The following is a 230,686-nucleotide window of genomic DNA, read 5'->3' on the forward strand; positions in this document are numbered from 1 at the left end:
CCCTTCGTTGTTTCCAACCTTACCAGATCCGTTTTCCGGTCCATTTCCGGTCCGAATTCCGTTTCCGGCCCCCTGTTGGAGCGGGGTTTCGCCTTTCAGCTTTCGCTTTCCGGCGGTGATCCCGACTTTATCAGACGCTTTCCGGCCGAAGCTAATCGGCTTTTCGCTTCCGATAAGGGATCAAGGTGCTCGGGGTGAATCTCGTTCACCACCAGAGCTCTGTAGACACTAGCCGTTCCCTGGGAACCTGTCCAGTTCCCCGGCAACCGTTCGAATCTACCTCCCCACGCGCCCTGTGTCAACAGGTCTTGTGGGGCGAAGAGGACACTACCAGGCTGACCAGCCCCTCTGCACATCAGGCGAAGGACGACGGGGGACTCTCCAGGTCCTCCAGCTCGACGCCCGGTGCCGACAGGACGACGTCGCCGGCGAGGTTCACCGTGTGCTGCTCGCCCGTCTCCAGGTCGGTGACCTGGTACGCCTCCACCTGGAGCGGGCCCTCGTCGGTGGCGTGTGCCGTCCTGCCGACCAGGGCCCACGACTGGTCGAGGGTCCGGGGGGCGAGGACGGGAGAGGTGAAACCGACGAGCCGGATGCGCGTCGCGCCCGCGCCTGGGGTCAGCCGCAGGGCCCGGGACAGGGCGACATAGAAGGCAGGAGACGCGCCGGTGAAGGCACGGGCCTCTGCGACGTTGCCTTCCGTGGCGTGCTCCCCGGTCGGGTCGGTGCGGACCCAGGTCACTCCGTCGAGCGCCGCGCCGCGCACCTGCCAGCTTCCGGCGTGGAGCTGCACGCGGATCGGTCGGCCCAGGTCGTCGAGGGTGAGGTCGACGGAGCCGGCGTGGTCGCCGGCGGGGGTGGTGATCTGCGAGACGTAGCGCCAGCCGGAGGGGCCGGTGGCGCAGTGGAAGTGCTCTTCACCGAGGGGGGTGTGGTCGTGCGGGTCGTGGAGCGAGTAGCGGCCGCGGGGCATGGTGGGGTCCTCGACAGAACAGGGACAGGCCCCTGCCTTCCCGGCAGGGGCCTGCTACCGATTGCTTTTGGTGCTGCTGGCGCTGCTGGTGCTGCGCCGGTGTCAGTAGCGGTAGTGGTCCGGCTTGTACGGACCCTCGACCGGGACACCAATGTAGGCCGCCTGCTCCGGACGGAGCTCGGTCAGCTTCACACCCAGCGCATCCAGGTGCAGCCGCGCCACCTTCTCATCCAGCTGCTTCGGCAGGACGTACACATCCGTCGGGTACGACTCCGGCTTCGTGAACAGCTCGATCTGCGCCAGCGTCTGGTCCGCGAAAGAGTTCGACATCACGAACGACGGGTGACCCGTCGCGTTCCCCAGGTTCAGCAGACGACCCTCGGACAGCACGATCAGGACCTTGCCGTCCTCGAACGTCCACGTGTGGACCTGCGGCTTCACCTCGTCCTTCACAATCCCCGGGATCTTCGCCAGACCCGCCATGTCGATCTCGTTGTCGAAGTGACCGATGTTCCCCACGATCGCCTGGTGCTTCATCCGGGCCATGTCCGAGGCCATGATGATGTCCTTGTTGCCCGTCGTGGTCACGAAGATGTCCGCGCTCTCCACGACGTCCTCCAGGGTCGTCACCTGGTAGCCGTCCATCGCCGCCTGCAGCGCATTGATCGGGTCGATCTCCGTCACGATCACCCGCGCACCCTGCCCGCGCAGCGACTCCGCACACCCCTTGCCCACATCGCCATAACCACACACCACCGCGACCTTGCCACCGATCAGCACATCCGTGGCCCGGTTGATCCCATCGATCAGCGAATGACGGCAACCGTACTTGTTGTCGAACTTCGACTTCGTCACCGCGTCATTCACATTGATCGCGGGGAACAGCAACGTGCCCTCACGCTGCATCTCGTACAGACGATGCACACCCGTCGTCGTCTCCTCCGTGACACCACGGATCTCCGACGCCAGCTGGGTCCACTTCTGGGGGTTCTCCCCCAGCGTGCGGTTCAGCAGGGTGAGGATCTGGGCGAACTCCTCGCTGTCCGCCGTCGACGGGTCCGGGGCGCTGCCCACCTTCTCGAACTCGACGCCCTTGTGGACCAGGAGGGTGGCGTCACCGCCGTCGTCCAGGATCATGTTCGGGCCGCCGGTGGCGGTGTTCGGCCAGGTCAGCGCCTGCTCCGTGCACCACCAGTACTCCTCCAGGGACTCGCCCTTCCAGGCGAACACCGGAATGCCCTGCGGGTTCTCCGGGGTGCCGTTCGGGCCGACCGCGATGGCGGCGGCGGCGTGGTCCTGGGTGGAGAAGATGTTGCAGGACGCCCAGCGCACCTCCGCGCCCAGCGCCACGAGGGTCTCGATCAGAACGGCCGTCTGCACCGTCATGTGCAGCGAACCAGTGATACGCGCACCCGCCAGCGGCTGCGCCTCCGCATACTCCTTGCGGATCGCCATCAGACCGGGCATCTCATGCTCGGCCAGCGTGATCTCCTTACGGCCGAAGGCCGCCAGCGAAAGATCCGCGACCTTGAAGTCCTGGCCGGGGGAAGTGGTGGTCATACGGGCTGCTCCTCTGTGAAGGGCGAGCGAGGGTGGACACGGCCGTGCATGCGGTCGTGCTGCCTGAGCAGCTGGACACACTGGACACACCGGTGCCCCGACCGCAGCGCAGTCCGTCGGAGGCCCTCTCTCCCTCGGCCGGTCCGTCGCGCGGGCCGCCCGACCGCCATCAGCAGCGACGTCTGGCTCGTTCACGAATCTACACCGGGGGGCCCGCCGAACCCCACCCCCACTGGCGCCCTATCCGCCGGAACGTCAGATTCCGGAAAGCTCGCGCTCGCTGACACCGGAACGGCCTCGTTTCCTGTGCAGGTCAGGTGTTGCAGGATGCGAAGAGCGCGAGGGCGCGGCACGCCCCGCGGGCGATCCGTTGTGAGGAGATCCACGTGACCAGTCCGGCCGATCCGCCCGAGCGTGACACGGCGCCAGAGGGACGCAGGCTGCTCGCCGTGACCGCCTGTCCGACCGGGATCGCGCACACGTACATGGCGGCGGAGAAGCTGGCCCAGGCCGCGCAGGAGCTCGGCTACGGGATGAAGGTGGAGACGCAGGGGTCGATCGGGGCCGAGAACGTCCTCTCCGACGCCGAGATCAGGGAGGCCGACGGCATCATCGTCGCCGCCGACAAGGACGTCGACCTGAGCCGCTTCGCGGGGAAGCGGGTGCTGTCCGTCGGGGTTGCCGAGGGCATCCGTCATCCGGAGCGGCTGATCCGGGACGTGCTGAGCGCGCCGGTCCACCGGGGGGACGGCGCGGGGGCGGGGACCGGGGCCGGGGACGGGGCGTTCGCGGGGGCGGGTGGTGGCGGGAGGGAGCGCGGCACCGTCTACAAGGCGCTGATGAACGGCGTCTCGTACATGATCCCGTTCGTGGTCGTCGGCGGTCTGCTGATCTCCGTGTCGCTCGCCCTGGGCGGGCGGACCACCCCTCAGGGGATCGTCTTCGACAGCTCCTTCTGGCAGACGGTCAACGACATCGGCGCCATCGGCTTCGCGCTGATGATCCCGGTGCTCTCCGGCTACATCGCCTATGCCGTCGGGGACCGGCCGGCTCTCGTGCCGGGCATGGTCGGGGGCTGGATCGCGAGCCACGGGGAGCTGTACGACAGCAAGGCGGGGGCGGGGTTCATCGGGGCGATCGCCACCGGGTTCCTGGCCGGCTATCTGGTGGTGTGGATCAAGAAGGTCAGGGTGCCGGAGTTCGTCCGGCCGATCATGCCGATCATCGTGATCCCGATCGTGGCCACGACGACGCTCGGCCTGTTCTTCGTCTACGTCATCGGCCGGCCGATCGCGTGGGTCTTCGAGCACCTCACGAGCTGGCTCGGCGGGCTCACCGGGACGAGTGCGGCGCTGCTCGGCGTCGTGCTCGGCCTGATGATCGCCTTCGACATGGGCGGGCCCGTCAACAAGACGGCGTTCCTCTTCGGTGCGGGGCTGGTCTCGAAGAACCCCGAGATCATGGGCATGTGTGCCGCGGCCATTCCGGTGCCGCCGCTCGGGCAGGGGCTCGCGACGCTGCTGCGGCGGGGGCTGTTCAGCAAGCAGGAGCAGGAGACCGGGGCGGCGGCGCTGTTCATGGGGTTCTTCGGCATCACCGAAGGGGCGATCCCCTTCGCCGCGGCCCGGCCCGCGCGGGTCATTCCGGCGAACATGTGCGGCGGTGCGGTGGCGGGTGCGATCGCGGGGCTCGCGGCGGTGGCGGACAACGTGCCGCACGGGGGGCCGATCGTGGCGGTGCTCGGGGCGGTGGACGGGGTGCCGATGTTCTTCGTCGCGATCGCCGTCGGCACGGTGGTGACGGCGCTGATGACGGTCACGCTGATGACCGTCGGTGCGCGGCCGGCTCCCACCCGGGGAGCGACTCCCCCTGCTGCCCCTGCTCCCGCCGTGGAGGCGCCTGCCGGGGCCGGGCTGCCGGCGGGCGGGCCCGACGGTTCCGCGCTCTCCGGCCACCTCACCGTACGGACCGTGCGGCCGCGGCTCGCGGCCCACGGGAAGGAGGCGGCGATCCGGGAGATGGCCGGGCTGCTGGCCGCGAGCGGGCACGTGGACGACGTCGACGGTCTGGTCGCGGCGGCGCTCGCGCGGGAGGAGATGGGGACGACGGGGCTCGGGGAGGAGATCGCGATCCCGCATGCGAAGACGGATGCGGTGTCGGCCCCGGTGGTCGGGTTCGCGCGCTCGGAGGGCATCGAGTGGGGGGCGCTGGACGGGACGAAGGCCCGGCTGATCTTCATGATCGCCGTACCGAGCGCCGCCGCGGGCGACGAGCATCTGCGGATCCTGGCGATGCTGTCGCGGAAACTGATGGATCCGGGCTTCCGGGAGCGGTTGCTCTCGGCGGAGGCGGATGCGGGGGCCCTGGCGGGCATCCTGCGCGAGGTCCAGTAGCGGTACGGGGTCCCCAGGTGCGCCGCGCCTGGGGACGGCCGGTTGTGGACGGCCGGTTGCGGCTGAGCGGTTGTGGCTGAGCGCCGCGGCGGCGGGAGTCGCTGCTGGGCGGCAGCACCCGTGACGGCCGTCCGGACGGGGTTCGCACCGGGAACCGGGACGGGCTCGGCACCGCCGGGACGGTTGCTTTCGGCTGATGCTTTCGGCTGAGCGCCGCGGCGGCGGAAGGCGGTTGCCGGAGCTGCAGCCCCGTGGCGGCCGCCCGGGGCGCGGGCGTCGCGTCCGGCACGGAGGCCGCGCCCTGAGGCGCCGTGAACCCGCAAGGGCATCACAGCGGCCCGGGCACGGCCTCCGCGTCGTTCTTCCTCAGTGGCGGGGCGGGCCGCCCGGGGTCGCTGCCGGGTCGGCGCCGGCCGCTGCCGCTTCCTCGCGGTAGACGTCCGGCTCCAGGTAGATGACCCGGGCGATCGGGACCGCCTCGCGGATCCTCGCCTCCGCAGCGTCGATCGCACGGGCGATCTCCACGGCGGTGTCCTCGTGCGGCACCGCGATCTTGGCCGCGACGAGGAGCTCCTCGGGGCCCAGGTGGAGGGTGCGCATGTGGATGACGCGGGTGACGGTCTCGCCGTCGACGGCCGCGGCGCGGATCTTCGCGAGCTGCTCCGGTCCGGCGGCCTCGCCGAGCAGCAGGGACTTCGTCTCCGAGGCGAGGACGATGGCGATCAGCACCAGCAGGGCGCCGATGCACAGGGTGCCGATGCCGTCCCAGACGCCGTCGCCGGTGACGATGGAGATGCAGACGCCGCCGAGGGCGAGGACGAGGCCGACGAGGGCGCCGAAGTCCTCGAGGAGGACGACGGGCAGCTCGGGGGCCTTGGCGGTGCGGATGAACTGGCCCCAGGACTGCTCGCCGCGCAGCTCGTTGGACTCCTTGATCGCCGTGCGGAAGGAGAAGCTCTCCGCGATGATCGCGAAGACGAGGACGCCGACCGGCCAGTACCAGTGCTCGATCTCGTGCGGTTCCTTGATCTTCTCGTAGCCCTCGTAGAGCGCGAAGACGCCACCGATGGTGAACAGGACGATCGAGACGAGGAATCCGTAGATGTAGCGCTCGCGGCCGTAGCCGAAGGGGTGCTCCTCGCTGGCCGCGCGCTTGGCCTTCTTGCCGCCGAGGAGGAGCAGTGCCTGGTTGCCGGAGTCGGCGACCGAGTGCACTCCTTCGGCGAGCATCGACGACGAGCCGCTGAACGCGAACGCGACGAACTTCGCCACGGCGATGGCCAGGTTGGCGCCGAGCGCGGCGACGATGGCCTTGGTTCCGCCTGATGCACTCATATGTGCGGGCTATCCCTTCCGCCCTGATCCACCCCTGGACCGCCGGGCTTTGCGGTTCCTTTACGGCGGGCCATTGTTGCAGCCGCCGGGCGGAAGGGGCGTCAGACCGCGACCGTGGCGCGGAAGACCCTGGCGTCGTCACCGGCGAGCACCACGGTCTCGGCCGCCCGTACGAACGCGGATTCGCCCTGGCCGAGCCGCAGCTCCTGCCCGTCGTCCGCCGTGCGCAGGACGGCGCTGCCCGAGGTGCACAGGAGGATCTGGGGCGTTCCGGAGGGCAGCGTGGTCGTGGAGCCGGGGGCGAGGTCGAAGCGGGAGAGGCGGAACTCCTCGACGGGGGTGCCGTAGACCTCCTCGCCGCCGGCGTCGGCCTCGGGGCGCAGGACGGCGGCGGCGGTGCTCTCGAAGCGGACGACGCGCAGCAGTTCGGGGACGTCGACGTGCTTGGGCGTCAGCCCGCAGCGCAGCACGTTGTCCGAGTTGGCCATGATTTCGACGCCGAGGCCGTCGAGGTAGGCGTGCGGGACGCCGGCGCCCAGGTAGAGGGCTTCGCCGGGCTGGAGGCGCACGTGGTTGAGGAGCATGGCGGCGATGACTCCGGGGTCGCCGGGGTAGTGCCGGGCGAGGGAGACGTAGGCGGTGCAGGCGTCCCGGTACGGCCCTTCCTGCGCGGAGAGCCGCTCGGCCGCGGCGGCCGCCTCGGTGACGGTGCGGGCCATCTCGCCGTGGTCCGCGGTGAGGACGGCGGTGAGCACCTCGCGCAGGGCGTCCGCCTCGGGCTGGGCGTGCAGGAGGTCGGCGTACGGCTTGAGGGAGTCGACGTCGAGTGCGGCGAGGAGGGCGGCCGTCTCGCCGGGCGCGCGGAAGCCGCACAGCCCCTCGAAGGGGGTGAGGGCGCAGAGGAGTTCGGGCTTGTGGTCGGTGTCCTTGTAGTTGCGGTGGGGGGCGTCGAGGGGGACGCCCCGGGCCTCCTCCGCGGCGTGACCGGCCGCCGCCCGGGCGAGGTCGGGGTGAACCTGGAGGGAGAGCGGGGAGCCGGCGGCGAGGACCTTGAACAGGAACGGCAGGCGGGGCCCGAAGCGGCGGACGGCCCGCGCGCCGAGCTCGCCCTCGGGGTCGGCGGCGATGACGTCGGACAGCGGGCGCAGGCCCTCTCCGCTGCCGCTCCGGTCGACGCGGGACGGGGCGCCGGGGTGGGCGCCCATCCACAGCTCGGCCTGCGGCTCGCCGGTGGGGGCGGTGCCCAGCAGCGCGGGGATCGCGGTGGTGGAGCCCCAGGCGTAGGGGCGCACGGTGTTGACGAGGCGGTCCATGCGGGCGATTCCTGACTGTGTGCGTACGGCGTTTCTACGGGTCTACGGGGTCGAGGCGAGGGCCAGGTAGACGGCGGCGAAATCCGTGATGGCCAGCAGTTCAGCGGCGGTCTGCAGGGGACTGTCGGCGTCGGTGGGCTCCAGCTCGCTGACGGGCGTCTCGCGCTGCAGGGCGAGTTCGCGGGCGGCGGGGGCGGGCGAGGTGACGTCGGGCTCCCGTTCGCGGAGCAGGACGACGCGGGCGTGCAGGGCCTCGGGCTCCTCGACGCGGTCGCGGAAGAAGTCCTCGGGATCCGCACCGGCGGCGAAGGCCCCCGCGAGGAGGGTGCCGTGGGCGGTCAGGGCCTCGGGCAGCTCGGCGGCGAGGGCCGGTCGCCCGGCGAGGGCGGCGAGGACCGTCGCGAAGTGCCGGCCCGCCGCGCCGGCGAGCTCGCCCTCCGTCCAGATGAGGGGGAGGGTGTCGGCCAGCTCGGCCGCCAGGGTCTTGGCGGGGTTGCTGTAGGTGGCGATGGCCGGGCCGCAGCGCTCGGCGACCTGGTCCAGGCGGTCGGCGAGCGCCTCGACGTCGGAAGGGCCGCCGGTGAGCAGCCCTATGCGGTCGGCGAGCACGAGCAGGGGGGTGAGCAGGGACCACATGAGGCCGGGGCCCGGGGGCAGCGCGGGGCGCTCGCCTGCCGGGGCCTCCTCGCCGGGGAGAGCGCCCGGTTCGCCGCCTGCACGGGCCTCGTCCGGCGAGGTGGTCAGCGGGATCGCGAGGCCGCGGGCCTGTGTGGTGGCGTCGGCGAGGGGGGAACCGGCCGGGCTGACGCAGACGACGGAGCAGCCGCGGCGGTAGGCCTGTTCGAGGAGGATGGCGAGGCCCGGCTCCGTGCCGTCCGGGCTGGCGACGAGCAGCAGGTCGAGCGGGCCGGTCCAGCCGGGGAGGGTCCAGCGCAGGGCGCCGGGCGCGGGGGCGACGCCGGTGGGGCGGATCAGGGTGACGGGGGCGCTGCCCTCGGCGAGGGCGGTGAGCAGGTCGGCGGTGCAGCCGGCCGCGGGGCCCGGCCCTGCGATCAGGACGGCGCGGGGGCGGCCGTCGGGGCGGAGGTCCGTGACGCCGGCTTCCGCGGCGTTGCGGGCGGCCGTACGGACCCGGGCGCCGGATTCTGCGGCGCCGCGCAGGAGGCCGTGGATGTCGGCGCGGGACAGGGCGTCGGGATCATCGAGGAGTGACTCGTCGAACACCGTGGATCAGCCTCCGGTCGCCGTCGTGTACGCCGTGCGGGTGCCCGGCCGGGCCTACGGTGCGGTGGGCCGCCGGGCGGGGTCGGGCGGGGGCGCTCCGGCGTCAGGCCGGGCGCCGGGCCTCGTCCACGAGCAGGACGGGGATGTCGTCCCGGACGGGGTAGGCCAGGCCGCAGCCCGTGCCCTCGCACACCAGCTCGGGGGACTCCTCGGAGGCGGACTCGTCGCGGAGGGGCGCGTGGCACGCCGGGCAGGCGAGGATCTCCAGGAGACCGGCTTCGAGCGGCATGAGGGGTTCCCTTCGGATGTACGTCTCTGTCCGGCCAGGGTACCTTCGCGCCCCGCCGGGAGAAGCGCGGCATGCGGGTTCGCCATGGCGCTCTGCCGTGGCGGGTTCGCCGGTGCGGCCGGTGCGGCACCGCCGGGACGGTCGGGTTCGCGTGCTCGCCGTCGCGGCGGATTCAGGGGCTGAGACCTCGTCCGGCGTGCCGGGCCCCGGCGGCTTCCTCCCGCCGCAACGGCGATCCGCCGCAGCCGTGCAGCCCGGCGGTGCCGGACCCATCGAGGCGGGTACGGCACCGGATCGGTCGAGTCGGGCTGTTCGCCATCGCGGCGGATTCAGGGGGCTGGGCCCGGCCTTCGGCCGCAGCTGAACGCCGACGCGGCGGACGCCGGGCCGGTTCGGCACGGGGACCGCGTCCGCCGTGCCGGTGCCCGGTGTGCGTCCTACGCCCGGACGATCGCCAGGACCTCGTCCCGGATGCGGGAGACCGTCTCCGCGTCGCGGGCCTCGACGTTCAGGCGGAGGAGGGGCTCCGTGTTGGAGGCGCGGAGGTTGAACCACCAGTCGGAGGCCGCCACGGTGAGGCCGTCGAGCTCGTCGAACTCCACGCCCGGCACGTTCTCGTACGTGGCCCGGACGGCCGCCGTGCGCCCGGCCTGGTCGGCGACGGTGCTGTTGATCTCGCCGGAGCCGGCGTAGCGGTCGTACTCGGCGACGAGCTCGGACAGCGGGCCGCTCTGGCCGCCGAGGGCGGCGAGGACGTGCATGGCGGCGAGCATGCCCGTGTCGGCGTTCCAGAAGTCGCGGAAGTAGTAGTGCGCGGAGTGCTCGCCGCCGAAGATGGCGCCGGTGCGGGCCATCTCCTCCTTGATGAAGGAGTGCCCCACGCGGGTGCGCGCGGGCTTGCCGCCGCACTCCTTGACGACCTCGGGCACCGACCACGAGGTGATCAGGTTGTGGATGACGGTGCCGCCGGGGTGCTTGGCGAGCTCGCGCGCCGCGACCAGGGCGGTGATCGCGGAGGGGGAGACGGGGTCGCCGTTGCCGTCGACGACGAAGCAGCGGTCGGCGTCGCCGTCGAAGGCCAGGCCGATGTCTGCGCCGACCTCGCGCACGCGCTGCTGCAGGTCGACGATGTTCTTCGGGTCGAGGGGGTTGGCCTCGTGGTTGGGGAAGGTGCCGTCGAGCTCGAAGTACATCGCGTCGAGCTCGAGGGGCAGGCCCTCGAAGACGGTGGGCACGGTGTGCCCGCCCATGCCGTTGCCGGCGTCGACGACGACCTTCAGCTCGCGGATGCCGCTGAGGTCGACCAGGGAGCGCAGGTGGGCCGCGTAGTCCGCGAGGACGTCCTGCCGGGTGAGGGTGCCGGTAGTCGGCGCGGGCTCGGGGGCGCCGTTCTCGAGCCAGCCCTCGACCAGGGAGCGGATCTCGCCGAGGCCGGTGTCCTGCCCGACGGGGGCCGCGCCGGCCCGGCACATCTTGATGCCGTTGTACTGCGCGGGGTTGTGACTGGCCGTGAACATCGCGCCCGGCAGGCCGAGGTGGCCGCTCGCGAAGTACAGCTGGTCGGTGGAGCACAGGCCGATCTCGGTCACGTCCACGCCGCGGGCGGCGGCGCCGCGGGCGAAGGCCCGCGAGAGGCCGGGCGACGAGGGCCGCATGTCGTGCCCGACGACGATCGCGGCCGCGCCCGTCACTTGGGCGAAGGCGGCGCCGAAGAGCTCCGCCAGTGCTTCGTCCCACTGATCCGGGACCACACCGCGTACGTCGTATGCCTTCACGATCTGCGACAGATCAGCCACAGCCAACGCCTTCCTGGGTCCGGTACGGGGGGACAAACCTACCGGGACGGACCGGCGATCCGGACGCGGGCTGCTCGAGCCCCGGTCGAGGGGCAGGCCGTGACGCCGTCAGTTGTCGGGCGAGCGGAGGACCCTGAGGTGGCCCCGGCGGGCGACCTCCATGGGATCGGCGTCGCGGCCGGCGGTGCTGGGCGGCGGGCCCGGCTGGACGGCGCGCTCCTGCGGGCGGGCCGCTTCGCGCACGGCGTTGGCGAGTGCTTCGAGGTCGTCGCCGCTGGGGCGGGCGGGGCCGCTGTCCAGGGCGAGGCGCACGACGTCCCAGCCGCGCGGAGCGGTCAGCCGCTCGGAGTGCTCGGCGCACAGGTCGTAGCAGTGGGGTTCGGCGTAGGTGGCGAGCGGTCCGAGGACGGCTGTCGAATCGGCATAGACGTACGTCAGCGTCGCGACGGCCGGGCGGCCGCACGCGGTGCGCGAACAGCGACGTACAGGGCTCACGACGTTGGACGGTACCGCACTCTTGAGCGGGCCGCGACGACTCACCCCCGGCTCACCCCTCCGTGTCGTCCTGGTTCGTCCCGTGGACGCCTGCTTCTCCCCACCGCGCTGACCTGCGCGGAGGGCTGTGAACAGGGTCTCACCAGGCCGTGGACCGGTCACCGGCGCCCCCGCTCCGGACCCTCGCGAACAGACCGGACGGTCCGGTACCTGACCATAATTGATCACAGGTCTGGCCGGAATGTTCATCAGGCGACATTCCCGGGATACGCGACAGCCGCGTACGACAGGGCGGCCGACGGATACCCTCAAGAGTGATGGACAACCGCGTACCTCCCCCTGCCACCACCGGGGGTCCCCCGAGCCACGCCGGGCCGCGCCCGCGCCGCCGCGACCGACACGGACGCGGCATGCGCGGGCCGATCGCACCGCCCCAAGTGCCGCTGTCGGTCAGCCGCGGCGAGGCGTTCGTCGACATGGTGCACGACTCCGCCGAGCGACTGGAGCGCCGCTGGCCTCAGCTCGCCTCCGTCGACTTCGTGGTCCGCGAGGTACCGGTCACCAGGAGCGACGCGGGGAGCGCCATGAGCGACCCCGACGGCCTGGACGCCTTCGACTTCGACGGCGAATCCGTCCCCCTCGGCCGCTACGTGGCCGCCCGCGGCGACTCCCCCGACCGGATCGTGATCTACCGCCGCCCGGTGGAGATCCGCACCAAGAACCGCGACGAGCGCGCCCTGCTGGTGCACGAGGTCGTCGTCGAGCAGGTCGCCGAACTCCTCGGGCTCGCCCCGGAGTCGGTCGACCCCCGCTACGGCCAGGACTGACCGGGACGCCGGCGCCCCCCGGTCCGCCCGTCAGCGGTTGAGCACCGGGCGCCGGCTCAGCGGTTGAGCATCGACAGGTCCTGCCCCGTCTCCGGAACGGCCACCGACGAACGGTCGTCCGGCAGCGGCTGGATCGTGAACATGGGCACGCCGTCCTTGGGCAGCGCCAGCATCCGCGAGGCGTGCACCGGCCCGCCCGAGACCTTCTCCACCGTCACCGCGAACGACCCCTTGACGCCCGCCGGCTGCGGCGGCTCCACGGTCAGCGTGGTGCCCGGCTTCACCGTGTACGTCTTCACCGCCGGCTCGCCGCCCTCGCTGCCCGCAGAGGAGGTGACCTTCACCTGCGCCGCCTCCTTGCCGGGCGCGGCCAGAGCGAGCGTGCTGCCCTTGGGGCGGTTGTCCGCCACCGTGGCCCGCCCGCCGAGCTGCGCCACGGCGGGGACGAACGCCGTCTCCTGCTTGTCGTCCTTGCCGCGCGTGACGCGCAGCGCGGCGACGACCGGTGCGCTCCTGCCGTCCGCCGTGAGCAGCAGCGAGCCCGCCTCGCCCTTGGCGACGTCGCCCAGGTCGACGGCCGCGGTCATGCCGCTGCGGACGTGCAGCGTCTCGTGGCCGGCGGGGGTGATCGCGCCGTTCGGCCCGGCGAAGCGCAGCTTGAGGTCGGCGTCGTCCGAGCCGGGGGCGAAGACGACGAGCCGCACGGACGTCGCGTCGCCCGGGATGCCCGGCAGGACGGCGTCGGCGGCCGGCTCGGCGGACGCCGGGATCCAGTCGCCGCCCTTCTTGTCGTCAGCCGACTGCAGCCCCGCACCGACGCGGCCCGAGCGGGCCGCCACATGCACCGTCAGGTCCTCCTCGGGCGCCTCCGAGAGGGAGGACAGGAGCACCGGGACGGTGGAGCGCGGCGGGACCGTGACGCCTTCCCCGGCACCGGCCTTGACCCGGCCGTCCTTGCCGTAGAGCTCCAGGTCGACGACGGCCGCCGTACTGTCGGGGTTGGTCAGGTGGACGTAGTCCTGGCGGCCCTTGACGGTGCTCGCGCCGGGGAACCAGAACGAGGTGTCCGGCGCCGTGCAGGTCAGCCCGTGCAGCCCGCGTCCGCTGCCCGCGGCGACCACGGTGGTCTGCTGCACGGTCCAGCCCGGGGCGAGCGTCCCGTCGGCGCTGCCGATGAGGGCGGGGGCGTCGGAGCGGCCGGTGGTCGCGGTGGCGGGCTTGCCGGTCTCCTTCAGGGACAGGACCGAAGTGCCCGCGGGTGCGGGGCCCTTGCCGTCCTTCCCTTCCTTGCCGCTCTTGGCATCCTTCGCGGCCTTTTCATCCTTCTTGGCGCTGTCGTCCTTCTTTGCGCCCTCTGCCGACAGCAGTTCGGCCGCGCCCTTCTTCGCGGCCTTCGCCCCGCCACCGACCGGGGTGAAGGCGGTGTAGGCCGTCTCCCCCACGTCCGACGAAGTCGGGGCCGGGCAGAGGGTCATGGAGCGCTGGACGGGCAGCCGGGCGGGCGCCTTCGCGGCCGTACGGGCCGTGCTGCCGGTGCCTTCGGTGCTCTCCGTGCCGGACGGCGCGGTGAGGACGGCCGCGCCGCCCAGGGCCGCGAGGGCTGCGGTGGCGGCGAACAGGGACAGGGTGGTGCGCTTCACTGCTGCTCGCTCCCGTCGCGGTGGTGCCGGTCACCGCCGCCGTACGTCGTGTCGTGTGCCCCGCCGTAGGTGTACGGGTCGTACTGCCCGGTCGGCGCGGCCGGTGCGGCCGGCCCGGTCGCGTAGGGCTCCGCCGGGTAGTGGCCATGACCCTGGTCCTGGTACGGGGCCTGCTGCTGTGCGCCGCCGTAGGAGGCGTCGTACGTGCCGTCGTAGCTTCCCTGGTAGTGCTGTTCGCCGTACGGGTCGTAGGGCGTCTCCTGCGCCCCCTGCCCGTACTGCTGCTGCCCGTACTGCTGTGCCTGCGGCTGTTCCTGCGGCACCGCGGCGTACGGATCCGCCACTTGCTGTTGTCCGTACGGATCGGCGTAGACGTCGGCGTACGGAGCCGCGTACGGATCGGCGTAGGAGTCGGCGACGGGCTCGGCGGGCGGGGCTTCCGGCACGGGAGCCGCGTCCAGCCGGTCGGCCTCCGCCGCGGCCCGCAGCCTGCGCGCGCGGCGGCCCTCTCCGGCGGCGGCCTGGGCCGGCACGGAGGCGGGCGCGGACATGGCCGCAGGTGCGCTCCCCGCCTCCGGGAGGTCGTCGTCGACCTGGCGCTTGCGCCCGGGCAGGGCGAGCACCACGAGGACGGCCGCGAGGAGGCCCTGGGCCCACAGCCAGGCGGTGTGCGCGGCGGGCGCCTTGTAGGTCAGGACGAGCTTGCCGCCGCTCGTGGGGAGGGCGAAGCCCTGGGCCCAGCCGTCGACGGTGGTGCTCTTGAGGGCGCGCCCGTCGAGGGTGGCCTGCCAGCCGGGGGCCGCCTTGTCGGCGACGCGCAAGACCCGGCCCGCGGGACCGGCGGGGAGCGTGGCACGGGCCTCCACGGGCCCTGCGGCGACCGGGACGGGCGCGGGACGCTGCCCGCCGCCCTGCCCGCCGCTCTGTGCGCCTCCCTGCGCCTCTCCGGCGACGACGGTGATGCGGGCGACCTCCCGGTCGACCCGCCACAGCGAGGCGTCGTCCTGGCGGCTGAGGCGGGTCAGGCCGGGGGTGGTGTCCAGGACCCGGCCCATGGCCGCGGGGGCGCTGTTGCGGACGAGGACGTAGCCGACGGCGTAGCCGCCGAGGAGGTCCGCCTGGTCGGCTCCGGAGCCCGCGACGAGACCGGCGACGACGGAGTCGAGCTTCGGGTCCGCCCCGGCGGCCGCGGCGGCCTCGGCGTCACCGAGCCGGGTGCCGGAGCCCCGGACGAGCGCGTAGGCGACCCGGCCGTCGCGGCCGTCGAGGACCAGGGTGCGGGCCCGGTCGCGGGTGGCCGCCTCCTCCGCCACGAACGCCGGCACCTGCGCGGGGTCGCGCCGCTTCAGCGGGCCGTCGGCGCCGCCCACGGCCCAGCCCACGGCTGCGACGAGCGGGGCGGCGCCCGCGGCGAGGGCGATGAGGGCGGCCACGGGCTGCCGCCAGCCGAAGCTGCTGGCGGCCACGCGCGCCCGCGCGCCTTCCGCGCCGACGGCAGCTGCGGCGATGAGCGCGAGGCCGTAGACGAGGGTGGCCGGCCCGGCCCAGGCGGAGCGGGCGGAGAGCACGGCGGCGGCGAGGGCCGCCAGGGCGGCCACCCAGGCGCCGCGGACGGCGAGCTGACGGTCGGCGCGCAGCAGGGCGGCGAGCGCGGCCAGGACGACGCCCGCCAGCAGCAGTCCGCCGACGGCCTTCGAGCCTCCGGGGTCCGCGGTGAGCAGGTGCAGGGGGGAGGACCCGCCGGCGACGGCCGGGTCGAGCCCGGCCTCGGTCAGGAAGCGGCCGGGGTGCGCGAACAGGCCCAGGGACCAGGGCGCCAGTACGGCGACGGGGGTGAGCACGACGGCCAGGAAGCGCGGGGCGTGGAGCACCAGCCGTGCGCGCCCGCCCTGGGCGCCGTGCAGCGCCAGGGCGCCCAGGCCCAGGACGACGGCGAGCGGCCACACCACCGGGGTGAACGCGGTGGTGACGGCGAGCAGGAGGGCGTACGCCCAGGACGCGCGCCATGTGGGGCGGGCGCCCGGGACGCGCAGGCCGGTGGCCGCGACGGCGGTGCGCGCCATGAGCGGCAGCAGGATCGCCAGGACGGCGGTGCCGAGCCGGCCGGCGGCGAGGGCGCCGGTGGCCGCGGGCAGGAAGGCGTAGGCGACGGCGGCCCAGGCCCGCAGGGGGCGGGAGGAGACCAGCGGCCGGGAGGCGAAGTAGGCGGTGAGGCCGGCCAGGGGCACCGAGCAGACCAGCAGCAGGGTGAGGGTGAAGCCGGTGGAGCCGAGGAAGAGCGTCGAGAGGGTGGCGAGGACCGCCAGGTAGGAGGGCGCGCTGCCGGTGCTGCCGACGCCGACCGGGTGCCAGCCGTCGGTGTACTGCGCCCACAGGGCGGAGGCTCCGTCGGGCGCGGGCAGCAGGGCGCCGCCGGCCAGGCTGCCGCCGCCGAAGAGCTGGCGGCAGGCGACGACGGAGACGATCAGCAGGAGGCCGAAGAGGACCGGTGCGGGCTTGCGGACGAGGCGCTTGATGCGGGCGAACTGCTCGATCTCCAGGAAGTCGGCGTCCTCCCCGGTCGGCCCGGACTCGACGGCGCCGTGGCGCCCGCCGGAGGAGGGTGCGTCGTCCCAGCGGCCGCCGAAGTTGCTCGCCAGCTGTTCGGCGGCGGCCCGGAGGGTCGCGCCCGGTGGCGGGAACAGGGCTCTCATGTCGGCCGGTGCGACGGCGGGTGCGCCGCGCTTCGCCCTCGCGGCGCGGATCCGGCCGGGGCGCAGGAGGACGCCGAAGAGGCCGGCGAGTTCGTCGAAGGCCTGCGCGGGGGCCTTGCCCAGGAGGTAGCCCATGGCGTGCAGGAGGCTGCCGAGGACGAGCCGCAGCACGACGTAGGCCAGGAGCGGGCCGCGGGTGTTGGCGAGCAGCGTGTGGACGGCGCCGGCCTTGTCGACGCGGTGCGGGTTGACGGCGCGGCGGCCGGCGCAGTCGACCGGGCGGCGCTCGCGGGCGGCGGCCTCGGCGTGCCGCAGGACGGCGTCGGGGGCGACGAGGACGCGGTGTCCGGCGGCGTGGGCGCGCCAGCACAGGTCGACGTCGTCGCGCATGAGGGGCAGCTTGGGGTCGAAGCCGCCGAGCTCCTCGAAGACGTCCCGGCGCACGAGCATGCCGGCGGTGGACACCGACAGCACCGTGCGCACCTGGTCGTGCTGGCCCTGGTCCTGTTCGCGGCGGTCGAGGCCGGTCCAGCGGCGGCCGCTGCGGGCGATGGAGACGCCGGTCTCCAGCAGCTGGCGGCGGTCGTACCAGCCGCGCAGCTTGGGGCCGATGACGGCGGCCCCGGGCTCGGACTCGGCGACGCGCAGGAGCTCGTGGAGGGCGCCGGGCTCGGGGGCGCAGTCGTCGTGCAGGAGCCACAGCCACTGGACGGGTTCGAGGTCGGCGTCGCCGTGGCGGCGGCCGTCGCCGGGCTGGTCGTAGGCGTCCTCGCGCCAGGTGCGGCTGACGGGGTCCCAGCCGCTGGAGCGCTTGAGGTAGGGCAGTTCTTCGGGGTCCGGTGCGGGGGCGGCGCGCAGGGCCTCGTCGACGGCGGTGCCGAAGCCGGCGCGGCGGGCGAGGTGCAGGACGCGGTCGGGGCCGAGGGCGTCGGCGAGCAGCTGGGCGGAGTCGTCGGCGCTGCCGGTGTCGGCGCCGACGGCGGCCTGCACGGGGCGCTCCTGGCCGAGGAGGCCCTCGACGGCGTCGGGGAGCCAGCGGGCGCCGTCGTGGCTGACGATCACGGCGGTGACGACGTGGCGCGGGAAGGCCGGTGCGACGGCCGGGTCGAACGCGGGCAGGCGGCTGGGGGCGGCGGACGCGGCCGCCGTCTTCGAGTGCGCCGCATTGCTGTGCACGGACATCGGGGTACGGGCCCTCCGGCCGGGGTCCGGGGCGGGCCCCGGATGGGTGCTGTGCTGGACTGCGCCGGCCGCGGGTGCGCCCGTCGGGGCGGCGGTGCGTCTCGGACGCGGCCCCACACTAGTGGCTGCGCACACAGCGGTCCGCCTCGCGCCGCGGGCGCGGCTGGGCGGACCGTGGGTCGTCCCGTACGTCTTCGGGTGGGGAGGGCCGTACCGGCGGAAACCCCGGCCGGGCCCGGCTCCGAACCCGGCGATCGGCGCCACGGGGCGCTAACCCCTGGCTTCCGCTTTTAACTTTCGGTGACTATCGGCCCATGAATTCAGGGATTTCTCGCGGAATCACTGGCCCCCGAATCACCGAAACCGAATCACGGGCTCCGGTCCTGGATAAGACTGCTTATCCGTCTCATAGGACCTCAGGGACCATGCGCCTATCCGTATGCCTATCGGAAGCTCAGACCGCTGCCTTCTTGAGGCGGCGGCGCTCGCGCTCGGACAGGCCGCCCCAGATGCCGAACCGTTCGTCATTGGCAAGGGCATATTCAAGGCATTCCGAGCGGACTTCGCAGGCGAGGCAGACCTTCTTCGCCTCCCGCGTGGATCCGCCCTTCTCGGGGAAGAAGGACTCGGGATCGGTCTGAGCGCACAGCGCGCGCTCTTGCCAGCCGAGCTCCTCGTCCGCCTCCTCGACCAGCAGTTGCTGAAACAGCTCGGTCATGTGCGCCCCTCGTCTGTCATTTACGTCCCTGTGTCTCCGCCTTCATCAAAGTACGGCAGAACGACACGGGTGAAATTACAAGTGTGCCGATCCGGGCCAGTCAAGCCGGGATCTGCTATTGGGCCCCTTATTCACTCTGCGGAACCAAAGCCAAGCAGAAAGTGTCCAAAAGATTACAAGTCCGGACAGACCCCTCTGCCGGCCACGGCCGCCCCGCCCCCCTCTGCAAGAAGAGGACGTCACGCGCGGCAATCCCGTTGCACCGTCCGGCCGAACGATGTTTGCGGCCCCGACTGGAGCGCCACCTGTCCATGGTCACACCCCCGCAAACCTTGGAGCACCCACAGTTACCGGATGAGGTGAAACATTGCCCCCAAAAGGGACACGCAGTTGACACAACGTGTCCGGTCCCGTCACCGTGGTGGGCATGCCAGTGAACGCCGCCCTCAGCCTGACCCGTGACTACGGGTCCCGCTGCGCCGTGCAGGCTCGCTGTCGCTGTTCCAGCTGTTGATGCCCCAGAGCTCCGGCTGACCCCTTCTTTCCCGGGGTCCCGCACCATCCGCCCGCGTGGCCGTCACCCCGGCCGTCCGCGGCACACCGCGCCCTCGCGCCACCCGTAGCTCCGGGCGCCCCACGCTCCGCCTGTCACCGCGCCCTCCCCCGCACCTCGCCGAGGAACCTCCGCACATGAACAGCGACGTCCAGATCGCCGGCGACCCGCTCGCCATCCCCCACCTGCTGCCGCCCGCCCCCGCCCACCCGCGCACCGTCGCCGAGTTCGCCGGGCTGGCCCGCGCCGTCGCAGCCGACCGCGCCTCCTGGGCCCACCTGGTCCGGTACGACGCCACCACCCGCTGGTACCACCGCCTCCGCACCGGCCCCGGCTACGAGGTCTGGCTGCTGAGCTGGGTGCCCGGCCAGGGCAGCGGGGCCCACGACCACGGCCCCTCCTCCGGAGTGCTGACCGTCCTCGAGGGGGAGCTGACCGAGATCACCGGAAGCACCGGGCCGCTCGACGGCGCACGGCAGGTGCTGCGCGCCGGAGCGCAGCGCGTCTTCGCCCCCGGATACGCTCATGAGATCGTCAACGACTCCCTCGCGCCGGCCGTGAGCCTCCACGTCTACTCGCCGGGGCTGACCGAGATGCCCATGCGCCGGCCCGCGTCGGCGGCCGGCCGTCCCGTCGCCGCACCGGCCCTCACGGCTGCCCCCGCAGGCCTGGACGCCGTACGGGGCTGACGGCCCGCACGCCGCAGGCCACCACCCCTCGGGAGCGGCCCCCCGCCCTGACAGACTGACCGCATGCAGCGCATTGTGGTTCTGGCCGGCGGGATCGGGGGCGCCCGCTTCCTCCGTGGCCTCAAGTCAGCAGTCCCCGACGCGGACATCACCGTCATCGGCAACACCGGCGACGACATCCACCTCTTCGGGCTCAAGGTCTGCCCCGACCTCGACACCGTGATGTACACCCTCGGCGGAGGCATCCACGAGGAGCAGGGGTGGGGCCGGGCCGGCGAATCCTTCGCCGTGAAGGAGGAGTTGGCGGCGTACGGCGTCGGGCCCGAGTGGTTCGGGCTCGGCGACCGCGACTTCGCCACGCACATCGTCCGCACGCAGATGCTCGGCGCCGGCTATCCGCTGAGCGCCGTGACCGAGGCTCTGTGCGCGCGCTGGCAGCCCGGGGTGCGGCTGCTGCCGATGAGCGACGACCGGGTCGAGACGCACGTGATGGTCGACGACCCCGACGGCGAGGACGGCGCGCGCAAGGCCGTGCACTTCCAGGAGTACTGGGTGCGCCTGCGGGCCGGCGTGCCCGCGCACGCGATCGTCCCCGTGGGCGCCGAGCAGGCCAAGCCCGCGCCCGGCGTGCTGGAGGCCGTCGCCGAGGCCGACGTCATCCTCTTCCCGCCCTCCAACCCCGTCGTCAGCATCGGCACCGTCCTGGCCGTGCCCGGCATCCGCGAGGCCGTCGCCGGGGCGTCCGCGCCCGTCGTCGGCCTCTCCCCCATCGTCGGCGGCTCGCCCGTGCGCGGCATGGCCGACAAGGTGCTGGCCGCCGTCGGCGTCGAGTCCACGGCCGCGGCCGTCGCCCGGCACTACGGCTCCGGGCTGCTCGACGGCTGGCTCGTCGACACCGTCGACGCCGGTGCCGTGGCCGAGGTCGAGGCCGCGGGCATCCCGTGCCGGTCCGTGCCGCTGATGATGACGGACACGCAGGCCACGGCCGCCATGGCCGCGCAGGCGCTCGCGCTGGCCGAGGAGGTGCGGGCGTGAGCGCGCCGGAGCACTCCGGGGGCCGGGCCCCCGGGTACCGCGTCTGGGCCGTGCCGGGCATCCCCGAGGTGCAGGAGGGCGACGACCTCGTCAAGCTCCTCGCCTCGGCCGTCACGGCCGAGGGCATGCCCGGGCTCGCCGACGGGGACGTGCTGCTCGTCACCTCGAAGATCGTCAGCAAGGCCGAGGGGCGGCTGCTCCTGGCCGGCGACCGCGAGGCGGCCATAGACGCCGAGACCGTACGGGTCGTCGCCCGGCGCGGGACCCTGCGGATCGTCGAGAACCGGCAGGGGCTGGTCATGGCCGCCGCCGGCGTCGACGCGTCCAACACCGCCGCCGGGACGGTCCTGCTGCTGCCCGAGGACCCCGACGCCTCCGCCCGCGCCCTGCGGGCCGGTCTGCGGGAGGCGCTCGGCGTCGACGTCGGCGTCGTCGTGACGGACACCTTCGGCCGGCCCTGGCGCAGCGGTCTGACCGACGTCGCCATCGGCGCGGCCGGGGTGCGGGTGCTGGACGACCTGCGGGGCGGTGTGGACGCGCACGGCAATCCGCTGAGCGCGACCGTCGTCGCCACGGCCGACGAGCTGGCCGCCGCCGGGGACCTCGTCAAAGGGAAGACCGCGGGGCTGCCGGTCGCCGTGGTGCGCGGGCTGCCCCACGTGGTGGGCGAGGGCGAGGACGGCGACTCCGGGGCGCGCGCTCTGGTGCGTTCCGCCGCCGAGGACATGTTCCGGCTCGGGACGTCCGAAGCGGTGCGGGAAGCCGTGACGCTGCGGCGGACCGTGCGCGAGTTCACCGGCGAGCCCGTGGACGGCGCCGCCGTGCGCCGGGCCGTCGCCGCCGCCGTCACCGCGCCCGCCCCGCATCACACGACGCCCTGGCGGTTCGTCCTGCTGGAGTCCGGGGAGGCGCGGGTGCGGCTGCTCGACGCCATGCGGGAGGCGTGGATCGCGGACCTGCGGGGGGACGGGTTCGGCGAGGAGAGCATCGCCAAGCGGGTGCGGCGCGGTGACGTGCTGCGGAATGCGCCGTATCTGGTGGTGCCGTGTCTGGTGACGGACGGGTCGCACACCTATCCGGATGCGCGGCGGAACGCCGCCGAGCGGGAGATGTTCGTCGTGGCGGCCGGGGCGGCCGTGCAGAACTTCCTCGTGGCGCTGGCCGGGGAGCGGCTGGGGTCGGCGTGGATCTCGTCGACGATGTTCTGCCGGGACGCGGTGCGGAAGGTGCTGGAGCTGCCGGAGGGGTGGGACCCGATGGGCGCCGTGGCCGTGGGGCACGCGGCGGCACCGCCGCGGGAACGGCCGGCGCGGGTCACGGACACGTTCATCGAGGTCCGCTAGCGCCGCGGGGGCTACAGCGCCCTGATGTCGTTCACCGAGAAGCGGGGCGCCCTTCTCGGGGGTCTCGTGCCCGTCAGGAGGATCAGGCGGCACGCCCGGTGCCGCTGGCCCTCGTACGGGCTCAGGAGGCCGAGCATGGCCTCGTCGTCCGTGCCCCTGGCGCCGGTGAGGGCGTAGCCGATGATCTTCGGGAGGTGCAGGTCGCCGACCGTGACGGCGTCGGGGGAGCCGTTGCTGCGCTGGAGCGTCTCGGCCGCCGTCCACGGGCCGATGCCCGGGACCGCCTGAAGGCGTCGCGACGCCTGTGCGTCGTCCATGGCGGCCGCCTCCTCCAGGCGCGCCGCCACCCGGGCCGCCCGGACGATCGTCGCCGAGCGCTTGCCGTCCACGCCCGCCTTGTGCCAGTCCCAGGACGGGATCATCGCCCAGCCGCGCGCGCTCGGCATGACCCGCATCCGCGGGGCCGGGCCCGGGGCCGGTTCGCCGTGCTGCTGCAGGAGGAGCCGCCAGGCCCGGTACGCCTCGTCGCTGGTGACCTTCTGTTCGAGGACGGACGGGATCAGCGATTCGAGGACCAGGCCCGTGCGGGCCAGCCTGAGGCCGGGGTGGCGGCGGTGCGCCTCGTGGACCAGGTGGTGGCGGGGGGCGAACGCCGCCGGGTCGTCCTCGGCGCCCAGGAGGGCGGGGAGCGTCTCCAGGAGCCAGACCGCGCCCGGCCCCCACGCCTCCGCGTGGATGCGTCCGCCCCGGTCGGTCACGTGGAGCGTGCCGGGGCCCTCCGGGGTGCGGGTCGCCCGCCACACCGAGCCGTCCGGCCCCGTCCTGAACGCCGGGTCGCCCGGGCCCCGCGCCAGGACGCCCAGCGTGCGGCCCAGGTCGTACGGGCCCGGTGGGATCCAGGTGCGGGTGGTCATCCTGCCAGGGTACGTCCAGCCGTTCGCCCGCTTATGCCGGATTCATCCGGCTCCTGCGCCCCTACTGGTCCGACGAGAACCTGATCGTCGACGCCGGGATCTCCGCCTCGCACCAGACGCGGGCCCCTGCCCGCAGCTCGTTGTCCGGCCCGATGCAGGCCATGTCCCCGATCACCGCGCCGTCCAGCACCGTGCGCGCCCCGATGCGCGCCCCTGCGCCCACCAGCGAGTCCCGGACCTGGGCGCCCGCCTCGATGACCGCGCCGTCCAGCACCGTGCTGCCGTCGACCCGGGCGCCCGGCTCCACGCGCGCGCCGGCGCCGATGACCGTGCCGCCGGTGAGCTTGGCGTCCGGGGCGACCTCGGCGGTGTCCAGGACCAGCCGGTCGCCGCAGCGGCCGGGGACCGCGGGGGACGGCGCCCGGCCCAGGACCAGGTCGGCCGAGCCCCGGACGAAGGCCTGCGGCGTGCCCAGGTCCAGCCAGTACGTGGAGTCGACCATGCCCTGCAGGTGCGCGCCGGAGGCGAGGAGGCCGGGGAAGGTCTCCCGCTCCACCGAGACCGGCCGCCCCGCGGGGATCGTGTCGATGACCGCCCGGTTGAAGACGTACGCGCCGGCGTTGATCTGGTCGGTGACGATCTCCTCCGGCGTCTGCGGCTTCTCCAGGAAGGCCGTCACCCGCCCCGTCTCGTCCGTCGGGACCAGGCCGAAGGCCCTCGGGTCCTCGACGCGGGTCAGGTGCAGGGAGACGTCCGCGCCGGTGGTGCGGTGGGTCGACACCAGGGCCTCGATGTCCAGGCCCGTGAGGATGTCGCCGTTGAAGATCAGGACGGGCTCGTCCGGGGCGGAGTGGAGCTTGGAGGCGACGTTGCGGATGGCGCCGCCGGTGCCGAGCGGTTCCTCCTCGGTGACGTACTCCAGGTGCAGGCCGAGGTCCGATCCGTCGCCGAAGTACGGCTCGAAGACCTCCGCCAGGTAGGACGTGGCGAGCACGATGTGCTCCACGCCCGCCGCGCGGGCCCGGGCCAGCTGGTGCGTCAGAAAGGGGACGCCCGCTGCGGGGACCATGGGTTTGGGCGTGTTCATCGTGAGCGGGCGCAGCCGGGTTCCCTTGCCGCCGACCAGGAGGATGGCTTCTGTCACCTTGTCGTCTCTGCTTCCTGCTGGGGCCGGGCCGTGATCGGCGGCCAGTGTATGCAGACCGGAGGGTGCCCCCGCGCCAGGTCAGCGGCCCTGGAGGCGGGCCGCGACGGAGCGGGCGGTGCCGAGCTTGCCGTAGAGGCGGGCGCCGGGGCACTCCGTGGCGAAGCCGTCGCGGTGCCCGGAGATGGCCTTGAGCTTGACCTTGGTCCCCTTTTTGAAGAGATTTCCGCCTCCGGACACCAGGCTCGCCGTGCCGGCCGGGTTGGCGCCGAACAGCCCGAGCTTCCAAGCGGTGAGGTCCGCCACCGCATCGACCGCCGCGGTGGACGGATTGGTGGTTCCGTACGTTCCGAGAACGGCGATGCCCATGCTGCTGCTGTTGAAACCGAGGGTGTGCGCGCCCTTGACGGGTCTGGCCACGCCTCCCGCGCGGCCCTCGTAGATGGTGCCGCACTTGTCGATGAGGAAGTTGTAGCCCAGGTCCCGCCAGCCGCTGCTCACAACGTGGTAGCGGTAGATACCGCGGATGACGGACGCGGACTGTGAGCAGGAGTAGCGGTTGCCGGATGCCGTGTGGTGGACGAAGGCCGCGCGGACGGTCCCGGTGTAGGCGAAGCCGGACTCGCGCAGGGACTCGTCGGCGGCCCAGCCGGCCCGGGTGACGATGCGCGGGCGCGGGCCGACGTAGCGCCCGTCGACGCCGCCGTCGTCGACGCTGCTGCCGGGACGGCCGTAGTCCTCCGGGTCGTAGCCGTCACCGCCGCCCTGCTCCCCGCCGGACTCCTCGTCGTCCACCTGCAGCTCGCCCGTGCCGGTGTACTCGATGTCGCCCTCGGACTCCGGCTTGCCGAGCGCGGGGATCTCGGTGGCGCCGAGGGGCGCGAGCGGGACGTTGGCGGCGGAGGCGGCGAGCTCGTTCTCGCTGGGGACGGGGGGCGCGGCGGAGCGGGTGCGGTCGGCGCCGGGGTCGACGAGTTCCAGGCGCAGCCCGGAGGGTAGGGCTCCGGCCGGGGTCCGGCCGGTCGTGGCCGTCGCGGCCTCGGGGCGGACGCGGACCTGGATGGCGTCGGAGGCGCCGACCCACAGGGGCGCGGTGGATCCGCGCAGCCGCCCTGCGCGGCCCTCGGCCGAGTCGCTGTCGGGGCGGTCGTCGTCGTGGGTCGAGATCTCCTGCCAGCCGGCCCAGTCCCGGCTGCCGACGGGGCGGGTGCGCACCTGGGCGTGGCCGCGGAGTTCGGCCGCGGCGTCGTCCCAGACGATGCCGACCAGCGAGAAGGGCTTGACCTCCAGCTGGGGCAGGCCCTGCTCCGAGGTGGGCTCGGGGCCCGCCGTGCGGCTCCTGCCGTGCAGCGGGACCAGCGGCAGCGACTGGGTGCTGCCGGGCACGGAGCGCGAGGTGAGGCCCGGGTCGTGGGTGGACTGCGAGGCGGAGGAGGGGGCGGCGAGGAAGGGCAGGGTGAGGGCGGCGGCGCAGGCGGTCACGGTCGTCGAGACAAGGATTCCACGCATACCGAAAATCTTGGGCATACCTATATAAATCTGTCCATTCGTCAAGTGGCCCACGGGTTCTCCCCGTACCCCTTCGGCGTCATCCTTCCGACTGACCCGCACGCGCCCCGCCGCGTACGCTGGCGCCGATGAACGCCACCGATCGCACCCCCGCCGACCTGCTGCGATCCGCGCTCGCCGCGGATCCGTCCCGCCCGCTCGTGACCTTCTACGACGACGCCACCGGCGAGCGCGTGGAATTGTCCGTGGCCACCTTCGCCAATTGGGTGGCGAAGACCGCCAATCTCCTCCAGGGCGATCTCAACGCCGAGCCGGGCGACCGGCTCGCCCTGCTGCTGCCCGCCCACTGGCAGACGGCCGTGTGGCTGCTGGCCTGCTCGTCCGTCGGCGTGCTGGCCGACGTCGGCGGCGATCCGGCCGCCGCGGACCTCGTCGTCAGCGGGCCCGACACGCTGGAGGAGGCGCGTGCGTGCTCGGGCGAGCGTGTGGCGCTGGCCCTGCGCCCCCTGGGCGGCCGGTTCCCCCAGCCGCCCGCGGGCTTCACCGACTACGCCGTCGAGGTGCCCGCCCAGGGCGACCGCTTCGCCCCGTACGCCCCGGTCGACCCCGACGCCCCGGCGCTCGCCGTGGACGGGCTTGAGCTGACCGGCGCCCAGCTCGTGGAGCGGGCCCGCACGGACGCCCACCAGCACGGGCTCGGCGCGGGCTCGCGCATGCTCTCCGGGCTGCCCTACGGCTCCTGGGACGGGCTGTCCGCCGGGCTGTTCGCCCCGCTCGCCTCAGGCGGCTCGGTGGTGCTCTGCCGCCACCTCGACCGGCTCTCCGGCGGCGGCCTCGACAAGCGCCGGGAGAGTGAGCGCGTCACCGTGACGGCCCTCTGACGCTGCCGCGGCGCCGCACTCGGGCGATGATCGGTCTACGGACCGATTACGGCACCCCCCGAGGAGGGACGCAGCGCACCCGTGACCCAGAGCCCAGGAAGGCCCGGCCCCCCGGCCACGCCGTCCTGCTCCGCCTTCTTCGAGGAGCCGGACGAGCCGCCGCCCGCGCCCCGTCGGCGCCGCCGCTGGCTGCGCTGGCTCGCTCTGGGCACGGCGCTGGCGGTGCTGGCCGTGGTCGCGCTGGGCTGGTACCTGTACGAACGGCTCAACGGCAACATCCGAACGGACACGGCCACCGCGGACGAGCTGCGGCGCTGGGAGAAGGAGCGCCCCACGGCCCTGGTCAAGGGCGCCCAGAACATCCTGATCATCGGCTCGGACACCCGCAGCGGCGCGGGCAACGGCCAGTACGGCGAGGACAGCGGCACCCAGCGCTCGGACACCACGATCCTGCTGCACGTGGCCGCCGACCGGAAGAGCTCGACCGCCGTCAGCCTCCCGCGCGACCTGATGTCGATGATCCCCCGGTGCCGGCGGTCCGACGGCACCGAGACGAACGAGCGCTTCGCGCAGTTCAACTGGGCGTTCGAGCAGGCGGGCCCGGCCTGCACCATCCGTACGGTCGAGAAGCTCAGCGGCATCCGCATCACCCACCACGTGATCGTGGACTTCAGCGGCTTCAAGCACCTGGTCGACGCGGTGGACGGGGTCGAGGTGTGCCTCAAGCAGGCCGTCGACGACCAGGAGGCGCGGCTGAAGCTGCCGGCCGGCCGCCAGACCCTCAACGGCGAGCAGGCGCTCGGGTACGTCCGGGCCCGCTACAGCCTCGGCGGCGGCAGCGACACCGAGCGGATGGGGCGACAGCAGCAGTTCCTCGGCGCGCTGTTCAGGGAGATGCAGAGTGACGGGGTGCTGCTCAACCCCACCCGGCTCTACCCGGTGCTGGACGCCGCCACGTCCTCGCTCACCACGGACGCCGGGCTCGACTCGCTGCGCAAGATGTACGACCTGGTGCGCACCGTGCGGACCGTCCCGAGCGACCGCGCGCAGTTCCTGACCGTGCCGCGCCGCCCGTACCCGTACAACCCCAACCGGGACGAACTGGTACAGCCGGACGCCGACCAGCTCTTCAGGCAACTGCGCGAGGACCGGCCGGTGTCGGTGACCGGAAACGTCCGGGCGGCGGAGAACAAGCCCGGGGACCGCAGGCCGGGCGCCGGCAAGCCGGGGGCCGAGGAGGGGCCGGACGGATCGGAGGGGCCGGGGGGCCAGGTGAGCCCGGAGGGGCCCGGCAGTCCCGAGGGGCCGTCAGGAACAGGGGGAACCACGGGAACCGGGGGGCCGGCGTGGACGCCGGGCACCGGGGGGACCGGAGGAGGCCCGGCCGCGCCCGGCACTCCTCGCACGCCGCACGGGGTCACCGGCCGGAACGGTACGGCCCCGCCCTCCGGCGGCGGATCCTCCGCGCCCGCGAGCGCCCCGGCGGCCCCCGCCGGCACCGCGCCGGGCACCGCTCCCCCCACCTACGAAGGAACCACGGCCGCACGCGGCATCTGTGGATGAATCGCTCAAAGCTCGCGAACGGATCTTCCCGCTCGGCGAATGGATTGAGCAGATTGCCCAGTTGTAGGGGAGTGGAATTTGTCACCGGCGTCGCTTGCCGCTGAACTGGGCGGATAGTGTGAGCGATCCGGTGCGCACGGCCGGGCTGACCGCGCACTGCACAGACGACGTGACCGAGCGCCTCGGGGGGGCAGGCGCCGCGTGGCACCGACGGAGGATTCAAGCGACCGTGGACGCGCAAGGCCGTGGGCGGGCGGGCGGTATCGACCCCGCCGACCAGTGGGTCTTCGACCCCAAAACCGGCAGCTACGAGCTGCGTCTCGACCATGCCGACGGGGCGGATCCGACCCCGGGCACGGGCTCTCCCCCCTCGGACATCACCGATCCCTCCGACTCGGCCAGCTCCTTCGTGCCGTCCTCGAAGGCCACCCCGAGCCCGGCACCGCGCCCGAAGACGGCATCCGGCGGGCGGCGCGAGGTGCCGGGCCAGCGGGTCACCGGCCGGCGCGGAGGGGCCAAGGCGGGAGCCAAGGCGTCGGTCAAACCCGCGACGGGCAGGCGCAAGCCCAAGCCCAAGAAGTCCACCAAGAAGAAGGCGCTGCTGTGGACCGGAGGGACGCTGGCCTTCATCCTGGTCGGCGGCTCGCTGGGCGCCTACCTGCTCTACGAGCACTTCAACAGCAACCTGAACAAGGTCGACGTCGGCATCAACAACGGCGCCGTCATCAAGGGCCCCGTCAACATCCTGGTCATCGGCACCGACAAGCGTGACGGCGAGGGCAACAAGGGCTACGGCGACGAGGGCAGCGTCGGCCACGCCGACACCACCCTCCTCTTCCACGTCTCCGAGGACCGGTCGAACGCCACCGCGCTCTCCATCCCGCGCGACATGATCACCGACATCCCGGAGTGCACCACCAAGAAGGACGGGAAGACCAAGACCATCCCCGGCTCGAAGGGCGTCCGCTTCAACGAGAGCCTGGGCCAGGAGGACCGCGACCCCGGCTGCACCTGGCGGACCGTCGAGGCCCTCACGGGGCTGAAGGTCAGTCACTTCATGATGGCCGACTTCAACGCCGTCAAGAGGATGTCGTCGGCGGTCGGCGGCGTCGAGGTGTGCCTGGCCAAGGACATCGACGACCCCAAGTCGCACCTCAAGCTCAGCAAGGGCCGGCACAAGATCGAGGGTGAGGACGCGCTCGCGTTCGTCCGGACCCGGCACAGCGTCGGCTTCGAGAGCGACCTGGACCGCATCAAGCTCCAGCAGCAGTTCCTGAGCTCGATGATCCGCGAGATGAAGTCCGACGACACCTTCACCAACCCCAAGAAGCTCTACAACCTGGGCGACGCGGCCACGAAGTCACTGACCGTCGACTCCGGCATAGGGTCCGTCAGCGATCTGACCAAGCTGGCCAAGGACCTCAGCCGGGTCAACATCAAGAACATCACCTTCGCGACCGTCCCCGTCGTCGACAACCCCGCCGAGGGCAAGAACCACAAGACCGTCGTCCTCGACAGGACGAAGGCCGATCCGCTGTTCGCGATGGTCCGTCAGGACGTCTCCCTCACCGAGGTGAAGGAGAAGGAGAAGAAGGAACAGGAGCAGGCCGACGCCAAGCAGGCGGCCCTGCTGCAGGGTCCCCGTGCGGAGCCCGCGGCCGTCCGGGTCAAGGTCCTCAACGGCAGCGGCAGGATCGGCGCGGCCCAGGAGGCCGTCCGCTGGATGCAGAACAGCAAGGGCATCGTCCGCAGCAGCAACGGCGGCAACGGCAAGAAGGCCGACAAGACGGTCCTGGAGTTCTCCCCCGCCCAGGCCGACCAGGCGCGCCGCATCGCCGACGTGATGGGCCTGTCCGCCGACGCCCTCAAGGAGACCTCCGGCGGCACCGCTCCGGCCGAGATGACCCTCACCCTGGGCTCGGACTTCAAGGGCGCGGGCACCCCCGTCAACGCTCCGGCGCCCGCAAAGGCGCCGGAAGGCATCCAAAAGGTCGAAGCGGACGACAAGAACATCTGCGCCAAGTGAACCCAGGCACCGCACAGATGCATCTCACTATCGGGCGGCCGGTCTGCTGAGCAGCAGGCCGGCCCTGCCGCGCGACCCGATGGGCGCGCACCGATCCACGAGAGACGACACGCCTGCCCATCGGGCCGGACGCACCATTTAGGGGAGGCCTGATGCGGCAGAGCAGTGCGCGGGGGCCGCGGGCGCGCAAGAGCGTGCCGGGGGCACGCGAAGACGGCGGCAGGGGCGCGCGGGCGGGCGACGCCGAGGCGGCGCAGGAGGCCGGAACGGCCGGGTCTGCCGGGTCGGCCGCGAAGAGCGGAGACGCCGGAAAGCCGGAGAAGGCCGGGAAGACCGGGAAGCCGGAGAAGGCCGCGATAGCCACGAAGGCCGACGGGGCCGGGAAGGGCGGCGCCCCCGTCAGCCGGCGCACCCGCGCCGCCCGAATAGCCCGCTGGGCCGCGCTCTGCCTCGCGGTCCTCGTCCTCGGCGTCTCGGCCGCCGGCTACTTCTACTACCAGCACCTCAACGGCAATCTGAAGAAGGACCCGCTCAACCTCGGCGACAAGCGCCTCGACCGCAGCGCCGCCAACGCCGCGGGCCAGCGCCCGCTGAACATCCTCCTCCTCGGCTCCGACAGCCGGAACTCGGCGGAGAACGTCGCCCTCGGCGGCGCCCGCGAGGACGCCGGGCGCAAGCCGCTCGCCGACGTCCAGATGCTCGTGCACGTCTCGGCCGACCGCAGCAACATGTCGGTCATCAGCGTCCCGCGCGACACCCGGGTCACGATCCCCAAGTGCACCGACCCCGATGACGGGACGGTCTACAAGGAGACGAACCGGCAGATCATCAACACCAGCCTGATGAACGGCGGGCCCGGCTGCACCGTCGCCGCCTGGGAAGAGCTCACCGGCATCCCCATCGACCACTTCATGATGATCGACTTCGCGGGCGTGGTGAGCATGGCCGACGCCGTCGGCGGCGTCCCGGTCTGCGTGGACAACAACGTCTACGACAAGGACTCCGGTCTCCGCCTGGAGAAGGGCACGCACAACGTCAAGGGCGAGCAGGCCCTGCAGTGGCTGCGCACGCGCCACGGCTTCGAGGACGGCAGCGACATCGGCCGCACCCACGCCCAGCACATGTACATGAACGCGATGGTCCGCCAGCTGAAGTCCGGCACCAAGCTCACCGACCCGGACAAGCTCACCGACCTCGCCGAGGCCGCCACCAAGGCGCTCACCGTCGACAAGGACCTCGGCTCGGTCAAGAAGCTCTACGACCTCGCCGACGACCTCAAGCGCGTGCCGTCCGGCCGGATCACCATGACCACCATGCCGTGGGTGTCGGACCCCTGGAACCCGGACGCCCACGTCGTCCCCAAGCCGGGCGACGCGGAGCAGCTGTTCTCGCTCGTCCGCCGCGACATCGCGCTCGACGGCAAGGACAAGAAGAAGGACGACAAGGCCGCCGCGCCGACCGCGCCGGCCTCCCCCAAGGGCTCCGTCGAGGTGACGGTCTTCAACGGCACCGGCACCGCCACCCAGCCCGTCGCCACCGGCCGCGGCGCCGAGATCGCCGCGGCGCTCGTCAAGCAGGGCTTCACCAAGGCCACGTCGGACTCCACGCCGAAGGCCCAGGCCGACACGACGCTCAGGTACGCCAAGACGTCCCAGCGGGCCGACGCCGAGGCCCTGGCCAAGGCCCTCGGGCTGCCGGAGCGGGCGGTGCGGATGTCCACCGCGGTCGAGGGGCTGACCCTGGTGATCGGCGGGGACTGGCGCACGGGGACGACGTACCCCAAGGGCGACGACGCAGCGGACGCGGACGAGAAGAGCGGGAAGGGCGAGAAGGGCGAGAAGCCTGGGAAGCCCGGCGACGAGAAGGCGAAGGGCGACGACAAGCCCAAGAAGGAGGCCGACGACAAGGCCCCCGAGAGCTCGGACCCCCTCAACGGCAACGACACCTCCGCCTGTATGAAGGTGAACTCGCTGAATCGTTTCTGAGCATGCGGAAAAGGCCGGACGAGCCCGTCGTCCGGCCTTTCGCGCAGATCGGCGCGGTCAGCCCGCCCGCACGGGCTCCTTGCGGCTGGCGATGACCTTCTTCGCCAGCGACCGCGGGCTGGTCAGGAAGCCGAAGCCCCACGACATGTGCATCGTCGCCAGCGCCACCGGGATCTGCACCCGCGCCTTCAGCGGCAGGCCCTTGCCCGCCGGCACCGAACCGGCGGTGATCGCCGCCAGGTACCCGGCCGGCACGACCAGGCCCCACGGCGTGACGGCGGCGCCGGCCACGAGACCCGCGGCGATGGCGACGACGGCGGTCGGCGCGGCCAGGTAGCGCAGGTTGATCGAGCCCTGGTGGTAGCGGGCCACGACGTGGCGCCAGCGACCGTAGTCCTTGTACTGCTTGGCCAGCGCCTTCACGCTCGGGCGCGGCCGGTAGGAGACCTTCAGCTCCGGCGAGAACCAGATCAGCCCGCCCGCCTCACGGATGCGGAAGTTCAGCTCCCAGTCCTGGGCGCGGATGAACTCCTCGTTGTACCCGCCCTGCTGCTCCAGCGCCTCGCGCCGGAAGACGCCCAGGTACACGGTCTCGGCGGGGGCGGCGGCGCCTCCGGTGTGGAAGGCGGCGTTGCCGACGCCGACCTTGGAGGTCATCGCGGCGGCGACGGCCTGCTCCCAGGCGTTCTCCCCCTCGGCGTGCATGATGCCGCCGACGTTCTGCGCGCCGGTCTCGTCGAGCAGGCGCACGGCCGTCGCGATGTAGTCCGGCGACAGCATCCCGTGGCCGTCCACGCGCACCACGACCGGGTGGCGGGAGGCCTTGATCGCGGCGTTGAGGGCGGCGGGCGTGCGGCCGGTGGGGTTCGGCACGGTGTGGACCCGGGGGTCTTCCCGCACGAGCTCGGCGGCGATCTCGTCCGTACGGTCCGTGGACGGGCCGAGGGCGATCACCACCTCCAGCTCGCCGGCGTACTCCTGCTCCAGGATGTGCCGCACTGACGTGCGCAGATGCCGCTCCTCATTGAGCACCGGCATGATCACGGAAACGGCGGGCGGCTGCTGTTCGGACATGGTTCCTCGGGGATACGGGGTCCCCCCGGCGGGGTGGGGAGAGCCGACGGAGTCGTCCGTCACGTTACCGCTAATGGCGGAACGGACGCTCCCGCCCGGGTGGCAGCGGCGTCCGGAACGGCGTGGGGACGCGGTCCGCTGATCGTATTGACCTACGTTATCCGTCCCCGTTCCGCCCGCATCCCGTCCGTCGTGGAGGCCCCCGCCCATGACCGCACCGGCCCCCAGCCCCCCATCGCGCCGGGCCCGCCACGGCGCGCCCCGCCGGCCGCGCTGGGGTCTGCGCCTCGCCATGTGCGCCGCCGTGGCCGTGCTGGCCGCGGGCGGCATCGGGCACGCGGTGGTCACCGACATCGACAGCCGGATCGGCCGGGTGGACCCCTTCCGCGGCCTGTCGAACCGGCCGCCCGTCGCCGTCAGCAAGGGCATGAACATCCTGCTGGTGGGCACCGACGCCCGCGACCGGATCGACCCCGACGAGCGGCGCCGCTACCACCTGGGCGGCACGGCCTGCCACTGCACGGACACGGTGATGCTGCTGCACCTGTCCGCGGCCCGGGACCGCGTCTCCGTCGTCAGCCTGCCCCGCGACACCTACGCCGAGATCCCCGCGCACGTCGACGAGGCGGGCCGTCCGCGCCCCGCCCACGCGCAGAAGCTGAACGCCGCCTACGCCGAGGGCGGGCCCGGGCTCACCGTGCGGACCGTGGAGCTGCTCACCGGGGTCCACGTCGATCACTACCTGGAGGTCGACTTCACCAGCTTCATGCGCACCGTGGACGTGGTGGGCGGGGTGCAGGTGTGCTCGGCCCGGCCGCTGCGGGACCCGTACAGCGGGCTCGACCTGCCGCCGGGCACGAGCACCCTCAACGGCGGGCAGGCCCTGCAGTACGTGCGCTCACGGCACCTCGACGGGGCCTCCGACCTGGGCCGGATGCAGCGGCAGCAGCGCTTCCTGGCCTCGCTGCTGCACACGGCGACGGACGGCGGGGCACTCCTGAACCCGGTGAAGTTCCAGCAGGTCGCCGCGACGCTGCTGGGGTCGGTGCGCGCGGACCGGGGCTTCGACGGCGAGACGCTCATCGGGCTCGGCCGGGCGATGAAGAACCTCTCGCCCGCCTCCGCGGAGTTCGCCTCGGTGCCGGTGGGGTCCGCGGACTATCCCGTGCCGCGGGTCGGCTCGACGGTGAAGTGGGACGACGAGGCGGCCGCCCGCCTCTTCGAGGCGCTGCGCGAGGACCGTCCGCTGACGGCCCGGACCCACCGGCAGGCGCACGACGCCAAGCCGCCGGTGCCGCGGCCCGCGCCGTCGCCTGCGGAGGCGGCGCCCGGGCAGGTCCGCGTCCAGGTCTACAACGGCTCCGGCCGGCGGGGGCTCGCCCGCGAGACGGACCGGGCGCTGCGGGCCGGGGGCTTCGCCACGACCGGGCTGCCCGCGGACGCGCCCGGGACGCCGGTCCGGCGCACGGTGATCCAGTACGACCCGCGCTGGGACCACGCGGTCCGGACGCTGGCGTCGGCCCTGCCGGACGCGGAACTCCGCCCCGTACCGGGCCAGGGCCCGCTGATGAAGGTGACGGTGGGCACGGACTTCAGGGCGGTGACCCCGGTGAAACCGGTGAAACCGCAGGCGCCTCAGGCACCGCGCCCGGGGGCGGGCCCTGGCCGGGGCGGCCAGCCCGCGGTATCAGGAGACCAGGTCCTGTGCCCGGAGAAGAGCCTGGTGTAGTCCGGCACCGCCGGATACCGGCGTCGCGGCGCCCGGGGCGTGCCCGGGGCCCTCCGGGGAGGGTCAGTCCTCGATGCCCTCCGCGGCCCGCGCGTCCCGCAGTTCCTTGATCGCGCGCCGCCGCGCGAGGCGGTGCGTGCGGCGGATCTGCGCCTCCTGGTAGCGCCGCCGGTCCCGCTCCGTCTCCGGGAGCACCGGCGGCACGGGCCGCGGCTTGCCGTTCTCGTCGACGGCCGCGAAGACGAGGTACGCGCTGCCGACCTGGACCGCGGGCGTCGACTCGTTCCAGCGCTCGGCGAGCACCCGGACGCCGACCTCCATGGAGGACCGCCCGGTCCAGTTGACCTGGGCCTTCACATGGACGAGGTCACCGACGCGGACCGGCTCGAGGAAGGCCATCTCGTCCATGGAGGCCGTGACCGCGGGGCCTCCGGAGTGCCGGCCGGCCACGGCGCCGGCGACGTCGTCCACCAGCTTCATGATCACACCGCCGTGGACGGTGCCCAGCAGATTGGTGTCACTGCCGGTCATGATGTGGGAGAGCGTCGTACGGGCGGCCGACGTCGGCTTGCCGGCCGTCTCCTGCTCCGGGTGGTCCTGAATGGTCATGTCCACCACTGTATGCCGGGTGGGTGAACGCCGGAGGATTGCATCAGGTCTGCAACAGCAGCCCCCGGAACCCGTAGACGATCTCCGTGCCGGGCGGCCGACAGGCACACTTCGTTGCATGAGTGATTGGTCCGGAGGGCGGAGCGACGAGCGGCGGCAGGCGTACGGGCGCGGCAGCGCCGGCGGCGCCGAGCCGGAGGGTGCGCGCGCCATGCCGCACGTACGGCGTGCGGCGCCGCCTCAGCAGTACAGCCCGCCCCAGGGCTACGACGAGGCCCCGGTCGCCGGCGGCCACCGCGTGGTCGGCCAGGGCGGCCCGGGTGACGGGTACAACACGGGCCAGGTCTACGGCCGCGGCGCCCCGAACGGCCCGGGCGGTCCCGGTGGCCCCGCAGGCCCGGGCGGCCCCGGCGGGGGCGGCCCCCGCCCGCAGCGCACCGCCCGCCCGGACTGGCGCAGGCGCATCAAGATCGGCCTGGTGACCTTCGTCGTCCTGCTGCTGGCGGTCTCGGTCGGCACGTACTTCTGGGCCGACTCCAAGCTCCGCACCGAGGTGGACCTGAGCAAGGTCAAGGAGCGGCCCCCGGCCGGCGAGGGCACCAACTACCTGATCGTCGGTTCGGACAGCCGCGAGGGCCTGTCGGACGAGGACAAGAAGGACCTGCACACGGGGTCGGCGGACGGCAAGCGCACCGACTCGATGATGATCCTGCACACCGGCGACAACGGCACCACGATGCTGAGCCTGCCGCGCGACTCCTGGGTCACCATCCCCGCCTTCACGGGCCAGAAGTCCGGCAAGCGGTTCGCGAAGTCCACCCACAAGCTCAACCAGGCGTACTCGGACGGCTGCGCGGAGCTGCTCGCGCAGACCATCGAGTTCAACACCGGCCTGCGCATCGACCACTACGCGGAGATCGGCTTCGGCGGCTTCCGCAACCTGGTCGACGCGCTGGGCGGCGTCGAGATGTGCCTCGACAAGCCGCTGAAGGACCGGGACTCGGGCGCGGACTTCAAGGCGGGCTGCCAGGAGCTGGACGGCGCCCAGTCGCTGGCCTTCGTGCGCCAGCGCCACCAGGAGGCCGACCAGGACCTGGGCCGGATGCGCAACCAGCAGAAGTTCCTGAACACGCTCGCGAAGCAGGCGGCCTCGCCCTCGACCGTCCTCAACCCCTTCCGCCTCTACCCGGTGATCGGCTCGGGGCTCGACACGCTCATCGTCGACAAGGACATGGGGCTGTTCGACCTGATGGACATGTTCTGGGCGATGAAGGGCGTCACGGGCGGCGACGGGCAGCAGATGACCGTGCCCATCGCCAGCGCGAACCTGCCCACGCCCAACGACGGCGTGGCCGTGAAGTGGGACATGACCAAGGCCAACCAGCTCTTCGAGCAGCTGAAGAAGGACCAGAAGGTCACCGTCTCCGACAAGTGAGGCGCTCCGCGGCGCCCGGCCGGCCGGCTCAGGCCGGCTGGTCGGGCGGCGTCGCGTTGATGACGGCGAAGACACCGCCCTGCGGGTCCTGCACGACGGCCATGCGGCCCGCCATCATGTCGAACGGCGGCTTGAGGACGTTGCCCCCGGCGCGCACCAGCGCGTCGACCGTGCTGTCGGTGTCGTCGACCGCGAAGTACGTCAGCCAGTGCGAGGGGGCGTCCTCCGGAATGCCCGGGATGCTGGCCAGCCCCTGGAGCCCGCCGACCATGCGGCCGTCCACCTCCAGCGAGAAGTAGCCCGTGGCGCCCTCCATCGGGGTGGCCTTGATGCCGAGCGCCTTGGCGTAGAAGCCCGAGGCGGTGGCGGTGTCGCTGGTGTTGAGCTCGTTCCAGATCACGGCGCCCGGCTCGTTGACGACGCCCGCGCCGGGGAAGTCGCGCGCCTGCCACAGGCCGAAGACGGCCCCCGTGGGGTCGGTGGCCACGGACATCCGGCCGAGGGTCATGACGTCCATGGCGGGCATCATCACCTCGCCGCCGTTCGTGGCGATGCGCGACTGGGTGGCGTCCACGTCGGCGGTCGCGAGGTAGGTGGTCCACACCGAGGGCGGCATCGGGTCGGGCGTGCTGCCGTCGGGGTTCATCGCCGCCATGATCCCGGCGACGGGCTTGCCGTTCATCGAGCAGACCGCGTAACCGCCGGTCTCGGGCGGCCCGACCTCCCCCTGCCAGCCGAACAGGTCGCGGTAGAAGTCGAGCGCCGCCTGCTGGTCGGGGACCATGAGGTCGACCCAGCAGGGGGTACCGGGAGCGTAGGGGCCGGTTACGTCGGGCATGACGGGCGCCTCCAGGCGGCGGGCGGATACGGATGTCCCCCAGCAGGATCGGTCCCGCCGTGCCCGGACGCCAGCGGCGCTCCCCCGTACGGGGAACGCCGCCGGCCGCAACGCCCGCGGGCTACTTCGGCAGGTTGCGCGCCATGACGATGCGCTGGACCTGGTTCGTGCCCTCGTATATCTGCGTGATCTTCGCGTCGCGCATCATGCGCTCGACGGGGTAGTCACGGGTGTAGCCGTAGCCGCCGAGGAGCTGGACGGCGTCGGTCGTGACCTCCATGGCGACGTCCGAGGCGAAGCACTTGGCGGCGGCGCCCTGGAAGGTGAGGTCGGCGTCGCCGCGCTCGGACTTGGCGGCCGCCGCGTAGGTGAGCTGGCGGGCGGCCTCGATCTTCATCGCCATGTCGGCCAGCATGAACTGGACGCCCTGGAAGTCGCCGATCGGCTTGCCGAACTGCTTGCGCTCCTGGACGTAGCCCTTGGCGTAGTCGAGGGCGCCCTGGGCGACGCCGAGAGCCTGGGCGGCGATGGTGATGCGGGTGTGGTCCAGGGTCTTCATCGCGGTGGCGAAGCCCGTGCCCTCCGCGCCGATCATGCGGTCGGCAGGGATGCGGACGTTGTCGAGGTAGACCTCGCGGGTCGGGGAGCCCTTGATGCCGAGCTTCTTCTCCGGGGCGCCGAAGGAGACGCCCTCGTCGCCCTTCTCGACGACGAAGGCCGAGATGCCCTTGGAGCGCTTCTCCGGGTCCGTCACGGCCATGACCGTGTAGTACTCGGAGACGCCGGCGTTGGTGATCCAGCGCTTGACGCCGTTGAGGACCCAGAAGTCGCCGTCGCGCACGGCGCGGGTCTTCATGCCGGCCGCGTCCGAGCCGGCGTCCGGCTCGCTGAGGCAGTACGAGAACATCGCGTCGCCCTTGGCGAGCGGGCCCATGTACTTCTTCTTCAGCTCCTCGGAGCCGGAGAGGATCACCGGCAGCGAACCGAGCTTGTTCACGGCGGGGATCAGCGAGGACGACACGCAGACACGGGCGACCTCCTCGATGACGATCACCGTGGCGAGGGCGTCCGCACCGGCGCCGCCGTACTCCTCGGGGACGTGCACGGCGTGCAGGTCGGTGGCGACGAGGGCGTCCAGAGCCTCCTGGGGGAAGCGGGCCTCCTCGTCCACCGCGGCGGCGTGCGGGGCGATCTTCTCCTCGGCGAGCTGGCGCACGACCTTGCGCAGCTCGTCGTGCTCCTCGGAGAGCCGGTAGAAGTCGAAGTCCTTTGTTCCCGCCAAGGCGCACTCCCCTGAGAGTTAACTACCGTTTAGTAACCCCGATTCTAGGGGCGGCCCCCGGACAGGGACTACGTGAGCTTGCCGACAGCACCCGGCGGGCGCCCCCGCGACTGCCGTCCACCCCGCTCCTTCCCAGCTCGGGGCCCGACTATGCTCGGGCACCGCAGTCCCGCCCGTCAGCACATGGAGCACGCATGGCCCCCAGGATCACCGTGATCGGCACCGGCTACCTCGGCGCCACCCATGCCGCGGCCATGGCCGAGCTCGGCTTCGAGGTGCTGGGCCTCGACGTGGCCCCCGAGAAGATCGAGATGCTCGGGCGCGGCAAGGTCCCGATGTACGAGCCGGGCCTGGAGGAACTGCTGCGCAAGCACGTCGCCGGGCTGGAGGGCTCGACCGGGCGGCTGCGCTTCACGACCTCCTGGGAGGAGGTCGGCGAGTTCGGCGACGTCCACTTCGTCTGCGTGAACACTCCGCAGAAGCACGGCGAGTACGCCTGCGACATGTCCTACGTCGACGCCGCCTTCACCTCCCTGGCCGCCGTCCTGCACGGCCCCGCGCTCGTCGTCGGCAAGTCCACCGTCCCGGTCGGCAGCGCCGCCCGGCTCGCGCGGCTGCTCACCGACCTCGCCCCCGCCGGCGAGGAGGTCGAGCTGGCCTGGAACCCCGAGTTCCTGCGCGAGGGCTTCGCCGTCCGGGACACCCTGCACCCCGACCGCATCGTCGTCGGCGTCGCCGGCGAGCGCGGCGAGAAGCTGCTGCGCGAGGTGTACGCCGGGCCGGTCGGCGAGGGCACGCCCTTCGTCGTCACCGACTACCCCACCGCCGAGCTGGTCAAGACCGCCGCCAACTCCTTCCTCGCCACGAAGATCTCCTTCATCAACGCCATGGCCGAGGTGTGCGAGGCCGCCGACGGCGACGTCGTCAAGCTCGCCGAGGCCATCGGCCACGACGACCGCATCGGCAAGAAGTTCCTGCGGGCCGGCGTCGGCTTCGGCGGCGGCTGCCTGCCCAAGGACATCCGCGCCTTCATGGCGCGGGCCGGCGAGCTGGGCGTCGACCAGGCGCTCACCTTCCTCCGCGAGGTCGACTCCATCAACATGCGCCGCCGCGCGCACATGGTCGAACTGGCCCGCGAGGCGGTCGGCGGCAGCTTCCTCGGACAGCGGGTCGCCGTCCTCGGCGCGACGTTCAAGCCGGACTCGGACGACGTCCGCGACTCCCCCGCGCTCAACGTCGCCGGGCAGATCCACCTCCAGGGCGGCCAGGTCACGGTCTACGACCCGAAGGGCATGGAGAACGCGCGGCGCCTCTTCCCGACCCTCGCCTACGCGGAGAGCGCGCTCGAGGCGTGCCGCGGGGCGCGGGTGGTACTGCACCTGACCGAGTGGGGCGAGTTCCGCGAACTCGACCCCAAGGCGATCGCCGCCGTCGCGGCGGACCCCCACATCATCGACGGCCGCAACGCGCTGGACGCTGCCGCGTGGCGGGATGCGGGCTGGACGTTCCGCGCGATGGGGCGCCCTCGCGCGTGAGGGCACCCGGCTTTCCTTCCGCCGCGGCGGATGTGTGAGGCCGGGCCTCACGCCACCTGCCCCGGGGGTCTGGGGCACCGCCCCAGGAAACGGTGAAAGGGCGGGGCCGGGGCCTTTCTCCCGCCGCAACGGCGAGCAGCCGAAACGGCGGTGACCGGCGGTGCCGGGCCGGCCTGAGGCCGGAGAGGCATCGCCGGAATGCGCCGTCGTGGCTGAGCGCCACTGCGGCGGATGTGTGAGGCCGGGCCTCACAGCACCTGCCCGGGCACAGCCCGGCCCGGCACCGCCGGAATGCACCGTCGTGGCTGAGCACCGCCGCGGCGGATGTGTGAGGCCGGGCCTCACAGCGTCTGCAGCGGCACGGCCCCGCTGCCCGGCGGGCGTGTGAGGCGAGGCCTAACGACCGCTCAGGTGGTCGGCTCGTCGTCCAGGACGTCGATCGTTGCGATCGACGGACCCCGCTTCGCGGAAGCCGCCCGCGCCACATCCTCCGCGTCCCGCAACACCCGAACCGCATTGCGCCACGTCAGCTTCGCCAGGTCCGTGGCGGACCAGCCTCGGTGGAGGAGTTCGGCGATGAGGTTGGGGTAGCCGGCGACGTCGGCCAGGTCGACGGGGGTGAACGCCGTGCCGTCGAAGTCGCCGCCGATGCCGATGTGGTCGACGCCGGCGACCTCGCGCATGTGGTCGAGGTGATCGGCGACCGTCGACGCCGTCGCGAGCGGCCGCGGACGCTCCGCCTCGAAGGCGCGGTGCAGCGCCATCGCCCGCGGCGAGGTGTCGAGGTGGTGCAGGCCGTGCGCGCGCAGGTTCTCGTCGGCGGCCTGCGTCCAGGCGACGGCCTCCGGCAGGATGAACTTGGGGACGAACGTCGCCATGGCCACGCCCCCGTTCGCGGCGAGCGCGCCGAGGACGTCGTCGGGAACGTTGCGCGGGTGGTCGCAGACGGCGCGCGCCGAGGAGTGCGAGAAGATCACCGGCGCCTCGGTGACCCGCAGGGCGTCCCGCATCGTGTCGGCGGAGACGTGCGACAGGTCGACCAGCATGCCGATGCGGTTCATCTCCCGCACGACTTCCTCGCCGAAGCGGGTCAGCCCACCGGCCGCGGGGGTGTCCGTGGCGGAGTCGGCCCACGGGATGTTGTCGTTGTGGGTGAGGGTCATGTAGCGCACGCCGAGCCGGTGCAGCGCCCGCAGCGTGGCCAGGGAGCAGTTGATGCTGTGCCCGCCCTCGGCGCCCATCAGCGAGGCGATGCGGCCTTCGGCGCGCGCGGCCTCCATGTCGTCGGCGGTGAAGGCGAGCTTGAGCGCACCGGGGTGGCGGTCGGCGAGCTGCCGGACGACGTCGATCTGTTCGAGCGTGGCGCTGACGGCCTCGTCGCCGGCGAGGTCCGTACGGACGTAGACCGACCAGAACTGGGCGCCGACGCCGCCCGCGCGCAGCCGCGGCAGGTCGGTGTGGAGCCCGGTGGCGCTCTGGTCGCGGGCGATGTCGCGCCGGTCGAGGTCGTAGCGGACCTGCTCGCGCAGCGCCCAGGGCAGGTCGTTGTGCCCGTCGACGACGGGGTGGGCGGCGAGGAGCTCGCGGGCGCGGTCCAGCAGCTGGTCCGTCATCGTCGCTCCCGCGGTCACTTGCCGAATCCGAAGCCGCCGGCGCCCTGCACCTTCGCGCGCAGCCGCCTGCCCTTGTCCGTGGCCTGTTCGTTGAGCTCGTCCTGGAAGTGCTGCATGCGGGCGAGCAGGTCGGCGTCGTGCGCGGCGAGCATGCGGACGGCGAGCAGGCCGGCGTTGCGGGCGCCCGCGACGGAGACGGTGGCGACGGGCACCCCGGCCGGCATCTGGACGATGGAGAGCAGGGAGTCCATGCCGTCCAGGTACTTCAGCGGCACGGGCACGCCGATCACCGGCAGCGGGGTGACGGAGGCCAGCATGCCGGGCAGGTGGGCGGCGCCGCCCGCGCCCGCGATGATCGCCTTGAGGCCGCGGCCGGCGGCCTGCTCCCCGTAGGCGACCATCTCGCGCGGCATCCGGTGCGCGGAGACGACGTCGACCTCGTAGGGGATCTCGAACTCGTCCAGGGCCTTGGCGGCGGCTTCCATGACGGGCCAGTCGGAGTCGGAGCCCATGACGATGCCGACGACGGGGCCGACGGGGGAAGCAGTCATTCCGTGATCGTTCCTCGCAGATATCCGGCGGCGTGGCTCGCGCGCTCGCGCACATCCGCCAGATCGTCGCCGTAGGTGTTGACGTGTCCGACCTTCCGGCCGGGCTTGACGTCCTTTCCGTACATATGGATCTTCAGGCCCGGGTCGCGTGCCATGCAATGGAGGTACGCGGAATACATGTCGGGATAGTCGCCGCCGAGCACGTTGGCCATGACGGTCCACCTGGCGCGCGGGCGGGGGTCGCCGAGCGGCAGGTCGAGCACGGCGCGCACGTGGTTGGCGAACTGCGAGGTGATCGCGCCGTCCTGGGTCCAGTGGCCGGAGTTGTGCGGGCGCATCGCGAGCTCGTTGACGAGGATGCGGCCGTCGGCGGTCTCGAACAGCTCCACGGCGAGGTGTCCGACGACGCCCAGCTCCTGGGCGACCTTGAGGGCGAGCTGCTGGGCCTGCGCGGAGAGCTCCTGCGAGAGGCCGGGCGCGGGGGCGATCACGGTGTCGCAGACGCCGTCGACCTGGATGGACTCGACGACGGGGTACGAGACGGCCTGGCCGTGCGGGGAGCGGACGACGTTGGCCGCGAGCTCGCGGACGAAGGCGACCTTCTCCTCGGCGAGGACGGGGACTCCGGCGCGAAAGGGTTCACTCGCCTCTTCTGCGCTGCGGACGATCCAAACCCCCTTTCCGTCGTATCCGCCGCGCACCGTCTTGAGGACGACGGGAAACCCGTCGCCTTCGGCCGCGAAGCGCGCCACGTCGTCGGGGTCCTCGACGATGCGGTGCCGCGGGCACGGCACTCCGATCGCGTCGAGCTTCGCCCGCATCACGCCCTTGTCCTGGGCGTGCACCAATGCGTCGGGCCCCGGGCGGACGGGGATGCCGTCCGCCTCCAGGGCCCGGAGGTGCTCGGTGGGAACGTGCTCGTGATCGAAGGTGATCACGTCACACCCTTGTGCGAAAGCACGAAGGGTTTCCAGGTCGCGGTAGTCGCCGATGACGACGTCGCTGACCACCTGGGCCGCCGAGTCCTGCGGGGTATCGCTGAGCAGCTTGAACTTGATGCCGAGGGGGATGCCCGCCTCGTGGGTCATACGGGCGAGCTGGCCGCCGCCGACCATGCCGACTACCGGGAACGTCACGCCCCCAGGGTATCCGTACGGGCGAACTGCCCCGGACCGTGTTCGGAGGATCATCCGAAAAGACAGTGAGTGCACCAATGGCCGATATGACTCGCGTTCGCCTCACGTTCACCGACTCCGTCCGTCGGCGTCCGGGCCCGGTGGATAGCATGAAAGCTGCCCCACGCCCCAAGACGCCCATTCAACGGAGCCTGACGATCCCATGAGTCAACGGCGCACAGTGCGTTCCCGGCTGGAGCGGGTGGCCCGCGAAATCGCCAAGTTCGGCGCGGTCGGAGCCATCGGGTTCGTGGTCAACTTCATCGTCTTCAACATCTGTGTCCACGGTTTCGGCCTCGCGGTGGTGCGCTCGGGCGTGATCGCCACGGCCGTGGCCATCGGCACCAACTACGTCGGCAACCGCTACTGGACCTACCGCGACTCCGACAGGAGCCGGCGCAGCCGCGAGATGAGCCTGTTCCTGCTCTTCAGCGGCGCCGGGCTGGTGATCGAGAACGGCATCCTGGCGATCTCGCACTACGGCTTCGGCCTGACGACCCCGCTCGCGGACAACATCGCGAAGAACGTGATCGGGCTCGGGATAGGGACGGTCTTCCGCTTCTGGTCCTACCGCACGTGGGTCTTCCGGGCGCAGGCGGTGGAGACCGCGGAATCGTTCCTGTCCGCCCCTCCGGAGCGGGTGGAAGCGCGGAAGTAGGGGCAGGCCCCCCTGCACCCCCCTCGGGGGCGCACTCACCCGTGGGAGTCGGACCCCTCCGCCTCCCGGCTCAGGAACAGCGCGAAGACCGGCGGGTTCGCCTGGAGCAGCTCCAGGCGGCCGCCGTCCGCCTCCGCCAGGTCCCGTGCGACGGCCAGCCCCAGGCCCGTGGAGTTCCGCCCGCTGACGGTGCGCTCGAAGACCCGCGCCCCCAGGTCCGGCGGCACGCCCGGCCCCTCGTCCGTGACTTCCACGACCGCCTGGTTGCCGGTGACGCGCGTGCGCAGGGCGACCGTGCCGTCGCCGTGCATCAGGGAGTTCTCGATGAGGGTCGCGAGGACCTGGGCGACGGCGCCGGGCGTGCCGACGGCCCGGAGCCCCTGCTTGCCGGAGCGGACGATGGCGCGGCCCTCGCTGCGCGAGGCCGGGCGCCACTCCTCGATCTGCTGCTTGATGACCTCGTCGAGGTCGAAGGTGACGGCCGAGCTGGACTTGGGGTCGCGGGAGTTGGTGAGCAGCCGCTGGACGACGTCGGTGAGCCGCTCGACCTGGGCGAGGGCGATCGTCGCCTCCTCCTTGACCGTCTCCGGCTCGTCGGTGAGCGTGATCTCCTCCAGCCGCATGGAGAGCGCGGTCAGCGGCGTGCGCAGCTGGTGCGAGGCGTCCGCGGCCAGCCGCCGCTCGGCGGTGAGCATCCGCGCGATCCGCTCGGCGCTGGAGTCGAGGACGTCGGCCACCCGGTCCAGCTCGGGCACCCCGTAGCGGCGGTGGCGGGGGCGGGGGTCGCCGGAGCCGAGCCGTTCGGCGGTCTCGGCGAGGTCGGTGAGCGGGGCGGTGAGCCGGTTGGCCTGGCGCACGGCCAGGAAGACGGCGGCGATCACGGCCAGCAGCGCGACGGCGAGGATCACCAGCAGGGTGCGGCCGACCTCGCGGCTGACCGTGGAGCGGGACTCCTCGACGCGGACGAGCACGCCCTGCTCGCCCGGCTCGGTCGCGACGATGACACCGCCCTCGGGCCGCTCGCCGATCTCGATCGCCGGCCGGCCGGGGATCTCGATGCGGGCGTACCGGTCGTCGGTGATCTGCTCGCTGAGCACCTCGGACTCGACCCGCTCGCCCCCGACCAGCCGGCTGTCGACGATGCTCACGAGCCGTACGGCCTCGGACTTCACGCTCTCCTGGGCGCTGCTCTCGATCGTGCGGGTCTCGACGATGACGAGCGAGATCCCGAAGACGGCGATCACGACGAGGACGACGGCGAGCGTGGAGTTGATCAGGCGGCGACGCACGGGTTGCCCTCCGGGCGGGTGGTACGAAAGAAAGCGGTTCCGGATGCCGGGAGGGGCCGCTCCGCGCACGGCCCCTCCGGGCCCGGCATCTCTCTGATCAGCTCTTCTCGAAGCGGAACCCGACACCGCGCACGGTGGCGATGTAGCGGGGGTTGGCGGCGTCGTCGCCGAGCTTCTTGCGCAGCCAGGAGATGTGCATGTCGAGGGTCTTGGTGGAGGACCACCACGTGGTGTCCCAGACCTCGCGCATCAGCTGGTCGCGGGTGACGACCCGGCCCGCGTCGCGCACGAGCACCCGCAGCAGGTCGAACTCCTTCGCCGTCAGCTGCAGTTCCTCCTCGCCCATCCAGGCGCGGTGCGACTCGACGTCGATCCGCACGCCGTGGGTGGCGGGGGGCTGCTGGTGGGCCTCGACGGTGCCGCGCCGCAGCAGGGCCCGCACGCGGGCCAGCAGCTCGGCGAGCCGGAAGGGCTTGGTGACGTAGTCGTCGGCGCCGGCGTCCAGGCCGACCACCGTGTCCACCTCGTCCGCCCGGGCGGTGAGCACCAGCACCGGGAAACCGTGGCCCTCGGTGCGCAGCCGACGGCAGACCTCCAGTCCGTCCATCCCGGGCAGCCCAAGGTCGAGGACGAGCAGGTCCACCCCTCCCTTGAGCCCGGCGTCCAGCGCCGTGGGACCGTCTTCTCGCACCTCCACCTCATACCCCTCGCGGCGCAGGGCGCGTGCGAGCGGCTCCGAGATGGACGCGTCATCCTCGGCGAGCAGTACTCGGGTCATGGAGTGATGGTAGTCCGCTCGGGCCCACGCCAAAGGTCCAGCAGGAGCTACCGGCGGCAACCCTTGACCGCGCGGTACGGACCTTTGAGGGTGCTTAAACGGTTCCCCGATGCCTTGTGATCCATATCTCAACTGCTTCCATTTGCGGGCGGGGTGTGACGTATGGTGACCGGACGTCTGTAGCTACAAGGGGGACCTTCGGATCGTTTTCGGCGCGCCGAAGGTCTCTGTCGTGTGCAGGGCTGGATACCCCAGTCTTGTTCACAGTGAATGACCTGGCGGCCGGGTCCGTCGCGCGAAGGGGCGCGGGGGCGTGGATCCCGGTGACGGCTGTCCTGCCGCTCCCTTGGAGGAGAGAGCGAACCCCTTGGACGTGGGGCGGGCGGCGCGGTGACCGGTGCCGGCCAACCCCCACCCGGGCGCGCAGCAGCTGCAGCCGCGCGTCCCGAGCACTCAAGGATCGACATGGCGTCCAGCCTGACGAAGGGTGCGGCCGAGCAGGAGAAGACCTCTCCGGACTCCGGCGGCAAGACCTTCTTCGGCCACCCTCGTGGCCTGGCCCCCCTCTTCATGACGGAGATGTGGGAGCGCTTCAGCTACTACGGCATGCGCGCTCTCCTCGTCGTCTACCTGATCGCCGGCGGCCCGGACGCGAAGCCCGACAGCCAGGGCGGCGGCCTGGCGATGCCCGAGGCCAGCTCGGTGGCCATCTACTCCGTCTACGTGGCGATGGTCTACCTGCTCGCCATGCCCGGCGGCTGGTTCGGCGACCGCGTCTGGGGCCCGCGCAAGACCGTCGCCATCGCGGCGGGCATCATCATGGCCGGTCACCTGGCCCTGGCGATCCCCGGCAAGCCGAGCTTCTTCGCCGGCCTCGCGCTGGTGGCGATCGGTTCGGGTCTGCTGAAGGCCAACATCTCCACGATGGTCGGCCACCTCTACGACGGCCCGCAGGACCCGCGCCGCGACGGCGGCTTCACGATCTTCTACATCGGTGTGAACACCGGTGCCTTCGCCGCGCCGCTCGTCATCGGCACCGTCGGCCAGAAGGTCAACTGGCACCTGGGCTTCTCGATCGCCGCGGTCGGCATGGGTCTCGGTCTGCTCTTCTTCCTGTGGGGCACCCGCCACCTCAGCCCGCAGAGCAGCGTCGTCCCGAAGCCGCTGACGGCCGCCGAGCGCAAGGCCACGCTGCTGAAGGCCCTGCTGTGGCTGGCCATCGCCGCCGCCTTCTACGGCGTCGTCGCGGGCACCGGCCACTTCACGCAGAAGTGGGCCACGATTCCGATCGCCCTGGTCGGCCTGGTCATCCCGATCACGGTCCTGACCCGCATCAAGCGCGACAAGGACCTGACGGCGAACGAGCAGACCAAGGTCAGCGGTTACATCTGGTTCTTCGTCGCCGCCGCCGTGTTCTGGATGATCTTCGACCAGGCCGGCTCGACGATGTCGACCTTCGCCGAGAAGAAGACCGCGGACAACGTCTTCGGCATCGACTTCCCGTCGACCTGGTTCCAGTCGGTCAACCCGCTGTGGGTCATGGCCATCGCCCCGGTCTTCGCCTCGATGTGGCTGTGGCTCGCCCGCAAGGACCGCGAGCCGAGCACCACGGTGAAGTTCTCGATGGCCATGGTCATCATCGGCGCCTCGTTCTTCGTCTTCGCCATCCCGATGGGGATGGCCGCCGACGGCACGAAGGTCACCCCGGCCTGGCTGCTGATGATCTACGGCATCCAGACCATGGGTGAGCTGTGCCTCTCCCCGGTCGGCCTGTCGCTCACCACGAAGATGGCGCCGCAGAAGTACGCGAGCCAGATGATGGGCGTCTGGTTCCTCGCGGTGACCGCGGGCGACTGCACCATGACCCTGCTGACGGAGTCGGGTGTCGACCTCAACGGCACCGGCGTGATCCTCGCGCAGGCGGCGGCCGCCACCCTGGCCGGTGCCGCGGTGTGGATGTCCCGCAAGCGGATCGAAGGCCTGATGGGCGACGTCCGCTGAGGACCCCCTGAACGACAGTGCCCCGGCGCAATGGCGCGCCGGGGCACTGTGCGTTTCCGGCAGGTGTCAGTCCGGGGACCGGGGCATGGCCTCGGGCGTGAACCAGGGCAGGGCGCCGGACTGCGGCGCGGCAACAGCGGGCCGGGGCCTCAGCCGATCGACGACGACCATCCCGAGCCGGAAGAGACCGGCCGGAACGACAAGGAACAGCAGGATCCAGAAGAGCGTCACCCCCCAGGGCCGGGCCACGTCCCAGGGCTCGGTGACGAGCACCTTGTCGCCGTACTCGAGCGACACCTCGTAGGGCCCGTGGGCACCCGCGGCGAGCTCCACGTCGAAGGCGACCCGGGCGCGCTGCCCCGCCGGGATCGTGCCGCGCCACCTCCGCTCCTCCCAGGAGGGCGCGAGCACGCCCCGCGCGGTCCCGACGCGGAACACGGGGTCCTTGGCGGCCCCGGAGCCCAGATTGCCGACCGTGAGGACGAGCCGGCGGGCCGGCGGCGCGCCGAACCAGGTGAGCAGCCCGCCGGAGCCCTCCAGACGGGCGTCCAGCACGCCGATCCGCGCCCCGGAGGACTCGGGCAGCGGGGCGACGGGATGCCCCGCGACGACCAGCGGGACGTCCGCCGCCTGAGCCTCCCCCGTCACGGTGGCCACGTGCACCACACAAGGGCAAGGCGTGGGCGGCTCGACAACAACAAGCTCCCGCCGAAAGACCCCGTCACGCTCCGTAGTAACAGTGCGCCCCTCCGCGTTAACGCAGTCGTTGGTGCCCCCCACCATGTTCTGCCCGCACACCAGCAGAGTGAGCAAGGCCCGCGACCGCCACCCTTCCCCCCTGACGACCACGGTGCTGCCCTTACCGGCCTCCGCCCGATCCAGCGAGAGACGAGGCCCATCGGCAGCAGCCGCTCCCGCAGCGGGCAACAGGGCGACGAGGAGGACCAGCAGCAGAAGAACGACGGCGGAGGCGCCGGGGCCGCAGGGGCAGGGCCCTGGACGCTGACGTGTATGTGCGGCGCCCGGCGCGGGGTGCGCATGCGGCAGGGCAGAGGGCGCCGTAAATAGACGGTCCAGGGCCCTGCCCCGGAGGCCCCGGCGCCGGACCACGACGCGCCTCATGCGCCGCTCCCCGCACCGCGGCGCCGCCGTCGCACCAGCACCACCGCCCCACCCGCAAGCGCCAGCACCACCCCGCCACCCACCGGCAGAACCCACCGCACGGGCGTGTACGAGCCGGACCCGCTGGCCCGTACCCCGCCCTCCGCGACAGCGGTCACGCGCACCGTCACCGAGTCCAGCCGCGGCGCATCCGGCCACCGCTCCACCCTCCGCACCACCCGCCCCGGCGCCAGCTCGGCCGGCGCGTCGGCGACCGTGCGGCGGAGGACCGTGCCGAAAACCCCGTCGGCGCGGATGGCGAGCCGCGGGGTCAGCGTCCTGTTGCCACGGTTGACCAGGGCGTACCGGATGACCGCGCCGCCCGTGCCCGCGCCGCTCACCCGTACGTTCTCGACGGCGAGCGCCGGCAGCGCCGGTCCCCCGCTGACACGCAGGGCCAGCCGCACCCGCACCTCCCGCCCCTCCCCGCTCACGACCACCGCGCCGGAGTGGTCGCCGGGCTCCGCGTCACCGGGGACCGTCACGCGCACGGGCACGTTCGCCCGGGTGCGGGCGGGCACCCGTACCTGCTGCCGGGGGAAGGAGATCCAGGTCCCGGCGCCCCGGAGGGCGAAGGAGCGCTCGCGGTCCGCGGGGTTGACCACGGACAGCTTGTCGGTGAAGACCGTGCCGGGGGCGCCCTCCAGGTAGAACGACGCGCGGTCGTCCGGTCCGGGCGCCTCCGTACCGGCGGGAGCGGGCGCGGCCGACCACGGCCGGTCGTCGTCGGCGGCGGTGGCTGCCGGGGTGACGGAGGTGCAGAGCAGCACCGTCACGAGGGCGGCCGGCGGGAAGAGACGGACGGGACGACGGCGCACAGGCGGCCCCTTCATGCGTGTCAGCGCGTGGTCGCCGCCCGGCGCCGCCGGGTCAGCCAGAGCGTGCCCGCGACGCCGGTGAGGAGGACGGTGCCGCCGAGGGTGCCGAGGGCGATGGCGGAGTCGGCGGGCCCGGTCTGGGGAAGCTGACCGCCCGTGGAACCCCCGGTGGAGGAGGAACCACCGGTGGCAGAACCGCCGGTGGAGGACCCACCCGAGGCGGCCCCGCCGGAAGCCCCGCCGGAACCCGACCCACCCGTAGCGGAACCTCCGGTGGACCCACCCGTAGAGGACCCACCCGTGGAGGACCCACCGGTGGAGGACCCACCGGTGGAGGACCCACCGGAACTCCCGCCGGGCTCCTTGATGTCGAGCGTCAGCGACGGCTTGGGGTTGTTCGTCGGCGTGCAGGTGGTGGTCGTGCCCAGCGCCTGGATGGTCAGCGTGGAGGCGGTGAACGTCACGCTGCCGCTCTTCTTCGGGGTGTACGTCCCCGACAGGTCACTGATCTTGATCGGGGTGTTGGCCGGTATCGGCTCCGTGTTGGCGGGCCCGGAGACGGCGACCGTCCCGCTGTCCGCGCCGCCCACCTTGATGACGGCGCTCGGCTTCATCGCGCCCTTGCCGAGCTCGATGGGGCTGGAGGAGACGCCCTTCTCGAAGGTCATGGTCAGCTTGTACGCACCGCCGTCCGCGACGCCCTTGATGTCGATGGGCGAGACGGCGCTCTTGTCTCCGATGGGGGTCTTGCACGCGTAGTCGACGTCGATCGTCACCGCGTGCGCGGCCGGAGCGCCCAGCAGGACGGCCCCGCCGGCCAGGGACGCGGCGAGGGCGGCTGCGCGGCGTGGGATGTGGGACACCTCTGGTTCCCCTCTCGTCCGGTGCCGCAGCCGAGCAGAGCCGAGCTGAGCCCAGCCGAGCTGACGGCACATCAGATCGGGCGCAGACAGTACGCCGGGGACCTTGAGGAAGGAAGAGAAAGGAAGAGAAGGGAGGAAGGAAGGGACGCGGGAGAGAGAAGAGAAGGGGGAGCCAGAGGCCTAGCCCGGCGCGGCCAGCTCCGCCCACACCGTCTTCCCGGCCCCGCTCTCGTTCCGCACGACGCCCCAGTCCAGGCAGAGCCTCTGCACGATGAACATCCCGTGCCCGCCGGGCCGCCCCGCGCGGTGCGGCGTGCGCGGTGCGGGCGTCCCCGCGCCGAGGTCGACGACCTCCAGGCGCAGCACCTTGCCCGTGCAGCTCACGCGGAGCTCCTCGGGGCCGTCGGCGTGCAGGCAGGCGTTGGTGACCAGCTCGGAGACGACGAGCAGGACGTCCTCGGCGGCCGCGCGGTGGTCCGCGCCGATCGCGGGGAGCCAGCCCCAGTCGTGGAGCGCCTGCCGGGTGAAGTCACGCGACATGGGCACGGCGCCGCTGACCCCGACGAGGTGCAGCCGGCGCATCCCGCCGGGCCGGGACCCCTGCGAAGGCCCGTCCGGCGACAGCGCACCGGAGGAGGCGGCGCCGTTCGCCCCCGGACCGGGGTCGCCCGGCGGAGGGCACGGCCGGGTGGTGCTCATCAGCGCTTCACCTCACCGATTCACCGATTCAGAACGGAACGAAGGGACGGACGGGTACCTGGATACCTTGATCGCGGCTACCTGGCACATGGAACGGATTCAGCAGACTCCTGCCCGACCGAATCGTGAGAACACCCACTTCTTCGGTGCCGATCCTGTGATGCATGCAACTGGTGCCTGCGAACCCACGCCGAAGGAGCCCGGCCGACCGGGTGACGACTGAGTAACGCACAGGGAAAGGCGGGGGCGCCAGGGGTCAGCCGGCGAGGGCCGCGTCGAGGGTGTCGTGCACCGTGAAGACGGCTTCCGCGCCGGTGATCTCGAAGACCCGGGCGACCACGGGCTGCATCGCAGCCAGGTGGATTCCGCCGCCTGCGGCCTCGGCCTGCAGCCGGGCGCCCAGAAGCACGTTCAGGCCGGTCGAGTCGCAGAACTCCAGACCGGAGCAATCGAGGACCACGCGTGCGCCGCCGTCGGCGATGGCGGCCTCGAGGGGCTCGCGCAGTACGTCCGCCGTGTGGTGATCGAGCTCACCCACCGGCGTCACGATCGCGCTCGCCCCGTCCCGCCGGACGGCTACATGCAGCCGGCCCCTGCTTGCGCTGCCGACCATCCCGCGATCCATGCGCATCCCTTCTCGGTGTGCCTGCGTGGCGCTCCCAGAACACTACGCCTTCCCTACGGCGTCCGGTAGCCGAAGGTCCGGCATTATTCACATATAGGGACATCACGCACTTGCGGTGCACGGGTGAAGACAGGTAGGGCTAGTAGGACGACATCCACCACGGACGGCTTTGGAGGCGCCGCTCACCGCAGCACGACGCGACGGCATCGGCAGCCATATGCCGAGAATGATGGAGGAGACCATGTCACCCCGGCTCGACGAAACGCGTGCGGAACCGCGTACGGCGTCGTCGGCACCCCTGCCCCAGTCCCCGCCCGAGTATTCCTATTCCGACCTTCCCGGGTTTCCCGAGTGCGACGGGACCGGCCCCACGCCCCCCGGCGAAATGGCGCCGCACGACGCACGTGCCCTGTCCAAGACGCTCTTCGCCCGCCTGGAGGCGCTCGAAGAGGGCACGCACGAATACGCATACGTACGCAACACCCTGGTCGAACTGAACCTCGCCCTCGTGAGGTTCGCCGCCGCCCGGTTCCGCTCCCGCAGCGAGCCGATGGAGGACATCGTCCAGGTCGGCACGATCGGCCTCATCAAGGCCATCGACCGCTTCGAGCTCAGCCGGGGCGTGGAGTTCCCGACCTTCGCGATGCCGACCATCATCGGCGAGATCAAGCGGTTCTTCCGCGACACCAGCTGGTCCGTGCGCGTGCCGCGCCGGCTCCAGGAGCTCCGCATCGACCTGGCCAAGGCCCGCGACGAGCTCGCCCAGAGCCTGGACCGCTCCCCCACCGTCGGTGAACTCGCCGGGCACCTCGGCCTGACGAAGGACGAGGTCGTCGAGGGCATGGCCGCGAGCAACGCCTACTCGGCGAGCTCGCTGGACGCCCAGCCGCAGGACGACGAGGCGGAGGGCGCCCTCTCGGCCCGCATCGGCTACGAGGACCACGACCTGGAGGGCGTCGAGTACGTCGCCGCGCTCAAGCCGATGATCGCCGAACTCCCGCAACGGGACCGGAAGATCCTGTCCCTGCGCTTCGTGGCGAACATGACCCAGTCGGAGATCGGCGAGGAACTGGGCATCTCCCAGATGCACGTCTCGCGCCTGCTGGGCCGCACCCTCGTCCGCCTGCGCCGGGGACTCCTGAGCGAGGAGTGAGGCCGGGGCCTCAGCTTTTGCACGGTATTCACACCGTTTCCGCACCGCCGCGCGCCGCACGGGTTTCCCGTGCGGCGCGCGGCGTTTGATGCCGCCTCAGCAGCTGCAGGGCCGTGCCCACCCCTGCACAAACCTGGACCGGGGATGCGCGCCGAGGGTGTTGACCCGCCTGCTGCGGGCGAATAGCGTCGCGGCGGCCTCTGGGGGAACGGCGGTGCGACTGGCGTGCGCCTTCTGCGGGAAGACCAGGAAAACCGGGAAGACCGGCAAGACCGGCAAATCCAGGACGACGGTGGCGGTAGCGGTAGCGGTGCCGATGTCGTCATCGTCGGCAGCGGAGTGGTCGGCGCGGCGTGTGCGGAGGCGCTGACCCGCCGCGGGGCCCGCGTGCTCGTCCTCGACCGGGGCCCGCTCGCGGCCGGCACCACCGCCTGCGGTGAGGGCAACCTCCTCGTCTCGAACAAGGCCCCCGGCCCCGGACTCGCCCTCGCACAGGCCTCGCTGAGCCGCTGGCCCCGCCTGCTCGCCGCGCTGCGCGAAGAGCTGGGCCCGGGCCGTGCGGAGTGCGAGTACGAGGTGAAGGGCGGCCTCGTCGTCGCCACCGGCGAGCCGGAGGGCGCGGCCCTGTGCGGCTTCGCGGCGGCCCAGCGCGCGGCGGGCGTGGACGCCCGCGAGCTCGCGCCGGGCGAGGCCGCGGCGTACGAGCCGCACCTCACGCCCGCCGTGCGCGCCGCGGTCCACTACCCGCAGGACGCCCAGCTGCAGCCCGTCCTGGCGGCGACGTCGCTGCTGGCGGCGGTCCGGGCGCGCGGCGGCCGGATCCGTACCGGCGTGGACGTGACGGGCGTGGAGACCGGCCGGGACGGGCGGGCCGTGGGCGTCCGCACGTCGCAGGGCCGCATTCCGTGCGGGGCGGTGGTCAACGCCTGCGGCCCCTGGGCCGGGGAGTTCGCCGCGGCCGCCGGCGCGCCCCTGCCCGTCGTGCCCCGCCGCGGCACGGTCCTCGTCACGGCACCGCTGCCGCACGGCACGGTGCGGCACAAGGTCTACGACGCCGGGTACGCGGAAACCGCCCGCAGCGAGGACGCCGCACTGCAGGTGGCGGCCGTGGTCGAGGCGACCCAGGCGGGCACGGTCCTCATCGGTTCCAGCCGGCAGCGCTGCGGCTTCGACGGGACGCTGCGCGCCGGGGTGCTGGGGGCACTGGCACGCGCGGCGGCGCAGCTGTTCCCCGTCCTCGGCGGCGTCCCCGTCATGCGCGCGTACGGCGGCTTCCGCCCGTACACCCCCGACCACCTCCCCGTCGTGGGCGAGGACCCGCGCCACCCCGGCCTGTGGCACGCGACGGGCCACGAGGGCGCGGGCATCGGCCTGGCCGCCGCCACCGGCGAACTGCTCGCCGAGCTCTGGGCGGGCGAGCCGCCGCACCTCGATCCGGAGCCGTTCCGTGTCCAGCGCTTCGGAACCGCACGAACCACACGAACCGCACGCTTCGGAAGGGAGAACGGATGGCACTGACGGTGTACGTCGACGGCGAGCGGCACCGCGCCCTGCCCGGTCAGACGGTGGCGGCCCTGCTCCTGGCGACGGGCCGCCGGTCCTGGCGCACCACCCGCCTCGGCGGCCGCCCGCGCGGCGTCTTCTGCGGCATCGGCGTCTGTTACGACTGCCTGGTCGTCGTCAACGGCCTCCCCGACGTACGGGCCTGCCGGCGCGAACTGCGCGACGGGGACCGGGTGGAGACCCAGCGCGGCGCGCGGCTGCCCGCGGAGGAGGAGTCCCGCCCGGCCCCTCCGACCCCTCCGGCTCCTCCCGCCCCTCGTACGGACCGTGAGGACGCACATCCCGGTCACCCCTTGCACGACTCACACGACTCATGCAACTCATGCGACTCATGCCAATCACACGGCTTACGCGACTTACGCGACGCGGACGGGGTCGCATGAGCGCCCAGCCTCCCTTAGCCTCCTCCTCCGCCTCCGCCTCCGCCACTGCCACCGCCTCCCCCCTCGTGGTCGTCGTCGGCGCGGGACCGGCCGGCGCGCGGGCCGCGTTGAGCGCCGCCCGGTGCGACGCGCGCGTCGTGCTCGCCGACAGCGAGGAGCGCGTCGGCGGCCGGCACCACCGGCAGCCGGCCGTCGCGGGCGGCGGCCCCGGCGCCTCCGCCGCGCACCCGCTCGAACAGGCCGTCGCCACCCAGCCCCGCATCACGCACCTGGCCCGCGCCACCGTCTGGGCCCTGGAGCCGGGGCCGGCGCCCGGCAGGCACCTCGTCCACCTGCAGCAGGGCCCCGCCGACGACCGCGGGCGCCCCGTGCGCACGCTCGCGGCCGACGCGCTCGTCCTGTGCACCGGCGCCTTCGACCGCGCGTTGCCGTTCCCCGGCTGGGAGCTGCCGGGCGTGGTCACGGCGGGCGCGGCGCAGGCGCTCGCCGAGGGGCAGCGGACGGCGCCCGGCGGCCGGGCCGTGGTGTCGGGGACCGGGCCGTTCCTGCTGCCGGTCGCGCTGTCCCTGCTCGGGGTGGGGGCACAGGTCCTGGGCGTGTACGAGGCGGGGAACCCGGCGCGCTGGCTGCGCAGCCCCGCCGCGGCCCTGCGCGACGGCGGCCCCGGCAGGCTCGCCGAGCTGGGCTCGTACGCGGTGGGGCTGGCCCGCCGGCGCGTCCCGTACCGCACGCGGCACGCGGTCGTCGCCGCGCACGGCCGCGACCGGGTCGAGGCCGTCACCGTCGCCCGCCTCGACGCGGGCTGGCACCCGGTGGCGGGCAGCGAGCAGCGCATCGCACCCGTGGACGCCGTGTGCGTCGGCTACGGGTTCCTCCCGCAGCTGGAGCTCCCGCTGGCCGCAGGCTGCGCGGTCCGCGGCGGGCACGTGGTGGTCGACGGGCGCCAGGCGACGACCGTCCCGGGCGTGTACGCGGCGGGCGAGCTCACGGGCGTCGCGGGCGCCCCCGCCGCGGCGGCGGAGGGCGAGCTGGCGGGGCTCGCGGCGGTGGCGGACCTGGCGGAGCGCCCGGAGGCGGCGGAGGCCGGGGCGCGCCTCGTACCGCCGTCGCCCGCCCGTCTCGCGGCCGCCGCCTCGCGGGTGCGGTCCGGGCGGCGGTTCGCGCGGGCGCTCGCCCGGGCGCATCCCGTCCCGGGCGGCTGGCGCGGCTGGCTGCGCGAGGACACGCTCGTGTGCCGGTGCGAGGAGGTGTCGTACGGGGAGCTGCGGGACGCCGTCGTGGCGCGCGGCGCGGACGGGATGCGGGCGCTCAAGCTCACGTGCCGCGCCGGGCTGGGTGCCTGCCAGGGCCGCATCTGCGGGCGGAACACGGCCGAGCTCGCCGCGGCGTTCCTGGGCTCCCCCGTCGCCGACCCGTACGCCATGGACAGGCGGCCGCTGGCCCATCCGGTACGGCTCGGGGATCTCGCCGGGCCGCCAGCCATTGACTAGAGCTATTCAGCCACCCAAGATGTGCAGTGTTCTATTCAGAGCCGCCAGGGAGGCAGGGCCCCATGTCCGGACCGCGACCCGTACGAGCTGCGCGAGGCAGCCGGCTGAGCACGCTGGGGTGGCAGCAGGAAGCCGCTCTGCGCATGCTGCAGAACAACCTCGACCCCGAGGTCGCCGAGCACCCCGACAAGCTCGTCGTCTACGGCGGCACGGGCAAGGCCGCCCGCGACTGGCGCTCGTTCGACGCCATGGTCCGCACGCTGCAGACCCTCAAGCAGGACGAGACCATGCTCGTCCAGTCCGGCCGCCCGGTCGGCGTCATGCAGACCCACGAGTGGGCGCCGCGCGTCCTCCTCGCCAACTCCAACCTCGTCGGCGACTGGGCCAACTGGGAGGAGTTCCGCCGCCTGGAGCACCTCGGCCTCACCATGTACGGCCAGATGACCGCCGGCTCGTGGATCTACATCGGCACACAGGGCATCCTGCAGGGCACGTACGAGACCTTCGCCGCCGTCGCCGCCAAGAAGTTCGACGGAACGCTGGCCGGCACGATCACCCTGACGGCCGGGCTCGGCGGCATGGGCGGCGCCCAGCCGCTCGCCGTCACCATGAACGACGGCGTCGCCATCTGCATCGACTGCGACCCGCGCGCGATCGACCGCCGCATCGAGCACCGCTACCTGGACGTGAAGGCCGACTCGCTCGACCACGCCCTGCAGCTGGCCGTCGAGGCGCGCGACGCCCGCCGCCCGCTGTCCATCGGCGTCCTCGGCAACGCCGCGGAGCTCGTCCCGCAGCTGCTCGCGATGAACGCCCCGATCGACATCGTGACCGACCAGACCAGTGCCCACGACCCGCTGGCCTACCTGCCGGTCGGCGTCTCCTTCGACGACATGGCCACCTACGCGGCCGAGAAGCCCGCCGACTTCACGACGCGGGCGCGCGAGTCCATGGCCCGGCACGTCGAGGCCATGGTCGGCTTCCAGGACGCCGGCGCCGAGGTCTTCGACTACGGCAACTCCATCCGCGGCGAGGCCCAGCTCGCGGGCTACACCCGCGCCTTCGACTTCCCCGGCTTCGTCCCCGCCTACATCCGCCCCCTCTTCTGCGAGGGCAAGGGCCCCTTCCGCTGGGCGGCCCTCTCCGGCGACCCGGCCGACATCCACAAGACCGACAAGGCGATACTCGAACTCTTCCCCGAGAACGAGTCCCTCGCCCGCTGGATCAAGATGGCCGGCGAGCGGGTGCACTTCCAGGGCCTGCCGGCGCGCATCTGCTGGCTGGGCTACGGCGAGCGCGACAAGGCCGGCGAGCGCTTCAACGACATGGTCGCCGACGGCACGCTCGCCGCGCCGCTGGCCATCGGCCGCGACCACCTCGACTGCGGCTCGGTGGCCTCCCCGTACCGCGAGACCGAGGCCATGCTCGACGGCTCCGACGCGATCGCCGACTGGCCGCTGCTCAACGCGATGGTCAACGTCGCCTCGGGCGCCTCGTGGGTCTCCATCCACCACGGCGGCGGCGTCGGCATGGGCCGCTCCATCCACGCGGGCCAGGTCACGGTCGCCGACGGCACGCCGCTGGCCGGCGAGAAGATCCGCCGCGTCCTGACGAACGACCCCGGCATGGGCGTCATCCGTCACGTCGACGCCGGGTACGACATCGCGGAGTCGGTCGCGGAGGACCGCGGGGTGCGCGTCCCCATGCGGGAGGGCGAATGAGCAGCCCGGCTGCGGGCGAGGTGAAGGCAGGGGCTTCGTTCCACGAGATGTGGCGCGACCTCGCGTCCATCGGCCGTGACAAGGACACCGCCGGCTATCACCGCTTCGCCTGGAGCGGCGCCGACGCCGACTGCCGCGCCTGGTTCCGCGCCCAGGCGGAGTCCCGCGGGCTCGCCTACGAGCTCGACCGCAACGGCAACCAGTGGGCATGGCTCGGCGACCCGGCCGCCGGGGACGCCGTCGTCACCGGCTCCCACCTGGACTCCGTGCCGAACGGCGGCGCCTTCGACGGCCCCCTCGGCGTGGTCTCCTCCTTCGCCGCGCTGGACGAGCTCCGCGCCCGCGGGGCGCAGCCGTCCCGCCCCCTCGCCGTCGTCAACTTCGGCGACGAGGAGGGCGCCCGCTTCGGCCTGGCCTGCGTGGGCTCCCGGCTGACCGCCGGTCAGCTGTCCCTCGACAAGGCGCACGCGCTCCGGGACGCCGAGGGCGTCTCCCTGCCCCTGGCCATGGAGCGCGCCGGCTACGACCCGGAGGCCATCGGCCCGGACCCCGAGCGCCTGGCCCGGATCGGCGCCTTCGTCGAGCTCCACGTCGAGCAGGGCCGCGCCCTGGACCTGTCGGACCGCGCCGTCGGGATCGCCTCCGCCATCTGGCCGCACGGCCGCTGGCGGTTCGACTTCCACGGCGAGGCCAACCACGCCGGCACCACCCGCATCGAGGACCGCCGCGACCCGATGCTCACCTACGCCAACACCGTCCTGGCCGCCCGCAAGAAGGCCCGGCTGGCCGGCGCCCTCGCGACCTTCGGGAAGGTCGGCGTCGAGCCGAACGGCGTCAACGCCATCCCCTCGCTCGTGCGCGGCTGGCTGGATTCGCGGGCCGCCGACCAGGAGACCCTCGACCTCGTGGTCGCGGAGATCGAGAAGGCGGCCGTGGAGCGCGGCGAGCGCGACGGCGTCGACGTGCGGGTCACCCGGGAGTCCTTCACGCCCGTCGTGGAATTCGAGCACGCCCTGCGCGACGAGCTGGGCCGCATCCTGGGCGGGGACGTCCCCGTCCTCGGTACGGGTGCGGGACACGACGCCGGAATCCTCTCCGGAGCCGTCCCCACCGCCATGCTGTTCGTACGCAACCCCACAGGCGTCTCGCACTCACCCGCCGAAACGGCTTCCGAGGACGACTGCCTGGCCGGGGTGACCGCACTCGCCGACGTACTGGAGGGCCTGGCGTGTCGCTGACGGCACAGACCTACTGGGCGGAGCACGCCCTTCTCGACACCGGCGTCGAGCCGGGCGTGGTCATCGAGACCGGGACGGACGGCCGCATCAAGGCCGTCCGCCGGGGCGCCGCGGCACCGCCCCAGGGCGCGGTGACCCTGCGGGGCCTGACCCTGCCCGGTCTCGCGAACGCGCACAGCCACGCCTTCCACCGGGCCCTGCGCGGCGCGACGCAGGCGGGCGAGGGGACCTTCTGGACCTGGCGCGACGTCATGTACCGCGTCGCCGACAACCTCACCCCCGACAGCTACTTCGCGCTCGCCCGTGCGGCCTACGCCGAGATGGCGCTCGCCGGCATCACCTCCGTCGGCGAGTTCCACTACGTGCACCACCTCGCCGGGGGCGCCCGCTACGACAACCCCAACGCCATGGGCGAGGCCCTGATCGCGGCCGCCGCCGAGGCGGGCATCCGCATCACGCTCCTCGACGCCTGCTACCTCTCCTCCGGCTTCGGCGCCGAGCCCAACAAGCACCAGCGGCGCTTCAGCGACGGCACCGCCGAGCGCTGGGCCGAGCGCGTCTCCGCCCTCAAGGGCGACGACAACACCCGCATCGGCGCGGCGATCCACTCGGTGCGGGCCGTGCCCGCCGAGCAGCTGGCGACCGTGGCCGCGTGGGCGCAGGAGCGCGACGCCCCGCTGCACCTGCACCTCTCCGAGCAGACCGCCGAGAACGACGCGTGCGTGGAGGCCCACGGCTTCACGCCCACCGCCCTCCTCTCGCACCACGGCGTGCTCGGCCCGCGCACGACCGCCGTCCACGCCACGCACCTCACCCCCGGCGACATCCGCCTCCTCGGCCACTCGGGCACCGGCGTGTGCATGTGCCCGACCACCGAGCGGGACCTGGCCGACGGGATCGGACCGGCCCGGGCGCTGCAGGAGGCGGGCTCCCCGCTCTCCCTCGGCAGCGACAGCCACGCCGTCATCGACCTGCTCGAAGAGGCCCGCGCCATGGAGCTGGACGAGCGGCTGCACAGCCGCACCCGCGGCCACTGGACCGCGGTCCAGCTGCTGCGCGCGGCCACGGCCGACGGCCACGCGGCCCTCGGCTGGGACGGGGCGGGCCGCATCGAGCGGGGCGCGCTCGCGGACTTCACGGCCGTCGCGCTCGACTCCGTGCGCACCGCGGGCCAGCCGTACGCCCTCGCCGCCGAGACGGCCGTCTTCGCGGCGAGCGCCGCGGACGTCCGGGACACCGTGGTGGGCGGCCGGCACATCGTGCGCGAGGGGGCGCACCAGCTCGTGGCCCACGTGCCGGCGGCGCTGGCGGAGTCCATCGCGGCCGTACGGGGCTGAACCACCGAACCGACCAAAGGAGTGCCGCACGCCCATGGCGACGACGGTCATCACCAACATCAGCAGTCTCGTCACGAACGACCCCTCCCTCGGCGAAGGCCCCCTCGGCACGATCCGGGACGCGGCGGTCGTCATCGACGGCGACCGCGTCGCCTGGGTCGGCACGTCCAGCAAAGCACCGGCCACTGACAACCGGGTCGACGCCGAGGGCCGGGCCGCCCTCCCGGGCTTCGTCGACTCCCACTCCCACCTGGTCTTCGCGGGCGACCGCACGGCCGAGTTCAACGCCCGCATGTCCGGCCGGAGCTACAGCGCCGGCGGCATCCGCACCACCGTCGCCGCCACGCGCGCCGCGACCGACGAGGCGCTGGACGCCAACGTCCGGCGCTACGTGCACGAGGCCCTGCGCCAGGGCACCACGGTCCTGGAGACCAAGTCCGGCTACGGCCTCACCGTCGAGGACGAGGCCCGCGCCCTGCGCATCGCCGCGGCGCACACCGACGAGGTCACCTACCTCGGCGCCCACATCGTCTCCCCCGACTACGCCGACGACCCGGCCGCGTACGTGGACCTCGTGACCGGGCCGATGCTCGACGCCTGCGCGCCGCACGCCCGCTGGGTCGACGTGTTCTGCGAGCAGGGCGCGTTCGACGGCGACCAGGCCCGGACGATCCTCACGGCCGGCGCCGCCCGCGGGCTGACGCCGCGCGTCCACGCCAACCAGCTCTCCTACGGGCCCGGCGTCCAGCTGGCCGTCGAGCTCGGCGCCGCCTCGGCCGACCACTGCACCCACCTGACCGACGCGGACGTCGACGCCCTGGCGAACGGCACGACGGTCGCCACCCTCCTGCCCGGCGCGGAGTTCTCGACGCGCGCCCAGTGGCCGGACGCGCGCCGTCTGCTGGACGCGGGGGCGACCGTCGCCCTGTCCACGGACTGCAACCCCGGCTCGTCCTTCACCAGCTCCATGCCGTTCTGCATCGCGCTGGCCGTGCGGGACATGGGGATGACCCCGGACGAGGCCGTCTGGTCCGCGACCGCGGGCGGCGCGGCCGCCCTGCGCCGTACGGACGTGGGCCGCATAGCCCCCGGCGCCCGCGCCGACCTCGCCCTCCTCGACGCCCCGTCGCACGTCCACCTCGCCTACCGGCCGGGCGTTCCGCTGGTCTCGGCGGTGTGGCGCGCGGGCGTGCGGGAGGCCTGAGCCTTCTCCGGCGGCCGCGTCGCACCCCGTGGCCGCCTCGGGCCCGGCAGGCCTGCCGGTAGCCCGCCCGGCAAGCCTCAGGCCCGCCCGCCGATCGCGTCCAGCCGGTCGTACTGGGCGTCCGTCAGCCGGACGTCCAGCGCTCCGGCGTTCTCCTCCAGGTGCGCGAGCGACCGCGTGCCCGGGAGGGGGACGAGCGTCGGCGAACGGCGCAGCAGCCAGGCGAGCGCCGTCTGCGCGGGCGTCGCGCCCACCTCGCGCGCCACGTCCGCGACGGGCCCGCCCGGGGCCGCGTGCGCGCCCACGGCGACCGGGAAGTAGGCGAAGAAGGTGATGCCGTGCTCGGCGGCGTGGTCGACGACGTCGTCGTGGCCGCGCGCCGAGAGGTTGTACACGTTCTGGACGGAGGCGATGGGGGCGATCTCCTGCGCCGCGCGCAGTTCGGCGACGGTCACCTCGGACAGGCCGATGTGCCGCACCTTGCCCTCGTCCTGCAGCTGCCGGAGGGCGCCGAGCTGGTCCGCGAGGGGGTACTCCGGGTCGATGCGGTGCAGCTGGAGCAGGTCCAGGCGGTCCACGCGCAGCCGCCGCAGGGCGAGCTCGGCCTGCTGGCGGAGGTAGGCCGGGTGACCGTGCGTCACCCATTCGGCAGGGCCGGGCCGTACGACGCCGACCTTGGTGGCGACGGTCACGCGGCCGGCGTACGGGTGCAGGGCCTCCGCAATGAGCGCCTCGCTCTCGCCGAGGGAGTAGGCGTCCGCGGTGTCGATGAGGTCGATGCCGAGCTCGACCGCGCGCCGCAGCAGCGCGACCGCCCCGCGGCGGTCCTCCGGCGCGCGCCAGATGGGCGCCTGCATGGGGTCGGCGAGCCCGTCGGGGGTCTCTGCCAGCCGCATGGCGCCGTAGCCGATGCGGGAGACGGGCAGGTCGCCGCCGATGCTGTGGACGGGGGAAGAAGCGGGAGCGGTGGTGGTGTTCGTCATGACCGGAACGCTAAATTCTCACACCCGTGTGAGATTCAACCCCGTGTGAGGCAGCTCATATGAAGATCGGTGACCTGGCGCGCGAGACCGGAGTGAGCGTGCGGCTGCTGCGCTACTACGAGGAGCAGGGCCTGCTCGGCTCCCACCGGCTGCCCAGCGGTCACCGGCGCTACGAGCAGGACGCGCCGGAGACGGTCCGCCGCATCCGCGTGCTGCTGGCGGCGGGCCTGCCGACGCGCGTCATCCGGGACGTCCTGCCGTGCGTGCGGGGCGCGGGGGAGGCGGAGTTCGACCCGTGCGTGGCCCTGCACCTGCGCGAACAGCTGCAGGGGCTCGACGCGCGCATCGGGGAGCTGCAGGAGACGCGGGCGGCACTGGCCGGCCTGCTCAACGCGACGGAAGCGGCTGCACCCACTGCGGCTTGAGCCGCAGGAAGCAGGCGGAACGCCCCGCCGCCGGGGCGGCGCCCATCGACCGGCACCGATGAGCCGGTCGAAGGCGTCCCACGGCCCCGGGCCGGTCCGGCTCGCACCCCGTTCCGGCCCGCGGCGGCTCCGCGCACGCCCGGGCGTGCCGTCGCACTTGGGGCTCATCGTGTGCGGAAACCGCCCGCAGCGCATGCCATTTTTACGGCCCGGTGTGGTGGAGTGGCTTCATGTCCTCCAGTGGCATCTCCCCCGGCACCGTGGTGCGGGCCGCGCTCCGGCAAGGGCTGCTGCCCGACTGGTCCCCCGTGGCCGGCCTGCTGGACGTGCAGGGGATCCGCACGGCCGCCGCGGAGCTGCGCGAGGCCTTCGAGGAGGCCGGGGCGGCGCGCGGCACGACCCTGCACGCCTTCGCCGTGAAGGCCGCCTCCCTCGTGCCCGTGCTGCGCCTGCTCGCCGAGGAAGGGCTGGGCGCCGAAGTGGCGAGCCCGGGAGAGCTGGCGCTGGCCAGGACGGCGCGGATCGCCCCGGAGCGGATCGTGCTGGACTCCCCCGCCAAGACCACGGCGGAGCTCCGCGAGGCCCTCGCGCTGGGGGTGGCGGTCAACGCCGACAGCCGTGAGGAGCTCGCCCGGCTGGACGGGCTGCTGCGGGAGGCCTCCGGCCCGCCCCGCTCCGCGCTCGGCGTCCGCGTGAACCCCCAGGTGGGCGGCGGCAGCATCGACGCGCTGAGCACGGCGACGGACACGTCGAAGTTCGGGGTGGCGCTGCGCGACGAAGGGGCGCGCGCCTGGCTCGTCCGCGCCTACGCCGAGCGCCCCTGGCTGTCCCGGCTGCACGCCCACGTGGGCTCCCAGGGCTGCCCCCTGGAGCTGATGGCGGCCGGGGTGCGGGCCGCGTACGAGCTGGCGGAGGAGATCAACCGGACGGTGGGGCGCCGGCAGGTCACCACGCTGGACATCGGCGGCGGGCTGCCCGTGAACTTCGCGTCGGACGACGTGACCCCGACCTTCCGCGCGTACGCCCGCCTGCTCGCGGACGCCGCCCCGGGCCTGTTCGACGGGCGCTACGGGCTGGTGACGGAGTTCGGCCGCTCCCTGCTGGCCAAGAGCGGCATGGTGCTGGCCCGCGTCGAGTACACCAAGACCGCGGGCGGCCGGCGGATCGCCGTGACGCACGCGGGCGCCCAGGTGGCCACGCGCACGGTGTTCGCGCCCGCGTCCTGGCCGCTGCGGGTCGCGGTCTTCGACGCGCAGGGGCGGCCGAAGACGGGGCCGCCGGTCGACCAGGACGTCGCGGGGCCGTGCTGCTTCGCGGGCGACCTGATCGCGGTGGGCAGACCGCTGCCCCTGCTGGAGGCGGGCGACCACGTGGCGCTGCTCGACACCGGCGCGTACTACTTCTCGAACCACTTCGCGTACAACTCTCTGCCCCGTCCCGGGGTTTACGGCTATGCGTCCGCAGAAGAGGAGAGTGACGGGGTGCGGTTCGCGACCGTACGGGCCCCGCAGACCCTCGGCGAGCTCGTCACCGAGAGCGGCGGCGCCTACGCGGCGGAGCTCAGCGCGCTTCGCTGACCGCCGCGGCACACGCCCCGGGCGGGCGTCAGCGCGCTTCGCCGACCGCCGCACCCGCAGGCACCCGGCCGGCGCGGCGCCGGCCGCCACCGGGCGCGGCATCGCCCGCGGCGAGCCCGGTGGACAGGTAGCCGCGCACGGGCTTGGCGGCGGGGGACGCCTGCGCCCACTCCGTGCGGACCCACAGCAGGGAGCCGCTGCGGCGCTCCAGGCCGCCCAGCCACAGGGCCTTCGCCCACAGGCCCGCGCCCGCTCCGGCGAGCGCCATGCCCGCGGCGGCCGGGATCAGGAAGGTGGAGCCCACGGCGGCGAGGAAGGCCAGGAGCAGCCACCAGCGGCGGGCGCGCCGCCAGTTCCGCAGGGTGACGGCGCGGTCCTGGAGGAAGACCGACCGGCCCGCCCGTGAGGCCCCGCGCGCCAGGGCCGCGTACCGCGGGCGGCGCACCGCGAAGACCGCACCCGCGACGACGATGAACAGCGCCGCTCCGGCGAGCACGCCGATCCGCCGTCCGGTCATCCCGGGCACCAGGACGCCGGTGCCCGCGCTCAGCAGGCCCGGCCACCACAGCCAGCCGGCCGGGGCTCTGACGACCACCGCCACCCGCGCCAGCGCATACGAACCGCGCCCCACGTCGAAACCCGCCTTTCCCTCTGAAATCCCCTCGATCCCGACTCGTCACGCGGCAGGCTAACCAACGAATCTGAGTGCGAGCTGAGAATCCGCCGCATGTACCTCACAGGGGTCATACCCCGGTATCACCCCGGACTTGGCTCCGCCGTATGACGTGTGCGCAGTCGTGTGGTCCCTAAGGTCGTCCCTGCCGGGGCGGGACGAGCGGGAGGAGACGGGGATGGCTGTCCAGGAACGAGGGGGCGAGCGGCGGGACCGTGCGCGGCGGGACAGCGGGCTGCGGCGGCGGGCGGCCCTCGCGGCGGGGGCACTGGCCGCGACCGGGCTGCTGAGCGCGCTCGTGCCCGCGCCGGACGCCCATGCGGCCCAGGCCCCGGCCCGGACCGCGGCGAAGGCCCCGGCCGGAGCGACAGCCACGACCTCGAAGAGCGCCCCGGGCGCCCTGCCCGCGCCCACCGGCCCCCACGCCGTCGGCACGGTCACCCGCCACCTGGTGGACACCGCCCGCAAGGACCCCTGGAAGCCGGAGCGCGGCGACCGCGAGGTCGCGATCAGCCTCTTCTACCCGGCGGACCGGGACCGGCCCGCCGGCGGGAAGGGTCCCGCGCCCCACATGGACCCCTCCTCCGCCGCCCACTTCGGCTCCGCCCGGGGCGCGGGCAGCTTCAACTACCACGTACGTCCGGACGCCGCCGACTGGGCGTCCACGCGTACGCATGCGCGCGTGGACGCTCCCGTGGCGCGCGGCAGCAGGTCCCTGCCGGTCGTGCTGTACTCCGCCGGGCTGGGCGACCCGCGCACCTGGAACACCGGCCTGGCCGAGGAGCTGGCCTCCCGCGGCTACGTCGTCGTCACCGTCGACCACCCCTACGACTCCTCCGAAGTGCGCCTGGCGAACGGGGAGCTGGCCGAGTCGGTGCTGCCCGCGCTCGCCGGCGCACCCGTGACCGAGGTCGACGCCACGCTCCGCAGGGCGGTGAAGGCCCGGGTGGACGACACGCGGTTCGTCCTGGACACCCTCGGCTCGGCGCAGTGGCGGCGGGGCCTGCCGCGCGGCCTGGGGGACGCGGTGGACCTGCGGCGCGTGGGCATGGCCGGGCAGTCCGCGGGCGGCTTCACGGCGGCGCAGGCCCTGCACGACGACCGCCGCCTCAAGGCGGGGATCAACATGGACGGCCAGATGGACTTCCCCCTCCCCGACAGCACGGGCAGCACGCTGAGCACCGTGGCGCGCGAGGGTGTGGACCGGCCGTTCCTCCTGCTGGGCTCCGACGGCCCGGGCGCGGCCGGCAACCGGGCGTCGTGGGCGTCCTTCCGGCAGCACACGCGCGGCTGGCGGGCCGAACTGGCCATGGCGGGCGCGGAGCACGGCACGTACACCGACGGCGTCTCGCTGCTGCCCGCCCTCGCCCGGCAGGGCGCACTGCCGGAGGAGGCCCTCCGCCAGGACGTCGGGACCGTCCGCCCGGAGCGCGCGGTGGCGACCACGCGCGCGTACGTGGTGGCGTTCTTCGACCGCTTCCTCAAGGGGCGGGACGGGCGGCTGCTGGACGGCCCGTCGCCGCGCTTCCCGGAGATGCGCTTCCAGGACGCCCCGGCCTCCTGAGGCCGGGCTACTCCACGAACAGCCCCCGCGCCACCGCCTTGGCGTCGAACTCCTCCAGGCGCGCCTGGGCGTCCGGCAGGGCGTCGCACATCGCCTCCAGCAGCATGCGCCCCAGCAGCATCGGGGCGCATGCGGTGTCGAAGGCGAGCCCGGTGCCGACGGCGGCGGGGAGCAGCAGGTCGCTGTGGCGGGCGACGGGGGCGAAGGTGGAGTCGGCGACGGTGACGACGGTCAGGCCCTGGCCCTGCGCGTACTCCAGCGCCTCGACCACCTCGCGCGGGTGACGGGGCAGCGCGAAGCACAGCAGCGTGCTCGCCCCGGCCCGTACGGCCGCGTCTATGCGGTCGGTCAGGAGCGTGCCGCCCTCGTCCAGGAGCCGCACGTCCGGGTGGACCTTGCGGGCGAAGTAGGCGAAGCCGGCGGCCTGGGCGGTGGCGGCGCGCAGGCCGAGCACGAGCAGCGGCCGGGACTGCGCGAGCAGCCGGCCCGCGCGGGTGACCGGGGCGGGGTCGGCGAGGACCGAGGCGAGGTGGCGGAGGTTGTCGATCTCGACGTGGACGGCCTGCTGGTACTCGTTGTACGCGGTCTCGCCGTCTCCCGGCTCGGCCGCCGCGGGGACGACGTCGCGCAGGTGCCGGCGCAGCGCCGGGTAGCCGTCGAAGCCGAGGGCGACGGCGAAGCGGGTGACCGAGGGCTGGCTGACGCCGGCCAGCTCGGCGAGCTCGACGCTGGAGAGGAAGGGCGCGTCGGCCGCGCGGCGCACCATGCAGTGGGCGATGCGGCGCTGAGTCGGCGTCAGCCGGTGCCCTTCGAAGAGCTTCTGCAGCCGTGCGGTGGCTTCCGGTTCGCCCCCGGTGTCGCTCATCGGGCCCTCCATGGTCGTCGGCGGTCTTCGGCAGTGGTCATTCATCGACCACCACCCCTGCATGGAATTATGCAGGGGTGGACGGGCCTCCGTGGCCATGTCCACGGAGGCCGCTCCGGATCACACGCGGGGTCCCCTCCGGGTCACAGCGGAGGCAGGAGCTTCTTCTGGGGCTTGCCCATGGCGTTGCGCGGCAGCGCGTCGAGGAAGCGCACGCGGCGGGGCCGCTTGTGCACGGACAGGTGGCCGGCCACGAAGTCGATCAGCGCCTTCTCGCTCACGCCGTCCGCCACCACGTACGCGACGATCTCCTGCCCGAGGTCCTCGTGCTCCACCCCGACCACGGCGGCCTCGCTGACCGCGGGGTGGTCGAGGAGGGCGTTCTCGACCTCGCCCGCCCCGACCCGGTAGCCGCCGGACTTGATCAGGTCGGTGGAGGCGCGGCCCACGATGCGGTGCGTGCCGTCCTCCTCGACGGCGGCGATGTCGCCCGTACGGAACCAGCCGTCGGCCGTGTGCGCGGCCGCCGTCGCCTCGGGGCGGCCCAGGTAGCCGCTGAAGAGCGTCGGCCCGCAGACCTCCAGCTCGCCGATGCCGCCCTCGGTGGCCGCGAGGCGCGTGCGGACGCCCCGCAGCGGGGTGCCCACCGCGCCCGGCCGGCGCTCGCCGTCGGCCCGGGCGGAGACGGTGATCAGGGTCTCGGTCATGCCGTAGCGCTCGACGGGCCGCTGCCCGGTGAGGGCCTCCAGGTCCCGGAAGACGGGCGCGGGCAGGGCCGCACTGCCCGACACCAGCAGCCGGGCCCCGGCCAGCTCCCGGGCCGCGGACGGCTCGCGCACCACCCGGGACCACACCGTCGGCACCCCGAAGTACAGGCTGCCGCCCGCCGCCGCGTACGCCTCCGGCGTCGGCCGGCCGGTGTGCACCAGCCGGCAGCCGGTCCGCAGCGCCCCCAGGACGCCCAGGACGAGGCCGTGGACGTGGAAGAGCGGCAGCCCGTGCACGAGGGTGTCCTCGGCGGTCCACTGCCACGCCTCGGCGAGCCCGTCCAGGCCCGCGGCCACCGCGCCGCGCGGGATCAGCGCGCCCTTGGGGGCGCCGGTGGTGCCGGAGGTGTAGAGGATCAGCGCGGTGCCGTCCGGGGCGGGCTCGGCACCGGACCAGTCGCGCCGCTCCCCGAAATCGACGGGCAGCCCCTCGTCGCCGCCGAGCACCAGGGCGGCGCCGGAGTCGCGCAGGATGTGGCCGCGCTCGGCCGGACCCGCGTCCGGCGGCAGCGGCACGACCGGCACCCCGGCGAGCAGCCCGCCCACCACGGCCGCCGCGGTCTCCGGCGACGCGTCGGCGTGCACGGCGACGGCCGGGGCGCCCGCGATGCGGTGCGCCACCGCCGCGGCGGCGCCCAGCAGTTGTTCACGGGAGAAGGCCCGCCCCGCGACGCTGAGGGCGTCCGGGCGGTCCCCGCCCGTTCCTGCGTCGAGCGCGGCGAGGGAGGTCAGCAGGGGTTCGGTCGGTCCGGGCACGGAACTGCTCCTTCCAGCGGCGCCCCGGCGGTCACGGGGCTGCCCCTACGGCGGATACGGGTGCTAGCCCCACCGACGCGGGGCACCGCCGACCGTATCGTCGTAGACATGACGGCCCGCGACCATGAGCTGAAGAAGGACCTCGCCGCCACTCTGGAGACCCGCAAGGAGCTGGGCCCGGAGTACGAGGCGGAGCTGGTGGAAGCCTTCCTGGAGAAGGTCGACCGGAAACTCGACGCCGAGATCGACCGGCGGGTGCGCCGGCAGTCGGCGGAGGTGCAGATGGCCGTCGCCCGCGGGGTACGGCCGCACCTCGACGGGGACGGCCCCGGCGGCTTCGGCGAGCGCTTCGGCTTCGCCGCGGTGTCGCTGGTGCTGGCCATCCCGCTGTCCGCGATAGCCGTGGTCAACGCGCACCTGCCGGGGCTGCTGGTGACCTGGGCGGGCATCGTGGGCGTCAACGCCCTGAACGTGGCGGGGCTGTTCCCGTGGCAGCAGCGGCGGAGGAAGCGGGACGGCGCGTCCGACTGGGAGTGAATGCGCGCCCGGGGACGCACGCCCAGGGACGCACGCCCGGGGAGATGCGCGAGGGACCGCCGCACCCCGGCCGGAGCCGGAGTCGGGACGACGGCGGTCCCCCACGGGGACACGGGCCGGAGTCAGGGCCGGTGGACCGCGTCCGGACGGCTGTGGAGTCCGGGAGCCGCTCCGGAGTTTCCCGCCGCCGTTCGGGTGCCGGCCGGGGGTGACCCGGGCCGACACCCCCAATATGCCGGACGGTTGTTAAGCCGGTGCTGCGGGCGCGTGACACATACGTACCTTTTACGGGCCGCCCGTCCGCACCCCGTTCACGCGGCGGCCGGAAAGCCGGAAACCCGCCGCTGCCGCGGCCGCGCGCCCGGAAGCCGCTCCGGAAGGGCGGGACTACTTGGCGCCGTTGGCCTTCCCGGCGCTCTCCGCGAGGAACGCCAGCAGGTCCTGACGGCTCACCACACCGGTGGGCTTGCCCTCGACCAGGACGATCGCCGCGTCCGCCTCGCCCAGCACGGCCATCAGGTCCCCGACGGGCTCGCCGGAGCCGACCTGCGGCAGCGGCGCGCACATGTGCTTCTCCAGCGGGTCGGAGAGCGAGGCGCGCTGGGTGAACAGGGCGTCCAGCAGCTCGCGCTCCACGACCGAGCCGATGACCTCGGCGGCCATCACATCGGGGTGCCCCGCGCCCGGCTTGACGATGGGCATCTGCGAGACGCCGTACTCGCGGAGCACCTCGATGGCCTCGCCGACCGTCTCCTCCGGGTGCATGTGCACCAGGGAGGGCAGGCCGCCGTCCTTGCGGCGCAGCACGTCGCCCACGCGGGCGGCGTCGCCGGCCTCCTCCAGGAAGCCGTAGTCCGCCATCCACTCGTCGTTGAAGATCTTGCTCAGGTAGCCGCGGCCGCTGTCCGGCAGGAGGACGACCACGACGTCGTCCGGGCCGAGGTTCTCGGCGGCGCGCAGGGCGGAGACGACCGCCATGCCGCAGGAGCCGCCGACGAGCAGGCCCTCCTCCTTGGCGAGGCGGCGCGTCATCTGGAAGGCGTCCTTGTCGGAGACCGCGATGATCTCGTCGGTCACCGTGCCGTCATAGGCGCTCGGCCAGAAGTCCTCGCCGACGCCCTCGATCAGGTACGGACGGCCGGAGCCGCCGCTGTAGACCGAGCCCTCCGGGTCCGAGCCGATGACCTTGACGCGGCCGTCGCTGACCTCCTTGAGGTAACGCCCGGTGCCGCTGATGGTGCCGCCGGTGCCCACGCCCGCCACGAAGTGGGTGATCTTCCCCTCCGTCTGCTCCCACAGCTCGGGGCCGGTGGAGTAGTAGTGCGAGAGGGGGTTGTTGGGGTTGCTGTACTGGTCGGGCTTCCAGGCGTTGGGCGTCTCGCGCACGAGCTTGTCGGAGACGTTGTAGTACGAGTCCGGGTGCTCCGGGTCGACCGCGGTCGGGCAGACCACGACCTCCGCGCCGTAGGCCCGCAGCACGTTGATCTTGTCAGTGGAGACCTTGTCCGGGCAGACGAAGATGCACTTGTAGCCCTTCTGCTGGGCCACGATCGCCAGGCCCACGCCCGTGTTGCCGGAGGTCGGCTCGACGATGGTGCCGCCCGGCTTGAGCTCGCCGGACTTCTCCGCGGCCTCGATCATGCGCACGGCGATCCGGTCCTTCACGGAGCCGCCCGGGTTGAAGTACTCGACCTTGGCGAGCACGGTGGCCTGGATGCCTTCGGTCACGCTGTTGAGCTTCACGAGCGGGGTGTTGCCAACGAGCTCAATCATCGAATCGTGATACTGCACGGTGATCTCCGCGGTCGGGGGCACTAGCGGTCTCGCGTACCCATACGGCCAGCCTAGAACGCATCCGGCCGCTCCAACGGCGCGTTGCAGATGCGGGCGCTCGGGGCAACCTGCTCATAGCGCGCTCTGCCAAGGGTGCGGGGCATTCATGAATGCTTTATGAAGCGTTTGTAAAACCGTGTACGCGGCTCGGAACCCGGCTGCAGAGGAGGTCCGGCCCATGTCACCCATCTCCACGTCGCGGGCGAGGGTCGCCCGGCGCATCGCCGCCGCGGCGGCCTACGGGGGCGGCGGCATCGGCCTGCTCGGGGCCACCGCGGCCGGGGTCCTGCTGACCGAGGCGCGGCTGGCCAGGCGGGTCGTGGGCGGCTCCAACGACACCCCGCCCCACGCGGACGGCCGCTACGGCTCCGCCTTCGTCCACCGGCTCGGGCGCGAGCCGCTGCTGCTCGGCCTGCTCGGCGACTCCACGGCTGCCGGGCAGGGCGTGCACCGGCCCCGGCAGACGCCGGGGGCCCTGCTCGCCTCCGGGCTCGCCGCGGTCGCCGAGCGCCCCGTGGAGCTGCGCAACGTGGCCCTGTCCGGAGCCCGCTCGCACGACCTGGACCGGCAGGTCACCCTGCTGCTCGACGACGTGGAGCGCGCCCCCGACGTCTGCGTGATCATGATCGGGGCGAACGACGTCACGCACGGGATGCCGGCCGCGCGGTCCGTACGGCTGCTGTCCGACGCCGTGCGGCGGCTGCGGGAGGCGGGCAGCGAGGTCGTGGTGGGCACCTGCCCCGACCTCGGCACGATCGAGCCGGTCTACCAGCCGCTGCGGTGGGTGGCGCGCCGGCAGAGCCGCCAGCTGGCCGCGGCGCAGACCATAGGGGTGATCGAGGCGGGCGGCCGCACGGTGTCGCTGGGCGACCTCCTGGGCCCGGAGTTCGCCGCGAACCCACGGGAGCTGTTCGGACCCGACAACTTCCACCCCTCCGCCGAGGGCTACGCCACCGCGGCGATGGCCGTCCTGCCGACGCTGTGCGCGGCGCTGGGGCTGTGGCCGGAGGACGAGGAGCGGCCGGACGCGGCCCGCCGCGAGGGCATCCTGCCGGTCGCCCGTGCGGCCGCGGAGGCGGCGGCCGAGGGCGGCACGGAGGTCACCGCCGCCCGGGGCCGCTGGGCCCTCCTCAAGCACCGCAAACGCCGCCGCCTCCCGGCCCACACGGAGCCGACGCCGCACCACGTGTGGTCCCGGGCGGCCCGGGGCGGGTCGTGACGTGCGGGACGCCGCCGGCCCGGGCGACGGCAAGAGTGCGAGGGGTCACAGTGACCAAGCCGTGACCCGGGCCCTACGGGCGGGTAACTTCCACCCAGTCCTGCTTTCACACGCCCTGGAGCCGTGATGCCCGAAGCCGTGATCGTCTCAACCGCCCGTTCGCCCATCGGTCGCGCCTTCAAGGGCTCGCTGAAGGGCATGCGGGCCGACGACCTGACCGCGACGATCATCAAGGCCGCGCTCGACAAGGTCCCCGGTCTCGACCCGCGCGACATCGACGACCTGATGCTCGGCTGCGGCCTGCCCGGCGGCGAGCAGGGCCACAACCTCGGCCGCATCGTGGCCGTGCAGATGGGCATGGACCACCTGCCCGGCTGCACGATCACCCGCTACTGCTCCTCGTCCCTGCAGACGTCCCGCATGGCGATGCACGCCATCAAGGCCGGCGAGGGCGACGTCTTCATCTCCGCGGGCGTGGAGACGGTCTCCCGGACCGTCAACGGCTCCTCGGACGGCATGCCCGGCAGCCACAACCCGTTCTTCGCCGAGGCCGAGGCCCGCACCGCCGCCCGCGCCGAGCAGGGCAGCGAGGAGTGGCACGACCCGCGCGAGGACGGCCTCGTGCCCGACGCGTACATCGCGATGGGCCAGACCGCCGAGAACCTGGCCCGGCTGAAGGGCATCTCGCGCGAGGAGATGGACGAGTTCGGCGTCCGCTCGCAGAACCTCGCCGAGGAAGCCATCAAGAACGGCTTCTGGGAGCGCGAGATCACCCCGGTCACCACCCCGGACGGCACCGTCGTCTCCAAGGACGACGGCCCGCGCGCGGGCGTGACGCTGGAGGGCGTGGCCGGCCTCAAGCCCTCGTTCCGCGCGGACGGCCGGGTCACCCCGGGCAACTGCTGCCCGCTCAACGACGGCGCCGCCGCCCTGGTGATCATGTCCGACACCAAGGCGCGCGAGCTGGGCCTGACCCCGCTGGCCCGGATCGTCTCCACCGGCGTCTCCGCCCTCTCCCCCGAGATCATGGGCTTCGGCCCGGTCGAGGCCAGCAGGCAGGCACTGGCGCGGGCCGGCATGAGCATCGGCGACATCGACCTGGTCGAGATCAACGAGGCGTTCGCGGCCCAGGTCATCCCGGCCTACCAGGAGCTCGGCATCGACATCGACCGCCTGAACGTCAACGGCGGCGCGATCGCCGTCGGCCACCCCTTCGGCATGACGGGCGCCCGCATCACCGGCACGCTCATCAACTCGCTGCAGTGGCACGACAAGCAGTTCGGCCTGGAGACCATGTGCGTCGGCGGCGGCCAGGGCATGGCGATGGTCATCGAGCGGCTGAGCTGAACTGAGCTGAGCCGCAGCGCAGGACAGGGAGAGTACGAGCGGCTGAGCTGAGGACGAACGGCCTCACGGGCCGCTTGCGCAACCGTGACCGAATCGCCCCCAGGATGTGACCAACGTCCCGGGGGCGATTCGTTTCCGCAGGTCAGAGATGTTGAAGAGACAACGTCCGGGACGTAAGTCCCGCCCGCTTCATGACGTTTTGCACTGGGGTCTCCTGAGAGCACACCTCAAGCTGAGGTAGGAATCTGGGGGATCCATAGCAACCGGGAGTACGTCAGTGAGCGCCATGTCCCTTGCCCTGCTGCTGGCCGCGGCCACCGCGACGGCCGCGGGCGCCGCCGCCCTGCACGCCACTCGCGGCCTGCGCCGCCAGATCACCGCCCTGCGCGCCGACCTCGCCGCCGCCACGGCCGAGCGCCGCACGCACCCCACCGTGCCCGCCGCCCGCCCCGCCCCCGGCGCGGAGCTCGCGGAAATACGGGCGGCCGTCGCCGACGCCCTCGCCGAGGAGCGCGAGCGGGAGCTCGCCGAGGCCCGTGCCTTCTGGGCCGCCCAGGAGGCCCGCGAGCTCGGCGGAGCCGGTGACGTCCCGTCGCTGCCGGGCCTCACCGGCCTCGGCGACGACCTCGCCGAGGGCCCCTACGGCGGCCTCTACCTGCCCCGCCAGGCCGACCTCGTCGGCCTGGAGCCGCTGGCCGAGCTCACCGGGCTGGCCGAGCTCGCCGAGTTCGCCGAGTTCGCCGAGGCCGCGGCCGCCGAGGCCGAGGCCGCGGACTCCCCCGAGCTGGCCGCCGCCCGCCGCCGCCACCCCTCCCACCCCGACTTCTCGCCCGTGGCGGCCACCGGCGACCACGAGAGCACGGTGGAGCGGCTCGGCGAGCTCGCGGACGCCCGCGTCCCGCTGACCGACGTGCGCCCCGGCCCGCTCGGCACGCTCGACGTCTACGTCTTCGCCGACGGCACCACCGTCTGCATGACCCCCGGCCACCGCGAGACCGCCGAGCGCCTCGCGGACGCCCTGGACGCCGGCGACGCCCCCGTCCTGCTGGGCGGCTCCGGGGTCTCCGGCGCGTACGCCCTGACCTTCGGCTGCGGGACGGAGAAGGTCTACGTCCTGGCGGACCGGGTCATCGCGTCACTGTGACGAGGTGACGTCATGACGCCCCGAGGCCGGTCCGGCACCGCCGGAAACCACCGCCGGGGCTGAGCGCTGCGGCGGCGGATTCCAGGATGCCGGCACGTCCTCGACGGCGAGCGAGCCGGTGAAGGAGGCGAGCCCCTTCGCCGGTCCGTGCCCGGTCGACGATGCCCCGCGTCCTTGAACCCGCCGCGACGCCGATCAGCCACGGCGGTGGCACCCGGCGGTGCCGGGCCCGCCCCGGCCCGTACGACCGCGCCCTACAAACCGCACCGCTTCGCCGCCGCCTCGATCAGCGCCACCGCCTCCGCCGCGCCGACCCCCTCGGGCGCCTGCTTCGCGCCGTCTGCGGCGAGGGCCTCGGCCAAATCGTGACCGGCCACCGCCACTTGGTCGGCGACCGCGAACATCCCCGCTTCGGGCATTTCCCTCGGCACCACGGTCCCGGGTTCCTCGATGCGCTGCGCCCACGCCGCCAGTTCCCGGGCGAGGGACAGCGCTTCCGCGGCCGCTCCCCTGCTCAGGCGGGACTGCGGCAGGGCACGCAGCCGGTCGGCGAAAGCGTCCACGGCGGCCAGAAGAGACGTCACATCATCCACAGCGCGAGCCTATGCGCCGTTGCCGGAGTGTTGCCAACGTCTGCACAGTCGGGCACGGTGACATGAAGGACCATCATTCGACGCGTCCGGAGGCGCCGATGTCCCACGTCTTCTCCGACGAGACCCACCGGAACCTGCTCTCCCGAATCCCCCATTGCACCGGCCGCGAAGTGGCCGACTGGCTGCGCACGGTCGAGGAAGGCCCTTCTCTCTTCCGCTTCGAGGAGAAGGTCAGCTGGCTGCGCGGAGAGCACGACCTCGCATATGGCCACGCCAAGGCGATCGTCCACGAGTACGACCTCCGGCGGGCCGCCCGGAAGCTTCTGTAGCGCGGCGCACACCGCACTCCGCACGGGGCGGACGACACCCCCGTTCGTCCGCCTGATGCAGATCTGAAGGCGCATACGGCGAAGGGCCCGGGAAATCTCCCGGGCCCTTCGTTCACCGACCGAGTTCACTGCCGACCGGCTAGTCCTCGTTGAGGATGCCGATCAGCTGCAGCATCTGGATGTAGATCCACACCAGCGAGACCGTGAGGCCGAAGGCCGAGAACCACGACTCCTCGCGCGGCGCACCGTACTGGATGCCGTCCTCGACCTGCTTGAAGTCCAGCGCGAGAACGGCCGCGCCGATCAGCACGCCGACGACGCCGACGATGATGCCGAGCCAGCCCGTGCGCAGGCCGAGGCCGTCACCGCCGCCGATCACGGCGAACAGCATGTTCACCATCATCAGCAGGACGAAGCCGATCACGGCGGCCGTCACGAAGCGGGTGAAGCGGCGGTTCACGCGGATCAGGCGGGTCTTGTACGCGATGAGCACGCCGACCGAGACGAGCATCGTGCCGAGCACGGCCTGGACCGGGGCACCCTGCGCGTAGTGGTTGAAGGCCTTGCTGACCACGCCGAGGAAGAGGCCCTCGAACGCGGCGTACGCGAGGATCACCGCGGGGACCGGCTTGCGCAGGAAGATCGACTGGGCGAAGCCCAGGAGCATCGCGACGAGGCCGGCGCCGTAGCCGAGCGCGACCGGGACGTTCAGCCCCCAGCCGACGGCGGCGGCCAGGATGACCGTGCCGAGCGTCATGCCGGTGCGCATGACGACGTCGTCCATCGTCATGCGGCCCGTGGTGGCGGGGGCCTGCGGGTAGCCCTGCTGGAGATCCGGGCCGCCCTGGGCGTAAGGGTTGGTGGCGTACGGGTTGGCGGGCTGCTGCGCGTACGGATTGTTCGCGTACGGGTTGCCCTGGGCCGCGGTCCCGGCCTGCGGCGCCGCGTTGAAGCCCGCGTAGCCGTTGTTGCCGCGGAACCGCCGCGAGAAGACCGGGTTGCTGCTCCTCATCCTCACTCCATCCATGGCCACCCTGCGCGGCCTTGCGACCAAGAGTAATAGGTAGGCAAAAGAATGCGCTCGTGCTTGGGAAGGATCTTTTCCGGCACACCCTCCCCCACGCCTACGGGGAGAACGCAAACGGGCGGCACTCGGTTCCCTACGGAGAGTGGGGGACACGGAGCAGGTGAGTGCCCGGAGCCGGACTTGAACCGGCACGGCCCGAAGGGCCAGCGAGGTTTAAGCTCGCCGTGTCTGCATTCCACCATCCGGGCAGCGCTCTCGGGCGTACAGGCAGGGAAAGGCGCGCGAGCCTCCCTGGTAAGAGGAGAGCAGGACGAGCCTAGCCGGGGAGCGCCCCCCAAACAGCGGAACGATGACCCGAGGTTGTCTTATTTTATTGGCAACTGAGGGTGCATCAGTGCAGGAACGACGCCAAAGGCACATGCCACGGGCCGATACCGCCCGTTCACCGGGGGACCCCGGGCGGCCTGCGGAATTGTCGCAATCTCGCCGCCTCGGGCACCGCCCCGGAGGCGGCCTCCGGGGCGGTGCCCGGCGTCATACCCAAGGAGGAGAAGCGCCCTCCCGGGTCAGACCGAGGTCTGCCCCGGGAACGGGAGCTGGGTCTGATCCCGGGAGGCGGCGCGCCACGGACGATGGAGGGGTACCCGAAACCGTCGTCCCGACAGGAGCCCGCCCCGTGACCACCTCCCCCTACGGCGTCCAGACCGCCGCCCGCCCCACGGCAGTGGCAGCCCGCGCCACGGGCCTCACCAAGGTCTACGGACAGGGCGAGACCCAGGTGGTCGCCCTCGACGCGGTCTCCGTCGAATTCCGCCAGGCCGAGTTCACCGCGATCATGGGCCCCTCGGGCTCCGGCAAGTCCACGCTGATGCACTGCATGGCGGGCCTGGACTCGGTCTCCGGCGGCTCGGCCACGATCGGCGACACCGAGCTGACCACGCTCAACGACAAGCGGCTCACGCGGCTGCGGCGCGACAAGATCGGCTTCATCTTCCAGGCGTTCAACCTGCTCCCGACGCTGACCGCGCTGGAGAACATCACCCTGCCGATGGACATCGCCGGCCGTAAGCCCGACCGCAAGTGGCTGGACATGGTCGTCGACACCGTCGGCCTCTCCGGGCGCCTCAAGCACCGCCCCAACCAGCTCTCCGGCGGCCAGCAGCAGCGCGTGGCCGTCGCCCGCGCCCTGGCCGGCAAGCCCGAGATCATGTTCGCGGACGAGCCCACCGGAAACCTCGACTCGCGCTCCGGCGCCGAGGTCCTGGGCTTCCTGCGCAACTCGGTGCGCGAGCTCGGCCAGACCGTCGTCATGGTCACCCACGACCCCGTGGCCGCGTCCTACGCCGACCGCGTGGTCTTCCTCGCCGACGGCCGCATCGTCGACGAGATGCGCGAGCCCACCGCGGACGCGGTCCTCGACCGCATGAAGCGCTTCGACGCCAAGGGCCGCACGAGCTGAGAGACGGCTCCGCCGCTCCCCAGCCTCCCGACGACGGCCCGGCACGGGCCCACTCCCCCAGGACACACAGACCATGTTCCGTACCGCCTTGCGCAACGTGCTCGCGCACAAGGCCCGGCTGCTGATGACCGTACTCGCCGTGATGCTCGGCGTGGCCTTCGTCTCCGGCACCCTGGTCTTCACCTCGACCATCTCCGACGCCTACCAGAAGAGCTCCCAGAAGGGCTACGACAAGGTCGACGTCGCCGTCCAGCCCCGCCACCAGGACGGCGACGACGGCAGGCCCGGCGAGACCCCCCGGCTCTCCCAGGACCTGCTGGACCGGGCCGCCAAGGTGCCCGGCGCCGCCTCCGCCACCGGCTCCGTCAACGGCTTCGCGGCGATCGCCGACAAGCACGGCAAGCTGATAGGCGAGGGCTTCTCCTCCTCCGGCGCCAACTACTACCCGGGCACCGGCGGCAAGGACGCCCGCTACCCCATGAAGAGCGGCCGCGCGCCGCAGGGCTCCGGTGAGATCGCCCTCGACGCCAAGACCGCCGAGCGCGCCGGCTACAAGGTCGGCGACACCGTCCGCATCTCCGTCGACGGCCCCGTGCTCCCGCAGAAGATCACCGGCATCTTCACCACGGACGACGGCGCCGTCTCCGCCGGTGGCAGCCTGGCCCTCTTCGACACCCCGACCGCGCAGAAGCTCTACGGCAAGCCCGGCGAGTTCAGCCAGATCGACGTGAAGGCCGCCGCCGGCACCTCGCAGGCCGCGCTGAAGTCCGCCGTCGACAAGGTCCTGCCGAAGGACGCGAAGTCGGTCACGGGCAAGGAGCTGGCCGACGACGAGGCGAAGATCATCGCCCAGAGCATGGACGGCATGCGGACCAGCCTCCTGGTCTTCGCCGGCATCTCGCTCTTCGTCGGCATCTTCATCATCGCCAACACCTTCACCATGCTGGTCGCCCAGCGCACCAAGGAGCTGGCCCTGATGCGCGCGGTCGGCGCGAGCCGCCGCCAGATCACCCGCTCCGTGCTGATCGAGGCGTTCGTCGTGGGCGCGGTCGCCGGTATCGCCGGACTGATCGCGGGCATCGGCATCGGCGCCGGCCTGCGCTCGCTCATCAGCAGCACGGGCAACAGCATCCCCGACGGCCCGCTGGTGATCGCCCCGAACACGGTCCTGGTCTCGCTGGTCGTCGGCATCGTCGTCACGATGCTGGCCGCCTGGCTGCCCGGCCGCCGCGCCGCCAAGATCCCGCCGGTCGCCGCGATGAACAGCGTCCACGCCGTGGCCACCACCAAGTCCCTGGTCGTGCGCAACAGCATCGGCGGCGCCATCACCGCCCTCGGCGCGGCCGTCGTGCTGACGGCGAGCAGCTCCACCATGCTGGGCCTGGGCGCGGCCGTCGTCCTGATCGGCATCTTCGTCCTGACCCCGCTGCTGTCGCGTCCGGTGATCGCCGCCTGGGCCCCGCTGCTGCGCCTGTTCGGCATGCCCGGCAAGCTCGCCCGGCAGAACGCCGTGCGCAACCCGCGCCGCACCGCCGCGACCGCCTCCGCGCTGATGATCGGCCTCACCCTGATCACCGGTCTGACCGTGATCGCGGGCAGCGTCCAGAAGGCCATCGACAAGATGGCCACGGAGTCCCTCAAGGCCGACTACGTCGTCTCCATGGCGAGCATGACCCCGCTCTCCCCGGACGTGGAGAAGAAGCTCGCCGCGCACCCCGACGTCACGGCCACCAGCCCGATGCGCCAGTCCCCGGCCCGCATCGACGGCGACCGCCACCAGCTGCTCAGGGGCGTCAACGGCAAGGACATCGCCCGGCTGACGAAGCTGGACTTCACCTCGGGCTCGTTCGCCGTCTCCGGTGACAAGGTCGTCATCGACGACGCACTGTCCCGCACGAACCACTGGAAGACCGGTTCGTCCTTCGACGTGACCTTCGAGGACGGCAAGAAGGGCCGTCTGACGGTCGCCGGCGTCTACAAGGGCAACGACCTGATGCGCGGCATCATGGTCGACAACCGGACCCTGACCCCGCACCTGAGCGAGGTCAACGACAACCAGGTCATGGTCAAGACCAAGAACGGCGCCGGCGAGGCCGTCAAGGACTCCCTGCGCAAGGCCCTCGGCGACAACCCCGCCATTCAGATCCAGACCAAGCAGGACATCTCGGACGGCATCTCCCGGATGATCAACCTCCTGCTGAACATGCTCTACGGCCTGCTGGCCATGGCCGTCGTCGTCGCCGTCCTCGGCGTCATCAACACCCTGGCCATGTCCGTCTTCGAGCGCCAGCAGGAGATCGGCATGCTGCGCGCCATCGGCCTGGACCGCAAGGGCATCAAGCGGATGGTCCGTCTGGAGTCGCTGGTCATCTCGCTCTTCGGCGGCGTGATGGGCGTGGGCCTGGGAGTCTTCTTCGGCTGGGCCGCGGGCGACCTCATCCGCAAGGGCCTGAGCACCTACGAGCTCGTGCTCCCGTGGGGCCGGATGGGTCTGTTCCTGCTGCTGGCCGCGGTGGTCGGCGTGCTGGCCGCGCTGTGGCCGGCCCGCCGGGCGGCGAAGCTGAACATGCTGTCCGCCATCAAGGCGGAGTAGCGGCAGCCGGTACGAGGAGAGCGGCCCCACGGCATCAGCCGTGGGGCCGCTCCGCGCATCAGCGCCAGTTGCGCGCCCGCAGCGGCATCCCCGCCGCCCCCGTCTCCGGCGTGCGGACGGCCAGCACCTGGTTGACGCCGATCCTGTTGCGCTCGAAGGACAGCGCCGAGGCGGCCATGTACAGCCGCCAGACCCGGGCGCGGCCGGCCGAGGTCAGCAGTACGGCCTCCTGCCAGTGGTCCTGAAGGTTGACCACCCACTGGCGCAGCGTCAGGGCGTAGTGCTCGCGCAGCGACTCCACGTCGCGCACCTCGAACCCGGCCTCCTCCAGCTGGGCGACGGTCCGTCCCACGGGGGCGAGCTCGCCGTCGGGGAAGACGTAGCGGTCGATGAACTCGTCGACCTCGTACGCCTCCTCGTCCTTGAGGGGGCGGCGGGCGATCTGGTGGTTGAGCAGCCGGCCGCCGGGCTTCAGCAGCGCGTGGAGGTCGGCGGCGTACTCGGCGTAGAGCGCCGAGCCGACGTGCTCGGCCATGCCGATGGAGGAGATGGCGTCGAAGGGGCCGTCGGAGATCTCGCGGTAGTCCTGGACCCGGATCTCGATGCGCTCCGTCAGGCCGGCCTCGGCGACGCGCTTGCGGGCGTAGGCGGCCTGCTCCTCGGAGAGGGTGATGCCGACGGCGCTCACCCCGTACTCGCGGGCCGCGTGCAGCACCATCGAGCCCCAGCCGCAGCCGACGTCGAGGAGGCGCTGCCCGGGCCGGAGGTCGAGCTTGCGGCAGACGAGGTCGAGCTTGGCGCTCTGGGCCTCCTCGAGGGTGGAGGCTCCGTCCCCGTCGCTCCCCCAGTAGGCGCAGGAGTAGACCATGGAGGGGCCGAGGACGCGCTCGTAGAAGGCGTTGCCGACGTCGTAGTGGTGGCTGATGGACTGCTTGTCGCGGCGCAGGGTGTGCAGGGGGCCGCCGGTCCTGCGGGCCTCCTCGCGGGGCGGCCGGGGCGGCAGTCCGGGGCCGGCCAGTTTGACGAGCTCACCGCCCGCGGCGCGCAGGCGCGGGTCGCGCACGGCCGAGAGGAGGGCGGCGAGGCCGGAGCGGGGCGTGCCCTCGCCGCGCTCCCAGAGGGAGCCGGCCAGGAGGTCGAGCGCCTCGTAGAGATCGCCCTCGACGTCGATGTCGCCCGCGACCCAGGCCCGGGCGAGGCCCAGCTCGCCCGGCTTCCACAGCAGCCGGCGCAGGGCCCGGCGGCGGCGGATGACCAGGACGGGGGCGCCGGATGTGCCCGGGGGGCCGTACTCGCTGCGGTCCCAGGCGCGGATCCGTACCGGGAGCGGGGCTCCCAGGACCTCTTCCGCGAGCGCGGTGAGCCGTCGAGCGGCGTCGGCCATGTCGCACACACCTCCATGATGCAAGGTCAGGAGAAACGTTCAACTGACACCTAAACACCAAGAGTCGGCACGGTAGTCCCGTTCAGTCAGATTAGATCAACTGTGGGTGGCCGGACACACGACAAAGGCGCCCACCCCACGGATTGGTGGACGCCGTTGCCGACTGGTTGACCGCGGCCGAGCCGCGACCGCCGTTAGGAGGCCTTCGCCTTCTCCGAGGGAACGGAGTCGGCCTTGGGCTGCGGGGCCGGCTTCGCGGCCTCGTAGAACTCCTCGCGGGGGTTCTCCATGGCGCGCAGCGAGACGACCTCGCGCTTGAGGAACATGCCGAGGGTCCAGTCCGCGAAGACGCGGATCTTCCGGTTCCAGGTCGGCATGGCCAGACCGTGGTAGCCACGGTGCATGTACCAGGCGAGACGGCCCTTGAGCTTGATCTTCATCTTGCCCATGACGATCATCGCGACGCCCTTGTGGAGGCCGAGGCCCGCCACCGCACCCTTGTTGGCGTGCTTGTACTCGGTCTGCGCGGCCGAGAAGCCCCGCATGGCCGAGATGACGTTGTCGCCGAGGACCTTGGCCTGGCGCAGCGCGTGCTGGGCGTTCGGCGGGCACCAGGCGTTCTCGTTGCCCGCGGCGCGGCCGACGAGGTCCGGAACCTGGGCGTTGTCGCCCGCGGCCCAGATGTAGTCGGTGCCGTTGACCTGGAGGGTCGGCAGGGTGTCGACGTGACCGCGCGGGCCGAGCGGCAGGCCGAAGCGGGCCAGCGCCGGGTTGGGCTTGACGCCCGCGGTCCACACGATGGTGTTGGAGTCGACCTCGAGGCCGTTCTTCAGCACGACGTGGCCGTCGACGCAGGAGTCCATCGACGTCGAGAGGTGAATCTCGATGCCGCGGCTCTCCAGGTGGGCCTTGCCGTACGCGCCGAGCTTGGGGCCGACCTCGGGGAGGATCTTGTCGGCGGCGTCGACGAGGACGAACCGCATGTCCTCGCGCTTGACGTTGGGGTAGTACTTGGCGGCGTCGCGCGCCATGTCCTCGACCTCGCCGATGGTCTCCGCACCCGCGAAGCCACCGCCGATGAAGACGAAGGTCAGCGCCTTGCGGCGGATCTCCTCGTCGGTCGTCGAGTCGGCCTTGTCGAGCTGCTCGAGGACGTGGTTGCGCAGGCCGATGGCCTCCTCGACGCCCTTCATGCCGATGCCGTTCTCGGCGAGGCCGGGGATCGGGAAGGTACGGGAGACGGCGCCGAGCGTGACGATCAGGTAGTCGAAGGGCAGCTCGTACGCCTCGCCGACGAGCGGCGCGACGGTGGCGACCTTGCGGTCCTGGTCGATGGTGGTGACGCGGCCGGTGAGGACCTCCGCCTTGGGGAGCACGCGTCGCAGCGGCACCACGACGTGGCGGGGGGAGATGCTGCCGGCAGCTGCTTCGGGCAGGAAGGGCTGGTAGGTCATGTACGAACGCGGGTCGACGACCGTGACGGTCGCCTCGCCGTACCGCATCTTCTTGAGGATGCGGCGCGCCGCGTACAGGCCGACGTACCCACCGCCTACTACGAGGATCCGTGGACGCTCCGTGGTGCTCATGATTCGAGTATCCAGCACTCTCCACGGGCATGCTCGTGAGCCCCTTCACAAGGGGTCGGGAGGTATCTGCTACACTCCGCCGCCACCGTGACCCATGCCATACGCCCGTAAGGGAACCAGTTGACCGGCGGGCACGTTGTGAACCCCTGTTGAACTGGCCTTGCGGGTCTCAGGTTGACTAGACCACTGCCGCGCCGACGATCACATAAGCGGCTCTTTAACCCGCCCGAAACCGGACGGCATCCCACCGCAGAGGGCTCCGGGGGCCCCGGAAGGGCCCAACAGGCCCCTTCGCGCCGCCAACGCTCCCTTTTTTCATGTGAAGGATTTCACGAACTTTTTCCCGGAGGCCCCCGGAGGGGCCTCCTCGGGGCGCCTTCTCAGGCGACGCTCCAGGCGATTCCATCCAGAATGTCGTGTTCGCTGACGACGACCTCGTGGGCCCCCACGCGCTCCATGACGGCCTGCAGGACGAGCGCCCCGGCGCAGATCACGTCGACCCGGCCCGGGTGGATCACGGGGATCGCCGCACGCTGCTCGTGCGTCGAGGCGAGCAGCTTCCCGGTGATCTCCCGGACCTGCTCCAGGGAGATCCGCGCGTGGTGGATGCGCGTCCAGTCGTACTCGGTCAGTCCCAGCGCGACGGCCGCGACCGTGGTCACCGAGCCCGCCAGGCCCACGAGCGTCCGGGCCTCGGCGAGCGGAACGCTCTCCTCGGCCAGGTCCAGCGCGGCCTCGATGTCCGCGCGTATCGCCGCGATGCGCTCCGGCGTCGCCGGGTCCACCACGGCGCCGTCCGCGACGAGGTGGCGCTCCGTCATGCGCACGCAGCCGACGTCGACGCTGCGTGCCGCCCGGACATGCTCCTCGCCGACGACGAACTCCGTGGAACCGCCGCCGATGTCCACGACGAGGAACGGCCTGGCGAGGTCGTCCCGGCCGGAGAGCTCCTTGGTGGCGCCGGTGAAGGAGAACTCGGCCTCCTGGTCACCGCTGATCACCTCGGGCTCCACGCCCAGGATGTCCACCACGCCGCGCACGAAGTCCTCGCGGTTCTCGGCGTCCCGCGAGGCGGACGTGGCGACGAAGCGCACGCGCTCGGCCTTCAGGTCGCGGATGACCTCCGCGAACTCCCGGCAGGCCGCGAAGGTCCGCTCCAGGGCCTCCTCCGCCAGCCGGCCCGTGCGGTCCACGCCCTGCCCCAGGCGGACGATCGTCATCCGGCGGTCGAGCTCGGTGAACGCACCGGTCGCCGGGTCGAGATCGGCGACGAGGAGGCGGATGGAGTTGGTGCCGCAGTCCACGGCGGCAACGCGGGTCACTTGTCGTCACCCCCGCACGGAGTGACGCACGGGCCCTTGGCCCACCACTCCGGCAGCAGCGCCAGCGCCTCGTCGCCGAAGGGGTTCACGCCCGGGCCCGCCACCAGCGAGTGACCCACCAGGACGTGCAGGCACTTGACGCGGTCGGGCATGCCGCCCGCGCTCGGGAAGCCCTCCAGGACCTCGATCGCGTCGCGGCGGCGGAGGTAGTCCTCGTGCGCGGCGCGGTAGGCGGCGGCCAGCTCCGGGTCGGTCGCCAGCCGGTCCTGCATCTCCTTCATCAGGCCCGAGCCCTCCAGCGTGCCGATCGCGGAGGCGGCGCGCGGGCAGGTCAGGTAGTACGTCGTCGGGAACGGCGTGCCGTCCGGCAGCCGGGGCGCGGTCTCGACCACGTCCGGCTGGCCGCAGGGGCAGCGGTGGGCGATGGCGCGCAGTCCGCGCGGCGGGCGGCCCAGCTGCTCCTTGAACGCTTCGATGTCGGCGTCGGTGGGCTCGGTGGACTCGGTCTGGGGCGGAGGGGTGTCCATGTGCTCGCTCGTGTCGTCTTCGCTCGGTGGTGTCGGCAGGTCGTGCAGAAGGCAGGTCGTGAAGAAGGGGAGGGGCCGGCGGGAGCGGTCAGCGCGGGGTGTCCGCGGCGTCCACACCGTCCCACAGATTGCTGTACCAGGGGCGGTCGGCGGCGCCCTGGTCGCGCGGGCGCCGGGCGGTGCCGCTGCCGTCGACCACGCTGTAGCCGGTCTCCCCGGGGCGCAGGTAGTGCAGGTGCTCGCGCGCCTGCTGCTCGACGTAGGCCGGGTCCTCCAGCCGCGCCTTCTCGTCCTCCAGCCGCTTCACCTGCTCGCGGGCGCGCTCGGACTGGCGGCGCTGGTCGGCGATGTCGGAGCGCTGGGTGACCCACTGGCGCATGGGATAGGCGAGGGCGACGACCAGCGAGCACACGACGAGCGCCAGCAGCGCCGCACGGCCGGTGAGCCGGCTGCGGCGCGGGCCCCGCGCGCGGTAGACGCGGGCCGTGGGGCCCTGGACGAGCACCGAGCCGAGTGCCCTGAGCCTGGTCGCGGTGGAGCGTTCCGCCGCCACTTCGCCTCCCCGAGGTCCTGGTCGCCCGCAGCCTCGCCACGAACGTACGTCCCCGGCCACGGTACGGGACCGTGGCCGGGGACGTGGTGAGGCTGCTCCCCTGAGGCCGTGTCAGGCCTGCGGGTGCGGCCCGCGTCAGCCCTTGAAGCGCGGGAAGGCGCTGCGGCCGGCGTAGACCGCGGCGTCGTCCAGGATCTCCTCGATGCGCAGGAGCTGGTTGTACTTGGCGACGCGCTCGGAGCGGGCCGGGGCGCCGGTCTTGATCTGGCCGCAGTTGGTGGCGACGGCCAGGTCGGCGATGGTGACGTCCTCGGTCTCGCCGGAGCGGTGCGACATCATGCACTTGAAGCCGTTGCGCTGGGCCAGCTCGACGGCGTCCAGGGTCTCGGTCAGCGAGCCGATCTGGTTGACCTTGACCAGCAGGGCGTTGGCGGCGCCCTCCTCGATGCCGCGGCCGAGGCGCTCGGGGTTGGTGACGAACAGGTCGTCACCGACGAGCTGGACCTTGTCGCCGAGCTTCTCGGTGATGGTCTTCCAGCCGTCCCAGTCGTCCTCGAACAGCGGGTCCTCGATGGAGACGAGCGGGTACGCCGCGACGAGCTCGGCGTAGTAGTCCGTCATCTCGGCGGCCGTGCGGTCCTGGCCCTCGAACTTGTAGACGCCGTCCTTGTAGAACTCGGAGGCGGCCACGTCGAGCGCGAGCGCGATGTCCTGGCCGGGGGTGTAGCCGGCCTGCTTGATGGCCTCGAGGATGAGGTCGAGGGCCTCGCGGTTGGAGCCGAGGTTCGGCGCGAAGCCGCCCTCGTCGCCCAGGCCGGTGGACAGGCCCTTGGTCTTCAGCACCGACTTGAGGGTGTGGTAGACCTCGGTGCCCCAGCGCAGGGCCTCGGAGAAGGACTCCGCGCCGATCGGCGCGATCATGAACTCCTGGATGTCCACGTTGGAGTCGGCGTGCGAGCCGCCGTTCAGGATGTTCATCATCGGAACGGGCAGCAGGTGCGCGTTCGGGCCGCCCAGGTAGCGGAACAGCGGCAGGTCGGAGGCCTCGGAGGCGGCGTGCGCGACGGCGAGGGAGACGCCCAGGATGGCGTTGGCGCCGAGCGAGCCCTTGTTGTCGGTGGCGTCCAGGTCGAACATGGCCTGGTCGATCAGGCGCTGCTCGGTGGCGTCGTAGCCGACGAGCTCCGGGCCGATCTGCTCGATGACGGCGAGGACGGCCTTCTCGACGCCCTTGCCCAGGTAACGGTTCTTGTCACCGTCACGGAGCTCGATGGCCTCGAAGGCACCGGTGGAGGCGCCGGACGGCACGGCGGCACGGCCCGTGGAGCCGTCGTCGAGGCCGACCTCGACCTCGACCGTGGGGTTGCCTCGCGAGTCGAGGATCTCGCGAGCTACGACGACGTCGATGGACGGCACGAGGGTCTCCTTCGTGTGTGTCTGTGGTTCTGCAGCACGAGCCTAACGGGCCCCGGAGGCTCGCCTCGCCGTTGGACCGTGTTCCCGGGCCGGAAAAGCCTAAAAAACAGCACAAAAGCCCAGAACACCGTATGAACGGCGGAATTTTTCGCTGAACGGGGAAGCCGAACAGGGAAGCGAGCCGCCTGCGGCGGAGGGGGCGGGGCCCGGAAGAGGCGGATCCGGAAACGGCTGAGCCCCGCTCCGGTGCACGCTCGGGGCAGCGCATCGGAGCGGGGCGGTCCCGCCGGGAGCGGAGAAGGGCGGCCCACCGGAGTGGACCGCCCTGCCGGATCAGCTGAGGTGCAGCTTCTGGCCGACGTAGATCACGTCCGCGTCCTGGACGATGTCCTTGTTGCGGTCGTACAGCTTCTGCCAGCCGCCCTTGACGTGCTGGGCCTCGGCGATCTTGGAGAGGGTGTCGCCCTCCTTGACCTCGTACTCACCGCTGCCGACCTTGTAGGACTGCGTGGAGTGGCCCGGCGCGGTCCGCTTCGGGGCCGGGGCCTCGTCGCGCTCGACGGCCTGCGGGGCGGCCTTCTTCGGCGTGGCCTTCTTCGGCGTGGCCTGGCGCTCGCTGCGGTCCGCGTGGGACTTGCCCGAGACGGTGCCGCCGGTGCGGGAGGACTTGGTGGACTTGCCGGCCGAGCCCGAACCGGAGGGGTCGACGTTCGCCTTCGGGCCACCGGCCGTCAGGCCGCCGGCACCGGCGCAGCCCCAGGCGCCCGGGCCCTGCATGGCGAGCAGCTTCTCGGCCACGGCGATCTGGGCGCTCTTGGAGGCGTGGTCGGCGCGGTCGGCGTACTTCTGGCCACCGGCGGCGTTCCAGGAGGACTGCGAGAACTGCAGACCGCCGTAGTAGCCGTTGCCGGTGTTGATGGACCAGTTGCCACCGGACTCGCACTGGGCGACCTTGTCCCACGTCGAAACGGAGGCGGCGTTGGCGGAGGTGGCGACCATCAGCGGGGCGGCGACAGCTGCGCCGGTGACACCGGCGAGCGTGAAGATGCGGACGGCCTTGGACGGACGACGGTGCTTGCCCTTGGACATGAGTCGTTTCCTCACCGACGCCTACGAGGTGAGCTGTCGGGTTCGGGCTGTGAGTTCGCCCGGCTTCGTGTGCGAGCACACTCGGCTTCACCCCTAGCCGGTCCCGGACCCGCGGCTTTCGCCGAGGAGCCGTTTCCGGCGCCTACCTTGGTTCCCCCGCTCCTGCCTACGGCGCTTGCGCGACGACTCCCCCGATCGCCGGCAGGATTCGGCGTGGCGACCGTGGTGCCCGCGGTGGCGAGCGGTCACGACGGTAAACACAGTCGCGGCAAGGGTTCAAACCCCTCTTTCCAGCCACAGTTGCCCCTGGTTACCCAGGGGAACAACGCGTTTCCGCAGGTGAGAGACGGTTTGCCAGTTTCGGGAAGACCGCATTCCGCCATCAGGCAAAGAGACCCATGTCTCACTTTCGACTGGAACGGACATTCGCCGCGAACTGCCGGTCTATTTACCGACCTCGAGCCTCTGACCAGGACGGATCAGGTCGGGATCGGTTCCGACCGCTTTCTCATTGCGCTGATACAGAGACTGCCAACCTCCCTTGACCGCATGCTGCTCGGCGATGGCTGACAGGTTGTCACCGGGGCGCACGGTGTAGTCGGTGGGCGTGGGACTGCCGGTGCGTGCATCGCCGCCGCCCCGCGACGTACGACCCTCGTCCTCCGAACGCGACGGGTCGGCACGGTGCTTGCCCGTGCCCGTGCCGTCCTCGCCGGGCGTCCGCCCCGCGGGCGAACCGGAATCGCCGGCAGCGGGCGTGGCCGGACCGCCCGGGATCTGAGTCGGGTCGTCCGTGGGGGACGTCGAAGGCTTGCGGTGCCGGCCTTCCTGCGGCTCACCGGACTGCCCGTCGGACGGCTTGCCCGAGGCGTCGGGTGACGGCGCGTCGGACGACGGGCTGCCGGAGGGCCGGCCGGACGGCTGACCGGAGGACCGGCCCGGCGACGGCTGACCGGTCGACGGCTGCCCCGAAGGCTGCGTGGAGGGGTCGGCCGAGGGGCTCGTCGAGGACCCCGGCGACGGCTTTCCGGACGGCGAGGGAGACGTGGACGCGTCAGAAGGCTTGCCGTGCTCGGAGGGCTCGGACGGCTCGGACGGCGTGGAGTGCGAAGTGGTGCGCTCCGGGGCGCGTGAAGGCGTCGAGTCGCTCGCGGGGGCGTGTGTGCCGCCCGGGTTGACCTCCGCCGGGGTGCTGCCCGAGGTGAGGCCGGCGCTCGCCGCGCAGCTCGACCAGGGGCTGGTGCCGCCGCTCTCGAGAATCTTCTCGGCGACGGTGATCTGCTGCGCACGGCTGGCGAGGTCGGGCCGGGGGGCGTACTCCCGTCCGCCGTGGCGCTCCCAGAGGTCCTGGGTCAGCTGCAGTCCCCCGTAGGTCCCGTTGCCGGAGTTGGCGCTCCACAGGCCTCCACTCTCGCACTGGGCGACACGGTCCCAGGTGCCGGCGTCGGCTGCCGTCGCGCCGGTGGCCGCCAGCAGCGGCAGGGCGATCCCGGAGGCGGTCACCCCCGCGGCGACCACGATGGCGGGTATCTGACGGGGGCGGCGATGTCGACCGTTTCCGGGTCTCATGGGCGGTTGCCTCTCGTTCGGCGGCGAATGGTGGTTGAAGATAGCGACGGGCCACCGGAGTCACAAGCCGATGTAGCGGAGGTCACGCCGAGATCACGCCGACTGACGCGAGGTCAGGCAGGCGACTCCTCCTGGGTGGTTGTGTCCGGAATGCCCTCCGGTGTAAAGGCCACGGGAAGGGTGCGCAGACCGCGCATGATGAGCCCGCCGCGCCACCGCAGATCCTCCGGATCGGCCCCCAGCCGCAGGTCGGGAAGGCGCCGCAGCAGGGTCGCCAGAGCCGCCTGGCCCTCCAGGCGGGCGAGGGGTGCGCCCAGGCAGTAGTGGATGCCGTGGCCGTAGCCGAGATGCTGGTTGTCGCGCCGGGAGAGGTCCAGTGAATCGGGGTCGGCGAAGCGCTCGGGGTCGCGGTCGGCGGCGGCGAGGACGACGAGGACGGGGTCGCCCTCGGCGATGCGCTGCCCGCCGATCGTCAGGTCCCGGGTGGCGAACCGCCAGGTCGCCAGCTCCACCGGGCCGTCGTAGCGCAGCAGCTCCTCGACCCCGGTCGCGAGCAGGCCCTCGTCGCCCTCGGCGAGGGCGCGCTGGAGGCGCTCGCGCTGCTCCGGGTTGCGCAGCAGGGCGTAGGTTCCGTTACCGATCAGGTTCACAGTTGTTTCAAAACCCGCAAAAAGCAGAATGAAGGCCATGGCCGCGGCCTCGTCCTCGGTGAGGTGCTCACCGTGGTCACTCGCCCTGATCAGACCGGAGATGAGGTCTTCGTCCCCTTCTCCCCGCAGGGCCCCCCGCTTCCGGTGGATCAGTTCGGTCAGATAGCCCCGCATCTTCTTCACGGAGCGCGCCACTCCGCCGCGCGGCCCGCCGCCGTGGCGAATCATCATTCCCGCCCAGTCCCGGAAGTCGTCCTGGTCCTCGCGCGGTACGCCGAGCATGTCGCAGATGGCGTAGATGGGGAGGGGGAAGGCGAACTCGTGGATGAGGTCGGCTTCCCCTCGGCCGGCGAAGCCGTCGATGAGCTGGTCCGTCAGCTCCTGCACCCGCGGAGCGAACTCGGCGACCCGGCGCGGGGTGAACGCCTTCGAGACGAGGCGGCGCAGCCGGGTGTGGTCCGGCGGGTCGATGTTGAGCAGGTGCGTCATCAGATTGGCGCTGCGCTCGCCCGGGATGCCGACCTTGCCCTTGCCGTGGGCGGACTCGGAATGGTGCACGGGGTTCTTCGACAGGCGCTGGTCGGCGAGCGCCTGGCGGGCATCGGCGTACCGGGTGACCAGCCACGCCTCCACGCCGCTGGGCAGGGCGGTGCGGTGCACCGGGGCGTGCTCGCGCAGCCACGCGTACGCGGGGTACGGGTCGGCGGCGAATTCCCAGGTGAAGAGGGGCGGGGCGGGCGGGACGGGCGAGGCGTTCTTGTCGTGCACCCCTTGACGCTACTAGGGGCGCGGCGGGGCGGCTCAGTGGTGGCCGGGGCCGCCGCTGCCGAAGCCGCCGCTGCCGCCCGGGTTCCACTTCTTGCGCTCTTCGCTGAGCTCCTCGGCATGGCTGCCGGGGTTGTGGACCTCGTGCGGCAGCACCCGCTCCCCGTTGGCCTCGGGGTGCAGCTCGTCCGACTCGCGGTGCTCGGTGACGTAGCCGACCCTGTTCTCCTCGTCGTCGTTGTGCCCAGGCCCGTGGTCGGGCGAGGTGGGCCCGGTGTCGTGCTCCTGCCGCGTCTGCCAGGCGCCCTGCCTGCGCTGCGGCTGGGACGGTGGCGGCGGTTCCTCGTCACGCTTCCGGAAGCCCTTGGCCACGGCGACGATCAGCAGGGCGACGACGAAGAGGCCGACGATGAACTGGATGATCCCGCCGGCCCAGTGCGGGGCGGCGAGGTCGGCGAGGTGTACGTACTGAATGCGCATGCCATGCGGGTACCCGCCGACCGCCGGGACAAGTCGGTAAATAGGCTGAATGGGTTCCGGGGGCTCTCCCCCGGGGAGTAACCGCTACAGACCCTCCGCGGCGCGGATCGCGTCGCGGTACGTGCGGGCCGCGGCCCGCAGCGCCGTCTCCGGGTCCGTGCCCGCCGCCTCCGCCCGTACGGCCAGCGCCAGCAGCTCGTAGCCGATGCCGTCGCCGGCGGGCAGGGTGACGTCGAGGCCCTGCGAGCGCACCCGGGAGGCCAGCTTCGCGGAGAGGGCGAGCGCGGGCTGGCCGAGCGGCACGCCCTCGGTGACCGACTCGCGGCCCTTCTCCGCGTCCTTCGTGCGCATCCAGTGCGCCCGCACGTCCTCCGGCGTCTCCGCGGACTCCTCGCCGAAGACGTGCGGGTGCCGGTGGATGAGCTTGTCGACGATCACGCCGGCGACGTCGTCGACGGAGAACGGCTCGTCCGGGTCGTCCTGCGCGATCCGGGCGTGGAAGACGACCTGCAGCAGCACGTCGCCGAGCTCCTCGCGCAGCGCCTCGCGGTCACCGGTCTCGATGGCCTCCAGCAGCTCGTACGTCTCCTCCAGCGCGTACTTCGCGAGGTCCTCGTGGGTGCGGATCCCGCTCCACGGGCAGGCCACCCGGATCCGGTCCATGACCTGCACCAGATCCAGCAGCCGGGCGCCGGGCAGGTCGTACGAACCGGGCAGCAGCTCCAGCGCGGGCATCGTCTCCCGGCCGGAGCCGGCGAGCCGGGCCAGCCCGTCGGTGAGGGCGGACTCGCCCTCGGCGGAGGTGAGCACGACGGCGCTGCGCCGCCCGGTCGAACAGAAGTCGACCAGCTCGCGCGCCGTGGCCGAGCCGTGCTCGACCTCGACGCCGGCCTCCCGCAGATACGGCAGCTGCGGGTGGCCGGCATCGGCGCACAGCACCCGGTCGGCGGCGCGGAGCGCCTGCCACGCGGGCCAGGACAGCAGCCCCGGGGCGACCCGGTGGCTGGTGGTGAGCAGGACGATGCGGCCAGGTGCGGAGTCGTTCACGCGATCGAGCCTAGGGGACCGGGCCGGGCGCGGCTCACGCCGGGCACGAACCGGGCACGCATCACGCCGGGCGTGCGGCCCCGGTCTCCGCGGCGGACCGCAGCCACGGCTCCAGCGCGGACTGGGCGGTGCCGCGCTTGCCGTCCCACACCCCGTAGCGCGGGTTGACGTCGACGTGGAGGGCGTCGGAGGTGCGCATCAGGATCTGGTTGGTGCGGGCGGCGCCGAACTTGCCGTCCAGCTTGGCGCGGACGAGGTCCACGGAGAGGGCCTGGTCGATCTGGTCGGGGGCGATGCCGAGGGCGAGGAACCGGGCCCGCACCGTCGCTGCCCCGCCGTTGGCGGCCTCGATGTCGGCGCGCTGGCGCTGCAGCTCCCGCCGGGTGACCCCGACGCCGTTGTCCTTGCCGGCCTTCTCCACGATCCGGTACTGGATGAGGCGGACCAGCGTGTCCTGGCCGAGCCGGGCGCTGTTCGCCGTCAGCTGCTCGCCCTGCGGGGAGGAACGCTGCGCCTCGCGCACGTCCTCCACCTGGCGCTGCAGCTGCGAGACGGTGATCCGGTCGTCGCCCACGACGGCCGCGGCGCCCGGATGGGCCGTCTGCCCGCAGGCGGTCAGGAGCGGGGCCGCTGCGAGCAGCGCGGCGGCGGTGACGGAGAGCGCGGTCCTTCGGCGGATCATGAAGCCTCCCGGCGGCGGTCGTGCGACGGTGATCGACCTGCGTTGATCGATGGTAGGGAGTCCGGGTGGCCCGGGCCACCGATTCGACCAACGATTCGCGCGGCGCCGGGATGTGCGGGTGGCGCCGCAGAGCTCAGGCCCTGACCTGTCCGAGCCACTGCAGCGTGTGACGGATCTCCGCGGGGAGCGGGTGGTGGGGGCCGTGCAGCCGCTCGGCGTCGTGCAGGAGGGCGACGAGCGTGTCGTGGGCGGCCTGCCGGTCGCCGAGGGAGAGCAGCAGGTGGCCGATGCGGCGGCGGATGTCGAGCGGGGTGGCCGGGTCGTCGGGCTGGCTCTCGAAGCGCGGCAGGAGCGCGCGGTACTCGCCGAGCGCCGCCACGGCCTCGCCGAGCTGCTCCAGGCACTGCGCGGCGTCGTACTGGCAGCGCAGCATCTGGCGGGCCGCGCGCGGGCTGTTCTCGGCGGCGTAGTCGTCGGCGAGGCGGCGCAGCTCGGGCAGCGCGCGCCGGTACTGGCCGTCGTCCATGAGCGTGGCCGCGTACTGCTTGCGCAGGGTGCGCACGACGGTGGAGTGCTCGCCGTGCTCGGCCGCGGCGGCCGGCAGGATCGAGCCGAGGAGGTCCACGGCCTGGGTGATGCCGCCCTGGTCGAGCAGGCGCTTGACCTCTTCCACGGCCTCGGCGACATCGAGGCCGCTGGGTGCGGGCGGCGCGGGGGCGAAGGCCTCGGCCTGCCGGGCGCCGGGGACGGTCGCGGACCGCTCGGGCCAGGGGGCGTGCGGCAGCAGAAAGGGACGCGTGGGGTTCATGGGGCCCTGGGGGCGGGCGGAGCCGGGCCCCGGCAGGAGGGGCGCGAGGGCCTCGTAGGCCTGCTGGGCGTCGGCGAGCCGGTGGCCGGGGTCCTTCGCGAGCAGGCGCAGGACGAGCTCTTCGAGTGCCTGGGGCACCTCCGGGCGCAGCTGCCGCAGCGGGACGGGCGGCTCGTAGAGATGCCGGTGCAGCACCCCGAGCGCCGTGGAACCGGCGAACGGCACATTGCCGCTGAGCAGCTCGTGCAGCAGCACGCCGAGGGCGTAGAGGTCGGTGTACGGGCCGACCGCGCCGCCCATGGCCTGCTCGGGGGCCATGTAGGCGGGGCTGCCGATGGGCGAGCCGGTGCGGGTGAGGCGGGTGGTGTCGGCATCCATGACGGAGGCGACGCCGAGGTCGAGGACGATGATGGAGCCGTCGGGGCGGACCATCACGTTCCGCGGCTTGAGGTCGCGGTGCACGATCGGCACGGCGTGCACCGCGGCGAGCACCGAGCACAGCTGCGCGGCGACCGAGACGGCCCACGGCCAGGGGTAGGGCTCGTGCTCGGCGAGGTGGTCGGCGAGGTCGGCGCCCTCCACGTACTGCATGACGAGATAGAGGTCGTCCCCGTCGCTGCCGGCGTCGTGGACGGTGACCAGACCGCGGTGGTCGACCTGAGCGGTCACCCGGCACTCGCGCACGAAGCGGCGGCGCATCTCGTCGGCGGCGCTGTCGTTGCCGGTCATCCGGTCGGGGCGCAGCAGCTTCACGGCCACGCGCCGGTCCAGGCGCCGGTCGTAGGCGGTCCAGACCTGCCCCATGCCGCCCTGGCCGATGACGGTGGCGAGCTCGTAGCGCCCGGCGATGATGCGACCGCTCACCACTCCTGCTCCTCACGGCGGCCCCGGGCCCCGTCCTTGGGCTCCTTACGGAGCAGATCACTGAGCTCGTCGAGCTCGGCACGGACTTCGTCGATGCGGTGGGGGGTGCGTGGAGGCCCTTCGGGCCGCCGGTGCCGACCGGAGGGAGGCTGAGGCGCCCGGGCCGGCTGGACTGGTGGGGGTGACTGGACTGGCTGGACTGGCTGAGGTGACTGGGCCGGTTGGGGTGACTGGTACTGATGCGCCGCCGGGACAGGCTGGACCGGCTGGGTGACCGCCTGGACGGGCTGGGTGACCGCCTGATGCCAGCCGTACGGGGCGGGGCCGGGGGCCGGGTGCGGAGCACGCGGGGCGGGTGGCATGACAGGGGGAGCAACCGGGGGAGCAACCCGAGGCACAGCCGGGTGACCGTACGGCTGTGACTGCGGCTGCTGGTGGGACTGCGGTTGGCGGTGCGGATAGCCGTAGCCCCCGGCGGGCGGCACGGCATGCGCGGCGTTCTGGAAGGCCGCGACATGCTGAGCGTCGAGCGCATCGAGGTGCTTCTGGTGCTGAATGTCGCCGTAGAGGTAGTAGGACACGCTGAAGGCGCAGTTGATCAGCATGAACGCGCCGCCCGCGGCGGACCAGGGGCTGTTCTCCTGGACCGTCTGCGTGAGCACGCCGACGGCGACCGTGCCGACGAATCCGATCACGAACAGGACCCAGTCCCAGGCCTTGTGCCGCACGGCGGCGAGCCGGAGCAGCAGCACCCAGCACAGGAGCGTCACCGGGGCCACGGCCACGAAGATCAGGGCCACCCGGATGGAGATCACCGTCGCCCTGCCGGGGCGACGGTGCGGCAGGGGTACGTGGCCGGGGCCGTTCATTCCTCGCTCCTGGGGTGCGCGTTTGTGCCCTGAGCCTATATACCGACCGGGGCAACTCGCCCCGGGTTGCCCACATCAGACGGTGTGACAGGTCACTCAAGTCACGCGCACCACGCGGAAGCCCCTATTCCGGACGGACGCTCCCATCCGTCAGGCCGTCGAACAGCCCCTGCACCAGCCGCTCCCCCAGCCGCTCCGCACTCCGGAGCGCCTCTTCGAACGCGGCGAGCTCGCGGAAGCGGCCGCCGTAGCGCCGCTGGTCGGCCGGGGGCAGCCGGGGCACCTGGAGCCGGCGGACGTCGAGGCGGGTGGCGGTGGAGGCGTAGCTGCTGGCCTGGCGCTGGTTGGCGCTGCCGCGCAGGAAGCCGGCGAGGAACCACGGGTCGAGGGCGGCCGGGTCGGGGCGCAGGAGGAACAGGCCCCGGCCAAGAGCGGCTCCCGCCGTCTCCTCGTCGATGACGCGGGCCACGGTGACATCGCCGACGACGGGGACGACGACGTCGCCGGCCTGCACCAGGACGGGCTCCTCGGCCTGACCCTCCGGCAGCGTGCCGGTGGGGCCGCTGCCGGCCTTGACGTCGTAGTCGGTGAGCACCGGCGGGGCGGGGGCGGCGGGATCGGGCGTGGCGCCCGGGCCGCCGGCGCGCAGCACGAGGGCTCCGGCGCGGGCGAGCTCGCCGACGGTGGTGGTGGTGGGCCAGCGGGCCGGGTCCCCGGGCTCCGCGGGCGGGGCGGGGGCGAGCTCGTTCGTCCGCCGCAGGGCGGCCCGGAGCCGGTCGTGGACTTCGGCGAGCCCGGCCGCGCCGCTGCCGGCGGCGGGCGGCGGCAGGTGGCGGGCGGGGGCGAGGTCGACGTCGTCGTCGAGCAGGTCGATGACGGGGAGCGAGCGGCAGCGGCCCGGCTTCTCCTCGACGGTGCCGTGCCGCTCGAAGTCCTCCCACGCCTCGAGGACCTCGGTGCGGACGGTCTGCCAGGGCAGCTTGTCCCGCCCGGCGGGGGCCAGGTCGGCGGTCTCGGCGAGCAGGACGTGCGGGGTGGGCGAGGACTGGGCGCCGGGCCGGCGCAGCACCCACACGTGCAGCGGGATGTTGTAGGGCGGGGCGGCCCCCGTGGGCAGGGCGATGACGGCGCGCAGGGCGCCGCGGCGCAGGAGGTCGGCGCGGATGCGGCGGCCGGAGCGGCGGGAGGCCGCGGCGGGGGGCATCAGCAGGACGGCGGTGCCGCCGTCGCGCAGCCGGGCGAGGGCGTGCTGGACCCAGGCGAGCTCGGACTCGGTGCGGGCGGGGAAGCCGTACTCCCAGCGCGGGTCGTAGGCGAGCTCGTCGTGGCCCCAGTTGCGCTCGTTGAACGGGGGGTGGCACAGGACCGTGTCGGCCGCGGCGTCCGGGAAGGCGTCGGCGCGGAGGCTGTCTCCCGCGTGCACCCGGACCCGGGCGTCGCTGTGCAGGGCGAGGCGCAGGGCGGTGAGGGCCGCGAGGTCGGGATCGGTCTCCTGCGCGAGGAGCGTGGGCGCGGGGGCGGCCGCGCCGTCCGCGGCCGCGTGGAGCAGGCCGCCGGTGCCGCAGGCGGGGTCGAGGACGGTGCGCGGCCGGTGCCGGTCGGCGGGGCCGCCCTCGCCCAGGGCGGCCATCAGCTCGGCGGGGCCCGGCGGGGTGAGCGTGTACTGCCGGGGGTTGGCGTCGAGGTGGCGGCCCAGGAGGAAGCCGTAGACGTGGGCGGCGCCGCGCCCGGAGGCGAGCTCGGCGGCGCCGCGCAGCAGGGCGGAGGAGATGGCCAGCTCGGCGGTGGTGGGGATGCCGACGGGGTGGTGCGGCCCGAGGCGGGCGGCGAGCGCGGCCTCCAGGGCGGTGGGCAGCTCCTCGGCGAGCGCGAGGTCGCCGAGCGCGGCCAGCTCCAGCCAGGTGGCGGGCCGGTCGCGGACGAGGAGGAGGACGGAGCCGGCGTGGCGCAGGGCGGTCACGGCACCGGCGGGGTGGCCCGCGACCTGCTGCCAGACCCGCTCGCGCAGCGGGACCTCGGCGAGCTTGCCCTGGTGGCGCAGCCACTGCTCGACATCCCCGAGGGCGAACGTGGGGCTGGTCTCGCTGCCCCCTATGGGCTGGGGGAAATCGGGGTGGCGCCGGCGCCAGTTACTGACCGCCGCACGGCCCACACCGGCCAGCCGTGCGATCCCGGCCGCGGTCACCTCCGCTGCACTGTCCGGCACCTGACTCCCCTCTCCGGGGCTCACCTCCGCCGGGGCGGAGCGGACCCTCCTCGTCCTTCGCTGTGATGCCGAGCATACCCGCGGGTCTCGAACACACCCCTTCACAGCCGTGAACTCACTGAATCGCGTGAACGTGGTTGACTCGGTTCACAAGCTCTGCTGTCATTGACGCGTCGGTTCGAGAAGATTCCCCGCCGAAAGGTGTCAGTCATGTCTCAGCACTCCCAGCCCAAGCAGCGGAACTGGTTCGCGCGGCACAAGGTCCTCACGGCCGCGGGCGCCCTCGTCGTGATCGTCGGCATCGGCGGCGCCATGACCGGCGGCGGCGATGGGGACGGAGGCGACGGCAAGGCCTCCGCCTCCGGCAGCGCCGCGGAGAAGAAGGACAAGGACACGGGCCAGGACGGCAAGGGAGCCGGGGAGAAGGCCACGAAGGGCGCGATCAGAGGGAGCGGCACCTACCAGGTGGGCTCGGACATCAAGCCCGGCACCTACCGCTCCCTGGGCAACAAGGACGGGTGCTACTGGGAGCGCGCCAAGGACTCCAGCGGCGAAGCCGACGCGATCCTCGCGAACGACAACGTCGTCGGCGCCTCGTACGTGACGGTCAAGGCCGAGGACAAGGTCTTCAAGACGCAGGGCTGCAAGAGCTGGGAGCCGGTCGCCGACGGCCGGGCCGGCAGCAGCCCGAAGGCGGAGATGCCCGGCAGCGGCATGTACAAGGTGGGGGTCGACATAGCCCCCGGCACCTACAGGTCCACCGGCAACAAGCAGGACAGCTGCTACTGGGAGCGAGCCAAGGACGCCCTGCACGAGAGCGCCGACTCGATCATCGCCAACGAGAACGTGACCGGCAGCGCCCTGGTGACCATCGCCCCCGGCGACGCCTACTTCAAGACGGCCGGCTGCACGGACTGGAAGAAGACCGGCTGAACGGACGGGTTCCGAGAGAAGAACGACACATTCCAGCCGAACCGCCCACGGAGACCGTTCGTCTCTCAGAAAGGGGGCCGGGCGCCGGTGAGGCTCCGCGTATCTTTTCCGACAGTCATCCCGTAGTCGTCCCCCAGCCCCCGGAACAAAGGACTCCCCCATGGACTCGGCCGCCGCCACCGTTCCGGCACCGGGCGGGCCCGCGGCCGAGGCAGCGCCCGGCGGCCGGCCCCGCGCCACGGCCCTCCGCGCCCCGCGCTGGGATCCCTACTGGCTCGCCGGCATCCTCTTCGTCCTCTACACCGCGCTGTCCCTGTGCCGGCACCGCCGCATGCTCACCATGTCGTGGGACCTCGGCATCTTCGAGCAGGCCATCCGCGGATACGCCCACCTCCAGGCGCCCATAGCCGACCTCAAGGGCCCCGGCACCAACATCCTCGGCGACCACTTCAGCCCGGTCACCGCGCTCCTCGGCCCCTTCTACCGGCTCTTCCCGAGCCCGGTCACCCTCCTCGTCGCCCAGGCCGTGCTCTTCGCCCTGTCCGCGATACCGGTCGCCCGGCTGGCCGCCGGGCTCCTCGGCCGCAAGCGCGGACTGGCCGTCGGCATCGCCTACGGGCTGTCGTGGGGCGTGCAGCGCGCGGTCGACTTCGACTTCCACGAGATCGCCTTCGCGATGCCGCTGCTCGCCTTCTCCCTCGAAGCGGTGGTGCGCGGGCGCTGGCGGGCCGCGGTCTGGTGGGCCGCGCCCCTGGTCCTGGTCAAGGAGGACCTGGGCATCACCGCGGCGGCCATCGGCGTGGTCCTCCTGATCCGGCTGCGCGGCGCGAAGGCCCGCGGAGAGGGCGTCCCGCAGAGCGCGACCCCGCTCGCCGCCGGCCTGGTGGCCTTCGGCCTGGCGGCCGCCGCGATCACCTTCGGGCTGATCATCCCCGCCTTCAACACCAGCGGCGCCTACGACTACTGGAACAAGCTCGACGGCGGCGCCGGCCCCTCGCCCACGATCCCCGCCGACACCGCGATACGCACCCTGCTGTGGATCCTGCTGCCCACCACCGGGCTGCTGGCCCTGCGCTCCCCCGTCCTGATCGTCGCGCTGCCCACCCTGGCGTGGCGGTTCGCCTCCCACGACGACCACTACTGGGGCACGGACTGGCACTACAACGCCGTCCTGATGCCCATCGTCTTCATCGCGCTCACGGACGCCCTGGCCCGGGCCCGCGAGAGCCGGCGCCCGTGGCTGCGCACCTCCGCGCACCACATGCCCGGCGCGGTCCTCGCCGCCTCGCTCGCCCTGACCTCGTCCATGCCCCTCTACGCCCTGACCGAGGCCGGCACCTACCGCGTCCCGCAGAGCGTCCGCGCCGCCGAGCGGCTCCTGGACCGCATCCCGGACGACGCGACGGTCGAGGCCGACATAGTCCCGATAAGCCGCCTCGCCGGCCGGTGCAGAGTCTTCTGGATCGGCGACACCCGCGGCATCACGCCGGATTACCTGGCCCTGCGGCTCGCCGACGGCAAGACGCCGGACGACCTCGTCGCGGACGGCGAGCGGCTGCACCCCGGCGTGCGGTACGTCTTCCTCGGGGGCGAGGGGGGCTACGGGGTGCTCAAGAAGGCGGGGGCGGGGGCGGCCGCGTCCTAGCGCGGCCCGGCCCCCGGCCTCCTACGAGCCCAGGATCGTGGTCAGGAACTCGCCCGTCCACGCCAGCAGTTCCCGGCCGACCAGCGGCTTGCCGCCGATCTGGCGCGTCGCCGGGCGGGGGACGAGGATCTGCTTCGTGGCCGGCTTCATGACCGTGCGCGGGTAGAGGCGCTTCAGGCGCAGCTCCTGGGACTCGCGCAGCTCCACGGGGCCGAAGCGCACGTTGGAGCCCTGCAGGGTGATGTCGGAGACGCCGCAGGCTCGGGCGAGCATCCGCAGGCCCGCCACCAGCAGCAGGTTCTCCACGGGCTCGGGCAGCTTGCCGTAGCGGTCGGTGAGCTCCTCGCGGACGGCGCGGATGTCCTCCTCGCTGTTCGCGGAGGCGATCGCGCGGTACGCCTGCAGGCGCAGGCGCTCGCCCGGTGCGTAGTCGTGCGGGACGTGGGCGTCGACGGGCAGCTCGATCTTCACCTCCAGCGGCGCCTCCGGCTGCTCCTCACCGCCCTCCAGGGAGGCCCGGTAGTCGGCGACGGCCTCGCCGACCATGCGGATGTAGAGGTCGAAGCCGACGCCCGCGATGTGACCGGACTGCTCGCCGCCGAGCAGGTTGCCCGCGCCGCGGATCTCCAGGTCCTTCATCGCCACGTACATGCCGGCACCCATCTCGGTGTGCTGGGCGATGGTGGCGAGCCGCTCGTGGGCGGTCTCCGTCAGGGGCTTCTCCGGCGGGTAGAGGAAGTAGGCGTAGCCGCGCTCGCGGCTGCGGCCGACGCGTCCGCGCAGCTGGTGCAGCTGCGACAGGCCGAAGTTGTCGCCGCGCTCCACGATCAGTGTGTTGGCGTTGGAGATGTCGATGCCGGATTCCACGATCGTCGTGGAGACCAGCACGTCGAACTTCTTCTCCCAGAAGTCGACGACGACCTGCTCCAGCCGGCTCTCGCCCATCTGGCCGTGCGCCGTCTGGATGCGCGCCTCGGGGACGATCTCGCGCAGCCGCGCGGCCGCCCGGTCGATGGACTCGACCCGGTTGTGGATGTAGAAGACCTGGCCCTCGCGCAGCAGCTCGCGGCGGATCGCGGCGCCGATCTGCTTCTGGTCGTACGGCCCGACGAAGGTCAGCACCGGGTGGCGCTCCTCCGGCGGGGTGGTGATGGTCGACATCTCGCGGATGCCGGTGACCGCCATCTCCAGCGTGCGCGGAATGGGCGTGGCGGACATCGTCAGGACGTCGACGTTCGCCCGCAGCTTCTTCAGCTGCTCCTTGTGCTCGACGCCGAAGCGCTGCTCCTCGTCGACGATGACGAGGCCCAGGTCCTTGAACTTCGTCTCGGACGAGAAGAGGCGGTGCGTGCCGATGACGATGTCGACCGAGCCGTCGCGCAGGCCCTCCAGGACGGCCTTGGCCTCGCTGTCCGTCTGGAAGCGGGACAGGGCCCTGGTGACCACCGGGAACTGGGAGTAGCGCTCGGAGAACGTGCCGAAGTGCTGCTGCACCAGCAGCGTGGTCGGCACGAGCACCGCCACCTGCTTGCCGTCCTGCACCGCCTTGAAGGCGGCGCGGACCGCGATCTCGGTCTTGCCGTAGCCGACGTCGCCGCAGATCAGGCGGTCCATGGGGACGGACTTCTCCATGTCCTCCTTGACCTCGGCGATGGTGGTGAGCTGGTCGGGCGTCTCCGCGTAGGGGAAGGCGTCCTCCAGCTCCCGCTGCCAGGGGGTGTCGCCGCCGAAGGAGTGGCCGGGGGCCGCCATGCGCGCGGAATAGAGCTTGATCAGGTCGGCGGCGATCTCCTTGACGGCCTTCTTGGCGCGCGCCTTGGTCTTCGTCCAGTCCGCGCCGCCGAGGCGGTGCAGGGTCGGGGCCTCGCCGCCCACGTACTTGGTGACCTGCTCCAGCTGGTCGGTGGGGATGTAGAGGCGGTCGCCGGGCTGGCCGCGCTTGGCGGGCGCGTACTCCACGAGGAGGTACTCGCGGGTGGCGCCCTGGACGGTGCGCTGCACCATCTCGATGTAACGGCCGACGCCGTGCTGCTCGTGGACGATGTAGTCGTCGGCCTGCAGGGTCAGCGGGTCGATCGTCTTGCGGCGGCGGGCCGGCATGCGGCCCATGTCCTTGCTGACGGACTTCTGGCCGGACAGGTCCGTCTCGGTGAGGACGGCGACCTTCAGGCCGGGGTCGACGAAGCCGTTGTCGATGCTGCCGCAGGAGACGTGGACGACCGACGGGGACAGCTCGGCGACGTCGGCGTCCAGGCGGGCGGGGATGCCCTCGCCGCCCAGCACCTCGACCGTACGGGCCGCCGGGCCGTGGCCCTCCGTCACGAAGACGGTGCGCCAGCCGTCGGCCAGCCAGCCCTTGGTGTCGGCCAGGGCGCGGGCGGTGTCGCCGCGGTAGGTCTCCGGGGCGTGCATGCCGAGCTTGAGGGTGTCGCTGTCCAGCTCTTCGTCCGCCGCGAAGGGGCTCACCGACCACCACATCTGGCCCAGCTCGCGGGCGCGGTCGCGGACGTCCGCGATGCCCCACAGGGAGGCGGCGTTCACGTCGATGGGCGCCTCCCCGCCGCCGGCCGTGGCCGCCCAGGACGCCTGCAGGAACTCCTGGCTGGTGGCCACGAGGTCCGCGGCGCGGGTGCGCACGCGCTCCGGGTCGCACACGACCGTCATCGCGCCGGCCGGGAGCACGTCCAGCAGCAGCTCCATCTCGTCCACCAGGACCGGGGCGAGGGACTCCATGCCCTCCACCGCGATGCCCTCGGCGATCTTGGAGAGGAGCTCGCCGAGCTCCGGGTGCTCCTCCGCCAGGGCCGCCGCCCGCTCCCGTACGCCCTCGGTCAGCAGCAGCTCACGGCAGGGCGGCGCCCACAGGCCGTGCTCGGCGACCTCCAGGGAGCGCTGGTCGGCCACCTTGAAGTAGCGGATCTCCTCGACGTCGTCGCCCCAGAACTCGACGCGGAGCGGGTGCTCCTCGGTCGGCGGGAAGACGTCGAGGATGCCGCCGCGGACGGCGAACTCGCCGCGCTTCTCCACCAGTTCGACGCGGGCGTACGCGGCCGCGGCCAGCGCCTCGGTCACCTCGCCGAGATCCGCGCTCTGCCCGGAGCGCAGGGCTACGGGCTCCAGGTCGCCGAGCCCCTTGACCTGCGGCTGCAGCACGGAGCGCACCGGCGCGACGACGACGCTCACCGGGCCCGCCGCCGGGTCGTCCTTGCTGGGGTGCGCGAGCCGGCGCAGCACGGCCAGGCGGCGGCCGACCGTGTCCGAACGAGGCGAGAGGCGCTCGTGCGGCAGCGTCTCCCAGGCCGGGAACTCCACGACCCCGTCCGGCGGCAGCAGCGAGCGCAGCGCCGCCGCCAGATCCTCGGCCTCGCGACCGGTGGCGGTCACCGCCAGAACGGGCCGCTTGGCGTCCCGAGCGAGCGCGGCGACGGCGAAGGGCCGGGCGGCGGGCGGGCCGACGAGGTCGACGTGCGGGCGGTTGCCGTCGGCCGCGGCCTTCACCGCTTCGGCGAGCGCCGGATCATTGACGACGGCGTCGAGCAGACCGTGCAGGCTCATGAAGGCTTTTCCCGTCCCGGGGGTGGACAACGCGAACGGCCCGACGCGGGCCGTTCGGCCCGTTCCGGGGGTCTCCAGACTACGACGGCGCACCGACAGGAGCCTCTGGACGCGGTTCGAAGACACCCCCGTCCCGTAAGCGGTCTCCCATGCGCCTGCGGCTCAGCCCTTCGAGACACCGGCCGGACGGTGCCGGAATGGCCGATCATGATCGACTACTCGTTCGAGCAGCCCCCACCTCCCGGGCCCACCCCTGAGTCGCGCCGCCCCTGAAGGCACTCGCTACGTCGCCCGACGCCCCGGACAGGGGAAGACAGGGGAAAAGGCCCGGCCCGGACACACACCCCCGTGGCGTGTCCGGGCCGGGCCTTCGGTGGGGGCGGGTCCTTGGCCCACCCCCGGCGCCGCCCCCTCGCAGGGGCAGCAGTCTGCTAGTCCGTCGCGATGGCGTTCAGGACGTTCATCCGGCCCGCGCGGAACGCCGGGACCAGCGCGGCGAGCAGGCCCACCACCGCCGAGCCCAGGAAGACCGCGGTGATCGTCGGCCAGGGGATGTCCAGGACGCCGAGGCCCTGGAGGGCCAGGAGCTTCTGGGACGTGGTGCCCCAGGCCATGCCGAGGCCGAGGCCGAGCAGGGCGCCGAAGAGGGCGATGACGACCGACTCCAGGCGGATCATGCGGCGCATCTGGCGGCGCGAGAGGCCGATCGCCCGCAGCAGGCCGATCTCCCGGGTGCGCTCGACGACCGACAGGGCCAGGGTGTTCACGACGCCCAGGACCGCGACGATGATCGCGAGGGCCAGCAGGCCGTAGATCATGTTGAGCAGCTGGCCGACCTGGTCCTTGATGAGCTTCTTGTAGTCGGACTGGTCACGGACCTTGACCTGCGGGTAGTCCTCGACCGACGCCTTGAGCGCGGCGGCGGCCTCCTTCGTCTGCCCGTCGGCGGCCTTGGCGAGGACCATGAAGTCCAGCGGCATCTTGTCGGCGGGCAGGTAGCTGCGCGCGGTGGCGATGTTGGTGTACATCGCGCCCTGGTCGATGCTGGTGTCGTCCGAGGTGACGGCCTTGACCGTCAGCTGGGCCGTCCGGCCGTCGACCATGGCGACCTTCAGCCGGTCGCCCAGCTTGATGCCGTGGTCCTTGGCGAAGCCCTCCGGCACGGACATGGCGTCCTTGGCGTAGGCGTCCTTGAGGTTGCCCTTGACCGTCTCGGCGCGCACGTCGTCGGCGTAGGTGGGGGTCACCGCGGAGAGCCGCTGGGTGGCGCTCTTGCCGTCCGGAGTGGTGATCTTCGCGTTGACGATCGTGTATTCCGTGACGTGCTCGACGTGGCCGGCGGACTTGATCGCCTTGACGACGGCCGGGTTCAGCGGCTGCTGGTTCTCGGTCTGGACGATGAAGTCCGCGCCGACCGACTTGTCGAGCTGGTCCGTGGCCGAGGCGACCATGGAGGACCCCACCACCGACAGGGCGGCGACCAGCGCGAGGCCGATCATCAGCGCCGAGGCCGTGGCGCCCGTGCGGCGCGGGTTGCGCAGCGCGTTGCGCTCGGCGAGCCGGCCGACGGGCCCGAAGACCCGCAGCACGACCGCGCTGATCACGCGGACGACGAACCCGGCGAGCAGCGGGCCGACGACCACGAAGCCGACGAGGGTGAGGAAGACGCCGATGCCGAGCATCCCCGAGCCCGCCGCGGCGTCGTCGGACTTGGCGGCGGCGACCAGCGCCAGGCCGCCCACGGCGGTCAGCACCAGGCCGATGGCGGCCCGCACCTTGCCGGCCTTGCCGTCGGCCGGGGTGCCGGCGTCGCGCAGGGCGGCCATCGGGGAGATCTTGGTGGCCTTGAAGGCCGGCAGGCAGGCGGCGAGCACGGTGACGAGCACGCCGATGGCCAGGCCCACGACCGGCGTCGCGGCCTTGATCGTGAGCTCGTTCATGTCGAGCTTCATGCCCATGGAGCCCATGAGCTTCATCAGCCCCACCGCGAGGGCGACACCGCCGCCGATGCCCAGCACCGAGCCGACGACGCCGAGCAGCACGGCCTCCACCAGCACCGAGCGCAGGATCTGCCAGCGGCTGGAGCCGATGGCCCGCATGAGGCCGATCTCGCGGGTGCGCTGGGCGACCAGCATGGAGAAGGTGTTGACGATGAGGAAGATGCCCACGAGGACGGCGATGCCGGCGAAGCCGAGCAGCGCGTACTTCATGACGTCCAGGAAGGAGCCGACGTCCTTCTTGTTCTCCTCCTTGCTCTCGGCGGCGGTCCGCAGGGCGTAGTCGCCGGCGGAGGAGCCGAGGGCGGCGGAGACGCGCTCCTTGAGCTGCTCGTCGCTGACGCCGGAGGCGGCGGTCAGCCCGTATCCGCTGAACTCGCCGGTGCTGCCGAGGAGCTTCGCCTGGGCGGTCGGGGTGTCGAAGTAGAAGAGGGCCGCGCCGGGGTTCGTGGTCTTGAACGTGGCGATGCCGACGACCTTGACGGTGAAGTCGCCCGGGGCGGCGATCACCCGGAGGGTGTCGCCCGTCTTCACGCCGTGCTTGTCGGCGGTGTCGGAGTCGACGACGGTCTCGGCCGGGCCGTGCGGCTCGTGGCCGCTGGTGATCTCGACGGACTTCTTCTGGCTCTCGTCCCAGTTGGTGCCCACGGTGGGGGCGCCGGAGGTGGGGCTGAGGCTCTTCTTCCTGCCGTCGACGACGGTCAGCTGCTGGCTGTCGGCCGACGGCTCGACCTTGGTGACGCCCTCGACCTTGGCGAGCTTCTCCCGCAGCGAGGCCGGGACGGTCGCCGGCTTGCCGGTCTGCTGCGCGTCGTCGTTCTTCTTCGGGCCGACGGAGACGTCGGCGGCGGTGTTGGCGAAGAGCTTGTCGAACGTGGCGTTCATGGTGTCGGTGAAGACGAGCGTGCCGCACACGAACGCGACCGAGAGCAGGACCGCGACGGCGGAGAGCGCCATGCGGCCCTTGTGCGCGAGGAAGTTGCGCATGGAGGTCTTGAGGACGGTCACGACACCCGTCCACGCGCGTCGAAGTTCTTCATGCGCTCCAGCACCGCGTCGGCGGTGGGGCTGTACATCTCGTCCACGATCCGGCCGTCGGCCAGGTAGAGCACGCGGTCGGCGTAGGAGGCGGCGACGGGGTCGTGGGTGACCATGACGATGGTCTGGCCCAGCTCGTCGACGGAGCGGCGCAGGAAGCCCAGCACCTCGGCGCCGGCGCGCGAGTCGAGGTTTCCGGTCGGCTCGTCACCGAAGATGATCTCGGGGCGGGCGGCGAGGGCGCGGGCCACGGCGACGCGCTGCTGCTGGCCGCCGGAGAGCTGGTTGGGACGGTGCTTGAGGCGCCCCGCGAGGCCGACGGTCTCCACGACGCGGTCCAGCCACGCCTTGTCCGGCTTGCGGCCGGCGATGTCCATGGGGAGCGTGATGTTCTCGACCGCGGTGAGCGTCGGGAGCAGGTTGAACGCCTGGAAGATGAAGCCGATCCGGTCGCGGCGGAGCCGGGTGAGCTTCTTGTCCTTGAGACCGGTTATCTCGGTCTCGTCGATGAAGATCTGGCCGGACGTGACCGTGTCGAGGCCCGCCAGGCAGTGCATCAGGGTCGACTTGCCGGAGCCCGATGGGCCCATGATGGCCGTGAACTGCCCGCGGGCGATGTCCACGTCCACGTGGTCGAGGGCGGTCACGCGGGTCTCGCCGGACCCGTACGCCTTGACGACCTCGCGGGCCCTCGCCGCGACGGCCGCATGTCCTCCACTGCCCCCGGTCCTGGGAATCGATACAGCCGTTGTCACGGTGGGTCTCCTATACGTGCTCACTGAGGGGGTACGGTCCACAGCCTGCTGGAAGGCGGGGGCCCGCGGCGATGGTGCTCGTCCGTGTATCCGTGGTGGGGCTATCCCCACCACCGCTCTCCGGCCGCCCTCGAAAAGGCTAGGCAGCGGCGGGCTCCGGCTCCTCCCCCTGCGGTACGAACCGGGCGGCGGGACGAGCAGGAGAAAGCCGGGAACGTCCCCTAGGGGATAAGACGTTGCCGGGCTCGTCCTTCTCGGGGTTGACGGACCCCGAGCATGCACCCTGCCGCTACGTAAGGCTCAAGTGAGACCCTGACCAACGAATGCGTGCAAGGGGAAACGAACCTCGGGGGCGGCATGGGCGGCACAGGCGGCGGCAAGGGCGGCGGCACAGGCGACAGGAACGGCAAGGACGGCAGGCACGGGGCCGACGGCGGCATACCCGAGAGGGAGGCGCCGGACGCGGCGCCGCCACCCGCCGGCTCCCGCCGCGGACCCGTCGTCGCCGCGCTCATGCTCGCCATGGCGCTCGCCGCCCTCGACGGGACCGTCGTCTCCACGGCCGTCCCCCAGATCGTCGCGGACCTCGGCGGCTTCACCGTCTTCTCCTGGCTCTTCTCCGGCTACCTCCTCGCCGTCACCGTCACCCTCCCCGTCTACGGCAAGCTCTCGGACACCTTCGGCCGCAAGCCCGTGCTCCTCGCCGGGATCGTCCTCTTCCTCATCGGCTCGGCCCTGTGCGCCGCCGCCTGGAGCATGCCCGCGCTCATCGCCTTCCGCGTCCTGCAGGGCCTCGGCGGCGGTGCCCTGCAGGGCACCGTGCAGACGATCGCCGCCGACCTCTACCCGCTCAAGGAGCGCCCCAGGATCCAGGCCAGGCTGTCGACGGTCTGGGCCACCGCCGCGGTCGCCGGGCCGGCGCTCGGCGGCCTGCTCGCCGGGTACGCCGACTGGCGCTGGATCTTCCTCATCAACCTGCCGGTCGGCGCGGTCGCCCTCTGGCTGGTCAAGCGCCACCTCCACGAGCCCGCTTCCCGCACCCACGCGCGCCCGCGCGCGCGTGTCGACTGGCCCGGCGCGCTGGGCGTCTTCGCCTGCGGCGGCCTGCTGCTCTGCGCGCTCGTGCAGGGCGGCGTCGCCTGGCCCTGGCTCTCCCCGCCCTCCCTCGCGCTCTTCGCGGGCAGCGCGGTGTGCGCGGGCGTGACCGCCGTCGTCGAGCGGCGCGCGGCCGAGCCGGTCATTCCCGGCTGGGTCTGGCGCCGCCGCTCCATCTGCGCCGTCAACCTCTCCTTCGGGGCGCTCGGGCTCCTGATCATCGCGCCGACCGTCTTCCTGCCGACGTACGCCCAGGCCGTCCTCGGCCTGGGGCCGATCGCCGCCGGGCTCGTGCTGTCCGTGATGACGCTGAGCTGGCCGATCTCCGCCGCCCTGAGCAGTCACGTCTACAACCGCATCGGGTTCCGCAGCTGTGCGGCCCTCGGCATCGGCCTCGCCGCGCTGATCCTGCTGTCGTTCCCGCTCCTCCCGCACCCGGGCGCCGCCTGGCAGCCGGCGCTGGTGATGCTGGCGCTCGGTGCGGCCCTCGGCCTGTTCCAGCTCCCGCTGATCGTGGGCGTGCAGTCGTCGGTGGGCTGGGCGGAGCGCGGCACCGCCACCGCATCCGTGCTCTTCTGCCGGCAGGTCGGGCAGAGCGTCGGGGCGGCGCTCTTCGGGGCCGTCGCCAACGGCACGCTCGCCGCGCGCCTCGCGGACGCCCCGGCCTCCGTACGGCCCGGGCTGCCCACGGACCTCGACTCCGTCTCGCGCGCCCTGGAGCACGCGGGCACGTCCCTCACGACGGAAGCGGCCGGATATCTGCGGCAGGCCGTCTCCGCGGCGGTCGACCACGTCTACCTGGGGGCCGCCGGCGCGGCCGGGCTGGCACTGCTCGCCCTTCTGACCCTGGCGCCACGGCACTTCCCCGTGCACGCGGGGGACGCCCCTGCAGAATCCGCCACGGACAAATACCAGGAAACGGGCAAAGTGGCGGGAGTTGAGGAGGAACGAAGGGCGAATAATACGTGAAGGCGGCCATCGGGCAAGACAATTGGGGCCACAGGGAATTAGTGTTCGGGGTCATGGCCGAGGGGGGAAGTCGTGCACCCCCTTCGCACGGGCCGCAGGTCTCCGAAGGAAGCAGCATCGTGAAGATTCTCCCTACGCGCGCTGCCAGCGTCTCCCGGCAGGGTCTGTGCACGGCCCTGCTCGTAGCCAGCCTCACGGCAGCGGTCGGCGTCAGTCCCGCGCACAACACCGCGGACTCGGACGACCCCGCCAAGGACCCCAAGAACCCGCAGGGCCTGCCGCACGGCACCCCCAACCTCACGCTGCCCGACCTCAGACCCAAGGGCCCCGGCGGTCTGCCCGGCGCGCGCGGCGACGGCAAGAACGACGCCAAGGACGCCACCACGGGCATCCCCGCGACCGCCCTCGACGCCTACCGCAAGGCCGCCCAGCGCGCGGCCGCCGACCTGCCCGGCTGCCACATGCCCTGGGAGCTCATAGCCGGCATCGGCAACGTGGAGACGCACCACGGGACCTACCAGGGCACCCGTATGACGTCCGACGGCACCACGGACAAGCCGATCCTCGGCCCGCAGCTCAACGGCAACGGCTTCGCCCTCATCAAGGACACCGACCGGGGCGCGCTCGACGGCGACACGGCCTACGACAAGGCCGTCGGCCCCACGCAGTTCCTGCCGTCCACCTGGGCGCTCTACGGCGCCGACGGCAACGGCGACGGCAAGAAGGACCCCAACAACATCTACGACGCCGCGCTCGGCACCGCCAAGTACTTGTGCGCGGGCGGCAAGGACATGAACAGCGCCGCGGATCTCGACAAGGCGATCCTCAGCTACAACCCCTCGCGCGAGTACGTGAACGCCGTCACGTCCTGGATGCGCGCCTACAAGGAGGGCAACGTGCCCTCCCTGCCGGACCGTCCGGGCAAGCCGTCGGGCAACACGCCTGCGGGGAGCGGTACTCCGGCGGTTCCGCCGGTTCCGTCGGCTCCGCAGACGCCCGGGACGTCCCCCAAGCCTTCGAAGCCGGCCCCGCCGGCGAACGGTGGGAACAACAAGCCCGGGGGCGGCAGCAAGCCCGGGGGCGGCACCGACAAGCCCGGCGACAGCGGCACGCACAAGCCCGGTGGCGGCGGCACCGACAAGCCCGGTGGCGGCGGCAAGCCCGGTGGCGACACCGGCAAGCCCGTCCCGCCCGCCCCCGCGAGCCGTCTGGAGCGCATCGGCGACGACCGCGCCTGGGAGACCTACGCCGGCGAGACGTTCAAGGAGCAGGCCCGCGTCCTGGTCAAGGACAAGTCCGGCAAGCCGGTGGCGGACGCCCGCGTACGGTTCGAGGTCGGCGGCGAGGCCGGGGGCGCGTTCGCGGACGGCTCCACCACGATCACCGTCCCCACGGCGAAGGACGGTACGGCCACCGCGCCGCGCGTCGTGGCGGGGCTGAAGAGCGGCAAGGTCACGCTGACCGCCAAGGTCGTGGGCCGGGACATCCCGGCGGTCGAGTTCGCGGGCACGGTCAAGGTGCGGGCGGCGAAGCAGATCGTCGTTGTGGACAGCTCCAAGCTGAAGGCCGAGCCCAACAGCGCGTTCCCCGACCGGATCCAGTTCAAGGTCCTCGGCGAGGGCGGCAAGGACGTGATCGGTGCGGAGGTCACCGTGTCGGTGACCAAGACCGACAAGGAGACCGTCCCCGAGGAGGGCGGCCCCTACTTCAAGGGCACCGACGGCAAGCCGGTACGCATCGTGAAGGCGGGCACGACGGACAAGGACGGCGTCCTGACGCTCCCGAAGCTGCTGACGGACGACAAGGCAGGCGCCTACATGCTCCGCCTGGAGACGGCTGACGGGAAGGTGGAGACGGTCCACCTGACGGTGGTCGCGGCGCAGACGACGATGCCCCCGACAACGCCCACGCCTCCGGCGCCGCCGAAGCCGGCCGCGTAGCGGCGGCCCACGACCCACGGCCCAGGTGGAGGATGCACCCGCATCCTCCACCCCGCCGCGACGGCGCTCAGCCACAACAGCAGCACTCGGCAGTGCCGAACCCGCCTCCGCCCGGGCAGGCACCGCCGGGCTCCACCATCGTGGTTGCGCGCCGCGGCGGCGGATTCAAGGGTGCGGGCACCCTTGGCCCACGACCCAGGTGAAGGATGCCGCCGCATCCTTCATCCTTCATCCCGCCGCGGCGGCGGATTCGAGGGTGCAGGCGCCCTCGGCCTCCCGGTCGTGGTGGAGGATGCGCGCGGCACCAGTCATCGGTGCCGTGCTCAGTTGTCCCCCGCGCCCAAGTCCTCCGCCACCGGCTTGCCCGTCAGGGCTGCCAGGCTGTGGCGGACGTGGGCCATGTGTGCGCGCAGTTCCTCGCGGCGTTCCTCGTGTTCGCGCAGGATCCGTTCCACGTCGCGCACGACCCGCTCCTCGCGGACCCGCGCCTGCGCGATCAGGGCGGCCCCCTGCGCGTCGGCGTCCTCCTGGCCGTGCCGCGCCGCCTCCTCCGCCTCCGCGTAGCGCCGCTGGGCCTCGGCCAGGGTGTTGCGCGCGTACTCCTCCATCGCCGCGATGCGCGTGTCGAGCGCGGCCTCCCGCTCGGCGATCTCCCGCCCCGCGGTCTCCCAGCGCTCGGCGTGGTCCTTCTCCTGCTCGGCGAGCGCCGCGGCGGTACGTTCCCGCATCTCGGCGAGCGCCGCCGCCGCGTCCTCGCGCCGCTGCTTGGCGTCCCGGCGGGCGACGGCGACGACGTCGTCGGCGACGGTCTCGGCGGCGACGAGCGCCTGCCGCGCCCATTCGTCCGCCTCGGCGCGCAGGGCGGTCGACTGCTCGTGCGCGGCGTCCCGGACGGCCCGCCCGTGCGCCTCCGCGGCGTCCATCATCTCGGCGGCCGCGGCCTCGGCCCGCTCCCGCAGCCCGGCGGCTTCGGCCTGGGCGGTGATGAGCAGGCCCTGCGCCCGCTGGCCGAGCGACTCGTACGTCTGGGGTGGGAGCTGCGCCACCACCTGCCCGAGGCGCTGGGCCTCCTCCTCCATCTCGCGCGCGAGTACGGTCAGCCGCGCCACCCGCTCCCAGGCCGCGTCCCGCTGCCGCGCGAACTCGGCGAGAGCGCGATCCACCTGCTCGGGCCGGTAACCCCGGCCCCGTACGACGGAGAATCCGTCGGGAGACACCGATGCACTCATCCTTGAAGCCCCTTATATCCCGGATGTCCGGTATGTGACGCAGTCTGGCGCACATCATCCCCGGACCACGGGAAGTGCCGATGACGCGACACTCCGCCCGCTTCTTGTGTCAAGGATGCGCCAACCTACGACACGGGGCGTCCGACCCTCATACCGGATCGGACGCCCCGCGCCCTCAACGCCCCGCCGCCGCGGCTAGAACAGGCCGTCCCACATCTGCTCCACCAGGACCGACCACCAGTTCTCCGGCGACGCCAACGCGGCCGTGTCCAGCGCCATCAGCTGTTCCTGGAAATCCACCGTCCAGCGGCCCGCCTGCTCCGGCGTCAACCCGTAGCGCCAGCGCCACATCTTCCCGAGCAGCGCCAAAGAGCGAACGAACTGAGGCAGGCTCGTGTTGACGAACTGCGGAGGAACGGACGAACCGCCCGGCCCCGCCTCCAGCGGCACCGCCACGATGTGCGCCGTGCCGTACTGCACGCACAGCTGCTTGCCGAAGTCCGTGCCCATCACCAGGTACGAGCCCGCGTCCGGCGCCGCCTGCACCCGCCGCTCCGCCGCCAGCTCCGCCAGCGTCGGCACCGGCCGGCCCGGCTGCGCCTGGCCCCAGAAGAACGGCCCGCAGTCCACGGGCACGCCCGCCCACACCAGCGTCTGCGCGACGACGTCCGGCACGCCCTGGCGCGACACCGCGCGCTGCTCGAAGCGGAACACGCCCTGCGGGCCGAAGGACTCGGCCAGCTCCCGGGCCACCACGTCCGGGCCCACCGGCGGCGCCTGCTGCACCTGGCCGGGGTGCGGCAGCGGCACCCGGTTCGGCGCCGTCCGGGCCGGGCCGTCCGCGACCTGGTGCAGCTCGCCCTGATGCTCGACGAGGTGCCGGACGCCCTGCTGGCGCGTGGCGTGGTCGCGGCCGTACGCGGCCGTGTGACTGACCGTCGCCTGCGGCCAGTTCTCCCGCACCATGCGGGCGCAGTAGCCGCCGGGGCCGTCGCACGACTCCAGCTCCGTGTGCAGCTCCAGCACCTGCTCGCGGGGGACGTTCAGCCCCATCAGCTCGTGCAGGATCTGCCACTCCGGGTGCGGCGTGCCCGGCGCGCTGCGCCGGATGAGCTGCTGCTCGGAACCGTCGTGCGCGCGGTAGCGCAGGACCGCCATGTAGCCCGGGCCCACGGTCGGGAGACCGGTGGGCGCCTGGGGGTAGCCGTACGCCGGGGCCGGGGCCTGCGGAGCGGCCGGTCCCTGCGGGGCCGGGGGCATGCCGGGCCCGCCGGGGCTCGCGAGCATGGTGGCGGCGTGGTGCACCCCGCCGGGGCCCGCGGGCGGAGTGCCCGGGCCCTGCTGCGGGGTGCCCGGGCGGCCGGGGGCGGCCGGGGGCTGACCCGGCGCGCCGGGGGCACCGGGAGCACCCGGGGCCGCCGGTCCGCCGGGCGCACTGGCGAGCATGGTCGCCGCGTGGTGCACCCCGCCGGGTCCGGCGGGAGGCGGCGTGGGCTGACCGGGCGCGGCGGGCGGTACGGGGGCGCCGGGCGCGGCAGGTGCGGCACCGGGCATGCCCGGCGTACCGGGACCGGCCAGCATCGTCGCGGCGTGGTGCACCCCGCCACCGGGCGCGGCGGGCGCACCGGGCGGCGTGGGAGCGCCGGCCCCCGGCTGCCCCGGAGCACCGGGAGGCGTCGGGGCACCGGCACCCGCCGGCCGGCCCGGAATCCCCGGAGCAGCAGGCGTGGCAGGCGCACCGGGAGGCGTCGGAACGCCCGCACCCGGCTGCTGCTGACCGGGAATCCCGGGCGCAGCGGAGGCAGCGGCGGCACCAGGGGCGCCGGCAGCGGCAGGAGGCGCCGGCGGCATGGGAGCCCCGGGCCCCTGCGGAGCACCGGCACCGGGCGCACCGGGCGGCACCGGAGCGCCGGACTGCCCGGGCACGTACGGCGCACCGGCACCCGGACCCGGAGGCGGCGGAACCGGAGCCCCGGGCGCACCGGGGCCGAGCGGCGGCGGAACGGGCGCACCGCTCACTCCCCCGCTCGCCGGCAGGTCGTCGATCGCGGGCGCGATGGCCGTCTTCGGCAGCGCGCTGCCGGACGCCATCAGGGCCGTCTTCGCCTCCGGGCCGATGCCCGGCGGCGGGGTGTCGTCCTCGTCCGTGCCCGACAGGGCCGGCGCCAGCACCGTGGCGGGCAGGCCGACCGAGCGGTCGTCGTCGTCATCCGCGGTGTGCGTGTCGGCCGCTGCCCACGGCGTGGCGGGCTCCGGTTTCCCGGGCGCCACAGCAGGAGCGGGCGCAGGCGCGGGCGCGGGCGGCGCAACAGGGGCGGCAGGGCCGCCAGGCGCAGCCGACGCCGCAGGAGCAACCGGCTCGCTCGGTGCATCCGCCGCGCTCGGCGCAGGCGCAGGCGGCGGCACAGGCACCGGCCCGCCCTGCGACGCATCCGAGGAAGCCCCGGAACGCGCCGCCGCGGCCGAGCCCCCGGACGTGTCGGACGTACCGGACGCACCGCCGGACGTGCCGCCCGAAGTGCCCCCGTCCGTCCTGCGGTCCGGGATCCCCATCGCGTCCGCCGCGTCCTGCAGCCACTGCGGCGGGCTCAGCAGGAACGACGTCGCGTTCAGGTCCAGCCGCTTCGGCGGCTCGTCGGACGGTTCCGGTTCCTCCACGGGCACGGCCCCGTACTCCTCTTCGTAGCGCCGGATGACCTCGCCCACCGGCAGCCCCGGCCACAGCGTCGTCTCCCCGCTGTCCCGGGCGATCACCAGCCGGACCAGGCCGCCGTCCGACGTCGGACCGTCCTCGCGGTCCTCGGCCCACACCACGAAGCCCAGGTCGAACTCGCGGACCCGCACCTCCCGGTGCTGGTACGCCGGCACGTCACCGTTGGCCCAGCGCTCACCGCGCTCCTGCGCCTGCGCGAACGTCACCACCGCGCGCTCACCCCTCCACCGGGACGGCGTAGGCGAAGCCGCCGTCCACCATCAGGCCGGCGACCGTCTCCAGCTCCGGCGGACCACCCGCCAAGCGCGACAAAAACACGTCGAAGTCCTCACCACAGGGCAGCAGCAGCCGCTCCACCCGCTCCTGCACCGTCCAGCCGTCCCGGTCGCGCGCGTCGTCGTAGGGGCAGAACCACACCGAACCGATCGCCTCGCCCTTCACCTTGACGGCGAGCACGCCGCCCTGGGCGAATCCCACGCCCAGATAGTCCTTGGTGAAGTGGTCGCGCAGACACTTGTTGACGTAGACGAGGTCGTTCACGGCCGCCTCGTCGCGCACGGTGAAGAACGGCTGGTCGATCAGCAGGCCCAGCTCCGCGTCCAGCGCGGCGCCCACCGGGGCGCAGCCGCCCGCGGCCTTCAGGAACGCCCGGTACGCGCCCGGGAGGCGGTAGCCGAGGTCCTCCTCGACGCCCTGCACCTGTTCCTCGGTCACCGCGAGGTCCCGCTGCGGCAGCACGAAGTGCACCGGCCGGGTCTCCTGCAGCGGGCGCGTGCCCCGCTTGTCCTGGTCCACGGCGGCCGTCGCCAGCCCGCCGTGGTGCCGCAGCAGCGCCTTCACCTCCGCGGGCACCAGCTCCAGCCGGCGCGTGCCCACGACGTGGTGCCACGTCCAGCCGTGCGGCGTCGCCACCGAGGGCAGGCTGGCCCACAGCTCGTGGCCCGCGGCGTGCAGCGCCGCGTTCGCCGACACGTAGTCGGTCAGCCGCAGCTCGTCCACGCCGAAGCCCTCGGGCGGTTCCGCGATCTCCGCGGCCGCCCGTGCGTACGGCGAGAAGTCCGGACGGCCCTCGTCGTCCATCCGCACTCCCTTGGGATAGCGGCTGGCGCGGACCGGGTCCGGGAAGTGCACGACCTGCCCGGCGTAGGCCGCATTCGGTGGCGCGGCCTGCTGCCCGAGCCGACCTGTCGTCATGGCGGAAGCCCCCTGCTGACTGTGTGTCTCCGAAAGGCCCCGACGAACGCGGCGGTCGCCGCGAGTCACCGGACCCCCGTCCGGGCCACGGGGCGGCCCGGCCGGCCGGTGTCCCCATGGCCGAGAACACCCCGTGCGGCACAGCCTATGCGGTACCGCAAGGAGGGGACCGCGCCCCGGTCCGCCCGCACCGCCGCCGCCCGGCCGCCGGCCCGGCCGTCACGCCCCGTGAACCCCTCCCGGCCGCCGCACCGCCGGGCCCACCGGTCCGGTCATCCGACGCATGAACATCACACGGCGCCCCGCCAACCCCGACCTGACTTCCACACCTGCCGTCCCGTTTGGCAGTCTGATCCCCGCAACAGGGGGATTGCAGGGAGGGAAGAACCACCATGCACACGACTCAGGACCGACCGCCCGCCGACGACCACGGCACGGCGGCCTCCGGCGACCCCCGGCTCACCTGGAGCACGGAGGACGCCGACCGGCCCCCCGCCCTGCTGCACCGCCGCGACGGCATACTGCCCGCCGTGGCCGCCGCCCTCTCCGTCCGTGGAGAGACGCTGACCTGCACCGCGGGCAAGGCCGAGGTGCCTCCTGCGCTGCACCCGCTGGTCCAGGACTTCCTCGACACCCTCACCAGCGACCGGCGCGAGCGCTTCACCGGCCGCTGCCCCGAGGCGCTCCTCCTGACCCGCTTCCTCGGCGCCTTCGAGAGCGCGCGCAGCAAACGCGCCTCCCGCAAACCGCTGACCCACGGCGAGGCCCGGCGCGCCCTCAAGCACGCCAAGCTCACCGCCCGGCACATCCGTGAGGACGGCGACCCGCGGCACGGCGCGTACGCCCCGCCCTGCCGCTCCTGTACGGCGCTGCTGAGCCATTTCGGCGTACGCAGCGTCGACCCCGCCGCCCCCGCGAAGGCCTCCCCCGCCAAGGCCGCCATCTCCAAGGCCGCCACGAAGGCCTCCATCACCAAGGACAGGGGCTGACCGGCATGCGCGCCTTCGACCGCACCGCGGCCACCCGCTTCCCGGCCGCCGTGGACGCCGCCCTGCGCGAGGCCGGGTGGCAGCCCGGGCGCTGGGACATCAAGGCCGCCGAGAACTGGGCCGACGCCCTGCGCGCCCACACCTCCCCGGCCGGGCACCGGCACACCGTCTTCCCGGCCGCCGTCGAGGCCTGGGCGGAGTTCGGGGGCCTGCACATCGCCGGGACCGGGACCGGGCGGCACATCGCCCCCACGCCCTTCCACATCGACCCGCTGCACGGGCTCCACCTCGCGCGCACCGTCGCCGACCTGGGGCGCGCGCTGGGGGCCGAGGTGTGCCCGCTCGGGCAGGAGGCGGACGGGCAGGCGCTGCTCGCCATCGACGCCCACGGCCGCGTCTACAGCCTCGACCACACCGGCGACTGGTACCTCGGCTCGGACATCGACCACGCCATCGCCACGCTCGTCAACGGCACCCGGCCCTCGCGGCTGTCGGCGGGCATGGGACGCCGCTGACCGGAGCAACGCGAACCGGCCAAAGGCCGGGCGAGAACCGGCCTTGTTCGGAACCGGGCGCCGGTCAGGCCGGCGAGCCCCCGCTCTCCACGATCGCCGGGATCACCGCCGACACCCGGAAGCCGCCCGCGTCGGTGGCGCCCGACACGAAGACCCCGCCCAGCGCCGAGACCCGCTCGCGCATCCCCACCAGGCCGTTGCCGCCGCTCGGCAGGCCCGGTGCGGCGGCGCCGCCCTCCGACGGCCCGTTCTCCACCTGCAGCGCGACCTCGTCCTCGCGGTGCGCCACGCGCACGACGGCCTTCGCCCCCGGCGCGTGCTTGTGGACGTTGGTCAGCGCTTCCTGCACCACGCGGTACGCCGTGCTCTCCACCCGTGCGCCGTACGCACGCTCCACGCCCTCCACGGACAGCTCGACGGCCATGCCCGCCGCCCGCGACTGGCCGACGAGATCCTCCAGGCCGTCCAGACACGGACCGTCACCGGACGCAGGCTGCTCGCTCACGGGGGCGGCGGTCCCGCCCGCGGCACCGGCGCCCACGCCCGCGGTCACCCGCGCCGAGGCCGCCGCCGCGACCTCCGCCAGCCGCCGCGAGTCCGCCGCCGAGGACGCCTCCGGCACCATGCCCTCGGAGGAGGTCCGCAGCACGCCGAGCATCTCCCGCAGCTCCGTCAGCGCCTGCCGGCCCATGTCGCCCACCAGGCCCGCGTTCCGCGACGCCTTCTCGGGGTCCTTCAGGGCCACCGCCTGCAGCGCGGCCGCGTGGACGACCATCAGCGACACCCGGTGGGCCACCACGTCGTGCATCTCGCGCGCGATCCGCGTGCGCTCCTCGTTGCGCGCCCACACCGCGCGCTCCTCGGCCCGCTCCGCGAGCAGCGACAGCTCGCGCTCCAGGCCGTCCGCGCGTTCCCGCAGGCTCTCCACGAGCCGCCGCCGCGCCCCCACGTAGAGCCCCAGGAGCACGGGCGGCGCCGTGAGCCCCAGCGCCACCAGCGACGCGAAGAACAGCATCATCCAGGGGCCCGGCTGGTACCCCTCCCCGGCGGCTATGTCGCGCTGGAACTTGATGAACGTCACGAGGAAGGTCCCCGCCACCGACACCCCGGCGAGGACGACGGTCAGCCGGCGCGGCACGTCCGACGCGGCCAGCGTGTACAGGCCGACGATGCCGAGCAGGAAGCCCAGCTCGGCCGGTGTGATCGCGATGCCCAGCAGCACCACGGCCACCGGCCACCGGCGCCGGAACAGCAGCGTGCCGCCGACGAGCGCACCCACCACGACGGCGAGCGCCACCGGGCCCCCGTGCTCGTCCGCGAATCCCGCGCCCTCCGCCGCGCACTCCAGGGCGGACACCAGCGCCAGCACGACGTCGAGCACCATGCTGCGCCGCCGCGCCCACCACCAAGGCCCGTCCGGCGCGCCGCGCACGCCCGCCTCCGCGTTTGCCCCCGTTGTGGTCATACCACCCAGACTACGGAAGCCCGCCACCCCATTTCCTGCCCGTTCCCGCCCTCGCGGCCCGGCCGACGTGCCCGGCACCGTCGCGTCGACGGGCGGCCGTACGGCATAGTGTTGGCTGCAAGCGCGTCCGATCAAGTGAATCGGGCATCACGGGCGAACCATCCCGGGTCGTCTAATGGCAGGACAAATGATTTTGGTTCATTGAATGAGGGTTCGATTCCTTCCCCGGGAGCTGGATGTACGGGTCTCGACCGCCGGGTCGGGACCCGCCCGCGTTTCAGCAGTAAAACGCACCGGTATCCTTCGGATGTCCACCACCCGAAGCCGAAGGGCACACCCGTGAGCGCCAACCGCCCGGCAGCCGTCGTCGTTCTCGCAGCGGGTGAGGGCACCCGCATGAAGTCGGCGACCCCCAAGGTCCTGCACGCCATCTGCGGACGTTCCCTCGTCGGCCACGTCGTCGCCGCCTCCCGCGAGCTGGACCCCGAGCACCTCGTCGTGATCGTCGGGCACGCACGCGAGCAGGTCTCCGCACACCTCGCACAGATCGACCCCGAGGTCCGCACCGCCGTCCAGTACGAGCAGAACGGCACCGGCCACGCCGTGCGCATGGGCCTCGAGGAGCTGTCGAACAGCGGCATCGCCCTCGACGGGACCGTGGTCGTCGTCTGCGGCGACACCCCGCTGCTGACCGGCGCCACGCTCAAGACCCTCAGCGACACCCACGCCGCCGACGGCAACGCCGTCACCGTGCTGTCCGCCGAGGTCCCCGACGCGACGGGCTACGGGCGGATCGTCCGCGACGACAGCGGCGCCGTGACCGCGATCGTCGAGCACAAGGACGCCACGGAGGGGCAGCGCGCGATCCGGGAGATCAACTCCGGGGTGTTCGCGTTCGACGCCCAGCTGCTGACGGACGCGCTCGGCAAGGTGCGCACGGACAACAGCCAGGGCGAGGAGTACCTGACCGACGTCCTGGGCATCCTGCGCGAGGCCGGGCACCGCGTCGGCGCCGCGGTCGCCGGCGATCACCGGGAGATCCTGGGGATCAACAACCGCGTCCAGCTCGCCGAGGCCCGCAGACTGCTCAACGAGCGGCTGCTGCACGCGGCGATGATGAGCGGCGTGACGGTCGTGGACCCGGCGTCGACCTGGATCGACGTCACCGTCACCTTCGAGCCCGACGTGCTCGTCCACCCCGGCACCCAGCTGACCGGCGCCACCAGCCTGGCCACCGGCAGCGAGGTCGGGCCGAACACGCGCCTGGCGGACACCGCCGTGGGCGCCGGCGCCCGCGTCGACAACACCGTCGCGGACTCGGCGCTGATCGGCGAGGGCGCGACCGTCGGCCCGTTCGCCTACCTGCGCCCGGGGACGAAGCTCGGCCCGAAGTCGAAGGCCGGCGCGTACGTCGAGATGAAGAACGCCGAGATCGGCGAGGGCACCAAGGTGCCGCACCTGTCGTACGTCGGTGACGCGACGATCGGCGAGTACTCCAACATCGGCGCGGCGAGCGTCTTCGTGAACTACGACGGTGTGAACAAGCACCACACGACGATCGGCTCGCACTGCCGCACCGGATCGGACAACATGTTTGTGGCTCCGGTCACGATCGGGGACGGCGCGTACACCGCCGCCGGCTCGGTCATCACCAAGGATGTGCCCCCGGGTTCGCTGGCCGTCGCACGTGGACAGCAGCGGAATATCGAGGGCTGGGTGGCACGTAAGCGCCCGGGAAGCGCAGCCGCACAGGCCGCTTCCGCCGCTCGCCGGGAGACCGACGGCGAGCAGTGACCGTGACACGGGTGCGCCGTGCGGGGCGTACCGTGATAAGCGCACACAAAGCGACATCCAAGGAGACTGTGCTGTGACCGGGATCAAGACGACCGGCGAGAAGAAGCTGATGCTCTTCTCCGGCCGCGCCCACCCCGAGCTTGCCGAGGAGGTCGCGCACCAGCTGGGCGTCGGCCTGGTCCCGACCAAGGCATTCGACTTCGCCAACGGCGAGATCTACGTCCGCTTCCAGGAGTCGGCACGTGGCGCGGACTGCTTCCTGATGCAGAGCCACACGGCTCCCATCAACAAGTGGGTCATGGAGCAGCTGATCATGATCGACGCGCTGAAGCGCGCGTCGGCCCGCTCCATCACCGTGGTCGTGCCGTTCTACGGCTACGCCCGCCAGGACAAGAAGCACCGCGGCCGCGAGCCGATCTCGGCCCGTCTGATCGCCGATCTGTTCAAGACGGCGGGCGCGGACCGGATCCTCACGGTCGACCTGCACACGGACCAGATCCAGGGCTTCTTCGACGGCCCGGTCGACCACCTGTTCGCGCTGCCGATCCTCGCCGACTACGTGGGCGCCAAGGTCGACCGCGAGAAGCTGACGGTCGTCTCCCCGGACGCCGGCCGCGTGCGCGTCGCCGACCGCTGGTGCGACCGCCTCGGCGCCCCGCTCGCCATCGTCCACAAGCGCCGTGACAAGGATGTCGCCAACCAGGTGACGGTGCACGAGGTCGTCGGTGACGTGAAGGGCCGCGTCTGCGTCCTGGTCGACGACATGATCGACACCGGTGGCACGATCTGCGCCGCCGCGGACGCCCTGTTCGCCAACGGCGCCGAGGACGTCATCGTGACGGCCACGCACGGTGTGCTCTCCGGCCCCGCCGCGGACCGCCTGAAGAACTCCAAGGTGAGCGAGTTCGTCTTCACCAACACCCTGCCGACCCCGGGTGAGCTGGAGCTCGACAAGATCACGGTGCTGTCGATCGCCCCGACGATCGCGCGCGCCGTGCGCGAGGTCTTCGAGGACGGCTCGGTCACGAGCCTCTTCGAGGAGCAGTGAGCCTCCGGCAGGTCTGACCTGCCGGCTGCAAAAACGATCGGCCTGTTGTCGCGCGGCCCTGATCGATTTCTGAGCGGCCTCCCCCGCCGGGTACACTCCACGAGTTGCTCGGCGAGGGAGGCCGCACTCATGTGCGGCGGTCCGTTATCGACGCGCTCTTCGTAGCAGGTCCGTATGTGGCCGGGTAACGGTCCACCGATCCACCGCTCACGAGGAGTGCACCATGGCCGAGATCAAGATCCCCGCCCAGGTCCGTGCCGAGTTCGGCAAGGGCGCCGCCCGTCGCATCCGCCGCGCCAACCAGGTTCCCGCGGTCATCTACGGCCACGGCGGCGAGCCGGTCCACGTCACCCTGCCGGGCCACGACCTGATGATGGCTCTGAAGACCCCGAACGTCCTGCTCTCCCTGGACATCGAGGGCCGCGACGAGCTCGTCATCCCCAAGGCCGTCCAGCGTGACGCCCTCAAGGGCTTCCTCGAGCACGTCGACCTGCTGGTCGTCAAGCGCGGCGAGACCGTCACCGTCGAGGTCCCGGTCCAGACCGAGGGCGACCTGGCCCCGGGCGGCAACCTGCTCGAGCACACCCTGACCGCCCTGCCGGTCGAGGCCGAGGCCACCCACATCCCCGAGGCCATCACCGTCTCCATCGCGGGCCTGGAGGCCGGCGCCTCCGTCCTGGCCAAGGACGTCGTCCTGCCGGCCGGTGTCGCGCTGGCCGTCGACGCCGACGCCGTCGTCCTGCACGTCGTCGCCGGTTCCACCGAGGCTGCGGCCGAGAGCACCGAGGCCTGATCCTCGCCCCTCCCGGCTTTTCTTTCGACCGCCGTCCCGCTCCGCCGGAGTGGGACGGCGGTCGGCTTTGAGCGGTTGGTTATGAAGGAGACATGCAGATGACGGACGACTCCAGCCCCTGGCTGATCGTGGGCCTGGGCAACCCCGGGCCGGAGTACGCGGGCAACCGCCACAACGTGGGGTTCATGGTCGCGGACCTGCTCGCGGAGCGCATGGGCGCGAAGTTCAAGGCGCACAAGGCGCGGGCGCAGGTGGTCGAGGGCCGGCTCGGCGCGCCCGGGCCCTCCAGCCGCCGGGTCGTGGTCGCCAAGCCCATGTCGTTCATGAATCTGTCCGGCGGCCCGACGGCCGCGCTGCGCGACTTCTACAAAGTGCCCGCCGACCGGGTGATCGCCGTCCACGACGAGCTGGACATCGACTACGGGACGCTGCGGCTGAAGCTCGGCGGCGGCGACAACGGCCACAACGGCCTGAAGTCGATCACCAAGGCCCTGGGCCCGGACTACTGCCGGGTGCGGTTCGGCATCGGCCGGCCGCCGGGCCGGATGCAGGTGGCGGACTTCGTGCTCAAGGACTTCTCGTCCACCGAGCGCAAGGAGCTCGACTACCAGGTGGACCGGGCCGCGGACGCCGTGGAGGCGCTGATCGTGGACGGCCTGGAGCGGGCGCAGAACACGTACAACATCTGAGGCCGGGGACGGGCGCGGCCTCGACGCCGCGTCGAGTGACGTTCCATGGCGGCTCGTGAGAATGGCCGCCATGAGGATTCTTTTCGTAGCCGGGGACACGCCGGAGGCGGTTCTCCCGCTCGTCGCCGCGGCGCGGGCCGCCCTCGTGGCCGGGCACGAAGTCGTCCTCGCCGGGGCCACGGACCTGGGCGGGGCGGCGGAGGCGGCCGCCGGGGCCGGGATCGCCACGGCGACCGTGACGGCGCGGACGACGGCCGAGGCGTTCCTGGACACCGGCGGCAACCCCTTCCCGGTCCCCGAGGACCCGCACGAGCGCCAGGTGCTGCGCGGCCGCTGCCTGGGGCGACTCGCCGCGTGGTGCCTCGCGGGCCTGCCCGGCCTCGCGGACCGCCGGCGGCCCGACGCGGTGGCCGGAGTGCCTTCGGCCTTCGCCGGCCCGCTGGTGGCGGCGCACGCGAAGGTGCCCTACGTGCAGTTCACCGCCGGCCCGGACGAGCCACTGGCCGTGGCCCTCGCGGCCGCCGCCGAGCTGACGCCGCAGTTGGAGGGGCTGGGCCTGTACGCCCTGCCGCGCCCGGACCTGAGCGCGGACACGCCGGAGGCGTTCGTCGCGGCCCTCGCCCGGCTGGGCTGACGGACGACGCCCGCACCGGCCCGGTCGAGGCGTCGTCGAGCGCGACTCGACGCCCGCCCCCGACAGTCGGGGCCATGAAGATTCTGTTTGTGGGCGGCAACGGAGCGGGAACGCTCTTCCCCCTCGTCCCGCTCGCGCAGGCGACCCGCAACGCCGGTCATGAGGTCTTCATGACCGGCTGCGAGCCCGTCGTCCCGCTGATCCTGGACGCCGGGCTGCCCGCCTTCGCGGTCACGCCCGGAACCGTGGCCGACTTCCGCATCCCCCCGCTGGGCAACACCGCGCCGGTCTCCGAGACGGGCCTGGATTCCCTGATCTCCATCGGCCGCATGTTCGGCCGCTTCGCCGCAGACTGCCTGGGCAGGCTCCGCGAGCTCGTGGACGGCTGGCGCCCGGACCTGGTGGTGGGCGGGGTGCTGGCGTACGCGGCGCCGCTCGTCGCGCAGTACGCGCGCGTGCCCTACGTCCGCCTCGGCACCGAGATGGGCGAACCCCTGGTCGTCACCCTGGCGGCCACGATCGAGCTCGGCGGCGAGCTGGAGCGGGCTGGCCTGACCGCCCTGCCCGCCCCGGACCTCACGCTCTCCTCCTGCCCGCCGTCCGTGCGCCCCGTACACGCCCCGCCGGCGCTGCCGGTGCGCCACGTCCCGTACACCTCCCAGCGGACCGTCGAGCCGTGGATGCACCGGCGCGACGGCCGGCCGCGCGTCCTGGTGAGCGCGGGCAGCCGGGTGACGCCCGAGCAGGACTTCGACATCCTCCAGGGCCTGGTGCGCGAGGTCGCCCCGCTGGACGTCGACCTGCTGATCGCGGCGCCGGAGGGGGTCGCGGGCAAGCTGCGGCTGCCGGCGGGGGCGCACGCGGGCTGGATCCCGCTCGACGTGGCCGGGCCGTCCTGTGACGTGATGGTGCATCACGCGGGCGGCAGCACGACGCTCACGGGCATGGCCCACGGCGTCCCGCACATCCTGCTGACCCACATCGGCGGCCTGGAGTACCCGGCCCGGCTGGAGGAGCTGGGCGCGGCGAAGCTGATCCGCGCCGAGGACGACGGCGCGGAGACCATCGCGGCCGCGATCGGCGAGGTGCTCGGCGATCCGGCGTACCGGCGGGCCGCGGGACGGCTCCGCGAGGAGGTGCTGGCGATGCCGGCGCCGTCCGAGGTCGTCGGGCGGCTGGAGGAACTGGCCGCGAAGGCCTGACCATCCGTCGTCCGGCAGCTCTTGACCTCAAGCCGAGTTGAGGTTCAAGCATAGGTAAAAACCGCTGCACGACCAGCGAACACCGCCAACGACCAACTACCACAACAGGTGTGAGGCCATGACGAATACCGCGCAGCCGGCCGCCGCGAGTTCCCAGGGCGAGGGGGGCGAGGGGGACGGCCTCACGCACAAAGCCATCATGACCGTACTGGTCGGGCTGATGCTGGGGCTCTTCCTGGGCGCGCTCGACCTCATGATCATCGCCTCGGCGATGCGGACGATCGCCGACGAGCTGCACGGCCAGACGATCCAGGCGTGGGCGACCACGACCTATCTGGTGACGTCGACGATCACGACACCGCTGCTCGGGAAGTTCTCCGACATCTACGGGCGCAAGCGGATCTACGTGATGTCCATCGTCGTCTTCCTGGCGGGTTCGCTGCTGTGCGGCATGGCGCAGTCGATGTACCAGCTGGCGGCCTTCCGGGCGATCCAGGGCATCGGCGCGGGCGGCGTGATGACCATGGCGTTCGCGATGATGGGCGACATGATGACGCCCGAGCGGCGCAGCCGCTACCAGGGCTACTTCTCGATGGTGTTCGGCCTGGCCGGGGTGACGGGCCCGCTGCTGGGCGGCTTCTTCGCCGGCATGGGACACATAGCGGGCATCGCCGGCTGGCGCTGGGTGTTCCTGGTGAACCTGCCGATCGGCGTGCTGGCACTGATCGTCGTCGCGACGAAGTTCAAGATGCCGCGGGTGCGCACCGTCCAGAAGGTGGACTACTGGGGCGCGTTCGCCCTTGCCCTGTGCCTGGTGCCGCTGCTGGTGGTGGCGGAGCAGGGCCGCGAGTGGGGCTGGGGATCGCCGCTGTCGCTCGCGATGTTCGCACTGGGGCTGATCGGGCTGGTGATGTTCGTACGGGTGGAATCGGCGATGGGCGATGCGGCGATCATCCCGATGCGGCTGTTCCGCACCCGGACCTTCTCGGTGATCAATTCGGTGAACATCATCGTGGGCCTGGGCGTCTTCGGTTCGCTGCTCTTCCTGCCGCTGTACCTGCAGATGGTCAAGGGGATGTCGCCGACGGTCGCGTCGCTGATGCTGCTGCCGCAAACGGCAGGCACGATCATCGCGAGCCGCACCCTCGGGCCGGTGATCAACCGCAGCGGGCGGTTCAAGGCGTTCCTGCTGCTGGGCCTGTCCCTGGTGACGGCGTCCCTGTTCATGTTCGGCTTCGTCGGGCCGGACACGGCGGTGTGGGCGCTGGTGGCGATGACGACGGTCATGGGCCTGGGCATCGGCATCTGCTTCCCGGTGACGCTGATCGCGCTGCAGAACGGGGCGCGCAAGGAGGAGATGGGCGTGGCCAGCGCCGCGTACATGTTCTTCCGGGAGATCGGTGGCACGGCGGGTGTGGCGATCTTCCTGTCGATCATGTTCTCGGTGGTGGGCGACAAGATCTCCGACGCCTTCCGCGCCGCGGCCGGGGACGCCGGCTTCCGGGCGGCGCAGAGCGATCCGCAGGTGCTCGCCGACCCCGCCAACACCCAGGTGCTGGAGGCCGCGCAGCACGGCGGCCGGGGTATCGACCTCGACGACTCGTCCTGGCTGGCGAACGCCGACGAGCGGCTGGCCCGCCCGGTCCTGGAAGGCATGGCCGATGCGGTGAACACGGTCTACATCACGGCGGGCTGCGTGATGCTCGTGGCACTCCTCGTGGCCTTCCTCCTGAAGGAGAAGAAGAAGGAGAAGGAGGAGACGCAGGGCGCCGGGGCCGTCGCGAAGGGCGAGGAGCCGGCCGCGGCCGGCTGACGCGAGCGCGGGTCGAGCGCGCCCCTAGGCGGGCCCGTCAGGCTGGGTGGTCGTTGTTGTCACGGAGCTGGGGGGAGACTCATGTACGAGAACGACCGCGCCGCGGAGATGTACGACCTGCTGTACGAGGACAAGAAGGACTACCGGTCGGAGGCCGGCCAGGTGGCCCGGCTGATCCGGGCGCACCGGCCGGACGCCACCGCCCTGCTGGACGTGGCCTGCGGCACGGGCATCCACCTGCAGGCGTTCGCGGAGCTGTTCGCGCACGTGGAGGGCGTGGATCTGGCGGAGCCGATGCTGGCGATGGCGGCGCGGCGCCTGCCGGGCGTTCCGCTGCACGCCGGCGACATGCGTTCGTTCCGCCCGGAGCGCAGCTTCGACGCCGCCGTCTGCATGTTCAGCTCGATCGCGTACATGCGCACGGCCGCGGACCTGGACCGGGCCGTCGCGACACTGGCGGCCGCGGTGGCGCCCGGCGGTGTCGTCCTGGTGGAGCCGTGGTGGTTCCCGGAGTCGTTCCTGGAGGGGCACGTGGCCGGCCATGCGCTCACCCGTGACGGCCGCACCATCACCCGCGTCTCGCACTCCACCCGGCAGGGCGACATGGTGCGCATGGAGCTCCACTACGTCCTGGCGGACGCCGACGGCGTGGAGCACCGCAGCGAGGTCGACCTGCTGACGCTGTTCACCCGCGAGCAGTACGAGGAGGCCTTCTCCCGGGCCGGGGTGAAGGCGGAGTACGTGGAGTCCGAGGGGACGGGGCCGGGCTTCTTCGTGGGCGTGCGCGGCTAGCCGCCGCCCGTCCCGCACACCCGGCCCGTACGGCGGCGGGGCGCCCCTTCCGGCATGAAGGGGCGCCCCGCTCCGCTGTTCTCCCGTCCGCGGTCAGCCGGTGTTGCGGAGACCTGCGGCCACGCCGTTGACGGTGAGCAGGAGCGCACGCGCCAGCAGCGGGTCGGCGGGCTCGCCGCGCTCGGCGGCCTGGCGCTGGCGGTGCAGCAGCGTGACCTGGAGGTAGGAGATCGGGTCCAGGTAGGCGTCGCGGATGTGGAAGGTCTGGCGCAGGACGGGGCTCGCGTCGAGCAGCTCGGCCTCGCCGGTGATGCGCAGGACCTCCTGGACGGTGAGCTCGTGCTCGGCCTTGATGGCGTCGAAGACGTGCTTGAGCTCGTCGGGCACGAGGGTGTCGACGTAGTGCTGCGCGATGCGCAGGTCGGTCTTGGCGAGCGTCATCTCGACGTTGGACAGGAAGTTCTGGAAGAAGTGCCAGTGCTCGTGCATCTCGTCCAGGACGGTGTCCAGGCCGGCCTCGCGGGCGGCCTTGAGGCCGGAGCCGACGCCGAACCAGCCGGGCACGATCTGCCGGGACTGGGTCCAGCCGAAGACCCACGGGATGGCCCGCAGGCCGTCCAGGCCCGCGCCGGAGTCGGGGCGGCGCGAGGGGCGCGAGCCGAGGTGGAGCTCGGCGAGCTGGTCGACGGGGGTGGAGGCGAAGAAGTACGCCGGCAGGTCCGGGTCCTCGACGAGGCGGCGGTAGGCGGCGTGGGCGGCGTCGGAGACGGTGTCCATGGCCGCGTCCCAGCGGGCGAGGGCCTCGTCGGACTGGCGGGGCGCGGTGTGCAGGGCGGAGGCCTGCAGGGTCGCGGCGACCGTCAGCTCCAGGTTCTCCCGGGCGAGGGCCGGCAGGAGGTACTTGTCGGAGATGACCTCGCCCTGCTCGGTCACCTTGATCTCGCCCTCCAGGGTGCCCCAGGGCTGGGCGAGGATCGCGTCGTGGGTGGGGCCGCCGCCGCGGCCGACGGTGCCGCCGCGGCCGTGGAAGAGGCGCAGGCGGACGCCGTAGCGGTGGGCGACGTCGCGCAGGCGGCGCTGGGCGCGGTGGATCTCCCACTGGGAGGTGGTGATACCGCCGAACTTGGAGGAGTCGGAGTAGCCGAGCATGACCTCCTGGACGTCCCCGCGGAGGGCGACCAGGCGCCGGTAGGAGGGGTCGGCCAGCATGTCGTCGAGGATGCGGTCGGCTTCCTTGAGCTCGTCCGTGGTCTCCAGGAGCGGCACGATGCCGATCTTCGCCCAGCCGGCGTGCAGGTCGATCAGACCGGCCTCGCGGGCGAGGACGGCGGCGGCGAAGACGTCGTCGGCGCCCTGGCACATGGAGATGATGTACGACTCGACGACCTCGGGGCCGAACTTCTCCAGCGCCTCGCTGATGGTGCCGAAGACGCCGAGGGTCTTGGCGCCGGCCGCGTCGAGGGGCGCGGGGCTGGGGGCCAGCGGGCGGCGCGAGCGCAGCTCCTTGGCGAGGAGCTTGCGGCGGTAGTCGCGCGGCATGTCCGCGTAGCGCCAGGACTCCTCGCCGAGGCGGTCGAAGAGCTGGCCGAGGGCGTGGTGGTGGGCGTCGGCGTGCTCGCGGACGTCCATGGTGGCCAGGTGCAGGCCGAAGGCGGCCAGGGTGCGCAGGGCGCGCTCCAGGCGGCCGTCGGCGATCAGGCGGCCGCGGTGGGCGCGCAGGGAGTCCTGGATGATCTGCAGGTCGGCGAGGAGCTCGGTGGTGCCGAGGTAGTCGCGGCCCTCCTCGTGCGGGATGTTGCGGGCCAGGCGCTCGCGGGTGTTGACGAGCTTCTGGCGGATGCACGTCGCCTTGAGGCGGTAGGGCTCCTCGGCGTTGAGGCGCTTGTAGCGGGGGCTGATCTCCGGCAGCAGTTCCAGGTCGCGCTGGAGGGAGGCGAGGAGCTCCTCGGTGGCGCCGCTGTTGCGGATGGAGTTCGACAGGGCGCCGCGCAGGACGTCGACGAGCTCCAGGGCGTCGGTGATGCCGTGCTCGTGCTGCAGGATCAGCACGTCCCAGGTGACCTGGGGAGTGACGTTGGGGTTGCCGTCGCGGTCGCCGCCGATCCAGGTGCCGAAGGTCAGCGGGCGGGTGGTGGCGGGCAGGGCGACGCCCACCCGCTCCAGCTCGGCGGCCAGGTCCTCCAGGACGTCGCCGACGGCGTTGGCGTGCAGCTCGTCCAGGTAGTAGATCGCGTTGCGGGCCTCGTCCGTGGGCTCGGGGCGGGCCACGCGCAGCTCGTCGGTCTGCCAGAGCAGGTCGATGTTCTCGGCCAGGCGCAGGTCGGTGCGGCGCCGGTCGCCGGTGGCGCCCGCGGAGCGGGAGTCCAGGGTGTCGAGGAGCTCGGCGATGCGGCGGAGCTTGTTGAGGACGCTGCGGCGGGCGGCCTCGGTGGGGTGGGCGGTGAAGACGGGACGCACGCCGAGGTGCTCGACGCTCTCCCTGACATGCTCGGGGTCGGCGTCCTTCAGCTGGTCCGCGGTGCGGGTGAGGATCGAGCCCTCGGCGGCCCGCTTGGCGGCGAGCTCGCGCCCGCGGTGCACCTGCTCGGTGACGTTCGCCAGGTGGAAATAGGTCGAGAAGGCCCGGACGAGCTTGGCCGCGGTCTCCAGGTCGGTGGCGCCGAGCAGCTCGGCGGCGGCCTCGCCGTCCGTGCGGGTCAGGGCGCGGACCCGCTCCACCAGGTCGAGGAGCTCTTCACCCTCCTGACGGACCAGGGTCTCGCCGAGGAGATCGCCGAGGCGGCGGATGTCGGCGCGCAGGGCGGCGTTGGTGTTGTCGGCACTGCTCACAGGTGCTGCTCCTTGCAGAGTTTCCGGCACGTCTGGAGGGTTTGCGGACCGCGCTGTCCGACGCCCACCAGCATAGGTCGCCCTCCGACGCGCGGTTGTCCACAGCCCTCTTGCTCCGCGCTCCCGCCCTGCCATACTTACGAAGCCGTAGGTTACGGAACCGTAGCCATGCCCCGACCCCCATGAGGGAACCCATGACTGCAAGCCCCGACGTGATCGAAGACGCGCCGAAGGCCCAGGAAGCCCCGCTCCCCTCCGCCACGCTCGGCGGCGACAGCAAGCGCTCGGTCGAGCAGATCGCCCTGCTGCTGTTCATCACCGTGCCGTTCCTCGCCCTCGTCGCGGCGATCCCGCTGGCCTGGGGCTGGGGAGTGAGCTGGCTCGACCTGGGCCTGATGGTGGCCATGTACTACATCGGCTGCCACGGCATCACCATCGGCTTCCACCGCTATTTCACGCACGGCTCCTTCAAGGCCAAGCGGCCGCTGCGGATCGCCCTGGCGATCATGGGGTCGATGGCGGTGGAAGGCCCCGTGGTCCGCTGGGTCGCCGATCACCGCAGGCACCACCGGTTCTCCGACGCCGAGGGCGACCCGCACTCCCCCTGGCGCTACGGCGAGACGGTGCCGGCCCTGATGAAGGGGCTCTGGTGGGCCCACGTCGGCTGGATGTTCGACGAGGAGCAGACCCCCCAGCACAAGTACGCCCCCGATCTGATCAAGGATCCCGACGTCCGGGCGGTCTCCCGCCAGTTCGTGCTGTGGACGTCGGTGTCCCTGCTGATCCCGCCGCTCGTCGGCGGCCTGGCCACCTGGTCCTGGCAGGGGGCCGTGACGGCGTTCTTCTGGGGTTCGCTGGTACGGGTGGCCCTGCTGCACCATGTGACGTGGTCCATCAACTCCATCTGCCACGCCGTGGGCAAGCGCCCGTTCAAATCCCGCGACCGCTCGGGCAACGTGTGGTGGCTGGCGATCCTCTCCTGTGGTGAGTCCTGGCACAACCTGCACCACGCGGACCCGACCTCCGCCCGGCACGGCGTGCTGAAGGGGCAGCTGGACTCCAGCGCCCGCCTCATCCGCTGGTTCGAGCAGGCAGGCTGGGCGTACGACGTGCGGTGGCCGAAGGCGGACCGCTTGGAATCCCGGCGGAAGGAGCGTGCCGCCGAGGCGGCATGATTGACAGCGTGGCGATCGACAGCAATACCACCAGTAACAAGGACCGGGCCCAGGCTGCGGGGACCCGGCGCACCCGGCGGGTGCGGATGACCGGCGCGGAGCGCCGTGAGCAGCTGCTGGACATCGGTCGCACACTCTTCGCCGAGCGCGGCTTCGAGGGCACGTCCGTCGAGGAGATCGCGGCCAAGGCCGGGGTCTCCAAGCCCGTCGTCTACGAGCACTTCGGCGGCAAGGAGGGGCTGTACGCGGTGGTCGTCGACCGCGAGATGCGGCAGCTGCTGGACATGGTCACCGGCGCCCTCACCGCGGGCCACCCGCGGGAGCTGCTGGAACAGGCCGCGTTCGCCCTCCTCGACTACATCGAGACGTACACGGACGGCTTCCGCATCCTCGTCCGCGACTCGCCGGTGGCCCAGTCCACCGGCACCTTCGCCTCCCTGATCAGCGACATCGCCACCCAGGTCGAGGACATCCTCGGCCTGGAATTCAAGGCCCGCGGCTTCGACGCGAAACTGGCCCCCCTGTACGCCCAGGCCCTCGTCGGCATGGTCGCCCTCACGGGCCAGTGGTGGCTGGACGTCCGCAAGCCGAAGAAGGCGGAGGTGGCGGCGCATCTGGTGAATCTGGCCTGGCACGGGCTGGACGGCCTGGAGCCGAAGCCGCGCCTTGTCGGGCACAGGCGCGCCTGAGGGCACGGAACGGGGGCGGCGCCCCCGTCGCCCGAGGTTCAAGGGGGCTCGCCCCCTTGAAACCGCCGGCGCGGCGCGCAACCACGACGGTGGCGCCCGGCGGTGCCGTACGGGCTCAGGCGGGCCCGTACGGCACCGCCGGATGCGGCCGCAGTGGCTGATCGCCGTCGCGGCGGGAATGAAGGGGCAGGCCCCTTCGGACCCCGGACCGGAGGTCAGCCCTGGCGGGCCACTGCGAAGATCCGTCGGAACGGGAAGAGCGTGCCGTGCGGGCCCGGGGGGTACGCCTCGCGGAGGAGCGCGCCGTATTCCGACAGGAAGCTCGACGTCGCCTCCGCGTCGTCCGCGAGCGCCGTCAGGACCGGCCTCAGGGTCGTGCCCTTCGTCCAGTCCAGGACCGCGTCCTCGCCCTCCAGCACGTGGACGTACGTCGTCTCCCAGGCGTCCACCGCCAGGCCCAGGCCGGCGAGCCGTTCCAGGTACTCCGCGGGTGTGAGCACGCACCCGGGCCGGTAGAGCCCGCCCAGCCGGCCCCGCCAGGCCGCGCTCTCGCAGAGCTCGTGCAGGAGCACGTGGCTCGGGGCGTCGAAGTTCCCCGGCACGGTGAAGGCGAAGACCCCGCCGGGGGCGAGCCCCTCCACCCACCGCGGGAACGACTCCGCATGCCCCCGCACCCACTGGAACGTCGCGCTGGAGATGATCAGGTCGTACGTCCCCTCCGGCGCCCACTCCCTCAGGTCGGCGTGGGCGAAGGTCACACCCGGCACCCCGGCCCGCGCCTCCCGCAGCATCGCCTCCGAGTTGTCCAGCCCCGTGATCCGCGCCGCCGGCCACCGCTCGGCGAGCAGGGCCGTGACGTTGCCCGGGCCGCAGCCGAGGTCCACGATCCGCGCGGGATCGCGGAGCGGGACGCGGGCGAGGAGGTCGTGGAAGGGCCGGGACCGGGGGCCGGAGTGACGCAGGTACTGCTCGGGGTCCCAGACAGGCGTGGCAGTGGTCGTCGTCATGCTTCCAGCATCACGCCGCAAATATCTCGACGTCAAGAGACTTAATATCAAGAGACTTCATGTCGACAGACCCTCTACACTGATCAGCATGGAGGACGAGGTCGATCGGCTGGTTTCAGCATGGCGCCGCGAGCGCCCTGACCTCGACGTGGAGCCACTCGAGGTGCTCAGTCGCGTGAGCAGGCTCGCGCGCCACCTCGACCGGGCCCGCCGCCTGGCCTTCGCCGAGCACGAGCTGGAGCCCTGGGAGTTCGACGTCCTGACGGCGCTGCGCCGCGCCGGGGCCCCGTACCAGCTCTCGCCCGGCCAGCTGCTCACCCAGACGCTGGTCACCTCCGGCACGATGACCAACCGCATCGACCGGCTCGCGAAGAAGGGCCTCGTCCAGCGCGAGCCCGACCCGAGCGACCGCCGCGGCGTGCTGGTGCGCCTCACCGACGAGGGCCGGGACCGCGCCGACGAGGCGCTGGCCGGGCTCCTGGAGCAGGAGCGCGCCATCCTCGTCGAGCTGTCCCGCACCCAGCGCCGTGAGCTGGCCGATCTGCTACGCCAGCTGACCGCCCCGTTCGACAACACTCCCGGTTAGGTCCACCGGCCCCACCCCGGCGCGCCGCGCCAGCGCGACCGCCGCGAGCGTGGAGTGCACCCCGAGCTTGCCCAGGACGTTCTGCATGTGGGTGCGGACGGTGTGCGGCGAGAGGTAGAGCCGCTCGGCGACGGCCTTGCGGCCGAGCCCGGCCACCATGCAGCGCAGCACTTCGCGCTCGCGCGGCGTGAGGGACTCCACCAGCCGCTCGCTCTCCGTGCGGTGCTTGCGGGCGGCCGTGAGCTCGCGCAGCACGCCCGTCAGCAGGGCGGGCGGCAGGTGCGTCTCGTCGCGCAGGACGCCGCGGATGACGGCCAGCAGCCGCGACAGCGAGCAGTCCTTGGCCACCCAGCCGCCGGCGCCCGCCTGCAGGGCCGCCGCGGCCCTTCTGGGGTCGTCCCGCTCGGCGAGCACCACCGTGCGCACCGCGGGGTGCGCACTGCGGACTCCGGCCACGAGGGAGATGCCGTCGACCGCGCCCTCCCCCGGCCCGCCGCCCTCGTGCACGGAGCCGTGGGCCTGGCCCCTGAGCTGCCCGGGCACGCCGCCGTCCTGCGCGACCGTGCCGAGATCGGCGTCGATGAGGAGCACGTCGAAGCGGCGCCCCTCGGCTGCCGCCCGCTCCAGCGCGCGCAGCGCCGCCGGCCCGCTGCCGGCCGCGGAGACCTCCACGTCCTGCTCGGCCGCGAGGGCGGCGGCGAGCGACTCGGCGAAGATGCGGTGGTCGTCGACCACCAGTACCCGAATACGTGCCACTGCCACCCCCATATCCCGGGCGGCGGCCAGTGCGGGTACGGCGCCCGGTCCGGGGCCGCCACACGCCGCACGGCCGCCGCCGCACTGATGACTTACACCCCGCCCCGGGCGTCGTACCTGCCTGTCTCGCCCCCTGATCAGCGTCGGCCCCCACCGACGCTGTGCATCAGCGTACGGCGGGGGTCCCGCAACGGAAGCCGATTGGCAAAACTGCTCGACCCGCCTGTTTATGGTGAGCTTTCTGTTCAGTATTGAGGCAGTGAACGACATGGAACGACGCGAAGTTGACCATGCCCGACTGCACGATCACGGAGGGGTCCGCGGCGTTCCCGTCGTTGCGGCCCGCTCCCCACCTCGGCACACCCGCCGCGCGCCGCCGCCCGCCACCGCTGCGAGGACACGGGGCGGACGGTGCCCGGCCGCCGCGAAGGCGGCCGTGACGGCCCCGCCGACCGCCTCGGCGGCCGTCTCCTCCACGAGCGCCAGCGCCGAGCCGCCGAATCCCGCACCGGTCATCCGCGCTCCGAGCGCGCCCGCTTCGTTCGCGACCGCGACGGCCAGATCCAGCTCCGGGCAGGAGACCGCGAAGTCGTCGCGCAGGGAGGCGTGCCCGGCGGTCAGCAGGGGCCCGGCCGCGCGCGGCTCGCCCGCGCCGAGGAGCTCCACGACCCGCCGGACGCGCTCCTCCTCGGTCACCACGTGCCGCACGAGTCGCCGCACGCCCGCATCGGCGAGCCCGCCCAGCGCCGCGTCCAGCTCCCCGTACGGCACGTCCCGCAGCGCCCGCACGCCCAGCGCCCGGGCCCCCGCCTCGCAGCCCGCGCGCCGCGCCGCGTACGCGCCGTCGGCCAGGGCGTGCCGGACGCGGGTGTCGACGACGAGCAGCCGCAGCCCGTGCGCGGCCAGGTCGAGGGGCACCTGGCGCAGCGCGAGGTCACGGGTGTCCAGGTGCAGGGCGTGGCCGGCGGTGCAGCAGGCGGACGCGGCCTGGTCCATGAGCCCGCAGGGGACGCCCACGAAGGCGTTCTCGGCGCGCTGCGCGAGCCGGGCGAGGGCGGGGCGGTCGCAGGCGGCGCCGTGCAGCTCGGTGAGCGCCAGGGCCGTGGCGACCTCCAGGGCGGCGGAGGACGACAGGCCCGCGCCCGCCGGCACGTCGCTCTCGACGTACACGTCGGCGCCGCCCACCGGCAGGCCCGCCTCGCGCAGCGCCCAGGCGACGCCCGCCGGATAGGCGGCCCAGCCCTCCACGCGGCCGGGGGCGAGCGCCGCGAGGGCCGCCTCGGCCGTGCCCGCCGCCTCGCGCGAGCGCAGCCGCAGCACGCCGTCCGTACGGGCCGCCGCGGCGACCCGGGTGCACTGCGGGAGGGCGATCGGCAGGACGTGGCCCTCGTTGACGTCGGTGTACTCGCCGATGAGGTTGACCCGGCCGGGTGCGGCCCAGACGCCCTCGGGGGCGTACCCGTAGACGCGCTCGAAGCCCTCGGCGGCGGTGTTCACTGCTCGGGCCCGCGGCGCGCGAACTCCCAGGCGTCGGCGACGATTCCGGCCAGGTCCGGGCGGCGCGGGGTCCAGCCGAGGGTCTCGCGGGCGCGCTCGGCGGAGGCCACGAGGACGGCCGGGTCCCCCGCGCGGCGCGGGGCGGCGATCTGCGGGACGGGGTGCCCGGTGACCTTGCGGACGGTCTCGATCACCTCGTGGACGGAGAAGCCGTTGCCGTTGCCCAGGTTGCAGATGAGGTGCTCGCCGTCGCGGGCGGCGGAGAGGGCGAGCAGGTGGGCCTCGGCGAGGTCGGCGACGTGGATGTAGTCGCGGATGCAGGTGCCGTCCGGGGTCGGGTAGTCGTCGCCGTAGACCGCGACGGCCTCGCGCTCGCCCCGGGCCACCTGCAGGACGAGCGGGATGAGGTGCGTCTCGGGGTCGTGCCGCTCGCCGTAGGGCCCGTACGCGCCCGCCACGTTGAAGTAGCGCAGGGAGACGGCGGCCAGGCCGTGGGCGGCGCACTCCCCGCCGATCATGTGGTCCACGGCGAGCTTGGTGGCGCCGTAGGGGTTGGTGGGGGCGGTGGGGGCGTCCTCGGTGATGGGGACGTCGGCCGGTTCGCCGTAGGTGGCCGCGGTGGACGAGAAGACCAGGGTGCGCACACCCGCGTCACGCATGGCGGCGAGCAGGTCCGCGGTGCCGCCGACGTTGTTGCGCCAGTACGGCTCGGGGTCGGCCACGGACTGGCCGACCTGCGAGAACGCCGCGAAGTGCAGCACGGCGTCGTAGGAGCTGTCGAGCCACCGGCCCGCGTCCTGCACGCGGCCCTCGACGAAGGCGGCGCCCTCCGGGACGGCGGCCCGGTGCCCGGTCGAGAGGTCGTCGAGGACGGTCACGGTGTGCCCCGCGGCCAGCAGATGCGCCGCCACGACGCTGCCGACGTAGCCCGCGCCGCCCGTGACCAGGCACTTCCTGCTGCTCTCGCTCATTCGCTCGCTACCTCTCGCAGTCGCTCCGCCGCGGCCTCGGGCGGCACATCGTTGATGAACACGTTCATGCCGGATTCGGAACCAGCGAGGAACTTCAGCTTGCCGGGAGCCCGGCGGACGGTGAAGAGCTCGAGGTGGAGCGCGAATTCACTCCTGCGGGGGTCCCGGAACGGCGCCTGGTGCCAGGCGGAGACGTACGGGGTGGGCGGCAGGGCGGGTGGCAGGCCGGTGCTGTGCCCGTCCCCGCCTTCCCGCCCATCGAAGATCCGGTCGAACCGGCGCAACAGTTCCAGGTAGACCTGTGGGAACTCTGTGCGCGCCGCGTCGCCGAGCGCGAGCAGGTCGGGCACGCGGCGACGCGGGTACAGGTGCACCTCGTACGGCCAGCGGGCGGCGTACGGGACGAAGGCCGTCCAGTGGTCGGTGGCGAGGACGACGCGGCGGCCGTCCTCGTGCTCGGCGGCCACGACATCGTCGAAGAGGTTACGGCCGCCGCCGGTGCGGGTCGCGTGCGCGGCGGCGGAGGCGAGCATGCGCTCCGTGCGCGGGGTCACGAACGGGTACGCGTAGATCTGGCCGTGCGGGTGGCCGAGGGTGACGCCGATCTCCTCGCCGCGGTTCTCGAAGCAGAACACCTGCCGCACGGAGGGGAGCGCGGCCAGCTCGGCGGTGCGGTCGGTCCAGACGGCGAGCACGAGGGCTGCGCGGGCGTCGGTGAGGCCGGCGAAGGAGGCGTGGTGGTCGGGCGTGAAGCAGACTACTTCGCACCGGCCCGCGGTGCCCGCGAGGGACGGGAAGCGGTTCTCGAAGACGGCGACTTCGTAGTCGGGGGCGGGGATTTCCGTGGGGTGCCCGGGACTTGAGGGGCACAGGGGGCACGCTTCCGCGGGTGGGAGGAAGGTGCGGGTCTGGCGGTGGGAGGCGATGACGACGTCCTCGCCGAGGATTCGGTCGTGGCGGACTTCGGTGACGGGGGGTGTGGCGGGGGGAAGGGGGCGGGGGTCCGGGGCGTCGCGTAAAACTGCGTCGCCGGCGTCGTAGTAGATCAGCTCACGGCCGTCGGCGAGCTTGGTTGCCGTCTTCCTCACGGGGCTCACGGGCTTCTTCTCCCCACCCCGCCCCTTCCCGTAACTGGGGGCGGGCCCCCAGACCCCCGTATCGCGCTGAACGCGCTCGTCCTCAAACGCCGGACGGGCTGAAGTTTGCTGAGGCCCAGCAAAGATAGAGCCGTCCGGCGATCGAGGACCGGGGTCCGGGGCGGAGCCCCGTGCTACGGAGCCGCAGGGCCCCTCTGCGGGGGCAGCGGGCCCGGACCGGCGGCCGCGCGGTCCAGAAGCCCCGTACGCGCGGCGAGGGCCGCCGCCTCCAGCCTCGAACCCACCCCCAGCTTCATCAGCACCCGCTGCACGTGCGTCCGGGCCGTGCTCGGCGCTATGCCCATGCCTGCCGCGATCAGCCGCGTGTCCTCGCCCTCCGCGACCCGTACGAGGACCTCCACCTCCCGCGGCGTGAGGAGCTGCAGGAGCCGCGCGCCCTCGTCGTCCGGCTGGGCGGCGGGGTTGAGGAGCTCCGTGAACGCCCCTTGCAGGAGCTGGGGATCGACCGCGGCCTCGCCCGCCCTCGCCTTCATCATGGCGCGCTCGACGCCTTCGATCCGCTCGTTGTGCCGCACGTAGCCCGACGCGCCGGCGGCGAAGGCCGCGGCGATGCCGAGCGGGCTCGGCACGGGGCCGAGCACCACGACGGCCACCTGCGGCCGGTCGCGCTTGATGCGGACGATCGGATCGAAGGCCCCCGGCTCGGCCGGGGTGGCGGTGCCCAGCAGGCACACTTCCGGAGCGCGGCTCACCACCAGGTCGGCGGCGCCCGCGCTCGGCGCGGCCGCGGCCAGGACCCGGTGCCCGCGCAGCTTCAGGGCCGAGGCGAGCGCCTCGGCCAGCAGTCGGTGATCATCGACCACCATGAGCCGCACGCCCATGCGCTTGCCCCCTGTCGCCCCGCGTACGTCTCTACGTCTCCTTGTCGACCCCTCGACCCCGGAAGCTACACGCTTGTTCGACGTTGCGCGCCCCTTACCGGTGAGAAGTCCCCCGGAATGCCGAAATCCCTGCCAATCGCGTGTACTTCGAGACTGAAACGGATCGTTCAGGCACGGCAGCGCGACGGGCAGGGATACGACGAGAATTGTGCTTGATCACGGCGCCAAGCGGTCGGAAACCGCTGTCACGGCGGCGCCGTGATCATGTGGTGTCAACGGAAGCGTCAGCTTGGCGCGTCAGCTCTCACCGAAGATCATCATGGTGTACTGCTTGCCGAGACCGGCCGTGGTGCGGTGCGCGTAGTTCGTACCGAGGAAGAGCCGGCCCTGGGCCCACAGGCCCTGCTGGAAGTCGGGCGAGAGCTCCCGCTCCGGCCGGGACGTCTCGTCGGCGTTCTTCAGCAGCACTTCGCCCTTGTACGTCTTGGGGTCGATGCGCATGACCTTGCCGCCCGCGTTGTACGTCGGGATCTGGTACGCGATCGGGTAGCCGTCCTGGTCGATGCCGAGGGGCACCAGGCTGGAGCCGGGCGTGCCGTCCGTCTTGCCCTTGGTCTGGCCGGTGGAGAGGTCGAAGGCGACGATCTCGTTGACGCGGCCGGACTGGTTCGGGTCGCCGGAGGAGTGGTCCTCGGTCGGCATGTACAGCGTGTCCTTGGTGATGACCATCTTGGTGCAGCCCTCGACCTCGGTCGCCGGGCAGCGCGGCTCGTACTTGCCGTTGTCCGTGGAGATCTTGCTGCGCAGCTTGCCGTCCTTGGCGCTGTCGTCGATCACGAAGAAGTCGGACGCGCCGTTGCCCTTGCTGCCACCGGCGTTGGCGCCGACGACGAGCGGGTCGGTGGAGGCGATGTGCGGCCAGGAGAGGCCGGGCGGCATCTGGTACGTGGACTTCACGGCGCCGGACTTGGGGTCGAGCGTCTGGATCTTGACGATGCCGCGCTCGATGTCACCGCAGCGGCGCACGGCGACGAGCTTGCTGCCGCCGCCGTAGCCACCGTCACGGCAGTCCTCGCCGTCGGTCTTGGGCGCCCACAGCTCCTTGCCGTCCGCCAGCGACCAGGCGGCCCCGCCGCTGATGCCGCCCGCGGCGACCGTGCCGCCGCCGATGGTGACCTCGGAGAAGCTCACGTCGCGGTCACCGGACTTGGCGGACTTCTGCCAGAGCTTGGTGCCCTTGTTGACGTCGAAGGCGATGACCTGGGTGCAGGGGCCGCCGTACTTCTTCTCCGAGCTGGGCTTGCCGTCGCTGACCAGGACGACGGCCTTGCCGTCCTCCGTGGCCTTCGGTCCGGCCCAGCAGACGGCGCCGTCGAGCGGGAGTTCCCACTTCTTGCCGCCGGACAGGCCATAGCCGACGATCTTGTAGATGTCGGACTTGGCGACCACCTGGTCGGTGGCCCACATGCCCTTCATGCCGACGAGGTCGTCGACCTTCTCCTGCTCGACGTTGAAGAGCAGCTTGCCGGCGCCGGTCTTCGGCTTCTCGCCGCCGTTGCCGCCCTGGCCGCCCTTGTTGCCGGTGCCACCGGTCTGGCCGTTGCTGGAGACGTTGGGCTTGTCGTCGTCACCGCTACCGCTGGTGGCGAACCAGATGCCACCGCCGGCGAGGACGAGGACCGCGGCCACGGCGCCGGCGATGATCGCCATGCGCTTCTTCTTGGCGGCGTCACCGCCGTTGCCACCGGGCGCGCCGGGGTACTGGCCGGGCGCACCGTACGGGCCGGGCTGCTGCTGCGGGTACGCGCCGTACTGCGGGTACCCCTGCGCGGGCTGGCCGGCGGGCGGCTGACCCGGGCCCGGGTAGCCGTAGCCGCCCGGGGGCGGGCCCTGCGGCGCGGCGGGCGGCGTCTGCGGGTACCCGTAGCCGGGCTGACCCGCCGGCGGCGGGCCGGGCGGGCCCGGCGGCGGCTGGGGCGCCGGTGCGCCCTGCGCGGGCGCCGGCTGCTGCGGCGGGTAGCCGTACGAGGGGCTGGGGGCCCCGAAGCCAGGCTGAGGCTGGTTGGGTGGCTGGGGCGGTGTTGACATCAGCTTTCCTCGTTGCGGCGGGGCTGGCGGATGTTCTTTTTATCACCCGGTACTGACGGGACACGGCTCGATACCGGGCCGTGACGAGACTGTTGCCCGTGCCGGACAACCAAAGCGGCGCCCCCATGCGGAGCATGGAGACGCCGGCTTCTTTCAAACCGCCGCGGCGGCGAGCGGCCCCAACGGCGGTACCCGGCGGTGCCGGTCCGACCTGAGCTTGTACGGCACCGCCGGACACCACCATCGTGGTTGCGCGCCATCGCGGCGGATTCAAGGATGCGAACGCATCCTTGACCTGCCGGGGGCGCCAGGCGGCATACCCGGCGGCCGGAACCGCCGCGCTCGGGTGACCGCCGGCAAGGCCTACGCGTCCTCCGCCAGTTCGAGCCAGCGCAGCTCCAGCTCCTCGCGCTCGCCCGCCAGCTCCCGCAGCTCCGCGTCCAGCTTGGCCACCGCCTCGAAGTCGGTCGCCTGCTCGGCGATCCGCGCGTGCAGCTTCGCCTCCTGCTCGCTGATGCGGTCCAGGCGGCGCTCGATCTTCTGCAGTTCCTTCTTCGCGGCGCGCGCGTCCCCGGCCGACTTCTGCTTCACGGCGCTCGCCGCTGCCGCGGCCGGAGCGACGGCGGGCACGGCAGCCTCGATGACGCGCTGCCGCCGCTCCAGGTACTCGTCCAGGCCCCGCGGCAGCATCCGCAGCGCCTGGTCCCCGAGGAGCGCGAAGACGCGGTCGGTGGTGCGCTCCACGAAGTACCGGTCGTGGCTGATGACGACCATCGAGCCCGGCCAGCCGTCGAGGAGGTCCTCCAGCTGGGTCAGCGTCTCGATGTCGAGGTCGTTGGTGGGCTCGTCCAGGAACAGGACGTTGGGCTCGTCCATCAGCAGGCGCAGGATCTGCAGCCGCCGGCGCTCACCGCCGGAGAGGTCGCCGACCGGCGTCCACTGCTTCTCCTTGGTGAAGCCGAACTTCTCGCACAGCTGCCCCGCCGTCATCTCCCGGCCCTTGCCGAGGTCGACGCGGTCGCGCACCTGCTGGACGGCCTCCAGCACCCGCTTGGACGGGTCGAGTTCCGCGACCTCCTGGGAGAGGTACGCCAGCTTGACGGTCTTGCCGACCGCGACCTTGCCCGCCGCCGGCTGCTTCTCGCCCTCGCTGCCCGCGGCCTCCGCAAGCGCCCGCAGCAGCGAGGTCTTGCCCGCGCCGTTGACGCCGACAAGGCCGATCCGGTCGCCCGGGCCCAGCTGCCAGGTCAGGTGCTTGATGAGCACCTTCGGGCCCGCCTGGATCGTCACGTTCTCCAGGTCGAAGACCGTCCTGCCCAGCCGCGAGCTCGCGAACTTCATCAGCTCGGCGCTGTCCCGCGGCGGCGGCACGTCCGCGATCAGCTCGTTGGCGGCCTCGATCCGGAAGCGCGGCTTGCTCGTCCGGGCCGGGGCGCCGCGGCGCAGCCAGGCGAGCTCCTTGCGCATCAGGTTCTGCCGCTTGGCCTCCTCCGTCGCGGCGATGCGCTCGCGCTCCGCGCGGGCGAAGACGTAGTCGCTGTAGCCGCCCTCGTACTCGTGGACGACACCGCGCTGCACGTCCCACATGCGCGTGCAGACCTGGTCCAGGAACCAGCGGTCGTGCGTGACGCACACCAGCGCCGAGCGGCGCGCCCGCAGGTGGCCCGCGAGCCAGGAGATGCCCTCGACGTCGAGGTGGTTGGTGGGCTCGTCCAGGACGATCATGTCCTGGTCGGCGATCAGCAGCTTCGCGAGCGCGATGCGGCGGCGCTCGCCACCCGACAGCGGGCCGATGACCGTGTCCAGGCCGTCGGCGAAGCCCGGCAGGTCCAGCCCGCCGAAGAGGCCCGTGAGCACGTCGCGGATCTTCGCGCTGCCCGCCCACTCGTGATCGGCGAGGTCGCCGATGACCTCGTGCCGGATCGTGGCGGCCGGGTCCAGCGAGTCGTGCTGCGTGAGCACGCCCAGGCGCAGGCCGCCGGCGTGCGTGACGCGGCCCTTGTCCGCATCCTCCAGCTTGGCGAGGATCCGGATCAGGGTGGTCTTGCCGTCACCGTTGCGGCCGACCACACCGATCCGGTCGCCCTCGTTCACGCCGAGGGAGATGCCGTCGAGCAGTGCACGGGTGCCGTACACCTTGTCGACGGCTTCCAGATTGACGAGGTTGGCTGCCATGCCGCTCCTTGTGTGGGGTTCCTGGCTTCCAGGATCCCATGCCGGGAAACGTCGCCCGCGGGTCAGGCCCGGGCCGCCTCCACCGGCCGGGACCGCAGCGCCCACCACGTGGGGACGAGCGTCGCGGCCAGCGTCAGGGCGAGCCCCGCGCCGATCACCGTCAGGGCGATCGACGGCGGCCCGGTGATCGTCCCCGCATCGCCCAGCGCGTACCCGAACGGCACCAGCGTGCTCGCCGCGGCCACCCCGCCCAGGAGCAGGCCGACCAGGGCCACCAGGCCGCCCTCCACCGTCATCATCCGCAGCACCTGCCCCCGCGTGGCCCCCGTGAGCCGCTGCAGCGCGAACTCCTTGCGGCGGTTGCCCACGGCGACGGCCGTCGTGTTGACGACCGACAGCGCCGTGTACGCCACGAGCATCCCGATGATCAGGTAGTTCACGGACGCCTGCGTGCGGTTGCTCTCCGCCTGCGCGGCCGTCACCGCGTCCCGCCCGGCGACCTTCAGCCCCGGGTGCTGCGCGGCGAGCGCGCCCAGGTCGGCCATCAGCCGGCCGCGGTCGCCGTCCGCCCGTACGAGGATCTGCGACGGCAGCCCGGCCGTCGTGTGCGGCGCCAGCAGCTCCGCGCTCGTCAGCGCCGTGTCGAACCCTTCGCGCCCCTTGAACAGCGCCACGATCCGTACGTCCGCCCGCGCCCCGTCGCCCAGGCGCAGGGTGATCGTGTCCCCCACGGTGCGGTGCATGCGGTGCGCCACGGTCTCCGGCAGGGCGACCGCGTCGCCGCGCAGGCCGTCCAGGCTGCCCGCGCTCGCCTTGACCGCGAGGGTCTGCCCGACGCCCTCCGCGCTCACGCCCTGCAGCGGCAGGCCCTTCTTGTTCTCCTTACCGTCGTGCGGCTTCTCGGTGTACGCCCTGCTGGTCACGTACGCGCCGGCTCCCGCGACGCTCGGCAGCGCCCGTACGCGGGCCAGCAGTGCCGGGTCCACCCCGCCCGCGGCGGAGGTGAGGACGGCGTCGGCCCGCAGGTTGTCGGCGAACGCCCGGTCGGCGAGCGCGGCCGTGGTCGTCTGCAGGTACAGGTTCCCGGTGGCGATGGCGCTGGCGAGCATCACGGGCGTCGCGATCGCGGCGACCTTCGCCGTACGGGCACGGCAGTTGAGAGCGGCGAGACGGCCGGAGGGCCCGGCCAGGACCCTCACGGGCCAGTGCAGGAGGAGAGTGACGAGTTTCGCGAACCAGGGGCCGAGGAGGGCGAGCGCGATGGCACAGCACATGACCGTCGGCCCCGCGGTGCTGGCCGCCACCGGCCCGCGCAGGACCAGCGCCGTGACGAGCGCCAGGGCGACCGTCCCGGCGAGGAACAGCAGCCCCACGACGATCCGCACCGGGTGCAGGCCCGGCTTCTGCACGGCCGCCTCCCCGAGCGCCTCCACGGGCCTCGCCCGCACCGCCCGCGCGCTGCCGAGCAGTCCGCCGCCCACGGCGGTCAGCAGCAGCGCCCCGTACGCGGGCATCGCCGGGATCCAGCCCTGACTGAACCGGACCGTCTCCGCGACCATGCCGCTCTCGACGAGGGTCTCGAAGAGCCGGCGCCCCACGACGGGCCCCGCGGGCCAGGCCGCGGCGCCCGCCAGCACCATGACCATGAGCGTCTCCCCGAGCAGCATCCGCCGGAGCTGACCGGTACTCGTACCGATCGCCCGCAGCAGAGCCAGCTCGCGGCCGCGCTGCGACGCGGAGAGAGCCACGGTCCCGGCGACCACGAACGCCACGACGAGGATGACGAGCCCGCCGACGACGCCCGACAGCGCGACCAAGTCCTCGCCGCCCTGCACCACCTCGGGGTGCTCCACGGCGCCCCGGTCGTCACCGGAGAGGAGAGTGACGGGATTACCGGTGAAGGCCTCCTGTATGCCCTTGCGGACGTCATCGAGGCGTGCGCCGGGGACGAGAGTGACGGCGATGTCCGCAACGCTCTCCGGCCGCCCGGAAAGCCGGGCCGCCTCCGTCGCGGAAAAGAACAGGGTCGCTTGCGGGACCGCGGTGCGGGCGCGGGCGATGCCACTGACGGTGTACGTGGCCGCGCTGCCGTGCGCGGCGATACGGATACGGCTGCCGGCCGTGGCGCCTGCGCGGCGGGCGGTCTCCGTGTCGAGGACGACGTCGTTACGGCCGACCGGTTCACTGCCCGCGGTCAGCCCGTACGGGGTGAGGGCGGCGGACTCCCAGCCGTGGGCCTGGACCTTGACCTCGGTGCCGCCGAGCACGGCGGCGTCGAAGGTCCGCTCACCGGTGGCGGACCGGACGCCGGGCACGGCGCGCGCCTTGTCGACAAGGCCGACCGGAAGCGAGACCCGTTCCGGGAGAGGCGTCTCCTTCTTGTGCTTCTTGCCGCTCGCGACCTCGTGCGTGCGGTCACCCGTGATGAGCAGATCAGCGCCCACCAGTCGCTCAGGAGGCGCGACATTACGAATGCCGGTCTCCATCAGGCCCCCGCAGGCCATCACGAGCGTGGCGCCGATGAACAGCGCGAGGAAGGTGGCGGTGAAACCGCCGATTCTGTAGCGCAGCGACCGCGCTGCGAGCTTGCCCATCACCCGCTAAACGCTAGGGATGCGGAGTGTTCCGCCCCATGGGATCAGCAGGTGAAACGGGGGTGGGGGTAGCCCTACCCGAGGACGGCTCCCCGGTCGAAGACCGACAGCGCGAGAATCACCACGCGTCCGTGGAAGACGGCGTATTGGGCGAGGACGTCACTCGTGAGCCACACGTGCCGGACGTTCCCGCCCATGGCCACGGACTTCCCGTGCCGGGGGCGCTCCGCTAGGACGGTGATGGCGCGGTCGAAGGTCCTGCGACGCTGCGCGTCGAGGCGGTCGCGTTGGGCCGCGGCCTCCTCGCTGTAGCGGATGGCATAGCGCATGCGGGCAGCCTCTCCGCCCCCTCGGGGCGGGCTCAGTCGACTTGTACGTGGGCCACGAATGCCGCCCAGGTGCGGGGGGTTATGGCGAGCTGGGGGCCGCCCCGGCGCTTGGAGTCGCGTATTCGGACGGCTTGCGGGAGGATCCCGACCTCGACGCAGTTGCTGCCTTCGGACCCGCTGTAGCTGGACTTGAGCCAGGTCAGTTCGGTGCTCATAGCTCTTCTGCTACCCCTCTGATGAATCGAGCCGATTCCACTTCGTCGAGAGCCTGCATGCGGATCATGGCATGGCGCTTCATGAGCGCGCTCACCCTCTCCGGTTCGGCGTGAAGCATGCTGCTTACCTGCGTTTCTCCGTAGCAGTAGTGCTTGTGCTCGGAGGTCTCCAGCAGAACGAAGGCGCCTTCAAGCCCAGGAGTGACGCCTCGGCCAAGGGGCAGCACCTGGACGGAGACGTTACGCAGCTCACCGACTTCCAGGAGATGGTTGAGCTGCCCCTTCATCACCTCCGGGCCGCCTACCAGCGCCCTCAAGGCAGCCTCGTGGATGACAAAGTTGAACAACCTCGTCGGGTTCGCCAGCAGTTCCTGACGTTCCAGCCGGGCGGCGACACGTGAATCGACAACGCAGTCACTCACCGGAGGGCAGTGACCCGCCATGAGTGCACGCGCGTACGCCTCAGTCTGCAGCAGACCGGGGATGAGCAGCACCTCGTACATGTCCACGGCGATCGCGTCGGCCTCAATGGCCAGGAACTCCGTCGTGCGTACAAGCGCCCGATCCGGTTCCAAATACTGGTGCGCCGACTCCAACTTCCCGTGCGCGCCGAACATGCTGTCCGCCACTTGCAACAGGTGCTGGCTCGGCCTCCGTCGGCCCATCTCCATGGACCTGACGGCCTCCACTCCGTACCCCGCCTCCGCGGCGAGCTCCTCACGGCTGACGTTCGCCGCCTGGCGCCACAGCTTGATCTGGTTCCCGCACAGCCGCCACGCCATCGGCGAATCAGGTCGCACGTCCATCCGGCATCCCGCCCCTTCTACCTCTCTCGGTAGCAAGGGACGGTATGGCGGGCAAGCCGCAAACACGTCGGGCTCGAAGAACTTCTCCCCGAACGGGTGAACGGGTGAACTAAAGCCACTGCTGGCCAGAGCCTTGAGCGGGCATCTGCGCAGGGGTCGGCGGGGGCAGCTTGTTCAGCTTCGACCGGACCGTCATGTTCCAGATCAGCGTGAACGGCGTGAAGAGGGCCAGGGAGAACGGGCTCCACCAGCCCTGCCACAGCGTCTTGCCCGTCATGTCCCGCTCCACCGCGAGACCGCAGTTCCTGCAGAACGGCCCCTTCACGTGCAGGAAGCGCATCATGATCAGGATGCCCTGATGCTGCCGGATCGTCGCGTCGACGGCCGGGAACCCTCCGCACATGCGGCACGTCGGCCCCGTAGGCATCGGGCCGGGCGCGGGCGCATGTCCCGGCGCGGGATAGCCGTACGGGTTCTGGCCCTGGTACGGGTTCTGCTGCTGATAGGGCGGCGGAGTCGCCACGGTGAAACCCCCGATTCAGGCGCCCCTTCCGGGCGCGGAATCGCAGAGCCTAACCGACAGTGATCATCGCCCCGGGCACCGGCCCGGCAGCCACCCGTACCGCCCGGCACGTACCGGACGCCCGCAGCGCCTCCGCGACCTTCTCGGCCTCCGCCTCGTCGCTCACCAGGAACGCCGTCGTCGGGCCCGATCCCGAGACCATCGCGGCCAGCGCGCCCGCCTCCGTCCCCGCGTCCAGCGTCGCGCGCAGCGACGGCCGCAGCGACACCGCCGCCGCCTGCAGGTCGTTGCTCACCGCACCCGCCAGCGCCACTGCGTCACCCGCCCGCAGCGCGTCCATCAGCGCAGGCGACGGGTCCGGCTCCGGCACGAACGAGTCGGCCCGCAGCCGGTCGCACTCCCCGTACACGGCAGGGGTCGACAGCCCGCCGTCCGCGACTGCAAACACCCACCAGAAACTCCCGCCCGTCTCGACCGGCGTCAGGAGCTCGCCCCTCCCCCGCCCCAGCGCCGTCCCGCCCACCAGGCTGAACGGCACGTCACTGCCCAGCTCGGCGCAGATCTCCAGCAGCTCCTCGCGCGAGGCCTCCGTGCCCCACAGCGCGTCGCACGCCACCAGCGCCGCCGCACCGTCCGCACTGCCGCCCGCCATGCCACCCGCGACGGGAATGTCCTTCTCGATGTGAATGTGGACATCAGCGGCCCGCCCATGCCGCTCAGCCAGCGCCAGCGCCGCCCGTGCCGCCAGGTTGGAGGGATCCAGCGGAACCTTGTCCGCATCCGGACCCGAGCACGTCACCCGCAGCTCGTCCGCCGGCGTCACCGTGACCACGTCGTACAGGCCGACCGCCAGGAAGACGTTGGCCAGGTCGTGGAAGCCGTCCGGGCGCAGCGGGCCCACCGCGAGCTGGACGTTGACCTTGGCGGGGACGCGAACGGTCACGGACACGGAGCGGGCTCCTCGGGTCGTACGGGACGGGGTCACGCACGATCGTACGGGGGATGCGCGCGTCCGCCGGAAGACGGCGGGAGGTGACGGGGGCGCAGGGGTGGGGGTCCGGGGCGCTGACGTGTATTTGCGGGCCAGTCGCGGGCGCCCATGACGCCGGGGGTACCGGCCCGTAAATATACGGCCCCGGACCCCCACCCCGGAGCCCCCGGCACCGGCACCACCACCGGCCCCGGCACCGCCGCCCGCCTCAGCCCTGCTTGTTCTCCGCGATCGCCACGAACTCGTACACCGTCAGCGCCTCGCCCCGCGCCTGCGGCGAGATCCCGGCCGCAACCAGCGCAGCCTCCGCCGCAGCCGGGGACCCGGCCCAGCCCGCCAGCGCCGCCCGCAGCGTCTTCCGACGCTGGGCAAACGCCGCGTCCACGACCGCGAAGACCTCGGCCTTGCTCGCCGTCGTCTCGATCGGCTCGGCGCGCCGCACCAGCGACACCAGCCCCGAATCGACGTTCGGCGCCGGCCAGAAGACGTTCCGCCCGATCGCCCCGGCCCGCTTGACCTCCGCGTACCAGTTGGCCTTCACGGACGGCACGCCGTAGACCTTGTTGCCGGGCCGGGCGGCGAGCCGGTCGGCGACCTCGGCCTGGACCATCACCAGCGTGCGCTCGATGCTCGGGAAGCGGTCGAGCATGTGCAGCAGCACCGGCACGGCGACGTTGTAGGGCAGGTTGGCCACGAGAGCGGTGGGCGGCGGCCCCGGCAGCTCCTGGACGTGCATCGCGTCGCTGTGGACGAGCGAGAAGCGGTCCGCCCGCTCCGGCATGCGCGCGGCGATGGTCGACGGCAGGGCCGCCGCCAGCACGTCGTCGATCTCGACCGCGACGACCCGGTCGGCGGCCTCCAGCAGGGCGAGGGTCAGGGACCCCAGGCCGGGGCCGACCTCGACGACGGTGTCGTCGGGCCGGACCTCGGCGGTGCGGACGATGCGCCGGACCGTGTTGGCGTCGATCACGAAGTTCTGGCCGCGCTGCTTGGTGGGGCGTACCCCGAGGGCTGCGGCCAGCTCGCGGATGTCGGCAGGGCCGAGCAGGGCGCCGGACTCGTCTGTACTGGGGCTGGAGCTCACCCGTGAAGTTTACGGCCGCACACGGGCCACGGGCTCGCCCCCCGGCTGACGTACAGCTTCTTGGCCCGCAGGGTCTGCTCGGCGGCGGGCGCGTCCTGGGGGCGGCCGGTGCCGCCGAGGGAGTGCCAGGTGTGGGTGTCGAACTGGTAGAGGCCCCCGTAGGTGCCGGAGGGGTCGACGGCGTCGGGGCGGCCGCCGGCCTCGCACTGGGCGAGCCCGTCCCAGTTCAGGCCGTCGGAGCTCTGCACCGATACGGGCCGGGCCTTGGTGCCGACCTTGACGATCTGGGTGCGGGGCTGCCGGACGGTCTCGGAGGCGATGCGCTTGGGCTTCTGCTTGACGCCGTTGACCGTGCGCAGGGCGTACGTGATGCGTTCCACGCCCTTCTCGCCGCGCTGGGCGACGACCTCGGTGCCCTTGAAGAGGTCGGGGTCGTCGTGCCGCTCGGTGGTGAAGTCGATGGGCTCCTCGCGGACCTCCTCGCTGCCGGTGATCCGCATGACGGAGATCGTCTGGCCCTCGCGGGGGAAGCTGTCGGGGCTGACGGAGGTGGTGTCCTCGCCGTGGAGGGTGATGCCGGCCTGGTCGATGGCCTCGTGGACGGTGGCGGCGTTGGTGCGGATGGTGCGCTCGCGGCCGTCGGCCATGAAGGTGACGGTGCGCTCGGTGCGGACGTGGAGGTCGAGGCCCTCGCGGCTGATGGGGGCGGACCGCTCGGTCGACAGGTAGGCCCCTTCGGCGCGGACGCCGAGCTGGCGCAGGGCGCCGTCGACGGTGCGGGCGGTGGTCCACATGCGCTGGTGCTCGCCGTCGAGGGTGAGGGTGACGGGGCGGCCGTAGCGGACGGTGATCTCGTCGCCGCGGGCGAGGTCGTGGCCGTGGCCGGGGAAGACGGCGTCGTGCTCGCCCAGGGACATGCCCTGGTCGGCGAGGAGCTCGTCGACGTCGTCGGCGAAGGTGTGGAGCTCGCGCGAGGTGCCGTCGATGTTCAGGTGGACGGTCTTGTCGTCGGCGACGAAGGCGGAGGTGCCGCCGGCGAGGAACGCGACGACGAGGGCCTGCGGGAGCAGCCTGCGCAGGGCGTCGGGGCGGTCGCCGGGGCGCTTGCGGCCGCGGCCGCCGGCGCGTCGGGGGGCGGCGGGATCCGCCGCGTCCACGGTGGCGCCCGCGTCCGGTGCCGGATCCGCCCCGGCCCCGTCGTACGGCTCCCCGACGGGACCGGCAGGACCGACAGGACCGACAGGACCGACAGGATTGACGGGATTGACGGGCTGCCGCGGCAGATGAGGCGCCTCGTAGGGACGCTCGTGACCGGTGCCGACCGCCCCCTCGCGGGGCTCGGGCAGGAAGGGGTCGTACGGTCCGGGGCCACCGGACGTACCGCCGGCAGGCGCCGGCACCGGCACCGGGACCGGTTCGTATATCGGGTAGGGCCCGACGGGGGCCACGTAGGCGGCGTACAGGTCGTAGCGGCCGTCGTGCGGATCGTACGGGTCGTACGGCGCATACGGACCGTAGGGGTCATACGGGTCGTACGGCGGTGCTTCCGCCGCACCGCTGCGTGCGGCGCGGGGGCTGCCCTGTGCATGAGTCACGTGACGCTCCCCTGGGTCGGGCTTCGGCCCGGGACTGTAGCGGAGGGAGCATCACTCTCCAAAGTCGGATCATCACACGGTGTCGCGACGAGAGGGGGTGCGGAGTGACCGTCAGTAGCCGAATGCCCGCGCGGTATTCGCCGCTACGGCTGTGGCCAGCGCGTCCTCGCCGATCCCCTTGAAGCCCGCCATGGCGCGCAACGTGACCGGAATGAGGTACGGGGCGTTGGGCCGTCCGCGATAGGGGGCGGGTGTCAGGAACGGCGCGTCGGTCTCGACGAGGATGAGGTCGAGCGGCGCCACGGCGAGGGCGTCGCGGAGGGGCTGGGCGTTCTTGAAGGTGACGTTGCCGGCGAAGGACATGTAGTAGCCGTTGTCGGCGCAGACCTTCGCCATGTCGGCGTCGCCGGAGTAGCAGTGGAAGACGACGGCGTCGGGCGCGCCCTCCTCGTCCAGGACGCGCAGGACGTCGGCGTGGGCGTCGCGGTCGTGGATGACCAGGGCCTTGCCGTGGCGCTTGGCGATGTCGATGTGGCGGCGGAAGGAGTACTCCTGGGCGGCCATGCCGTCGGGGCCGGTGCGGAAGAAGTCGAGGCCGGTCTCGCCGACGCCGCGGACGTGCGGCAGGGCCGCGAGGGCGTCGATCTCGGCGAGGGCGGCGTCCAGGGCGGCGTCGCCGCCGGCCGGGCGGGCGCCCTGGCGGGACCAGCCGTCGGGGTCGCCGTGGACGATGCGGGGCGCCTCGTTCGGATGCAGGGCCACGGTGGCCCATACGCTCTCCCAGGCGGCAGCCGTCTCGGCGGCCCAGCGGGACCCGGCCACGTCGCAGCCCACCTGGACGACGGTGGTGACGCCGACGGACGCGGCCTTGGCGAGGGCGTCCTCGACGGACCCGGACTGCATGTCCAAGTGCGTGTGCGAATCGGCGACCGGCACGGCGAGCGGGGCCGGGAGCGGCGGAGGGGCGTCCTTGTCGTTCTTGTCGGCCTTGCTCCGCGCGCTGCCGGACGTGCCACTGCTGTTCGATGCTGTCGTTGCCGCCATGCCCGTGATTCTAGGGAGGGGCGGGGAGGGACTAGCTGCCGCGATGCGAACGGAAGGGGTGCAGGAGGTCCGAGAGGTGCCAGTGGTGGTCACGCTCGGGCTGCTCGGGAAGCGCGGACTGCTCCGACTGCCCGGACTGCCCGGACTGCTCGCGGCGCTCGGCGCGCGCCTTGTGGCGCTCCGGGCGCACGGGCCCGCCGGCGTGGAGCGGGCCCGCGGGAGCCTGCTGCGTGGCCGGAACCTCGTGCGCGGGCCGGTGCAGGACGTCCGCGATCAGGGAGACGCGGCCGGACCGCATGATGCGTACGACGTGCTCGCCGCAGTTCACGCAGGTGGGGCGGGTCAGCGGGGACGGCACGCGCACGCCGTCCGCGTAGTAGATGACGAAGGGCCGACCCTCGGCGTCCGTGTGGTGCTCGATCTCGTACGACTGCTCCCAGCCGTGGCCGCACCGCATGCAGGCGAAGGAGTACGACTCGTGCGCCGTCTCGGTCTCGAGCACGGTGGGGGGTGCGGTGGCCGCTATCGAATGGACACCGTTCGAGGTTCCTGCGATCTCGCTCATGGCAGCTCCTCTTGTCCTGAGGACAAGTCTCTCGCGGGACCGGACGTCCCACATCCAGGGAACGCCCTTCCCGGCGAAGACGCAGCAGCCTATCCCCCGAATTGGGACAAACTTGGCGTCGAGCTACCCAAAGTGCCAGGCTGCCAGACCTAAGCTTTGCTTTTCAGATTATCCCTTTACCTTGCGACGGGGCCTGTTCTGGCGCATTTTTTGCCGCCACGACCGCATCGAAGACCTCGCGCTTGGGTAGGCCTGCTTCCGCAGCTACGGCCGCGATGGCCTCCTTACGGCGCTCGCCCGCCTCCTCGCGCGCCCGCACACGGCGCACGAGCTCCTCGGCGGTCAGGTCCTGCGGGCCGGGCTCGGGGGCGCCCTCCACGACGATGGTGATCTCGCCGCGCACGCCCTCGGCGGCCCAGGCGGCCAGGTCCTTCAGCGGGCCGCGCTTGACCTCCTCGTAGGTCTTCGTCAGCTCGCGGCAGACCGCGGCGCGCCGGTCCGGGCCGAAGGCCTCGGCCATGGCCGCGAGGGTGTCGTCCAGGCGGTGCGGGGCCTCGAAGTAGACGAGCGTGCGGCGCTCGGCCGCGACCTCGCGGAGCCGGCCCAGGCGCTCGCCCGCCTTGCGGGGCAGGAAGCCCTCGAAGCAGAAGCGGTCCACGGGGAGGCCGGAGACGGCCAGGGCCGTCAGCACGGCGGACGGGCCCGGGACGGCCGTGACCTTGATGTCCCGCTCCACCGCGGCGGCGACGAGGCGGTAGCCCGGGTCGGAGACGGACGGCATGCCGGCGTCGGTGACGAGCAGCACGCGGGCGCCGCCCACCAGCGCCTCCACCAGCTCGGGCGTCCGGGCCGACTCGTTGCCCTCGAAGTAGGAGACGACCCGGCCGGTGGTGTGCACCCCCAGCGCCTGCGTCAGCCTGCGCAGCCGGCGGGTGTCCTCGGCGGCGATCACCTCGGCGGCGGCGAGCTCGGCGGCGAGCCGCGGGGGTGCGTCGGCGACGTCGCCGATGGGGGTACCTGCGAGTACGAGCGTTCCAGTCACGCCTCCCATCCTCGCAGGCCGCGCCCGGGGCACGGCGGCGCGCCGGGACCACCCGCGGCTGTGTTCGGCACCGCCGGACCCCCGGTGGGGGCCGATCGCGGGCTGATCGCCGTCGCGGCGGGAGGTTCCTGCCCGGCGGCAGGAGGCCCGGGCTGCCCGGCGGCAAGAGGCCCGGGCTGCCCGGCGGGAAGGCGCCGGCTCGCAGCAAGAGGCCCCGGCTCCGCGGCGGTCCCCGCGGCCCCCCGGGAACATGCCCGGGCGTGATCCGCCGACTGACAGGGTCGTTCCCTACGATGGCGCGGTGACCAGTGACACCGCGACCCACGCCCCGCAGGGCCAGACGGCAGATGAGCGACCGCCACCGTGGCAGCTCAGACTCCGCCGGTTCGGCTACGCGGCCCGGCCGCAGCCGGATGTGCGGGCGCGGCTCGTACCGCCCTTCCCCGAGCCCGGGACGCGGGTGTGGGCGACGCTCGGCCTGCGTCCGGACGCGGCGCAGCGGCTGGCGCGCTGGTCGGGGTGGACCGGTCCGCTGCTGGTGACCTTGTTCGCGGGCCTGATCCGGTTCTGGCACCTGGGCAGCCCCAAGGCCGTGATATTCGACGAGACGTACTACGCCAAGGACGCGTGGGCGCTGTGGAAGTACGGCTACGAGGCGAAGTGGCCGGACGACATCAACGACAAGGTCATCGCGGGCTGGACGGACGTCCCGGACGCGCCGGGCTACGTGGTGCACCCGCCGATGGGCAAGTGGGTCATCGGCCTCGGCGAGTGGCTCTTCGGCCTGAACCCGGTCGGCTGGCGCTTCATGGTGGCGCTGCTGGGCACGCTGTCCGTGCTGATGCTGTGCCGCATCGGCCGCCGCCTCTTCCGCTCCACCTTCCTCGGCTGCCTGGCCGGCGCCCTGATGGCCGTGGACGGCCTGCACTTCGTGATGAGCCGCACCTCGCTGCTCGACTCGGTGCTCATGTTCTTCGTGCTGGCCGCGTTCGGCTGCGTGCTGGTGGACCGGGACAGGTCGCGGGCCCGCCTGGCCGCGGCGCTGCCGGTCGGCGAGGACGGCGTGCCGCGCCCGGACGACGCGGTCGGTGACGGACTACGCCTGGGCCTGCGCCCGTGGCGCATCGCGGCGGGCGTGTTCCTGGGCCTGGCGTGCGCCACGAAGTGGAACGGCGCGGTGTACCTGGCCGCGTTCGGCCTGATGATCGTCCTGTGGGACGCGGGCGCGCGGCGGGCGGCGGGGGCCCGCCGCCCCTTCCTCTCGGCGCTGCGGCGCGACGTGCCGTGGGCGTTCCTGTCGACGGTGCCGGTGGCGATCGGCGTCTACCTGGCGTCGTGGACGGGCTGGTTCGTCAACAGCGGCACGTACAGCGAGAAGGACGGCTGGCAGCACAGCGGCTACTACCGGCACTGGGCCGAGAACGACGGCGGCCACAGCGCGGACGGCTTCCTCGCCGGGGTCCTCAACCCCCTGCGCAGCCTGTGGAAGTACGAGCAGGAGGTGTGGGACTTCAACACCACGCTCTCCTCGCCGCACACGTACCAGTCCAACCCGTGGAGCTGGCTGGTCCAGGCCCGCCCGGTCTCGTACTTCTACGAGTCGCCGAAGCCCGGCGAGGACGGCTGCCCGGCGGACGCGGCCGACAAATGCGCGCGCGAGGTGCTCGCGCTGGGCACCCCGCTGCTGTGGTGGGCGGCGTGCTTCGCGGTGCTGTACCTGCTCTACCGGTGGGCGCTGCGGCGCGACTGGCGCGCGGGCGCGGTGCTGTGCGGTGTCGCGGCCGGGTACCTGCCCTGGTTCATGTGGCAAGAACGCACCATCTTCGTCTTCTACGCCGTGGTGTTCCTGCCGTTCCTGTGCCTGGCGCTCGCCATGATGATCGGCGCGCTCCTGGGGCCGCCGGGGTCCTCGGAGCGGCGGCGGGTGGCGGGCGCGGTCGGGGCGGGCACGCTGGTGCTGCTGATCGCGTGGAACTTCATCTACTTCTGGCCGATCTACACCGGGAACGCGATTCCGATAGAGGCGTGGCGGAACCGCATGTGGTTCGACTCCTGGATCTGACTGAAGGACCAGCGATCTGACTGAAGGGCCGGCGATCCGGCTGAAGGACCAGTTCCGGCCATTTCGCCCTCCCTCGCCCCACCTTTCCCGTACAGTGCCCGCAGAGGTTTTAATCGGATGATTAAACCGGGTCGGGCCTGGGGGGCCTGGAGGGGGCTGACACATGCACAAGGGTGCGAAGATCGCCATCGGCGTCGTGACCGCGGCCATGGTGGGGGCGGCCGGCATGGGCGCGTACAACCTCGTGGACGCCGTGGCGGGTGACGGCTCGACAGGAGCCCACGGGGAACCCGCCCCGCTGAGAACCGGGCCGCCGACGGCGGACGAGGTCGAGAGGACGGCGCGCGACTTCCTCGCCGCCTGGGAGTCCGGCGACACCGCCAAGGCCGCCCGCCTCACCGACAACACGGCCGCGGCGACCACCGCGCTCACCGGCTACCGCGAGACCGTCCACGTGGAGAAGGTGGCCCTGAAGCCGGGCACGCCGCAAGGCGCCAAGGTGCCGTTCTCCGTGAGCGCCGAGATCTCCCACGGCAAGCAGCGCTCCACGTGGACGTACGACTCCGCGCTCGAAGTCGTCCGCGGCAGGAGCACCGGGCAGGCGCTCGTCGACTGGCAGCCCTCCGTCGTCCACCCCAAGCTCGCGCGCAACGAGACCCTGAGGACGGACGCGGGCGCGGCCCCGCAGGTCGACGCCGTCGACCGGAACGGCACGAAGCTGGAAGCCAAGGACTACCCCTCGCTCGCGTCCGTCCTGCCGCAGCTGCGCAAGCGGTTCGGGGAGGCGGCGGGCGGCGAGCCGGGCCTGGAGGTGCAGGCCGTGCCGGAGGGCGGGGCGGAGGCCGCGGCCGCGGCGGGGATCGCCCCGAGGACCCTGCACGTCGTCTCGCGGGGCAAGCCCGCCACGCTCAAGACGACGCTCGACGCCGGTGCGCAGCGGGCGGCCGAGTCCGCCGTCGGGCGGCACGCCGACGCGTCCGTCGTCGCGGTCAAGGCGAGCACGGGCGAGATCCTGGCCGTCGCCAACTCCAAGAAGACCGAGTTCAACACCGCGCTGATGGGCCAGACCGCGCCCGGCTCCACGATGAAGATCATCACGTCGGCGATGCTGCTCGAACAGGGCAAGGCCGCGCCCGGCAAGCCGCTGCCCTGCCCCAAGTACGCCACGTACGGGATGCGCTTCCACAACGTGGAGGAGAGCGAGAACCCCGGCGCCACCTTCGCGCAGGACTTCGCGGCCTCCTGCAACACCGCCTTCATCTCGCTCGCGGGCCAGGTCGGCGACGGGGCGCTCGCGGCGGAGGCGCGGGACGTCTTCGGGCTCGGGCTGGAGTGGAAGACGGGCCTCGCCACGTTCGACGGCAGCGTGCCGGCCGAGTCCGGGGCGGGCAAGGCCGCGGCGATGATCGGGCAGGGCAAGGTGCAGATGTCCGCGCTGAACGTGGCCTCCATGGCCGCCACGGTGCGCGCCGGCTCCTTCCACCAGCCCTACATCGTCGACCCGTCCCTCGACGACCGGCAGCTCGCCCGCGCGGCCCGCGACCTGCCCGGCCCGGTCGCGGAGCAGCTGCGCTCGATGATGCGGCTGACGGCGACGTCGGGCACGGGCGCCCGGGCCATGTCCGGGCTCGGCGGCGACATCGGCGCGAAGACGGGCTCGGCGGAGGTCGACGGCCAGGCCAAGCCGAACGGCTGGTTCAGCGCGTACCGCGGTGACGTGGCCGCGGCGGCGTACGTCCAACAGGGCGGCCACGGCGGCGACTCGGCGGGCCCGGTGGTGGCGGCGGTCCTGAGGGCGTCCTGATCGCTGTCGCGGCGGGGGTGATTGCCGGGCCCCGGCACGACAAGGGCCCCGGCGCGGGGTACTCAGAGGCGATCTGAGTACCCCGGCGGTGGTGCCGCGGGCCCGGGCCCGGCGAAGGTGGGCACCATGGGACAGAAGATCAGTGCGCGGGAGCTCGCCGCGGCGACGCCCTCGGGACGCGACCGCGTCATCGACCTGTTGCGCGTGGCCTCCCTCGGGACCGTCGTGCTCGGGCACTGGCTCATGGCCGCCGTGACCGTGGACGACGACGGCCGCGCCGCCGTCGGCAACCTGCTCGCGGTCGAGCCGAAGCTGCAACTGCTCACCTGGGCCCTGCAGATCATGCCGGTGTTCTTCTTCGTCGGCGGCTTCTCCCACGCCCTCTCCTACCGCTCCCTCACGCGCCGCACCGGCGGCCCCGCCTACGCGCTCTTCCTCCGCGCCCGCCTCCAGCGCCTCCTGCGCCCCACGATGCTCTTCGTCGCCGTGTGGGGCGCCGGTGCGCTCGCCCTCCAGCTGAGCGGCCAACGCGGCGCCCTCGCGGACGTCGCCGCGCGCCTCGTCGCCCAGCCCCTGTGGTTCATCGGCATCTACCTCGCCATGGTGGCCTTCACGCCGCCGCTCCTCCGCCTCCACGAGCGGTACGGCTGGGCCGCCTTCGCCGCCCTGGTCGCCGCGGCCGCTGCCGTCGACGTGCTGCGGTTCGCCGCCGGCGTCCCGTACGTGGAGTTCCTCAACTTCGGCTTCGTCTGGCTGGCCGTCCACCAGCTCGGCTTCCTGCGCGCCGACGGGCGCCTGAGCCTTCGCGTGCCGTGGGCGCTCGCCGCAGCCGGTCTCGCGGGCGCGGTCGCCCTCGTGGCGTTCGGGCCGTACCCGCTGTCCATGGTGGGCATGCCGGGCGAGAAGATCAGCAACATGGCGCCGCCCACCGCCGCCCTGCTCTGCCACGGCATGTGGCTGATCGGCGCGGTCGAGCTGCTGCGCGGCCCGATGACGCGGCTCGTGGCCCGGCCCCGCGTCTGGCGCACCGTCATCGCCGCGAACGGCGTGGCGATGACGGCGTTCCTGTGGCACCTCACGGCGATGCTCGGCGTGTACGGGGCGATGCTGGCCCTGCACGTGCCCCTGCCGGAGCCGGCGGGCGCGGCCTGGTGGCTGCAGGTGCCGCTCCGCATCGCGGCCGCCGCGGCGCTCACGGCGCTCCTGGTCGCGGTCTTCCGCAAGGCCGAGCAGCCGCCGGCCCCTGCTGCCACGGCTGCCACGGCCGCGGTCCGCCGCGGCACCGGCCCGGCCGCCGCCCTCGGGGTCACGCTCACGCTCTTCGGCGTGCTGGGGCTGTCCATGGTGGGCTTCGGCGGGCTGCTGGACGGGCACTCCGCCGTCCTCGTCGCCGTACGGGTCACCGCGCCCGTCACCGTCGCCATGTGCGCCGCCGGCTGGCTGCTCGTCGAGCGGGCGGGAAAGAGCACGGCCGCGAGGACGGCGTGAGGCACGCAACATCGCGTGCGCCCCGCACGCGGCGCTAGCGTCGAGGGCCATGACCCCTTTGGTCGCCGCGGCCGTCCTCATAGCCGCCGTCACCCACGCCAGTTGGAACGCCATCGCGCACGGCATCAAGGACCAGCTCCTCGCCTTCACGCTCGTCGGGGGCGGCGGGGCGGTGTGCGGGCTGGCGATGGCGGGATTCGTACCGCTGCCGGCCGGGGCGGCCTGGCCGTACCTGCTGGCGTCCGCCGTCCTGCACGTCGTCTACCAGATGCTGCTCATGCGGTCGTTCACGCTCGGCGACTTCGGGCAGATGTACCCGATCGCCCGCGGCACCGCCCCGCTCGCCGTGACCGTCCTGGCCGCCGCCTTCGCCGGGGAGACGCCCGGCGGCTGGCAGGCGGCGGGCGTGGCCGTGGCCTCGGCCGGGCTGGTCGGGCTCGCGGTGTGGGGCATCCGGGGCTCCGGGGCCCGGCCCCACTGGGCGGCCATCGTGGCCGCCGGGGCGACGGGGCTGGCCATCGCCGCGTACACGGTCGTCGACGGCCTGGGCGTACGCGCCTCGGGCACGCCGCTCGGCTACATCGCGTGGCTGATGATCCTGGAGGGGACGCCCATCCCGCTGTACGCCATGGCAGCGCGGCGGGGCGCGTTCAAGGCGGAGGTCAGGCCGTTCGCCGTGCGCGGGCTGCTGGGCGGGGCGCTGTCGGTGTCCGCGTACGGGCTGGTGCTGTGGGCGCAGACGCGCGCCGACCTCGCGCCCATCTCGGCGCTGCGGGAATCGTCGATCCTGGTGGGGGCGGCGATCGGGGCGCTGTTCTTCAAGGAGCGGTTCGGGGCGCCGCGGATCGCTGCGGCGGGGCTGATGGTGGCGGGGATCGGGATGATGCTGCACGCGGGGTGACGGCGCGGGCGGCGACCCTTCTTCCGGGCGTCACTCCCCTCTGAACGCTTGCTGCAGGCCGATGTTGCCGATGAGGATGCCGCCGTCCACGGGGAGGGTGACGCCCGTGATCCACGCGGCGTCGCGCGAGGCGAGGAAGGCGACTGCGGCGGCGATGTCCTCCGGCTCGCCGACCCGCCCCAGCGGATACAGCGGGGCCGCCCGCTCCAGCGCGCCGGGGCGGTCGTCCCAGCCGTGCGTGCGGACCGTGCCGGGGGCGACCAGGTTGACGCGCACGCCGCGGGCCGCGCACTGCCCGGCCAGGGTCCGGGTCAGGCCCGCCAGGCCGGCCTTGGCGGCGCTGTACGCGAAATTGCCGTAGTCCTGCTCGCCGTTGACGGAGCCGATGCCGACGACCGCGCCGCGGCCGTCCCGGGCGGCCGCCAGGTGCGGCATGGCCGCCCGTACGCAGCGGAACGCTCCGGTCAGGGTGATGTCGAGGTCCCGGGACCAGGCGTCGTCGGTGACGTCCTCCACGAGCGGGGGGTCGGGGTGGAACGAGTACGCGTTGTTGACCAGGACGTCCAGGCCGCCGAACCGGGACACGGCGTGCGCCACCGCCGCTTCGACGGCGGCCCGGTCGCCCACGTCGCAGGCCAGCGCCTCCGCGGCGAGGCCGTCCGCGCGGATGCGGGCGGCGGAACGGGCGGCGCGGTCGCCGTCGAGATCCGTGACCAGGACGCGCGCGCCCTCGGCGGCGAGGCGGTGCGCGGTGGCGGCGCCGATGCCGCGGCCCGCGCCGGTGACGAGGGCGGCGTAACCGTCGAAGCGTTGCAGAGGCTGCACGGGCTGCATGGGTGGATACCGTAAGCACCCACCGCCCGAAGGAGAAGAGGGCCGGCCTCCATGACCCGCGCCCGATCCGAACCGGCCACCGGTCCGCCGCTCCGCCGGGGGCCGAGCCGGCCCGCGCCGGCATGAGGTGGCGCCTCTGCTCCTAGGGGGCGAGCGCCTTCGCAAGGGCTCGTACCAGGGCCTGGGCTCGGGGGTCCGCTGTGACGTTCTTCTGCATGCCGTTCGTGACGTAGCCGAAGGACACGCCCGATTCCGGGTCCGCGAAGGCCAGGGAGCCGCCGCGGCCCGGGTGGCCGAAGGAGCCGGGGGCCAGGAGGGGCGAGGACGGGCCGTGGAGCATGTAGCCCAGGCCGAAGCGGGTGTTCACGACCAGGACCCGGTCCGGGCCGGCCGACTCCTCCGTGCGGGCCAGCGTCAGCGTCGCCGGTGCGAAGAGGCGCCGTACGCCGTCCACGTCCCCGATCAGGGACGCGTAGAAGCGGGCGAGCGCGTCCGCCGTCGCGATGCCCGCCGAGGCGGGCAGCTCGGCGGCGCGGTACGCCGGGTCGTTCTCGTCCGCCGCCGGGGATATCGCCGCGAAGGCGCGCCGCGTCAGGGACTCCGGGTCGCGGTAGGCGTCCGTGACGGACTGCTTCGGTCGCACCCGCAGGCCGGCCGACGACGGGGCCGCCGGCGCCTCGATGTCCGCGATGCGCCCGACCCGGCCCGCCTGCTGCTCGGACTCCGGCAGGCCCAGCCACAGGTCCAGGCCCAGCGGCCCGGCCACTTCCTGGGCGATCCAGCGGCCGATCGAGCGGCCGGTGATGCGCTCGACCAGCTCGCCGATCAGCCAGCTGTACGTCTGCGCGTGGTAGCCGTGCGCCGTGCCGGGCTCCCACGCCGGGGCCTGGGCGGCCAGCGCCGCGGGGCCGCTGACGCCGTCGACGGCCTGCGCCGGGGTGAGGGGCTCGTCGAGCGCGGGCAGGCCGGCGCGGTGCGACAGCAGGTGCCGGACGAGGACCCGTTCCTTGCCGGCCGCCTTGAACTCGGGCCAGTACGTGCCGACGGGCGCGTCCAGGTCCACCTGTCCGCGCTGGTGCAGGAGCAGCAGGACCGCCGCGGCCACGCCCTTCGTGGCGGAGCGGACGATCTGCGCGGTGCCGCGCCGCCACGGCTCCTCGCCGCCGTCGGCGTCCCGGGCGCCGCCCCACAGGTCGACGACCTTGCGCCCGTCGCGGTAGACGGCGACGGCCGCACCCCGCTCGCCGCGCCGGGCGAAGTTCTCCGCGAAGGCGTCCCGGACCGGTTCGAAACCGTCCGCCACCGTGCCCTGGACGTCCACCACTGTTGCCTGCTCCTGTGCCGATTGCTGCAAATTCCTCCACCATGGTGCAACGCGTTCGTCAATGCGCGTAGACCGGGGTGGAGGGACCCGGGGGGCCTGTCACCTTCCGGCGACGCCGCGGACGCCCGCCTACGGCCCCACCGGCCTTGCCGTGCGCGGGTCGAAGCCGAACGGCAGCTCCAGGCGGTGCGCCCGCATGAGGTCCTCGTCACACAGGAGGTCGCGGGTCGGGCCGTCCGCCGCGATGACGCCCTCGCTGAGGACGACGGACCGCTCGCACAGCTCCAGGGCGTACGGGAGGTCGTGCGTGACCATGAGCACCGTCACGTCGAGGGAGCGCAGCACGTCCGCGAGCTCGCGGCGCGAGGCCGGGTCGAGGTTGGACGAGGGCTCGTCCAGGACGAGGATCTCGGGCTCCATCGCCAGGACGGTCGCCACGGCCACGCGCCGCCGCTGGCCGAAGGACAGGTGGTGCGGCGGGCGGTCCGCGAAGCCGGCCATGCCGACGCGCGCCAGGGCCTTCTCCACGCACGCCGCCAGCTCGGCGCCCCGCAGGCCGGCCGCCGCCGGACCGAAGGCGACGTCCTCGCGGACGGTCGGCATGAACAGCTGGTCGTCGGGGTCCTGGAAGACGATGCCGACGCGGCGGCGGACCTCGGCGAGGTTCCGCTTCTCGACGGGCAGGCCGGCGACGCTGACGCGGCCGAGGCCTCCGCCGAGGATGCCGTTGAGGTGGAGGACGAGGGTGGTCTTGCCGGCGCCGTTCGGGCCGAGGAGCGCGACGCGCTCGCCGCGGGCGACCGCCAGGTCGACGCCGAAGAGGGCCTGGTGGCCGTCGGGGTAGGCGTAGGCCAGGCCGGACACCTCCAGGGAGGGCGGGGGCGGTGGGGAGGACGGGGAGGACGCGGCGACGGTCATGGGGGGAGGTCCTTCTGGTCGGGGAGGGCGGGCGCGCGCCGGGGGCGGGCGGGTACGGAGCGGGGGTCAGCTGCCGGCGGTCCAGGGCAGGCCGCCCGGCACCGCCCACGCCGCCAGCGAGACCGCCAGCGCGGCCAGCGGGAGGGCCGCCGCGTACGCCCACTGCGTACGGGTCGCCGCGACCTCGTCGGGCACCGGCATCGTCCCCGCGTACCCCCGGCTCAGCATCGCCAGATGGACCCGCTCCCCGCGCTCGTACGAGCGGATGAACAGCGCGCCCGCGGACCTGGCCAGAACGCCCCAGTGGCGCACGCCGCGCGCCGTGAAGCCGCGCGATTCGCGGGCGATGCGCATGCGGCGCATCTCGTCGGTGACCACGTCCCCGTAGCGGATCATGAAGGAGGCGATCTGGACGAGGAGCGGGGGCATGCGCAGGCGCTGCAGGCCCAGGAGGAGCGAGCGGAGCTCCGTCGTCGAGGCGAGCAGGACGGACGCGGCGACGCCGAGCGTGCCCTTGGCCAGGACGTTCCAGGCGCCCCACAGGCCGGGCCCGCTGAGCGACAGCCCGAGCACGTGCGTCTGCTCGCCCGGCACGACGAACGGCATCAGCAGCGCGAACGCCACGAACGGGATCTCGACCAGCAGGCGGCGCAGCAGGAAACCGGCCGGGATGCGGGCCGTCGCCGCCACGGCGGCGACGAGCAGGGCGTGGAGGCCGAAGGCCCACACGGCCTCGCGCGGGGTCGCCACGACCGTGAGGACGAACGCGAGAACGGCGGCGATCTTGCAGTGCGGGGGGAGGGCGTGGACGGGGGAATGCGCGTGCCGGTAGAGCTTGTGCGCGTGACCGGCGCCCATCGTCAGGCGCTCTCGGCGGACGGGGCGGCGCGGCGGCGGCGCACGACCACGAAGACGGCGGTGCCCACGGCGAGGGTCGCGCCGACGCCGATCACTCCGGCGAGCCCGCCGGAGATGCGCTCGTCGGCGACGTCCTTGACCTGGTAGTCGGCGAGGGGGGAGTCCTTGGCGGCGTGCTCCTCGGCCTTGCTGTCGATGCCCTTGTCTTGCGCGACCTTTTCCAGCCCGTCGGGGCTGGAGGAGGCGTAGTAGCTGACGCCTCCGGCACAGACGAGCGCGACGCCGAGCCCGGCGACCCACAGGCGCCGCGCGGACCGGGGCGCCGCGGCGGGCCTCGCGCCGTCGAGCGCGGGGGACGCCTGCGTCCCCGCAGGCTCCGCACCGGCCGCGCCCACCGAATCCGCCGCGACGGCGCCCGGCCGGTGACCGCCTGCCCGGCGGTGCCCGCCTTCCTCAAGCCCGTCCGGCACCGCCGGATCACGCCGCTCGGGCTGGTCGCCGTCGTGGCGGAGAGGAGATGCCGGGCCCCCCGGCGCCGTGGACGCCTCCGAAGCTGCAGGCCCGGCCGCGCCGTCCGGCACGGCCAAGCCGCCCCGCCCGGGCTGGTCGCCGTCGCGGCGGGGAGAAGTCTCCGGCGCCGTGCGCAGTTCCAGGGGCCGGATCAGGTCCCGCGCGCCGTGGATCAGGTCCGGGCGGACCGCTGCCACCGCGCTGACCGTCAGGGCCGTGATCGCGGCCTCGCCCAGGCCGATGAGGGCGTGGACGCCGACCATCGCGGTGAAGACCTTGCCGACCGGCACGTCCGTCGTGCCGCCGACCGCGTAGATCAGGGTGAACGCGGCGGCCGCGGCCGGGACGGAGACGAGGGCGGCGGCGAAGGAGGCCGCGGTCAGGCTCGTGCGCCCGCGTGGCAGCACCTTCACCAGGGTGCGGAACACGGCGTACGCCACGACGGTCGTGACCACGCCCATGACGCTGATGTTGACGCCGAGCGCGGTCAGCCCGCCGTCGGCGAAGAGGACGCCCTGCATGAGCAGGACGACGGATATGCAGAGCACGCCCGTGTACGGCCCGACGAGGATCGCGGCGAGCGCGCCGCCGAGCAGGTGCCCGCTCGTGCCCGCCGCCACGGGGAAGTTCAGCATCTGGACGGCGAAGATGAACGCCGCGACGAGCCCCGCGAGCGGCGCGGCCTTGTCGTCGAGTTCGCGCCGGGCGCCGCGCAGGCTCACGGCGACGGCGCCGGCGGCGACCACGGCCGTGGCGGCCGAGACGGGCGCGTCGATGAATCCGTCCGGTACGTGCATGACGTCGCTCCTTCGTCACCGTGGCCAGAACCGCTCGATGATAGGGGCGTTCTGCAAAGCTCTCGCAAGAGCTTGTGCACTGCTTCTGCGCGCCCCTCGCTCACCCGCGCGCCGCCCCGGGCGGCGGCAACGGCGGCGGCCCCGGTGGCGGCCCCGGCCCCCTGCCCGAATGCTGGGCAGTATGACCACGGCCCCCGCGCCCCCGGCGAACGTCCCCGCGGCCCCGCCGCCGCTCGGTCGCCGCCGTACGAACCTGGTCTTCGTCACGATCGTGCTCGGCATGCTGCTCGCGGCCCTCGACCAGACGATCGTCTCCACGGCGCTGCCGACGATCGTCGCGGACCTGGGCGGCGGCGGGCACATGGCGTGGGTGGTCACGGCGTACCTGCTCGCCGAGACCGTCTCGACCGTCCTGGTCGGCAAGTTCGGCGACCTCTTCGGCCGGAAGGTCGTCTTCCAGCTCAGCGCCGTCGTCTTCACCGCCGGATCGGTCTTCGCGGGCGTCGCCAACTCCATGATGATGCTGATCGCCGCGCGCGCCCTGCAGGGCATCGGCGGCGGCGGTCTGATGGTCACCGCCATGGCGCTGATCGCGGACGTCATCCCGTTGCGCGAGCGCGGCAAGTACCAGGGCGCGCTGGGCGCGGTCTTCGGCGTGACGACGGTCGTCGGCCCGACCCTGGGCGGCGTCTTCACCGACCACGCGACCTGGCGCTGGTGCTTCTACGTCAACGTGCCCGTCGCGATCGTGATGGTCGTCATGGCGGCCCGCACGATCCCGGTGGTCCGCTCGGCGGTGCGGCCCGTCATCGACTACCTGGGCATCGCCCTGGTGGCCGCCGGCTCCTCCGCGCTGGTCCTGGGCCTGGAGTGGGGCGGCAACACGTACGCGTGGAGCTCGGCGGTCATCGTCGGCCTGTTCGCGGGTGCGATCGCCCTCCTGGCGGGCTTCGTCCTGGTGGAGCTGCGGGCGAAGGAACCGATGCTCCCCATGCACCTGTTCCGCAATCCCGTCTTCACCGTCTGCTCCCTCCTCAGCTTCATCGTCGGCTTCGCGATGCTGGGCGCGCTGACGTACCTGCCGACGTACCTGCAGTACGTGGACGGGGTGTCGGCCACCATGTCGGGCGTGCGGGCGCTGCCGATGGTCGCCGGGCTGCTGGGCGCGTCCATGCTCTCGGGCATCGTCGTCAGCCGCACCGGCCGCTACCGGATGTTCCCCATCGCGGGCATGGCGGTGATGGCGCTGGGCCTGTACCTGATGTCGACGATGGGGGCGTCCACGGGTGCGTGGCTGGAGTCGCTGTACATGTTCGTGCTGGGCGTGGGCATCGGGCTGGCGATGCAGGTGCTGACGATCGCCGTGCAGAACACCGTCCCGTACCACGAGCTGGGCACGGCCACCTCGGGCGTCACGTTCTTCCGCACGCTCGGCAGCGCCTTCGGCACGGCCATCTTCGGCACGCTCTACAGCAACCAGCTCAAGCCCAATCTGGTGGAGGCGCTGGCCCGCTCGCCCGGTGTGCCGCCGTCCGCGGTGATCAGCCCGCAGGGGCTGGCCGCGCTGCCGGCGGAGCAGGCGCGGCCGGTCGTCGACGCGTACGCGGAGACCGTGAACTACGTCTTCCTGTGGGTCGTGCCGGTGGCGCTGGCGGGCTTCGTCGCCGCGTGGTTCCTCAAGGAGGTGCCGCTGCGCGACAGCGCGCGGGCCGGTGCGTCCGACATGGGCGAGGGCTTCGCGGCCCCGGACTCCGCGGAGGCGGAGCGGCAGCTGGAGCGGGCGGTGGCGGGCGTCATGCGCAAGGCGAAGGGGCCGGTGAGCCGTCAGGTCCTGGCGGAGTCGGGCAGCCCGCTCGGCCCGGCCGAGGCGTGGACGCTGGGCCAGATCCACTGGCGCCTGCGGGTGCGCGGCGAGGCGGCGCTGTCGTCGGTGGCGGCCGCGCACCGGATGCCGCCGGAGGTGCTGAAGCCGGTCTTCGCCCGCGCGGCGGAGGCCGGGTACGCGCGCGTGGACGGCGACCGGCTCTCGCTGACGCCCGCGGGCGAGGCGGAGATCGAGCGGCTGGGCACGACGTGGCGCGCGTGGCTGGCCGCGCGCCTGGACGACTGGGACGTCGGCGACCCCGAGGACCGCGCCCGCCTCGACCGCGCCCTGGACGCGGTGGCGGAGCGGCTGCTGGAGGAGGCGGAGGCCGCGGAGGAGGAGGGGCTGGAGCGGATCGCCGTGTAGGCGGCCCTGCGGGGGCCCCGCAGGGGTGGTCGGCGGCGCGGGAGGCCACCCCGGGCTGCGCGAACCGGCCGGGGGCGTTTCCCCACTCAGACGGGTGAATTAATCAGAATATACGCACATTTGACCCGTGCTTGGTCAATTCCTCATGACGCGCCACATCGGCACCCGCAGCACAGCAACGCCTGAGGAGATGCGTCATGCGCCGGTACAGACGCCTGGGAATCGCCTTCGCCATCGCCGCCACCGTCGTTCCGGCGGCCCTCCCCGGGACGGTCGCCCGGGCCACGCCCCCGCCGGAACCCGTCACGCCGCAGGCCGGGCAGCAGGCCGGACGGCACCAGCACCGGGCCCCGCTGGACTTCGACGAGAACGACTGCGAAGGGCCGGCCGCGGACGAGGGCGACATCTACACGCGGCCTCCCCAGACCGGGAACCCGCCGACCACGCCCGCGGGCCGCAGCCTCCCCCTGAAGTGGCCCCGGAACCTGCCGGACCGCAAGGAGGCCGTGCGCATGCTGGGCGAGCTGAAGGTCAAGCCCTTCAGCAGCACGGGCTACCACCGCAAGCGCTTCGGCTCCGTCTGCTGGGTCCAGCACGGCGTCGACCGGTGCACCACCCGGCAGATCGCCCTCAAGTTCCAGTCCGTCGTCCCGGCGACGCTCGACGGCCGGTGCAAGGTCGTCGGCGGGCGGTGGCACAGCGAGTACGACAACAGGGACATGGCCGACCCGGCGCACGTCGACATCGACCACGTCGTACCGCTGCGGCACGCGTGGGGGTCCGGCGCGCGCAGCTGGACGGACAAGAAGCGGCAGGAGTTCGCCAACGACCTGGCCGCCTCGCCGCAGCTGATCGCGGTGTCCACCTGGGCCAACCGGCGCAAGGGCGACAAGGGGCCGGAGAAGTGGATGCCGGTCGCCGGCGCCGAGTGCCTCTACAGCCAGGCGTGGATCGGGGTGAAGGACTACTACGGGCTGTCCGTCACCCGGAAGGAGAAGGCCAAGCTGCAGCAGGTGCTGGCCGGCTGCAAGAAGTGACCCGAGGCCCGGGCGGCAGCCGGGCCGAGGCGGCCGGGCGGTGCTGCTACAGCGCCGCCCGGCTCCCCGTGGTCACCGGCGCCGTCGCCGTGGCGGCGCGCTCGGCGGCCTCCGCGACCTGGGCCGCCGTCAGGACGTAGCCCGTCTCCGCGTCCGCCGTGGAGCGGGCGAAGACCACGCCGTAGACCCGGCCGGAGGGCGTCAGCAGCGGGCCGCCGGAGTTGCCCGGGCGGATCGTGGAACGGACCGAGTACACCGTGCGCGTGGTGACGCCGTCGCCGTAGATGTCCTGGCCCTTGGCCCGGAGCTCGTTGGCGACCGTGGCCGCGCGGATGTCGAGGCCGCCGTTCTGCGGGAAGCCCGCGACGACCGCCGCGTCCCCGCGCTTCGCGGACTTGTCGAACGGCAGCACCGGCGCCTTCAGGCCCGGCACGTCCAGGACGGCGACGTCCGCCCTCGGATCGAAGAGGACGACCTTCGCCCGGTACGCCTTGCCGACGCCGCCGACCCGCACGGTGGGGCTGTTCACCCCCGCCACGACGTGGGCGTTGGTCATCACGTGCTGCGCGGCGTAGACGAAGCCGCTGCCCTCCTGGCCGCGGCGGCCCTCGCCCGTGTCCGCGACGCCCTCGACCTTGACCACGCTCTCCTTGGCCGCCTTCGTCGCGGCGGGCGTGACGGCGTCGCCCGAGGGCTTCGGCACGCTCGTCGCCGGCTCGTTCTCGAAGGGGTTGAAGACCTGCGGGAAGCCCGCGCCGTTCAGGGCGTCCGTGGTGCGGCTGAACCAGGTCGGCGCCTGCTCCGGCATCGCCTTCTGGACCGCGCCCAGCAGCGTCGACTCCCTGATCTGCCGGGCGAGCAGCGGCGAATTCGCCGAGACGAGCACGCTCGCCGCCACCCAGCCGACCAGCAGCACGGCCAGGGAGTTCACGGCGGCGCCGCCGACGCCGTCGACGCCGCGGACCGGGGCCCACGTCAGGCGGCGGCGCAGGCCGTAGGCGAGGCGGGCGGCCAGGGCGTGGCCGATCGCCGCCGGGACGAGGACGACCAGGACCGCGACGACCGCGGCGGTGGCGGTCCCCGCCTCGAAGGGCTCCAGGGCGAACGGCAGCGCCCACACGCCGATGACGGCTCCGCCGAGGAAACCGGCGAGCAGCACGACGCCGGCCACGAGGCCGCGGCGGAAGCCGGAGACGGCGTAGCCGAGGACGACGAGCAACAGCAGCAGATCGAGCAGGTTCAACGCGGAGCCCTTTCCTTCGCGCGCGCCCCCGAACGCGCCCACGGGTTCGTTGGCCCGTGGACTTGGGAAAACGCGGGTACGGCGGGCGGCGGTTCCCAATCCGGTCGAATTCATGGCGTACGCCACGTTGCCGCCGGGGCGCGGGGCGTACGACCACGGTGCGCTCGGCACCGCCGGGCTCGTCGCGTGCGGCCGCGCTCCCCCAGCCACCGCTGGGAGGTGCCCCCGGTCGCGGCGGGGGAAGGGCCCCGGTCCCACCCCCGTGAGGGACCGCCGCTGCCGCGGCAAACGCCGCGGCCCGGCGGTGCCGGCCCACCCGCACGGGTGAGGGGCACCGCCGGGCCGCGGTCGCGAAAGGGCGGGTCAGGCCTTGACCAGTTCCCGGTCCTCGTCCGCCTCCGGCGACTTCGGCGCCCCGGGCGTCTCGAGCCGCTTCTGCAGGCCCTCGCCCTCGACGTCCACGTTCGGGAGGATCTTCGCGAGCCACCCCGGGAGCCACCAGGCCGACTTCCCGAGCAGGGCCAGCACCGCCGGCACGATCGCCATCCGGACCACGAACGCGTCGAAGAAGACCGCGATGGCCAGGCCGAAGCCGATCATCTTGATCATCTGCTCGGACGAGCCGATGAAGCCGGCGAAGACGCTGATCATGATGACGGCCGCGGCCGTCACGACCCGCGCCCCGTGCTTGAAGCCGGTCACGACGGCCTGTCCGGGCCGCTCGCCGTGGACGAACGCCTCGCGCATCCGCGTCACGAGGAAGACCTCGTAGTCCATGGCGAGGCCGAAGACGACGCCCACCATGAAGATCGGCATCATCGACATGATCGGGCCGGTCTCCTCGACCCCGAAGAGCGAGCCGAGCCAGCCCCACTGGAAGACCGCCACGACGGCGCCCAGCGCGGCGATCACCGACAGCAGGAAGCCGAGCGCGGCCTTCAGCGGCACGAGCACCGAGCGGAAGACGACCATCAGCAGCAGGAAGGCCAGGCCCACGACCAGCGCCAGGTAGGGCAGCAGGGCGTCGTTGAGCTTCTGCGAGACGTCGATGTTCATCGCCGTGGCGCCGGTGACGAGCACCTCGGCGCCGGTGTCGGCCTTGAGCGAGTCGCCCTTGTCGCGGATCGCGTGGACGAGGTCCTCGGTGTCCTTGCTGGTGGGCTTGGACTTGGGCACGACGGTGAGCATGGCCGTGTCACCGGCGGGGTTGAAGTGCGCCGGGGTCACGGTGGCGACGTTGTCCAGGCCCTTGAGGGTGTCGCCGACCTTCTGCGCGGCACCCTTGCGGTCCTTGGCGTCCGCCACGTCCGTGATGACCATGAGCGGGCCGTTGAAGCCCGGGCCGAAGCCCTCCGACAGCAGGTCGTACGCCTTGCGCTGCGTGCTGCTCTTGGAGGCCGCGCCGTCGTCCGGGAGGCCCAGTTCCAGCGAGGCCGCGGGCACGGCGATGGCGCCCAGGCCCAGCACGCCGGCCACGAGCACGAGCACCGGCTTGCGCAGGACGAAGCGGGCCCAGCGGGTGCCCATGTTCGGCTTGTCGCCGTCGGCTGCGTCCGGCCCGGCCTTGCGGACCTTGCGGGCGAGCACCTGCTTGCCGGCGAAGCCGAGCAGGGCGGGGATGAGCGAGAGCGCGATCAGCACCGCGATGGTGACCGTGCCCGCCGCGGCCATGCCCATCTTCGTCAGCATGGGGATGTTGACGACCATGAGGCCCGCGAGCGCGATGACGACGGTCAGGCCCGCGAAGACCACCGCGGATCCGGCCGTGCCGACGGCCCGGCCCGCCGCTTCCTCGCGCTCACGGCCTTCGGCCAGCTCCGCGCGGTAGCGGGAGACGATGAACAGCGCGTAGTCGATGCCGACCGCGAGGCCGATCATCATGGCGAGCGTGGAGGTGTTGCTGGAGAGGTCCAGCAGCGGGGCGAGCGCGGCGATGGAGGAGACGCCGATGCCCACGCCGATGATGGCCGTCAGGAGCGGCAGCCCCGCGGCGACCAGCGAGCCGAAGGTGATCAGCAGGACGACCGCGGAGACCGCGATGCCGATGGCCTCGGAGCCGCCCTCGGGCATCTGCTGCAGGACGCTGCCGCCGACCTCGACGGTCAGCCCGGCGTCGCGGCCGTGCTGCTGGGCGTCCTTGAGGTTGGTGCGCGAGTCCTCGGTCAGCTCGTCGGCCTTGACCTTGTACGCGGCGGAGGCGTAGCCGGTGGTGCCCGCCGGGTTGACGGTCTGGCCGACGAACGGGTCGGCGGCCTGGGCGACCTGCGGGCTGCGCTTGAGCTCGCCGATGACCTTCTCGACGGCCGCCTTGTTCTTGGCGTCGGTGAGCTTCTGGCCCTCGGGGGCCTTGAAGACGATGCGGGCGGAGGCGTTCTGCTCGTTGTTGCCCGGGAAGCGCTTCTCCAGCAGGTCGAAGGCGCGCTGCGCCTCGGTGCCGGGTATGGAGAAGTCGTTGTTGGTGGACTTGGACGCCGTGGCGGCGCCGAAACCGGCGAGGACCAGCAGCGCCACCCATATCAGGGCGAAGTACCAGCGCCGCCGGAAGGCGGTACGGCCGAGTCTGTAGAGGAACGTGGCCACGTGGAGTGGTGCTCCCGTCGATTCAGTGGATGAACAAGGGCATGGGGAACCAGCCCGACGACGAGAGCGGCGCGTCAGGTGGGCGGTGGGGGGAGGTGGGGGGAGGCGGAGAAGTGGGGGGTCAGCGGCCGAGAGCGGGGAGGATCACGGCGTCGATGTAGCGGACCAGGTACGCGGCGTCCGCGGGCCGGTCCTCGAACAGCGGGCGGCTGAGGAACGCGCCGAGCATCATGTGGGCGACGAATTCGAGCGCGGGGTTGTCCGCGGCCACCTCGCCCCGCTCGACAGCGCGCTGCAGCATCGCCCGGAGACCCTCGGTCTCCGGCTCGATCAGCAGCTCGCGCAGTGCCCGGTGCAGATCGGGGTTCGCGTGGATCGCGTGCCCCAGGCCGCGCATAAGGGCGGCGTCCTGTTCCATCTGCTCATCGTCGGCCTCGCACACCATCGCTTGGAGATCACCGCGCAGCGTGCCGGTGTCGATCTCTTCCAGCTTGATCGGCTTCTTGTGGCGCAGTGCCCCGGCGACCAGCTCCGGCTTGCCCTTCCACTGGCGGTAGAGGGTGGCCTTGCTGGCGTGCGTACGGGTGGCGACGGCGTCCATGGTCAGGGCGTCGTAGCCGACCTCGCGGAGGATCGCGAGGACCGCTTCGTAGAGCTCGGCCTCCCGCTCGGGCGTGAGCCGGGTGCGGCGCGCCGCCGGCTTGGGTGATTCCGTGGACACGTCCGCCTCCTCCGCACGGGAAACACATCTCGTACGAAACGGTTTCGTACACCATGAGCGTACGCGGGGGCGCAGCGAAACGACGCCGTTTCGATGGTGTTCTCCGTCACGGCCGGTGTTCCCCGTCACGGCCCGTCACGACGCCGCCGGTCACGGTGCGGACCCGGCCGACCGAGTTGCCGCGCCACCCGGGGGCCGAAACGATGGTGGAGTGAGTGATTCTTACCTGAGATTTCCTCATCTCCACGGCGGCCTCCTCTGCTTCACCGCGGAGGACGACCTGTGGCTGGCCCCCCTGGAGCCCTCGGCCGGATCCCCGGCCCCGTCCGGCCGGGCCTGGCGGCTGACCGTCGACCGCACCCGGGTCGGCCACCCCCGCTTCTCACCCGACGGCCGCCACATCGCCTACACGAACTGGCGCAGCCTCGACCCCGAGATCCATTTGGCCCCCGTCGACGGCGGGCCCGCCCGCCGGCTCACCTACTGGGGCAGCACGGACACCCGCGTCTGCGGCTGGGCCCCCTCGGACCGCAACGGCGGCTACGACGTCCTCGCCGTGTCCTCGCACGGCCAGCCCTTCTCGTACTTCTCGTGGGCCTACCGGGTGCCGACCGACGGCAGCCCGGGCCTGCGGCTGCCCTGGGGGCCGGTGTCCGACATCGCGATCGGCGAGGTCGAAGGCGAGCACCGCACGCTGCTGCTGGCCGGCAAGCCCCCGCACGAGCCCGCCGCCTGGAAGCGCTACCGCGGCGGGGCCATGGGCCGGATGTGGCTGCACGGCACCCGGCTGGTGCCGGCCCTCCACGGCCACCTCGACTCGGTGATGTTCGCCGGCGGCCGCATCGTCTTCCTCTCCGACCACGAGGGCGTCGGCAACCTCTACTCCTGTCTGCCCAACGGCTCGCAGCTGCGCCGCCACACCGACCACGGCGACTTCTACGCCCGGCACGCCTCGACCGACGGCGAGCGCGTGGTCTACCAGTGCGCGGGCGAGCTGTGGCTGGTGGACGACCTCGGCCCGGAGGGGAAGCCGCGCCGCCTGGAGGTGACGCTGGGCGGGCCGCGCGCCGGGCGCCGCCCGTACCAGGTGCAGGCCGCCTCCAACGTCGACGGCGTCACCGTGGACACCACGGGCCGCGCGAGCGCCGTCCAGGTGCGCGGCAGCCTCTACTGGCTCACCCACCGCGACGGCCCCGCCCGCACCATCGCCGACACCCCGGGCGTCCGGGTGCGGCTGCCGGAGATGCTGGGCGCCTCCGGGCGGGTGGCCTACGTGACGGACGCGGAGGGCGAGGACGCGATCGAGATCGCCCAGCTGCCGCGCGCCGCCGGGCCCGCCGAGCCGCGCCGCCTCGGCGCGGGCCGGATCGGGCGGGTGCACGAGACGCTGGCCTCCCCCGACGGCGAGCGGCTGGCGCTGGCCACGCACGACGGCCGGCTGCTGCTCGTGGACACCTCCGCCGAGGACGAGGGCACAGGAGCGGAAGAGGGCACAGGACAGGACGACGGCACGGCGTCCGGGTCCGGCGGAGGCACGGCATCCGGCGAAGGCGCGGGAACGGGCGCAGGCGCAGGCGCCGGCGAGGTCAGCGAGCTGATCCGGTCGGACAACGGGCCCGTGCGCGACCTCGCCTTCTCCCCCGACTCGGAGTGGCTGGCCTGGTCGCATCCCGGCGTCGGCCGCTCCCTGCGCCAGATCAAGATCGCACGGCTCAAGGACCGGACGGTCGTGGACGTCACCAACGGCCGCTTCGAGGACGAGCAGCCGGTCTTCACCCGCGACGGCCGCTACCTCGCCTTCCTGTCGTGGCGCGGCTTCGACCCGGTCTACGACGTGCACACCGGCGACCTGTCCTTCCCGCTGGGCTGCCGCCCCTACCTCGTACCGCTGTCCTCGGCGACGCCCTCGCCGTTCGCGCTGTCGGCCGAGGGCCGGCCCGCGGGCGGCGGGCTCGACCAGGAGGACACCGGGCCCGGCGGGCCGACGCTGGTGGAGGTGGAGGGGCTGGAGAGCCGGGTGACACCGTTCCCGGTGGCCGCCTCGAAGTACTCGGCGCTGCGCCCGGTCAGCGGTGGCGGCCTGGTGTGGCTGCGCTGGCCGATCTCCGGCGCGCTCGGCGAGACCTTCGCCAACCCCGCGGACACCTCCGGCCGCCCCACCCTCGAGCACTTCGACCTGGCCAAGGCCAAGCGCAGCGAACTCACCAGCTCCCTGGACTGGTTCGCGGTCAGCGGCGACGGCACCCGGCTGGTCGTCCACGACGAGGGCGACCTGCGGGCCGTCCCCGCCACGGACACCCCCGACCCCGAGTCGACGGTCTTCATCGACATGCGGCGCATCCTGCACGACGTGGACCCCGGCGCCGAGTGGCGGCAGGCGTACGAGGAGGCGGGCCGGATCGTCCGCGCGTACTTCTGGGAGCCGGGGATGTGCGGCATCGACTGGGACGCGGTGCTCGACCAGTACCGGCCGCTGGTCGACCGGGTCGCCTCCCCCGACGACTTCGCCGACCTGCTGCGCGAGGTCCTCGGCGAGCTGGGCACCTCGCACGCCTACGTCGTCCCGGCCCGCCGCAACGAGGGCCCGCCGCACTACCAGCGCGCCATCGGCCTGCTCGGCGCGAACCTCACGCGGCAGAAGGACGGCTCCTGGACGGTCCGGCGGATCCTGCCCGGCGACTCCTCCGACTCCAAGGCCCGCTCCCCGCTGGCCGGTTCGGGCATCCGCGAGGGCGCGGCGCTCACGCACGTCGACGGCCGCCCGGTGGACCCGGTCGCGGGCCCGTACCCGCTGCTCGCCGCCGCCGGCGGCACCACCGTCGAGCTGACCTTCCGGCCGGCCGAAAGCGAGGGCCACGCGCGCCGCGTCGCCGTCGTCCCGCTGGTCGACGAGCGGCCGCTGCGCTACCAGGACTGGGTGGCCAAGCGCCGCGCCGTCGTCCGCGAGCTGAGCGGCGGCAAGTGCGGCTACCTGCACATCCCCGACATGGGCGGCTCGGGCTGGGCGCAGTTCAACCGCGACCTGCGGATGGAGATGTCGCGCCCGGCCCTGATCGTCGACGTCCGCGGCAACGCGGGCGGCAACATCAGCGAGCTCGTCGTGGAGAAGCTCACCCGCACCATCATCGGCTGGGACCTCACGCGCGACGCCCAGCCCGTGTCGTACGCGAGCAACGCCCCGCGCGGCCCGGTCGTCGCCATCGCCGACGAGATGACCTCCTCCGACGGCGACATGATCACCGCGGCGTTCAAGCTGCAGGGCATCGGCCCGGTGGTGGGCCTGCGCACCTGGGGCGGGGTGGTCGGGATGACCGGCCGGCACCGGCTCGGGGACGGCACCTCGATCACGGTGCCGATGAACGCGGCGTGGTTCGACGAGTACGGCTGGACGGTCGAGAACCGCGGCGTCGACCCCGACGTCGAGATCGACCGCACCCCGCTCGACTGGGCCGAGGGCCGGCACCGGCAGCTGGACGACGCCGTGCAGATCGCGCTCGACCTGCTGGAGCGGCACGGCGCGGCACAGCCGCCGGACTACTCGGGAGCGCCGGACCTGCGACGGCCGGAGCTGCCGCCGCGAAGAAGGAGCTGACCGGGCACGGCGCGACACGGCGTGAGGACCGGGCATGGCGTAAGGGGCGCCCCTCCATGAGGTGCGCCCCTTACGCGGAGCCGCCGTCAGATGCCGTCAGGTGCCGTCAGATCTCGAAGTTCTCGTCGAACGTGTCGCGACGGTCCCACTCCTCCTGCTCCTTGCGGATCAGTTCCTGGCGGGCCTTGTCGTTCGCGTTCTCCTTGGCCTTCTTGCTGCCGGCCTTACCGGCACGATCGGCCTGTTCCTTCTGCTGTTCGGCCTTGCTCTTGGCCCTGTCTCCCTTGGCCATGAGACTCAGAGCTCCCTCAGGTGCGGTCGTCGAGCTCGTCACGCAGGTCGTCGAAGGACTGCTGGCGGTTCTCCTGCTCGCGGCGCTCCTTGAGCCGGTCCTGCGCGTCCTGGCTCTTCTGCTGCGCCTGCTGCTTGGCGTGTTCCATCTTCTGCTTGGCCTTCTGGGCCTTGCCCTGCATCTCGTCCTTGATGCCCATGGCTGCACTCACTCCTCAGCGAGGGGAAATCGGGGCGTTTTACCCCGAAACAGCCTGACATCCACCATCTTAGCCCGCATATCGTAGGACTACGCTGCGCTACGGCCCCGTGCGCTCCTTCTCGTCCGCCGCCCCTCCCGCGCCCACCAGCCCCGCGCGCATCCCGGCGGCCCTCGGCTCGAACCGCCGCATCTCGCGCTGCGCGCCGAGCGCGAGCACCCCGGGCAGCCACCCGCGGGAGCCCTGCAGCAGCCGCAGCCACGCCTGCCCGTACACGTGCGCCGAGCGCCGCTCGATGCCGTCGACCAGGCGGTCGGCGGTCGGCCCGAGCGGGTAGGTGCGGTTGGCGGGCCACGGCAGGCGCTGCCGCATCTCGCGCATCACCTCGTGCTCGTCGGCGCCGCGCACCATGTCCGTGTCGGTCCAGCTCAGATAGGCGACGCCGACCCGCACGCCCTTGTGGGCGACCTCGCCGCGCAGGCAGTGCGCGTACGCCTCGGCGCCGGCCTTCGACGCGCAGTAGGCGCTCATCATCGGCGCCGGGGTCATCGCCGCGAGCGAGGCCACCTGCAGCAGGTAGCCGCGGCTCTCCGCGAGCACGGGCAGGAAGGCGCGGCCCGTGACCGCGCTGCCGACGAGGTTGACGTCGATGACGCGGCGCCAGGTGACGGGGTCGGAGTCCGCGACGGGGCCGCCCCCGGCGACGCCGGCGTTGGCGACGACGACGTCGACCTTGCCGAAGCGGGCCTTGACCTCGCGGGCCACCTGCTCCATGGCCTCGTGGTCGGTGACGTCGGCGTGCCAGTGGGCGGCGTCCTCGTGCAGCGAAGCGGCGACGCGGCGCAGCCGGTCCGGCTCCAGGCCCACCAGGGCGACGCACGCGCCGCGCGCGGACAGCTTGCGGGCCAGCTGCTCCCCCAGGCCGCGGGCGGCCCCGGTGACGACGGCGACCTGCCCCTCCAGGCTCACGCGCCTCATCGGGCTGCCTCCGCAGCCGTCGCGGACACGGCCCTGCGCGGGACGCGCGGGGGCCGCAGCACCTGGTACTCGGCGAGGTTCACCTGGCGCGTGACCCTGCGGAACTCGGCGGTGGTGCCGGGCCAGACCGTGGTGTTGCGGCCGTTGGCGTCCAGGTACCAGCTCCGGCAGCCGGTGTTCCAGACCGTGCGCTCCATCCGGCGCTGGACGTGCCGGTTCCAGGCGTTCACCGCGGAGGGGCGGGCGTCGAGCGCCGCCTTGCCGCCGAGGGTGTCCAACTGCCGCATGAAGTCGGCCAGGTAGTTCAGCTGGGACTCGATGATGAGGATCATCGAGCTGTTCCCGAGCGCGGTGTTGGGCCCGATGACGGTGAGGAAGTTGGGGAAGCCTGCGGCGCTGGTGCCGCGCAGGGCCGCCATGCCGTCCTTCCAGGCCTCGGCGAGCGTCCGGCCGTCGACGCCGGTGACCCGCTGGGCGATCGGCATGTCGGTGACCCGGAAGCCCGTGCCGAAGACGATGGCGTCGGCCTCGGCCTCCGTGCCGTCGGCGGCGACGAGCGTCGATCCCCGCACCTCGGCCAGCTCCGAGGCCACCAGGTCCACGTTGGGCCGGGCGAGCGCCGGGTAGTAGTCGCTGGAGAGCAGGATGCGCTTGCAGCCCAGGCGGTAGCCGGGGGTGAGGCGGGCGCGCAGGACCGGGTCCTTGACGGCCTTGTGCAGGTGGGACAGGGCCAGCTTCTCGACCACCCGCATCCGCTCCGGGTGCCGGGTGAAGTTGCTGACCTGCAGCTCCCGGATGCCCCAGAGGACGCCGCGGCGCAGCGCCGCCGTCGCGGGCAGCCGGGTGTGCAGCCAGCGCTCGGCGGCGGAGACGGGCCGGTCGAAGCGGGGCAGCACCCACGGCGGGGTGCGCTGGAAGAGGGTCAGGCGGCCCACCTCCGGCTGGATGCCCGGCACGATCTGGATCGCGGAGGCGCCGGTGCCGATCACCGCGACGCGCTTGCCGCGCAGGTCGTAGTCGTGGTCCCAGCGGGCGGAGTGGAAGACCCGGCCGGGGAAGGAGTCCAGGCCGGGCACCTCGGGAACCCGCGGGTCGGCGAGGGGGCCGGCTGCGGAGACGACGACGTCGGCGGTGTAGTCGCCGGCCGACGTGGTGACCTCCCAGTGCAGCCGCTCCGCGTCCCAGCGCAGCTGCTGCACCTCGGAGTTGAAGCGCAGGTGCGGCCGCAGCCCGAAGGTGTCGGTGACGTGCTCCATGTACGCGCGGATGTGGGGCTGGCCCGAGAAGCTGCGCGGCCAGGCGGGGTTGGGGGCGAAGGAGAAGGAGTACAGGTACGAGGGCACGTCGCAGGCGCAGCCGGGATAGGTGTTGTCCCGCCAGGTGCCGCCCACGGAGTCCGCCCGCTCCAGGATCACGAAGTCGGTGATCCCCTCGCGGCGCAGCCGGACGGCCGCCCCCAGCCCGCCGAAGCCGGACCCGATCACCGCCACCCGTACGTGCTGACGCTCGTGCTCGGCCATGCCGCCGCCTCCCGGATCCGACACAACTGCGCCAGCAATCACTGGCACGATGGGGAGCGTAGGGCAGTGCCCCGGCGGAGCGATAGGGGTACAGGGAAAGGAAGTTACCGGCAGTCGCACGTACGCTTACGCTTCGCGCGGGGCCACGGACAAGGGGGCGCGATGGGCGACGAACGGGGCCGCCGTGCGACGGGCCCGGCCGGGGAACGCCGTGCGGCACGGCCGACGGGGACGGCCGGCACGACCGGGGCGGACAGGCCGGAGCACCACGCGGGAAGGCCGGCCGGGGCGACCGGGCACGGGACCGTCACCACGGAGCCGCCCGAAGCCGACGCGCGGCAGTACCGCACGGCGGAGCTGGCCGAGGAGGCCGGCATCACCGTCCGCACCCTGCGCTTCTACCGCGAGCGCAAGCTGCTCCCGCCGCCGCGCCGCGAGGGCCGCATCGCCTGGTACGGGCACCACCACCTGGCCCGGCTGCGCACGATCGGCGCGCTCCTGGAGCGCGGGCACACCCTCGGCGGGATCGCCGAGCTGCTGAGCGCCTTCGAGTGCGGGCGGGACGTGGGCGAGCTGCTGGGGCTGGCGGGGGCGGCCATCACCGTCCCGTGGGCGGAGGAGGCGGCCGTCCGCCTCACCCCGGAGGAGCTGGCCGACCGCTTCGCCGGCGAGGTCACCCCGGAGAACGTGACCGCCTCGCTCGACCTCGGCTACCTCGGCGTCGACGGCGAGGAGATCGTCCACGTCAGCCGGCGCCTCCTCGACGCCTCGACCGACCTGGTGCGGCACGGCATCCCGCTGGCCGCGGTGCTCGCCGCGGGCCGCGAGGTGCGGGCCCACGCGGACGCCCTGGCCGAGACCTTCACCGGCCTCCTGCGGGACCACGTGCTGCCCGGCCTGCCGCCGGGCGGGGCCGGCGCCGCCGAGAGCCTGGGCCGGCTGCGCGCCCTCGCCAGGACGGTGGTGGACGCGGAGCTCGCCATGGCCGTGGACCGGCGCGTGCGCACCGAGCTCGAAACCCGGCTCGGTGCGCACGGCGCCGCCGGCGAACCGGGACCCGCCAGACCCGGCTGACGGCGGCGAGGACGCACGGGCGCGCCATGCCGCGACCACACCCGCACGCCGGCCGGTCGGGCCAACAGTGCTCGTGCAGAAGAGAATTGAAGCAGCCCGGCCCGCCCCGGAGGGCGGGAAGCCAAGGTCTGCTCACGCAAACGGCGTGATTGCGCCGAAAGCGCGGGAGGGCCCGCTCCCTCGCGGGCTCGGGCCCCCGTGCCCTTGCGGGCTCAGCCGAAGACGCCCGTCACCGGCGCGTGGTCCGACCAGCGCAGGTCGTGCGAGGCCGCCCGCTCCACCGTCGCCTTCAGCGCCCGCTCCGCCAGCCCCGGCGTCGCGACCAGGTAGTCGATGCGCCAGCCCGAGTCGTTGTCGAAGGCGCGGCCGCGGTAGGACCACCACGAGTACGGGCCCTCGACGCCCGGGTGGAGGGCGCGGACCACGTCCGTGTACTCCTCGAAGACCTTGGTCAGCCACTCCCGCTCCTCGGGCAGGAAGCCCGCGCTCTTGCGGTTGGCCTTCCAGTTCTTCAGGTCGGCCTCGGTGTGGGCGATGTTCCAGTCGCCGCAGACCAGGGCCTCACGGCCGTCCGCCGCCGCGCGGGCCTTCAGGGCCACCAGGTACGGCAGGAACTCCGCCATGAAGCGTTCCTTCTCGTCCTGCCGCTCCGTGCCGACCTCGCCCGAGGGCAGGTAGAGGCTCGCGACCGTCACGCCCGGGAGGTCGACCTCCACGTAGCGGCCGCTGCCGTCGAACTCGGCCGAGCCGAAGCCGATGCGCACGGCCTCCGGCTCGCGCCGCGAGTAGATCGAGACGCCGGCCCGGCCCTTGGCCGCCGCCGGGGCGTGGACCGTGTACCAGCCCTCGGGCTCACGGACCTCGTCGGGCAGCTGGTGCGGCTCCGCGCGGACCTCCTGCAGGCAGACCACGTCCGCCCCGGTCTGCGCCAGCCACTCCACGAAGCCCTTCTTGGAGGCCGCGCGCAGCCCATTCACATTTACGCTCGTAACGGTCAGCATTCCGGCACGATACCGACTTCCGTACGATGCCTTGAATGCAGATCTTGCCGGTCGCATACGACCATCCCGACGCGGTGAAGCTCCAGGACCGGGTGCAACTGGAGTACGCGGAACGGTACGGGGACGGCGATGTCACCCCGCTGGAGCCGGCCCAGTTCGCCCCGCCGCGTGGCCTATATCTCATCGCCTACGAGCCCGGCGGCACCCCCGTGGCCACCGGCGGCTGGCGCGCCCGGGAGGCGGGCGGCGAGGGCTACGCGGACGGCGACGCCGAGCTGAAGCGGATGTACGTGGTGCCGGAGGCGCGCGGGCGGGGCCTGGCACGGCGGATCCTCGCGGAGCTGGAGGACAGCGCCCGGGAGGCGGGCCGCATACGCATGGTCCTGGAGACCGGCAACCAGCAGCCCGAGGCGATGTCCCTGTACGTGTCGTGCGGGTACGCGCCGGTGCCGGCGGCGGAGAAGTTCGGCCTGTACCGGTACCACGAGGGCAGCCGCTGCTTCACGAAGCCACTGGTTCCGCTGGTCCCCGCGCCCCGCTGACCCGGCCTCCGCCGCGGCGCCCCCGCCTCACTTCTCCGCGATGGCCGCCTCCACCTCGTGGCGGATGTCCTCCGTCCGGTAGCGCGTCGCCTCCCCGTAGTGGGCGAGGATCTCGTCGGCCTCCTCCGGCCCGTCCTCGGCGATCTCGGCCACCAGGACCGTACTGCCCGGCGGGACCTCCGCCGCCAGCATCTCCAGGGCGGCGTTCGCGCCCGTCGCCTCGCGCGCGTCGCGCACGCCGCCGATCAGGCCGCCCGCACCGAAGCCGATCATGATGCCGAGCGGGCCGCCGAGGATGCCCAGCAGGCCGCCGATCAGGCCGCCGACGGCGAAGGCGCGGGCCGTGCCGGAGTTGTCGACGGCGTCGGGGAAGTCGAGGCTGCCGTCGTCCGCGCGGGCGATCACCGCGCCCTCGCGGAGGGTGAACCGGCCGGCGGTGTGCCCCGCGCGGAGGTCGTCCAGCGCCCGGTGGCCCTTCTCGGGCGAGGCGACGTTCAAGAAGAGGACGTTGTCTTCCTTCATGGCATCCACTGTTGGGGCAGTCGGCCCGCCCCGCACCTCAGGACGCCCCGCACCTCAGGACACCCGGCGCCTCGGGAAGCCCGGCCTCAGGACGGCTCGCCGGAAGGCGCCCCGTCCCGCACCGAGCCGGTCAGGTCCAGCGTCGCCTGCGCGCCCCCGCCGCGCGGGTTGGCGAGGGCCAGGCCCGCGCCCAGCACCCGCGCCTGCCCCGCCGCGATCGTCAGCCCCAGGCCGAGGCCCGAGCGCGATCCCGTGCGGAAGCGCTGCGGGCCGCAGGTCAGCAGGTCGGGCGGGAAGCCGGGGCCGCCGTCGCGGACCCGGACGGTGCCGCCGTCGACCTCCACGGTCACCGGGGCGCCGCCGTGCCGGAAGGCGTTGGTGACGAGGTTGGCCAGGATCCGCTCGACGCGGCGGGCGTCGGTCTCGACCAGGCAGTCGCGCACGACCCGTACCTCCGCCGCCTCCTTGCCGTCCGCCACGGCCGAGCGGACCGCGCGCCGCGTCAGCTCGCCCAGCGCCCGGACCTCGGCGTCGGCGCGCTCGGCGGAGCCGTCCAGGCGGGCGACCTCCAGCACGTCCTCCATCAGCGCCCGGACCCGCTCCGCCCGCTCCCGCACCATCTCGGCGGGCCGGCCGGGCGGCAGCACCGCGGCCGCGGCGACCAGGCCCGCGACGGGGGTGCGCAGTTCGTGGGCGATGTTCGAGGTGACCTCGCGCTCGGCCTGCAGGCGGGCGTCCAGCGCGTCGGCCATCGTGTTGACGGCGACGATCAGGCGGGCGATCTCGTCCTGCCCGCCGCGCGGCTTGAGGCGGGCGCTGAAGTCGCCGTCGGCGATGCGCTCGGCCGTCCGGGCGGAGGCGTTGAGGCGGCGGCCGGCGACGGTCGCAAGGCCCACGCCCACGACGCCCGCGAAGGCGGTGCCCAGGCCGCCCGCCCACCACAGGGCCTCGTCGAGCCTGCGGAGGTTCTGGGCCTGCCGGGCGTAGGGGTGCTTGACGACGATGGTGTCGCGGCCGAGCCGGCCGGCGGCCCACAGCATCGGTACGGAGCCGCTGCGGTCCAGGTAGGTGGCGCGCCCGCCCCCTTCCACGGCCTTCCGCAGCGGCCCGGGTATGTGCCCGGGGTTGACGAGCGTCCGCGGCCGGTGGACGCCCGCGGCGTGGTCCTCCACGGCCGTGACGAGCCGGCCCTCGATGGCCTCGCGCGCGGTCTCCAGCTGGTTGCGGGCGGTGCGGTGGTGCACGACGAGCCCCATGATGACGGCGACCAGGGCTGCGGTGGCGGTGATGGCCACGCCGATCTTCGTGCGCAGTCCCATGGCTTCTGGCTCCTCGGCGGCGGGTCGGACCGGCGGGTGGCGGGGCCCGGGCGGGGTGGGCCTATCAGGTCGGGGCGTTCCGATGGGGCCATTCGTGCCAAATGTAACCGGCGTGGCTGGTTTGCCGACCGCGTCCTTGCCGTGTGGCGGTCATCTGCTCGTAGGATCACCGCGCCTCAGTGGTCCGGTCCAGTCGCTGCAGTCGCTGCAGCGTCACGCTCGTCACGGTGGAGGTCACTCATGCATATTGCCCGTCGCAGGCTCCTCGGCGCCCTCGCAGGAGCGGCTGCCGCCGGCGCGGTGCCCGGCGTGGCCGCCGCGGCCGTGCCCGGGGGCACGGGAGGCGCGGAGGACGCGGAAGGCGCGGAGAGCCCCGATGCGGAGTCCGCCGCCGACTTCGAGGACGTGACCTCCGCCGGGGACGAGAGCTCCTCGGTGGGAATCCCCGACGCCGAGCAGGACGACGGGGCCGCGCCCGCCGCCGCAGGAGCCGCAGGAGCCGCCGCGGCCGCCCTCGTCCGGCTGCTGCCCCGCCACCACCGCCAGGTCACCTTCCGCACGGTGCCGCGCAAGGGCGGCGCGGACGCCTTCCGGGTGTCCGGGCGGGCGGGCGCGATCGTGGTGTCGGGCACGACGCCCGCGGTGCAGCTCACCGGCTTCCACTGGTACCTCAGACACGTCGCCCACGCCCACTTCTCCTGGAACGGGGAGCAGACCGCCCTCCCCGACCGCCTCCCCGGCGTCCGTACCCCCCTCGTCCGGGCGGCGAACGTCACCCACCGCTTCGTGCTGAACGACACGAACGACGGCTACACCGGGCCCTACAACGGTTGGGACTACTGGCAGCGCGAAATCGATGTACTGGCGCTGCACGGCTTCAACGAGGTCCTCGTCTACGCGGGCGCGGACGCGGTCTACCACCGCACGTTCCGCGCGCACGGCTACGGCGACGCCGAGCTGCGCGCCTGGCTGCCGGGCCCGGCCCACCAGCCGTGGTGGCTGCTGCAGAACATGGAGTCCTACGGCGGCCCCCTGTCCGCCGGGCTCCTGGAGCGCCGCACGGCCCTCGCGAAGAAGATCGTGGCCAGGCTGCGGGAGCTGGGCATGACGCCGGTGTTCCCCGGCTACTACGGCACCGTGCCGCCCGGTTTCGCCAAGCGCAACCCCGGCGCCCGCACCGTCCCGCAGGGCACCTGGGGCGGCTTCCGCCGGCCCGACTGGCTCGACCCGCGCACCGCACACTTCCGCCGCGTCGCGGCGACCTTCTACCGGGTCCAGAAGGAGCTCTACGGCGCCACGTCCATGTACAAGATGGACCTGCTGCACGAGGGCGGGAAGCCCGGCGACGTGCCCGTCGCCGACGCCGCCCGCGCCGTCGAGAAGGCGCTGCGCGCCGCCCACCCGCGCGCCATGTGGGCCATCCTGGGCTGGCAGGAGAACCCGCGGCGCGAGATCGTCGACGCCGTCGACCGCAAGCGCATGCTCATCCTGGACGGGGTCTCCGACCACTACCCCCAGGTCACCGACCGCGAGGACGACTGGGGCGGCACCCCGTACGCCTTCGGCTCCATCTGGAACTTCGGCGGGCACACCGCCATGGGCGCCAACACCCGCGACTGGGCCGCCCTCTTCGAGGACTGGCGCACCAAGCGGGGCAGCGCGCTCAAGGGCATCGCCCTGATGCCGGAGGCCGCCGACAACAACCCCGCGGCCCTCGCCCTCTTCAGCGACCTGGCCTGGACGGACGGCCGGGTCGGCCTGGAGGACTGGTTCGCGCAGTGGCCCCGCTACCGCTACGGCGCCGCCGACGCGCACGCCGTCCGCGCCTGGGACGTCCTGCGCCGCACCGCCTACGGCACGACCCGCGCCGACGGCTGGAGCGAGGCCGCCGACGGCCTCTTCGGCGCCCGCCCCGACCTGGCCGTCACCCACGCCGCCGCCTGGTCGCCCCGGCAACTGCGCTACGACCCGGACGCCTTCGAGGAGGCCCTCCCCGAACTCCTGGCGGTGGCCCCGGCCCTGCGCCGCAGCTCCGCCTACCGCTACGACCTGCTGGACGTGACCCGCCAGTCGATCGCCAACCGCAGCCGCACCCTCCTCCCCCGCATCAAGGCGGCCTTCGAGGCGGGCGACCGGTCGCGGCTCCGCGACCTGACGCGCCAATGGCTCGACTGGATGGCCCTCCTGGAGGAGACCGTCGCCACCGACGAACACCACCTGCTCAGCCGCTGGACGACGGCCGCCCGCGCCTGGGGCTCCTCGCCGGCCGAACGCGACCGCCTCGAACACGACGCCCTGACCCTGCTGACCACCTGGGGCCCCCGCCCCTCGGCCGACGCGGGCAAGCTGCACGACTACGCCAACCGCGAGTGGTCGGGCCTGGTGGGCGGCCTCTACCGCAAGCGCTGGACGGCGTACTTCACGGAACTGGACGCGTCCCTGTCGGCCCGTCGCAAGCCGAAGCCGATCGACTGGTACGCCCTGGAGGAGGACTGGATCCGCCGCCGCCCGGCCCTGCGGACGAAGCCGGCGGGGGACGTCGTGAAGGTGGCACGGAAGGTGGCACGGCGGCTCTGAGCGCGCCCGGCCCGGCAACCCGGCCCGACGATACGGCCCGACAATACGGCCCGACAATACGTCAGAGCCCCCGCCGGATTTCTCCGACGGGGGCTCTGATGTGTTGTGGACCTGAGGGGATTCGAACCCCTGACCCCCTCGATGCGAACGAGGTGCGCTACCGGACTGCGCCACAGGCCCTTGCAACGAGTGAAACTCTAGCACCCCCATCCGGGTGCTCGGAAATCCGCTCGCCGCTGGTCAGCAGCGGGGGCCCCTTGGAGGTGGCGCGGTGGCGCGGGTCACTCGTTGGCGGCGCGGGGGCGGTCGTCGTCGGCGTACTGGTCGAAGAGGGGGGTGCGGCCCCGTTCGCGGGGGCGGCGGCGGGGGCGGGAGCCGCGGCGCTCCTCCGCGGCGGCGCGCGCCCGGTCGGCCGCCGGGTCGGCGGTGCTGGAGCGGGCGGAGCTCCAGGTGTCCGGGGCGCCCAGGTCGACGCTGTCGCCGGCGCGCGGGGCGACCGGCGCGGTGACGTAGGTCGGCAGGGGGACGGGGACCGGGTCCCAGCCCTCGGCCGCGCCGCGGTCGCGCTGCTGGTCGACCCACTCGGCGTGGTCGGTCTGCTCCACGAGGGCGCGGCGGCCCGCGGCGGGCGAGGGCTCGGCCGGGCGCTCGGCGGCGGGCGACGGGTGGGCGACGGTGTCAACGGGGTCCGCGGCGTCGTGGGCGTCCGCCGCCTGGCGAGGGCGGACGCGGCCCTCGCGCAGGCGCTGGGCGGCCAGTTCGGCGCGGCGCTGGTCCATGGTGAAGGCGAAGCGGCGCCGCTCCTGGATGCGCAGGTACACGATGTACGCGCTGAGGAGCACCGCCGGGACGGCCGGGACCCACAGGAACGCCAGCCCGCCGACGCCCGCGACGATCGCGCCGACGGTGAAGGTCAGGAAGAGGAGGACCGTGGTGCGGCGGCGGCGCGCGAGGACCTTCGTGCGCCGGGCGCGTGCGGCGGCGGCTGTCGGGGTCGCGGACGCCGCGGCGCGCTCCCCCGCGGCTCCCTGGGCGCCCGGGGACGCCGCGGAGCCCTGGGGGCCGCCGGGCGGGCCCGCGGAGCCCGGCGCTTCCGCCGGGGCCCCGCCCCCTGCTCCGGGCATGCCGAAGGGCCGGACGTCGACCATTTCGGTCGGCGCTTCCGGCTCGGGCGCACGGGCCGCCGGCTCCCCGGGCTCGCTTGAGACCGGCGCGTCGTCGGCGGCGCGCACTTCCAGGTCCTTGGCGTAACGGCGCTCCATCCCCGCCCGGCCCGACAGAAGCCGGATGGCGGTGCTGAAGCGTTCCGTCGGACGGGCTTCATTGAGCTCGTCCTGCCTACGGAGCCACATCGGCACCAAGTAGGCGGCCCAGGCCCCGACGATGACTGCGTAGATGAGGCCGCTGCTGCTCACACTTCACACCGTAGAGGGGTACGCGCAGGGGATTCCGCCAATTGGCCCGGTGTGTCGCACGATCCGGCTGATATCTCGAACTTTTTTTGTGATTGTTGAGACCGAGTCCACTCGAATACCGTCGATTGACGGTCACTTTCGAATATCTATTCTATTTCTGCGGAGTCCCGGGCCGGGAGCGGTGCCACCGCTGCAGGAGCCCCTCCGGGACCTCCTCGGCCGTCAGCGCGTAGACCAGGTGGTCGCGCCAGGCGCCGTCGATGTGGAGGTAGCGGGGCCGCAGCCCCTCCTCCCGGAAGCCCAGCTTCTCCACCACCCGGCGGCTGGGCAGGTTCTCCGGCCGGATGCACACCTCCACGCGGTGCAGGCCGACCGAGCGGAAGCAGTGGTCGACCGCGAGCGCGACCGCGGTCGGCATCACGCCGCGGCCCGCGACGGCCGCGTCCACCCAGTAGCCGATGTGCGCCGAGCACATCGAGCCCCAGGTGATCCCGGCCACGGTCAGCTGGCCGGCCAGCCGGCCCCGGTAGTCGATGACGAACGGCAGCATGCGCCCCGCGTGGGCCTCGGCCCGCAGGTGGCGCACCATCTGCCGGTACGTGGGGCGGTGCGCGACCGGGCCGCCCGGCGGGGGCGGCGGGATCGTCGCCTCCCAGGGGCGCAGCCAGTCGCGGTTGCGCCGGTTGACCTCCCGCCAGGCGTGCTGGTCGCGCATCCGGATGGGGCGCAGGAGGACGTCGCCGTCCACGAGCTCGGCGGGCCGGCCGGCGTTCAGTGCGGGCCCCCCGGTCTCGGGTGATCGCCCCCGTGCACCTGCTCCACGGCGTGGACCAGCAGCCGGCCCAGCACGGCGAGGCCGTCGCGGACGCCGCCCGTCGATCCGGGCAGGTTCACGATCAGCGTCCGGCCGGCGAGCCCGGCCAGGCCCCGGGAGAGGGCGGCGGTGGGCACCTTGGCCAGCCCCTCGGCCCGGACGGCCTCGGCGATGCCGGGGACCTCCCGGTCGAGGAGGGGGCGGGTCGCCTCGGGCGTGCGGTCGGTGGGCGACAGGCCGGTGCCGCCGGTGGTGACGATCACGTCGTAGGCGGCGGTGATGCCGTTGCGGAGGGCCGCCTCCACCGGCGGCCCGTCGGGGACGACGACGGGCCCGTCCACGGCGAACCCGAGGGCTTCCAGCCCGGCGGCGAGCAGGGGCCCGCCCTTGTCGGGGTAGACGCCCGCGGCGGCGCGGTTGGAGGCGGTGACGACGAGGGCGCGGTAGCCGTTCGGGGCCGTCATGAGGCGTCCCTCACGTAGCTTCCCGACTTTCCGCCCGTCTTCTCCTCCACCCTGATGTCGGTGACGGTCGCGCCCTTGTCCACGGCCTTGACCATGTCCACGACCGTCAGCGCGGCGACGGCGACGGCCGTCATCGCCTCCATCTCCACGCCCGTGCGGTCGGTCGTCCTCACCGTGGCCGTGATCTCCACGGCGTCGTCGGCGACGGACAGGTCGACCTTCACGCCGGAGACGGCCAGCGGGTGGCAGAGCGGGATCAGGTCGGGGGTGCGTTTGGCGCCCATGATGCCGGCGATGCGGGCGGTGGCGAGGGCGTCGCCCTTGGGGACGCCCTCGCCGCGCAGAAGCTCCACCACGCGCGGCGCTACGAGGACCCGCCCGCTGGCGCGGGCCGTGCGGGCGGTGACCTCCTTGGCCGAGACGTCGACCATGCGGGCCGCGCCCGCACTGTCGATGTGGGTGAGGCGGGAGGGCTCGGGCGGGTCCTGGGCGCTGCTCATGGTTCTCCTGGTCCGGTCCTGTTGGGCAGACACCGTACCGGCAGCGCGCGGCGGGTGACCGGCCGAGGAGTCAGCCGAGGAGGACCACGTCGACCTCCGTGCCGGCGGCGACGGAGGTGGTCTCCTCGGGGACGACGACGAGGGCGTTGGCCTGGGCGAGGGCCTTCACCAGGTGCGAGCCGGCGCCGCCGACGAGCGAGACCGTGCCCGAGCCCGGCTCGTGGCGGGCCCGCAGGAACTGGCGGCGGCCCTGCGGCGAGGAGGCGACGGCGTCGGTGCACACGGCGCGCACGGTGGTGCGGTCGACGGGGTCGAGCCCCATGAGGGCCCGCAGGGCGGGGCGGACGAAGAGCTCGAAGGAGACGTAGCAGCTGACGGGGTTGCCCGGGAGGGCGAAGAGCGGGACCCGGTCGGGGCCGATCCGGCCGAAGCCCTGCGGCTTGCCGGGCTGCATGGCGAGCCGGCGGAAGGAGACGCTGCCCTCCTCGCCCGCGAGCCCCGAGAGGGTCTCCTTGACCACGTCGTACGCGCCGACGCTGACGCCGCCGCTGGTGACGACGGCGTCGGCGCGGATGAGCTGGTCCTCCAGGGTGGCGCGCAGGAGCTCGGCGTCGTCGTCGACGGCGCCGACGCGGTAGGCGATGGCCCCGGCGTCGCGCGCGCAGGCGGACAGCACGAAGCTGTTGGAGTCGTGGATGCGGCCGGGCGCGAGCTCCTCGCCGGGCTGGACGAGCTCGCTGCCGGTGGACATGACGACCACGCGGGGCCGCGGCCGGACCAGGACGGTGGCCCGCCCGATGGCCGCCAGCAGGCCGATCTGGGCCGGGCCGAGGACGGTGCCCGCGGCGAGGGCCAGCTCGCCCGTGAGGGCGTCGCTGCCGCGGGCGCGGACGTGGGCGCGGGCGGCGACGGGCCGGTGGACGCGGACCTCGCCGCCGGAGCGCTCGGGGACCTTGCTGTGGGCGTCCATGGCGATGGCGGGACCCGCGCCCGCGCCGCCGTCGGTCCACTCCACGGGGACGACGGCCTCCGCGCCGGACGGCAGCGGGGCGCCGGTCATGATCCGGGCGGCCTCGCCGGGGCCCACCGCGACGGCCGCACCGCCACTGCCCGCCGCGATGTCGCCGACGACGGTGAGGACCGCGGGGAACTCCTCCGTGGCGCCCTCGACGTCGGCCGTGCGGACCGCGTAGCCGTCCATGGAGCTGTTGTCGAAGGGCGGGAGGGCGGCCGGAACGGTGACGTCCTCGACCAGGACGCAGCCCTGGGCGTCCGGCAGCTGCAGCTCGATCGGCTCCAGGGGCCGGATCTTCCCCAGGACGTCGGCGAGGTGCTCCTCCACCGTCCACATGCGGTCCGGGTCGTCCGTCGCGGCGGGGACGGGGTCGGTGGCCGTGTCGGCGGCGGTACTGCTCAAGGTGCTACATCTCCTCGGTGACGTAACGGCGGAGCCAGGCGCGGAAGTCCGGTCCTAGATCCTCACGCTCGCAGGCCAGTCTGACAATGGCGCGCAGGTAGTCCCCGCGGTCACCCGTGTCGTAGCGGCGGCCCTTGAAGATCACCCCGTGCACGGGTCCGCCGAGGCCGGGCTCGGCCGCGAGGGCCTGCAGGGCGTCCGTGAGCTGGATCTCGCCGCCGCGGCCGGGCGGGGTCTCGCGCAGCACGTCGAAGACGGCCGGGTCGAGGACGTAGCGGCCGATCACCGCGTAGTTGCTGGGGGCCTCGGAGGGGTCCGGCTTCTCGACCAGGCCCGTGACCTGCACCACACCGTCGGTGTCGGTGGGCTTCACGGCCGCGCAGCCGTACATCCCGACCTGGGCGGGGTCGACCTCCATGAGGGCGATCACGCTGCCGCCGTGCTTGCGCTGGATCGCGACCATGTGGGACAGCAGCGGGTCCCGGATGTCGATGAGGTCGTCGCCGAGGAGGACGGCGAAGGGCTCGTTGCCGACGTGCGGGGCGGCGCACAGGACGGCGTGGCCGAGGCCCCGGGGGTCGCCCTGGCGGACGTAGTGCATGGTCGCCAGGTCGCTGGACTCCTGCACCCGCGCGAGCCGGGACTCGTCACCCTTGCGGCGCAGCGCCTCCTCCAGCTCGTAGTTCCGGTCGAAGTGGTCCTCGAGCGGGCGCTTGTTACGCCCTGTGATCATGAGGACGTCCGAGAGGCCGGCGAGGACGGCCTCCTCCACCACGTACTGGATCGCCGGCTTGTCCACGACAGGCAGCATTTCCTTGGGCGTGGCCTTGGTGGCAGGCAGAAATCGGGTGCCGAGACCGGCTGCGGGGATGACAGCCTTGCTGATCCGAGGACGCGAGTGAGTCATGGGCCGAACACTATCCGTTGAGATTGTGCGGAGGATGAGGCTCCACCGAGTATGCCCCCAGACAAGGAGTTTGTACGCACAGTGATCAAGTACGACGGTAGCAAGGCAGGGTTGCGGCGCGGTCTCCTGGCGGTGAGATCCGGGTTGACCTCGGATGACGTGGCGGAAGCGGGGGCCGCGCTGGCCCGCCGCGCGCTTGAGCTCCCCGAGCTCGCGGAGGCCGGAACGGTGGCCGCGTACGTCTCCGTGGGGCGCGAACCGGGCACCCGCGCGCTCCTGGAGGCGCTCCGCCGCCGGGGGGTACGGGTGCTGCTCCCGGTCCTCCTGGAGGACAACGATCTCGACTGGGCCGCCTACGAGGGCCCGGACCGTCTCGTACGGGCCGGGCGCGGCCTCCTGGAGCCGGACGGGCCCCGGCTGGGGCCGGAGGCCGTGACGGCTGCGGACGCGGTCCTGCTGCCGGGGCTGGCCGTGGACGACCGGGGGATGCGGCTGGGCCGCGGCGGGGGGTCCTACGACCGGGTGCTGGCGCGGCTGGAGCGGGCGGGCGCGACTCCGTCGCGGGTCGTCCTGCTGTACGACAGCGAGGTGATCCCCGAGGTCCCGGCGGAGCCGCACGATGGCCCTGTGGACGCGGTGGTCACCCCGAGCGGCCTGCGGCGCTTCTCTCCCCCACCCCGCCCCTTCCCGTAACCGGGGCTCCGCCCCGGACCCCGTGTCGCGCTGAACGCGCTCGTCCTCAAACGCCGGACGGGCTGGATTCTGCTGGGGTCCCAGCAAAATCCAGCCCGTCCTGGGCGCCGCCGACAAGCCTTACGGCTTGAGCGTCAGCTCGGCGTCCGTGCCCTTCTTCACCGCGTCCGGGCTGAAAGCCCATGGCAGGAGCTCGCCCTTGGCCCACTTGTCCGTCTGGTCGTAGTAGTGCGCGTTGTACGCGTGACCGGACGCTCCGGTGAGGTTGATCCACCGGGACTTGTCGAGGTCGGCGAGGTTGACGACCATCCGCATGGACGGGACCCAGATCACGTCGTAGCCGCCGGCCGCGTTCCAGCCCGCCGCGTTGACCGTGGCCTCGCCGCCGGCGAGGTTCCACGGGCCGCGGTTGAGCATCCAGCGGACGATGCCGGGGCCGTCCTTGCCGAGGGTCTGGTTCTTCAGGTTCAGCTGGTGGAGGCGGCCCCAGCTCCAGGAGTTCACGTCCTTGCCGAGCTTGGAGGTCAGCTCCCAGCGGGCGTCCTTCATGGCGCGGGCGAGCAGCTCGTCGCGGTTGCCGGCGCCGGCGCGGCCGCCGGTCTTCCACCAGTCGTCGTTCGGCTTGTCGAGGATGCCGCGGACGACCTCGAACCAGCGGTCGCCGCCGTCGGGCTGCGCCGAGTCGGGGTCGCGCTCGCCGCACTCGCGCACCAGGCGGGTGTTGCCGTCCAGGTCCTCCTGGGGGCCGGCGTCGTTGGCCGGGCGGACCCGCAGGCACTGGCCCTTGACGCGCAGCTCCTTGGGGAGCTTGTTGCCGAAGGCGAGCTTGAGGGTGTTGCGCCAGACGGCGTTGAAGTACGCGGCGGCGGCCGAGTCGGCCTCCTGGTTGTAGTCCCAGCCCTCGAGGAGCTTCTGGGCCTCGCGGACATACTTCGTCTCGCGCTCGTTCTCGGCCTTGATGTTGATCTTCAGCAGGTAGGGCGTCAGCAGCTTGGCGATCTCGCTGCTGTTGTCCATCTGCATCTTCTGCATGTCGTCCGTCGAGATCTTGCCGCCGTCCTTGATCTTCGACTGGATGAGGTCGTTGATCCGCTGGCTGCGGGCGCCGTAGCCCCAGTCGCCGGTGAGGGCGTGGGGGTACTTCTTGTCGGTGACGGCCTGGTTGGCGGTGACGATGTAGCCGCGCTTGGGGTTGAGCTCCCACGGCAGCTCGCCCGGCTTGAGGAAGCCGGTCCACTGGAAGGCGGGGTCCCAGCCGGGCGCGGGCATGCGGCCGTCGCCCTTGCGGACGGGGATGCGGCCCGGGGCCTGGTAGCCGATGTTGCCCTTGGTGTCGGCGTAGATCAGGTTCTGCGAGGGGACCTCGAAGCCGGCCGCGGCCTTGCGGAACGACGCGAAGTCGGTGGCGCGGTTGAGGTCCAGGAGGGCGTCCATCGTCCGGCCGGCGTCGAGCGCGGTCCAGCGCAGCGAGACGGCGTAGCCCTCGGCGCGGTCGGGCGCCGGGTCCTTGACGGGGGCGTCCTGGCCGACCTTGCCCAGCTCGCTGTTGCGGTCGGAGACGACGGGGCCGTTCCGGGTGGAGCGGACGGTGATGGTGCGGTCGCCGCCGCCGGCGACCTTGATGGTCTCCTTGCGGGTGGCGAAGGGGACCTGCTTGTTGTCGTAGAGGTAGCTGTCGGAGGTGACCTTCTCCAGGTAGAGGTCGGTCACGTCCGCGCCGAGGTTGGTCATGCCCCAGGCGATGTCCTGGTTGTGGCCGATGACCACGCCGGGCATGCCGGCGAAGGTGTAGCCGGCCACGTCGAACGGGCAGGCCGCGGACGTCTTGGTGCAGTGCAGGCCCATCTGGTACCAGAGCGAGGGCAGCTGCGGGGCGAGGTGCGGGTCGTTGGCGAGCAGCGGCTTGCCGGTCGTCGTGTACTGGCCGGAGACGACCCACGAGTTGGAACCGATGCCGTTGCCGGACGGGCCGAGCAGCGCCGGGATCTTGTCCAGGGTGCCGGACAGGGCGGTCAGGCCGGAGCGCAGTCCGCCGGCCGCGCCGGCGCCGCCGCCGGTGGCGGGGGTGCCGTTGTTGTTCTGGGCGCCGGGGGTGCCGTTCGCGCCCGGCGTGCCCGCCGTGCCCGTCCCGCCGGGCTGTCCGTTGCGGCCGTTCTGACCGGCCTGCCCCGTCTGTCCGGTCTGCCCCTCCGTCGGCGTGGCCTTCGGGTCGAACTCCTTGGTGGCCGGGTCGACGGCGCCGCCCTCGACGATCGGCTTGTTCCGGCCGTACGGGTACGCCGGGTACAGCTGCTCGATCTGCCGGGGGCTCAGCCGCGTCGAGGCGAGCGAGCGGTCGATCTCGCTCTGCAGGTTGCCGCGCAGGTCCCAGGCCATGGCCTTGAGCCAGGCGACCGAGTCGACCGGCGTCCACTTCTCCGGCTTGTACTCGTTCTCGAACTCCAGGGCCGCGTACTCGACGGACAGCGACTTGCCCTGATGGTCCTTGAGGTAGGCGTTGACACCGTCGGAGTACGCCTGGAGGTACTTCTTGGTGGTCGCCGACAGCTTGGTGTCGTACTCCTCCTGCGCGACCTTCCGCCAGCCCATGGTCCGGATGAAGGCGTCCGTCTCGACCTGGCCGTCGCCGAACATCTCGGACAGGCGGCCCGCCGTCAGATGGCGCCGGACGTCCATCTCCCAGAACCGGTCCTGCGCCTGGACGAAGCCCTGGGCGCGGAAGAGGTCCTCGGCGCTGTCCGCGTAGATCTGCGGAATGCCGTGGTCGTCACGCGCGACCTTCACCTGCCCGCCGAGACCCTTGAGCTGCAGGGTGCCGCTGGTCTCCGGGAAGGAGGCGCGCACGGTGCTGACGCTCCAGTACGCGCCGAAGCCGATGCCCGCGACGAGCAGCAGCACGACGGTGATCACGAGCAGGCGGGCACGTCGCCCCTTCTTTTTCTTGCCGGAAGGGCCGGTCTTGTTGGCGGGCATCGCTGTCCTTAGAGGGGCAGGGTGGTCCTGGAGTGCTGGAAGCAACCATAGGCGCAGGGCGCTGAGCGCCCGGACGCGGATGCCGGACCGTGCAGTGAGATCAATCCCTCCCGGCACCCTCGCGAGGCCGGCAGGCGTCAAGAACCCGTAAAATATTAGATGAGGAAATGAAGTTCCCCTCGGCCGGAGGAACGTTCCGGCCGTCGTCCGTGGCAAGACACTCGTCGCAAGACGCTCGTGAAGGGACCGGCCCCTGACTGTCCACCACCTCAACGAACTCCTGCTGATCTGCTCCCTCGTACTGCTCGTCGCAGTCGCGGCGGTACGCATCTCTTCGCGCAGCGGGCTGCCGAGCCTGCTCATCTACCTCGGCATCGGGGTAGCCATCGGCCAGGACGGCATCGGCGTCTCCTTCAACGACGTGGGCCTGACCCAGGTGATCGGCTACGCCGCCCTGGTCGTCATCCTCGCCGAGGGCGGTCTCGGCACGAAGTGGCACGAGATCAAACCGGCGCTGCCCGCGGCCGCCGTGCTGTCCACCTTCGGCGTCGCGGTGAGCGTCGGGCTGACCGCCGCGGCCGCGCACTACCTGGCCGGCGTCGACTGGCGGCAGGCCCTGATCATCGGTGCGGTGGTGTCCTCGACGGACGCCGCGGCCGTCTTCTCCGTCCTGCGCAACGTCCCCCTGCCGTCCCGGCTCACCGGCGTCCTGGAGGCCGAGTCCGGCTTCAACGACGCCCCCGTCGTCATCCTCGTCGTCGCCTTCTCGGCGGCCGGCCCCGTCGAGCACTGGTACCTGCTGCTCGGGCAGATCGCCCTGGAGCTGGCGATCGGCGCCGCCGTCGGCATCGCGTTCGGCATGCTCGGCGCGTACGGCCTGCGGCACGTGGCGCTGCCCGCCTCCGGCCTCTATCCCATCGCCGTGATGGCCATCGCCACCGCCGCCTACGCGGGCGGCGCCCTCGCGCACGGGTCCGGCTTCCTCGCCGTCTACCTCGCGGCCCTGATCCTCGGCAACGCCAAGCTGCCGCACTGGCCGGCCACCCGGGGCTTCGCCGAGGGGCTCGGCTGGATCGCCCAGATCGGCATGTTCGTCCTGCTCGGCCTGCTGGTCACCCCGCACGAGCTGGGCGACGACATCATCCCCGCGCTCGTCGTGGGGCTGGTCCTGACCATGGTCGCGCGGCCGGTGTCCGTCTTCCTGAGCACGGCGCCCTTCCGTACCCCCTGGCAGGAGAAGGTCCTGCTGTCCTGGGCCGGGCTGCGCGGCGCCGTACCCATCGTGCTGGCCACCATCCCGATGGTGGCCGGGGTGAAGGACAGCCGCACGATCTTCAACATCGTCTTCGTGCTGGTGATCGTCTACACCCTGGTCCAGGGCCCGACGCTGCCCTGGCTGGCGCGCCGCCTGCGCCTCGGCGAGAACGAGCCGGAGGACCTCGGCATCGAGTCGGCGCCGCTGGAGCGGCTGCGCGGCCACCTGCTGTCCGTCGCCATCCCCGAGGGCTCGCGGATGCACGGCGTGGAGGTCTCCGAGCTGCGGCTGCCGCCCGGCGCCGCGGTCACCCTGGTCGTCCGGGACGGCAAGAGCTTCGTGCCCCAGCCCGCGACCGTCCTGCGCCGCCTCGACGAGCTGCTCGTCGTGGCCACCGACCCGGTGCGCGACGCGACCGAGAAGCGGCTGCGGGCGGTCGGCGAGGGCGGCAAGCTGGCGGGCTGGCTGGGCGCGACGGGCAACCACCGGGAGCCGTCCGCGGACCCCTCTGTGACGAAGGCCATAGGCATATCCAAGGGTCCCCGTATGATAAAGAGGAAGTAATCATTCACTCCCGCTCCCAGCGGGAGGTTTCCCCAGATTCACACCGAACCAACTCTGCCTGATGCAGGGCTGGCGCGACCGCACGGCGGCCGCGGTCGCACGAGGCGGCCGGAAGGCATCTACCACGGTCCTGCGCGAGAGGACAGCTCTCGGCGCGCTCCGTGGCGGCTTGCCGTCCGGTGGCGCGCTACCAGGCGGCGGAAAGGCCTGGGCCGTGGCATCCACGGTCAACGAACGGCCCGGATACGGGCAGCTGCTGCGCACCCCCGGTGCGTGGACGTTCCTGCTGCCGGGCTTCCTGGCCCGGCAGCCGTTCGCAATGCTGACGATCGGCATTCTGCTGCTGGTCAACGACACCACCGGCTCGTACGGCACCGCGGGCACCGTCTCGGCGACGGCGGGCGTGGCCATGGCCCTGTTCGCTCCGCAGAGCGGCAAGCTCGCGGACCGCTTCGGCCAGGCCGCGGTCCTGATCCCCGGCGTCGTCGTGCACGCCGCGGCGATCTCGCTGCTGACGGTGCTCGCGCTGTCGGACGCGCCCCTGTGGGCGCTGCTCGCGGCGGCCGTGCCGGCCGGTGCGTCGACCCCGCAGATCGGCCCGATGGTGCGGGCGCGCTGGGCGAGCAAGCTCGACGGCTCTCCCCTGATGTCGACGGCGGCGGCCTTCGAGTCCGTCACCGACGAGTTCACCTTCGTGATCGGCCCGGTGCTGGCCACGGCGCTGTGCACCGGCGTCCACCCGGCCGCCGGTCTGGTCGCGGAGGCCGTGCTGACCCTGGCCGGCGGTCTGCTGTTCGCCTCGCAGCGGCGCACGCAGCCGCAGCCGAGCCGCACGGCGGCCGGCTCCGCCGAGGCCGGCAAGCGCGTCTCCGCGCTGTCCGTGCCGGGCGTGCGGGTGCTGGCGATCGTCATGCTGGGCATCGGCACCGTCTTCGGCGGCATGCAGGTGTCGATGACCGCCTTCACCAAGGAGATGGGCGACCCGGGCCTGAACGGCCTGATGTACGGCGCCTTCGCGGCCGGAAACATGATCGCGGGCATCGCCTGCGGCGTCATCGCCTGGAAGACGAGCCCGCAGCGCCGCCTGCTGCTGGCCTACCCGCTGCTGGTGCTGGCCACGACCCCGCTGTGGGCCGCGCACCACATGGTCCTGCTGGGTGCCCTGGGCATGGCGGTGGGCCTGTGCATCGCACCCTCGCTGATCACCGGCTACACGCTGGTGGAGAAGCTGGTCCCGGCGGGCGCCCGCACCGAGGCGTTCACCTGGCTGACCGGCGCCGTCGGCCTCGGCCAGGCGGCCGGTGCGACCGTGGGCGGGCAGCTGATCGACAGCCACGGCGCGAGCACCGGATTCCTGGTGCCGCTGGGCGGTACGGCGGTCGCGCTGCTGGTCCTGCTGCTCCTGCGGAAGGCGCTGACCCCGCGCTCGGAGTCGGTCGTCGCGGCACGTGGGGTCGGTCACCGTGAGCCCGTCCCGGTGGACTGACGGACAGGAATACTGCAGTATGGATCGTCGTTAGCACTCAACGAGTGAGAGTGCCAGGAGGAGCAAGTGCCGACTTACCAGTACCAGTGCACCGAGTGCGGCGAGGGCCTCGAGGCGGTGCAGAAGTTCACCGATGACGCCTTGACCGAGTGCCCCGGCTGCCAGGGGCGCCTGAAGAAGGTCTTCTCCGCGGTCGGCATCGTCTTCAAGGGCTCCGGCTTCTACCGGAACGACAGCCGTGGCTCGTCGTCCAGCAGCTCGCCCGCGAAGCCCTCGACGACTTCGACGACCTCGTCGTCCGCCTCGAAGAGCTCGGACACGAAGTCCCCGGCCTCCTCGACGTCCTCGTCGGCCACGGCCTCCACCGGCACGTCGGCGGCCTGACCGGTCGCGTCCGACACATCGGGCCGCCCCGGCCCGGCCGGAGCAGTTCTTCCCGCAGAGCCCTTCACCTCCCTCCGGAGGCGAAGGGCTCTGTGGCATGCCCTGACACGCCGTTAGGGTGACCCCCATGGTCGAAATGCACAGTGCGCGTGCGGATATAGGCGTCATCGGCGGGTCCGGTTTCTACTCCTTCCTGGAGGATGTGACCGAGGTCACGGTCATGACGCCGTACGGGTCGCCGAGCGACTCCGTCTTCGTCGGCGAGCTCGCCGGACGGAAGGTCGCCTTCCTCCCCCGCCACGGCCGCGGCCACCACCTGCCGCCCCACCGCATCAACTACCGGGCCAACCTGTGGGCCCTGCGCTCGCTCGGCGTGCGGCAGGTCCTCGCCCCGTGCGCGGTCGGCGGCCTGCAGCCGCAGTACGGGCCGGGCACGCTGGTCGTCCCCGACCAGCTCGTGGACCGGACGAAGGCGCGCGCACAGAGCTACTTCGACGGCGAGATGCTGCCCGACGGCCGGGTGCCCAACGTCGTCCACACCTCCTTCGCCGACCCCTACTGCCCCACCGGGCGCGCGGTGGCGGTCGCGGTGGCGCGCGGGCACGGCTGGGAGCCGGTGGTGGACGGCGGCACGATGGTCGTCATAGAGGGGCCGCGCTTCTCCACCCGGGCCGAGTCGCGCTGGCACGCCGCCCAGGGCTGGACGGTCGTCGGCATGACCGGGCACCCCGAGGCCGTGCTCGCCCGCGAGCTGGAGCTCTGCTACACCTCGATGGCGCTGGTCACGGACCTCGACGCGGGCGCCGAGACGGGCCAGGGCGTCTCGCACGACGAGGTCATGCGGGTCTTCGGGGAGAACGTGGGACGCCTGCGCGAGGTGCTCTTCGCGGCGGTCACGGCCCTGCCGGAGACCAAGGAGCGCAACTGTCTGTGCGCGGACGTGCACCGGGGCTGGGACCTGGGTATCGAACTGCCTTGATGACGGGGTCACCGGCCGAATATGGAATCCTCTATTCCGGAACATTCAGAGCATCCGGAAGATCCGGAACATCCAGAGCGTCCGGAACATCCCGGGCATTCGGCCGGAGACAGGACGAGAAAGGCTGTGCAGTGACGACGAGCAAGACCGGGGTCCTCGGCGGATTCAAGGCGTTCCTCATGCGGGGCAACGTCATAGACCTCGCCGTCGCCGTCGTCATCGGCGCAGCGTTCACGAACATCGTGAACTCGGTGGTCAAGGGCGTGATCAACCCGGTGGTGGGGGCCTTCGGCACGAAGGACCTCGATCACTACGCGTCCTGCCTGAAGGGCCCCTGCGTCAAGAACGCGGCCGGTGAGGTCACCAAGGGCGTCTTCATCCAGTGGGGCTCGGTGCTCAGCGCGACCCTCACGTTCCTGATCACGGCCGCGGTCGTCTACTTCCTGATGCTGCTGCCGATGAAGCGCTGGCAGGACCGCCAGGCGGCCCGCACGCCGGCGGCCCCGGCCAAGGAGACCGAGCTGGAGCTGCTCAAGCAGATCCGCGACGCGCTCGTGGAGCAGCGCCGCGAGCCGGGCTCGGAGACGGTGCCGGCGCAGAGGTAGCCGCCGGCGGGGCCCGCGTCCTCAGATGTGGTGCGGCGGCTTCTCGTCCAGGAAGCGGGCCAGGTCCGCGGCGGAGCCACCACCGGCCGGCCGCTCGCCCCAGCCGCGGTCGGTGTCGTCCGAGGACTGCTGCGACAGCGGGTCGTCGAAGATCAGGGCGGCGGCTGCGGCGTTGCGCGGCCGCGGCGCGGGCTGCGAAGCGGTTCCGGCGCCGGCCTCGGGGGCGGTCTCGGGGGCGGTGTCACTCATACGCCCAGGGTACGGGGCGGAGCCCGGCACCCCCGTCCGTACCGTTCCCGCGCGCGCACCGCGGCCTGCGCGGTGAGAATCGCCCCATGAGCGAGGACGCGCCCCGCCCCCTGCCGGACGGCGGACCGCCGCCCTCCCGCGTACTGCGCCGGATGACGGGCCGCGGGCGCGACGAGGAGCACCGGGCGGCCACGCCCCTGGAGCTCTTCTTCGACCTGTGCTTCGTCGTGGCGGTGGCCGTCGCGGGGCGGGAGCTCGTGCACGCGCTGGCCGAGGGGCACGCGGCGCACGGCGTGCTCGGCTACCTGATGATGTTCTTCACCATCTGGTGGGCGTGGATGAACTTCACCTGGTTCGCGTCCGCGTACGACACGGACGACGTCCTGTACCGGGTGGTGACGCTGGTCCAGATCGCCGGGGTGCTGATCCTGTCGGCGGGCATCCCGCGGGCGTTCGACGACGGCAACTTCGCGGTGGTGTGGTTCGGCTACCTGGTGATGCGGCTGGCGCTGGTCTCGCAGTGGCTGCGGGCCGCGTTCTCCACGACGGGCGCGGAGCGGCGTACGGCGCTGAAGTACGCGGCCGGGGTGTGCGCGTGCCAGGTGGGCTGGCTGGGGGTGCTGTTCCTGCCCGACCGCGCCAAGCCGTGGGTGTTCCTCGTGATGGCCCTCCTGGAGATGGCGGTCCCGACCCTCGCCGAGATGACGCAGCAGACGGCCTGGCACCCGCACCACATCGCCGAGCGGTACGGGCTGTTCACCATCATCGTGCTGGGCGAGACGGTCTCGGCGGCCACGGTGGCCGTGCAGTCGGCGCTGGAGGAGAGCGAGGCGCTGGACGAGCTGCTGCCGATGGCGGCGGGCGGCCTGCTGCTGATCTTCGCCGCGTTCTGGATCTACTTCGCCGTCCCCATCCACCTGCACCTGGCCTCCAACCGGCAGGCGTTCCTGTGGGGCTACGGGCACTACCTCGTCTTCGGGTCGGCGGCCGCGATCGGCGCGGGCATCGAGGTGGCGATCGAACAGGCCGTCGGCAAGGCGCACATCTCCACGTTCGCGGCGTCGAGCACGGTGACGATCCCCGGGGCGCTGTTCATGTTCTCGGTCTGGCTGGTCCACTCCCGTCACTACAAGCGGGGCCCGGCCCAGCAGTTGGTGCTCCCGGTGTCCGCGCTGGCCGTCCTGGCCTGCACGTTCGCGGGCGGCAACGCGGTGCTGCTGACGGGGGTGGTGGCGTCGGTGACGGTGGTGACGGGGGTCTGGTTGTCCACAAGGAACCCGCCGCTCGCCGAGGCGTGATACGCATGGCTGTATGACGAATGCACCCGCCCCCGGAGCCATGGACGCGCTCACCGACGTCCCCGGCATCCGCGTGGGACACGCGAGCCGCACCGGCCCCGGCGCGCTCACCGGCACCACCGTCATCCTCACCGCGGAAGGCGGCGCCGTGGCCGCCGTGGACGTCCGCGGCGGCGGCCCCGGCACCCGCGAGACCGACGCACTCGACCCGCGCAACCTCGTCCAGCGCGTGGAGGCCGTCGTCCTCACCGGCGGCAGCGCCTTCGGTCTCGACGCCGCGTCCGGCGTGATGGCCTGGCTGGAGGACTCCGGCCGCGGCTTCCGGGTCGGCCCCGACCCCGCGCAGGTCGTCCCCGTCGTCCCCGCCGCCGCCCTCTTCGACCTCGGCCGCGGCGGCGACTGGCGGGCCCGCCCCGACGCCGCGCTGGGCCGGGAGGCCGCCGAGGCCGCCGCCCGCGAGGACGTGGGGGCGCCCGTCGCGCAGGGCAACGTCGGCGCGGGCACGGGCGCGGTGGCCGGCGGCCTCAAGGGCGGGGTCGGCACGGCGAGCACCGTACTGCCCTCGGGGACGACGGTCGCGGCGCTGGCGGTCGTCAACGCCGCGGGCTCGGTGGCCGATCCGGCGACGGGCCTGTTGTACGCGCGGCTGTACGAGGGCGTCGTGGAGGTTCCGGAGAAGGAGCGGCACGAGGCCGCGCAGAGGCGGCTGGCCGCGGCCCGGGAGGAGTCCGCGAAGCGCTCGGCGTCGTCCGTCCGGCCGCCGCTCAACACCACCCTCGTGGTCGTCGCCACCGACGCCGCGCTCACCCGCGCGCAGGCGCAGAAGCTCGCGGGCACGGCACACGACGGCCTGGCACGCGCCATCCGCCCGGTGCACCTGCTCAACGACGGCGACACGGTGTTCGCCCTGGCCACGGGCGACCGCCCCCTGGTGGCCGAGGACGTCTTCGGCGACACGGCCGTCCTGCTGGCGGCCGGCGCGCTCAACGAGATCCTGGCGGCGGGCGCGGACGTCGTGACCCGCGCGGTGGCGAAGGGGGCACTCGCGGCGCAATCGGTGGACGGGCCGGGAGGGGTGTTTCCGTCGTACGGGGAGCTGTACGGGTAGCGGGGCGGGCCTGAGTACTGCCCGCGAGCGGGCTGCCGAAGAGAGCTGCGGCAACGCGCCCCGGCTACCGACGTCGGCTGAGGTCCCGCGCCCGATACGGGTCCGCAGCGGCAACGCGCCCCGATAAGGGGCGCGGGGAACTGCGCGACAAGCCACGTACGACCCGCAGCCGACAGACCGGGGGTGCCCGGCGGAACCGCCGGGAAGGCTCACACCCCGGCCGCGCCCAACAGCGAACCGGCCGCGTAGGTCACCGCCATGGCGAGCGCACCCCCGCCCGCGTTGCGCAACATCGCCCGCCCCGCCGGAGCGTCCCCCATCCGCGCACTCCCCCACCCGCACAGCACGAGCGCCGCGAGCACCGCCACGACCGTGACCGCCAACCGCAGGTGCGCCGGCGGCAGGACGATGGCGAGCAGCGGCAGCAGCGACCCGGCCGTGAAGGCCAGGAAGCTCGCCCCGGCGGCCTGCCAGGGACTGGTGAGCTCGTCGGGGTCGATGCCGAGCTCCACCTCGGCGTGCGCGCGGAGCGCATCGTGCTCGGTGAGCTGCTCGGCGACCTCGCGGGCGAGTTCGCCGGTGAGCCCCTTGTCCTCCAGGAGCTCGGTGAGCTCGTCGAGTTCGGCCTGCGGGGCGGTGGCGAGCTCGCGGCGCTCCAGGGCGAGGGCGGCCTGCTCGGAGTCGCGCTGGGTGCTCACCGAGACGTACTCGCCGGCCGCCATGGACATGGACCCGGCCAGCAGCCCGGCGAGCCCGGCCGTCAGCAGCGTGCCGCGCGCGTCGGTGGCGCCGGCGACGCCGACGACGAGGCCGGCCGTGGAGACGACGCCGTCGTTGGCGCCGAGGACGGCGGCCCGCAGCCGGTTGAGGCGGTTGCCGAGGGCGCCCTCGTGCGGCTCGTGGTGGCTGGTGGGGTCCGCAGGACCGGTGGAACCGGCGGGATCGGTGGGATCGGTGGGGGGCGGCTCATCGCTCACGAGCCGAGGTTCCCACCGATCCCGGTGGTCACCCGGGCAGGCACACCCGGATCTTCGACTGTCCGTGCGGCCGCTTCTCCCAGTCGTCCATGAAGCGGGCCTGCAGCCCGTGCTTCTCGGCGAGGGCGACGAGGGTGCCGGTGCGGTAGTAGAAGTCCTCGCGGAGCACCTGGTGTTCGGCGCCCTCCGTACGGTCGAACGTGAAGTCGAAGAAGCCGCCGGGGGCGAGGATCCGGCCGACGTGGGCCAGGCACTCCTCGATCACCTCGATGGGCGAGTGCGAGAACACGCTGTGCGCGTGGACGATGTCGAAGTGCGCGTCGGGGAGGAAGTCCAGGGTGAGGTTCTGGGTGATGGTGAGGTGCGGCAGCTTCTCCTGGAGCCCGTAGTCGGTCAGGGTCCGCTTGGCGGAGATGAGGATGTCGGGCGAGATGTCGATGCCGTAGTAGTTGCCGGCGTCGAGGTAGTCGATGAAGAGCCGGCCCGCCCGGAGGTTGCCGCAGCCGATGTCGAGCATGCGGTGGCGCGGGGTGAGGCCGTGCTCCTTGAGGTAGTCGAACTGCATCTTCCCGAGGGCGAGCCAGCGGTCGTGGCTCTTGCTGCCGACGGCGGCCTCGGGGCTGCGGGCGGTGTCGGAGGCCATCACCGCGCGGTAGTAGTCGACGTGGTCGGGGTGCTTGAGGCGGAGCCAGCCGTCGCGGGCGGTGCGCTTGAGGTAGGGGGCGATGCGGGCGGGGTGGGTCACCGCGTAACGGACCTTGTGGGAGAGGTTGCTGCGGTTCTTGAGCAGTGCGGTTGCTTTGCGCGAGGACACGGGCGGGACCTCCGTGGTCAGGAGAGGTGGCAGCGGGTTACGGGGCAGGGAGTTACGGGGGCAGCGGGATACGGGGGCAGCGGGTTACGGGAGGGGACGGCGCTTCAGCACGATGCAGACGACCGCTATGAGGGCGGCGGCGAGGCCGAGGAAGATGCCGGTCTCGATCCACTGGAAGGACCAGAAGTCGCTGCTGGGGTAGACCGTGCGGTAGCGGCCGGTGAAGCCCTTCTGGGCCATGCACGTCTTGAGGTCGGGCAGGCCCTCGCCCCAGGGGCAGGCGTCCGCGATCGCGTGTTTGCGGCCCGCGGCGTCGACGAAGCCGAACTCGCCCGTCGACCAGCCGCTGCCGATCTCCCGGCGGGGCGCGTCGCCCTGGCTGAGCCACACCTGCGGCGGGAACCAGTCGGAGCGGAAGCTGTTGAGCGCGAACCGTACGGCCACGACGGCGCCGAGCACGGCGGCCATCGCGGGCAGCGTGCGCCGGATGAGCAGGCCGGCGGCCGTACCGGCGGCGAGGCCGAAGAAGGCGCAGGCCACGGCGGCGGGGCCGGTGGCGTTGAAGATGTAGCCGTCGTGCCAGTAGAGGCCGTCGAGCATGTTGGCGATCGGCGACCACCACCAGGCGACGAGCGCGGCGAGGACGGCCGAGCCGAGCACGGTGCAGAGGGCGGCGAGTGCGAAGCGGGTGGCGAACCAGCGGCGGACGCCGACGCCCTGGGTGAGGGCGAGCTTCCACGTACCGCTCTCCAGCTCGCGGCCGATGAGCGGGGCGCCCCAGAAGATGCCGATGAGGACGGGCACGGCGGTGCTGAGGGAGCCGAGGGTGCGGAGGGGGCCGGTGTTGTCGTCCAGCAGCTTGCGGGCCGCCTCGCCGGTGGCCCCGTCCTGGCAGTCGCCGTCCCAGCCCTTGCAGCCGGCGGTGTCGATGTGGTGGCTGCTGATGAAGTCCGTCATGTCCATGCGCATGACGACCACCCAGGCCGTGACGGCGAGGAGGACGGCGGCGCCGGTCAGTATCAGGGCGCGCTGCTGGCGCCAGGCCAGCCAGAGGGTGCCTTTCATGCGGCGGCCTCGGCAGCGGGTGCGGGGGTGCGGTCGGAACGCAGGTAGGCGAGCAAGAGGTCTTCCAGAGAGGGGCTTTCGGCGATCCACCGGTCGCCGGGGATCGGTCCGGTGTGGCGGAGAAGGGCATGCACCTGCCGCCCGGTGACGGTGGCCTCGACGACGCCGGCGCGGTCGATCGCGGACGGCAGGCCGTCGTCCGTGGACGGGTCGGCGAGCCCGCTGATGCGGACGTGAGCGTCGCACAGCTGCTGGGCGTCGCCGTCCAGCCGTACGGCGCCGTGCTTGAGCAGCAGGACGTGGTCGCAGGCGTTCTCCAGCTCGGAGAGCACGTGGGAGGACATGACGACGGTGATGCCGCGGTCGGCGACCTCCGCCATGACCAGCCCCATGGCCTCGATGCGCACGAGCGGGTCGAGGTCGGCGAGCGGCTCGTCCAGGAGCAGCAGGTCGGGGCGCTTGCCGAAGGCGAGGGCGAGCGCGACGCGGGTGGCCTGGCCCTGGGAGAGGGCGCCGACGCGGGCGTCGAGGGAGATGTTCCCGGCGCGGACGATGCGCTCGGCGGCGGCCCCGTCCCAGTCGCGGTTGAGCTCGCGGCCGAAGCGCAGGGTTTCGTCGACGGTGAAGCGGGGGTAGAGCGGCTTGTCCTGGGCGAGGAAGGCGATGCGGTCGCGGGCGGCCGGGCCGGTCGGCTCGGCGCCGAAGACGCGGAGCTCGCCGGCGGTGGGCCGGAGCAGGCCGGTGGCCAGGTGGAACAGGGTGCTCTTGCCCGCACCGTTGGGGCCGACGAGGGCGGTGATCCGCCCGGCGGGCAGGGCGAAGTCGCAGTCGCGGAGCGCCCAGCCACCGCGGAACCTCCGTCCCAGGCGCGTCGCCCGCAGGGCGGTGGTGGGGTCGTCGGTCACGTTGTCTTCCTCCAGCGTCTGCGTCTTTGCCTGCACGTCTGTCTGCGCGTCTGTCTGCGCGTCTGTCTGCGCATCTGTCTAGTTCTGCGGCGGCCGGGGGGCCGGGATGAAGGGAGGTGGCAGCTCGGGGGGCGGGAAGGACTCGTCGAGGACGGAGGCGGCGAGCGCCGCGACGTCCTCCCGCTCCAGCCCGGCGGCGCGGGCCCGGGCCACCCAGACGACGGCCTCGGCCCGCAGCGGCGAGTCGCCGGCCGAGGCGGCCCGCGACAGGGACCGCCGCACGAACGTGCCCCGGCCGGGCCGCGGCTCGACGAGGCCCTCGCGCTCCAGCTCCCGGTAGGCGCGGAGCACGGTGTTGGGGTTCACGGCGACGGCCTCGACCACTTCCCTGGCCGTCGGCAGCCGGTCCCCCGGCTCCAGGAAACCCAGGCGGAGCGCCTGCCTGACCTGCTGAACGAGCTGCAGGTAGGTGGCCATGCCGCTGCGCCGGTCGATCCGGAACGCGATCATTCGGCACCCTCGTTTCACTAACGTGTTAGTGGAATGATGCGGAGGGGGTGCGGAAGTCGTCAAATCCGAACGGTGCGCGTTCGGGGGATGACGGAGGGCTACGCGAGGCCTACGAGGGGAGGGCCGTGGCCTGCATGACGGCCCGCATGGCGCGCCGGATGCCGTCGGAGCGGCGCCGAATCTCGGCGGAGTCGGGGCGGCAATCGGCGTACGGGGAAGGAAGCCCGCGACAGTCACGACAGAGCCCGCCGGGGAGGGCCTCGGGGCGGCCGGGGGTACGGCAGGTGGTGCACTCGAGAATGCGGAGGGGACGAGGGGTGGGCGGTTCGGGCGCCGATCCCGGATCCGGTTCTGGTTCTGGCTCCGGCTCCCGCTCGGGCGGCATCTTGTCGACAAGCCGCCGCCGGGCGAGCGCCCCGGCACTGTGCACTTCGGGCGGCAGCCCGACGGTGAGGGCCCGCACAACCTCCTCCTCACGGGCGCCCAGATCCAGCCATTGTGAGGCGAGCGCTTCGAGGGCCTGACACTCGGCGGCGGAGAGGGTCATACGGGGTTCGACGCGGCCGAGGGAGGCGAGGAGGAGGTAGGCGCGGGAACGCTGGGAGCGGGCGGGCCGGGGCGCGGGCCGCTCGCCTACGGGCCGAGGCGGCACGCCGCCGACAAGGAGGGCTTCCCACCAGGCATCATCCCTGGCCGTACGGGAGAAATAGGTCCGCGTGACCCAGTGCCAGCTACCGCCGTCACCCTTGATCCGCTCGGTCACCCGCCGCAGATGCCCGGCCTCCGACAGCCGCCGGAGGGCGGTACGACAGGCGGCCTGCCCGTAGTCGGCGAGGTGGGCGGCCAGGGTCTTCGCGTCCATCGCGGCCCCTTCGGGAAGCCGGTCGATGAAGGCGGCGATGGACGCCTCGCGCGGCCGTAAGTGGGCGAAGTCGCCACGACGGCGGGGGGCTTGATCGGGTGCGGTCCGCTTGCCGTAGCCGGGGGCGGCGGCGGGATGCGGGTGCGGGGAGCGCTGGGCAGCGCTAGAGTCGGCGTCAGCCATGGGATCGAGCCTCATCGATCTCGTTGGTCAAACCCCGGCAGGCGTTCCCGCGCCTGACCGGGGTTGTTTGTTGCTGCGAACGCTAGGGCGGGACGACAGGATGTCGCAACCCGATCACGAAAAGTGAACATGCCGTGGTATAGGCGACGTTGGGTGGGAGGGTGGGTTGAACCCACCCCCCATTCCACAGAAAGAGCGCTCGGATTCCGGCCCCCGAAGCCCGGAGCTCAAGCCCGCCGGTATGTGCGATTCGGCGCCCTGGTGTGTTTCTCGATCGGCTCGCTACGGTCGCCCGAGATCCGGCCGCCGATGCCGGCAGACGAGAGGTGATTGCCATGGCTCTCAGGGTTCGACTGATCGGAACGACTTCGGAGGAGGGCAAGTGCCCCACTCTGTACGAGGACCTCGACACCGGAGAGATCATCGTCCAGGGCTACACCGTCACCGATGTCTGCGAGACGAAGCAGTTCGAGAACATCCTCGACGGCGAGTCCTTCGTCCGCGTTCCCCGCGAACTGCTCACCCGCTTCGCCCCCAAGGAGTAGCAAACGTGCCGGAGTACATCGACGACGCCACCTTCGGCGACTACTTCCGCGACTTTCAGTACACCGCCTGGCGGCTGGAAACGCGGCGTGGATACGCCTCCGACCTGGCAAGCGAGCGCTACGCACGGTTCCAGAACGGGGAGCGCCTCGGCATCGAGCCCTCCACCTGGAGCGACAACATCCGAGCCCAGACGCGCCAGGGAAAGCGCATCGAACGCGTCCGCCTGGTCGACAACCCGCCCACCCAGGGGCAGCGCTTCCTCCTCGCAAGCGCCGTCAACAACATCGCCGCAGGTGAAGACATCAGGAACTTGTGGCGGGCAGAGGCCGAGAAGCTGAGCCTGCCCGCCGAGGACTTCTGGTTGTTCGACGCCCGGCGGGCGTTGCTGCTGCACTTCGATGAGGCCGACGAATACCTCGGTTCGGAGTTGATCGAGGATCCGGTGCGCATCGCCCGGTACTGCCAGGTCCGGGATGCGGCCTGGCATCATGCGATCAGGCGCGAGCAGTTCGTCGAACAGGTACGTTCCCATGCGTGAGCACTGACTTCCAGCACGCCCGTGTCGCCCTCGGTGCGCGGCTGCGCGAGCTGCGCACCGAGGCCCGGCTCACCGTCCGGCAGTTGGCGGTCAGATGCGACTGGCCCCACTCGAAGGTCTCGAAACTGGAGAACGGCCGCCAGACGCTGACTTCGGATGACCTGGAAGCCTGGACCCGGGAGACCGGACAGCCCGAAGCCGCCGATGAGCTCAAAGCCCGGCTACGCGGTCTGGAATCCGGCCAAAGAAGCTGGCGCCGACAGCTGGCCGCCGGGCACCGGGCCGTTCAGGAGCTCAATGCCGCGCAGGAGAAGCAGGCGCGGAATGTCCGCCTGTTCGAACCCGCGATCGTTCCAGGTGTCTTCCAAACCCCGGAGTACGCCCGGTGTGTACTTACGGACGTGTCCGAGCGGCACGGCACACCCAAGGACATTGAGGCCGGCGTCCGTGCCCGCATGAAGCGCCAAGAAACGCTGTACCAGCCCGGCCACCTCTTCCAAGCCGTCCTGTGGGAGGCCGCGCTCCACACGTTGCGGTGCTCGCCGTCAGCCATGGTCGCCCAGCTGGACCGGCTGGTCAGCCTGATCGGCATGGAATCCGTGTCTCTCGGCATCATCCCCTTTGGCGTGCGCACCAAGTTCTCCCCGAAGAACGGTTTCTGGATCATGGACGGCAAGCTCGTGGTGGCCGACACCTGGAACGCCGAGATGTGGATCGACTCCCCCGAGGACGTGTCCCTCTACATGCGCACGTGGTCTCTTCTTGAGGAGTCTGCCGTCTACGGGCCTGCTGCACACCGGCTCATCGCCCGGGCCAAAGCCAATCTCGACCTGCGTTGAGCAACCTTGGGAAACGGGACTGCGGTTGCGAGAACCAACTCGAAACATCGCCGCATCCGAGAAACACGCGCTCGTACGGTCCTGCACATGACCGCGTGCAGGCAATGCCTCAGGCTCACCCTCTCCCGTGCAACCGCCATCCGGGAAGGGCGCTGGAGGGACCTCGCTGCGCTCGCGCAAGCGACGACAAAGCACCAGCAAGTGCACATCGATCACCCGGAGGAGAGCGCCATGAGCCGACGGACGAGCACCGTCCCCGCCGTACAGGACAGCGGAGACCACGGGAAACCCCAGGAAGAAGGCGACGGGCACCCCGGGCAACCGTGGATGCCGACGGATGAGCCGACCCCGGACGGGTCGACGCCTCCCGGCGGCGGGACGCACGGCAAGTGACCCGGCCGATCGACGGACAGACCGTGGACACCGACCGGGACGCCGACCGGGAAACGCTCCGCCGGGCGCTCATCGACTCCGGCGCCCTGCGCCCCGCGTGGCTGCCCGCCTTCGACGCCGTGCGCCGCGACGCCTTCCTGCCGGATGTCATGTGGCCGCACGACATGGACACGGGCCGGAGCCGCACCGTGGACAGGGCACGCGATCCGCACGCGTGGCAGAAGTACGCCGACTCCAACTGCCCCATCGTCACGCAGTGGGACGACGGGGCCCACCGCGGGACCGAGCCCGGGCGGTCGTTCAGTTCGTCGTCGTCCATGCCGAGCCTGGTCTTCTCCATGCTCGCGGACCTGGACGTCGGGGAAGGGCACCGTGTGCTGGAGATCGGCACGGGCACCGGATGGAACGCGGGGCTGCTCGCCCACCGGGTGGGCCCGGACGGGAGCATCGTCACCGTGGACGTGGACGGAGCCGTGGCCTCGGCAGGCCGGGAGGCGCTGCGGCGCGCGGGGCTGGAGTCGGCCGTCCGTGTCCTGCATCGCGACGGATTCCTCGGCTTCCCCGAGCGCGCCCCGTACGACCGGGTCATCGCCACATGCGGCTTGCGGGCCATCCCGTTCGCCTGGGTCGAACAGACTGCCCCGGGCGGGGTGATTCTCGTGCCCTGGGGCACGTACTACGGGCCGGAGGAGGCCACGGCGCGGCTGGTCGTCGCCGGGGACGGCCGGAGCGCGTCCGGGCCCTTCACCCAGGCTGTGGGTTTCATGCGGATGCGTTCGCAGAGGCTGGTGCGGCGGCAGCACGCGGCGTACGTGCCACCGGGCGCCATGGACCGGGCCGACACCTCGGTCACCGCCCTGCGGGCCGAGGACGCGGCCGGGTTCGTGATGGGCCTGCTCGTACGCGATGCCACGCACGTCGCTGACCGTGTACGGGACGGCCGCCGCGCCGTCTGGCTCTACGGGCTCTCGGACACGTCATGGGCCGTGGCCGTCTTCCGCGACGGCGGCGAAGAGGCCAAGGTCTACCAGTCCGGGCCCCGCCGCCTCTGGGACGAGGTGGAGGCCGCCCACGAGTGGTGGGAGACCGAAGACCGCCCGGGGTTCGGCCGCTTCGGACTGACCGTCATGGAGGGAGGACGAACCGCCGTCTGGCTCGACGAGCCGGCTCACGTCCTCTGACGGGCCGGAAATCCGCCGAGTAGCGGCACCGTTGTGGTTGCGCGTTCGGCCGGTCCAGTGTGGGCAGTGTTCAACCGACATCGAGGAGGGTCATGGCAGAGCTCGTGCCTTTCGAGGAAATCATCTCGGCGTCCGCATTCTTGAGGACGCCGAGAGCGTCGTCCGTGCTTGCCAGGTCCGGGACGCGGCCTGGCATCACGCGGTCCCTACGAAGAGCTTTCAAGCGCAGCTGCGTCCGGCCGTGTGAGGCCGTTCGCGGCGGCGGCGAAGCGCACGGGCCGGCCTTGGCGGCGGCTTACGCCGCCACCCGTCGCCGCCCCAGGCTCTTCAGGGTCACGACCGACGCCGCGCTCACCGTCACCCCCGCCGCGATCGCGACCACGTACAGCAGGGGCTGGCCGATCAGGGGGATGACGAAGGCGCCGCCGTGCGGGGCGCGGAGGGTGCAGTCGAAGGCCATCGACAGGGCGCCCGTCACCGCGCCGCCCGCCATCGCCGACGGGATCACCCGCAGCGGGTCCGCCGCCGCGAAGGGGATCGCTCCCTCCGAGATGAACGACGCGCCCAGGACCCACGCCGCCTTGCCGTTCTCGCGTTCCGTCTCCGTGAAGAGGCGGCCGCGTACGGTCGTGGCCAGGGCCATGGCCAGGGGCGGGATCATGCCGGCCGCCATGACCGCGGCCATCACCTTCAGGCTGCCCTCGTTGGGGTCGGTGAGGCCACCGACCGCGAAGGCGTAGGCGACCTTGTTCAGCGGGCCGCCCAGGTCGAAGCACATCATCAGGCCGAGGATCGCGCCCAGGGCGACGGCGTTCGCGCCGTTGAGGCCGCCGAGCCAGTCCGTGAGCGCCTTCTGCAGCGAGGCGACCGGCTTGCCGACCACCAGGAACATCAGGAAGCCGACCACCGCCGACGACACCAGCGGGATCACCACCACCGGCATCAGGCCCCGCAGCGCCTGCGGTACGCGCAGCCGCTGTACGGCCGTCGCCGCCGCGCCCGCCAGCAGGCCCGCGATCAGGCCGCCCAGGAAGCCCGCGTTCACGGTCAGGGCGATCGCCCCGCCCACGAAACCGGGGACGAGGCCGGGGCGGTCCGCCATCCCGTACGCGATGTAGCCCGCCAGGACCGGCACCAGGAACCCGAACGCCGCCCCGCCCACCTGGAACAGCAGCGCCGCCCAGCTGACCGACTCGGTCCACACGAAGTGCTCCGCCACGGACGGCGCCTTGTTCACCTCGTAGCCCCCGATGGCGAAGGCCAGCGCTATGAGCAGGCCTCCCGCCGCCACGAACGGCACGACGTAACTCACGCCCGTCATCAGCCACGCGCGGAGGCGGGTGGCGAAGTTGTCCCCAGGCTGAGAGGCCGCTTCCATCGGAGAGGGTGCGCGGCAGCCTTCCGCCGGTTTCTTCTCCCTCACCTCCGCTATGAGTTCCGCCGCCCTGCTGATCCCCGCCTTCACCCCCACGTCCACCGTCGGCTTCCCCGCGAAGCGCTCCCGCCCCCGCACCTCCACGTCATGCGCGAGGATCACCCCGTCGGCCGCCGCGATGACCTCCGCGTCCAGCTGCGCGTAGCCCGCCGAGCCCTGCGTCTCCACCGCCAGCTCCACGCCCGCTTCCCGCGCGGCCTTCTCCAGCGCCTCCGCGGCCATGTACGTGTGGGCTATGCCCGTGGGGCAGGACGTCACCGCCACGATGCGGAAGCGGTCCACAACCGCAACCGGTGTCTCCCCGGCGGACTCTTCCTGCGGTACCTGCGCTACCTCTTCGCCCCTTATCAGCGCCGCCGCCACCTCCGCGCTCCCCGCCCCCCGCAGCGCCTTCGTGAACTCCTCGTCCATCAGCTGGCGCGCCAGGCCCGACAGGATCGTCAGGTGGTCGCTGTCCGCCCCCGCCGGCGCCGCGATGAGGAAGATCAGGTCCGCCGGGCCGTCCGGCGCCCCGAAGTCGATGCGGGCCGCCGAGCGGCCGAAGGCGAGGGTCGGTTCCGTGACGTGGGCGCTGCGACAGTGCGGGATGCCGATGCCGCCGTCCAGGCCCGTCGGCATCTGGGCCTCGCGCGCGGCGACGTCCGCGAGGAAGGCCTCGATGTCGGTCACGCGGCCGAGGGCCTGCATGCGCTCGGCGAGCGACCGGGCCGCTTGCGCCTTCGTGGCGGCGGACCGGTCGAGTTCGAGGTCGACCAGCGCCGCGGTGATCAGCTCGTGCGCCCCGGGCTCGGACGCCGCCCCGGGCTCGGACGCCCCGGGCTCGCTCATCGCGCTCTCGCTCATCGCGGGCTCCCTTGTGTCGGTTCCGTCAGTACGCGGTCGAGCGGGACGTCGGACGTCACCGTCACCCCCGCCGGGTCGAGGTCGGCCGGCACCGGCATCGCGCTGCCCGGCAGCTGGACGGCCGCCGCGCCGTGGGCCAGTGCGGAGGCCAGCGCGGCGGGGCCCGTGCCGCCGGCGGCGAGGAAGCCCGCGAGGGACGCGTCCCCCGCGCCGACGTTGCTGCGCACGGCCGCGACCCGCGCCGTGCCGAAGTACGTGCCCGAGTCGTCGACGAGCAGCTGGCCGTCGGCGCCGAGGCTGGCCAGTACGGCCCGCGCGCCCTGCTCCCGCAGGACGGCGGCCGCCCGCACCGCGTCGCCGACGGTGGCCAGCGGCCGCCCGGTGGCCTGGGTGAGTTCCTCGGCGTTGGGCTTGACGACGTCGGGGCGCTCGCGCAGGGCCGCGGTCAGGGACGGGCCGGAGGTGTCGAGGGCGATCCGGGCCCCGGCGCCGTGCGCGCGGGCCACCAGGCGCCCGTACCACTCGGGCGCGAGGCCGCGCGGCAGGCTGCCGCAGCAGGCGATCCAGTCCGCGCCCGCCGACCGGCTCCGTACGACGGACAGCAGCGACTCCGCCTCCCCCGCGGTGAGTTCGGGGCCCGCGGCGTTGACCTTGGTGAGGGTGCCGTCGGGTTCGGCGAGGGCGACGTTGACGCGGGTGGAGCCCTGCACGGGCACGCCCGCGACCTCGATGCCGTACGCGCCGAGCAGCCGCGCGAGCAGCGCGCCCTCCGCCCCGCCGAGCGGCAGGACGGCGACGGTGCGCCGCCCGGCGGCCGCGACGGCGCGGGAGACGTTGACGCCCTTGCCGCCCGGGTCCACGCGGTCGCCGGCCGCGCGCAGGACGGCGCCGCGCTCCAGCGACGGGATCTCGTAGGTGCGGTCGAGGCTGGGGTTGGGGGTGACGGTGAGGATCATGCGCGGACCACCGCCGGGCCGGCGGCCTCGATGTCACGGGCGTCCTCGGGGGCGAGCCCGGCGTCGGTGATCAGCAGGTCGACGTCGGAGAGTTCGCCGTGGCGGGCGAAGTGCCGCTGCCCGTACTTGCCCGAGTCGGCGAGGAGGACGACGCGCCGGGCGGCCGCGGCGGCGGCCCGCTTGACCGCGGCCTCGGCCAGGTCGGGGGTGGTCAGGCCGCCGTCGGCCGAGAAGCCGTTGGTCGCGAGGAAGGCGACGTCGGCGTGGATCTCGGCGTACGCGCGCAGCGCCCACGCGTCGACGGCGGCGCGGGTGCGGTGCCGGACGCGCCCGCCGACCAGGTGGAGGGAGATGCCGGGGTGGTCCGCGAGGCGGGCCGCGACCGGCAGGGCGTGGGTGACGACGGTGAGCGCGCAGTCGAGCGGGAGGAGGCCCGCGAGGCGCGCGGCCGTCGTCCCCGCATCGATGATCACGCTGCCGTCGGCGGGGAGTTCGGCGAGCGCGGCACGGGCGATGGCGTCCTTCTCGTCGGCGGCGGTCGCCTCGCGCTCGGCGAGGTCGGGCTCGAAGTCGAGCCGCCCGGCGGGGATGGCGCCGCCGTGCACCCGACGCACGAGGCCCGCCCGGTCCAGGGCCTTGAGGTCGCGCCGGACGGTCTCGGCAGTGACCTGCAGCTCCTCGGCGAGGGAGAGGACGTCCACGCGTCCGCTCTCGCGGGCGATCCGCAGGATGTGCTGCTGACGCTCCGGTGCGTACATGTTTTGCGTCCGTTTCATGCCCGAGTCTGTGGTTCTCGCGGAGATTACCGCCCGTTCAGGCAAGAAGTAAACAGATTCAAAAACAAAGCGCCGGGCGGGCCGGATCCTCCAGCCCGCCCGGCGCTCCGGGGTTCAGCGGGTCAGACCGTCGCCAGCTCCGCCTCGTCCGCCGTCGCCGACGGCGCCTCCGCGGTCTTGTGCTTGGGGAGCAGGAACATCAGCGCGAACACCACCACCAGGCCGCCCACGACCCACCACAGCGCATGCGTGAACGCACCGCTGAAGATGTCGGCCACCGCCTCCTGCCGCGGGTCCGCCTTGTCCACGACGGAGAAGAACGCCACCGAGACCAGGCCCAGTCCGAGCGCGTTGCCCAGCTGCATCGTGGTGTTGATCAGGCCGGACGCGGAGCCCGCGTGCTCGCGCGGCACCTCGGAGAGGATCGCGTCCGTGATCGGGGAGACGATCAGGCCCATGCCCGCGCCCATCACGATCAGCGGCAGCGCCATCTGCCAGGAGGTGATGTCCGCGCCGTAGCGGTCGGCCTCCCAGATGTAGGTCAGCACGCCGGCGGCCATCACGACGGCGCCCGCCGAGAGGACGTTGCGGCCGAAGCGGGGCACCAGCTTCTGCACGGACATGCCGGCGGCCACCGAGACGGCGATCGAGAAGGGGATGCCCGTCAGGCCCGCCCGCAGCGCGGACCAGCCGAGGCCGAGCTGCATGTACATCGTCCAGACCATGAAGAAGATGCCCGTGGTCAGGCCGAAGACCAGCTGGACGCCGACGCCGCCCGCGAAGCTCCTGACCTTGAACAGCGACAGCTCGACCAGCGGCGATCCGTCCTTGCGGGTCTTGTGGCGCTCGTACGCGATGAAGCCGGCGAAGACGGGCAGGGCCGCGGCCATGGATATGAAGCCCCACAGCGGCCAGTCGTGCTCGCGGCCCTGGGTGAGCGGGTAGAGCACCATCAGCAGGCCGGCGCTGGCCAGGGCCACGCCCACGAGGTCGAGCTTGAGGGCCTTCGGGGCCTTGGACTCGGTGATGAAGCGGCGGCCGAGGAGCAGACCGGCGATGCCGACCGGCAGGTTGATCAGGAAGATCGGGCGCCATTCGAGGCCGAAGAGGTTCCACTGGGTGAGCAGGGCGCCCAGCAGCGGGCCGGAGACCGCGCCGAGGCCGACGACCGCGCCGAACATGCCGAAGACCTTGCCGCGTTCGTGCGCGGGGAAGGTGACGTGGATGATCGACAGCACCTGCGGGACCATCAGGGCGCCCATGAGGCCCTGCAGGACGCGCGCCGCAACGAGCAGCTGCGGGTCGCTGACGATGCCGCAGAGCATCGAGGCGAGGGTGAAGCCGCCCATGCCCAGCAGGAAGACCTTCTTGCGGCCGTAGATGTCGCCCAGCCGGCCGCCGGTGATCAGGCCGATGGCGAAGGCCAGCGCGTAGCCCTCGCTGAGCCACTGCAGGACGCTGAACGAGGCGTCGATGTCGCGCCTGATGCTGGGCATCGCGATGTTGACGATCGTCACGTCGACCAGATCCATGAAGGAAGCGGTCATCACTACCGCGAGCGCCAGCCAGCGGCGGCGGTCGGTGGGCGGTGAATCGGTGGTCATGGATGGACCTGGCCTTTCGGTGGTGCGGGTGGGGGGTGGGATGCGTTTTTGCGTATGACCCGACCGTAGACCCCATATAGGACAGCTTGTGTCCCACTTCCCTGCCACCCTGGTGTTATGACCGACACTCCGGCACGGCTCCTGAATCTGCTCTCCCTGCTCCAGACGCCGCGCGAGTGGCCCGGCAGCGAACTCGCCGAGCGGCTCGGGGTGACCACGCGCACCATCCGGCGCGACATCGAGCGGCTGCGGGACCTCGGCTACCCCGTACAGGCGACCATGGGCGCCGTCGGCGGCTACCGGCTCGCGGCCGGCGCCGCCCTGCCGCCGCTCGTCCTGGACGACGAGGAGGCGGTCGCGATCGCCGTCGGGCTGCGGGCGGGGGCGGGGCACGCCGTCGACGGCATCGAGGAGGCGTCCGTACGGGCGCTGGCCAAGCTGGAGCAGGTGCTGCCGTCCCGGCTGCGGCACCGGGTCTCGGCCCTGCAGGCGGCCACGGTGCCGATCACCTCGGGCGACGGTGCGACGGTCGACCCGCGGACCCTGACGATCATGGCGTCGGCGGCCACCGGCAACGAGCGGTTGCGCTTCGCCTACCGCAAGGGCGACGGCACCGAGATGCAGCGGCTCGTCGAGCCGCACCGGCTGGTGAGCACCGGGCGCCGCTGGTACCTCGTCGCCTACGACACCGACCGCGAGGACTGGCGGACGTTCCGGGTGGACCGGGTCAGCGAGCCGTTCGCGACTGGCGCGCGCTTCTCGCCGCGAGAGCTGCCGGCGGCGGACGCGGCCGAGTTCATGAACCGTTCGCTGGGCCGGATGCAGCCGACGGTGCGCGTCGTCGCGACACTGCACGCCCCGGCGGAGTCCGTCGCGGCACGGCTCCCCCAGCACCTCGGCGCGCCGCAGCCGGTGGACGACCGCACGTGCCGCCTCGACCTGGAGCTCACCGACTCGGTGGAGTGGATCGCCTTCCGGCTGGCGCTGCTGGACTGCGACTTCACCGTCCACGAGCCGCCGGGGCTGGTGGAGCACCTGCGCGAGCTGGGGGCGAGGATCACCCGCGCCGCGGCGGGGTGAGGGGCGCGGGCGCGGGGCCCGCCGCAGCGGCGACGTGCGAGGCGACGCAGGAGGCTAAGGCGACGTGCGAGGCGGCGCAGGAGGCAAACGCGACGTACGAGGCAGCGCAGGAGGCTAAGGCGGCGTGCGAGGCGGCGCAGGAGGCAAAGGAGGGCCCCGACGCAGGGGGGGTGGCGCCGGGGCCCGGTCTATGAGGTTATGCCCTATTAAGCCGCTACGTCACTACGCCGCACTACGCCGCCGCGTCGAAGCCCGTGTCGTGGGCCATCTTCTTCAGCTCCAGCAGGGCGTGCTTCTCGATCTGCCGGATCCGCTCGCGGGTGAGGCCGTGCTGCTTGCCGACCTCGGTGAGCGTGCGCTCACGGCCGTCCTCGATGCCGTAGCGCGCCTTGATGATCGAAGCGGTCCGCTGGTCGAGGCGGCCGATCAGGTCCTCCAGCTCCTCGCTGCGCAACAGGGCGATCACCGACTGCTCGGGCGACACCGCGGAGGTGTCCTCCAGCAGATCGCCGAACTGGGTCTCGCCCTCGTCGTCCACGGACATGTTCAGGCTGACCGGGTCACGGGCCCAGTCCAGGACGTCGCCGACGCGCTCGGCGGTGGTGCCCAGCTCCTCGGCGATCTCGGAGTGCTCGGGATCGCGCCCGTTCTCGCGGTTGAACTCGCGCTGGACGCGCCGGATCCGGCCGAGCTCCTCCACGAGGTGGACGGGCAGCCGGATCGTGCGGGACTGGTCGGCAATGGAACGGGTGATCGCCTGGCGGATCCACCACGTCGCGTACGTGGAGAACTTGAAGCCCTTGGTGTAATCGAACTTCTCCACCGCACGCACCAAACCCGCATTGCCCTCCTGGATCAGGTCGAGGAGGGGGAGGCCGCTGCGGGGATAGCGCCGGGCGACGGCGACGACGAGGCGCAGGTTGGACTTGATGAAGACGTCCTTGGCCCGCGCGCCCTCGGCCGCTATGGCCTCGAGCTCCTCGCGCGAGGCGGCCTTGGCACCCTTCCCCGGCTCCTCGTGGCCGTCGAGGAGCTGCTGGGCGTAGACGCCCGCCTCGATGGTCTGGGAGAGCTCGACCTCCTTGGCGGCGTCGAGCAGGGGTGTACGTGCGATCTCGTCGAGGTACATCCCCACCAGGTCGCGGTCGGCGATCTCGCCGGAGGCGCGCGCACTGCTCGCCCTCTCAGCGCCCTTGTCGGCAGTCTGACGACGGGCGACGGCACGGGTTGCCATGCGTACTCCCTTGCGATGAGTCGGTCGCGGGACGGACGGGCTCGATAGGGCTTCCCTGTAAGGGCGGACCCTGTCACGGTTGCCCCGTCCGATGGAAAGAACGACTGGAATCCGGACAGAATTCCCACGGAACGTCTTATTTTTGGTGATCATGCAGTACCCTGTGCGACCGCATACCGGAATGCATGCCGAGGAGACCTACGGAAGCGCAGGTCAGACCACATGGGAAGGCGCCCCGGGAGCCTCACGGCCCCCTGTCGCCGCAGCCGGGTGAGACGGCCGTCACGTAGGCGCGACAGCCGGCGCCCCGGCCGGGAGCCGTCGCCCTTGACCGCGCTCCCACCCTCAAGGACGACGCGGACGGCCCCGTGGTTGCCACGCTCCGTTTGATCGAGTTGCCCGTGCACCCGCACGGGTGTGCGCTGGTGGGACGAGAGAGGAGCCCCGCGATGACGCACTCGATCATGCCCGGGCGCCACCACCACGCCCACGAGGGCCCCGGCCCGGTGGCGCGCGGCACTCACCTTCCCGCCGGGCACGCACCCCGGTCCACCTGGGCCGTACCCGTCGTCGGCGGGGTCGCGCTCGGCCTGTTCGCCATCTTCCTCGCGAGCAACAACGGCTACTCGGTGGGCGCCGCCGTGCTCATCGGCGTGGTCGCCGGCCTGATCGCCATGGCGGCGGGCTACGCCCTGCTCCACGAGCGCAACACGATGATCGCCGAGGTCCGCGCGGCGGCCTTCGGGGCGCTCTTCGGCGGCAGCATGGGATTCCTGCACAGCCTCAGCGGCGGCACGGTGCTGCGCTCCACGGGCATCGGACTGCTGACGGGGATCGGCATGGGCGTCGCCTCGTACTACGTCTTCTACTGGCACGAGCACCGGGCGGACGTGTGACGTGACCGGCGGGCGGCGGGCGCGGGCCCGGGTGAACGACGGGCCCGGGTGAGCGGCGGGCCCGGGTGAGCGGCGGGCCCGGGTGAGTGACGGGCCCCGGCGAGGTGACGGGGCCCAGCAAGGTGACGGGGCCCAGCGAGGTGACGGGGCCAGCGACGTAGGACTTCAGACGGTTCCGTGTATCTGACAACCGGCCCTAGCGTGAGGGCCGATGCCACTGCCCGAACCGCACCTACCCGAACTGCACCGAGCGCTTCGCCAGCCCCATCCAGAACCCGTCGATGACGCTGCGCTGACCGTCCAGCTCGTCCTCGGCGGCGCCGAGAGCGACGAAGAGGGGTGCGAAGTGCTCGGTCCGCGGGTGGGCCAGGTGACCCGCGGGGGCCTTGCGCTCGAAGTCCAGGAGCGCGTCGACGTCCCGGGCGTCGAGCGCCTCGCGGCCCCACGCGTCGAACTCCGCCGACCAGGCGGGCGGCCCGGATCCCGCGTGCCGCAGCGCGGCCAGGTTGTGGGTGAAGAAGCCGCTGCCGACGATCAGCACGCCCTCGTCGCGCAGGGGCGCGAGCTTGCGCCCGATCTCCATCAGCCGGCGCGGTTCCAGGGTGGGCAGGGATATCTGGAGGACGGGCACGTCGGCCTCGGGGTACATCTCGACCAGCGGCACGTAGGCGCCGTGGTCCAGGCCCCGGTCCGGGACGTCCTGGACGGGCGTGCCGGCGCCGCGCAGCGTCTTGCGGATGCGCTCGGCCAGCCCGGGGGCGCCCGGGGCGGCGTAGCGGACCCGGTAGTAGTGCTCGGGGAAGCCCCAGAAGTCGTACACGAGCGGCACGGTCCCGGTGGCGCCGAGGGCGAGCGGCGCCTCCTCCCAGTGCGCGGAGACCACGAGGATCGCGCTGGGCCGGGGCAGCTCCGCGCCCCAGGCGGCGAGCTGGGCGGTCCACAGCTCGTCGTCGGCGAGGGGCGGGGCGCCGTGGGAGAGGTAGAGCGCGGGCATGCGCGCGCCGGTACGGGTGTCGGTGGCCGGCATGGACCCTCCTGGTCGGGGCAGCACTCCAAGAAGTACTTGAACTCTCAAGCTCTTGGATATGAGCTTAACTCTCCCTTATTTAAACTTCAAGGATCCAGAGCGACCGAGAGCGCGATCGAGAGCGCGACAGCAGCGACAGGAAGCCGGTGGGTGAAACAGTGGATGTCATGACCGAACGACCCGAAGAGGACACCGCTCGTACGGAGCGGAAGGCCTCCGCCGCCGCGGCGGAGCCGCGCTGGCTCACCGACGCCGAACAGGACGTCTGGCGGGCGTTCCTGCACGCCACCACCCTGCTGGAGGACCACCTCGACCGGCAGCTCCAGCGCGACGCGGGCATGCCGCACGTCTACTACGGGCTGCTCGTCTCGCTCTCCGAGGCGCCCCGCCGCCGGATGCGGATGACCGAGCTGGCCCAGCAGGCCAAGATCACCCGGTCCCGGCTCTCGCACGCCGTCGCGCGGCTGGAGAAGAACGGCTGGGTGCGCCGCGAGGACTGTCCCTCCGACAAGCGCGGCCAGCTGGCCGTCCTCACGGACGAGGGCTTCGCGATGCTGCAGAAGTCCGCCCCGGGCCACGTCGCCGCCGTCCGGGCCGCGCTCTTCGACCGGCTCTCCCCCGAACAGGTCGTCCAGCTCGGCGCCATGTGCCGGACGATCGCGGAGGGGCTGCAGCCGGCGGGCGCGGACCTGCCCTGGCTGCGCTGACGCCGTCCGTCCGCGGCGTTCGTCCGCGCCGCACGCACGCACGCGAACGAAGGCCCCCGCCGTACGTGGCGGGGGCCTTCGTCAGTTACCTACTCTGTGCACTTACGTTCGTGCACTTACTTCGTGCAGGTCAGTGCGCCATGACCGGGACGGAGTTCTCCGCGCCCTCGCCGTCGCCCGAACCGGCGACCGCGCCGCCCTGGTGACCGGCGTTGACGAAGGCGACCGCGACCAGCGCGGACAGCACCAGGATGCCGACGGCCCACCACACGGCGGTGGAGTAGCCGTGCACCATCGACTGGAAGGTGAGCAGCTTCGGGTCGGACCCGGCGCCCGCGTGCGACTTGAAGTAGTCGGTGGTGGCGCTGGCGGCGATGGTGTTCAGCAGAGCGGTGCCGATGGCGCCGCCGACCTGCTGCGAGGTGTTGACCATCGCCGAGGCGACACCGGAGTCACGGGCCTGCACGCCGTACGTGGACAGGCTCATGGCCGGCATGAAGGCCGTACCCATGCCGAGGCCCATCAGCATCAGACCGGGCAGGACCACCGCCGCGTACGAGGTGTCCAGGTCGATCTGGGTGAGCAGGACCATGCCGACGGCCGCGAGCAGGAAGCCCGGGCCCATCAGCCAGCGCGCCGGGACGCGGGTCATCAGGCGGGCGCCGATCTGCGTGGAACCGGCGATCATCGTGGCGATCATCGGCAGGAACGCGAGACCGGTCTTGACCGGCGAGTAGCCCCGGACGATCTGCAGGTAGTAGGTCAGGAAGAGGAACAGGCCGAACATCGCGATGGCGGCGAGACCCAGCGAGACGTAGACACCGGCGCGGTTGCGGTCGGTGAGCACGCGCAGCGGCAGCAGCGGGGCCTTGACCTTCTTCTCGACGAGCACGAAGGCGAACAGCAGGACCGCGGCGGCGGCGAAGAAGCCGAGGGTGCTGCCGGCCGTCCAGCCGTCGGACTCGGCGCGGGTGAAGCCGTAGACCAGCGAGACCAGGCCGAGGGTGGCCAGGATGACGCCGGGGACGTCCAGCTTCGAGGGGTTGCGGCCCTCGGCCGGCTCACGGATGACGGCGATCGCACCGGCCGCGGCGACGACGGCGAAGGGGATGTTCACGAAGAACGTCCAGCGCCAGTTGAGGTACTCGGTGAACACGCCGCCGAGGATCAGGCCGACGCCACCGCCGGCACCGGCGATGGCACCGAAGATGCCGAACGCCTTGGCGCGCTCCTTCGCCTCGGTGAAGAGGACGGCGAGCAGCGACAGGGCGGCCGGGGCGAGCAGCGCGCCGAAGACACCCTGCAGGGCGCGGGCGCCCAGCAGCATCCCCGTGTTGACCGCGGCGCCGCCGAGCGCCGAGGCGGCGGCGAAGCCGATCAGGCCGATGACGAAGGCCCGCTTGCGGCCCCACAGGTCGGAGATGCGGCCGCCGAAGAGCAGCAGACCGCCGAAGGCGAGGGCGTAAGCCGTGATGACCCACTGCCGGTTGCCGTCCGAGATGCCGAGGTCGGCCTGGGCGGAGGGCAGGGCGATGTTCACGATGGTCGCGTCGAGGACGACCATGAGCTGGGCCAGGGCGATGAATATGAGCGCTTTCCAGCGCTTCGGGTCGAGGGCGGTACTGGTGTCTGGCATGAGTGTGTCTACCTCGGCGCGCAGTGGAGCGGGACGGTGGGGTCGTGGTGGTGGTGCAGGCCCGGCGGGGCCTGCGAAGTCTGGGGGGTCACCGGGAATCGGAGTCGGAGCCGGGGCCTGGGCCGGAGTCGGGGCCTGGGCCGGAGTCGGAGCCTGGGCCGGAACCCGGGCCCGACGCCTCGCCGGCGTCGGCGCCTGCCGCGGAACAGTGCTTGTGACGGCGCAGGTCCTCCAGCGTGGCGGCGGACCCGGGGAGTTCGGACCGGGCCGGGGCCATCAGGCCGTCGAGGAACAGCTGCAGGTGCCGGTGGACGAACTGATCGAAGGCCGCGCAGCCCTTGCCCGGCAGCGGCCGGGTCAACTGCGTGATGGCGACGATGAGATCACCGAGCCCGATGTCGTCGCGCAGCCCACCGGACGCGCGGGCGTCGGCCATGATGCCCTCGACCTGCTCGTCGAGACGGTCACGCGCCGCCACCAGCTCGGGGTGGTTGGGATCGACGCCCTCGTCGAGCAACGTGCAGAGCGCGCCCACCCGTTCGTCCGCGGCGGCGTGGACGAACCGCCTCAGCGATCGGAAAGCATCGGGCTCCTCGGCTCGTGCCGCCTCGGCCCGGTCCGCTAGACGGGCCATGACGGAGAGGGTGACATGGTGGATCAGCTCGCGGCGGTCCGCGAAGTGCCGGTACAGCGTGGCATTTCCGACCCCGGCCCGTCGAGCGATTTCATCGAGGGAGCTCTCCGCCCCGTACTCGACCAGCGCTTCCCGTGCGGCGGCGATGATTCGCTCGCGGTTGCGCAGGGCGTCGGCGCGGAGGCGCGGCGGTTGAGCGGTGACCACGGCCTTGCTCCTTCTGGACTGGGGTGGACGGGTGGGACGGAACCCGGGGCGCGGCCCGAGGCGGAAGCGGGGAGAGGTTCCCCGTTTTCCTCGGACGAGGGGTAAACGGGGAGAAGGTCCCCGGATATTTCACGGACAGAGGGTGACGTACGTCACCCGTTGCCGGCGGCGCGCGGACGGTCGGCGGGTGTGCCCCATCTGCCGCAGTCCGGGGAGCGCGCGGGGCCGCGGCGGCAGAAGGTGATCACAGAGAGCGGTACGGCCGGAGCGGCGGCCCGGCCGCGCCCTGGAAGGTGCCCGCCCCGAGTGAGCCCGCCTTTGCAGGCGCCCGCCCGTGCCGCACCCGGAAGTGCCCGTCCTGGAGGTGCCCGCATGAGCCCCGGCCCGGAGACTCCGGCATGAAAGCCCTGGCCGACCTGAAAGCCCTGGCCGACGTGAAGGCCCTGGCCGACGTGAAAGCCCTGGCCGCCGTGAAGGCCCTGGCATGAAGGCCCTGGCGTGAAGGCGCCGGCGTGAAGGCCCTGGCCGTCGTGGTCATGGCGGCCACCGCGCTCGCCATGACCTCGCCGGTGCCCGCCGGGCACTTCGGGCCCGGCGCCGAGGCCGGGGCGGGCGGGCCGCCCGCCGCCGGGGACACCGGGGGACGGCCGCCCTCCGGCCCGTGCGCCCTGCCCGGCGCCACCGACAACGTCTCCGAGACCGCGCGGACGCCGCCCGGCTACGCCCGCTCCAGCGGCACCGTCCGCGCCGTGACCTTCCTGATCGACTTCCCGGACTCCCCCGCCACGACCACCCCGCAGGCGCGCTACGCCGAGTTCTTCCCGGCCGTCGCGGACTACTACCGGGCCAGCTCCTACGGCCGGCTCGACTACCGCTCCACGCCGGTGCTGCGCTGGATCCGGATGTCCCGCCCCTACGCCGCCTACGGGATCGAGCGCGGCACGCCCTTCGACGCGGAGAGCGACGACGGCTACCACGCGATCGCGGCGGAGATCCTCGACGCGGTGGACGACACCGTCGACTTCCGGCACTACGACCTGATCAACGTACTGGTGACG

The 230,686-nt window shown here is 72.8% G+C and carries 188 protein-coding genes, 3 tRNA genes, 2 pseudogenes and 1 riboswitch (1 of these 194 running past the window's edge); of the genes and pseudogenes, 77 read left to right on the forward strand and 116 right to left on the reverse strand.

Features of this window, described 5'->3' with window-relative positions:
- Nucleotides 1–355: 355 nt before the first annotated feature.
- Both AS857_RS31495 and ahcY read right to left on the reverse strand, forming a co-directional pair.
- Nucleotides 356–973, reverse strand: a complete 618-nt coding sequence (locus AS857_RS31495) for a hypothetical protein (protein WP_058046554.1) — start codon at nucleotides 971–973, stop codon at nucleotides 356–358.
- Between the two features lie 102 nt (nucleotides 974–1,075).
- Entirely contained in the window at nucleotides 1,076–2,533 is a 1,458-nt protein-coding gene (gene ahcY, locus AS857_RS31500; RefSeq protein ID WP_058046555.1) for an adenosylhomocysteinase, read from the reverse strand.
- A gap of 386 nt (nucleotides 2,534–2,919) precedes the next feature.
- On the opposite strand from ahcY, the gene AS857_RS31505 reads away from it, so the two are divergent.
- A complete protein-coding gene (locus AS857_RS31505; protein ID WP_058046556.1) occupies nucleotides 2,920–4,926 on the forward strand; it encodes a fructose-specific PTS transporter subunit EIIC in 2,007 nt (668 codons plus the stop codon).
- 366 nt (nucleotides 4,927–5,292) lie between these two features.
- On the opposite strand, the gene AS857_RS31510 is transcribed toward AS857_RS31505, so the two are convergent.
- From AS857_RS31510 to AS857_RS31535, 6 genes are all read right to left on the reverse strand, one after another.
- On the reverse strand, nucleotides 5,293–6,261 hold the full coding sequence (locus tag AS857_RS31510) for a cation diffusion facilitator family transporter (RefSeq protein ID WP_058046557.1): 969 nt from the start codon (nucleotides 6,259–6,261) through the stop codon (nucleotides 5,293–5,295).
- Between the two features lie 101 nt (nucleotides 6,262–6,362).
- A complete protein-coding gene (gene manA / locus AS857_RS31515) occupies nucleotides 6,363–7,574 on the reverse strand; it encodes a mannose-6-phosphate isomerase, class I (RefSeq protein ID WP_058046558.1) in 1,212 nt (403 codons plus the stop codon).
- Nucleotides 7,575–7,616: 42 nt separating this feature from the next.
- On the reverse strand, nucleotides 7,617–8,798 hold the full coding sequence (locus tag AS857_RS31520) for an SIS domain-containing protein (RefSeq protein WP_058046559.1): 1,182 nt from the start codon (nucleotides 8,796–8,798) through the stop codon (nucleotides 7,617–7,619).
- A gap of 103 nt (nucleotides 8,799–8,901) precedes the next feature.
- Complete coding sequence (locus AS857_RS31525) at nucleotides 8,902–9,087, reverse strand: Trm112 family protein (protein WP_058046560.1); 186 nt, start codon at nucleotides 9,085–9,087, stop codon at nucleotides 8,902–8,904.
- A 437-nt stretch (nucleotides 9,088–9,524) separates the two neighbouring features.
- Nucleotides 9,525–10,883, reverse strand: coding sequence for a phosphomannomutase/phosphoglucomutase (locus tag AS857_RS31530; RefSeq protein WP_058046561.1), 1,359 nt, complete (start codon nucleotides 10,881–10,883; stop codon nucleotides 9,525–9,527).
- Between the two features lie 108 nt (nucleotides 10,884–10,991).
- The gene (locus tag AS857_RS31535) at nucleotides 10,992–11,423 is read right to left on the reverse strand and encodes a DUF3499 domain-containing protein (RefSeq protein ID WP_079110756.1); all 432 of its coding nucleotides are present in this window, start codon (nucleotides 11,421–11,423) and stop codon (nucleotides 10,992–10,994) included.
- A 365-nt stretch (nucleotides 11,424–11,788) separates the two neighbouring features.
- Between AS857_RS31535 and AS857_RS31540 the strand changes: the two genes are divergently transcribed.
- On the forward strand, nucleotides 11,789–12,205 hold the full coding sequence (locus AS857_RS31540) for a metallopeptidase family protein (protein ID WP_058046563.1): 417 nt from the start codon (nucleotides 11,789–11,791) through the stop codon (nucleotides 12,203–12,205).
- A 56-nt stretch (nucleotides 12,206–12,261) separates the two neighbouring features.
- Here the strand turns inward: AS857_RS31540 and AS857_RS31545 are convergent, their stop codons facing one another.
- From AS857_RS31545 to AS857_RS31555, 3 genes are all read right to left on the reverse strand, one after another.
- A complete protein-coding gene (locus AS857_RS31545) occupies nucleotides 12,262–13,845 on the reverse strand; it encodes a DUF5719 family protein (protein ID WP_058046564.1) in 1,584 nt (527 codons plus the stop codon).
- A complete protein-coding gene (locus AS857_RS31550) occupies nucleotides 13,842–17,720 on the reverse strand; it encodes a glycosyltransferase (protein WP_058046565.1) in 3,879 nt (1,292 codons plus the stop codon). Before AS857_RS31550 ends, AS857_RS31545 begins: the two co-directional genes overlap by 4 nt.
- Before the next feature lie 454 nt (nucleotides 17,721–18,174).
- Nucleotides 18,175–18,438 (reverse strand): WhiB family transcriptional regulator, encoded by a 264-nt coding sequence (locus AS857_RS31555; protein ID WP_004952403.1) that lies wholly within the window; start codon nucleotides 18,436–18,438, stop codon nucleotides 18,175–18,177.
- 690 nt (nucleotides 18,439–19,128) lie between these two features.
- Between AS857_RS31555 and AS857_RS31560 the strand changes: the two genes are divergently transcribed.
- From AS857_RS31560 to AS857_RS31570, 3 genes are all read left to right on the forward strand, one after another.
- On the forward strand, nucleotides 19,129–19,680 hold the full coding sequence (locus AS857_RS31560) for a cysteine dioxygenase (RefSeq protein ID WP_058046566.1): 552 nt from the start codon (nucleotides 19,129–19,131) through the stop codon (nucleotides 19,678–19,680).
- 63 nt (nucleotides 19,681–19,743) lie between these two features.
- Nucleotides 19,744–20,715, forward strand: a complete 972-nt coding sequence (gene cofD / locus AS857_RS31565; RefSeq protein ID WP_058046567.1) for a 2-phospho-L-lactate transferase — start codon at nucleotides 19,744–19,746, stop codon at nucleotides 20,713–20,715.
- Complete coding sequence (locus AS857_RS31570) at nucleotides 20,712–22,058, forward strand: coenzyme F420-0:L-glutamate ligase (RefSeq protein ID WP_058046568.1); 1,347 nt, start codon at nucleotides 20,712–20,714, stop codon at nucleotides 22,056–22,058. Before cofD ends, AS857_RS31570 begins: the two co-directional genes overlap by 4 nt.
- Nucleotides 22,059–22,069: 11 nt before the next feature.
- Here AS857_RS31570 and AS857_RS31575 read toward each other — a convergent pair whose 3' ends face one another.
- The 3 genes from AS857_RS31575 to AS857_RS31585 all read right to left on the reverse strand — a co-directional run bounded on the left by AS857_RS31575 (nucleotide 22,070) and on the right by AS857_RS31585 (nucleotide 25,625).
- Nucleotides 22,070–22,972 carry a DNA-3-methyladenine glycosylase family protein gene (locus AS857_RS31575; RefSeq protein WP_058046569.1) on the reverse strand — a complete coding sequence of 301 codons (903 nt, stop codon included), beginning with the start codon at nucleotides 22,970–22,972 and terminating at the stop codon, nucleotides 22,070–22,072.
- Between the two features lie 61 nt (nucleotides 22,973–23,033).
- On the reverse strand, nucleotides 23,034–24,116 hold the full coding sequence (gene manB / locus AS857_RS31580; RefSeq protein WP_058046570.1) for a mannose-1-phosphate guanylyltransferase: 1,083 nt from the start codon (nucleotides 24,114–24,116) through the stop codon (nucleotides 23,034–23,036).
- Nucleotides 24,117–24,197: 81 nt separating this feature from the next.
- Nucleotides 24,198–25,625 carry a peptidoglycan recognition protein family protein gene (locus AS857_RS31585; RefSeq protein ID WP_058046571.1) on the reverse strand — a complete coding sequence of 476 codons (1,428 nt, stop codon included), beginning with the start codon at nucleotides 25,623–25,625 and terminating at the stop codon, nucleotides 24,198–24,200.
- Nucleotides 25,626–25,753: 128 nt separating this feature from the next.
- Between AS857_RS31585 and AS857_RS31590 the strand changes: the two genes are divergently transcribed.
- From AS857_RS31590 to AS857_RS31605, 4 genes are all read left to right on the forward strand, one after another.
- Nucleotides 25,754–26,506 (forward strand): TIGR03089 family protein, encoded by a 753-nt coding sequence (locus tag AS857_RS31590; protein WP_058046572.1) that lies wholly within the window; start codon nucleotides 25,754–25,756, stop codon nucleotides 26,504–26,506.
- Between the two features lie 81 nt (nucleotides 26,507–26,587).
- The gene (locus AS857_RS31595) at nucleotides 26,588–28,069 is read left to right on the forward strand and encodes an LCP family protein (protein WP_245700581.1); all 1,482 of its coding nucleotides are present in this window, start codon (nucleotides 26,588–26,590) and stop codon (nucleotides 28,067–28,069) included.
- 229 nt (nucleotides 28,070–28,298) lie between these two features.
- Nucleotides 28,299–30,095 carry an LCP family protein gene (locus AS857_RS31600; RefSeq protein WP_058046573.1) on the forward strand — a complete coding sequence of 599 codons (1,797 nt, stop codon included), beginning with the start codon at nucleotides 28,299–28,301 and terminating at the stop codon, nucleotides 30,093–30,095.
- A 152-nt stretch (nucleotides 30,096–30,247) separates the two neighbouring features.
- Complete coding sequence (locus AS857_RS31605) at nucleotides 30,248–32,080, forward strand: LCP family protein (protein WP_079110759.1); 1,833 nt, start codon at nucleotides 30,248–30,250, stop codon at nucleotides 32,078–32,080.
- A 57-nt stretch (nucleotides 32,081–32,137) separates the two neighbouring features.
- Here AS857_RS31605 and AS857_RS31610 read toward each other — a convergent pair whose 3' ends face one another.
- Nucleotides 32,138–33,154 (reverse strand): glycosyltransferase family 2 protein, encoded by a 1,017-nt coding sequence (locus tag AS857_RS31610; RefSeq protein ID WP_058046574.1) that lies wholly within the window; start codon nucleotides 33,152–33,154, stop codon nucleotides 32,138–32,140.
- A gap of 208 nt (nucleotides 33,155–33,362) precedes the next feature.
- On the opposite strand from AS857_RS31610, the gene AS857_RS31615 reads away from it, so the two are divergent.
- On the forward strand, nucleotides 33,363–34,883 hold the full coding sequence (locus tag AS857_RS31615) for an LCP family protein (RefSeq protein WP_058046575.1): 1,521 nt from the start codon (nucleotides 33,363–33,365) through the stop codon (nucleotides 34,881–34,883).
- Nucleotides 34,884–34,946: 63 nt separating this feature from the next.
- On the opposite strand, the gene AS857_RS31620 is transcribed toward AS857_RS31615, so the two are convergent.
- A complete protein-coding gene (locus AS857_RS31620) occupies nucleotides 34,947–35,492 on the reverse strand; it encodes an acyl-CoA thioesterase (RefSeq protein ID WP_058047192.1) in 546 nt (181 codons plus the stop codon).
- 118 nt (nucleotides 35,493–35,610) lie between these two features.
- Here AS857_RS31620 and AS857_RS31625 point away from each other — a divergent pair, with 118 nt between their 5' ends.
- Nucleotides 35,611–36,927: an LCP family protein gene (locus tag AS857_RS31625; protein WP_079110760.1), complete on the forward strand. Its 1,317-nt coding sequence runs from the start codon at nucleotides 35,611–35,613 to the stop codon at nucleotides 36,925–36,927.
- Nucleotides 36,928–36,955: 28 nt separating this feature from the next.
- Here the strand turns inward: AS857_RS31625 and AS857_RS31630 are convergent, their stop codons facing one another.
- Both AS857_RS31630 and AS857_RS31635 read right to left on the reverse strand, forming a co-directional pair.
- Nucleotides 36,956–37,765 (reverse strand): VOC family protein, encoded by an 810-nt coding sequence (locus tag AS857_RS31630; protein WP_058046577.1) that lies wholly within the window; start codon nucleotides 37,763–37,765, stop codon nucleotides 36,956–36,958.
- Between the two features lie 121 nt (nucleotides 37,766–37,886).
- The gene (locus tag AS857_RS31635; protein WP_058046578.1) at nucleotides 37,887–39,047 is read right to left on the reverse strand and encodes an acyl-CoA dehydrogenase; all 1,161 of its coding nucleotides are present in this window, start codon (nucleotides 39,045–39,047) and stop codon (nucleotides 37,887–37,889) included.
- A 194-nt stretch (nucleotides 39,048–39,241) separates the two neighbouring features.
- Here AS857_RS31635 and AS857_RS31640 point away from each other — a divergent pair, with 194 nt between their 5' ends.
- The gene (locus AS857_RS31640; protein WP_058046579.1) at nucleotides 39,242–40,582 is read left to right on the forward strand and encodes a UDP-glucose dehydrogenase family protein; all 1,341 of its coding nucleotides are present in this window, start codon (nucleotides 39,242–39,244) and stop codon (nucleotides 40,580–40,582) included.
- Nucleotides 40,583–40,989: 407 nt separating this feature from the next.
- Here the strand turns inward: AS857_RS31640 and AS857_RS31645 are convergent, their stop codons facing one another.
- Genes AS857_RS31645 through AS857_RS31655 form a run of 3 tightly spaced genes read right to left on the reverse strand, consistent with a single transcriptional unit; the run spans nucleotide 40,990 to nucleotide 43,936 of the window.
- The gene (locus AS857_RS31645; protein ID WP_058046580.1) at nucleotides 40,990–42,195 is read right to left on the reverse strand and encodes a dipeptidase; all 1,206 of its coding nucleotides are present in this window, start codon (nucleotides 42,193–42,195) and stop codon (nucleotides 40,990–40,992) included.
- A 14-nt stretch (nucleotides 42,196–42,209) separates the two neighbouring features.
- Entirely contained in the window at nucleotides 42,210–42,746 is a 537-nt protein-coding gene (gene purE, locus AS857_RS31650; RefSeq protein ID WP_058046581.1) for a 5-(carboxyamino)imidazole ribonucleotide mutase, read from the reverse strand.
- Nucleotides 42,743–43,936, reverse strand: a complete 1,194-nt coding sequence (locus AS857_RS31655) for a 5-(carboxyamino)imidazole ribonucleotide synthase (RefSeq protein WP_079110761.1) — start codon at nucleotides 43,934–43,936, stop codon at nucleotides 42,743–42,745. Before AS857_RS31655 ends, purE begins: the two co-directional genes overlap by 4 nt.
- Nucleotides 43,937–44,084: 148 nt before the next feature.
- Between AS857_RS31655 and AS857_RS31660 the strand changes: the two genes are divergently transcribed.
- Nucleotides 44,085–44,579: a GtrA family protein gene (locus AS857_RS31660; protein WP_058046583.1), complete on the forward strand. Its 495-nt coding sequence runs from the start codon at nucleotides 44,085–44,087 to the stop codon at nucleotides 44,577–44,579.
- A 35-nt stretch (nucleotides 44,580–44,614) separates the two neighbouring features.
- On the opposite strand, the gene AS857_RS31665 is transcribed toward AS857_RS31660, so the two are convergent.
- Nucleotides 44,615–45,868, reverse strand: coding sequence for an ATP-binding protein (locus AS857_RS31665; protein ID WP_058046584.1), 1,254 nt, complete (start codon nucleotides 45,866–45,868; stop codon nucleotides 44,615–44,617).
- 97 nt (nucleotides 45,869–45,965) lie between these two features.
- Nucleotides 45,966–46,646 carry a response regulator transcription factor gene (locus tag AS857_RS31670; RefSeq protein ID WP_058046585.1) on the reverse strand — a complete coding sequence of 227 codons (681 nt, stop codon included), beginning with the start codon at nucleotides 46,644–46,646 and terminating at the stop codon, nucleotides 45,966–45,968.
- Nucleotides 46,647–47,111: 465 nt separating this feature from the next.
- Between AS857_RS31670 and AS857_RS31675 the strand changes: the two genes are divergently transcribed.
- Complete coding sequence (locus AS857_RS31675; protein WP_058046586.1) at nucleotides 47,112–48,647, forward strand: peptide MFS transporter; 1,536 nt, start codon at nucleotides 47,112–47,114, stop codon at nucleotides 48,645–48,647.
- 66 nt (nucleotides 48,648–48,713) lie between these two features.
- On the opposite strand, the gene AS857_RS31680 is transcribed toward AS857_RS31675, so the two are convergent.
- From AS857_RS31680 to AS857_RS31700, 5 genes are all read right to left on the reverse strand, one after another.
- Nucleotides 48,714–49,694, reverse strand: coding sequence for a hypothetical protein (locus tag AS857_RS31680; protein WP_420823999.1), 981 nt, complete (start codon nucleotides 49,692–49,694; stop codon nucleotides 48,714–48,716).
- A gap of 71 nt (nucleotides 49,695–49,765) precedes the next feature.
- Nucleotides 49,766–50,626, reverse strand: coding sequence for a COG1470 family protein (locus AS857_RS31685; protein WP_079110762.1), 861 nt, complete (start codon nucleotides 50,624–50,626; stop codon nucleotides 49,766–49,768).
- 20 nt (nucleotides 50,627–50,646) lie between these two features.
- Nucleotides 50,647–51,489 (reverse strand): LPXTG cell wall anchor domain-containing protein, encoded by an 843-nt coding sequence (locus AS857_RS31690; RefSeq protein WP_058046589.1) that lies wholly within the window; start codon nucleotides 51,487–51,489, stop codon nucleotides 50,647–50,649.
- Between the two features lie 180 nt (nucleotides 51,490–51,669).
- The gene (locus AS857_RS31695; RefSeq protein WP_058046590.1) at nucleotides 51,670–52,188 is read right to left on the reverse strand and encodes an ATP-binding protein; all 519 of its coding nucleotides are present in this window, start codon (nucleotides 52,186–52,188) and stop codon (nucleotides 51,670–51,672) included.
- Between the two features lie 256 nt (nucleotides 52,189–52,444).
- Complete coding sequence (locus AS857_RS31700) at nucleotides 52,445–52,813, reverse strand: STAS domain-containing protein (protein ID WP_058046591.1); 369 nt, start codon at nucleotides 52,811–52,813, stop codon at nucleotides 52,445–52,447.
- A gap of 241 nt (nucleotides 52,814–53,054) precedes the next feature.
- On the opposite strand from AS857_RS31700, the gene AS857_RS31705 reads away from it, so the two are divergent.
- The 8 genes and pseudogenes from AS857_RS31705 to hutI all read left to right on the forward strand — a co-directional run bounded on the left by AS857_RS31705 (nucleotide 53,055) and on the right by hutI (nucleotide 62,902).
- Nucleotides 53,055–53,966 (forward strand): RNA polymerase sigma factor SigF, encoded by a 912-nt coding sequence (locus AS857_RS31705; RefSeq protein WP_420823982.1) that lies wholly within the window; start codon nucleotides 53,055–53,057, stop codon nucleotides 53,964–53,966.
- Nucleotides 53,967–54,290: 324 nt separating this feature from the next.
- Nucleotides 54,291–55,484, forward strand: coding sequence for an NAD(P)/FAD-dependent oxidoreductase (locus AS857_RS31710; protein WP_275477394.1), 1,194 nt, complete (start codon nucleotides 54,291–54,293; stop codon nucleotides 55,482–55,484).
- A pseudogene (locus AS857_RS41690) lies at nucleotides 55,475–55,720 on the forward strand ((2Fe-2S)-binding protein); the annotation flags it as partial. The gene AS857_RS31710 and the pseudogene AS857_RS41690, both read left to right, overlap by 10 nt.
- Nucleotides 55,721–55,908: 188 nt before the next feature.
- Complete coding sequence (locus tag AS857_RS31720; RefSeq protein ID WP_079110764.1) at nucleotides 55,909–57,402, forward strand: NAD(P)/FAD-dependent oxidoreductase; 1,494 nt, start codon at nucleotides 55,909–55,911, stop codon at nucleotides 57,400–57,402.
- Nucleotides 57,403–57,464: 62 nt separating this feature from the next.
- On the forward strand, nucleotides 57,465–59,123 hold the full coding sequence (hutU, locus tag AS857_RS31725; RefSeq protein WP_058046592.1) for a urocanate hydratase: 1,659 nt from the start codon (nucleotides 57,465–57,467) through the stop codon (nucleotides 59,121–59,123).
- The gene (locus AS857_RS31730) at nucleotides 59,120–60,361 is read left to right on the forward strand and encodes an allantoate amidohydrolase (protein ID WP_058046593.1); all 1,242 of its coding nucleotides are present in this window, start codon (nucleotides 59,120–59,122) and stop codon (nucleotides 60,359–60,361) included. Before hutU ends, AS857_RS31730 begins: the two co-directional genes overlap by 4 nt.
- The gene (locus tag AS857_RS31735) at nucleotides 60,358–61,698 is read left to right on the forward strand and encodes a formimidoylglutamate deiminase (protein ID WP_107105749.1); all 1,341 of its coding nucleotides are present in this window, start codon (nucleotides 60,358–60,360) and stop codon (nucleotides 61,696–61,698) included. The genes AS857_RS31730 and AS857_RS31735 overlap by 4 nt, the downstream gene beginning before the upstream one ends.
- A gap of 34 nt (nucleotides 61,699–61,732) precedes the next feature.
- Nucleotides 61,733–62,902: an imidazolonepropionase gene (gene hutI / locus AS857_RS31740; RefSeq protein ID WP_058046595.1), complete on the forward strand. Its 1,170-nt coding sequence runs from the start codon at nucleotides 61,733–61,735 to the stop codon at nucleotides 62,900–62,902.
- Nucleotides 62,903–62,979: 77 nt separating this feature from the next.
- Here the strand turns inward: hutI and AS857_RS31745 are convergent, their stop codons facing one another.
- Nucleotides 62,980–63,885: an aldo/keto reductase gene (locus tag AS857_RS31745; RefSeq protein ID WP_058046596.1), complete on the reverse strand. Its 906-nt coding sequence runs from the start codon at nucleotides 63,883–63,885 to the stop codon at nucleotides 62,980–62,982.
- Nucleotides 63,886–63,944: 59 nt separating this feature from the next.
- On the opposite strand from AS857_RS31745, the gene AS857_RS31750 reads away from it, so the two are divergent.
- Nucleotides 63,945–64,310 carry a MerR family transcriptional regulator gene (locus tag AS857_RS31750; RefSeq protein WP_058046597.1) on the forward strand — a complete coding sequence of 122 codons (366 nt, stop codon included), beginning with the start codon at nucleotides 63,945–63,947 and terminating at the stop codon, nucleotides 64,308–64,310.
- 230 nt (nucleotides 64,311–64,540) lie between these two features.
- Entirely contained in the window at nucleotides 64,541–65,887 is a 1,347-nt protein-coding gene (locus tag AS857_RS31755; protein ID WP_058046598.1) for a type III PLP-dependent enzyme domain-containing protein, read from the forward strand.
- A 28-nt stretch (nucleotides 65,888–65,915) separates the two neighbouring features.
- Here the strand turns inward: AS857_RS31755 and AS857_RS31760 are convergent, their stop codons facing one another.
- Nucleotides 65,916–66,518, reverse strand: a complete 603-nt coding sequence (locus AS857_RS31760) for a hypothetical protein (protein ID WP_058046599.1) — start codon at nucleotides 66,516–66,518, stop codon at nucleotides 65,916–65,918.
- 220 nt (nucleotides 66,519–66,738) lie between these two features.
- Here AS857_RS31760 and AS857_RS31765 point away from each other — a divergent pair, with 220 nt between their 5' ends.
- Nucleotides 66,739–68,124: an alpha/beta hydrolase family protein gene (locus AS857_RS31765; RefSeq protein ID WP_058046600.1), complete on the forward strand. Its 1,386-nt coding sequence runs from the start codon at nucleotides 66,739–66,741 to the stop codon at nucleotides 68,122–68,124.
- 7 nt (nucleotides 68,125–68,131) lie between these two features.
- Here the strand turns inward: AS857_RS31765 and AS857_RS31770 are convergent, their stop codons facing one another.
- Together AS857_RS31770 and AS857_RS31775 are read right to left on the reverse strand one after the other, a co-directional pair.
- Nucleotides 68,132–68,989: a MurR/RpiR family transcriptional regulator gene (locus AS857_RS31770; protein ID WP_058046601.1), complete on the reverse strand. Its 858-nt coding sequence runs from the start codon at nucleotides 68,987–68,989 to the stop codon at nucleotides 68,132–68,134.
- Between the two features lie 143 nt (nucleotides 68,990–69,132).
- A complete protein-coding gene (locus AS857_RS31775) occupies nucleotides 69,133–70,512 on the reverse strand; it encodes an acyl-CoA synthetase (protein ID WP_420823983.1) in 1,380 nt (459 codons plus the stop codon).
- A gap of 108 nt (nucleotides 70,513–70,620) precedes the next feature.
- On the opposite strand from AS857_RS31775, the gene AS857_RS31780 reads away from it, so the two are divergent.
- Nucleotides 70,621–71,049, forward strand: coding sequence for a hypothetical protein (locus AS857_RS31780; protein WP_058046602.1), 429 nt, complete (start codon nucleotides 70,621–70,623; stop codon nucleotides 71,047–71,049).
- A gap of 387 nt (nucleotides 71,050–71,436) precedes the next feature.
- Here the strand turns inward: AS857_RS31780 and AS857_RS31785 are convergent, their stop codons facing one another.
- On the reverse strand, nucleotides 71,437–72,840 hold the full coding sequence (locus AS857_RS31785; protein ID WP_058047197.1) for a cystathionine beta-synthase: 1,404 nt from the start codon (nucleotides 72,838–72,840) through the stop codon (nucleotides 71,437–71,439).
- A gap of 220 nt (nucleotides 72,841–73,060) precedes the next feature.
- On the opposite strand from AS857_RS31785, the gene AS857_RS31790 reads away from it, so the two are divergent.
- From AS857_RS31790 to AS857_RS31800, 3 genes are all read left to right on the forward strand, one after another.
- A complete protein-coding gene (locus AS857_RS31790) occupies nucleotides 73,061–74,101 on the forward strand; it encodes an SGNH/GDSL hydrolase family protein (protein ID WP_058046603.1) in 1,041 nt (346 codons plus the stop codon).
- Nucleotides 74,102–74,227: 126 nt separating this feature from the next.
- Nucleotides 74,228–75,448, forward strand: a complete 1,221-nt coding sequence (locus AS857_RS31795) for an acetyl-CoA C-acetyltransferase (protein WP_058046604.1) — start codon at nucleotides 74,228–74,230, stop codon at nucleotides 75,446–75,448.
- Between the two features lie 277 nt (nucleotides 75,449–75,725).
- On the forward strand, nucleotides 75,726–76,592 hold the full coding sequence (locus AS857_RS31800; RefSeq protein WP_058046605.1) for a hypothetical protein: 867 nt from the start codon (nucleotides 75,726–75,728) through the stop codon (nucleotides 76,590–76,592).
- A 254-nt stretch (nucleotides 76,593–76,846) separates the two neighbouring features.
- Here AS857_RS31800 and AS857_RS31805 read toward each other — a convergent pair whose 3' ends face one another.
- Entirely contained in the window at nucleotides 76,847–77,185 is a 339-nt protein-coding gene (locus AS857_RS31805) for a hypothetical protein (RefSeq protein WP_058046606.1), read from the reverse strand.
- A gap of 98 nt (nucleotides 77,186–77,283) precedes the next feature.
- Between AS857_RS31805 and AS857_RS31810 the strand changes: the two genes are divergently transcribed.
- Nucleotides 77,284–77,514 carry a DUF4287 domain-containing protein gene (locus tag AS857_RS31810; RefSeq protein ID WP_030365184.1) on the forward strand — a complete coding sequence of 77 codons (231 nt, stop codon included), beginning with the start codon at nucleotides 77,284–77,286 and terminating at the stop codon, nucleotides 77,512–77,514.
- Between the two features lie 139 nt (nucleotides 77,515–77,653).
- Here AS857_RS31810 and AS857_RS31815 read toward each other — a convergent pair whose 3' ends face one another.
- Entirely contained in the window at nucleotides 77,654–78,526 is an 873-nt protein-coding gene (locus AS857_RS31815) for a Bax inhibitor-1/YccA family protein (protein ID WP_058046607.1), read from the reverse strand.
- A gap of 180 nt (nucleotides 78,527–78,706) precedes the next feature.
- Nucleotides 78,707–78,789 (reverse strand) — tRNA-Leu (locus AS857_RS31820).
- A gap of 428 nt (nucleotides 78,790–79,217) precedes the next feature.
- Between AS857_RS31820 and AS857_RS31825 the strand changes: the two genes are divergently transcribed.
- The gene (locus AS857_RS31825) at nucleotides 79,218–80,000 is read left to right on the forward strand and encodes an ABC transporter ATP-binding protein (RefSeq protein ID WP_058046608.1); all 783 of its coding nucleotides are present in this window, start codon (nucleotides 79,218–79,220) and stop codon (nucleotides 79,998–80,000) included.
- A 73-nt stretch (nucleotides 80,001–80,073) separates the two neighbouring features.
- Complete coding sequence (locus AS857_RS31830) at nucleotides 80,074–82,593, forward strand: ABC transporter permease (RefSeq protein WP_058046609.1); 2,520 nt, start codon at nucleotides 80,074–80,076, stop codon at nucleotides 82,591–82,593.
- 58 nt (nucleotides 82,594–82,651) lie between these two features.
- On the opposite strand, the gene AS857_RS31835 is transcribed toward AS857_RS31830, so the two are convergent.
- From AS857_RS31835 to AS857_RS31905, 15 genes are all read right to left on the reverse strand, one after another.
- Nucleotides 82,652–83,977, reverse strand: coding sequence for an SAM-dependent methyltransferase (locus AS857_RS31835; RefSeq protein ID WP_058046610.1), 1,326 nt, complete (start codon nucleotides 83,975–83,977; stop codon nucleotides 82,652–82,654).
- Between the two features lie 194 nt (nucleotides 83,978–84,171).
- On the reverse strand, nucleotides 84,172–85,563 hold the full coding sequence (locus tag AS857_RS31840) for an NAD(P)/FAD-dependent oxidoreductase (RefSeq protein ID WP_058046611.1): 1,392 nt from the start codon (nucleotides 85,561–85,563) through the stop codon (nucleotides 84,172–84,174).
- A gap of 380 nt (nucleotides 85,564–85,943) precedes the next feature.
- Nucleotides 85,944–86,885, reverse strand: a complete 942-nt coding sequence (locus AS857_RS31845; protein ID WP_058046612.1) for a Ppx/GppA phosphatase family protein — start codon at nucleotides 86,883–86,885, stop codon at nucleotides 85,944–85,946.
- Nucleotides 86,882–87,412: a DUF501 domain-containing protein gene (locus tag AS857_RS31850; RefSeq protein ID WP_058046613.1), complete on the reverse strand. Its 531-nt coding sequence runs from the start codon at nucleotides 87,410–87,412 to the stop codon at nucleotides 86,882–86,884. The genes AS857_RS31845 and AS857_RS31850 overlap by 4 nt, the downstream gene beginning before the upstream one ends.
- Nucleotides 87,413–87,500: 88 nt before the next feature.
- Nucleotides 87,501–87,965, reverse strand: coding sequence for an FtsB family cell division protein (locus tag AS857_RS31855; RefSeq protein WP_058046614.1), 465 nt, complete (start codon nucleotides 87,963–87,965; stop codon nucleotides 87,501–87,503).
- Nucleotides 87,966–88,100: 135 nt separating this feature from the next.
- Nucleotides 88,101–89,381: a phosphopyruvate hydratase gene (gene eno, locus AS857_RS31860; protein ID WP_058046615.1), complete on the reverse strand. Its 1,281-nt coding sequence runs from the start codon at nucleotides 89,379–89,381 to the stop codon at nucleotides 88,101–88,103.
- Between the two features lie 333 nt (nucleotides 89,382–89,714).
- Nucleotides 89,715–90,470, reverse strand: a complete 756-nt coding sequence (locus tag AS857_RS31865; RefSeq protein WP_058046616.1) for a LysM peptidoglycan-binding domain-containing protein — start codon at nucleotides 90,468–90,470, stop codon at nucleotides 89,715–89,717.
- 3 nt (nucleotides 90,471–90,473) lie between these two features.
- Nucleotides 90,474–90,654: riboswitch (cyclic di-AMP (ydaO/yuaA leader) on the reverse strand.
- A 260-nt stretch (nucleotides 90,655–90,914) separates the two neighbouring features.
- Nucleotides 90,915–91,988 (reverse strand): transglycosylase family protein, encoded by a 1,074-nt coding sequence (locus tag AS857_RS31870; RefSeq protein WP_338058287.1) that lies wholly within the window; start codon nucleotides 91,986–91,988, stop codon nucleotides 90,915–90,917.
- A 164-nt stretch (nucleotides 91,989–92,152) separates the two neighbouring features.
- Nucleotides 92,153–93,457: a cytochrome P450 family protein gene (locus AS857_RS31875; RefSeq protein ID WP_058046618.1), complete on the reverse strand. Its 1,305-nt coding sequence runs from the start codon at nucleotides 93,455–93,457 to the stop codon at nucleotides 92,153–92,155.
- A 33-nt stretch (nucleotides 93,458–93,490) separates the two neighbouring features.
- Entirely contained in the window at nucleotides 93,491–93,934 is a 444-nt protein-coding gene (locus AS857_RS31880; RefSeq protein WP_058046619.1) for a DUF6479 family protein, read from the reverse strand.
- An 84-nt stretch (nucleotides 93,935–94,018) separates the two neighbouring features.
- A complete protein-coding gene (locus AS857_RS31885) occupies nucleotides 94,019–94,981 on the reverse strand; it encodes a nucleoside triphosphate pyrophosphohydrolase (protein ID WP_058046620.1) in 963 nt (320 codons plus the stop codon).
- Between the two features lie 61 nt (nucleotides 94,982–95,042).
- Nucleotides 95,043–95,663, reverse strand: a complete 621-nt coding sequence (locus AS857_RS31890) for a SurA N-terminal domain-containing protein (RefSeq protein ID WP_058046621.1) — start codon at nucleotides 95,661–95,663, stop codon at nucleotides 95,043–95,045.
- Nucleotides 95,664–95,796: 133 nt separating this feature from the next.
- On the reverse strand, nucleotides 95,797–97,335 hold the full coding sequence (locus tag AS857_RS31895; protein ID WP_063278454.1) for a serine/threonine-protein kinase: 1,539 nt from the start codon (nucleotides 97,333–97,335) through the stop codon (nucleotides 95,797–95,799).
- Nucleotides 97,332–98,204 (reverse strand): hypothetical protein, encoded by an 873-nt coding sequence (locus tag AS857_RS31900; RefSeq protein WP_058046623.1) that lies wholly within the window; start codon nucleotides 98,202–98,204, stop codon nucleotides 97,332–97,334. The genes AS857_RS31895 and AS857_RS31900 overlap by 4 nt, the downstream gene beginning before the upstream one ends.
- A 124-nt stretch (nucleotides 98,205–98,328) precedes the next feature.
- Nucleotides 98,329–100,410: an N-6 DNA methylase gene (locus AS857_RS31905; RefSeq protein ID WP_173864826.1), complete on the reverse strand. Its 2,082-nt coding sequence runs from the start codon at nucleotides 100,408–100,410 to the stop codon at nucleotides 98,329–98,331.
- Nucleotides 100,411–100,620: 210 nt separating this feature from the next.
- On the opposite strand from AS857_RS31905, the gene AS857_RS31910 reads away from it, so the two are divergent.
- Both AS857_RS31910 and AS857_RS31915 read left to right on the forward strand, forming a co-directional pair.
- Nucleotides 100,621–101,343, forward strand: a complete 723-nt coding sequence (locus tag AS857_RS31910; protein WP_058046624.1) for a hypothetical protein — start codon at nucleotides 100,621–100,623, stop codon at nucleotides 101,341–101,343.
- Between the two features lie 160 nt (nucleotides 101,344–101,503).
- On the forward strand, nucleotides 101,504–102,988 hold the full coding sequence (locus AS857_RS31915; RefSeq protein WP_058046625.1) for a DUF2079 domain-containing protein: 1,485 nt from the start codon (nucleotides 101,504–101,506) through the stop codon (nucleotides 102,986–102,988).
- Between the two features lie 21 nt (nucleotides 102,989–103,009).
- Here the strand turns inward: AS857_RS31915 and mfd are convergent, their stop codons facing one another.
- From mfd to AS857_RS31930, 3 genes are all read right to left on the reverse strand, one after another.
- Nucleotides 103,010–106,543 carry a transcription-repair coupling factor gene (gene mfd, locus AS857_RS31920; RefSeq protein ID WP_058046626.1) on the reverse strand — a complete coding sequence of 1,178 codons (3,534 nt, stop codon included), beginning with the start codon at nucleotides 106,541–106,543 and terminating at the stop codon, nucleotides 103,010–103,012.
- A gap of 431 nt (nucleotides 106,544–106,974) precedes the next feature.
- Nucleotides 106,975–109,548: an ABC transporter permease gene (locus tag AS857_RS31925; RefSeq protein WP_058046627.1), complete on the reverse strand. Its 2,574-nt coding sequence runs from the start codon at nucleotides 109,546–109,548 to the stop codon at nucleotides 106,975–106,977.
- Nucleotides 109,545–110,333 (reverse strand): ABC transporter ATP-binding protein, encoded by a 789-nt coding sequence (locus tag AS857_RS31930; protein ID WP_058046628.1) that lies wholly within the window; start codon nucleotides 110,331–110,333, stop codon nucleotides 109,545–109,547. Before AS857_RS31930 ends, AS857_RS31925 begins: the two co-directional genes overlap by 4 nt.
- 357 nt (nucleotides 110,334–110,690) lie before the next feature.
- Between AS857_RS31930 and AS857_RS31935 the strand changes: the two genes are divergently transcribed.
- Complete coding sequence (locus AS857_RS31935; RefSeq protein ID WP_079110765.1) at nucleotides 110,691–112,397, forward strand: MFS transporter; 1,707 nt, start codon at nucleotides 110,691–110,693, stop codon at nucleotides 112,395–112,397.
- 119 nt (nucleotides 112,398–112,516) lie between these two features.
- Entirely contained in the window at nucleotides 112,517–114,337 is a 1,821-nt protein-coding gene (locus tag AS857_RS31940; protein ID WP_058046629.1) for a lytic transglycosylase domain-containing protein, read from the forward strand.
- Nucleotides 114,338–114,660: 323 nt separating this feature from the next.
- Here the strand turns inward: AS857_RS31940 and AS857_RS31945 are convergent, their stop codons facing one another.
- From AS857_RS31945 to AS857_RS31955, 3 genes are all read right to left on the reverse strand, one after another.
- Entirely contained in the window at nucleotides 114,661–115,554 is an 894-nt protein-coding gene (locus AS857_RS31945) for a coiled-coil domain-containing protein (RefSeq protein WP_079110767.1), read from the reverse strand.
- A 207-nt stretch (nucleotides 115,555–115,761) separates the two neighbouring features.
- Nucleotides 115,762–118,488 carry an SUKH-4 family immunity protein gene (locus AS857_RS31950; protein WP_058046631.1) on the reverse strand — a complete coding sequence of 909 codons (2,727 nt, stop codon included), beginning with the start codon at nucleotides 118,486–118,488 and terminating at the stop codon, nucleotides 115,762–115,764.
- A gap of 7 nt (nucleotides 118,489–118,495) precedes the next feature.
- The gene (locus tag AS857_RS31955) at nucleotides 118,496–119,473 is read right to left on the reverse strand and encodes an SMI1/KNR4 family protein (protein ID WP_058046632.1); all 978 of its coding nucleotides are present in this window, start codon (nucleotides 119,471–119,473) and stop codon (nucleotides 118,496–118,498) included.
- Nucleotides 119,474–119,865: 392 nt separating this feature from the next.
- Here AS857_RS31955 and AS857_RS31960 point away from each other — a divergent pair, with 392 nt between their 5' ends.
- Both AS857_RS31960 and AS857_RS31965 read left to right on the forward strand, forming a co-directional pair.
- A complete protein-coding gene (locus AS857_RS31960) occupies nucleotides 119,866–120,462 on the forward strand; it encodes a YwqJ-related putative deaminase (protein ID WP_058046633.1) in 597 nt (198 codons plus the stop codon).
- Between the two features lie 5 nt (nucleotides 120,463–120,467).
- The gene (locus AS857_RS31965; RefSeq protein ID WP_058046634.1) at nucleotides 120,468–120,977 is read left to right on the forward strand and encodes an SUKH-3 domain-containing protein; all 510 of its coding nucleotides are present in this window, start codon (nucleotides 120,468–120,470) and stop codon (nucleotides 120,975–120,977) included.
- A gap of 64 nt (nucleotides 120,978–121,041) precedes the next feature.
- Here AS857_RS31965 and AS857_RS31970 read toward each other — a convergent pair whose 3' ends face one another.
- Complete coding sequence (locus tag AS857_RS31970; RefSeq protein WP_058046635.1) at nucleotides 121,042–122,442, reverse strand: sensor histidine kinase; 1,401 nt, start codon at nucleotides 122,440–122,442, stop codon at nucleotides 121,042–121,044.
- A 161-nt stretch (nucleotides 122,443–122,603) separates the two neighbouring features.
- Here AS857_RS31970 and AS857_RS31975 point away from each other — a divergent pair.
- From AS857_RS31975 to AS857_RS32015, 9 genes are all read left to right on the forward strand, one after another.
- Nucleotides 122,604–122,674: transfer RNA gene (locus tag AS857_RS31975), tRNA-Gln, on the forward strand.
- Nucleotides 122,675–122,781: 107 nt separating this feature from the next.
- Complete coding sequence (gene glmU, locus AS857_RS31980) at nucleotides 122,782–124,236, forward strand: bifunctional UDP-N-acetylglucosamine diphosphorylase/glucosamine-1-phosphate N-acetyltransferase GlmU (RefSeq protein ID WP_058046636.1); 1,455 nt, start codon at nucleotides 122,782–122,784, stop codon at nucleotides 124,234–124,236.
- Between the two features lie 73 nt (nucleotides 124,237–124,309).
- Nucleotides 124,310–125,284, forward strand: coding sequence for a ribose-phosphate diphosphokinase (locus AS857_RS31985; RefSeq protein ID WP_058046637.1), 975 nt, complete (start codon nucleotides 124,310–124,312; stop codon nucleotides 125,282–125,284).
- Nucleotides 125,285–125,507: 223 nt separating this feature from the next.
- Entirely contained in the window at nucleotides 125,508–126,077 is a 570-nt protein-coding gene (locus AS857_RS31990; RefSeq protein WP_058046638.1) for a 50S ribosomal protein L25/general stress protein Ctc, read from the forward strand.
- Nucleotides 126,078–126,175: 98 nt separating this feature from the next.
- The gene (gene pth, locus AS857_RS31995; RefSeq protein ID WP_058047200.1) at nucleotides 126,176–126,766 is read left to right on the forward strand and encodes an aminoacyl-tRNA hydrolase; all 591 of its coding nucleotides are present in this window, start codon (nucleotides 126,176–126,178) and stop codon (nucleotides 126,764–126,766) included.
- A 70-nt stretch (nucleotides 126,767–126,836) separates the two neighbouring features.
- Entirely contained in the window at nucleotides 126,837–127,400 is a 564-nt protein-coding gene (locus tag AS857_RS32000) for a hypothetical protein (protein WP_058046639.1), read from the forward strand.
- A gap of 74 nt (nucleotides 127,401–127,474) precedes the next feature.
- Entirely contained in the window at nucleotides 127,475–128,602 is a 1,128-nt protein-coding gene (locus tag AS857_RS32005) for a glycosyltransferase (protein ID WP_063804386.1), read from the forward strand.
- Between the two features lie 118 nt (nucleotides 128,603–128,720).
- On the forward strand, nucleotides 128,721–130,415 hold the full coding sequence (locus AS857_RS32010) for an MDR family MFS transporter (RefSeq protein WP_063804387.1): 1,695 nt from the start codon (nucleotides 128,721–128,723) through the stop codon (nucleotides 130,413–130,415).
- 81 nt (nucleotides 130,416–130,496) lie between these two features.
- Complete coding sequence (locus tag AS857_RS32015) at nucleotides 130,497–131,207, forward strand: class I SAM-dependent DNA methyltransferase (protein ID WP_058046641.1); 711 nt, start codon at nucleotides 130,497–130,499, stop codon at nucleotides 131,205–131,207.
- Between the two features lie 93 nt (nucleotides 131,208–131,300).
- Here AS857_RS32015 and ppc read toward each other — a convergent pair whose 3' ends face one another.
- On the reverse strand, nucleotides 131,301–134,036 hold the full coding sequence (ppc, locus tag AS857_RS32020) for a phosphoenolpyruvate carboxylase (protein ID WP_058046642.1): 2,736 nt from the start codon (nucleotides 134,034–134,036) through the stop codon (nucleotides 131,301–131,303).
- 194 nt (nucleotides 134,037–134,230) lie between these two features.
- Here ppc and AS857_RS32025 point away from each other — a divergent pair, with 194 nt between their 5' ends.
- On the forward strand, nucleotides 134,231–135,211 hold the full coding sequence (locus AS857_RS32025) for an acyl-CoA desaturase (protein WP_173864827.1): 981 nt from the start codon (nucleotides 134,231–134,233) through the stop codon (nucleotides 135,209–135,211).
- On the forward strand, nucleotides 135,208–135,900 hold the full coding sequence (locus tag AS857_RS32030) for a TetR/AcrR family transcriptional regulator (RefSeq protein ID WP_058046643.1): 693 nt from the start codon (nucleotides 135,208–135,210) through the stop codon (nucleotides 135,898–135,900). The genes AS857_RS32025 and AS857_RS32030 overlap by 4 nt, the downstream gene beginning before the upstream one ends.
- A 215-nt stretch (nucleotides 135,901–136,115) precedes the next feature.
- Here the strand turns inward: AS857_RS32030 and AS857_RS32035 are convergent, their stop codons facing one another.
- Entirely contained in the window at nucleotides 136,116–136,907 is a 792-nt protein-coding gene (locus tag AS857_RS32035) for a trans-aconitate 2-methyltransferase (protein WP_058046644.1), read from the reverse strand.
- A gap of 88 nt (nucleotides 136,908–136,995) precedes the next feature.
- On the opposite strand from AS857_RS32035, the gene AS857_RS32040 reads away from it, so the two are divergent.
- Nucleotides 136,996–137,493 carry a MarR family winged helix-turn-helix transcriptional regulator gene (locus AS857_RS32040; protein ID WP_058046645.1) on the forward strand — a complete coding sequence of 166 codons (498 nt, stop codon included), beginning with the start codon at nucleotides 136,996–136,998 and terminating at the stop codon, nucleotides 137,491–137,493.
- On the opposite strand, the gene AS857_RS32045 is transcribed toward AS857_RS32040, so the two are convergent.
- The 18 genes from AS857_RS32045 to rsmI all read right to left on the reverse strand — a co-directional run bounded on the left by AS857_RS32045 (nucleotide 137,452) and on the right by rsmI (nucleotide 157,755).
- Nucleotides 137,452–138,249 (reverse strand): response regulator transcription factor, encoded by a 798-nt coding sequence (locus tag AS857_RS32045; protein WP_058046646.1) that lies wholly within the window; start codon nucleotides 138,247–138,249, stop codon nucleotides 137,452–137,454. The two genes, AS857_RS32040 and AS857_RS32045, sit on opposite strands and share 42 nt — an antisense overlap.
- 306 nt (nucleotides 138,250–138,555) lie before the next feature.
- A complete protein-coding gene (galK, locus tag AS857_RS32050) occupies nucleotides 138,556–139,746 on the reverse strand; it encodes a galactokinase (RefSeq protein WP_058046647.1) in 1,191 nt (396 codons plus the stop codon).
- Nucleotides 139,743–140,717: a UDP-glucose 4-epimerase GalE gene (gene galE / locus AS857_RS32055; protein WP_058046648.1), complete on the reverse strand. Its 975-nt coding sequence runs from the start codon at nucleotides 140,715–140,717 to the stop codon at nucleotides 139,743–139,745. Before galE ends, galK begins: the two co-directional genes overlap by 4 nt.
- Entirely contained in the window at nucleotides 140,714–141,805 is a 1,092-nt protein-coding gene (gene galT, locus AS857_RS32060; protein ID WP_058047202.1) for a galactose-1-phosphate uridylyltransferase, read from the reverse strand. The genes galE and galT overlap by 4 nt, the downstream gene beginning before the upstream one ends.
- 182 nt (nucleotides 141,806–141,987) lie before the next feature.
- Nucleotides 141,988–142,695 carry a response regulator transcription factor gene (locus tag AS857_RS32065; protein ID WP_058046649.1) on the reverse strand — a complete coding sequence of 236 codons (708 nt, stop codon included), beginning with the start codon at nucleotides 142,693–142,695 and terminating at the stop codon, nucleotides 141,988–141,990.
- 297 nt (nucleotides 142,696–142,992) lie between these two features.
- Complete coding sequence (locus AS857_RS32070; protein ID WP_058046650.1) at nucleotides 142,993–144,783, reverse strand: outer membrane protein assembly factor BamB family protein; 1,791 nt, start codon at nucleotides 144,781–144,783, stop codon at nucleotides 142,993–142,995.
- Nucleotides 144,784–145,146: 363 nt separating this feature from the next.
- Nucleotides 145,147–146,958 (reverse strand): ABC-F family ATP-binding cassette domain-containing protein, encoded by a 1,812-nt coding sequence (locus AS857_RS32075; protein WP_058046651.1) that lies wholly within the window; start codon nucleotides 146,956–146,958, stop codon nucleotides 145,147–145,149.
- 62 nt (nucleotides 146,959–147,020) lie between these two features.
- A complete protein-coding gene (locus AS857_RS32080; protein ID WP_058046652.1) occupies nucleotides 147,021–149,552 on the reverse strand; it encodes an ABC transporter permease in 2,532 nt (843 codons plus the stop codon).
- 74 nt (nucleotides 149,553–149,626) lie between these two features.
- The gene (locus AS857_RS32085; protein WP_058046653.1) at nucleotides 149,627–149,881 is read right to left on the reverse strand and encodes a hypothetical protein; all 255 of its coding nucleotides are present in this window, start codon (nucleotides 149,879–149,881) and stop codon (nucleotides 149,627–149,629) included.
- 32 nt (nucleotides 149,882–149,913) lie between these two features.
- Entirely contained in the window at nucleotides 149,914–150,096 is a 183-nt protein-coding gene (locus tag AS857_RS32090; RefSeq protein ID WP_058046654.1) for a DUF397 domain-containing protein, read from the reverse strand.
- Complete coding sequence (locus AS857_RS32095) at nucleotides 150,093–150,902, reverse strand: helix-turn-helix domain-containing protein (protein WP_063804388.1); 810 nt, start codon at nucleotides 150,900–150,902, stop codon at nucleotides 150,093–150,095. The genes AS857_RS32090 and AS857_RS32095 overlap by 4 nt, the downstream gene beginning before the upstream one ends.
- Nucleotides 150,903–151,011: 109 nt before the next feature.
- Nucleotides 151,012–151,425: a hypothetical protein gene (locus tag AS857_RS32100; RefSeq protein ID WP_144440909.1), complete on the reverse strand. Its 414-nt coding sequence runs from the start codon at nucleotides 151,423–151,425 to the stop codon at nucleotides 151,012–151,014.
- Nucleotides 151,426–151,474: 49 nt separating this feature from the next.
- Entirely contained in the window at nucleotides 151,475–152,374 is a 900-nt protein-coding gene (locus AS857_RS32105) for a 4-(cytidine 5'-diphospho)-2-C-methyl-D-erythritol kinase (protein WP_058046657.1), read from the reverse strand.
- Between the two features lie 250 nt (nucleotides 152,375–152,624).
- Nucleotides 152,625–153,500, reverse strand: coding sequence for a 16S rRNA (adenine(1518)-N(6)/adenine(1519)-N(6))-dimethyltransferase RsmA (gene rsmA, locus AS857_RS32110; protein WP_058046658.1), 876 nt, complete (start codon nucleotides 153,498–153,500; stop codon nucleotides 152,625–152,627).
- Nucleotides 153,497–155,095 carry a resuscitation-promoting factor gene (locus AS857_RS32115; RefSeq protein ID WP_058046659.1) on the reverse strand — a complete coding sequence of 533 codons (1,599 nt, stop codon included), beginning with the start codon at nucleotides 155,093–155,095 and terminating at the stop codon, nucleotides 153,497–153,499. The genes rsmA and AS857_RS32115 overlap by 4 nt, the downstream gene beginning before the upstream one ends.
- Nucleotides 155,096–155,206: 111 nt before the next feature.
- Entirely contained in the window at nucleotides 155,207–156,139 is a 933-nt protein-coding gene (locus tag AS857_RS32120; RefSeq protein ID WP_058046660.1) for a TatD family hydrolase, read from the reverse strand.
- Between the two features lie 31 nt (nucleotides 156,140–156,170).
- Nucleotides 156,171–156,704 (reverse strand): hypothetical protein, encoded by a 534-nt coding sequence (locus AS857_RS32125; protein WP_058046661.1) that lies wholly within the window; start codon nucleotides 156,702–156,704, stop codon nucleotides 156,171–156,173.
- Nucleotides 156,705–156,867: 163 nt separating this feature from the next.
- A complete protein-coding gene (gene rsmI / locus AS857_RS32130; protein WP_173864828.1) occupies nucleotides 156,868–157,755 on the reverse strand; it encodes a 16S rRNA (cytidine(1402)-2'-O)-methyltransferase in 888 nt (295 codons plus the stop codon).
- A gap of 292 nt (nucleotides 157,756–158,047) precedes the next feature.
- Here rsmI and AS857_RS32135 point away from each other — a divergent pair, with 292 nt between their 5' ends.
- The 4 genes from AS857_RS32135 to AS857_RS32150 all read left to right on the forward strand — a co-directional run bounded on the left by AS857_RS32135 (nucleotide 158,048) and on the right by AS857_RS32150 (nucleotide 164,001).
- Nucleotides 158,048–159,808, forward strand: a complete 1,761-nt coding sequence (locus AS857_RS32135) for a dolichyl-phosphate-mannose--protein mannosyltransferase (protein WP_245700583.1) — start codon at nucleotides 158,048–158,050, stop codon at nucleotides 159,806–159,808.
- A 163-nt stretch (nucleotides 159,809–159,971) separates the two neighbouring features.
- Entirely contained in the window at nucleotides 159,972–161,612 is a 1,641-nt protein-coding gene (locus AS857_RS32140) for a penicillin-binding transpeptidase domain-containing protein (protein WP_058046664.1), read from the forward strand.
- 126 nt (nucleotides 161,613–161,738) lie between these two features.
- Nucleotides 161,739–163,100, forward strand: a complete 1,362-nt coding sequence (locus AS857_RS32145; protein ID WP_058046665.1) for an acyltransferase family protein — start codon at nucleotides 161,739–161,741, stop codon at nucleotides 163,098–163,100.
- Nucleotides 163,101–163,149: 49 nt separating this feature from the next.
- Nucleotides 163,150–164,001 carry a DMT family transporter gene (locus AS857_RS32150; protein WP_058046666.1) on the forward strand — a complete coding sequence of 284 codons (852 nt, stop codon included), beginning with the start codon at nucleotides 163,150–163,152 and terminating at the stop codon, nucleotides 163,999–164,001.
- Between the two features lie 30 nt (nucleotides 164,002–164,031).
- On the opposite strand, the gene AS857_RS32155 is transcribed toward AS857_RS32150, so the two are convergent.
- From AS857_RS32155 to AS857_RS32175, 5 genes are all read right to left on the reverse strand, one after another.
- Nucleotides 164,032–164,817, reverse strand: coding sequence for an SDR family oxidoreductase (locus AS857_RS32155; protein ID WP_173864864.1), 786 nt, complete (start codon nucleotides 164,815–164,817; stop codon nucleotides 164,032–164,034).
- Nucleotides 164,818–164,977: 160 nt separating this feature from the next.
- On the reverse strand, nucleotides 164,978–166,159 hold the full coding sequence (locus tag AS857_RS32160) for a serine hydrolase domain-containing protein (protein ID WP_058046668.1): 1,182 nt from the start codon (nucleotides 166,157–166,159) through the stop codon (nucleotides 164,978–164,980).
- A gap of 129 nt (nucleotides 166,160–166,288) precedes the next feature.
- On the reverse strand, nucleotides 166,289–167,077 hold the full coding sequence (locus AS857_RS32165) for an energy-coupling factor ABC transporter ATP-binding protein (RefSeq protein ID WP_058046669.1): 789 nt from the start codon (nucleotides 167,075–167,077) through the stop codon (nucleotides 166,289–166,291).
- 66 nt (nucleotides 167,078–167,143) lie between these two features.
- Nucleotides 167,144–167,935, reverse strand: a complete 792-nt coding sequence (gene cbiQ, locus AS857_RS32170; RefSeq protein ID WP_058046670.1) for a cobalt ECF transporter T component CbiQ — start codon at nucleotides 167,933–167,935, stop codon at nucleotides 167,144–167,146.
- A gap of 2 nt (nucleotides 167,936–167,937) precedes the next feature.
- Nucleotides 167,938–169,242 carry an energy-coupling factor ABC transporter permease gene (locus AS857_RS32175; RefSeq protein WP_058046671.1) on the reverse strand — a complete coding sequence of 435 codons (1,305 nt, stop codon included), beginning with the start codon at nucleotides 169,240–169,242 and terminating at the stop codon, nucleotides 167,938–167,940.
- A gap of 181 nt (nucleotides 169,243–169,423) precedes the next feature.
- On the opposite strand from AS857_RS32175, the gene AS857_RS32180 reads away from it, so the two are divergent.
- Nucleotides 169,424–171,472: an MDR family MFS transporter gene (locus AS857_RS32180; RefSeq protein ID WP_058046672.1), complete on the forward strand. Its 2,049-nt coding sequence runs from the start codon at nucleotides 169,424–169,426 to the stop codon at nucleotides 171,470–171,472.
- 197 nt (nucleotides 171,473–171,669) lie between these two features.
- Entirely contained in the window at nucleotides 171,670–172,509 is an 840-nt protein-coding gene (locus AS857_RS32185; RefSeq protein ID WP_058046673.1) for an HNH endonuclease family protein, read from the forward strand.
- Between the two features lie 46 nt (nucleotides 172,510–172,555).
- Here the strand turns inward: AS857_RS32185 and AS857_RS32190 are convergent, their stop codons facing one another.
- The 3 genes from AS857_RS32190 to AS857_RS32200 all read right to left on the reverse strand — a co-directional run bounded on the left by AS857_RS32190 (nucleotide 172,556) and on the right by AS857_RS32200 (nucleotide 177,053).
- A complete protein-coding gene (locus AS857_RS32190) occupies nucleotides 172,556–173,752 on the reverse strand; it encodes a MarP family serine protease (protein ID WP_058046674.1) in 1,197 nt (398 codons plus the stop codon).
- Between the two features lie 363 nt (nucleotides 173,753–174,115).
- A complete protein-coding gene (locus AS857_RS32195) occupies nucleotides 174,116–176,332 on the reverse strand; it encodes an MMPL family transporter (protein ID WP_058046675.1) in 2,217 nt (738 codons plus the stop codon).
- A 121-nt stretch (nucleotides 176,333–176,453) separates the two neighbouring features.
- Nucleotides 176,454–177,053: a TetR/AcrR family transcriptional regulator gene (locus AS857_RS32200; RefSeq protein WP_058046676.1), complete on the reverse strand. Its 600-nt coding sequence runs from the start codon at nucleotides 177,051–177,053 to the stop codon at nucleotides 176,454–176,456.
- A gap of 211 nt (nucleotides 177,054–177,264) precedes the next feature.
- Between AS857_RS32200 and AS857_RS32205 the strand changes: the two genes are divergently transcribed.
- Entirely contained in the window at nucleotides 177,265–180,645 is a 3,381-nt protein-coding gene (locus AS857_RS32205; protein ID WP_058046677.1) for a S41 family peptidase, read from the forward strand.
- 106 nt (nucleotides 180,646–180,751) lie between these two features.
- On the opposite strand, the gene AS857_RS32210 is transcribed toward AS857_RS32205, so the two are convergent.
- The 4 genes from AS857_RS32210 to AS857_RS32225 all read right to left on the reverse strand — a co-directional run bounded on the left by AS857_RS32210 (nucleotide 180,752) and on the right by AS857_RS32225 (nucleotide 183,634).
- Nucleotides 180,752–180,937, reverse strand: a complete 186-nt coding sequence (locus tag AS857_RS32210) for a hypothetical protein (protein ID WP_058046678.1) — start codon at nucleotides 180,935–180,937, stop codon at nucleotides 180,752–180,754.
- Nucleotides 180,938–180,953: 16 nt separating this feature from the next.
- Nucleotides 180,954–181,136: a hypothetical protein gene (locus AS857_RS32215; RefSeq protein WP_058046679.1), complete on the reverse strand. Its 183-nt coding sequence runs from the start codon at nucleotides 181,134–181,136 to the stop codon at nucleotides 180,954–180,956.
- A gap of 99 nt (nucleotides 181,137–181,235) precedes the next feature.
- On the reverse strand, nucleotides 181,236–182,114 hold the full coding sequence (locus AS857_RS32220; protein WP_058046680.1) for an SDR family oxidoreductase: 879 nt from the start codon (nucleotides 182,112–182,114) through the stop codon (nucleotides 181,236–181,238).
- Entirely contained in the window at nucleotides 182,111–183,634 is a 1,524-nt protein-coding gene (locus AS857_RS32225; protein ID WP_058046681.1) for a flavin-containing monooxygenase, read from the reverse strand. Before AS857_RS32225 ends, AS857_RS32220 begins: the two co-directional genes overlap by 4 nt.
- 162 nt (nucleotides 183,635–183,796) lie before the next feature.
- Between AS857_RS32225 and AS857_RS32230 the strand changes: the two genes are divergently transcribed.
- Entirely contained in the window at nucleotides 183,797–184,708 is a 912-nt protein-coding gene (locus tag AS857_RS32230) for a MerR family transcriptional regulator (RefSeq protein ID WP_079110768.1), read from the forward strand.
- A gap of 212 nt (nucleotides 184,709–184,920) precedes the next feature.
- Here the strand turns inward: AS857_RS32230 and AS857_RS32235 are convergent, their stop codons facing one another.
- The gene (locus tag AS857_RS32235) at nucleotides 184,921–185,709 is read right to left on the reverse strand and encodes an exodeoxyribonuclease III (RefSeq protein ID WP_058046682.1); all 789 of its coding nucleotides are present in this window, start codon (nucleotides 185,707–185,709) and stop codon (nucleotides 184,921–184,923) included.
- A 35-nt stretch (nucleotides 185,710–185,744) separates the two neighbouring features.
- Between AS857_RS32235 and AS857_RS32240 the strand changes: the two genes are divergently transcribed.
- On the forward strand, nucleotides 185,745–186,251 hold the full coding sequence (locus tag AS857_RS32240; RefSeq protein WP_058046683.1) for a GNAT family N-acetyltransferase: 507 nt from the start codon (nucleotides 185,745–185,747) through the stop codon (nucleotides 186,249–186,251).
- Nucleotides 186,252–186,278: 27 nt separating this feature from the next.
- On the opposite strand, the gene AS857_RS32245 is transcribed toward AS857_RS32240, so the two are convergent.
- The gene (locus AS857_RS32245) at nucleotides 186,279–186,773 is read right to left on the reverse strand and encodes a hypothetical protein (RefSeq protein ID WP_058046684.1); all 495 of its coding nucleotides are present in this window, start codon (nucleotides 186,771–186,773) and stop codon (nucleotides 186,279–186,281) included.
- Between the two features lie 86 nt (nucleotides 186,774–186,859).
- Entirely contained in the window at nucleotides 186,860–188,092 is a 1,233-nt protein-coding gene (locus tag AS857_RS32250; RefSeq protein ID WP_058046685.1) for a sensor histidine kinase, read from the reverse strand.
- 240 nt (nucleotides 188,093–188,332) lie between these two features.
- Here AS857_RS32250 and AS857_RS32255 point away from each other — a divergent pair, with 240 nt between their 5' ends.
- On the forward strand, nucleotides 188,333–190,669 hold the full coding sequence (locus AS857_RS32255; RefSeq protein WP_058046686.1) for an alpha-N-acetylglucosaminidase: 2,337 nt from the start codon (nucleotides 188,333–188,335) through the stop codon (nucleotides 190,667–190,669).
- Nucleotides 190,670–190,775: 106 nt separating this feature from the next.
- Here the strand turns inward: AS857_RS32255 and AS857_RS32260 are convergent.
- From AS857_RS32260 to galU, 7 genes are all read right to left on the reverse strand, one after another.
- A tRNA-Ala gene (locus AS857_RS32260) sits at nucleotides 190,776–190,849 on the reverse strand.
- Nucleotides 190,850–190,950: 101 nt separating this feature from the next.
- On the reverse strand, nucleotides 190,951–192,084 hold the full coding sequence (gene sepX / locus AS857_RS32265) for a divisome protein SepX/GlpR (protein WP_058046687.1): 1,134 nt from the start codon (nucleotides 192,082–192,084) through the stop codon (nucleotides 190,951–190,953).
- Between the two features lie 151 nt (nucleotides 192,085–192,235).
- Nucleotides 192,236–192,799, reverse strand: a complete 564-nt coding sequence (locus AS857_RS32270) for a GNAT family N-acetyltransferase (protein ID WP_058047204.1) — start codon at nucleotides 192,797–192,799, stop codon at nucleotides 192,236–192,238.
- 56 nt (nucleotides 192,800–192,855) lie between these two features.
- Entirely contained in the window at nucleotides 192,856–193,362 is a 507-nt protein-coding gene (locus AS857_RS32275) for a MogA/MoaB family molybdenum cofactor biosynthesis protein (protein WP_058046688.1), read from the reverse strand.
- Complete coding sequence (gene moaC, locus AS857_RS32280) at nucleotides 193,359–193,862, reverse strand: cyclic pyranopterin monophosphate synthase MoaC (protein WP_058046689.1); 504 nt, start codon at nucleotides 193,860–193,862, stop codon at nucleotides 193,359–193,361. The genes AS857_RS32275 and moaC overlap by 4 nt, the downstream gene beginning before the upstream one ends.
- A gap of 70 nt (nucleotides 193,863–193,932) precedes the next feature.
- Entirely contained in the window at nucleotides 193,933–195,213 is a 1,281-nt protein-coding gene (gene glp, locus AS857_RS32285; protein ID WP_058047205.1) for a molybdotransferase-like divisome protein Glp, read from the reverse strand.
- Between the two features lie 70 nt (nucleotides 195,214–195,283).
- Nucleotides 195,284–196,186, reverse strand: coding sequence for a UTP--glucose-1-phosphate uridylyltransferase GalU (galU, locus tag AS857_RS32290; protein ID WP_058046690.1), 903 nt, complete (start codon nucleotides 196,184–196,186; stop codon nucleotides 195,284–195,286).
- 51 nt (nucleotides 196,187–196,237) lie between these two features.
- Here galU and AS857_RS32295 point away from each other — a divergent pair, with 51 nt between their 5' ends.
- Nucleotides 196,238–196,879, forward strand: a complete 642-nt coding sequence (locus tag AS857_RS32295; protein ID WP_058046691.1) for a 5-formyltetrahydrofolate cyclo-ligase — start codon at nucleotides 196,238–196,240, stop codon at nucleotides 196,877–196,879.
- Between the two features lie 120 nt (nucleotides 196,880–196,999).
- Here AS857_RS32295 and AS857_RS32300 read toward each other — a convergent pair whose 3' ends face one another.
- On the reverse strand, nucleotides 197,000–199,852 hold the full coding sequence (locus AS857_RS32300) for a penicillin acylase family protein (protein WP_058046692.1): 2,853 nt from the start codon (nucleotides 199,850–199,852) through the stop codon (nucleotides 197,000–197,002).
- Between the two features lie 253 nt (nucleotides 199,853–200,105).
- Between AS857_RS32300 and AS857_RS32305 the strand changes: the two genes are divergently transcribed.
- From AS857_RS32305 to mscL, 5 genes are all read left to right on the forward strand, one after another.
- Entirely contained in the window at nucleotides 200,106–201,671 is a 1,566-nt protein-coding gene (locus AS857_RS32305; RefSeq protein WP_245700754.1) for a potassium/proton antiporter, read from the forward strand.
- Nucleotides 201,672–201,885: 214 nt separating this feature from the next.
- Entirely contained in the window at nucleotides 201,886–203,157 is a 1,272-nt protein-coding gene (locus tag AS857_RS32310; protein WP_058046693.1) for an MFS transporter, read from the forward strand.
- Nucleotides 203,158–203,223: 66 nt separating this feature from the next.
- Nucleotides 203,224–203,541: an FmdB family zinc ribbon protein gene (locus AS857_RS38270; protein WP_079110770.1), complete on the forward strand. Its 318-nt coding sequence runs from the start codon at nucleotides 203,224–203,226 to the stop codon at nucleotides 203,539–203,541.
- A 127-nt stretch (nucleotides 203,542–203,668) separates the two neighbouring features.
- Nucleotides 203,669–204,520, forward strand: a complete 852-nt coding sequence (locus tag AS857_RS32320; RefSeq protein WP_058046695.1) for an S-methyl-5'-thioadenosine phosphorylase — start codon at nucleotides 203,669–203,671, stop codon at nucleotides 204,518–204,520.
- A 131-nt stretch (nucleotides 204,521–204,651) separates the two neighbouring features.
- Nucleotides 204,652–205,125, forward strand: a complete 474-nt coding sequence (gene mscL, locus AS857_RS32325) for a large conductance mechanosensitive channel protein MscL (protein WP_058046696.1) — start codon at nucleotides 204,652–204,654, stop codon at nucleotides 205,123–205,125.
- 21 nt (nucleotides 205,126–205,146) lie between these two features.
- On the opposite strand, the gene AS857_RS32330 is transcribed toward mscL, so the two are convergent.
- On the reverse strand, nucleotides 205,147–205,374 hold the full coding sequence (locus AS857_RS32330; protein ID WP_058046697.1) for a hypothetical protein: 228 nt from the start codon (nucleotides 205,372–205,374) through the stop codon (nucleotides 205,147–205,149).
- Between the two features lie 86 nt (nucleotides 205,375–205,460).
- Between AS857_RS32330 and AS857_RS32335 the strand changes: the two genes are divergently transcribed.
- Nucleotides 205,461–206,672: a low temperature requirement protein A gene (locus tag AS857_RS32335; protein ID WP_058046698.1), complete on the forward strand. Its 1,212-nt coding sequence runs from the start codon at nucleotides 205,461–205,463 to the stop codon at nucleotides 206,670–206,672.
- A 13-nt stretch (nucleotides 206,673–206,685) separates the two neighbouring features.
- The gene (locus tag AS857_RS32340; protein ID WP_058046699.1) at nucleotides 206,686–207,780 is read left to right on the forward strand and encodes a P1 family peptidase; all 1,095 of its coding nucleotides are present in this window, start codon (nucleotides 206,686–206,688) and stop codon (nucleotides 207,778–207,780) included.
- A gap of 209 nt (nucleotides 207,781–207,989) precedes the next feature.
- Here the strand turns inward: AS857_RS32340 and AS857_RS32345 are convergent, their stop codons facing one another.
- The 6 genes from AS857_RS32345 to AS857_RS32370 form a co-directional block, all read right to left on the reverse strand.
- Nucleotides 207,990–208,757: a VIT1/CCC1 transporter family protein gene (locus tag AS857_RS32345; protein WP_058046700.1), complete on the reverse strand. Its 768-nt coding sequence runs from the start codon at nucleotides 208,755–208,757 to the stop codon at nucleotides 207,990–207,992.
- 28 nt (nucleotides 208,758–208,785) lie between these two features.
- Complete coding sequence (locus tag AS857_RS32350) at nucleotides 208,786–209,571, reverse strand: class I SAM-dependent DNA methyltransferase (RefSeq protein WP_058046701.1); 786 nt, start codon at nucleotides 209,569–209,571, stop codon at nucleotides 208,786–208,788.
- Between the two features lie 84 nt (nucleotides 209,572–209,655).
- Nucleotides 209,656–210,636: an ABC transporter permease subunit gene (locus AS857_RS32355; protein ID WP_058046702.1), complete on the reverse strand. Its 981-nt coding sequence runs from the start codon at nucleotides 210,634–210,636 to the stop codon at nucleotides 209,656–209,658.
- Nucleotides 210,633–211,541 carry an ATP-binding cassette domain-containing protein gene (locus tag AS857_RS32360; RefSeq protein WP_058046703.1) on the reverse strand — a complete coding sequence of 303 codons (909 nt, stop codon included), beginning with the start codon at nucleotides 211,539–211,541 and terminating at the stop codon, nucleotides 210,633–210,635. The genes AS857_RS32355 and AS857_RS32360 overlap by 4 nt, the downstream gene beginning before the upstream one ends.
- Before the next feature lie 78 nt (nucleotides 211,542–211,619).
- The gene (locus AS857_RS32365; protein ID WP_058046704.1) at nucleotides 211,620–212,051 is read right to left on the reverse strand and encodes a GntR family transcriptional regulator; all 432 of its coding nucleotides are present in this window, start codon (nucleotides 212,049–212,051) and stop codon (nucleotides 211,620–211,622) included.
- 109 nt (nucleotides 212,052–212,160) lie between these two features.
- Nucleotides 212,161–213,096 carry a hypothetical protein gene (locus tag AS857_RS32370; RefSeq protein WP_058047206.1) on the reverse strand — a complete coding sequence of 312 codons (936 nt, stop codon included), beginning with the start codon at nucleotides 213,094–213,096 and terminating at the stop codon, nucleotides 212,161–212,163.
- Between the two features lie 335 nt (nucleotides 213,097–213,431).
- On the opposite strand from AS857_RS32370, the gene AS857_RS32375 reads away from it, so the two are divergent.
- The 5 genes from AS857_RS32375 to AS857_RS42155 all read left to right on the forward strand — a co-directional run bounded on the left by AS857_RS32375 (nucleotide 213,432) and on the right by AS857_RS42155 (nucleotide 216,840).
- Complete coding sequence (locus AS857_RS32375) at nucleotides 213,432–213,641, forward strand: hypothetical protein (protein WP_058046705.1); 210 nt, start codon at nucleotides 213,432–213,434, stop codon at nucleotides 213,639–213,641.
- 5 nt (nucleotides 213,642–213,646) lie between these two features.
- Nucleotides 213,647–214,180, forward strand: coding sequence for a DUF6879 family protein (locus tag AS857_RS32380; RefSeq protein ID WP_058046706.1), 534 nt, complete (start codon nucleotides 213,647–213,649; stop codon nucleotides 214,178–214,180).
- A complete protein-coding gene (locus tag AS857_RS32385; RefSeq protein WP_058046707.1) occupies nucleotides 214,177–215,019 on the forward strand; it encodes a helix-turn-helix domain-containing protein in 843 nt (280 codons plus the stop codon). Before AS857_RS32380 ends, AS857_RS32385 begins: the two co-directional genes overlap by 4 nt.
- Nucleotides 215,020–215,408: 389 nt before the next feature.
- Nucleotides 215,409–216,593, forward strand: a complete 1,185-nt coding sequence (locus AS857_RS32395) for a methyltransferase domain-containing protein (protein WP_245700584.1) — start codon at nucleotides 215,409–215,411, stop codon at nucleotides 216,591–216,593.
- A gap of 37 nt (nucleotides 216,594–216,630) precedes the next feature.
- Entirely contained in the window at nucleotides 216,631–216,840 is a 210-nt protein-coding gene (locus AS857_RS42155) for a DUF6879 family protein (protein ID WP_338058292.1), read from the forward strand.
- A 48-nt stretch (nucleotides 216,841–216,888) separates the two neighbouring features.
- Here AS857_RS42155 and AS857_RS32400 read toward each other — a convergent pair whose 3' ends face one another.
- The 4 genes from AS857_RS32400 to AS857_RS32415 all read right to left on the reverse strand — a co-directional run bounded on the left by AS857_RS32400 (nucleotide 216,889) and on the right by AS857_RS32415 (nucleotide 222,207).
- Nucleotides 216,889–218,856 (reverse strand): PTS fructose transporter subunit IIABC, encoded by a 1,968-nt coding sequence (locus tag AS857_RS32400; protein WP_058047208.1) that lies wholly within the window; start codon nucleotides 218,854–218,856, stop codon nucleotides 216,889–216,891.
- 11 nt (nucleotides 218,857–218,867) lie between these two features.
- Complete coding sequence (pfkB, locus tag AS857_RS32405) at nucleotides 218,868–219,827, reverse strand: 1-phosphofructokinase (protein WP_058046709.1); 960 nt, start codon at nucleotides 219,825–219,827, stop codon at nucleotides 218,868–218,870.
- Nucleotides 219,824–220,585: a DeoR/GlpR family DNA-binding transcription regulator gene (locus AS857_RS32410; RefSeq protein WP_058046710.1), complete on the reverse strand. Its 762-nt coding sequence runs from the start codon at nucleotides 220,583–220,585 to the stop codon at nucleotides 219,824–219,826. Before AS857_RS32410 ends, pfkB begins: the two co-directional genes overlap by 4 nt.
- A gap of 140 nt (nucleotides 220,586–220,725) precedes the next feature.
- On the reverse strand, nucleotides 220,726–222,207 hold the full coding sequence (locus tag AS857_RS32415; protein ID WP_058046711.1) for an MFS transporter: 1,482 nt from the start codon (nucleotides 222,205–222,207) through the stop codon (nucleotides 220,726–220,728).
- Between the two features lie 117 nt (nucleotides 222,208–222,324).
- Here AS857_RS32415 and AS857_RS32420 point away from each other — a divergent pair, with 117 nt between their 5' ends.
- Nucleotides 222,325–223,287, forward strand: coding sequence for a helix-turn-helix transcriptional regulator (locus AS857_RS32420; protein ID WP_058046712.1), 963 nt, complete (start codon nucleotides 222,325–222,327; stop codon nucleotides 223,285–223,287).
- Nucleotides 223,288–223,519: 232 nt separating this feature from the next.
- Here AS857_RS32420 and AS857_RS32430 read toward each other — a convergent pair whose 3' ends face one another.
- Nucleotides 223,520–224,521, reverse strand: a complete 1,002-nt coding sequence (locus AS857_RS32430; protein ID WP_058046714.1) for a sigma-70 family RNA polymerase sigma factor — start codon at nucleotides 224,519–224,521, stop codon at nucleotides 223,520–223,522.
- Between the two features lie 449 nt (nucleotides 224,522–224,970).
- On the opposite strand from AS857_RS32430, the gene AS857_RS32435 reads away from it, so the two are divergent.
- Entirely contained in the window at nucleotides 224,971–225,417 is a 447-nt protein-coding gene (locus AS857_RS32435) for a hypothetical protein (RefSeq protein WP_058046715.1), read from the forward strand.
- A gap of 232 nt (nucleotides 225,418–225,649) precedes the next feature.
- On the opposite strand, the gene AS857_RS32440 is transcribed toward AS857_RS32435, so the two are convergent.
- Nucleotides 225,650–226,444, reverse strand: coding sequence for a dioxygenase family protein (locus AS857_RS32440; protein ID WP_058046716.1), 795 nt, complete (start codon nucleotides 226,442–226,444; stop codon nucleotides 225,650–225,652).
- Between the two features lie 167 nt (nucleotides 226,445–226,611).
- On the opposite strand from AS857_RS32440, the gene AS857_RS32445 reads away from it, so the two are divergent.
- Nucleotides 226,612–227,151, forward strand: a complete 540-nt coding sequence (locus AS857_RS32445) for a MarR family winged helix-turn-helix transcriptional regulator (protein ID WP_058046717.1) — start codon at nucleotides 226,612–226,614, stop codon at nucleotides 227,149–227,151.
- A 130-nt stretch (nucleotides 227,152–227,281) separates the two neighbouring features.
- Here AS857_RS32445 and AS857_RS32450 read toward each other — a convergent pair whose 3' ends face one another.
- Both AS857_RS32450 and AS857_RS32455 read right to left on the reverse strand, forming a co-directional pair.
- Nucleotides 227,282–228,787 carry an MFS transporter gene (locus tag AS857_RS32450; RefSeq protein WP_058046718.1) on the reverse strand — a complete coding sequence of 502 codons (1,506 nt, stop codon included), beginning with the start codon at nucleotides 228,785–228,787 and terminating at the stop codon, nucleotides 227,282–227,284.
- 217 nt (nucleotides 228,788–229,004) lie between these two features.
- Nucleotides 229,005–229,628: pseudogene (locus AS857_RS32455) on the reverse strand (TetR/AcrR family transcriptional regulator); the annotation flags it as partial.
- 512 nt (nucleotides 229,629–230,140) lie between these two features.
- Here AS857_RS32455 and AS857_RS32460 point away from each other — a divergent pair.
- A protein-coding gene (locus tag AS857_RS32460) for a M6 family metalloprotease domain-containing protein (RefSeq protein WP_058046719.1) crosses the window boundary here: on the forward strand, nucleotides 230,141–230,686 show its beginning. The gene runs 747 nt beyond the window's last position; only the first 546 of its 1,293 coding nucleotides appear in the window; the start codon lies at nucleotides 230,141–230,143; the stop codon falls past the right edge of the window.

This window comes from Streptomyces roseifaciens (assembly GCF_001445655.1).
Taxonomy (GTDB): domain Bacteria; phylum Actinomycetota; class Actinomycetes; order Streptomycetales; family Streptomycetaceae; genus Streptomyces; species Streptomyces aureoversilis.

Excerpts from the sequence above, each read along its gene's own strand:
- AS857_RS31670 (WP_058046585.1), bottom strand. The coding sequence starts at position 46,646 with ATGACCCGAGTACTGCTCGCCGAGGATGACGCGTCCATCTCGGAGCCG.
- AS857_RS32165 (WP_058046669.1), bottom strand. The coding sequence starts at position 167,077 with ATGACCGTCGCCGCGTCCTCCCCGTCCTCCCCACCGCCCCCGCCCTCC.
- AS857_RS31510 (WP_058046557.1), bottom strand. The coding sequence starts at position 6,261 with ATGAGTGCATCAGGCGGAACCAAGGCCATCGTCGCCGCGCTCGGCGCC.
- AS857_RS31840 (WP_058046611.1), bottom strand. The coding sequence starts at position 85,563 with ATGAGCACCACGGAGCGTCCACGGATCCTCGTAGTAGGCGGTGGGTAC.
- AS857_RS32210 (WP_058046678.1), bottom strand. The coding sequence starts at position 180,937 with ATGGCCAAGGGAGACAGGGCCAAGAGCAAGGCCGAACAGCAGAAGGAA.
- AS857_RS32145 (WP_058046665.1), top strand. The coding sequence starts at position 161,739 with ATGGGACAGAAGATCAGTGCGCGGGAGCTCGCCGCGGCGACGCCCTCG.
- AS857_RS31615 (WP_058046575.1), top strand. The coding sequence starts at position 33,363 with ATGACCGCACCGGCCCCCAGCCCCCCATCGCGCCGGGCCCGCCACGGC.
- AS857_RS31990 (WP_058046638.1), top strand. The coding sequence starts at position 125,508 with ATGGCCGAGATCAAGATCCCCGCCCAGGTCCGTGCCGAGTTCGGCAAG.
- AS857_RS31555 (WP_004952403.1), bottom strand. The coding sequence starts at position 18,438 with ATGACCGAGCTGTTTCAGCAACTGCTGGTCGAGGAGGCGGACGAGGAG.
- AS857_RS32330 (WP_058046697.1), bottom strand. The coding sequence starts at position 205,374 with ATGAGTGACACCGCCCCCGAGACCGCCCCCGAGGCCGGCGCCGGAACC.
- AS857_RS31585 (WP_058046571.1), bottom strand. The coding sequence starts at position 25,625 with ATGCGTGGAATCCTTGTCTCGACGACCGTGACCGCCTGCGCCGCCGCC.
- AS857_RS31675 (WP_058046586.1), top strand. The coding sequence starts at position 47,112 with ATGGCGTCCAGCCTGACGAAGGGTGCGGCCGAGCAGGAGAAGACCTCT.
- AS857_RS31815 (WP_058046607.1), bottom strand. The coding sequence starts at position 78,526 with ATGAGGAGCAGCAACCCGGTCTTCTCGCGGCGGTTCCGCGGCAACAAC.
- AS857_RS31605 (WP_079110759.1), top strand. The coding sequence starts at position 30,248 with ATGCGGCAGAGCAGTGCGCGGGGGCCGCGGGCGCGCAAGAGCGTGCCG.
- AS857_RS32015 (WP_058046641.1), top strand. The coding sequence starts at position 130,497 with ATGTACGAGAACGACCGCGCCGCGGAGATGTACGACCTGCTGTACGAG.
- AS857_RS31910 (WP_058046624.1), top strand. The coding sequence starts at position 100,621 with ATGTCTCAGCACTCCCAGCCCAAGCAGCGGAACTGGTTCGCGCGGCAC.
- AS857_RS31610 (WP_058046574.1), bottom strand. The coding sequence starts at position 33,154 with ATGTCCGAACAGCAGCCGCCCGCCGTTTCCGTGATCATGCCGGTGCTC.
- AS857_RS32095 (WP_063804388.1), bottom strand. The coding sequence starts at position 150,902 with ATGGACGTGCGACCTGATTCGCCGATGGCGTGGCGGCTGTGCGGGAAC.
- AS857_RS31745 (WP_058046596.1), bottom strand. The coding sequence starts at position 63,885 with ATGACGAACACCACCACCGCTCCCGCTTCTTCCCCCGTCCACAGCATC.
- AS857_RS32090 (WP_058046654.1), bottom strand. The coding sequence starts at position 150,096 with ATGAGCACCGAACTGACCTGGCTCAAGTCCAGCTACAGCGGGTCCGAA.
- AS857_RS31575 (WP_058046569.1), bottom strand. The coding sequence starts at position 22,972 with ATGACCACCCGCACCTGGATCCCACCGGGCCCGTACGACCTGGGCCGC.
- AS857_RS32355 (WP_058046702.1), bottom strand. The coding sequence starts at position 210,636 with ATGAAAGGCACCCTCTGGCTGGCCTGGCGCCAGCAGCGCGCCCTGATA.
- AS857_RS32255 (WP_058046686.1), top strand. The coding sequence starts at position 188,333 with ATGCATATTGCCCGTCGCAGGCTCCTCGGCGCCCTCGCAGGAGCGGCT.
- AS857_RS31795 (WP_058046604.1), top strand. The coding sequence starts at position 74,228 with ATGCCCGAAGCCGTGATCGTCTCAACCGCCCGTTCGCCCATCGGTCGC.
- AS857_RS32125 (WP_058046661.1), bottom strand. The coding sequence starts at position 156,704 with ATGAGCGAGATCGCAGGAACCTCGAACGGTGTCCATTCGATAGCGGCC.
- AS857_RS31645 (WP_058046580.1), bottom strand. The coding sequence starts at position 42,195 with ATGACGGACCAGCTGCTGGACCGCGCCCGCGAGCTCCTCGCCGCCCAC.
- AS857_RS31525 (WP_058046560.1), bottom strand. The coding sequence starts at position 9,087 with ATGCCGCTCGAAGCCGGTCTCCTGGAGATCCTCGCCTGCCCGGCGTGC.
- AS857_RS32420 (WP_058046712.1), top strand. The coding sequence starts at position 222,325 with ATGACCGACACTCCGGCACGGCTCCTGAATCTGCTCTCCCTGCTCCAG.
- AS857_RS31850 (WP_058046613.1), bottom strand. The coding sequence starts at position 87,412 with ATGGACACCCCTCCGCCCCAGACCGAGTCCACCGAGCCCACCGACGCC.
- AS857_RS32030 (WP_058046643.1), top strand. The coding sequence starts at position 135,208 with ATGATTGACAGCGTGGCGATCGACAGCAATACCACCAGTAACAAGGAC.
- glp (WP_058047205.1), bottom strand. The coding sequence starts at position 195,213 with ATGTGGACGGTGGAGGAGCACCTCGCCGACGTCCTGGGGAAGATCCGG.
- AS857_RS31865 (WP_058046616.1), bottom strand. The coding sequence starts at position 90,470 with ATGTCCAAGGGCAAGCACCGTCGTCCGTCCAAGGCCGTCCGCATCTTC.
- AS857_RS32120 (WP_058046660.1), bottom strand. The coding sequence starts at position 156,139 with ATGGCGGCAACGACAGCATCGAACAGCAGTGGCACGTCCGGCAGCGCG.
- AS857_RS31770 (WP_058046601.1), bottom strand. The coding sequence starts at position 68,989 with ATGAGCGACACCGGGGGCGAACCGGAAGCCACCGCACGGCTGCAGAAG.
- cbiQ (WP_058046670.1), bottom strand. The coding sequence starts at position 167,935 with ATGGGCGCCGGTCACGCGCACAAGCTCTACCGGCACGCGCATTCCCCC.
- AS857_RS31900 (WP_058046623.1), bottom strand. The coding sequence starts at position 98,204 with ATGAACGGCCCCGGCCACGTACCCCTGCCGCACCGTCGCCCCGGCAGG.
- AS857_RS31810 (WP_030365184.1), top strand. The coding sequence starts at position 77,284 with ATGTCCCACGTCTTCTCCGACGAGACCCACCGGAACCTGCTCTCCCGA.
- AS857_RS31560 (WP_058046566.1), top strand. The coding sequence starts at position 19,129 with ATGAACAGCGACGTCCAGATCGCCGGCGACCCGCTCGCCATCCCCCAC.
- AS857_RS32250 (WP_058046685.1), bottom strand. The coding sequence starts at position 188,092 with ATGGGACTGCGCACGAAGATCGGCGTGGCCATCACCGCCACCGCAGCC.
- AS857_RS31495 (WP_058046554.1), bottom strand. The coding sequence starts at position 973 with ATGCCCCGCGGCCGCTACTCGCTCCACGACCCGCACGACCACACCCCC.
- AS857_RS32150 (WP_058046666.1), top strand. The coding sequence starts at position 163,150 with ATGACCCCTTTGGTCGCCGCGGCCGTCCTCATAGCCGCCGTCACCCAC.
- AS857_RS32365 (WP_058046704.1), bottom strand. The coding sequence starts at position 212,051 with ATGATCGCGTTCCGGATCGACCGGCGCAGCGGCATGGCCACCTACCTG.
- AS857_RS32450 (WP_058046718.1), bottom strand. The coding sequence starts at position 228,787 with ATGCCAGACACCAGTACCGCCCTCGACCCGAAGCGCTGGAAAGCGCTC.
- AS857_RS32005 (WP_063804386.1), top strand. The coding sequence starts at position 127,475 with ATGAAGATTCTGTTTGTGGGCGGCAACGGAGCGGGAACGCTCTTCCCC.
- AS857_RS31915 (WP_058046625.1), top strand. The coding sequence starts at position 101,504 with ATGGACTCGGCCGCCGCCACCGTTCCGGCACCGGGCGGGCCCGCGGCC.
- AS857_RS31655 (WP_079110761.1), bottom strand. The coding sequence starts at position 43,936 with ATGATCCTCCGAACACGGTCCGGGGCAGTTCGCCCGTACGGATACCCT.
- AS857_RS32025 (WP_173864827.1), top strand. The coding sequence starts at position 134,231 with ATGACTGCAAGCCCCGACGTGATCGAAGACGCGCCGAAGGCCCAGGAA.
- galE (WP_058046648.1), bottom strand. The coding sequence starts at position 140,717 with ATGAGCGAGAGCAGCAGGAAGTGCCTGGTCACGGGCGGCGCGGGCTAC.
- moaC (WP_058046689.1), bottom strand. The coding sequence starts at position 193,862 with ATGAGCAGCGCCCAGGACCCGCCCGAGCCCTCCCGCCTCACCCACATC.
- AS857_RS31620 (WP_058047192.1), bottom strand. The coding sequence starts at position 35,492 with ATGACCATTCAGGACCACCCGGAGCAGGAGACGGCCGGCAAGCCGACG.
- AS857_RS31755 (WP_058046598.1), top strand. The coding sequence starts at position 64,541 with ATGTCCTCCAGTGGCATCTCCCCCGGCACCGTGGTGCGGGCCGCGCTC.
- AS857_RS32180 (WP_058046672.1), top strand. The coding sequence starts at position 169,424 with ATGACCACGGCCCCCGCGCCCCCGGCGAACGTCCCCGCGGCCCCGCCG.
- AS857_RS31660 (WP_058046583.1), top strand. The coding sequence starts at position 44,085 with ATGAGTCAACGGCGCACAGTGCGTTCCCGGCTGGAGCGGGTGGCCCGC.
- AS857_RS32340 (WP_058046699.1), top strand. The coding sequence starts at position 206,686 with ATGACGAATGCACCCGCCCCCGGAGCCATGGACGCGCTCACCGACGTC.
- AS857_RS32410 (WP_058046710.1), bottom strand. The coding sequence starts at position 220,585 with ATGTACGCACCGGAGCGTCAGCAGCACATCCTGCGGATCGCCCGCGAG.
- hutI (WP_058046595.1), top strand. The coding sequence starts at position 61,733 with ATGGCGACGACGGTCATCACCAACATCAGCAGTCTCGTCACGAACGAC.
- galU (WP_058046690.1), bottom strand. The coding sequence starts at position 196,186 with ATGACTCACTCGCGTCCTCGGATCAGCAAGGCTGTCATCCCCGCAGCC.
- pfkB (WP_058046709.1), bottom strand. The coding sequence starts at position 219,827 with ATGATCCTCACCGTCACCCCCAACCCCAGCCTCGACCGCACCTACGAG.
- AS857_RS32320 (WP_058046695.1), top strand. The coding sequence starts at position 203,669 with ATGGTCGAAATGCACAGTGCGCGTGCGGATATAGGCGTCATCGGCGGG.
- AS857_RS31890 (WP_058046621.1), bottom strand. The coding sequence starts at position 95,663 with ATGATCCGCCGAAGGACCGCGCTCTCCGTCACCGCCGCCGCGCTGCTC.
- manA (WP_058046558.1), bottom strand. The coding sequence starts at position 7,574 with ATGGACCGCCTCGTCAACACCGTGCGCCCCTACGCCTGGGGCTCCACC.
- AS857_RS31835 (WP_058046610.1), bottom strand. The coding sequence starts at position 83,977 with ATGGCCGACGCCGCTCGACGGCTCACCGCGCTCGCGGAAGAGGTCCTG.
- purE (WP_058046581.1), bottom strand. The coding sequence starts at position 42,746 with ATGACTGCTTCCCCCGTCGGCCCCGTCGTCGGCATCGTCATGGGCTCC.
- AS857_RS32175 (WP_058046671.1), bottom strand. The coding sequence starts at position 169,242 with ATGCACGTACCGGACGGATTCATCGACGCGCCCGTCTCGGCCGCCACG.
- AS857_RS31630 (WP_058046577.1), bottom strand. The coding sequence starts at position 37,765 with ATGCCCGACGTAACCGGCCCCTACGCTCCCGGTACCCCCTGCTGGGTC.
- AS857_RS32275 (WP_058046688.1), bottom strand. The coding sequence starts at position 193,362 with ATGACGGCCCCGAACGGCTACCGCGCCCTCGTCGTCACCGCCTCCAAC.
- AS857_RS31720 (WP_079110764.1), top strand. The coding sequence starts at position 55,909 with ATGAGCGCCCAGCCTCCCTTAGCCTCCTCCTCCGCCTCCGCCTCCGCC.
- AS857_RS32080 (WP_058046652.1), bottom strand. The coding sequence starts at position 149,552 with ATGGGCAAGCTCGCAGCGCGGTCGCTGCGCTACAGAATCGGCGGTTTC.
- AS857_RS32000 (WP_058046639.1), top strand. The coding sequence starts at position 126,837 with ATGAGGATTCTTTTCGTAGCCGGGGACACGCCGGAGGCGGTTCTCCCG.
- AS857_RS32220 (WP_058046680.1), bottom strand. The coding sequence starts at position 182,114 with ATGAGGCGCGTGAGCCTGGAGGGGCAGGTCGCCGTCGTCACCGGGGCC.
- AS857_RS32375 (WP_058046705.1), top strand. The coding sequence starts at position 213,432 with ATGGCTCTCAGGGTTCGACTGATCGGAACGACTTCGGAGGAGGGCAAG.
- AS857_RS32085 (WP_058046653.1), bottom strand. The coding sequence starts at position 149,881 with ATGCGCTATGCCATCCGCTACAGCGAGGAGGCCGCGGCCCAACGCGAC.
- AS857_RS31960 (WP_058046633.1), top strand. The coding sequence starts at position 119,866 with ATGCACACGACTCAGGACCGACCGCCCGCCGACGACCACGGCACGGCG.
- AS857_RS32010 (WP_063804387.1), top strand. The coding sequence starts at position 128,721 with ATGACGAATACCGCGCAGCCGGCCGCCGCGAGTTCCCAGGGCGAGGGG.
- AS857_RS31765 (WP_058046600.1), top strand. The coding sequence starts at position 66,739 with ATGGCTGTCCAGGAACGAGGGGGCGAGCGGCGGGACCGTGCGCGGCGG.
- AS857_RS32185 (WP_058046673.1), top strand. The coding sequence starts at position 171,670 with ATGCGCCGGTACAGACGCCTGGGAATCGCCTTCGCCATCGCCGCCACC.
- rsmI (WP_173864828.1), bottom strand. The coding sequence starts at position 157,755 with ATGGGAGGCGTGACTGGAACGCTCGTACTCGCAGGTACCCCCATCGGC.
- AS857_RS31540 (WP_058046563.1), top strand. The coding sequence starts at position 11,789 with ATGCGCGGGCCGATCGCACCGCCCCAAGTGCCGCTGTCGGTCAGCCGC.
- AS857_RS31625 (WP_079110760.1), top strand. The coding sequence starts at position 35,611 with ATGAGTGATTGGTCCGGAGGGCGGAGCGACGAGCGGCGGCAGGCGTAC.
- AS857_RS32300 (WP_058046692.1), bottom strand. The coding sequence starts at position 199,852 with ATGCCCGCCAACAAGACCGGCCCTTCCGGCAAGAAAAAGAAGGGGCGA.
- mfd (WP_058046626.1), bottom strand. The coding sequence starts at position 106,543 with ATGAGCCTGCACGGTCTGCTCGACGCCGTCGTCAATGATCCGGCGCTC.
- AS857_RS32440 (WP_058046716.1), bottom strand. The coding sequence starts at position 226,444 with ATGCCGGCCACCGACACCCGTACCGGCGCGCGCATGCCCGCGCTCTAC.
- AS857_RS31590 (WP_058046572.1), top strand. The coding sequence starts at position 25,754 with ATGAACGCCACCGATCGCACCCCCGCCGACCTGCTGCGATCCGCGCTC.
- hutU (WP_058046592.1), top strand. The coding sequence starts at position 57,465 with ATGTCCGGACCGCGACCCGTACGAGCTGCGCGAGGCAGCCGGCTGAGC.
- pth (WP_058047200.1), top strand. The coding sequence starts at position 126,176 with ATGACGGACGACTCCAGCCCCTGGCTGATCGTGGGCCTGGGCAACCCC.
- AS857_RS31705 (WP_420823982.1), top strand. The coding sequence starts at position 53,055 with ATGTCACCCCGGCTCGACGAAACGCGTGCGGAACCGCGTACGGCGTCG.
- AS857_RS32445 (WP_058046717.1), top strand. The coding sequence starts at position 226,612 with ATGACCGAACGACCCGAAGAGGACACCGCTCGTACGGAGCGGAAGGCC.
- AS857_RS31970 (WP_058046635.1), bottom strand. The coding sequence starts at position 122,442 with ATGACCACAACGGGGGCAAACGCGGAGGCGGGCGTGCGCGGCGCGCCG.
- AS857_RS31880 (WP_058046619.1), bottom strand. The coding sequence starts at position 93,934 with ATGCGCATTCAGTACGTACACCTCGCCGACCTCGCCGCCCCGCACTGG.
- cofD (WP_058046567.1), top strand. The coding sequence starts at position 19,744 with ATGCAGCGCATTGTGGTTCTGGCCGGCGGGATCGGGGGCGCCCGCTTC.
- AS857_RS32240 (WP_058046683.1), top strand. The coding sequence starts at position 185,745 with ATGCAGATCTTGCCGGTCGCATACGACCATCCCGACGCGGTGAAGCTC.
- AS857_RS32245 (WP_058046684.1), bottom strand. The coding sequence starts at position 186,773 with ATGAAGGAAGACAACGTCCTCTTCTTGAACGTCGCCTCGCCCGAGAAG.
- AS857_RS32035 (WP_058046644.1), bottom strand. The coding sequence starts at position 136,907 with ATGACGACGACCACTGCCACGCCTGTCTGGGACCCCGAGCAGTACCTG.
- AS857_RS31965 (WP_058046634.1), top strand. The coding sequence starts at position 120,468 with ATGCGCGCCTTCGACCGCACCGCGGCCACCCGCTTCCCGGCCGCCGTG.
- AS857_RS31730 (WP_058046593.1), top strand. The coding sequence starts at position 59,120 with ATGAGCAGCCCGGCTGCGGGCGAGGTGAAGGCAGGGGCTTCGTTCCAC.
- AS857_RS32040 (WP_058046645.1), top strand. The coding sequence starts at position 136,996 with ATGGAGGACGAGGTCGATCGGCTGGTTTCAGCATGGCGCCGCGAGCGC.
- AS857_RS32070 (WP_058046650.1), bottom strand. The coding sequence starts at position 144,783 with ATGTCAACACCGCCCCAGCCACCCAACCAGCCTCAGCCTGGCTTCGGG.
- AS857_RS32140 (WP_058046664.1), top strand. The coding sequence starts at position 159,972 with ATGCACAAGGGTGCGAAGATCGCCATCGGCGTCGTGACCGCGGCCATG.
- AS857_RS31700 (WP_058046591.1), bottom strand. The coding sequence starts at position 52,813 with ATGGATCGCGGGATGGTCGGCAGCGCAAGCAGGGGCCGGCTGCATGTA.
- AS857_RS32230 (WP_079110768.1), top strand. The coding sequence starts at position 183,797 with ATGGGCGACGAACGGGGCCGCCGTGCGACGGGCCCGGCCGGGGAACGC.
- AS857_RS32415 (WP_058046711.1), bottom strand. The coding sequence starts at position 222,207 with ATGACCACCGATTCACCGCCCACCGACCGCCGCCGCTGGCTGGCGCTC.
- AS857_RS31955 (WP_058046632.1), bottom strand. The coding sequence starts at position 119,473 with ATGACGACAGGTCGGCTCGGGCAGCAGGCCGCGCCACCGAATGCGGCC.
- AS857_RS32335 (WP_058046698.1), top strand. The coding sequence starts at position 205,461 with ATGAGCGAGGACGCGCCCCGCCCCCTGCCGGACGGCGGACCGCCGCCC.
- AS857_RS31790 (WP_058046603.1), top strand. The coding sequence starts at position 73,061 with ATGTCACCCATCTCCACGTCGCGGGCGAGGGTCGCCCGGCGCATCGCC.
- AS857_RS32295 (WP_058046691.1), top strand. The coding sequence starts at position 196,238 with ATGCCCCCAGACAAGGAGTTTGTACGCACAGTGATCAAGTACGACGGT.
- AS857_RS31780 (WP_058046602.1), top strand. The coding sequence starts at position 70,621 with ATGACGGCCCGCGACCATGAGCTGAAGAAGGACCTCGCCGCCACTCTG.
- AS857_RS32065 (WP_058046649.1), bottom strand. The coding sequence starts at position 142,695 with ATGGGCGTGCGGCTCATGGTGGTCGATGATCACCGACTGCTGGCCGAG.
- AS857_RS32270 (WP_058047204.1), bottom strand. The coding sequence starts at position 192,799 with ATGCGCGACCAGCACGCCTGGCGGGAGGTCAACCGGCGCAACCGCGAC.
- AS857_RS32435 (WP_058046715.1), top strand. The coding sequence starts at position 224,971 with ATGACGCACTCGATCATGCCCGGGCGCCACCACCACGCCCACGAGGGC.
- AS857_RS31640 (WP_058046579.1), top strand. The coding sequence starts at position 39,242 with ATGGCCCCCAGGATCACCGTGATCGGCACCGGCTACCTCGGCGCCACC.
- AS857_RS31695 (WP_058046590.1), bottom strand. The coding sequence starts at position 52,188 with ATGAGCACCACCCGGCCGTGCCCTCCGCCGGGCGACCCCGGTCCGGGG.
- AS857_RS31550 (WP_058046565.1), bottom strand. The coding sequence starts at position 17,720 with ATGTCCGTGCACAGCAATGCGGCGCACTCGAAGACGGCGGCCGCGTCC.
- AS857_RS31750 (WP_058046597.1), top strand. The coding sequence starts at position 63,945 with ATGAAGATCGGTGACCTGGCGCGCGAGACCGGAGTGAGCGTGCGGCTG.
- AS857_RS32430 (WP_058046714.1), bottom strand. The coding sequence starts at position 224,521 with ATGGCAACCCGTGCCGTCGCCCGTCGTCAGACTGCCGACAAGGGCGCT.
- AS857_RS32075 (WP_058046651.1), bottom strand. The coding sequence starts at position 146,958 with ATGGCAGCCAACCTCGTCAATCTGGAAGCCGTCGACAAGGTGTACGGC.
- AS857_RS31830 (WP_058046609.1), top strand. The coding sequence starts at position 80,074 with ATGTTCCGTACCGCCTTGCGCAACGTGCTCGCGCACAAGGCCCGGCTG.
- AS857_RS32370 (WP_058047206.1), bottom strand. The coding sequence starts at position 213,096 with ATGGCTGACGCCGACTCTAGCGCTGCCCAGCGCTCCCCGCACCCGCAT.
- AS857_RS32225 (WP_058046681.1), bottom strand. The coding sequence starts at position 183,634 with ATGGCCGAGCACGAGCGTCAGCACGTACGGGTGGCGGTGATCGGGTCC.
- AS857_RS32215 (WP_058046679.1), bottom strand. The coding sequence starts at position 181,136 with ATGGGCATCAAGGACGAGATGCAGGGCAAGGCCCAGAAGGCCAAGCAG.
- AS857_RS32400 (WP_058047208.1), bottom strand. The coding sequence starts at position 218,856 with ATGAGCGAGCCCGGGGCGTCCGAGCCCGGGGCGGCGTCCGAGCCCGGG.
- ahcY (WP_058046555.1), bottom strand. The coding sequence starts at position 2,533 with ATGACCACCACTTCCCCCGGCCAGGACTTCAAGGTCGCGGATCTTTCG.
- AS857_RS32235 (WP_058046682.1), bottom strand. The coding sequence starts at position 185,709 with ATGCTGACCGTTACGAGCGTAAATGTGAATGGGCTGCGCGCGGCCTCC.
- AS857_RS31935 (WP_079110765.1), top strand. The coding sequence starts at position 110,691 with ATGGGCGGCACAGGCGGCGGCAAGGGCGGCGGCACAGGCGACAGGAAC.